Raw genomic sequence first — 165,079 nt, 5'->3', positions numbered from 1 at the left:
ACACCGAGCCCAAGCGAGGTGCCGAGTGGTGGGGCAAGAGCGTTTTGCTTACTTTTGCGCTTTTCAAAAGTGAGCCGCTGTAAAAGCGGAACCAGTAGCAGCCGTTACCGCAGAAACGGATATGTACTCAGTCTGATCCAGCATCCCGGCCAGCCCCAAGGCCGCCATCGGGCGCAAGTCGAATCGTCGCACCGCCCCTCCCACATTTGGTTTGCGGTGTGTCAGATATTGGCGCGCAGAATGCTGTCCGGCAGTGACTCACCCTGCTCGACACTTGCCGCAACGGCTGCGATCAACCCTTGCAAGTCATACCCCTGCCCCGCCAGCCACGCCTGATCGTAGTAAGTGGTGGCATAGCGCTCTCCCCCATCACATAGAATTGCCACGATCGACCCCGACTCCCCCGCCGCTTTCATCTGTTGCGCAGCCACCAGGGCACCGATCAGGTTCGTCCCGCTGGAGCCGCCCACTCGCCGCCCCAACCGCTCGGCCAGGTAATGCATGGCTGCCAGGGACAGCGCATCCGGCACCTTGACCATCGCATCGATCACTGCAGGCAAAAATGAGGCCTCGACCCGTGGCCGGCCAATGCCTTCGATCCGCGAGCCACAGTCCAGGCGCAGGCTGGCGTCGCCGCTCAGGTAATAATCGAAAAACACCGAACGTTCGGCATCGGCGCACATCACACGGGTGCAATGCTGGCGATAGCGCACATAGCGTCCCAGGGTCGCGGTAGTGCCGCCGGTCCCGGGGCTGGAAATCAGCCAACTGGGCTCCGGGTGTTGCTCGAAACGCAACTGCTGGAAGATCGACTCGGCGATGTTGTTGTTCGCGCGCCAGTCGGTGGCGCGCTCGGCGTAGGTGAACTGGTCCATGAAGTGCCCGCCGCTTTCCTGCGCCAGGCGTTCGGACTCGGCATAGATCTGCGTAGGGTCCTGCACCAGGTGGCTCTTGCCGCCATAAAAGGCAATCTGGGCGATCTTTTCCTGGGAGGTGGTGGCGGGCATCACCGCAATGAACGGCAGGCCGAGCAGGCGCGCGAAATAGGCTTCGGAAATGGCCGTCGAACCGCTGGAAGCCTCAATCACAGGTGCACCCGGCTTCAGCCAGCCGTTGCACAACGCGTACAGGAACAGCGAACGCGCCAGCCGGTGCTTCAGGCTGCCGGTCGGATGGCTGGACTCATCCTTGAAGTACAACTCGATACCCGGCAAGCCCGGCAATGGCAACGGGATCAGGTGGGTGTCGGCGCTGCGCTGAAAATCCGCTTCAATGATACGAATGGCTTCGCGGGCCCAGGGACGGTGGTCGCTCATGACGAGACTTCTCTAAGGATTTGGCCTGATATTAGGGGGTTTCCTACACTGCACACAGATACAGTAACGACTCAATTGGACACACAATTGCTAGGCTTAGACGCAACGCCAGCTCTACCGAATGCTTATAACAAATAAGAATATAACTTTTGTTTTAACAACTAACGGTACGGGTTAGGGTACGCACCTATTGAACCTGGATTGGAGAGCATCCCTTGCCTCTGCGTAGCACTTTCACCCGTTTCTTCCAGCTGGAGGCCGCCAGCGGTCTGTTGCTGATCGCTGCTGCCGCCCTGGCGCTGATTATCAACAACTCACCCTTGTCGCACCTGTACGGCGCCTTTCTCGATACGCCCGTGGTGGCCCAGGTTGGCGCGCTGCAAATCGCCAAGCCCGCCTTGTTGTGGATCAATGATGGCCTGATGGCGTTGTTCTTCCTGCTGATCGGTCTGGAGGTCAAACGCGAGCTGCTCGACGGTCACCTGTCCAAACCGTCGCAGGTGGTGCTTCCGGGTGCGGCGGCGATCGGCGGCATGGTCGTACCCGCGCTCATCTACTGGGCATTGAACAAGGACAACCCTGCGGCCCTCGCCGGATGGGCGATCCCGATGGCCACGGATATCGCCTTTGCGCTGGGCGTCCTGGCACTGCTGGGCAAGCGTGTGCCGGTGTCGCTGAAACTGTTCCTGATGACCCTGGCAATCATTGACGACCTGGGCGCCATTGTCGTCATTGCGCTGTTCTATTCCGCCGACTTGTCCGGGGCCTCCCTGGCCGGCGCAGCGGCCTGCCTGATCGCGTTGATCGCGATGAACCGCCTGGGCGTGGTCAAGCTTGGGCCGTACCTGATCATCGGCCTGATCCTGTGGGTGTGCGTACTCAAGAGCGGCGTGCACGCCACGTTGGCCGGGGTGACCCTGGCGTTCTGCATTCCATTGCGCACCCGCAATGCCGAAACCTCGCCCCTGCTGACCCTGGAGCATGCCCTGCACCCATGGGTGGCCTACGCCATCCTGCCGTTGTTCGCGTTTGCCAACGCCGGGGTGTCCCTCACCGGCGTCAGCCTCGAGAGCTTTACCCACCACGTGCCCATGGGCATTGCCGCCGGCCTGTTGATCGGCAAGACCATCGGTGTGTTCGGCCTGACCTGGCTGGCCATCAAGACCGGCATCGCCTCACTGCCCAGCGGCGCTAACTGGGGCCAGGTGCTGGGGGTAGCGATTCTGTGTGGTATCGGCTTTACCATGAGCCTGTTTGTCGGCTCACTGGCGTTCGTACCGGGTGTCAGCGAGTTTGCCGGCGAGGATCGCATGGGGATTCTGACCGGTTCAATATTGGCGGCCTGTATCGGTTATGCGGTGACGGCGATGGCGAGTCGCAGGAAAGCCGTCACTTCCTAGCAGGTGATAGCCAAACAGCAAAAAGCCGCCTCGAACTGAATCGAGGCGGCTCCACTTCTCAGACCTTACAGGTCATCGAAGCTGTCCCGCAGGAATACCCATACGTGATAAACACGCAGGGCATTCACTACGAGGTTCCACGTACGTCGTGCAAACTTAGACATACTCGGCCCTCCAAGCATTGGGCCTTACCTCCAGCGCACTTACCGGAACACGTGGGCCTTCGGGTGCACGTCAGTGCTCCTGTGAGGCGGGCCGGGTTTATGGTCCTCGTGCATCAATCCGGCACGGATTACTAGCCCGTGGCAGTCGGTCCAAAATTTGCGCGCGAACCCGGCCAACCTACTTCACGAAGAGCGCAGAACGACGGCGATACTAGCCCAACTGTCGCGCCAAGGTGTGACAGACAAAGGCTGATTACACCATGGAGCTGTTGCTGGTTTTTGCAGATTAAATTCTACAAAAAAGATCATTACATCAATGAAAACCACTGATCCTCAAGCCTTGCTCCGTGCGCTGAAAAAGCAGTAGTATCGTGAACACGTCAGTGCTCCCGTGAGACCGCAAGCCCCTGCAAAGTGGGCCTGCAATAAAAAACCGCCCTACTAAGGCGGTTTTTTATTATGTGCAATTAGGATTTCTTAGACGGTAAGATCACGGCCCATTAAACAAAAAACCCCAACCAGTCACCCGGTTGGGGTTTTTCTTTGCCTTTCGCTGACCGCTTAGCGGGTAACGCGGCTGGTACCGTCAACCGTCATGATGCGTACACGGTCGCCAATGCGGAAAATTTCATTTTCCTGCACGGCTTGTACGTAGGAGCGCATGCTGCCGTCGTCTTCGCGAACGGTGATTTCCACGCCCTGGGTGCGGGTCAGGCCTTCTTCGGTGGCCGAACCCAGCAGGCCGCCGGCCACCGCGCCGATCACAGCGGTGACGATACTGCCACGGCCGCCGCCGATGGCGCTGCCGCCAACGCCGCCGATGACTGCACCCGCAGCGCCGCCGATTGGGGTTTTGGTGCCTTCGATTTTCACCGGACGCAGGGATTCGATGGTGCCCATGCGAACGGTCTGTACGCGACGCGCCTCGTCACGGGAGTAGGAGTCGCCGGTCAGACTCGAGGCGCAGCCACCCAACAGCAAGGACAGGGTAGTAAAGCAGGCAACTAGTAAAACAGACTTACGCATAGCATCAACTCCAAAGGACAGGTATTCATTAAACGCTGCGGCTTGGCGCCTGTCACGGCAAGCCAGGCAAAAAAGTGCTTTCATTCAGCCTGAGTACAGACTGTCGGTACCACAGGATTCGACGAGCGGTAGCTAAGCCGCACCATGCCATAGCCTGGTTGATCAGTGTAGTCGTACAGCCGAAAACGCCGAAATCTCGTACATAAAGACTTCGGCGCTCAGGACATGATTCAGATGAGATGACGAAAGGCGACGCTCAAGGCGCAAGACGCTCGCGCGTCCATTGGCCCGCTTGCAGCCGATAGTTGAGGCGATCATGCAGTCGGCTGGCGCGGCCTTGCCAGAACTCGATGCGCTCCGGCAACAAACGATAGCCTCCCCAATGCTCGGGGCAATCGGGTTGGGTGTCGCTGAAACGTTCTTCAGTCGCCTTGAGCAGTTGCTGCAGTTCTTCGCGATCACCAATGACCTTGCTCTGCGGCGATGCCCACGCACCCAGGCGGCTGCCCAGGGGGCGCACCTGATAATAAGCATCCGACTCTTCAGGCGTAACCTTGACCACGCGCCCTTCAATACGCACCTGGCGCTCGAGGGTCGGCCAGAAAAAGGTCATGGCCGCGAACGGCCGCGCCGCCAGTTGCTCACCTTTGGCGCTCTGATAGTTGGTAAAGAAGGTAAAGCCCTGTGCATCCAGGCCCTTGAGCAACAGGATGCGACAGTGCGGCCGACCGTCCTGGTCGACCGTCGCCAGGGTCATGGCATTGGCCTCCACCGGTGCCTGCTCGGTTTTCACCGCATCGGCGAACCATTGGTGGAACAAGGCAAACGGCTCGTCCGGGGCCTGGGCCTCGCTCAAACCGTCCCGTGTGTAGTCACGGCGCATATCGGCCAGTGCCTGGGTCATGCGGCTTTATCCTTGTGGTTCAACGGATCAGTTTTTCGCCTGGTCGTTACTCGCCGGTGCAGCAGCCTTGGCTTTGGTCGCAGCCGGTTTCTTCGCAGCCGGCTTGGCCGGGGCCTTTTTAGCGGCTGACTTGGCAGCCGGCTTGGCGGCGGCTTTCTTGGCCGGCGCTTTCTTGGCTGGGGCTTTTGCCGCCGGGGCCGGTGCGGGAACATCCTGCACGGCGACCATTTCAGCCACAGGCGGAGTCTTGCCCGAGTTGTACTGGCTCAGCAGCGCCAACATAGTTGTACGCTGAGTGAACATGATTTCCATGCGACGATTCAGCGCACGGCCCTGGGAACTGTCATTGGCGGCGCGCGGCATCAGGTCGCCCATGCCCCGCAGCATCAGGCGGTCCTGCTTCAAGCCGCTGAGGCTGAAAATCGAAGCGATCGACTGCGCACGTTCCTTGCTCAGCGCCTGGCTGGCCGGAGCGCTGCCGGTTGCATCAACGTGGCCCAGAACCAGTACGGCGGTCTTTGGATCGGCTTCAACGGCCTTGGCGACGCGCGTGAACGGACCCAGGGTCACCGGCAGCAGCATCGCCGGGCGTTTCGGGTTGTATGAACCGTCTACCGGGGCAATCACCACCAGTACGTTGTCGCGACGCTCCAATTGCAGGTTACTGTCCTTGATCGCGGCGCGCAGGCGCGGCTCGTAATCGTCCAGCCAGGCCTGGGTGATTTTTGGATCGGGCATCTGCACGTTGGTCACATCGACCTTGGCCAGCGGCTTGGGCTTGGTATCGAACGGCCACCACCAGTGGGCTTCGGTGTCGGTCTTGGCCACGGGAGCCGGGGTGGCGGCCTGGAGGTCGGCTTTCAGGTCGGCCTTGGCCTCGGCGGCCTTGTCGTCGGCGCTCTTGGCGGAGAATGGCCACCAGTTGAAGCCGGTGTCGCTCTTGGCTGCCGGAGCAGGCGCTGCGGCGACAGGCGCGACAGGCTTGGCGTCGGCAGCGGGCTTGGCATCGACAGCGGGCTTGGCGTCCGGCTTGGCGTCGGTCTGGGTCACTGCGTCCTTGGTAGCAGCCTTATCTGATCCAAATGACCACCAGTGCCCACCTTCGGCATCATTTTGTGGAGTTTGTGCACAGCCGGTAATAGTGAGGCACAGCGCCAGTGCCAAGGACTTGTTCGATAACATGAGATATCCACAAAATGAGAAAAAACCAAGGGGCCACGTGCCCCGTTAACCAGACGCTTAAAGAACATTGAAGTTACATCATTGCGTTCAGCGTCTTCTTATACGTGCCTTTGTAACAAAAAATTGTGAAACAGCAAGGGGTTTATAGACAACCGGCCAATATTCCGACCAACTTCTGGGCCCGTGGGTCCATAAGTACATAGGGCCCCAGGGTATTAGTCACAAAACCGAAGGCTACATCATGCTCAGGGTCGGCAAACCCTACCGAACCCCCTGCCCCCGGATGCCCGAATGCGCGCGGACCAAGGCCGAACGTAGCATTGGGCAACTCCGGTTGATCCAACATGCAACCCAGGCCGAAACGGGTTTGGGTCAATAAGGTTTTATCCGGCCCGATACTGTGCTCGCGGGTCAATTGTTCGAGCATGTCGCTTTCCAGCAAACTACCGTCCAATAAACCACTATAAAAGCCGGCCAAGCTGCGTGCATTACCGTGACCATTTGCCGCGGGTTGCTGCATACGCCGCCATTCGGGTTTATTAGTGCTGGTCAGAATAGACGGCGGATTGGCAAATGCACGTGTAGTCATTGCCGTGGGTTCACGCATCATTACTTGAAGTAACCGTTGTGCCGCAGCATCGCCCATATTGCCCTTGCTGCGGGCTATATGGGCGACACGGTAAAACTCTTCGTCCGCCAGGCCCACGTGAAAATCCAGCCCCAGCGGCCGCGCCACTCGCGCCACGATAGACTCTCCAGGCCCGCGCCCATCGGCACGGCGCAACAGTTCACCGACCAGCCAGCCATAGGTGATTGCCTCGTAGCCATGGCCCTGGCCGGGTGTCCACCACGGCGCTTCGGCCGCCAGGGTATCGACCATCAACTGCCAGTCGTACAAGGCTTCGGTGGGCAGCATCTCGCGGATCGCCGGCAGCCCGGCCTGATGGCAGAGCAACTGGCGCAAGGTAATGGACGCTTTGCCCGCTGCGGCAAATTCCGGCCAGTAATCGGCCACGGGCGCATCCAGCTTCAGCTTGCCTTCGGCTACCAGCTGCAGGGCGGTGACGGCAGTGAAGGTCTTGGTGCAGGAGAACAGATTGACGATCGTGTCACTGTGCCAGGCCTCGGCGCCGTCCTTATCGGCGGTGCCGGCCCACAGATCGACAACCGTCTCGCCGCCGACCTGGATGCAAAGCCCGGCACCGCGCTCCTGAGGGTCATCGAACAATGCGGCAAACGCTTCACGTACCGCTTCGAACTGGAGCGCGTAATGACCCTGAATCTGCACCGGAGCGACCTCGAGAAAACCGCATGAAAAGTGGCCGACATTGTTCCAGTCATTGCGGGATTTGTGAACCCGTCAACGGCGAATCAATGCCCATTTCCGGAGTGCCCGCCAGCGTGCCCGGCGCCCTGGCCCGCACCTTTGCCGGCCTGGCCCGAGCGGCCGCCTTCACTCTCGCGGGACGCACCGGCGGCCCTGGCTTTTTCAGCCTCCTTACCCAGTTGGTCGACCGCCGCGAGATTGCTTTTACGCACGCTCTCGACAAAGCCCTGAAAGGGCACGTCAGTGATGCCAACCAGGCCGAAATGGCCGTTTTCACCGTCCAGCAGGCGTCCGGTCACGGGCTGGTCCAGGTACTGGAACCAGTGCACGCCGACAATCGAAGGCTCGGCCATGGCTTGCTTGAGGAAGGCGGCATAGGCCGCGCCCCGCTCTTCTTCACGGGCCAACTGCGTCACGCCGCCCCAGAATGGGCCACGGTCGTTGGAGCCAAAGTTGAACTCGGTGATCAATACTGGTTTGTCGAGTGCGCGCAGGGCGGCGAAGTCATAACCGTCCTGGGGCTTGAGGGTATACATATTGAAGCTCAGCACATCGCAATACTGTGCACAGGACGCCACGGCTTCAGGGGTGCTCACGGCGTAACGTCCGCCCAGCAGCAGTTGGTTGGGCGCGTGCCATTTCAGCGAGTCGGAGATGGTCTTGAAGTAGGCATCGGCGAAGGTCTTTTGGAAATACTTGAAGTCGGCCTCGATTTCCGGGTGTTCCGGGCTGGGCATCGGCGGCTCGAAGCCGGGGTCTTCCATCAGCTCCCAGCCGGCCAGGTGGATGCCCCAGGCTTTCGACAGACCGTCCTCATTGCGGTACTTGTCGCGCAGTTGCTTGAGGAAAGCACGCTTGGCCGGTACGTCGGTGGTCATGCGCAAGGTGCCGTAGGCCAGGGCATAGCGCGATTTTGCATCGTCGCCAGGGCCGGCCCAGGCCAGTTCGTTGTCGGCGAAGAAGCCGATCAGCCACGGGTCGTCGCGATGATCGCGAGCGGCAATGGCCACGGCGCGCTCAGTGGCCATGGCGAAGCGTGGGTCGAACGGGTCGGGCATGCCGCCCCACCAGTCGGTGCCGGTGCTGATGCTGGCGTAGTCACCCACAATCGACAGCGGCAAGGTGTAAGGCACACGGTCAGCCGTGGCCAGGTCCGGATCGCTCCAGTTGCCCACGGTGTTGAAACCCCAGGCTTGCAGGCGGTCGAGGGTATGGGTCACCCAGCGTTTCTGATCGAAGCCGTCACCGCCATAGGTGCGCTGCAGGTTGGCGCCATAAAAATCATACCAGCGTCCCGAACCGAAACCGCGACCTTCGCCCGCGCCGTTGCCGGTACGGTTGTCGCCACTGCCGTAATACTTGTCGAAGGGTTCACCGGCCTTGGGCAGCGCCGCAAACATCCACTCTCGCCCCGCCACATAGGTCTGGCTGTTGTCCGCAGCCACGGTGTTGACACCCAGCGAGTAGAACGGATGGCCTTGCGGCGTGACCAAGTACCAGCGACCGTCGCGCTTTTCAGTGCGGAAGAAGCCGCTGGCGTCGAACGCCGGGCCTTTGTTCCAGCCGCCGTATTGATCCAGGGCGGATTTGTCACGCTCGGCGATCCACCCCTTCAGTTGTTGCTGCTCCTTGGCGGCTGCGGCCTTGAGCTGCTCGTCACTGCTGACTTTTTCCGGCCAGCGCGCGCGGGTGGACTGACCGTAAGCGTCCACCAGTTCGCTGTAGGCGGCCTTCATCACCGGCTCGCTATCCTGCACGCCAAAGCGCTCCAGCAGGATGCTTTGGGCGGCATCGGGTTTGATCATCGACAGCGTCACCGACACCACCTGGCTGCGGTCGACTTCCCCGGTGCTGGCGGCCAGTAACACACGCTGGCCGTCCACGGTCATCGGCATCGGCGGGCCGGCCTTCATGCCCTGGCTCAGCGGCGAGTTGGCTTGCAGTGGCACCAGCAAGGTCTGGGCCGGGCCGGCCGGCAGGTCGATGCGACTGACCAGGGTCTTGCCGTCGGCACTTTGTACTTTCACGTAGAGGGTCAACGCCCAATTCATCGCGCTCTGGATGCGCAGGCTCATGGCGCCCGATTGCGACCAGTCCCACACGCCGGTTTGCGGGCTGAGCACCAGGCTCGGCTCGGCCGCCGGGCTGAAGGTGATGCGGCGCAGCACTTCGCCCTCCGGGGTTTGTTCGGCGTTGTATTGCGGCAGGCTGGCGTCCTGGGTCGCCACCTTGACCACATCGGCGGGCCGGACGAAGTTGAACAGCGTTTGTTGCCCGGCCGGCGCGGCCATCAAGGGCGCGGCGAACAGCAGGGCAAAAAGAGCGGGCAGCGTGCGAATCATACGAACAAGGTTCTCCCAGACGGCCGGTGAATGGCCTGATGACATACATGAGATAGACCACGAAGTGGGCGAGTTCGCCCACGGTGGCTTAAGAAATTTCGCGCCTGAACGGCGGCAAGGCATTCAGGATTGCCTTGCCATAGCGCTGGGTGACCAGGCGGCGATCGAGCAACGTGATGGTGCCCCGGTCCTGCTCGGTGCGCAGCAAGCGCCCGCAGGCCTGCACCAGCTTGAGCGACGCATCGGGTACCGAGATTTCCATGAACGGGTTGCCGCCGCGGGCTTCGATCCATTCGGCCAGCGCCGCTTCGACCGGATCATCCGGCACCGAGAACGGGATCTTGGCGATGACCACATGCTCGCAGTAGGCGCCGGGCAAGTCCACGCCCTCGGCAAAGCTCGCCAGGCCAAACAACACGCTGGAATCACCGCCATCGACCCGCGCCTTGTGTTTGTTCAAGGTTTCCTGCTTGGACAGGTTGCCCTGGATGAACACCTGTTTACGCCAGTCGCGGTCAAGGCCATCAAACACATCCTGCATCTGTTTACGCGACGAAAACAGCACCAGGGTGCCTCGCGAGCCTTCCACCAGTTCGGGCAGGTCGCGGATGATCGCCGCCGTGTGCGCCGCCGCGTCCCTTGGGTCGGCCTTGAGGTCGGGCACCCGCAGGACGCCGGCGTCGGCGTGATGAAACGGGCTCGGCACCACCGCAGTGACGGCCTTTTTCGGCAGGCCGGCACGCATGCGGAAGCGGTCGAAGGTGCCCAGCGCCGTCAGCGTGGCCGAGGTCACCAGGCAGCCGTAGGCCACGTTCCACAGGTTGCGGCGCAGCATCTCGGCGGCGAGGATCGGGCTGGCATTGACCTCGATATCGAACAGCGCACCGCTTTCCGCCAGGGTCAGCCAGCGCGCCATCGGCGGGTTGTCTTCCGGGTCTTCGACGGTAAAGGCCGTCCACAACTCCCAGTTGCCCTGGGCGCGGGACAGCAGGCTGCCGAACAGCGGGTACCATTCTTCGGCCTGGTTACTGGCGATGCCGATATTGACCTCGCCATCCATGCCTTCCTTGAGCAAGTCGGTGAGACGGGTGAACAGGTCGGTCAGGCGGGAAAAGCCCTTCTTCAGTTCAATGCCCATTTCGCGCATATGCTCGGGAATCATCCCACCGACAAAACGGTGGCGCGGCCGCTCACGGCCTTCCACGTCTTCGCCGGGCTTGAAGTCGGCCACCTGCTCGCAGGCGCTGAACATGAACTGCTGCTGGGTCTTGATCTCCCGCGCCAGCTCAGGCACCTGTTCGATCAGCTTGCCCAGGTCGCCGGGCAGCGGATGCTGGGCCAGCAGCTTGGTGAGGTTCTTGGCGGTGGTTTCCAGCCAATCGGCGGTAGAGCGCAAGCGGGTGTAATGGGCAAAGTGGCCGATGGCCTTGTCCGGCAGGTGGTGACCTTCGTCGAACACATACAGGGTGTCGCGCGGGTCCGGCAGTACGGCGCCGCCGCCCAGGGCCAGGTCGGCCAGCACCATGTCGTGGTTGGTGACGATCACGTCGACCTTGCCCATGCCTTCGCGGGCCTTGTAGAAGGCGCACTGACCGAAGTTGGGGCAATGGCGGTTGGTGCATTGACTGTGGTCGGTGGTCAGGCGCGCCCAGTCGGAGTCTTCCAGGGCGGTGGGCCAGCTGTCGCGATCGCCGTCCCATTTATTACCGGCCAGTTTTTCGATCATGCTGGTAAACAGTTTCTGGCTGACTTCGTCGACTTCGATCTTGAAGCCTTCTTCTTCGAACAACGAAGCCGTGGCGGTCTGCGCGTGGCCTTCCTGCAGCAGCACGTCAAGCTTGGACAGGCACATGTAGCGGCCACGGCCCTTGGCCAGCGCGAACGTGAAGTTCAGCCCGCTGTTGCGCATCAGGTCAGGCAAGTCCTTGTAGACAATCTGCTCCTGCAGGGCGACGGTAGCGGTGGCAATCACCAGGCGTTTGCCGGCGGCCTTGGCGGTGGGGATCGCCGCCAGGCTGTAGGCCACGGTCTTGCCGGTACCGGTGCCGGCTTCGACGGCCACGACCGCAGGGTCGCCGCTGCGCCGACCTTCGTCGTCGGTGTCGATATCCCCGAGGACCTTGGCCACTTCGGCGATCATCAGGCGTTGGCCGTAACGCGGTTTCAAGCTCTTGGCTTCGAGAAAACGCGAGTAGGCGCCCTGGATCGTGGTTTTGAGTTCAGTGCTGATCATGGATAGTCGGGCGCAAAAAACGCTGGATAAATTTTCAGTGGTTCGGATCGGCCGCTATCATACCCCGCTAATTAATCCCGCGCAGAACGGAGTACCACAATGACCGCGTTTAGCCTCGCTTACACCCTGCATGTATTGGCCGCCCTGATCTGGGTCGGCGGCATGTTTTTCGCCTGGATGATCCTGCGCCCCGCCGCCATGGCGGCCCTTGAGGGCCCTGCCCGGCTCAAGTTGTGGGCAAATGTGTTTCAACGTTTTTTTGTATGGGTGTGGGTGGCGGTGCTGATTTTGCCGATCAGCGGCGTCGGCCTGCTGCACCTGCGCTTCAACGGTTTTGAAACGGCGCCGCGCTATGTGCAGGTGATGATGGGTTTGTATCTGGTGATGACGGCGCTGTTTATCCGCATCCAGGCGTTGAAGTTTCCGGCGTTGAAGGCGGCGGTGGCGGCTGAGGATTGGCCGGCGGGCGCGGCTGCATTGGGGCAGATTCGCAGGCTGGTGGGGATTAATTTGATGGTGGGCTTGGTGGTGGTGGCGATTGCTTCGGCTCGGCCGATGTTCTGAGTAGACCTGTCGTCCGCCATCGGGGGCAAGCCCCCTCCCACCTTTGATCGCATTCCAATGTGGGAGGGGCGGTGCGACGATTCGACTTGCCCCCGATGGCGTCAGAACGGACGACTCAGAGCCGCTGGATAGTCACTGTTCCAGCAGGCCCCGCCGGCCCCGGTTGCCCTTCCAACCCCGAGCGGCCTTTTTCACCGCCATCGGCGCGGTACACCAGGCAGCCCTTGGACTGACCGCCCTTGCCGGGTTTACCCGCGACACCGGCCAAGCCCCCAGGCCCGCCGTCCACCAAGACCTTGATCTGATCAGCCGGGAAACTCTGCGGTAACTCCACGCGCACTAGCGCACCCGACGCACCCGGCAACCCATCGCCACCGTTATCGCCATTGAACCCACGCCCGGCAGAACCCCAGGTGCAACCCGGATCGACGCCATTGGCGCCATCCAGGCCGGCATAACCCTGGGCACCGGCGCCACCGCGGGCATCCACCGACAGTGCTTCTGCAGTCAGCGACTCGATACGCAAGGTCAAGTCGCGCCCCGGCTTGGCTGGCCTTTCATGGGTGCCGGGCGCGCCGCGAGAGGTGATCTGGCTGCCCTGATCCAATTGAGCCTGGCGCACCTGCAACTGCAGCGCGGTAGTGCCGGGGACGATGGCGATACGTGCTTCACGCCCCAGATGCAGTTCCTCCACCGCGATCTGACTGATGGTGGCCGGAATCAACAGGGTGCCGTAGTCCGCCACGTCCAGGCGCTCGAGCTGCAACACGCTGGTGCTGCTGGGCAGGCGCATCAACGAATGGGTTTCAACGCTGACACTCTGGGCCAGGGCAATGGGGCTGACCAACAGGGCCAGCAGAAAAACCTTACGCATCATGGGGCTCCCGAGTGTTTCCGAATTTTTCTTTGGACGCACAGTAACGACTTCTACAGGCGATTTGCCAGTGAAGGATCAAAAAACTTCAGAAGGCCCGGCTCAGGCACCGGCGCTATCGGCACTGCGGCGCTAGGCCAGCACGCCCAGCCGCGCTAGTCTCTAGAGTCCTGATGTGAGGATCTTAAATGACCGCTGGAATTTCTTCCCGTACACCCCAGCAAGCGCTGGCCGCGTTGCTGGACCTGCACGCCCCCAAACGCCTGTTGCTGTTGGGCGCCAGCCAGTTTCCCGCACTGGATGCGTTTAAAACGGCGCATCCCGACGTGCGTGTCAGTATTGCCCCACCCGGACCGCTGCCCGCGGAACTGGCGGCGCAGCGTTTTGACCTGGCGCTGGTGGTCGATTGCCTTGAACACCTGCCCAAATCCCAGGGTCTGACGTTGCTGGGCGGCATTCGCAACCTCAATGCCAGCCGCATCGCGGTGCTGGTGGACCTGGGCGCCTGCGACTGGAAGGACACCGATTTTTTCTCCCTCGCCCTGCAGGCCGGTGAGCGTTTCCAGCGCGATGAGCAGGTGCTGACGCTGTTTACCTATGATCTGCTTGACTATAAACAAGTACCCGACTGGCTCAACGCCCGCTTCTGGGCCAACCCGGAAAATTTTGGCAAGTATTGGTGGTAACACAATGAGTACATCCATTTGCCCCTGCGGCAGTGGCAATCTGCTGGATGCCTGCTGCGGCCATTACCACGCCGGCCACCCCGCACCGTGTGCCAGCGCATTGATGCGCTCGCGCTACAGCGCCTATGTGCTGGGCCTGGTCGACTATCTGGTGGCAACCACCTTGCCGGCGCAGCAGGCCGGCCTGGACCGCGAGGCCATTAGCGCCTGGAGTGCGCAGAGCACCTGGCTTGGGCTGGAGGTGGAAAATTCCGAGGTCTTCGGCGGCCAACCGGAACATGCCTTCGTGACCTTCACGGCGCGCTGGCACGACAGCAGCGGTGAACATAGCCATCGCGAGCGGTCTTCTTTCGTACAGAATGAGGGGCGCTGGTACTTCATCGACCCGACGGTGGACGTGAAGGCCGGGCGCAATGACCCATGCCTGTGCGGCAGCGGGCAGAAGTTCAAGAAGTGCTGTTCCGCCTATTTTTAACGACCTGACAGGGATAACGCCAATGCTTCGCACATTCAGCCTGATGCTGGCGTTAACCCTGGGCCTGAGCGGCTGCGCCTCCTGGTTCGAGGACGACTCGCCGCCGCCCCACGTATCACTGGTGAAGGTCGAAGTGGTGCGCGCCAAGTTGCTGGAGCAGAAGTTCAAGCTCTACTTTCGCGTGGATAACCGCGACGACGCCGACCTGACCGTGCGCGGCCTGATCTACAAGGTCACCCTCGGCGACCTGGTGCTGACCGAAGGCGAGTCCAACGAATGGCTGACCGTACCGCCGCGCGGCCATAAATACTTCCGGGTGTCGGTGCGGACCAACCTGTGGCCGCGAATACGCGATGTGGTGCAAATGCTGAAAAACCCCGAGCGCCCCGTGCCCTATCGTCTTGAAGGCGAGTTGAAAACCGGATTATTCATCGGTAATGACGTGCAGGTGGCTCACAATGGCGAGATAATCCCCGGCGATTTTATTCCGGAGCGACATCGATGACTCAGCAACCCCATGTCCATGGTCCCGACTGCAACCACGATCACGATCACCAGGATCACGACCACGGCCATGTCCACGGCCCGAACTGCGGCCACGCTCACCAGGAGCCGGTGCGCAATGCGTTGAAAGACGTCGGTCGCAACGATCCTTGCCCGTGCGGCAGCGCGAAGAAATTCAAGAAGTGCCACGGCGCTTAAGCCACTCGACACTCAATGTGAGAGGGGGCTTGCTCCCGATAAGGTGTGTCAGTCCGCCTATTTGTGACTGACCCACCGCTATCGGGGGCAAGCCCCCTTCCACATGAGTACTCATGCAATTACACAACTCCCGCTTGCGTCGTTTCGCCGCGCTCACTAACGTAGCGCCTTTAATGACGCTACCCCCCGCAGGAGCTTTGCCATGGCCTCGCCAGCCCTTACACATTTTCTTCCCCGGTTCGGCGTTGCCGCGGCAGTGGTCAGTGCGTTGAGCCTGTCCGGTTGCCAGCTCCAGAACACCCAGGACACCCTGCCCCCCGCAGCCGGCGTAGAGCCGATCAAGGGCCTGGCGCAAAACGTGTCGATACGCCGCAATGCCCAGGGCATGCCGCTGATCGAAAGCAACACCTTCCACGACGCGCTGTTCAGCCTCGGCTATGTGCATGCCAGCGACCGGATCACCCAGATGGTCACTCTGCGGCTGCTGGCCCAGGGCCGCCTGGCGGAAATGTCCGGGCCCGAGGTCCTTGATGTCGACCGCTTCATGCGCGCAGTCAACCTTAAAAAGAGCGCCGGCGAGCTGTACAACGCTTCGTCGCCGCGGCTCAAGCGTTTCTTTGAAGTCTACGCGCGGGGCGTCAACGCCTACCTGTTCCGCTACCGCGACAAGCTGCCGACCGACCTGGCCCAGACCGGCTACAAACCCGAATACTGGAAACCGGAAGATTCGGCGCTGCTGTTCTGCCTGCTGAACTTCAGTGAGTCGAGCAACCTGCAGGAAGAAATCTCATCGCTGGTGCTGGCGCAAAAAGTCGGCGTCGACAAGCTCGCCTGGCTTATCCCCAGCGCGCCGGACGAAGCGATCCCGCTGGCCGAGGCCGACAAGCTCAAGGGCGTGAACCTGAGCCAGATCACCGGTCTTGCCGGGTTGGACACCGTCAGCCAGCAACTCAACAGCCTCAATGCCCTGGGCGTGACCACGTCGAGCAACTGGGCCATCGGGCCGCAACGCAGCCGCAGCGGCAAAAGCCTGCTGGCCAACGATATCGCCGCCCAGCCGCAAGCACCAACGCCCTGGAGCTACGTGCAGATCCGTGCGCCGAAATATCAGGCGGTCGGCGCGTCGATTGCCGGCCTGCCGACCCTGCTGTCGGGTTTCAACGGCAAGGTGGCGTGGAGCATGAGCGCGGTCAAGGGCGACACCCAGGACCTGTTCCTGGAAAAGGTCAAACGCCAGGGCAGCGCGCTGTACTACGAGAACAACGGCAAATGGCTACCGGCCGGCGTGCGTAACGAGACCTTCTTCATCAAAGGCCAGCGCTCGATTCGCGACGTGGTGTACGAAACCCGTCACGGCGCCTTGCTCAACAGCAGCCAGGCGCTCACCAGCGGTTTTGGCCTGGCCCTGCAAACCGCCGATTTGAAGGACGACAAGAGCCTGGATGCGTTCTTCGACCTGTCCCGCGCGCAGAACGCCGGCAAGGCCTCGGACGCTACCCGTGAAATTCGCGCCATTGCGCTGAACATGATCTTCGCCGACGCCAGCAACATTGGCTGGCAAGTCACCGGCCGCTTCCCCAACCGCCGCGAAGGCCAAGGCCTGCTGCCCTCGCCGGGCTGGGACACGCGCTTTGACTGGGACGGTTACGCCGACGCCATGCTGCACCCCTATGACCAGGATCCGGCTCAAGGCTGGATCGGCACCGCCAACCAGCGCACTGCCCCGCGTGGCTATGGCATGCAACTGTCCAATTCCTGGGACGCGCCGGAGCGCAGCGAGCGCCTGGCGCAACTGGCCAACGCCGGCAAGCACGACAGCCGCAGCCTGATCGCCATGCAATACGACCAGACCACCCTGTTTGCCGCCAAACTCAAGGGGATGTTCCAGGCGCCGGGCATGGCCCAGCCGCTGAAACAGGCAATCGACGCGCTGCCCGCCGCCGAACAGGCCAAGGCGCGTGAAGCACTGGGCCGCCTGATGGCCTTTGATGGTCGCCTTGCACCGACGTCCGCCGACGCCGCGGTCTACGAACTATTCCTGCAGGAAAGCGCCAGGCAGATCTTCCTCGACAAACTCGGCCCGGAACACAGCGCCAGCTGGAAAGCCTTTGTCAGCAACACCAGCCTGTCCTACTCCGCCATCGCAGACCATTTGCTGGGCCGTGAAGACAGCCCGCTCTGGGATGACACGCGCACACCGCAAAAAGAAGACAAGCCGGCGATTCTCGCTCGCACCCTGGCCGCTGCGATCAGCACCGGCGACAGCCTGCTGGGCGCCGATCACAAGGCCTGGCAATGGGGCAAGCTGCATACCACCACCTGGAAAAACGCCAGCGGCCAGGTCATCCGCGGGCCTTTCGCCAGCGGTGGCGACCACAACACCCTGAACCCGGCACCGTACAACTGGGGGCAGGATTTCAATGTGGCCCAGACGTCAGCGCTGCGCATGATTGTCGACTTCGGCCAGCCCGAACCGATGATGGGCCAGGGCGGCACCGGCCAGTCCGGCAACCCGGCCAGCCCGAACTATGCCAACGGCATCGATCCGTCGCTCAAGGCGCAATACCTGAGCTTCCCGATGCAGCCGCAGAACTTTGACAAGGTGTATGGCAAAAGCCGGCTAACCCTCACACCTGGCAAATAACCCGGTTTTCAAATGTGGGAGGGGGCTTGCCCCCCGAAAGCGATAGATCAGCCACTGCATCAGTGGCTGACACTCTGTCATCGGGGGCAAGCCCCCTCCCACATTTGGACCCCATGCATTCTGATAGAACTTCTGCACAGCCCCCCGCCTCATAAGTAACAAGCCCATCTCCCCGGTCACCCCATGGACCTCGTCATCGCCCGACCCGAAGGCCTCTATTGCCCCGCCGGGGATTTCTACATTGATCCCTGGCGCCCGGTGGAACGCTCCGTCATCACCCACGCCCACGGCGACCACGCCCGCACCGGCAACGAGCATTACCTGGCCGCCGCGCCCGGCGAAGGCATCCTGCGCTCGCGCCTCGGCCAGGACATCAACTTGCAGACGCTGGCCTACGGCGAACAACTCGTGCACCACGGCGTCACGTTGAGTTTCCACCCGGCCGGGCATGTGCTCGGGTCGGCCCAGGTGCGCCTGGAATACCAGGGCGAGGTCTGGGTCGCGTCGGGCGATTACAAGGTCGAGCCCGATGGCACCTGCGCGCCTTTCGAACCAGTGCGCTGCCACACCTTTATCACCGAATCCACCTTTGGCCTGCCGATCTATCGCTGGCAGCCGCAGGCGCAGATTTTTTCCGGTATCAACGACTGGTGGCAGGCCAATATCGCCGCCGGCAAAGCCAGCGTGTTGTTCTGCTATTCCTTCGGCAAGGCACAACGGATTCTGCACGGTATCGATGCCAGCATCGGTCCGATCCTCAGCCATGGCGCCGTCGAGCCGTTGAACCGGGTCTACCGCGAAGCGGGTATCTACATCCCCGAAACGCTATACGCCGGCGACTTCAAAAAAAACGACCCGCTGCTGCGCCAGGCCCTGATCATCGCCCCGCCCTCCACCGGTGGCAGCACCTGGATACGTCGCTTTGGCGACTACAGCGACGCCTTCGCCAGCGGCTGGATGCGCCTGCGCGGCACGCGGCGGCGGCGCGGGGTCGATCGCGGCTTTGTGCTGTCGGACCATGCCGATTGGCCCGGGCTGTTGTGGGCGATTGAGCAGACCGGCGCCGAGCGGGTGATGGTCACCCACGGTTCGGTCGGCGTGCTGGTGCGCCATCTGCGCGAGAAAGGCCTGGATGCCCAAGGTTTCAGCACCGAATACGGCGACGACGAAGAAGAGGCCAGCGCATGAAAGCCTTCGCCGAGCTGTACGCCAACCTCGATGCCACGACCTCCAGCAACGCCAAGCTGGCGGCACTGCAAGCGTATTTCCGACAGGCACCGCCAGAGGATGCGGCCTGGGCGGTGTACTTCCTCTCCGGCGGGCGCCCGCGGCAATTGGTGCCGTCCCGCCTGCTCAGGGACATGGCGACGCAAGCGGCGAACATCGAGCCATGGTTGTTCGAAGAAAGCTACCAGTCCGTCGGCGATCTGGCGGAGACCATTTCCTTGCTGTTACCCGAATCCACCTACACCTCTGAAGATGGACTGGCGGTGTGGCTGGAAGACAAACTGTTACCGCTGCGTGGCCTTGCGCCGCTTGAACTGGCCGAGCGCCTGCCGGCGCTGTGGGCGCAACTGGATCAACCGAGCCTGATGGTGTGCATCAAGTTGATCACCGGCAGCTTTCGCGTGGGCGTGTCCAAACTGCTGGTGACCCGCGCGCTTGCCGCCATGGCCGGGCTCGACAGCAAGCGCGTGGCCCAACGGCTGGTGGGCTACACCGACCTGTCCAATCGCCCTGCGGCCGCAGGCTATCTCAAGCTGATTGCCGCCGAATCATCCGACGAGCATGCGCAACGCGGCGGGCAGCCGTATCCGTTTTTTCTCGCCCATGGCTTGGCGCAACCAGTGGAGCAGTTTGACGCGCTGCTCGGCTCTCCCGCCGACTGGCAAGTGGAATGGAAGTTTGATGGCATTCGCGCGCAGTTGGTCAAGCGTGAGGGTCGCTTGTGGGTCTGGTCGCGCGGTGAAGAACTGGTAACCGAGCGTTTCCCCGAGCTTCACAGCCTGGTCAGCGGCTTGCCGGACGGCACGGTGATCGACGGTGAAATCGTGGTCTGGAAAGAGGCGGTGCAACCCTTCGCCCTGCTGCAGCAGCGGATCGGCCGCAAGACATTGAGTAAAAAAGTGCTGGAGGATGCACCGGTGGCGGTGCTCGCCTACGACCTGCTCGAATACCAGGGCGACGACTGGCGCAACCACACCCTGGCTGAACGCCGTACGCAGCTGGAACGCGTGATCGCGCAGTGCAACCAACCCGTGCTGCTGCCCTCGCCACTGCTCGAGGGGCAAACCTGGGAAGCGCTGGCCGTGCAACGCGAAGCCTCCCGCAGCCTCGGCGTCGAAGGCATGATGATCAAGGATCGCAAAGGCCTTTACGGCGTGGGCCGCACTAAAGACATGGGCCTGTGGTGGAAGTGGAAGGTCGACCCGTTCAGCATCGACGCCGTGTTGATCTACGCCCAGCGCGGCCATGGCCGGCGCGCGAGCCTGTACAGCGATTACACCTTCGCGGTCTGGGATGGCCCGCCGGGCAGCGAGCGCACACTGGTGCCGTTCGCCAAGGCCTATTCAGGGCTGACTGACGAAGAGATGCGCAAGGTCGATGCGATCGTGCGCAAGACCACCGTGGAAAAATTCGGCCCGGTCAGCAGCGTCACGCCGAGCATGGTGTTTGAGTTGGGCTTTGAAGGGATTGCCCTGTCCAAGCGGCACAAGAGCGGCATTGCAGTGCGATTTCCGCGGATGTTGCGCTGGCGCCAGGATAAGCCGGTGGAAGAAGCCGACAGTCTCGCCACGCTGCAGGACTTGTTGGCCTGACAAAAATCAACTGTGGGAGGGGGCTTGCCCCCGATAGCGGAGGGTCAGACACAGATGCTCTGACTGACACACCGCCATCGGGGGCAAGCCCCCTCCCACATTGGAATCCCCATATGACCTGTAATGGTGCGACCTTTTCCGAATGCACATTAGTGGGCATTTCCTACACTAATAAATCCCTTATCCCACCTTTTAAAACGATCATTCGGAACTATGGTGCAGAAATTGCTACTTGTGCTGCGTCTGACACCGTTCAGTAACAGTCCTAAACGCGCCACAAGCGCTTATCTTGGTTTCCAGGGAACACATAATGAAAAAAGCATTGCTGACCCTTTCTGCACTGGCTCTGTGCATGGCTGCAGGTGTTGCAACCGCCAAGGAATACAAGGAATTGCGTTTCGGTGTCGATCCCTCCTACGCACCGTTCGAATCCAAGGCCGCCGACGGCAGCCTGGTGGGCTTCGATATTGACCTGGGCAATGCCATTTGTGCGGAGCTGAAGGTCAAGTGCAAATGGGTTGAAAGCGACTTTGACGGCATGATTCCGGGCCTCAAAGCCAACAAGTTCGACGGTGTGATTTCTTCCATGACCGTGACCCCGGTGCGCGAGAAGGCGATCGACTTCTCCAACGAGCTGTTCTCGGGCCCTACTTCGCTGGTGTTCAAAAAAGGTGCAGGTTATTCGACGCCTGAATCGCTCAAGGGCAAATCCGTGGGCTATGAGCAAGGCACCATCCAGGAAGCCTACGCCAAGGCCGTGCTGGACAAGGCCGGTGTGACCACCAAGGCCTACGCCAACCAGGACCAGGTGTATGCCGACTTGACGTCCGGGCGCCTCGACGCGTCCGTGCAGGACATGCTGCAAGCCGAACTGGGCTTCCTCAAGTCGCCGGCCGGTGCCGGCTACGAAGTCAGCGCCGCCATCGACGACCCACTGCTGCCTTCGAAAACCGCGATCGGTATCAAAAAAGGTAACACTGAGCTCAAGGCGCTTTTGGATAAAGGTATCAAAGCGTTACACGATGATGGCACCTACGCCACCATCCAGAAAAAACACTTTGGCGATCTGAACCTGTACAGCGGCAAATAATGCCTGGGGCGCCCCTTTTTCAAGGGGCGCTTTTTTATCGCCATAGGTCCTGATTTATGTTCGAAGATTTGTTGCAAACCCTCGGGCTGAGCGCGTTCAGCTTGAAGGGTTTCGGCCCGCTGTTGCTGCAAGGCACCTGGATGACTATCAAGTTGTCGGTGCTGTCCCTGGCCGTCAGCGTGTTGCTGGGCCTGCTCGGCGCCAGCGCCAAACTGTCCAGCCTGCCCCTGCTGCGTATCCCCGCCCAGCTCTACACCACATTGATTCGCGGCGTCCCCGACCTGGTGCTGATGCTGCTGATTTTCTACAGCCTGCAAACCTGGCTGACCGGCCTCACCGACTTCATGGAATGGGAATACATCGAGATCGACCCATTCAGCGCCGGGGTCATCACCCTGGGCTTTATCTACGGTGCTTATTTCACCGAGACCTTTCGAGGCGCGATCCTGGCGGTGCCCCGTGGTCAGCTGGAAGCCGCCACCGCCTACGGGCTCAAGCGCGGGCAACGGTTTCGCTACGTGACCTTCCCGCAAATGATGCGCTTTGCCCTGCCGGGCATCGGCAATAACTGGATGGTGATGCTCAAGGCCACCGCGCTGGTGTCGATCATCGGCCTGGCCGATCTGGTGAAAGCAGCCCAGGATGCCGGCAAGAGCACCTATCAACTGTTCTACTTCCTGGTATTGGCCGCGCTGATCTACCTGTTGATCACCAGCGCCTCCAATTTTGTCTTGCGCCGTCTTGAACGTCGCTACGCCGCAGGTTCACGGGAGGCCGTGCGATGATCGAGCTTTTGCAGGAATACTGGCGCCCGTTCCTTTATAGCGACGGCCAGCACATCACCGGCCTGGCCATGACCCTGTGGCTGCTCAGCGCGGCATTGGTGATCGGCTTCCTGGTGTCGATTCCATTGTCTATCGCCCGGGTATCGCGCAGGCGCCTGGTGCGCTGGCCGGTGCAGTTCTACACCTACCTGTTTCGCGGCACGCCGCTGTATATCCAGTTGCTGATTTGCTACACCGGCATCTACAGCCTTGCCGCCGTGCGTGAGCAACCGGTACTCGATGGGTTCTTTCGCGATGCGATGAACTGCACCATCCTGGCCTTCGCCCTCAACACCTGCGCCTACACCACGGAAATTTTCGCCGGGGCGATCCGCAGCATGGCCCACGGCGAAGTCGAAGCGGCCAAGGCCTACGGCCTCAGCGGCTGGAAACTGTACGCCTATGTGATCATGCCGTCGGCACTGCGCCGTTCGTTGCCGTACTACAGCAACGAGGTGATCCTGATGCTGCATTCGACCACGGTGGCGTTTACCGCGACCATTCCGGATATCCTCAAAGTCGCCAGGGACGCCAACTCGGCCACCTTCATGACCTTTCAATCATTCGGCATCGCGGCATTGATCTACCTGGCCGTGACCTTTGCCCTGGTTGGCCTGTTTCGACTGGCGGAACGCCGCTGGCTGGCCTTTCTCGGGCCGAGCCATTAAGGAGCGCTCATGCGTCATCAGCAACATGACCTGATTGCGCCGGTGCCCGGCACGGCGCGACAGATTCACAGTTTCCACTTCGGCCCGGAGCAGGCGCAAAGCAAGGTCTACATCCAGTCCTCACTGCACGCCGATGAACTGCCGGGCATGCTGGTGGCCTGGCACTTGAAGGCGCGCCTGGCACAGTTGGCGGCGACCGGGCGCGTGCGCAGCGAAATCGTCCTGGTGCCGGTCGCCAACCCAGTGGGGCTGGAACAGGTGCTGATGGACGTCCCCCTGGGCCGCTACGAGCTGGAAAGCGGACAGAACTTCAATCGCCTGTTTGTCGACCTCAGCGACGCCGTCGGCGATCAGGTTGAAGACTTGCTGGGCAGTGATCCCCAACATAACGCCCGGTTGATCCGCACCGCGTTATCCGCCGCTCTGGCCGCGCAAACCGCGTCGACTCAACTGCAATCCCAGCGCCTGGTGCTGCAGCGCCTGGCGTGCGATGCCGACGTGGTGCTGGACCTGCACTGTGATTTCGAAGCCGTGGCGCACCTCTACACCACGCCCGAGGCTTGGCCGCAGGTGGAGCCGCTGGCGCGTTACCTGGGGTCGGAGGCCAACCTGCTGGCCACCGATTCCGGCGGGCAGTCCTTTGATGAATGTTTCACCCTGGTGTGGTGGCAGTTGCAGCAACGCTTCGGCACGCGCTTCCCGATCCCCATGGGCAGCTTTTCCGTGACCGTCGAATTGCGCGGCCAAGGCGATGTCAACCACGGCCTCGCGGCCCTGGACTGCCAGGCGATCATCAATTACCTGACCCACCTCGGCGCGATTGAAGGCGACGCGCCACCACCGCCCGCACTGCCCTACCCGGCCACGCCCCTGGCGGGCGTGGAGCCTGTGACCACAGCGGTGGGCGGCTTGCTGGTGTTCCACGCCTTGCCGGGGGAATACCTGGAGGCCGGGCAGCTTATCGCCGAAATCATCGACCCCATCACCGACCGCGTAACGCCCGTGCATTGCCGCAATGCCGGCCTGCTTTACGCCCGCTCGCTGCGACGCATGGCCACCGCCGGGATGGTGATCAGCCATGTCGCCGGCGCAGAGGCCTACCGCAGCGGCTACCTACTTTCGCCTTGAGGATGCACGCCCCATGTACAAATTGACCGTTGAAGGCCTGCATAAAAGCTATGGCGACAATGAAGTGCTCAAAGGTGTCTCGCTCAAGGCCAACACCGGCGACGTGATCAGCCTGATCGGCGCCAGCGGCTCGGGCAAGAGCACGTTCCTGCGCTGCATCAACTTCCTGGAAACCCCCAACGACGGCGCCATGACCCTGGATGGTCAAGTGATCCGCATGGTCAGCGACCGCCACGGCATGCGTGTGGCCGACGATGCCGAGTTGCAACGTTTGCGCACGCGGCTGGCTATGGTATTCCAGCACTTCAACCTGTGGAGCCACATGAGCGTGCTGGAAAACATCACCATGGCCCCGCGCCGCGTGCTGGGGTGCAGCAGGAAAGACGCCGAAGACCGCGCCCGCCGCTACCTGGATAAAGTCGGCCTGCCCGCGCGGGTGGCTGATCAATACCCGGCGTTTCTCTCCGGCGGCCAGCAGCAACGGGTCGCAATTGCCCGCGCGCTGGCGATGGAGCCCGAGGTGATGTTGTTTGATGAACCCACCTCGGCGCTGGACCCGGAGTTGGTGGGTGAAGTGTTGAAAGTGATCCAGGGCCTGGCCGAAGAAGGCCGCACCATGATCATGGTGACCCATGAAATGAGCTTCGCGCGCAAAGTCTCAAGCCAGGTACTGTTCCTGCACCAGGGCCTGGTGGAAGAGCAAGGTGCGCCGGCGGACGTGCTGGGCAATCCGAAGAGCGAGCGTCTGCAGCAATTCCTGAGCGGCAACTTGAAGTAAACCTTTGGGGCGCCTGGGGGGTCTGTGCATTAGAGCCTCCAGAGCGTCCGCTGCCGCATGGCAAAACCCGTCGACTTCGCCAAACAATGGTTTGCCACCCGCGGCTGGCGCCCGTTCGCCTTTCAGAAAGACGTGTGGAAGGCCGTCAAGGAGGGTCAGTCAGGCTTATTGCATGCCAGTACCGGCGCGGGTAAAACCTACGCGCTGTGGTTCGCAGCCCTCAATCGTTTCGCCGTAACGCGCCCACCCGCTACCGGCAAGCGCAAGCCTGCGGCCGCCCCCCTGACCGTGCTGTGGATCACGCCCATGCGTGCGTTGGCCGCCGACACCGCGCGCGCCCTCGAGGCGCCGTTGGCGGCATTGCAGATTCCCTGGAGCGTCGGCCTGCGCACGGGCGACACCAGCAGCAGCGAACGTGCGCGCCAGACCCGCCGCCAGCCCACCACGCTGATCACCACGCCGGAAAGCCTGACGCTGATGCTCGCGCGCGCCGACAGCGAGGTCAGCCTGGGGCATCTGCGCATGGTGGTGGTGGATGAGTGGCACGAACTGATCGGCAATAAACGCGGTGTGCAACTGCAATTGGCGTTGGCGCGGCTGCGGCGCTGGCACCCGGATTTGCTGGTGTGGGGTATTTCCGCAACCCTGGGTAATCAGGCGCACGCGCTGGAGGTGTTGGTCCCACAGGGTGGCGGGATAAACGTGCAGGGGCAAACCGCCAAACAGCTGCAAGTGGACACACTGCTGCCGCCCACTGCCGAACGCTTTCCCTGGGCCGGACATATCGGTTTGAAAATGCTGCCGCAAGTCGTGGCGCAAGTGGATTCGAGCAGCAGTTGCCTGGTATTTACCAACACCCGCGCGCAATCGGAAATCTGGTATCAGGCATTGCTCGACGCCAGGCCGGACTGGGCCGGCCTGATTGCGCTGCATCACGGTTCGCTGTCGCGGGAAACCCGTGACTGGGTGGAGCGTGCGTTGAAAGAAGGCCAACTCAAGGCAGTGGTGTGTACCTCAAGCCTGGACCTGGGCGTGGACTTTCTGCCGGTGGAACGAGTGCTGCAGATCGGTTCGGCCAAGGGTGTGGCGCGCCTGATGCAGCGCGCCGGCCGCTCGGGGCATGCACCGGGGCGGCCGTCACGGGTGACATTGGTACCGACCCACAGCCTGGAGCTGGTGGAAGCCGCCGCCGCCCAGGATGCGATTGCCCAGCGGCGCATTGAAGCCCGCGAATCACCGCACAAACCCTTGGATGTGCTGGTGCAGCATCTGGTCAGCATGGCCCTGGGCGGTGGGTTTACTCCCGACGCGCTGCTGGCGGAGGTACGCGGTGCCTGGGCCTACCGCGACCTGACCGACGCCGATTGGGCCTGGGCCCTGGCCTTTGTGCGCCATGGCGGGCTGTCGCTCACGGCCTATCCGGATTACCGCCGCGTCGAGCCCGACGAACAGGGCATCTGGCGCGTCCCCGACGCGCGCCTGGCACGCCGCCATCGCATGAGCGTGGGCACCATCGTCAGCGATGCGAGTATTCATCTGAAGTACTGGAGCAAGGGCGGCGGCGGCAAGAACCTCGGCAGTGTCGAGGAAGGCTTTATTGCACGGCTCAAGCCGGGGGATGGCTTTCTGTTCGCCGGGCGCCTGCTGGAGTTGGTGCGCGTGGAAAACATGACCGCCTATGTCCGCCGCAGCACCGCGAAAAAAGCCGCCGTGCCGCGCTGGAATGGCGGGCGCATGCCCCTTTCCAACGAGCTGGCGCAGGCGGTGATCGAGCGCTTTGACGCGGCGGCTCAGGGTCGCTTCGAGGGGCCGGAAATGCGTGCGGTGCAGCCGCTGTTGCAGACACAATTGCGCTGGTCCGGCCTGCCAACCCGCGACCACTTGCTGGCGGAGTTTCTCAAGTCACGCGAGGGCTGGCACCTGTTTCTCTACCCCTTCGCGGGGCGTCAGGTGCATCTGGGGCTGGCAAGTTTGCTGGCGTGGCGCGTCAGCCGGCGGCAACCCGTGACCTTTTCCATCGCGGTCAATGATTACGGGCTGGAGCTGCTGAGCGCCACCGAGGTGCACTGGCCGGATATCTTCAACGAGGCACTGCTCAGCCCGCAGGAGCTGTTGACGGATGTGGCAGAAAGCCTCAATGCCGGTGAACTGGCGCTGCGCCGCTTTCGCGAAATCGCGCGCATTGCCGGGCTGGTGTTCGCCGGCTATCCCGGTGCGCCGAAAAGTACTCGGCAGGTGCAGGCCTCCAGCGGGTTGTTCTTCGAAGTGTTCAAGCAATACGACCCGCAGAACCTGTTGCTGGCCCAGGCGGGGGAAGAAGTCCTGCGCAACGAACTCGACATTCAGCGCCTGGAGGAGACATTGCTGCGCCTGTCGGCGCTGCAACTGGACCTGCATGTGATCCAACGGCCTACGCCGCTGGCCTTCCCCCTGCTGGTGGAGCGGATGCGCGAAAGCCTGAGTTCGGAAAAACTCTCGGAGCGCATTGCGCGGATGGTCAAGGATCTGGAAAAAATTGCGGACAAAGGAAAAGGTTAATGGCTTGTTCGATAACGCTTGAGGGTGAGCAGTTGTGGTTGCTGGCGGACAAGGCGGTGTACTGGCCGGCGCGCCACAGCCTGTTGATCGCCGACGCTCACTTTGGCAAGGCTTCGGCCTACCGCAGCCTCGGGCAACCGGTCCCCCAGGGCACCACCAGCGAAAACCTGCAGCGCCTGGACCGGCTGCTGGCGGCGTTTCCCTGCAATGAGGTGATCTTTCTCGGCGACTTCCTCCACGGCCCCGGCTCCCACGCCAGCGGCACCCTGGGCGCGCTCAGGGCCTGGCGAGCGCGGCATGCCGAGTTGCCCATCACGTTGATTCGCGGCAACCACGATCAGCGCGCTGGCGACCCGCCTGCCGACTTGGGCATTGAGGTAGTTCCCGAGCCCCTCTTGATGGGCCCGTTCGCGCTGCAGCACGAACCGGACGCCCACCCCAGCCATCATGTGCTGGCCGGGCATGTCCATCCGGTGTATCGCTTGCGCGGCAGAGGTCGGCAGAGCCTGCGCCTGCCGTGCTTCCAGATAGGCGATCGCGTCAGCCTGCTGCCGGCGTTTGGCGCATTCACCGGCGGGTATGCAGTGGAACAGGACAGTGAGCGCCGAATCTTCGTGATCGGCGATCACCAGGTATGGCCCGTTCAGTGAACACCGGTTGGGCGTGCGTGGATCAGGCCACGGGCGCGGGTGGTGGCTCATCCGGCAGGGTCGGCTCACCCGGTTCGGTAGGTTGCGGATAGTCCGGCTCAGGTTGACCGGGGATGCCGCCCGCATAAGCAGGGTCGGCCATCAAGGACCAGGCCAGAACACCAATCTGGTTGGGTTCAAGCCGGGCAAGTTCTGCGCTGATTCGCGGATTGATCTTCATAGGGCACTCCTCAAGCGTGGCTCGACGCGTTTCACACGCGCCGAGGCAGTACACCTAGATAGAGTCACTTTCTGCAGACTAATTCCCTTTAAGCGTAGGAGCTTTCTATCAAGCGCGTGGGAGAGTAACGCCACGCTGGCCCTGATACTTGCCCGCACGGTCCTTGTAGGACACTTCACATGCCTCATCGGACTGCAGGAACAGCATCTGTGCCACGCCTTCGTTGGCGTAGATTTTCGCCGGCAAGGTGGTGGTGTTGGAGAACTCCAGGGTCACGTGGCCTTCCCACTCGGGTTCCAGCGGCGTGACGTTGACGATGATGCCGCAACGGGCATAAGTGCTTTTACCCAGGCAGATGGTCAATACGTCCCGTGGAATACGGAAGAATTCCACGGTGCGGGCCAGGGCGAAGGAGTTTGGCGGGATGATGCACACATCGCTTTTGACGTCGACGAAGCTTTTTTCGTCGAAGTTCTTCGGATCGACGATCGCCGAGTTGATATTGGTGAACACCTTGAATTCATCGGCGCAACGCACGTCGTAGCCATAGCTGGAAACCCCGTACGAAATCACGCGTTCGTCGCCTTCGCCACGAATCTGGCGCTCGACGAACGGTTCGATCATGCCGTGTTCCTGCGCCATGCGGCGAATCCACTTGTCCGATTTGATGCTCATGGCGGTGTCCTGAATAGCGAGGTGGAAAAATTCTGTGGGGCATCTTACCGGGGCCGGCGGTGGGGTTCAAAGGGCGCACCGCTTTTAATGACGAATGCACCGGTGTCCATAACCCTCAGCCAACGGGGCCGGGGCTCCTGGCGCAGTTTTACGGGACAATAAATACCACCGCCAGTGACGAAATTAGAGAAACCTGCGGAAATACCATTGGCACGTTCCGGAAAAAGGGTTAAGGTGGCGTCACTGTGTTGCTTGTGTCACTGAGAATCTCTACACGATATGTTGAATTTCGATCCAACCATCTCCAAGAATTTTTCCTGCTCTTTGCACTCAGTCTCGGCCAGGGCTTTTCCTGAGTCGCAGTTAACTTTGTTCAAGGAGTTACACCATGTCTAATCGCCAAACTGGTACCGTTAAGTGGTTCAACGATGAAAAAGGCTTCGGCTTCATCACTCCACAATCCGGTGACGACCTGTTCGTTCACTTCAAAGCTATCCAATCCGACGGCTTCAAAAGCCTGAAAGAAGGCCAACAGGTTTCTTTCATCGCTACCCGCGGTCAGAAAGGCATGCAAGCTGAAGAAGTTCAAGTTATCTAACTTGTACTGACTTAGTCGAAAAGACCCCGCCCTCAAAAGCGGGGTTTTTTTATGCCTGGGAAAATGTGGGAGGGGGCTTGCCCCCGATAGCGGTGTGTCAGTCAAAGCCTATATCGACTGAAGCGCCGCCATCGGGGGCAAGCCCCCTCCCACATTCAAGCGTTCAAGCAGGGTCGTTATTGAAACAACGACTCACTCGACAAGCCGTTCTTCTCCAGGATCTCGCGCAAGCGCTTGAGACCTTCTACCTGAATCTGCCGAACCCGCTCACGGGTCAGACCGATCTCCAGGCCTACGTCCTCCAGGGTGCTGCTCTCATGGCCGCGCAGGCCGAAGCGGCGAATCACCACCTCACGCTGCTTGTCCGTGAGTTCCGACAGCCACTGGTCGATGCTTTGGGACAAATCGTCGTCCTGCAACAGTTCGCAAGGATCCGTCGGACGATCATCGGTCAGGGTGTCCAGCAGGGTTTTATCCGAATCCGGACCCAGCGAGACGTCAACCGAAGACACGCGCTCGTTAAGGCCGAGCATGCGCTTGACCTCCCCTACCGGTTTCTCCAGCAGGTTGGCGATTTCTTCAGGCGAAGGTTCATGGTCGAGTTTCTGTGTCAGCTCCCGTGCTGCCCGCAGGTAGACGTTGAGCTCCTTGACCACATGGATCGGCAACCGGATCGTGCGGGTCTGATTCATGATCGCCCGTTCGATGGTCTGGCGAATCCACCAGGTGGCATAGGTCGAGAAGCGAAAGCCCCGCTCAGGGTCGAACTTCTCCACCGCCCGGATCAAGCCCAGGTTGCCCTCCTCGATCAAGTCCAGCAGCGACAATCCGCGATTGACGTAGCGTCGGGCGATTTTAACCACCAGGCGCAGGTTGCTTTCAATCATGCGTTTGCGCCCAGCCGGATCACCCTTCTGCGACAGACGCGCAAAATGGACTTCTTCTTCGGGGGTAAGCAGAGGGGAAAAGCCGATTTCATTGAGGTACAACTGGGTCGCATCGAGCGCCCGGGTGTAGTCGATGTACTTGTGTTGCTTTAACGCGGAGGAGTTCTTGGATTTGGTGCGAACCGAGGGGGGTGAAGCCCTCTCATTATCTGACATCGTTTCCGTAGCGATGCCGGTCTCCATAAGGAGAACCTCATCGTCGATGTCAAACTCCGGCGCTTCTTTACTGAGAGCCATTGTTATAGTCCTTTGGTGAGTTCGACCTCAAGCTCAAGCGACGCCTTTATCCTTGGCAACGCTGGAGCCTGTTCCTTCTACGTGAGGGAACAGGCTGGCAACACATCAACGACGGGGTAGGAATTGCAGTGGATCTACAGGCTTGCCCTGACGGCGAATCTCAAAGTGCAGTTTCACCCGGTCTGTCCCCGTTGAACCCATTTCGGCAATCGTCTGTCCGACCTTGACCTGCTGCCCCTCCCGAACCAACAACCTGCGGTTATGACCGTAGGCACTGACGTAGGTATCGCTGTGTTTGATGATGACCAGCTCGCCGTAGCCCCGTAGACCACTCCCGGCGTACACCACTGTCCCATCAGACGCAGCCAAAACAGGCTGTCCCAAATCCCCGGCGATATCAATGCCTTTATTCAAACTGCCGTTTGAAGAGAATTTTCCAATCAACACACCATTTGAGGGCCATCCCCAACCGGTCGGCGCAGGCCCCGCAGGAGGCAATGGCGCGGGCGCCGGCTTGCTCGCCACCGAAGGCGAGGCGGTGCCGGCCGGCCGCGTGAATACAGTGGTTTTGCTCGAAGAGGAAGACGATGAACCGGACTTTGTCACAACGGCCGTAGGCGCCGAACCGGTGCGACCGTCGAAACGAATCGTCTGCCCCGGATGTATCGTATAAGGCAGGGGAATGTTGTTACGAGCTGCAAGCGCCTTGTAATCCCAACCGTAACGGAAGGCAATCGAGAACAACGTGTCGCCTTTGCGTACAACGTACTGGCCCGTGGTCACCATCGGCTTTTGCGGTGCCGCATTCGTGCGGTCGACCACCCGCGCACCACCGGATGGCGTGCTCGAGCAGGCGGCCAGTAAGGAACTCAAGACAAGGCCAAGCACCAGTCGCTGAAAGCTTGTTTTACTCATTCGCTGCGCAGGACCTGTGAGACTCACCCGCCGCTCCCTTTGTGGTGGCTGAACATTAACGCCCGTATCAGGCTTGAAATATGACGCAAGTATAACTGGGCACTGGCTTTTTACCGGCACACGGCTGAAACGAAAAATTCATCGTGTTTAATGCCGGCTCCCACCGTTGTTGAATCTATAGACCCCGCTGTAAGACACATCCGCGTCTATGGAATTCACTAACAGGGAATAAATGTCAGGCCAGCGGGCCATTGAGCAACGGCACGAACCGCACGGCGCCAAGCACATGCCGGGAAAAGCCGTCGTCCTCTCGAATGATGAGCATCAATTGTTGCACTTCGCCGGAGCCCACCGGGATGACCAGTCGGCCGCCAGGCGCCAACTGGTCCAGCAACGCCTGCGGCACATCGGTGGCCACTGCAGTCACGATGATGCCGTTGTAGGGCGCCAATGCAGGCCAGCCTTCCCAGCCATCCCCCCAACGAAACACCACGTTACGCAGGTTCAGCTCCACCAGGCGCTCCTTGGCGCGGTCCTGCAACACCTTGATGCGTTCAACCGAGAACACCCGCTCGACCAACTGGGACAACACGGCGGTCTGGTAGCCGGAGCCGGTGCCGATTTCCAGCACCTTGTCCAACGGGCCCGCGGCCAGCAACAGTTCGCTCATGCGCGCGACCATATAGGGCTGGGAGATGGTCTGGTTGTGGCCGATCGGCAGCGCGGTGTCTTCGTAGGCGCGGTGCGCCAGGGCTTCGTCGACAAACAGGTGCCGAGGCGTGCGCCGTATAACTTCCAGCACCTGCGCATTGGACAGGCCTTCTTCGTACAGACGCTGGATCAAACGCTCGCGGGTGCGCTGGGAGGTCATCCCGATGCCACGGCGCAGCAGGTCGTCCTGTTCACGAGCCATCAGCGCAGTCCCTCCAGCCAGCCATCCAGACCACTGAAGGCATCACTGAAGGTGCGATCGAATTGCAACGGGGTAATCGATACATAACCTTGCATCACCGCATGAAAGTCCGTGCCCTCGCCACCATCCTCGGCGTCGCCGGCCGCCGCGATCCAATAGCCTTCCCTGCCACGCGGGTCGACCACCTTCAAGGGGGCCGCCGCACGGGCACGGTGCCCCAGCCGCGTCAGCTGGATGCCGCGAATATGGTCCAGAGGCAGGTTGGGAATATTGACGTTGAGCACGGTGCGCGGCGGCAGGTCCAAAGAACCGTGCGCCTCCACCAGCTTGCGCGCGTAATACGCCGCCGTGGCCAGGTTATCCAGTTGCCGGGAGGCGAAGGAAAACGCGAACCCGATCCCGCCCAGAAAGCGCCCTTCGAGGGCTGCCGCCACGGTGCCGGAATACAGCACATCGTCGCCCAGGTTCGCGCCGAGGTTGATGCCCGACACCACCAGGTCCGGCGCGTGTTCCAGCAGGCTGTTGATCGCCAGGTGCACGCAGTCGGTGGGCGTGCCGTTCACGCTGATAAAGCCATTGGCCAGGACCTTGGGGTGCAACGGACGGTCGAGCGTCAGCGAACTGCTGGCGCCGCTCTTGTCCTGGTCGGGGGCAACCACCACGCACTCGGCGTAATCCGCCAGCGCAGCATGAAGCGCGGCGAGACCGGGTGCGGTGGCACCGTCATCGTTTGATATCAGAATACGCATGGGTTGTCCGTCGGCCCCACCGGCACCAGATCAACAAGCTCGCGCACCAATACAGTGGCAAAGCATCCGGCCGGCAGGACGAATTCCAATTGCAGAATGTCAGGCCCGGGATAATGCCACGTCAACCCGCCAATGGGCAGTCGCAGAATGCGACGTTCTTGGCTCATGCCCGCATTCACTAGCCAATCACGCAGGTCAGCTTCTGCGGCGGCGACAGATTGTTCCAGTTCGTACGTAGGACCCTTCGCCGGCGACTCGCCCTCGCCCCACTGCGGGCCGGTGGGGTGCAGGTCCAGGATCGCCAGGCGCGGATCGCTGCATTCAGCCTCCCCGGCCGGGAAAAAGCTGCGGCTGTCGGTGAAGGCGAGCAGGTCGCCGACCTGGGCGCGTTGCCACGAGCCGTCAGCGACGCGTGCCGCCAACACTTTGTTGAACAGAAAGCTTCGGGCGGTGGACAGCAGCCGCGACCGCACATTGCGCTGTTCCGGCAAGGCCTTGCGCGCAGCCCAGTCGCGGGCATCGACGACATTGCCGCCGTTGTGGCCAAAGCGCTGGGCGCCGAAATAGTTGGGAATGCCGTGCCGGGCAATCAATTGCAGGCGCGCATCAAGGGCGGCGGTATCACCGGCCAACTGGGTCAGGCGCAAGGTGAAGCCGTTGGCGGCATGGGCGCCGCGCTGCAGCTTGCGTTTGTGCCGGGCGGTTTTCAGGATCCTGAGCGTATCGTTCTCGGCGGCACTCATGTCCGGGTCGGCCTTGCCGGGCAGTTGCACGCTGAACCACTGGCGAGTCAACGCCTGGCGATCCTTGAGCCCGGCATAGCTGACGGTGCGCAACGGCACGCCCGCCGCCTTGGCGATACGCCGCGCCGCTTCCTCGGTATTCAGGCCGCGCTTCTCCACCCACAACCACAAGTGTTCGCCCTCGCCGGTCAGCGGGATGTCGAGCACTTCGTCTACCTGGAAATCTTCGGCAGTGGCCTTCAGCACCGCGCTGCCCAAGGCCTCGCCATAGGCACGCGGGCCGAGTAATTCAAATTCGTTCATGCGCGCAGCAACAAGGCGACGGAGTGCACGGCGATGCCCTCTTCACGACCGGTGAACCCGAGCTTTTCGGTGGTGGTGGCTTTCACGTTGACTTGGTCCAATTCTATTTGCAGGTCTGCGGCAATCAGGGCCCGCATGGATTCGATGTGCGGGGCCATTTTTGGCGCCTGGGCCACGATGGTGTTATCGACGTTACCGACTTTCCAGCCCCTGGCATGGATCAAACCCACGACATGGCGCAGCAGGACACGACTGTCCGCGCCCTTGAAGGTTGGATCGGTGTCCGGAAAATGCTTGCCGATATCACCCAACGCCGCTGCGCCGAGCAACGCATCGCTCAAGGCGTGCAGGACAACGTCGCCGTCGGAATGAGCCAGCAGCCCATGATGATGCGCGATACGCACGCCGCCCAAAGTGATGAAATCGCCTTCAGCGAAACGGTGCACATCGTAGCCGTGGCCAATACGCATAAAAAAACGCCCCGATTTAATTCAGGGCGTGATTCTACCTACTTTTGCCTCACATTAACCGAGCAAAGCACGACCATGATGGCGCAAATGGTCATCGATGAAGCTGGCGATAAAGAAGTAGCTGTGGTCATAGCCAGGTTGCAGGCGCAGTTCCAGCGGATGGCCGGCGGCCTTGGCCGCTTGCTGCAGGGCCTCGGGCTTGAGCTGCACGGCGAGGAAATCGTCGCGATCGCCCTGGTCCACCAACAGCGGCAACTGTTCCGAAGCTTCACTGATCAGTACGCAGGCATCCCATTCACGCCACTTCGAGCGCTCCTCTCCCAGGTAATGGGAAAAGGCTTTCTGGCCCCAGGGACAATCCATCGGATTGCTGATCGGCGAAAACGCCGACACTGACTGGTAACGCCCGGGGTTGCGCAGCGCGCAGACCAACGCACCGTGGCCGCCCATCGAGTGACCGCTGATGCCGCGCTTGTCCGAAGCCGGGAAATGCGCTTCCACCAACGCCGGCAATTCCTGCACCACGTAATCATGCATCCGATAATGCCTGGCCCAGGGTTGCTGGGTGGCATTGAGGTAAAAACCCGCGCCGAGGCCGAAGTCCCAGGCGTTGTCCGGGTCATCGGCAACACCGGGGCCGCGCGGGCTGGTATCCGGTGCCACGATAATCAAGCCCAGCTCGGCAGCCATGCGCTGGGCGCCGGCCTTCTGCATGAAGTTCTCGTCGGTGCAGGTCAGGCCGGACAGCCAATACAGCACCGGCAGCTTGCCGCCCTGCTCCGCTTGCGGCGGCAGGTAGACCGCGAAAGTCATGTCGCAATCAAGCACATCGGAGTGATGCTTATAGCGTTTGTGCCAGCCGCCGAAGCTTTTCTGGCAGGAAATATTTTCCAGGGGCATGGGAATTCTCCCAGCTGCAAGTTGCAAGCTTCAAGCGGCAAGAAGGCGTACAGCCACTTGCAGCTTGTAGCTTGTCACTTACCGCTGCTTCAAAAATGAATGACGGTACGAATGCTCTTGCCTTCATGCATCAGGTCAAACGCTTTGTTGATGTCTTCCAGGCCCATGGTGTGGGTGATGAAGGTGTCCAGCGGGATCTCGCCGGTCTGGGCCATGTCCACGTAGCTTGGCAATTCGCTGCGTCCGCGTACGCCGCCGAATGCCGATCCGCGCCAGACGCGACCGGTCACCAGTTGGAAAGGACGGGTGGAAATTTCCTGGCCGGCGCCGGCCACGCCGATGATCACCGACTCACCCCAGCCTTTGTGGCAGCATTCCAGGGCCGCACGCATCAGTTGAACATTGCCGATGCATTCGAAGGAAAAGTCCACACCGCCATCGGTCAAATCGACAATCACGTCCTGGATCGGGCGGTCGTAGTCTTTCGGGTTGATGCAATCGGTAGCGCCCAACTGCCTGGCGATTTCGAATTTGGCCGGGTTGATGTCGATGGCAATGATGCGACCCGCCTTGGCTTTCACCGCGCCAATCACCGCCGACAGGCCGATACCGCCCAGACCGAAGATGGCTACGGTGTCGCCCGGCTTGACCTTGGCGGTGTTGAGCACCGCACCGATACCGGTGGTGACGCCGCAACCGAGCAGGCAGACTTTTTCCAGCGGCGCTTCTTTAGAAATCTTGGCCACCGAAATTTCCGGCAGCACGGTGTACTCGGAAAACGTCGAGGTGCCCATGTAGTGGAAAATCGGCTCGCCTTTGTAGGAGAAACGCGTGGTGCCGTCAGGCATCAGGCCTTTGCCCTGGGTGGCACGGATGGCCTGGCAGAGGTTGGTCTTGCCTGACAGACAGAATTTGCACTTGCCGCATTCCGGGGTGTACAGCGGGATCACATGGTCGCCAACGGCAACCGAGGTCACCCCTTCACCAATGGCCTCGACCACCGCGCCACCTTCATGACCCAGAATCGACGGGAAGATGCCTTCCGGGTCCGCGCCCGACAGCGTGTAGGCGTCGGTGTGACACACGCCGGAGGCGACCACACGCAACAGCACTTCACCCGCCTTGGGCATGGCGACATCGACTTCCACGATCTCGAGAGGTTTATTGGCTTCGAAGGCTACGGCGGCGCGGGACTTGATCATCCGGGTTTCTCCATGGAGTTGAACATTGATGGAATGAGTGTAAACCATGGCTTATTGATTAATAATCCAGGCAAAAGCAAAACTTTATTGCCATACGGGGACAATCAACGTGTTGGAAAACCGCTGGGAAGGCATCGATGAGTTCGTCGCCGTGGCCGAATGCAGCCAATTCACGGCAGCGGCCGAGCGCCTGGGGGTGTCGTCGTCCCATATCAGCCGCCAGGTGGCGCGCCTGGAAGAACGCCTGCAAACGCGCCTGCTGTATCGCAGTACGCGCAAGGTGACGCTGACCGAAGCGGGCCAGACCTTCCTGCACCACTGCCAACGTTTGCAGGACGGTCGCGAAGAAGCCCTGCGCGCAGTAGGCGACCTGACCAGCGAACCCAAGGGCATGTTGCGCATGACCTGCGCGGTGGCCTATGGCGAACGTTTTATCGTGCCCCTCGTCACAAGGTTCATGGCGCTCTATCCGCAGTTGCGGGTCGATATCGAGCTGAGCAACCGCCCGTTGGACCTGGTGCACGAAGGGCTCGACCTGGCGATTCGCCTCGGTCGCCTGCAGGACTCGCGCATGGTCGCCAGTCGCCTGGCCCCTCGGCGCATGTACCTGTGCGCATCACCTTCCTACCTCGAACGGTATGGTCGGCCACATAGCTTGTCGGAACTGAGTCGGCACAACTGCCTGATCGGCAGTTCGGATATCTGGCAGCTGGCCCAGGACGGACGCGAATTTTCCCAGCGGGTGCAGGGCAACTGGCGCTGCAACAGTGGGCAGGCGGTGCTGGATGCGGCGCTGCAAGGTGTGGGGTTATGCCAGTTGCCGGACTATTACGTGCTGGAGCATTTGCAACACGGGACGCTGGTGTCGTTGCTCGAGGCCCACCAACCGCCAAATACCGCAGTGTGGGCGCTGTACCCGCAGCAACGGCATTTGTCGCCGAAAGTCAGGAAGCTGGTGGATTTTCTCAAGGAAGGCTTGGGTGACCATCCGGTGTATCGAGCATAAACAACTACCGCCCGTGTATTGCCTGGTTAGCGGTCAATAGCCGCTTTGACTGCACAAACCCAGGCAAGCCCATGACGTCCAACGCCCAACAGCTCCAGCATATCAATCACTTTGTCCGCAAGGTCCTGGCGGACTTTCCAGTGCCCAGCGCCATTGCCGCCCAATTGCTGTGTGAGCATCTGCAACCGTTCAGCCAGGAAACACTGGATCCGGACACCACATTCCTGACCACGCTTGAATACAACACCGACCACCCCAACGCGGCGTACAACGCACAGATCGTCCAATCCATGAGCCTGACCGAGGCCATGATCTGCAATGCACCCCATGCCCCAGGCGGCATGATCAACACCACGGGTTTTTCCACCACCGCGCCTTACTTCACGATCGTGACCGAACTGCCGCGCCTGATGGATAACCGCATACCGCAAATGTTCAACGAAGAGTTCATCACGTCCGGCTGGATACCGCCCAGGCGCTATGAAGCGCTCTACCGGCAAAGCGACCCTCAGGTCTACGATCCGACTACCCAATTGGCGATTGCGCCTGCCGTTCTCAGGAGGGTCATCGACTCAAGCCACTTCGAACAGACCTACGACAAGGCCGTCACACTGTTCTGGGACGAGCATCGGGACAACTACACCACCCTGATGCGTATCGCATTCACCAAGGCTTACCTCCATCAGTACGCAGAATTCACGCTCACCCTGGCAGAACGGCAGCTGGCCGCCCGAGCGGCAGGTATCGGCGTCGACAAGGACGCCGGCAACCTGACCCTGGAAGACTTCCAGGCGCCCTACTCACCGGATGCAAACCTGACCGTACGGGTGCTGCGCATCCATCAATTCGAAGCCACCGACATCCTCACGATTACCGACAAACAGAGCCAGATCACGCTGGCGTACATCCCGGGAAACTCCTCGCCTATCCAAGGCTTCAATACCCCGAAGGACATGCGCAGTGCGCTGGTGAAACTGGCCGGGGATCCAACCCGGCGCAAAGCCCTGACCAATCACTTTGAACCCGACTCGATAGACTCCGGCCTGCTCTACAGGGGTGTCGAGGAAGCATTGATCGGCATGGCGATGTACCCGAAATCTTCCAGCCCCCCCGGTTTTTTCAACAGTTTGTTGCACAACGGTTATTGGGACCCGGAGCAATACATCAATAACCCCATGTATCCGGCGCTCAGAAGTGACCCATTTGCGTTTATCGCACGGCAGATCCGCGCTCGCATTGCCAGGCTGGCGGCAAAAACCATTGTTTCGCCCCTGGACACGTTCAAGGGCGACACCCTCGACGCACTGGAAAAGGCCTGCCTGCTGGCGATCCCCGTGGCGTTGACCATGGGCACGGCGTTGCTGGCGGAGTTTTGCTTCGTGACATCGGGCTTGACTGCAATGGCCATCGGCGCCGATGACGTGATCAAAGACAAACCCCACGCCGTTGAGCGCATTGTGTTCGGCGCCTTGAATGCGCTCCCGGTGGTTATCCGCGGCATCGGCAAAGGCGTGAGCAACCTTGAGATGTTGCGACCTGAGCTTGGCCACGCCACGCGGGCAGAGGAAGGTCAGATCAGTGTCCAGGTCATCACTGAAGCCCCCGCCTCGGCCGAAACCGAGACTCGCCCCCTGGTCGCTACGACCGCCCCCAGTGGCTTGCAGACCGTCAAGATTCAGGGCGAGACCTTCCTGACCTACAAAAAACCGAATGACGGGGGCCTTTTCGAGTTATTCGTGAACAACCCAGAAGCCCCGGAAAAGATCCAATCCACCGGTCTCTACGCGGTTCAAAGCGCCGACCGGCAATGGCGACGTGCCGGGCTCGCCGGAGGCGGGGCATTTCGCAATGCCTGGCAACGGGTTTACACACTGTTCGGCGGCACCGAGAACGTAAGCTTCTTCAGCCTCTACGAGATGCCTGCGCACGTTCGCGAGACGCTCGTGGAAATGCTCACTGACACCAGCTTGTTTTCGGAAGACTTCGAACCCGTCGGCACGGCTGCACAATCGATCAACAGCACCCGGAAACTGTTTTTCGAGAAAAGAAGCCAATTAAACCGCGATTCGGCGATCTTCTTTAACCGCCTGCCCTATTCACCCCTGCAGCCGGTACTCCCGCGCTTGAGCTTGAACGAGCCGCAGCAAAGCATTATCGAGAAATTGCTGCGTGCCAGTGATGGCCTCGTGATCGGCGAAAGTCACAGCGCCGAATCGAGCAAAGCCTTTCTGATCGACAACATGCAGCTACTCGCCAGCCAGGGCGTCAAACGCCTCTACTTCGAACATCTGCTGACGGATGTGCATATTCCGATGCTGAGGGCGTTTTACCGGTCCAAGAACGCACCGATGGCCGAGGAGCTGACAAATTTTCTGAACGGGATCTACCCATTGCCCCAAAACCGTTATTACTCATTCAGACATGTCGTGAGCAAAGCCCGAGACGCCGGGATCAAGGTTCAGCCGATCGACTGCATCGTGAGCTACATACTTCGCGATATCCGCGACAGCACGGGCACCCTGCGCCAGCGGATGATGAACTATTACGCCACCGAGGTGATCCAGTGGATCCAGACCTTCAAGCACAGACCAGGTAAATGGGTCGCACTGGTGGGCGATACCCATACCAATACCTTCAAGGGTATCCCTGGACTGGCAGAACTCACCGGCAGCATCGGCCTGCGGATAGAAGACAGGGTGGGCGCCCTACCTTTAGGCATCGAAGTCGATCCGGGGCGCACTGCCAGCCTGGGCCTCCACAAAGGGGAAGGCACGGTCAAAGCCAATCTGGTGTTGCGCGTTGATCCTGCCGTCTTGCAGTCTTCAGTGGAACCACAGCCCGGCCCTTCACACAGTCGAGTGGTGAAGTCGGCCGAGATACTGCTGACGCAACCGGGCCAATTCATGCTCTGCGAGGCCAGCCACATTGACTATCGTTCCCGACGTGGGGAACTGCGCAATATCAGGATCAATAACCAGGCGGGACGGTACTTCCTCGAGGCGTCCGGCTGGCCTATCGATCAGAAGCCATTCGACAGCATTGAGGCATTGGTCAGCGAGCTGACAACCCAGCCCGGGATGCGGCAAGTCTACCGCTAAAGGTCAGGACCCTTGATAACCCCGGCGCTGACGCAGCCATTCGAGGTCTTCGGGGCGGGTGACCTTGATGTTGTCCGCACGCCCTTCGACCAGCCGCGGCGCCTGGCCGGACCATTCCATGGCCGAGGCTTCGTCGGTGATCACCGCATCGGCTACCAAGCTGTCGGCCAAGGCGCGGTGCAAGGCGCCGAGGCGAAACATCTGCGGCGTGTAGGCTTGCCAGATCATGCTGCGGTCGACGGTTTCCACCACGCGACCACGCTTGTCGACGCGCTTGAGGGTGTCACGAGCCGGCACCGCCAGCAGGCCACCCACAGGGTCATCCGCCAGCTCTGCCAGGAGTTTGTCGAGGTCATCACGGCCCAGGTTGGGACGCGCAGCATCGTGCACCAGCACCCAGTCATCATCACTGGCGCCCAGGGCATTAAGATGCAGCAGCGCATTGAGCACCGAGCCCGAGCGCTCCGAGCCACCGTCCGCACGTTGAATGCGCGGGTCAGTGGCACACGCCAGGGCGGGCCAATAAGGATCATCAACAGCAAGACTGACCACCAGGCCCTTGAGCGAAGGGTGGTCGAGAAAACAGCCAAGGCTGTGTTCGAGAATAGTGCGCCCGCCCAGTTGCAGGTATTGCTTGGGACGGTCCGCGGCCATACGGGCACCGACGCCCGCGGCAGGAATCACGGCCCAGAAGGCCGGTAAATCAGCGTTCATTGGGCCAACTGGTAGAGGGTCTCGCCCTCCTTGACCATGCCCAACTCATGACGAGCCCGCTCTTCGACGGTCTCCGTACCTTTTTTCAGCTCCAGCACTTCAGCGTCGAGGACGCGGTTGCGCTCCAGCAGACGTTCGTTTTCGGCGTGCTGGTCGGCAATTTGCTGGGTCAGCTCTTCCACCTGCGCAAAGCTGCCATTACCGACCCATAGGCGGTACTGCAGGCCAGCCAGCAACAAGAGCAAGACGAGGAACAACCAATTGGGACTGCGCATCGAAATCCGGGTATCCAGTGAAAAAAGACCGTCATGCAAACCTTTTGCAGCAACTGATAGCACGAAGCCTGGAAAAACCAGGCTTGTGCTTGTCAGTCAGCAGATTAGCGCCGAAATGCCCACTGTCGTGAGATTTCCGACGCAATCCGCCGACTTTTTACCATTTACCGCTTAGCCGCGAAACTCGCCGCGACCGTTGTACTTGGCTTTACCCGCCAATTGCTCTTCGATGCGCAACAATTGGTTGTACTTGGACACACGGTCCGAACGGCACAGGGAACCGGTCTTGATCTGGCCCGCCGAGGTACCCACGGCCAGGTCGGCAATGGTGGAATCTTCGGTTTCGCCGGAGCGGTGGGAGATCACGGCAGTGTAACCCGCAGCCTTGGCCATCTGGATGGCTTCCAGGGTTTCGGTCAGGGTGCCGATCTGGTTGAACTTGATCAGGATCGAGTTGGCGATCTTCTTGTCGATGCCCTCTTTCAGGATCTTGGTGTTGGTCACGAACAGGTCGTCGCCCACCAACTGGATTTTCTCGCCGATCTTGTCGGTGAGGATTTTCCAGCCATCCCAGTCGGACTCGTCCAGGCCGTCTTCGATCGAGATGATCGGGTAGCGCTCGGTCAGGCCCTTGAGGTAGTCGGCAAAACCTTCGGAGTTGAACACCTGGCCTTCGCCGGACAGGTTGTATTTACCGTCTTCATAGAATTCGCTGGCGGCGCAGTCCAGGGCCAGGGTCACGTCGGTGCCCAGCTTGTAGCCGGCGTTGGCCACGGCTTCGGAGATCACTTTCAGTGCATCTTCGTTGGACGCCAGGTTCGGTGCAAAACCACCTTCGTCACCCACCGCAGTGCTCAGGCCACGGGCCTTCAGCACAGCCTTGAGGTGATGGAAAATCTCGGTGCCCATGCGCAGGCCTTCGGAGAAGGTCTTGGCGCCCACCGGCTGCACCATGAATTCCTGGATATCGACGTTGTTATCAGCGTGCTCGCCACCGTTGATGATGTTCATCATCGGCACCGGCATCGAGTACACGCCCGGAGTGCCGTTCAGGTTGGCGATGTGCGCGTACAACGGCAGGTCCTGGTCCTGGGCAGCCGCCTTGGCGGCGGCCAGGGAGACGGCGAGGATCGCATTGGCGCCGAGGCTGCCTTTGTTTTCGGTGCCGTCGAGCTTGATCATCGCGTGGTCCAGGGCTTTCTGGTCCAGCGGGTCCTTGCCCAGCAACAGGTCACGGATCGGGCCGTTGATGTTGGCTACTGCCTTGAGTACACCCTTGCCCAGGTAACGGCTCTTGTCGCCATCACGCAGTTCCAGCGCTTCACGGGAACCTGTGGAAGCACCGGACGGCGCGCAGGCGCTGCCGATGATGCCGTTATCGAGAAGCACGTCGGCTTCGACGGTGGGGTTGCCACGGGAGTCGAGAACTTCACGACCTTTGATGTCGACGATTTTTGCCATTGTTGTAAACACTCCAAAGTTGACGAAAACGACGCAGCTGAAGGAAATCTTTTGACCGACCGCAAGGGTGGAACAACAGGGCAGGCTTGCAGACGACAAGGCCCAGGCCTGGGGCCTGAGCATAAAGCGTGGGAAATTCTACCGGAGAAACGCCGCTTACGCGGTCTCTACCGTCGGAAAACTCTTGACCAGCTCGTCCAACTGCTTGAGCTGGGCCAGGAACGGCTCCAGCTTGTCCAGGCGCAGGGCACAAGGGCCGTCGCATTTGGCGTTGTCCGGGTCCGGGTGGGCTTCCAGGAACAGGCCGGCCAGGGACTGGCTCATGCCCGCCTTGGCCAGGTCGGTGACCTGGGCACGACGCCCACCGGCGGAGTCCGAGCGACCACCGGGCATTTGCAGCGCGTGGGTCACGTCGAAGAACACCGGGTATTCGAACTGTTTCATGATGCCGAAACCGAGCATGTCCACCACGAGGTTGTTGTAGCCGAAGCTCGAACCACGCTCGCAGAGGATCAACTGGTCGTTACCCGCTTCCACGCATTTGCTCAGGATATGCTTCATTTCCTGAGGTGCGAGGAACTGGGCTTTCTTGATATTGATCACAGCGCCGGTCCTGGCCATCGCGACCACCAGGTCGGTCTGGCGCGACAGGAAGGCCGGCAGCTGGATGATGTCGCACACCTCGGCAACCACGGCAGCCTGCTCAGGCTCGTGGACGTCGGTGATGATCGGCACGCCGAAGGCTTGCTTGATGTCCTGGAAGATCCGCATGCCTTCTTCAAGACCCGGGCCGCGATAGGAGGTCACGGACGAACGGTTGGCCTTGTCGAAGCTGGCCTTGAACACATAAGGGATACCCAGTTTCTGGGTAACCCGCACGTACTCCTCACAGACCTGCATCGCCATGTCGCGGCTTTCCAGCACGTTCATGCCGCCGAACAGCACCATGGGCTTGTCGTTGGCAATTTCGATGTCGCCTACGCGAATGATCTTCTGGGCCATCAGGGTTATGCCTTCTTCTGATGTTGCGTCAGTGCAGCTTTGACGAAACCGCTGAACAACGGATGACCGTCGCGCGGCGTCGAGGTGAACTCAGGGTGGAACTGGCAGGCCACGAACCACGGGTGATCCGGCGCCTCGACCACTTCAACCAACGCGCCATCGCCGGAGCGACCGGAGATTTTCAGGCCGGCCTCTTTGATTTGCGGCAGCAGGTTGTTGTTCACTTCGTAGCGATGACGGTGACGCTCGACGATCACGTCCTTGCCGTAGCAATCGTGAACCAGCGAACCCGGCTCCAGCAGGCAATCCTGCGCACCAAGGCGCATGGTGCCGCCCAGGTCGGAGCTTTCGGTACGGGTTTCGACGGCGCCGGTGGCGTCTTCCCACTCGGTGATCAGGCCCACGACCGGATGGCCGCTGGTGTGATCGAACTCGGTGGAGTTGGCGTCTTTCCAGCCCATCACGTTACGGGCGAACTCGATAACGGCCACTTGCATGCCCAGGCAGATCCCGAGGTAAGGCACCTTGTTCTCGCGAGCGTATTGCACGGCAGTGATCTTGCCTTCCACGCCACGCAGGCCGAAACCGCCGGGAACCAGGATCGCGTCCACGCCCTCAAGCAGCGCGGTGCCCTGGTTCTCGATGTCTTCGGAATCGATGTAGCGCAGGTTGACCTTGGTACGGTTGCTGATGCCGGCGTGACTCATCGCTTCGATCAGCGACTTGTACGCGTCCAGCAGTTCCATGTACTTGCCGACCATGGCGATGGTGACTTCGTGCTCAGGGTTGAGCTTGGCATCGACCACCGCTTCCCACTCGGACAGGTCCGCGCCATTGCATTGCAGGCCGAAACGCTCGACCACAAAATCGTCCAGGCCTTGCGAATGCAGGATGCCCGGGATCTTGTAGATGGTGTCGGCGTCTTCCAGGGCAATCACCGCACGTTCTTCAACGTTGGTGAATTGCGCGATCTTGCGACGCGAGGAAATATCGATCGGGTGATCGGAGCGGCATACCAGCACGTCCGGCTGCAGGCCGATGGAACGCAGCTCCTTGACCGAGTGCTGGGTAGGCTTGGTTTTGGTTTCGCCGGCAGTCGCGATGTAGGGCACCAATGTCAGGTGCATCAGCATTGCGCGCTTGGCGCCGACTTCGAAACGCAACTGGCGGATGGCTTCGAGGAACGGTTGGGATTCGATGTCACCCACGGTGCCACCGATCTCGACCATCGCCACGTCGGCATCGCCCGCGCCCTTGATGATGCGGCGCTTGATTTCGTCGGTGATGTGCGGGATCACCTGGATGGTTGCACCCAGGTAGTCACCACGGCGCTCCTTGCGCAGCACGTGCTCGTAGACGCGGCCGGTGGTGAAGTTGTTGTTCTGGGTCATGGTCGTGCGGATGAACCGCTCGTAGTGGCCCAGGTCCAGGTCGGTCTCGGCGCCGTCATGGGTGACGAACACTTCACCGTGCTGGAACGGGCTCATGGTGCCCGGGTCGACGTTGATGTACGGGTCCAGCTTGAGCATGGTGACTTTAAGCCCCCGCGCCTCCAGGATGGCCGCCAATGAAGCGGAGGCAATGCCTTTCCCCAATGAAGAAACAACACCGCCCGTGACGAATATGTAGCGCGTCATGAAAAACCCTAGAAGTCTGCGTTAAAGCGGTCCGAGCCGCCGGGGAAAGCGAAGAGAGGCCGAAGCCCCCGATCACCTGCATTAATCACAGTGCACCTTTCAAAAAAACCGCCGCGTTGTGACAGACCAGCAATGGAACACCGGTACGTTGATCGCTACACATTTTTTGGAATCGCCCAGCAAAGACTGCTTGGTAATCGGCAACTGCTGCGATTCAGGCGAATCCACAGAAGTTGTATCAAGAAGGGAGCGTAGTCTACCGGAAAGGCGCTATCAGCTCAAACCTTGATCGCAGGTCTGCGGCAACCAATGTAATTGCCCGTGATCTGCCGCGCCGGCCCATGGCCCCGCAATGGTTGGGACAGCCAGCAATTGCTCACCCCGGTAGACCAGCGGCAATCTGCCACGGACAAAGCCGGGCACGCCACTTTCGTTGAGCAGGCGCTTGAGGTCGCGACGACCTCGCCCCGGCACGTCGATGACTTCGCCGCCCTGCCGATAACGGATCACCAAAGAACCTGAAGGTGCCTCGCCGACAAATCGGAGTTGACCATTGCCGGGTAACTCCAGTGGATTTCGCGGATCGGGCCAGCTTACCGATGCGTCGGAGAATTCCGACCAAATAGAAGGCAACCACCAGATGCGCTCGCCGCAACGGTGTAACTCGCCGTCGGCCAGGCGCCAAACGGGCTGTGCATCGCCCCTGGCATCGCGCAGGGAACACCAGCCGGCCCAGTGGTCGCTGTCGGGCAGGCAGGTCAGTGGGTTCAGCCAGTGACGCAGGGCGTTGCGCTGGCGGGCGTCGGAAAGCTCGCGCAAGGGCGCCAGGGCCAAGGATGGCAAAAGCAACCAGGGCAACGCTGAAGGCCGATCGGCGGCGTTCAGGTCCATGTGCGCCAGTTCATCGAGCAGCCCCTGGGCTTCGTTGAGGTGTTCGGCAGTGCGGGCCAGACTTGAGACTGCCTGGGGCCAGCGCTGCGTGAGCAACGGAAAGACATGATGGCGCAGGTAATTGCGCGAGAAGCGTGGATCAGCGTTCGAAGGGTCTTCGATCCACTTCAAGTGATGTTGGTGGGCGTAGGCTTGCAGCTCGCCGCGGGCCACCTCCAGCAGCGGCCGCACCAGATGCCCCGCCGCCAACGTACGATGCGCAGGCATTGCGGCAAGCCCGCGCACGCCCGCTCCGCGCAGCAGGCGGAACAACAGGGTTTCGGCCTGATCGTCGCGATGCTGGCCGGTGAGCAGCACCTCCCCCGCCCCGATCACCCCGGCGAAGGCCAGATAACGTGCGTCACGAGCCGCGCGTTCAAGGCTGGCGCCGGGTTGTACCTGCACGCGCAGGATGCGCAAGCGCACGCCCAGGCTGTCGCAGACCGACTGGCAATGAGCGGGCCACGCCTCGGCGGCCGCTTGCAAACCATGATGAACATGCACGGCGCAGAGGGGCGGTAATGTTTCGGACTTTGCCAGGGTGGCCAGAAGATGCAGCAGCACGGTGGAATCGAGCCCACCAGAGAACGCGATATGCCAGGCCGGGGCATTGCGCCAGGGGGCCAGGGTTTCCAGAAGTCGGGCCGGCAGGATTGATTTCATCACAGGTTACCGCCGCAAATCTGAAATACGTCCGTCAAGCATACACAAAGCAAATGTGGGAGGGGGCTTGCTCCCGATAGCGGTGTGTCAGTCACCAGATACAGTGACTGATACTCGGCAATCGGGGGCAAGCCCCCTCCCACATTAAGTGACGGCGTCGGCTTAGAGGCCGTAGCTCATCAGGCGCTCATAACGACGGGCCAGCAGCGCTTCGTTATCGAACTTCTTGAGCATTGCCAGTTGCGCGCCCAGTTCGGCGCGGATGGTAGCGGCAGCGGCAGCCGGGTCACGGTGTGCGCCGCCCAGTGGCTCGGCGATCACTTTGTCCACGATGCCCAGGCCTTTGAGGCGATCAGCAGTGATGCCCATGGCTTCAGCAGCGTCCGGCGCCTTTTCGGCGGTTTTCCACAGGATCGAGGCGCAACCTTCCGGCGAAATCACCGCGTAGGTCGAATATTGCAGCATGTTCAGCTGGTCGCAGACGCCAATGGCCAGTGCACCGCCGGAACCGCCTTCACCGATCACAGTCGCGATGATCGGGGTTTTCAGGCGCGCCATGACGCGCAGGTTCCAGGCAATCGCCTCGCTCTGGTTGCGCTCTTCGGCGTCGATCCCAGGGTAGGCACCCGGCGTGTCGATGAACGTCAGGATCGGCATCTTGAAGCGCTCGGCCATTTCCATCAGGCGGCACGCCTTGCGGTAGCCTTCCGGACGCGGCATGCCGAAGTTGCGACGCACTTTTTCGCGCACTTCACGGCCTTTCTGATGACCGATCACCATCACCGGCTGGTCATCCAGGCGAGCGATACCGCCCACGATGGCCGCGTCGTCCGAGAAGTGGCGGTCGCCATGCAGCTCGTCGAATTCGGTGAAAATGTGCTGAATGTAGTCCAGGGTGTACGGACGGCGCGGGTGGCGGGCCAGGCGCGCGATCTGCCAGCTGGTCAGCTTGCCGAAGATGTCTTCGGTGAGCGTACTGCTCTTGTCTTGCAGGCGGGCGATCTCATCGCCGATATTCAGCGAATTATCGTTGCCGACCAGGCGCAGCTCTTCGATCTTGGCTTGCAGGTCAGCGATCGGCTGTTCGAAATCAAGAAAATTCGGGTTCATAAGCGTCCGTCTTGGGTCGACGGCCAAGGGGTGCCTGGCCAGCCGGTTGTCTATTCGCGCCCTACCTTAAGGGAGAGGCGCGGTTAGGTCGAGATTAAATGTTCAGCCGAGGTCAGGGGTGCTGACCGTCAACGGTATTGGAGGAAGACGTTGTCTCGCCCGAACTGGTCACGCAAAGCTTGAATCAAGCCGTCAGCCGGATCAATTCGCCAGGTCTCGCCAAACTGCAGCATGGCCTTGGCGTCATTGCCGGTGTACTCCATGGTCACCGGGCACGCGCCACGGTGACGCTTGAGCAGGTCACCCAACCAGCGTAGCTGATCGCCCTTGAGTGCCTCGGTCTTGACCTTCAGGCGCAGGCTTTCGGCCAGGTTTGTGCGTGCATCTTCCATGCTCATCACGCGCTTGATGCGCAGGCGCAGGCCACCGGAGAAGTCGTCGTTGCTGACCTCCCCTTCCACCACCACCATGGCGTCGGTCTGCAGCAGCGACTGGGCGGAGTGGAACGCGTCGGCAAACAGCGAGGCTTCGATCCGGCCCGAGCGGTCATCGAGGGTGATGAAGCCCATCTTGTCGCCCTTCTTATTTTTCATCACGCGCAGGGCGATGATCATGCCGGCGACGGTCTGGGTATCGCGCGCCGGTTTCAGGTCGATGATGCGCTGGCGGGCGAAACGGCGAATCTCGCCTTCATACTCGTCAATCGGGTGACCGGTGAGGTACAGGCCCAAGGTGTCTTTCTCGCCCTTGAGACGTTCCTTGAGGGTCAGATCCTTGGCCTTGCGGTGATTGGCATACACATCCGCGTCTTCTTCGACGAACAACCCGCCAAACAGGTCGGCGTGGCCGCTGTCATGGGTACGGGCGGTCTGTTCGGCAGCCTTGATCGCTTCTTCCATGGCGGTGAGCAACACCGCGCGATTGCGGTCGATATTGGCCTGGTAAGCCTTCGGTTCGTCATGGAAGTACGGGCCAAGACGGTCCAGCGCGCCGCTGCGGATCAGGCCGTCGAGGGTACGCTTGTTGATGCGCTTGAGGTCGACCCGCGCGCAGAAGTCGAACAGGTCCTTGAAAGGCCCGTCCTGGCGCGCTTCGGTGATGGCTTCCACCGGGCCTTCACCGACCCCCTTGATCGCGCCGAGGCCATAAATGATGCGGCCTTCGTCGTTCACCGTGAACTTGAACTCCGAGGCGTTCACGTCCGGCGCGTCGAGGCGCAGCTTCATGGTGCGCACTTCCTCGATCAAGGTCACGACCTTGTCGGTGTTGTGCATATCCGCCGAGAGTACCGCCGCCATGAACGGCGCCGGATAGTGGGCTTTCAGCCAGGCGGTCTGGTACGACACCAGGCCATAGGCGGCGGAGTGGGATTTGTTGAAGCCGTAACCGGCGAACTTCTCCACCAGGTCGAAGATGTTACCCGCCAGGTCAGCGTCAATATTGTTGGTGGCGCACCCCTCGATGAAACCGCCGCGCTGCTTGGCCATTTCCTCGGGTTTCTTTTTACCCATGGCGCGACGCAACATGTCCGCGCCGCCGAGGGTGTAGCCCGCCATGACCTGGGCAATCTGCATCACCTGTTCCTGATACAGGATGATGCCGTAGGTCGGCGCCAGTACCGGCTTGAGACCCTCGTACTGATAGTCCGAATGCGGGTACGCCAGTTCGGCGCGGCCGTGCTTACGGTTGATGAAGTCATCCACCATGCCGGACTGCAACGGCCCCGGACGGAACAGGGCCACCAGTGCGATCAAGTCTTCCAGGCAGTCGGGCTTGAGCTTTTTGATCAGCTCCTTCATGCCCCGTGATTCAAGCTGGAACACTGCCGTGGTTTCGGCTTTTTGCAGCAGGCTGTAGGTCGGTTTGTCATCCAGCGGGATGAACGCGATATCCAGCGGCTCCTCGCCCACCTTGGCGCGGTCGCGGTTGATGGTCTTGAGCGCCCAGTCGATGATCGTCAGGGTGCGCAGGCCGAGGAAGTCGAACTTCACCAGGCCGGCCGCCTCCACGTCATCCTTGTCGAACTGGGTAACCAGGCCGTCACCTTCTTCGTCGCAGTAGATCGGCGAGAAGTCAGTCAGCTTGGTCGGCGCGATCACCACGCCGCCGGCGTGCTTACCGACGTTACGCACCACGCCTTCAAGCTTGCGCGCCATGTCCCAGATTTCGGCGGCTTCTTCATCGACCTTGATGAAGTCGCGCAGGATTTCTTCCTGCTCGTAGGCTTTTTCCAGGGTCATGCCGACTTCGAACGGGATCATCTTCGACAGGCGGTCGGCCAGGCCGTAGGACTTGCCCTGCACCCGGGCCACGTCGCGGATTACCGCCTTGGCGGCCATGGAACCGAAAGTGATGATCTGACTCACCGCATTGCGGCCGTACTTCTCGGCCACGTATTCGATCACCCGATCGCGACCGTCCATGCAGAAGTCGACGTCGAAGTCGGGCATGGAAACCCGTTCCGGGTTCAGGAAGCGTTCGAACAGCAGGTCATATTCCAACGGGTCAAGGTCGGTGATCTTCTGCACGTAGGCCACCAAGGAGCCCGCACCTGACCCCCGGCCCGGACCTACCGGTACGCCGTTGTTCTTGGCCCACTGGATAAAGTCCATCACGATCAGGAAGTAACCGGGGAACCCCATCTGGATAATGATATCCAGCTCGAAATTCAACCGGTCGACGTAGACCTGGCGCTTGGCTTCGTAGTCTTCAGTAGTGTCTTTGGGCAACAGGACGCGCAGGCGATCCTCAAGGCCGTCGAACGACACTTTGCGGAAGTACTCATCAATGGTCATGCCATCGGGAATCGGGAAGTTGGGCAAAAAGTGCTTGCCCAGCTTCACTTCGATGTTGCAGCGCTTGGCGATTTCGACCGAGTTTTCCAGGGCCTCGGGCAAGTCGCTGAACAGTTCGGCCATTTCCTCGGCGCTTTTGAGGTACTGCTCTTCGCTGTAGTTCTTCGAGCGGCGCGGGTCATCCAGGGCGCGGCCTTCGCCGATGCACACGCGCGTTTCGTGGGCTTCGAAATCTTCCTTCTTGATAAAGCGCACATCGTTGGTCGCCACCAGCGGCGCGCCCAGCTTGTCGGCCAGGGCCACGGCGGCGTGCAGATGCTCTTCATCGTTGGGACGATTGGTGCGTTGCACTTCGAGGTAGAAGCGGTCAGGGAAAACCTGCATCCATTCGCGGGCCAGCACTTCGGCTTCCTGCGGATTGCCACCCAGCAGCGCGATACCGATCTCGCCCTCCTTGGCGGCCGAGAGCATGATCACGCCTTCGCTGGCTTCGGCCACCCACTCACGCTCGATAATGATCGAGCCATTGCGCTGACCCTCGATAAAGCCACGGGAAATCAGCTCGGTCAGGTTGCGATAACCCACGCCGTTCATCGCCAGCAGGCTGATGCGGCTCAGGGGATTATCCGGGTCCTTGTTGGACAGCCACAGGTCGGCGCCGCAGATCGGCTTGATACCTGCGCCCATGGCGTTTTTGTAGAACTTGACCAGGGAGCACATGTTGTTCTGGTCGGTAACCGCCACCGCCGGCATGTTCATGCCCACCAGGGTCTTGACCAGCGGCTTGATCCGTACCAGGCCGTCGACCAGGGAGTATTCAGTGTGCAGGCGTAGATGAACGAATGAAGCCGGCATAGTGATCCTGTGCAATAACTTGGAAACGACAAGGCCCGGGATTGTACCGGGCCTGGAGCAAAACATCAGCCTCGCGACTACACCTCGCTGAGGCTCTCGCGCAGCTCATAAGCCTGGCGCACCGGGGCAAACGAGCGGCGGTGGATCGGCGTAGGACCGAGTCGCGCCAGGGCTTCCAGATGAACGGGCGTCGGGTAGCCTTTATGGCCGCCCATGCCGTAGCCCGGGTAAACCAGATCGAAAGCCGCCATTTCACGGTCGCGGCTGACCTTGGCCAGAATCGACGCCGCCGCAATCGCCGGCACCTTGCTGTCGCCCTGGACCACGGCCTCGGCGCGCATCGTCAGTTTGGGGCAACGGTTACCGTCAATCATCGCCAGCCTGGGCGTGATATGCAGCCCTTCAACCGCACGCTGCATGGCAAGCAGGGTGGCGTGCAGGATGTTCAACTCGTCGATTTCTTCGACTTCCGCCCGGGCGATATGCCAACTCAAGGCCTTTTCACAGATTTCGTCATAGAGTTTTTCACGACGGGCTTCAGTGAGTTTTTTCGAGTCATTAAGGCCTAGGATCGGACGGTTCGGGTCGAGGATCACCGCCGCCGTTACGACCGCACCGCACAACGGGCCGCGTCCGACTTCGTCGACACCCGCCACCAGTTCGTGGGCTTGTGCCACCAGGCTGAAATCCAGGCCCATCTGCGTGCTCATAAGGCTTCCTGTTTATGGCCGATCAGCTCCAGCACGGCATCCGCCGCCTGGTTCGAGGCATCACGGCGCAAGGTGCGGTGAATAGCGTCGAAACCACGGGTCTGCTCTTCGCCGCCATCAATCAAGGGTAGTAGAGTTTGCGCCAGCGCTTCGGGCGTAGCATCGTCCTGCAACAACTCCGGCACCAGCAACCGTTGGGCCAGCAGATTGGGCAATGAAATATACGGGCTCTTGACCATCCGTTTGAGAATCCAGAAAGTCAGCGGCGCCAGGCGATAGGCCACGACCATCGGACGCTTGTACAGCAGGGCTTCCAGGGTCGCGGTACCCGACGCGATCAATACGGCGTCGCAAGCGGCCAGGGCCAGATGGGACTGACCGTCGAGCAGGGTCAGCGGCAGGTTGCGCCCTTGCAGCAGTGTTTCAATTTGCGCGCGACGCTGCGGGCTGGCGCACGGCAGCACAAAACGAACGCCGGGCTTGAGTGCCTGCAGACGTTCGGCGGCATCAAAAAACAGGCTGCCCAGTCGTCCGACCTCGCCCCCCCGGCTACCCGGCATCAGTGCGACCAGCGGGCCGGCGACCAGCCCCAGTTCAGTACGCGCCGCGTAACGGTCAGCCTGCAAAGGAATGGCATCGGCCAGGGTATGGCCGACGAACCGCACCGGCACGCCCTTCTCTTCGTAGAATCTGGCCTCGAACGGCAGCAGGGTCAGCATCAAGTCGCAGCCTTCGCGAATCTTGAGCACACGCTTTTGCCGCCACGCCCATACGGACGGGCTGACATAGTGCACGGTCTTGATCCCGGCCTGGCGCAGCTTGAGTTCAATGTTGAGGGTGAAGTCCGGGGCATCGATACCGATAAAGACGTCGGGCCTTTCGTCGATCAGCGTCTGGATCAGCAGCTTGCGCCGCGCGAGCAATTCACGCAGGCGCCCCAGCACTTCGACCAACCCCATGACCGACAGGCGCTCCATCGGAAAGTAGGAAGTGAGGCCTTCGGCCTGCATCAAGGGGCCGCCGACGCCGATAAACTCGATGGCCGGGTGCCGAACTTTCAGCGCCCGCATCAGGCCGGCGCCGAGAATATCGCCGGAAGCTTCCCCGGCGACCAATGCGATACGCAACTTGGCCATGATCAGCGGGTAATGCCGCGAGTCGACGCCTGGATCGAGTCACGAAACACCGCGACTTCCGGGAACGACGCTGCCGGCTCGGTCAGTTCGATCAAGGCCTGCTCAACCGTCAGCCCTTGACGGTAAACCGTCTTGTAGGCGCGGCGCAGGGCCTGGATTGCGTCGTCGCTGAAACCGCGACGGCGCATGCCTTCGAAATTCATGCTGCGCGCTTCGGCAGGGTTGCCGAACACCGTGACGAATGCAGGGACATCCTTGCCGATGGCGGTGCCCATGCCGGAAAAGCTGTGGGCGCCGATATGGCAGTATTGATGCACCAGGGTGAAACCGGACAGGATTGCCCAGTCATCCACATGCACATGCCCGGCCAACGCAGTGTTATTGACCAGGATGCAATGGTTGCCAATCACGCTGTCGTGGCCGATATGCGCATAGGCCATCACCAGGTTGTGATCACCCAGCGTGGTCTCGGCACGGTCCTGCACGGTGCCGCGGTGAATGGTCACGCCTTCACGGATGATGTTGTGGTCACCGATGACCAGCCGTGTTTCTTCACCCTTGTACTTCATGTCCGGGGTGTCTTCGCCTACCGAGGAAAACTGGTAGATGCGATTGTGTTTGCCAATGCGGGTCGGACCCTTGAGGATCACGTGTGGCCCGATGACAGTCCCCTCGCCGATTTCCACACCTGCGCCGACGATCGACCAGGGGCCGACCTCAACGTCGGCGGCCAGTACGGCCGACGGATCGATGATTGCGCGAGGGTCAATCAAACTCATAGTTTGCGTTCCGCACAGATGATCTCGGCAGAGCACACCGGCTTGCCATCCACCGAAGCCTGGCATTCGAACTTCCAGATCTGGCGCTTGCAGCTGATGAACTTGGCTTCCAGGATCAACTGGTCACCCGGAGTGACCGGATTGCGGAAACGCAACTTGTCGGAACCCACGAAATAGTAAAGCGTGCCGTCGGCAGGCTTGAGGTCAAGCATTTTGAAACCAAGGATACCGGCAGCCTGGGCCATTGCTTCGATGATCAACACGCCCGGCATGATGGGATGCGCAGGAAAGTGACCATTGAAAAACGGTTCGTTGATGCTGACATTCTTGTAGGCACGAATGCGCTTTTCCTCAACATTGAGGTCCACTACACGATCCACCAGCAGGAACGGATAACGGTGAGGCAGGTATTCGCGAATCTCGTTGATGTCCATCATTTCGGGGGGAAGCCTGTAATAAAGATTGGGGGCAGGCGGACTAAAAGCACGCCCCGCTAGCAAATCAAGGAGGCAGTCTATCGGCTGTGCACACTTGATATGGAAATGGTATCAGCCTTCTGATGAAGCATCACCGCCAGGGGTCACGTCCCCAACACGCTTTTCCAGCTGTTTGAGACGTCGAGCCATGTCGTCGAGCTGTCTCAGACGCGCCGCACTCTTGCGCCATTCAGCTGCTGGCTGCATGGCGGTACCGGATGAATAAGACCCTGGCTCGGTAATCGAGTGAGTGACCATGGTCATGCCGGTGATATAGACGTTGTCGCAAATATCAATATGCCCCACCAGCCCTACGCCACCAGCGAGCATGCAATGCTTGCCGATCCTGGTGCTGCCGGATATCCCCACGCAGGCCGCCATGGCGGTGTGGTCGCCAATCTGCACGTTGTGGGCGATCTGGATCTGGTTGTCGAGCTTCACGCCATTGCCAATCACGGTGTCGGCCAAGGCCCCGCGATCAACAGCAGTGTTCACACCGATTTCCACGTCGTCGCCGATCAATACACCGCCGACTTGAGCAACCTTGTGCCAAATACCTTTGGAGTTGGCAAAACCAAAACCTTCCCCTCCGATCACAGCGCCCGACTGAATGACCACTCTCTTACCGATACGCACATCGTGGTAGAGGGTCACACGGGGAGCCAGCCAGCCATCGACACCGATTTCACAACGCGCACCGATAAAGCAATGCGCACCGATCGTCACACCTGCGCCAATGCGCGCGCCGCTCTCGATCACTGCAAATGCGCCAATGCTGGCCGCAGGATCAACCTGGGCATCGTCGGCGATGACCGCAGACGAGTGAATGCCGGCACTGGCTTTAGGTTTCGGGTCGAACAGGTGCGACACCTTGGCATACGCCAGGTAAGTGTCGGCCACCACCAGCGCGTCCCCCGTAAACCCTTCAGCATCGGCTGCCGTCAGCAACACGGCGGCTGCCTGGCTATCGACCAGGTATTTACGGTATTTGGGGTTTGCAAGGAAGCTCAACTGAGCTGGGCCAGCCTCCTGCAAGGTGGCTAGCCCAGTGATTTCCTTCTCCTTGGAGCCACGCAAGGTGGCCCCCAGGAACTCGGCCAACTCGCCGAGCTTGATAGTCGCAGTCATGGTTTACTTCAGCTGGTTCATGCGCTCGATCACCTGGCGGGTGATGTCGTATTGAGGCTTGACGTCAATCACGGCGCCACGTTCGAACACCAGGTCAAAGGCACCCTTCTTGATGACTTCTTCCACGGCGCTGTCGAGCTTGGGCTTGAGCTGCTTGAGCATTTCGCGGTCGGCAACCGCCTTGGCTTCGTTCAGCTCCTTGGACTGGAACTGGTAGTCACGGGCCTTTTGCTTGAACTCAAGCTCCAGACGTTCGCGCTCGCCTTGCTGCATCTTGTCGCCACCGGCAACCAGACGGTCCTGGATGCCCTTGGCGCTGCTTTCCAGGGTTTTGAGCTTGGTCAGTTGCGGACCGAATTTCTTCTCGGCATCCACGGCGTAACGCTTGGCCGCATCAGATTCCAGAAGGGCCATCTGATAGTTCAGCACGGCAATTTTCATTTCGGCGAAGGCCGGGGTGGTTACCAGCACAGTGGCCAGCAGGACCAATTGAGTCAACTTACGCACGATGTACTCCTACAGAATCCGTTGTCGTTATCTTAGGTCAGACGCTTAGAACGTCTGGCCAAGGGAGAATTGGAAAATCTGGGTTTCAGCGTTATCCGGTTTCTTGATCGGCATGGCCAGAGCAAAGCTCAATGGGCCCAGCGCAGTCACCCAGGTCACACCCACACCCACGGAGCTCGCCAGATTGCTGAGACTCACGTCGTTGCACTGGGTGTTGGACCGCGAACCGTTCGGGTTGGTGATCTGTTCACATTTGGAGTCGAACACGTTACCCACATCCCAGAAGACCGAAGTACGCAGGGAACGCTGATCTTTCACGAATGGCAGCGGGAACAGAATTTCCGCACCGCCCTGGATCAGCACGTTACCGCCGAATGGCAGCGGCTTGTTGTCGGAGTCCACTCGCGTGCCCTGGTTACCCGTAAAGGCCTCGCCACGGCTCGGCGTACCACGAGGACCCAGGGTGCTGTCCTTGAAGCCACGTACCGAGTTGAAGCCACCCGCGTAGTAGTTTTCATAGAACGGCAAGCCATCGGTCGAACCATAACCGTCGCCATAACCCAGTTCGGTGTGCAGGCGCATGGTGTAGTTGTCGCTCAACGGCTGGAACAACTGGCCGCGATAATCGAGCTTGAAGAACGACAGGTCGCTGCCCGGCGTGGTGACTTCCGCGGTCAGGCTCTGGGAATGGCCACGGGTTGCCAGTACACCTTTGTTCAGGGTCGACTCGGACCAGCCGGCAGACGCCTTGAAGTTCAGGAACTTGTCGCCTTCACGGCGGGTGAAGTCGAAAATCTCATCCACGGTGTACACACCGGTCTTGATCTCATCCTGCTGCGCGGTCAGGCCGAAGGTGAGACGCGAGGTCTCGCTGATCGGGTAACCCACGTTCACACCGGCGCCGAGGCTGTCGATCGCGTAGCTTGCAACGTCAACGTCGAGGTCTTTGTAGTCGGTGGTGCGATAGAAGGCGTTGTAGCCCAGGCTCACACCGTCTGCAGTCCAGTAGGGGTCGGTATAGCCGAAGTTGTATCGGCTCTGGTATTCGCTTCGGGTCAGGCCGATGGAGACACGGTTACCGGTACCGAGGAAGTTGTTCTGGGTGATGGAACCGCCCAGGATCAAACCGGCACTCTGTGCGAAACCGACGCTGGCGGTGATCGAGCCCGAGGCTTGTTCTTCAACGGCGTAGTTCACGTCAACCTGGTCATCCACACCCGGTACGGCCGGGGTTTCAACGTTGACTTCCTTGAAGAAGCCCAGGCGTTCGAGTCGGGTCTTGGATTGGTCGATCAGGTAAGTCGACGCCCAGCCACCTTCCATCTGGCGCATTTCACGACGCAGCACTTCGTCCGAGGACTTGGTATTGCCACGGAAGTTGATGCGGTTGACATAGGCACGCTTGCCCGGATCGACGACGAACGTGATGTCCACGGTGTGGTCTTCATCGTTCGGGGTCGGCACGCCGTTGACGTTGGCGAAGGTGTAGCCTTCGTTACCCAGGCGACGGGTGATCAGCTCGGACGTGGTGGTCATCAGCTTGCGCGAAAACACCTGGTCCTTCTGGACCAGCAACAGGGACTTGACCTGGTCTTCAGGTACTTTCAGGTCACCGCTGAGCTTGACGTCACGAACCTTGTACTTCTCGCCTTCGTTGACGTTGACAGTGATGTAGACGTGCTTCTTGTCCGGGGTGATGGACACCTGGGTCGAAGCGATGTCCATATTGATGTAGCCACGGTCCAGGTAGTAGGAGCGCAGGCGTTCCAGGTCGCCGGACAATTTCTCACGGGCGTACTTGTCATCATTCTTGAAGAATGACAACCAGTTGGTGGTCTTGAGTTCGAACAGGCCGATCAGGTCTTCATCAGCGAACTTGGTGTTGCCCACCACGTTGATGTGCTGGATGGCCGCCACGGTGCCTTCGTTGATGTTGACCTTCAGGCCTACCCGGTTACGCGGCTGCGGAATCACTTCCGTGTCCACGCTCGCCGAGTAGCGGCCCTGGGCAACGTACTGGCGTTGCAGTTCGTTACGCACACCTTCAAGGGTGGCGCGCTGGAAGATCTCGCCCTCGGCCAGGCCCGACTGCTTCAACCCTTTCATCAGGTCTTCAGTGGAGATGGCCTTGTTGCCCTCGATCGTGATACTCGCGACCGAAGGCCGCTCGACGACGGTGATGACCAGGACATTGCCTTCGCGACCCAGTTGGATATCTTGAAAGAACCCGGTTTTGAACAGCGCACGAGTGGATTCCACCAGGCGACGATCATCAGCCTGTTCCCCGACGTTCAACGGCAAGGCACCAAAGACGCTACCCGCGGAAACCCGCTGGAGGCCGTTGACGCGAATATCGGAGATGGTGAAGGACTCGGCGTGAACTTCGGCGATCATCAATACGGTGAGAACCGCAGTTAGCAGCAGACGTTTCATGAAGTCCTTTCTTATTCCAACTGGCAATAAACAAACTGCCGCAAAATGCGGCAGATTCGCAATTCAGCGAAGCGTTACAGTCGTCCCAGATCGTTGACCAGAGCTAACAACATCACTCCGACCACCAAACTGATACCGATCTGTATCCCCCAACCCTGCACCCGATCCGACAAGGGGCGACCACGCACCCACTCGACCAGATAAAACAGCAGATGCCCCCCATCCAATACAGGAATGGGCAGCAAATTCAGAACTCCAAGGCTGATACTCAGATAAGCCAGGAAATTCAGGAAATCCGCGACACCCGACTGGGCAGAAGCGCCCGCCACTTTAGCAATGGTTATCGGTCCACTCAAGTTTTTTACCGAGAGCTCGCCGAACAACATTTTCTTGAGGGATTCGAGGGTCAGCACGCTCATGGTCCAAGTGCGCCTGGCACCCTCGCCAATCGCGGCCAACGGCCCGAAGCTGACCTCTCTCACCATCGATGGCGGCCAATCGACACCTTTGACCCCGGCACCCAGGTAACCCCCGGCGGCCTTGGCCTCCCCACGAACCGACAAGGTCACGGGGACGTCGATTTGAGCACCTTCACGCTCAACTTTCAGCACAATTTTCGTATCAGGACGTACACGCACCAGATCGACCACTTGCTGCCAGTCACCCAGTGCCTGGCCATCAAGGGCCAACAGCCGATCGCCGGTTTTAAGGCCAGCAGCCTGGGCCGGGCCTTTCGGGTCCAGCTCGGCCAGTACCGGCGGCAGCGCCGGACGCCAGGGACGAATGCCCAGGGATTTGATCGGATCCGGCTCGTCAGCACTTTGAAGCCAACGGTCCAAAGCCAGCTCACGCGGGCTTTCGGCGCTGGAGTCCTGCTCGCGTACGACCACATTGACGGTACCGCTCTCGCCCAGTCGACGCACCAATTGCAAATTGACCGCGCCCCAACCGGTGGTGGGCTCGCCATCAATGGAAACAATTTCCTGCCCTGCCACCAGCCCGGCCTTGGCCGCAATACTGCCTGACTCCACCGCGCCGATGACCGGGCGCACCTGCTGGCTGCCCATCATGGCGAGCACCCAGAAGAACACCATCGCCAACAGGAAGTTGGCAATCGGCCCGGCGGCCACGATGGCGATACGCTGACGAACGGTCTTGCGGTTGAAGGATTGGTCCAACTGATCCGCAGGCACTTCGCCTTCTCGCTCGTCGAGCATCTTCACGTAGCCACCCAACGGGATGGCTGCGATCACGAACTCGGTGCCACGACGATCATGCCAGCGAACCAGCGGCATGCCGAAACCGACGGAAAAGCGCAGTACCTTGACGCCGCAACGACGCGCCACCCAGAAGTGGCCGAATTCGTGGAAGGTAACCAGCACACCCAGAGCAACCAGGGTGCCGACAATCATGTAGAGCGCACTCATCTAATTTCTCCGCATTTCAATCCGATGCCTGAAGGCGCTCACCCGCCCACAGCCTGACGCGCGTTGCGGTCCAGCCATTGCTCGGCCAGGGCCCGGGCCTTGGTATCCGCCTCGAACACGGCTCCCAGATCATTCACAGCCACTACGGGCTCAAGATTCAGGACGTCCTCGATGATACTCGCGATCTGCGGAAAGCGGATGCGCCGTTCGAGAAACGCCGCCACGGCCACTTCATTGGCTGCATTAAGCATGGCTGGCGCGCTGTTACCCGCCTCGGCCGCTTGCCGGGCCAGACGCAGGCACGGGAAACGCTGCTCGTCCGGCGCCTGGAAATCCAGGCGCGCAATCGCAAACAGGTCCAACGGCGCCACACCGGAGTCAATCCGTTCCGGCCACGCCAGGGCATTGGCGATCGGCGTGCGCATATCGGGGTTACCCAATTGCGCCAGCACCGAGCCGTCCACGTAATCGACCAGGGAATGAATCACACTTTGTGGGTGAATTACCACTTCCACCTGGTCAGGCCGCGCATCGAACAACCAGCACGCCTCGATCAGCTCCAGCCCCTTGTTCATCATGCTTGCCGAATCCACGGAGATTTTGCGCCCCATGGACCAATTCGGATGCGCACACGCCTGGTCCGGCGATACATACTCCAGCTCATCCAGCGGCGTTTGCCGGAAGGGGCCACCGGAAGCGGTGAGCAAAATCCGGCGCACACCCACCTGGCTCAAGCCACGGGCAAAATCGACGGGCATGCACTGGAAGATCGCGTTGTGCTCGCTGTCGAGGGGCAACAGGACCGCCCCGCTCTTGCGCACGGCCTGCATGAAGAGCGCACCGGACATGACCAGGGCTTCTTTATTGGCCAGCAGGATCTTTTTGCCCGCATCGACTGCGGCCAGCGTGGGGCGCAAACCTGCCGCCCCGACTATTGCCGCCACCACGGTATCCACTTCGGCATCCGCCGACACCTGGCACAGCCCTTCCTCACCCACCAACACCTGGGTGGCAAGGCCGGCCGCGCGCAGATCATCCTGCAGGCCACGCGCGGCCGCCGCCTGCGGCACCACCGCAAAACGCGGCGAGTGGCGCACGCACAGCGCCAGCAGCTCGCTGATACGCGTGAAGCCAGTCAGGGCGAACACTTGATAGCGATCAGGATGACGGGCGATGACATCCAGGCTGCTCAGCCCGACCGAGCCCGTCGCGCCCAGCACCGTGACCTGTTGCAGGCGGCTCACGAAGCGATCATCCACAGCAACACGGCAAAGATCGGCAACGCAGCAGTGAGACTATCGATACGGTCCAGCACGCCACCGTGACCCGGCAACAAGTTACTGCTGTCCTTGATCCCGGCCTGACGCTTGAACATGCTTTCGGTGAGGTCGCCCACCACCGAAATGAATACGACCACGGCAGTGCCCAGCAAGGCCAGGAAGATCTGCTTCACCGACCAGTCACGCAGCACACCGACCACCAACGCAATCAGCAGCGTAAAGGCCAGACCGCCGTATACGCCTTCCCAGCTCTTGCCCGGGCTGACGGCCGGCGCCAGCTTGCGCTTGCCAAAGGCACGGCCGGAAAAGTAGGCGCCGATGTCAGCGCCCCAGACCAGCACCATGACGGCCAGGATCAATTCGTTGCCGTTGGGGAAACGCTTGATCTCCACCAGCCCTTGCCAGGCCGGCAGCAGGATCAGCAAACCAATTACCAGCTTGCACGCGACACTGGACCACTGGCCGCTGGTCCGTGGATAGGTGAGCACCAGGAATGTCGCCGTGGCCCACCACAGTACCGCCGCCCCCAGCACCCAGGGCGCGATATCGGGCAGGATGTACATCAGGAACAGCAACAGCGCGACGATGGCGGCGTACGCGATACGTGGCAATTGGTCGCTGAACCCCGCCAGACGCGCCCACTCCCATGCACCGAGGGTAACGACCAGGCCGATGAACAGCGCAAAACCGGAACCTTCAAGCAGGAAAAAACCGCACAAGGCAATCGGCAGCAGGATCAGTGCCGTGATGATTCGTTGTTTAAGCATTTAAACCCGGGCTCCAGCTTCGATCTGCTCGCTCGTTTTACCGAAGCGACGCTGACGGGAAGCGAAATCGGCCAGCGCATTGCGCATGGCATCGTGTTTGAAGTCCGGCCAGAACAGGTCGGAGAAGTACAGCTCGGTATAGGCCAGCTGCCACAGCAGGAAATTGCTGATGCGGTGCTCACCACCGGTACGAATGCACAAGTCCGGCAACGGCAGGTCGCCGGTCACCAGGCAGGTTTGCAACAGTTCGGGCGTAATGTCGTCGGGCCGCAGATGACCGGCCTGCACTTCGCGGGCCAGTCGCTGCGCAGCCTGGGCAATGTCCCACTGGCCGCCGTAATTGGCTGCGATCTGCAGCACAAAACGATTGCTGCCGGCAGTGATGGCCTCGGCTTCACGCATGGCCGCCTGCAGCTCCGGGTGAAAGCGGGAGCGATCACCAATGATGCGCAGGCTGATGTTGTTGTCATTGAGGCGCTTGGCCTCGCGACGCAGCGCCTTGAAGAACAGGTCCATCAAGGCGCTGACCTCTTCGGCGGGCCGTTGCCAGTTCTCACTGGAAAAGGCAAACAGCGTCAGCACTTCAACCTTGGCTTCGGCACACACCTCGATGACAGCGCGCACCGCATCGACACCCGCTTTATGCCCGGCAACACCCGGCATAAAGCGTTTCTTCGCCCAGCGATTATTCCCATCCATGATGATCGCGACATGGCGCGGCACCACAGAGGGCACAGTCTGCTTGGTCTTTTCCATGAAGGCGTCCTGACCCCTTATACGGCCATCAGGTCCTTTTCTTTTTCCTCGGTGGCCTTGGTGATCTGGGCCTCCGCATCCTTGGTCAGCTTATCGATATCGGCGACGGCGCGACGCTCTTCGTCTTCGCTGATTTCCTTGTCCTTGACCAGCTTCTTCAGATCACCCAAGGCATCGCGACGGATATTGCGCACAGCCACGCGTGCATCTTCAGCCGCGCTGCGCGCCTGCTTGGTGAAGCCCTTGCGGGTTTCTTCGGTCAGGGCAGGCATGGAAATCAGCAGCAACTCGCCCAGGTTGGTCGGGTTGAGGTTCAGGCCGGCGCTCTGGATGGCTTTGTCGACAGCACCGAGCATGTTGCGCTCGAAGGCGACGACTTGCAGGGTGCGCGAGTCTTTTACGGTGATGTTGGCCACCTGGGTGATGGACGTGTCCGTGCCGTAGTACGGCACCATCACGCTGCCCAGGATGCTCGGGTGCGCCTTGCCGGTACGAATCTGGCCGAACGCATGGTTCAGAGACTCCAGGGATTTGTGCATACGCTCTTGAGCGTCTTTCTTGATTTCGTTGATCATTGTTGGCCTTCCTCGATCAGAGTCCCTTCCGCGCCGCCGTGTACGATATTCAGCAGGGCGCCGGGCTTGTTCATGTTAAATACGCGCAGCGGCATCTTGTGGTCGCGGCACAGGCAGATAGCCGTCAGGTCCATCACACCCAGCTTGCGATCCAGCACTTCATCGTAGGTCAGATGATCGAACTTCTCGGCATGCGGGTCTTTGAATGGATCTGCAGTGTATACGCCATCCACCTTGGTCGCCTTCAGCACCACGTCGGCGTCGATTTCGATAGCGCGCAGGCACGCGGCCGAATCGGTGGTAAAGAACGGGTTGCCGGTGCCTGCGGCAAAAATCACCACTTCCTTGGCGTTCAGGTGGCGCATGGCTTTGCGGCGATCATAGTGATCGGTCACGCCGACCATGGAAATCGCCGACATCACGATGGCCGAGATGTTGGCGCGCTCCAGGGCGTCGCGCATGGCCAGGGCGTTCATCACAGTGGCCAGCATGCCCATGTGGTCGCCAGTGACCCGATCCATGCCGGCAGCACTCAGTGCCGCACCGCGGAACAGGTTGCCACCGCCGATCACCAGGCCCACCTGAACACCGATACCGACCAATTGGCCGACTTCGAGCGCCATGCGGTCAAGCACCTTGGGGTCGATCCCGAACTCTTCCGAGCCCATCAGGGCCTCGCCGCTGAGCTTGAGTAGAATGCGTTTATAGCGAGCCTGATAACCACTGCCCTGCTGAGCCATTGCGAATCTCTCCTGCGGCGTATGTTCTAAAAAATTCTTGGCGAGCCGTTTACGGCTTGCGTTCACTCTAGCTGGACGCTATCACAGCGCCATCGGAACACGGCTTTGTAAGCCAGTTCCGAGGGGAAGCCAAATAAAATTAGCTTTCCCATTTGAAAAGAGGCTGCGCGCGTGAGCGGGCAGCCTCTTTCGGGCGACAGTTGAAAACTGTCTTATTGCTTGGCGGCAGCCAGCTGGGCAGCAACTTCTTCAGCGAAGTTGTCGACCGGCTTCTCGATGCCGTCGCCTACTTTGAAGTAGGTGAAGGAAACGATTTCAGCACCGGCTTTCTTGGCCAGTTCGCCCACCTTGATTTCAGGGTTCTTGACGAACGCCTGTTCAACCAGGCTTGCTTCAGCCAGGAACTTGCTGATACGGCCCTTGACCATATTTTCAACAATGTTTTCCGGCTTGCCTTTGATTTTTTCTTCGTTCAGCTGCAGGAACACAGCTTTTTCACGCTCGATCGCTTCGGCAGACACTTCCGAAGGCAGCAGGAACTCAGGGTTGCTTGCAGCAACGTGCATGGCGATGTCTTTAGCCAGCTCAACGTCGCCGCCTTTCAGAACAACCGCTACACCGATTTTGTTGCCGTGCAGGTAACCGCCGACAACATCACCTTCCACACGGGTCAGGCGACGGATGTTGACGTTTTCGCCAACCTTGCCAACCAGTACCAGGCGTGCAGCTTCCTGAGCTTCGATCAGCGGAGCGACGTCAGTCAGCTTGTCGGCGAACGCTTTATCAACGCTGGCAGCAACAAATGCCTTGAAGTCGTCCTGCAGAGCCAGGAAGTCGGTCTGCGAGTTCACTTCCAGCAGAACGGCGGATTTGCCGTCTTCTTTCAGAGCGATAGCGCCTTCAGCAGCTACGTTGCCTGCTTTCTTGGCAGCCTTGATCGCGCCGGAAGCACGCATGTCATCAATGGCTTTTTCAATGTCGCCGTCAGCCTTTTCCAGCGCTTTCTTGCAATCCATCATGCCTTCGCCGGTACGCTCACGCAGTTCTTTAACCAACGCTGCAGTAATTGCTGCCATTTTCAAATTCCTCTTGGATAGGTTTTCAACCATTCCACCCGATCGAACGGGGGATCAATTCTTCCCGAACCACCGTTGTAGGCCGCTGCACGTTACAGTTGCAATGTTGCGCTGCCACAAGTGGGCGCCGACAAACGGTTTTCGAGGTGGCAAAAAGGGGGCCAAGCCCCCTTTTTGCTTACTGAGTCAACGCCAGGGCGTCAGTTACTCAGCGGCAGCTACCGGAGCTTCTTCAACGAACTGCTCGGTACCACCAGCAACGTGGTTGCGACCACGGATTACAGCGTCAGCCATCGAACCCATGTACAGCTGGATAGCGCGGATTGCGTCATCGTTGCCTGGGATGATGTAGTCAACGCCTTCCGGGCTGCTGTTGGTATCGACTACGCCGATAACCGGGATGCCCAGCTTGTTGGCTTCGGTGATCGCGATGCGCTCGTGATCAACGTCGATAACGAACAGTGCGTCAGGCAGACCGCCCATGTCCTTGATACCACCCAGGGAACGATCGAGCTTTTCCAGGTCGCGAGTGCGCATCAGCGCCTCTTTCTTGGTCAGCTTGGCGAAAGTACCGTCTTCGGCTTGCACTTCAAGGTCACGCAGACGCTTGATGGAAGCACGGATGGTCTTGAAGTTGGTCAGCATGCCGCCCAACCAGCGGTGATCGACGTACGGCGAACCGCAACGTGCTGCTTCTTCAGCAACGATCTTGCCGGCGGAACGCTTGGTACCGACGAACAGAATCTTGTTTTTGCCCTGAGCCAGGCGCTCTACGAAGGTCAGCGCTTCGTTGAACATTGGCAGGGTTTTTTCAAGGTTGATAATGTGGATCTTGTTACGTGCGCCGAAAATGTACTTACCCATTTTCGGGTTCCAGTAACGGGTCTGGTGACCGAAGTGCACACCGGCCTTCAGCATATCGCGCATGTTGACTTGGGACATGATAGTTCCTTAATAAGTCGGGTTTGGCCTCCACGTATCCCAATGACCAACCAGCGGCTTCAAGGCCTCCGGCACCCAGGTCATCGTGTCGACACGTGTGTGGATTTAAGCTCTGCGGGGTATCCCCGGAAAGCGGCGCATTTTATACCACAGCATCGGCAAAAACGGAACACGCATTCACGTTTGCCGCGCGACGCGCTCACGTAACCCCTTGAATAGAGCCGACCTACCCCTACCTTATAGAGAGAAGCGATCATCAGAGGCTCATGATTTGACGCCATCGTCTGTTAGAATCGCGTTTTTTGTGGCTTGTGCGAATTCCGCAACCTTTTGTCGCACGCCCGTCAACCGAATTGATTTCAGCGTATTGCGCTAGAGAGAGCCTGTATGACCGTGAGTTTGAAAACCGCCGAAGACATCGCCGGCATGCGCATTGCCGGAAAACTGGCTGCCGACGTGCTGGAAATGATCGCCGAGCACGTCAAGCCCGGCGTCACCACCGAAGCACTGAACCAGATCTGCCACGACTATATAGTCAACGTGCAAGGCGCCATCCCGGCGCCGCTGAACTACAAGGGCTTCCCCAAGTCGATCTGCACCTCGGTCAACCACGTGGTCTGCCACGGGATTCCGGGTGACAAGCCGCTCAAGGATGGCGACACCCTGAACATCGACGTCACTGTGATCAAGGACCGTTACTTCGGCGACACCAGCCGCATGTTCCATGTCGGCACCGTGGCGCCGTGGGCCGAGCGCCTGTCCCAGGTGACCCAGGAATGCATGTACAAGGCCATCGAGATCGTCAAGCCTGGCTGCCGCCTGGGCGATATCGGCGAAGTGATCCAGAAGCACGCCGAAAAGAACGGTTTCTCGGTGGTACGCGAGTTCTGCGGCCACGGCATCGGCACCGTTTTTCACGAAGAACCGCAGATCCTGCACTACGGCCGCGCCGGCACCGGCATGGAACTCAAGGCCGGCATGACCTTTACCATCGAGCCGATGATCAACCAGGGCAAGGCCGATACCAAGGTGCTGGGCGACGGCTGGACCGCCATCACCAAGGACCGCAAGCTCTCGGCGCAGTGGGAACACACCCTGCTGGTCACCGAGACCGGCTACGAGATCTTTACCCTGCGCGCCGATGACACGATTCCACGCGTATCGGCGTAAAGGCCGGGCAGGTTTTCCCAACGGTGTAATGACTGACTGACAGATAGAAAGGAAAGCCGATCGATGCCCCAGGTGGATCCAGAACTCTTCGACCGTGGCCAGTTCCAGGCCGAACTGGCGTTGAAGGCAAGCCCCATCGCTGCGTTCAAGAAGGCGATCCGCCAGGCGCGCGACGTGCTCGATGCGCGCTTTCGCAGTGGCCGCGACATACGCCGGCTGATCGAGGACCGTGCCTGGTTCGTCGATAATATCCTGCAAAAAGCCTGGGAACAGTTCGACTGGAGTACCGATGCGGATATCGCCCTGGTGGCGGTCGGCGGCTACGGGCGCGGCGAGCTGCACCCCTACTCCGACATCGACCTGCTGATCCTGCTGGACAGCGCCGACCATGAGATGTTTCGCGATTCCATCGAGCGTTTTCTGACTCTGTTGTGGGACATCGGCCTGGAAGTCGGCCAGAGCGTGCGCTCGGTCGAAGAGTGCGCCGAAGAGGCCCGCGCCGACTTGACGGTTGTCACCAACCTGATGGAAAGCCGCACCATCTGTGGCCCCGAGCGCCTGCGCCAGCGCATGCTCGAAGTCACCAGCACCGCGCACATGTGGCCAAGCAAGGAGTTTTTCCTGGCCAAGCGCGCCGAGCAAAAGGCACGGCACCACAAATACAACGACACCGAATACAACCTGGAACCCAACGTCAAGGGTTCGCCGGGCGGGCTGCGCGATATCCAGACGATTTTGTGGGTGGCCCGTCGTCAGTACGGCACCCTGAACCTGCGCGCCCTGGCCGGCGAGGGTTTTCTGGTGGAGAGCGAAAACACCCTGCTGGCCTCGTCCCAGGAGTTCCTGTGGAAGGTGCGCTACGCTCTGCACATGCTTGCCGGGCGCTCCGAGGACCGCCTGCTGTTCGACCATCAGCGCTCCATCGCCACCCTGCTGGGTTTTGAAGGCGAAGATGCGAAGACCAGCATCGAAAGCTTCATGCAGCAGTATTACCGGGTGGTGATGAGCATCGCCCAGCTCAGCGACCTGATCATCCAGCACTTCGAAGAAGTGATCCTGGCGCCCGAAGACGAAGCGCCGCCGCAGCCGATCAACGCACGCTTCCAGCTGCATGATGGCTATATCGAGGCGCGCAACGACAACGTGTTCCGCCGCACGCCGTTCGCCATGCTGGAAATCTTCGTGTTGATGGCCCAGCAGCCGGAAATCAAAGGCGTGCGCGCCGACACCATCCGCCTGCTGCGGGAAAACCGTCATCTGATCGACGACGCGTTTCGTCACGACATCCGCAACACCAGCCTGTTTATCGAACTGTTCAAGTGCAAGATCGGCATCCACCGCAACCTGCGGCGGATGAACCGCTACGGCATCCTCGGACGCTACCTGCCGGAGTTCGGCTTTATCGTCGGGCAGATGCAGCATGACCTGTTCCACATCTACACCGTGGACGCGCACACGCTGAACCTGATCAAGCATTTGCGTAAGTTGCAGTACACCCAGGTGTCAGAGAAATTCCCGCTGGCCAGCAAGCTCATGGCCAAGCTGCCCAAGCCGGAACTGATTTACCTGGCCGGCCTCTACCACGACATCGGCAAAGGTCGACATGGCGATCACTCGGAGATCGGCGCGGTCGATGCCGAAGCGTTCTGCCAGCGCCACCAGTTGCCGGTGTGGGACAGCCGCCTGATCGTCTGGCTGGTGCAGAACCACCTGGTCATGTCGACCACGGCCCAGCGCAAGGACTTGTCCGACCCGCAAGTCATTCACGACTTCGCGCAGATCGTGGGCGATGAGACCCACCTCGACTACCTTTACGTGCTGACCGTTTCCGACATCAACGCCACCAACCCCACGCTCTGGAATTCCTGGCGCGCCAGCCTGCTGCGCCAGCTGTATACCGAGACCAAGCGCGCCCTGCGCCGCGGCCTGGAAAACCCGGTGGACCGCGAAGAGCAGATCCGCCGCACCCAAAGCGCGGCGCTGGATATCCTGGTGCGCGGCGGCAACGACCCGGATGACGTCGAACAACTGTGGTCGCAACTGGGTGACGATTACTTCCTGCGCCACACCGCCGGCGACGTCGCCTGGCACACCGACGCCATCCTTCAGCAGCCGGCCGACGGCGGCCCACTGGTACTGATCAAGGAAACCACCCAGCGCGAATTCGAAGGCGGCACGCAGATCTTCATCTACGCGCCGGACCAGCACGACTTCTTCGCCGTAACCGTGGCGGCCATGGACCAGCTCAACCTGAACATTCACGACGCCCGGGTGATCACCTCCAGCAGCCAGTTCACCCTCGACACCTATATTGTGCTCGACACCGATGGCGACTCGATTGGCGATAACCCGCTGCGCGTGAAGAAGATCCGCGAAGGCCTGACCGAAGCCCTGCGCAACCCGGATGACTATCCAACCATCATCCAGCGCCGCGTACCGCGCCAGCTCAAGCACTTTGCCTTTGCACCCCAGGTGACTATTTCCAACGACGCCCAGCGCCCGGTCACCTTGCTGGAGCTCAGCGCGCCGGATCGCCCGGGCCTGCTGGCACGGATTGGCGGGATTTTCCTGGAGTTCGACCTGTCGCTGCAAAACGCCAAGATCGCGACCCTCGGCGAGCGCGTGGAAGACGTGTTCTTCATCACCGACGCCGATAACCAGCCGCTGTCCGACCCTGAGCTGTGCCGCCGCTTGCAGGAGGCGATCGTAGAACAATTGAGCGTGACCCAGGAACCAAGCGTCGAGCTGACACGCTTGACCCTGTGAGCACCGGCTTCTGTGGGAGGGGGCTTGCTCCCGATAGCAGTGGATCAGATAACAATCAGCTGACTGACACACCGCAATCGGGAGCAAGCCCCCTCCCACATTTAATTTTCGCCGGCAACTGAATTTGACGAGACTTTCGATGAACAACGCCCTGAACCAGCTGCAGCCCTACCCGTTCGAGAAACTGCGCGCACTGCTCGGCAGCGTCAAACCAAACCCGGACAAACGCCCGATTGCGCTGTCCATCGGCGAACCCAAGCACAAATCTCCGACGTTTGTCGCTGAGGCGCTGAGTAACAACCTCGATCAGATGGCCGTGTACCCGACCACGCTGGGTATCCCCGCACTGCGCGAAGCGATTGGGGCCTGGTGCGAGCGCCGCTTCAACGTCCCGCACGGCTGGCTGGACCCGGCGCGCAACATCCTGCCGGTCAACGGTACGCGAGAGGCGTTGTTTGCCTTTACCCAGACCGTGGTCAATCGCGGTGACGACGCGCTGGTGGTGAGCCCGAACCCGTTCTACCAGATCTACGAAGGCGCCGCGTTCCTCGCAGGGGCCAAGCCGCATTACCTGGCATGCCTGGACACTAATGGTTTCAACCCGGACTTCGATGCCGTGTCACCGGACATCTGGAAACGTTGCCAGATCCTGTTCCTGTGCTCCCCAGGCAACCCGACCGGTGCGCTGATTCCGCTGGACACCCTGAAAAAGCTGATCGCCCTGGCCGACGAGCACGACTTCGTGATTGCCGCCGACGAATGCTACAGCGAGCTGTACTTTGACGAACAAACCCCGCCGCCGGGCCTGCTCAGCGCCTGCGTTGAACTGGGTCGCCAGGACTTCAAGCGTTGCGTGGTGTTCCACAGCCTGTCCAAGCGTTCCAACCTGCCGGGCCTGCGCTCCGGGTTTGTGGCTGGCGACGCGGATATCCTCAAGGCCTTCCTGCTGTACCGCACCTACCACGGCTGCGCGATGCCGGTGCAAACCCAACTGGCCAGCATCGCCGCCTGGAAGGACGAGGCCCACGTGCTGGCCAACCGTGACCTGTATCGCGAAAAATTCGACGCCGTGCTGGCGATCCTCAAGCCGGTGCTGGATGTGCAAAGCCCGGACGGTGGCTTTTATCTGTGGCCGAATGTGAATAGCGACGATGCAGCGTTTTGCCGCGATTTGTTCGTGGAAGAACACGTGACGGTGGTACCGGGTTCTTATCTGTCTCGCGAAGTGGACGGTTTCAACCCCGGTGCCGGCCGTGTGCGCCTGGCCCTGGTTGCGCCATTGGCCGAATGCGTCGAAGCGGCTGAGCGGATTCGCGCTTTCATTCAGCGCCGCGGTTGAGGTTCAGGCCGCTCCCACACCGTGGGAGCGGTCATGGCTGATGTATCTTGCAACCCATAAATAGGAACAAAGCTTCTTAAATGTTCCACCCACGCTCATCTGGTACACACGGTCAGGTGAACGACATGCCCCTCACGATTCCAGCCAACCCCGCCCCTGCGCACGTCATGAGCGCACCTCTGAGTAGAAGTAAACGCGGCGTCGCCATGCCGGACAAACTATGGCCTCAACATTCGGTGCTGACCCTCTCGCGACTGAACATGACGCAGGAACAAAAGGATCTGGTAAAGCACAACATCAACAAATGGGCCCCGCACACCAATCTCTACTTCAAGTTCATTGACAGTCCCGACGGCGATATACGCATCACGGCAGACAATGACAATGGCCCTGGATGGTCAAAAGTGGGTACCGACGCCAAGAAGGTTCCATTGTCCAGGCCCACCATGGGCATCAGCTTCACACGGTCTGACGCTAGTATTGCCGCCACAATCCAGCATGAATTCGGCCATGCCCTGGGCCTCAAGCATGAGCATCAGCACCCTGACCGGACATTGGACTTGAACAGGGAGAACATCTACGACGAATACGAAGAACGGGGGCGATTCAGCTATGAGGCCGATAACGATATCGTCAGGACTTTTTCACGTCACCAGGTACAGGCCTCTGCAAACCATGATGAAAAATCCATCATGCACTATGGCTTTCCTGCTTCAAGACTCAACAGTGGCACCCCCATCCCGCGTAACTTCAAACTGTCTGAAGACGATAAAACGTTCATGCGGTCGCTTTATCCAGAAGATAAAACCCTCGTGGGCAAACTGCTCAATTCAAGCATCCTGGCGATGATCAGTCCCACCACTACTTGACACTTCCCAAGTTCGCTTCGCTCATGTCCAGGTCCGCCAATACTTCGCGCAGTACATCGTCGCCAATCTGGTGCTGGCGACTCAAACGGTAGAGTTCCAGGCGCTGCGCGCGTAGTGCCTTGAGCCTCAGCCTGCGCTCCAACTGATCCATTTGCAGCGCCAGTGCCTGAGCCTCGGCCGAGTCATTGAATACGTCCAACTGATGACGATACTCCGCCATCAGTCGGGCCTTGAGCTCGGTGGCCAATGCCGCTTGAGCGGCGTCCGGCGTTTCGGCTTCGGCGGGTTCTTCGACCTCCAGCGCATGGATCGCCGCCACGGCAGTCTTTTTCCAGGCCTCGCGCACCTCGTTATGGCGCTTCTCATCCGGGCCTTTCTCGACACCCCGCAGCAGCAATGGCAGGGTGATACAGGCAGCGACCAGGGACAACAGGATGACCCCGGCAGCGATAAAGATCAGCAGGTCACGCTCGGGGAAATTCTGGCCCGGTGCCAGCAGCAAGGGCACCGACATCACACCCGCCAGCGTCACCGCACCACGGACGCCGCCGACGGTCAACAACCAGCAGGAACGGGCCGTCGGCACCAGGGTCAGCGCACTTTTGCCATGCAGCCTGCGCAGCAGACCCGACAACCGCCAGATGCTCTGCACCCAGATAAAGCGCAATACCACCAGCACCAGGAAGATCGCCATCACCTCGAGGCAGCGATACATCAAGGTGGGCCACAGCGTGGTTTCATGGCTGACCACCGCCTTGATGATGTCCGGCAGTTGCAGGCCGAGCAGCAAAAAGATCAAGCCATTGAAGGCAAACTCCAGCAGCGACCACACGCTGCGGTTGAGCAGGCGCGTGCTGGTCTGGCGCGGCAACAGGTCGAGCCAGCTTTGCATCATGCCCGCCGCCACCGCCGAGAGAATGCCCGACGCGCCCAGGCGCTCGGCCAGTACGTAGGCAGCAAAGGGCAGCAACAACATGAACACCACATGGGTTGCCGGGTCATCCCAGCCCCGCGCAATCATCCAGGCGCGCAGGCGGCCAACCAGCCAGCTCAACGCCACCCCGATCGCCAGCCCGCCGACAGCCACCAGTACAAAAGTCAGGCTGGCATCGGCCAGCGAAAACACACCGGTCAACGCCGCGGCCAGGGCAAATTTGAAGGTCACCAGGCCCGATGCGTCATTCATCAACGCTTCGCCCTGAAGCATATGCATCAACGGCTTGGGCAAACGATTCTGCGAAATGGCTGACACCGCCACCGCGTCCGTAGGCGACAGCACCGCTGCCAGGGCGAAGGCCACGGGCAAGGGAATCGAGGGCAGCAACCAATGGATGAAGTAGCCGGCACCGACCACGGTGAACAGCACCAACCCCACCGCCAATGTGAGGATCGGCCCGCGCAAGCGCCACAATTCACGCTTGGGCATGCGCCAGCCATCGGAAAACAGCAACGGCGGCAAGAACAGGAACAGAAACAGCTCCGGGTCCAGCGCCACGTGCAGGCCCAGCGTAGGCCAGGCCAGCAGGGCTCCGGCGGCAATCTGCAGCAACGGCAACGGCAGTGGGATAATGCGCCCGACCAGGCGCGAAACGCTGACCAGCATCAGCAGGATAAGAACGGTGTAGGCGGTTTGCATAACGCGGGGTTCCCGGACAATCGACTTGCAATGACACACATCAGGCAACAACTGGCCGTTGAAGTGCCTTATTACTCCGCTATGTTACCCGCCTGTACCGCGCACTGGCGCTTACACAAACGTCGCATCCTGCTGACGAGCGGAGCCGAAACGCGCCGGGCGTGGCATAATCCGCGATCTTCCATTTTTCATTCGTCCAGAGGAGGGCAATTCCTTGACCGCTTCAAGCAAAACCTTGCACCTTTTCGGCATCAAAGCCTGCGACACCATGAAAAAGGCGCGCACCTGGCTCGATGAGCATGCGGTGACCTATGAGTTCCATGACTACAAAACGGCCGGTATCGACCGCGAACACTTGACCCAATGGTGCAACGAGCACGGTTGGCAGGTGGTGTTGAACCGTGCAGGCACCACCTTTCGCAAACTCGAAGACGAACGCAAAGCCGATCTCGATCAGTCGAAAGCCATTGAGTTGATGCTCGCACAACCCTCGATGATCAAGCGCCCGGTGCTTGATCTCGGTGACAGAACCCTGATTGGCTTCAAGCCAGATAGTTATTCGGCGGCCCTCAAGTAGGCCAGCCTTCCATTTTTGTAGAGGTAACAGCATGTCCCATTCCCTGTTCAGCCTGGGCTTCGGCGTCGGCACTCAGAACCGCCAAGGCGCTTGGCTGGAAGTGTTTTACGCACAGCCCCTGCTCAACCCGTCGGCTGAAATCGTCGCGGCCATCGCGCCGATCCTGGGTTACACCGAAGGTAATCAAGCGATCACGTTCACCATCAGCCAGGCGCTGCAATTGGCTGATGCGCTCAAAAATGTCGATGCGACCCAAGCCGCGCTGCTCAATCGGCTCGCCGAGAGCCACACTCCGCTGGTCGCGACGCTGCTGGCCGAAGACGCCGCACTGACCTCCACGCCTGAGGCTTACCTCAAGCTGCACCTGCTGTCCCATCGCCTGGTCAAGCCTCACGGCTTGAGCCTGGCGGGTGTGTTCCCGCAGCTGCCGAACGTGGCGTGGACCAGCCAGGGCGCCATCGATATCGCTGAACTGGCCGAACGCCAGCTGGAAGCGCGCCTGCGGGGCGAGCTGCTGGAAGTGTTCTCGGTGGACAAGTTCCCGAAAATGACCGACTACGTGGTGCCGAGCGGTGTGCGTATCGCTGACGCAGCCCGCCTGCGCCTGGGCGCCTACGTCGGCGAAGGCACCACCGTGATGCACGAAGGTTTCGTCAACTTCAACGCCGGCACCGAAGGCCCGGGCATGATCGAAGGCCGTGTATCGGCGGGCGTGTTCGTCGGCAAGGGTTCCGACCTGGGCGGCGGCTGCTCCACCATGGGCACCCTGTCGGGTGGCGGCAACATCGTGATCAAGGTCGGCGAAGGCTGCCTGATCGGCGCCAATGCCGGTATCGGTATCCCGTTGGGCGACCGCAACACCGTGGAGTCCGGCCTGTATGTGACCGCCGGGACCAAAGTGGCGTTGCTGGACGAGAACAACCAACTGGTCAAAGTGGTCAAGGCGCGTGAACTGGCCGGCCAGCCGGACCTGCTGTTCCGCCGCAACTCCGAGACCGGTGCCGTGGAGTGCAAAACCCATAAATCGGCCATCGAACTGAACGAAGCGCTGCACGCTCACAACTAAGCAGCCACTCGATGCCCCCTGGCGGGTCGCACCTTTGGTTGCGGCTCGCTTATACGAGTTTTGAACATCATGCTTGTGCCCTCCCCCTGGCGCGCTGACTTTCCAGCCATCGCCACCCTGCAACGGCAAGACCAGACCTACCTGGACAGCGCCGCTACCACGCAGAAACCTCAAGCCCTGTTGGACGCGATCAGCCATTACTACGCCAATGGCGCCGCCAATGTGCACCGTGCCCAGCATTTGCCGGGAGCCCATGCGACCCAGGCGTTTGAAGACAGTCGCAGCAAGGTGGCGCAGTGGTTGAATGCGGGCGACAGCGGGCAGGTGGTGTTTACCCACGGCGCAACCTCTGCGCTGAACCTCCTGGCCTATGGCCTGGAGCATTTATTCAATGCGGGCGATGAGATTGCCATCAGCGCCCTGGAGCACCACGCCAACCTGCTGCCCTGGCAGCAGCTGGCAAAACGTCGCGCGCTCACGCTGGTGGTATTGCCCCTGGACGATGACGGCGTGATTGACCTTGAAGCCGCCGCCGCCTTGATCGGCCCGCGCACGCGGTTGCTGGCAGTGAGCCAGTTGTCCAACGTGCTCGGCGCGTGGCAGCCGCTGGAAGCCTTGTCAAAAATGGCTAAGACGCACGGCGCCCTTACTGTGGTGGATGGCGCGCAAGGCATCGTCCATGGTCGCCACGACGTGCAGGCCCTGGGCTGCGACTTCTATGTATTTTCCAGTCACAAACTCTACGGCCCGGACGGTGTCGGCGTGCTATACGGTCGCCACGAAGCCCTGCATCACCTGCGCCACTGGCAGTTCGGCGGCGAGATGGTGCAGCAGGCGGACTACCACAGCGCCAGTTTCCGCCCTGCCCCACTGGGGTTTGAAGCCGGCACGCCGCCGATTGCCGGCGTGATCGGCCTGGGGGCGAGCCTGGACTACCTCAGTTCGCTGGATCAGCCCGCCGTCATCGCCCATGAAGCAGCGCTGCACGACTACCTGCTACGTGGGCTCAAAGCACGCAATGGCATACGCATACTCGGATCGCCGCAAGTGGCATTGGCCAGCTTTGTGGTGGAAGGCGTGCATAACGCCGACCTCGCCCACCTCCTGACCGAGCAAGGAATTGCCGTGCGCGCCGGGCACCATTGCGCAATGCCGTTGCTCAAGGCCATGCACTTATCCGGGGCGATTCGCGTGTCCCTCGCGCTGTACAACGATTCCGATGACCTGGAGCGCTTCTTTGAAGCGCTGGACCAGGCGCTGGACATGCTGCGATGAGCTTGCCGGAGCAGGCAGCCACCGCACTTGAGGCGTTTCAGGCCGTAGGCGGCTGGGAGCAGCGTGCGCGCCTGTTGATGCAATGGGGCGAGCAACTGCCGGTGCTGGCGGACGCAGACAAGGTCGACGCCAACCTGGTACACGGCTGCGAAAGCCTGGTGTGGCTGGTGGGCCACTTGCAGGACGGCCATTGGCAGTTTGCCGCCAGCAGCGATGCGCGGATGATTCGTGGGTTGGTGGCGTTGCTGCTGGCCCGGGTCAATGGCTTGGCGACTGATCAATTGCAAGCGGTTGACCTGCCTGACTGGTTCAATCAACTGGGCTTGTCGCGCCAGTTATCGCCGTCGCGCAGCAATGGCCTGAATGCGGTCTTGCAGCGCATGCGCGAATTAAGCCGTACTCAATACTAAATGTGGGAGGGGGCTTGCCCCCGATAGCTGAGTGTCAGTCACTGGATAAGTTGACTGACCCACTGCTATCGGGGGCAAGCCCCCTCCCACATTTTGAACCCTGTAAAGTCTGCGATTCAGGTGGGCTTGACCCGCTCCGACGGTCTGCGCACCCCTGCCACAATCTTGTCCACCGCCTTGGTCGCCGCCACCATGCCGAAGGTCGCGGTGACCATCATCACCGCGCCAAACCCTCCCGCGCAGTCAAGCTTGACCCCATCGCCGACAAAACTCTTCTGCAAACAGATGCTGCCGTCCGGCTTGGGATAGCGCAGTTGCTCGGTGGAAAACACGCACGGCACGCTGTAGTGGCGGGTCACCGTGCGCGAAAAACCGTAGTCACGGCGCAGGGTGGAGCGCACTTTCGAGGCCAGCGGGTCGTTGAAGGTGCGGTTGAGGTCGCACACCTGGATCAGCGTCGGATCGATCTGCCCGCCGGCGCCACCGGTGGTGATGATCTGGATCTTGCGGCGCTTGCACCAGGCAATCAGCGCCGCCTTGGCGTTGACCGCGTCGATGCAGTCGATCACGCAATCGATGTCTGGCGTGATGTATTCGGCCATGGTGTCACGGGTAACGAAGTCCGCCACCGCATGCACCGTGCACGCCGGGTTGATGCTGCGCAGGCGTTCGGCCATTACTTCAACCTTGGGTTTGCCTACGGTGCTGTCCAGTGCATGCAACTGGCGGTTGCTGTTGCTGACGCAGACGTCGTCCAGGTCAAACAACGAAATCTCGCCCACCCCGCAACGGGCCATGGCTTCCGCCGCCCACGAGCCCACGCCGCCGACACCGACGATTGCCACATGGGCCGCTTTCAAGCGTTCCAGGCCTTCAATGCCATACAAGCGGGCGACGCCTGCAAACCGCGGATCTTCTGTGCTCATGACCATTACCCTAAAAACCGGCGCGCATTATGGGCTACGCAGCGACAAGTTTTAAGCCATCAGCTACAAGTTAAGAACTTAGATGCACTTTCGCTGCCCAATGTCCGGTTTTTCTCGGCTTGCTGTACGCTCAGGGAAAGGCCAGTGTAGGATGCGCGCCGGTTGGCGTAGGCCGACACCTCTTTTCGTTCCACACCCTTTGGAACCCGACATAACCATGGCATCGCGTAAATTTGGACTCAACCTGGTGGTGGTGCTGGCAATTGCCGCGCTGTTCACCGGTTTCTGGGCGCTGATCAACCGCCCGGTCACCGCTCCCAACTGGCCCGAGCAGATCTCGGGGTTTTCCTATTCGCCGTTTCAACAAGGCCAATACCCGCAGAAAGACCAGTACCCCACTGACGAGCAGATGCGTCAGGACCTTGCGATCATGAGCAAGCTGACGGACAACATCCGTACCTACTCGGTCGATGGCACCCTGGGGGACATCCCCAAGCTGGCGGAAGAGTTCGGCCTGCGCGTGACCCTCGGTATCTGGATCAGCCCGGACCTGGAACGCAATGAACGCGAGATCCAGCGCGCCATCGAGATCGCCAACACTTCGCGCAGCGTCGTGCGCGTGGTGGTCGGCAACGAAGCGTTATTCCGCGAGGAAATCACTCCCGAAGCCCTGATCGTGCTGCTCGACCGCGTGCGTGCCGCCGTGAAAGTGCCGGTGACCACCTCCGAGCAATGGCACATCTGGGAAAAGAACCCGCAACTGGCCAAGCACGTCGACTTGATTGCCGCGCACATCCTGCCGTTCTGGGAATTCATTCCGATGGACAAGGCCGGCCAGTACGTACTCGACCGCGCCAGGGATCTGAAGAAACTGTTCCCGAAAAAGCCGCTGCTGCTGTCGGAGGTTGGCTGGCCGAGCAACGGGCGCATGCGCGGTGGCAATGAAACGTCGCCAGCGGACCAGGCGGTTTATCTGCGCACACTGGTTAACAAACTGAACCGCCAAGGGTTCAACTACTTCGTCATCGAAGCCTTCGACCAGCCCTGGAAGGTCAGCGACGAAGGCTCGGCCGGCGCCTATTGGGGCGTGTTCAACGCCGCGCGCCAGCAGAAATTCAACTTTGAAGGCCCGGTGGTCGCGATCCCGCAATGGCGCGTACTGGCCATCGGCTCGGTGGTGCTGGCCCTGCTGTCCCTGACGCTGTTGATGATCGACGGTTCGTCCCTGCGCCAGCGTGGCCGCACCTTCCTCACGTTTATCGCGTTCCTGTGCGGTTCGGTACTGGTGTGGATCGGCTACGACTACAGCCAGCAATACAGCACCTGGTTCAGCGTCACCGTCGGCATCCTTCTGGCCCTCGGCGCCCTGGGCGTGTTTATCGTGCTGCTGACCGAAGCCCACGAACTGGCCGAAGCGGTGTGGACCCACAAGCGCCGGCGTGAATTCCTACCGGTCGAGGGGGAATCGGACTACCGACCCAAAGTGTCGATCCATGTGCCGTGCTACAACGAGCCGCCGGAGATGGTCAAACAGACCCTCGATGCCCTCGCGGCGCTCGATTACCCGGACTACGAAGTCCTGATCATCGACAACAACACCAAGGACCCGGCGGTGTGGGAGCCGGTGCGCGACTATTGCCAGACCCTCGGTCCGCGCTTCAAGTTCTTCCACGTCGCGCCCCTGGCCGGTTTCAAGGGTGGCGCGCTGAACTACCTGATCCCGCACACCGCCAAGGACGCCGAAGTGATTGCGGTGATCGACTCCGATTACTGCGTGTCGCCCAATTGGCTCAAGCACATGGTGCCGCACTTCGCCGACCCGAAAATTGCCGTGGTGCAGTCGCCGCAGGATTATCGCGACCAGAACGAAAGCACCTTCAAGAAGCTCTGCTACGCGGAATACAAAGGCTTTTTCCATATCGGCATGGTCACCCGCAACGACCGTGACGCGATCATCCAGCACGGCACCATGACCATGACCCGTCGCTCGGTGCTCGAAGAACTGGGCTGGGCCGACTGGTGCATCTGTGAAGACGCGGAACTTGGCCTGCGCGTGTTCGAGAAAGGCCTGTCGGCGGCGTATTACCACGACAGCTATGGCAAGGGCCTGATGCCGGATACCTTTATCGACTTCAAGAAACAGCGTTTCCGCTGGGCCTACGGTGCGATCCAGATCATCAAGCGCCACACCGCCAGCCTGCTGCGCGGCAAAGGCACCGAGCTGACCCGTGGCCAGCGCTATCACTTCCTCGCGGGCTGGCTGCCGTGGGTGGCCGATGGCATGAACATCTTCTTCACCGTCGGCGCGCTGCTGTGGTCGGCGGCGATGATCATCGTGCCGACCCGCGTCGATCCGCCGTTGCTGATCTTCGCGATCCCGCCGCTGGCGCTGTTCGTGTTCAAGGTGGGCAAGATCATCTTCCTGTACCGCCGTGCGGTCGGGGTAAACCTCAAGGATGCATTCTGCGCGGCCCTGGCCGGCCTGGCGTTGTCGCACACCATCGCCAAGGCGGTGCTGTACGGTTTCTTCACCACCAGCATTCCGTTCTTTCGTACACCGAAAAACGCCGACAACCATGGTTTCTGGGTGGCGATTTCCGAGGCCCGCGAAGAAATGTTCATCATGCTGCTGTTGTGGGGCGCAGCCTTGGGCATCTACCTGGTGCAAGGCCTGCCGAGCAATGACATGCGCTTCTGGGTAGTGATGCTGCTGGTGCAGTCGCTGCCGTATGTGGCCGCGTTGATCATGGCGTTTCTGTCGTCGCTGCCCAAACCGGCACCGAAGGCCGAGCCTGTCACGGCGGTGTAAAAACTTGCGTCATGCACTAAACGGCGGCCTCTGGCCGCCGTTTTGCTATAAGATAACGGCCGTTTTACACGCCTTGCACACATCACTGTAGGAGCGAGCTTGCTCGCGAAAATCGTTAACGATGAAGCGGGCACCCTGAATGCACGCGGTGCCCTTGCGTTTTTCGCGAGCAAGCTCGCTCCTACAATTAGAACGTCGCTGTCTCGATTTCCGGAGTTTCCCCATGACGGCCCATGCCGACCTTTCGCCGACCCTTCAACTCGCCATCGACCTGATCCGTCGCCCATCGGTCACGCCGATCGATGCCGATTGCCAGAAGCTGATGATGCAGCGCCTGGGCGACGCCGGTTTCGCACTCGAGCCGATGCGCATCGAGGACGTGGATAACTTCTGGGCCACCCATGGCCAACATGACGGCCCGGTGCTGTGCTTCGCCGGCCACACCGACGTGGTCCCCACCGGCCCGGTGCAAGCCTGGCAGAACGACCCGTTCGACGCGCTGATCGACGAGCACGGCATGCTGTGCGGGCGTGGCGCAGCGGACATGAAAGGCAGCCTGGCGGCGATGCTGGTGGCGTCGGAGCGCTTCGTCAGGGATTACCCGGACCACAAGGGTTCGGTGGCTTTTTTGATCACCAGCGATGAAGAAGGCCCGGCGCACCATGGCACCAAGGCCGTAATCGAGCGCCTGGCCGCGCGCAAGGAGCGCCTGGACTGGTGCATCGTCGGCGAACCGTCGAGCACCACCCTGGTGGGCGACGTGGTCAAGAACGGCCGTCGCGGCTCCCTCGGCGCCACCTTGACCGTACGCGGTGTACAGGGCCACGTGGCCTACCCGCACCTGGCGAAGAACCCGATCCATCTCGCCGCGCCGGCCCTGGCTGAACTGGCCGCCGAGCATTGGGATGACGGCAACACCTTCTTCCCGCCGACCAGTTTCCAGATCTCCAACCTCAATTCCGGCACCGGCGCCACCAACGTGATTCCCGGCGACCTGACGGCCGTGTTCAACTTCCGATTCTCCACCGAGTCCACCGTGGAAGGCTTGCAGCAGCGGGTCGCCGCGATTCTGGATAAACATGGCCTGGACTGGCATGTGGACTGGGCGCTCTCGGGCCTGCCCTTTCTCACCGAGCCGGGCGCATTGCTCGACGCGGTATCGGCCAGCATCAAGGCGATCACCGGGCGCGAGACCAAGGCGTCCACCAGTGGCGGTACGTCCGACGGCCGTTTCATTGCAACCCTGGGCACCCAGGTGGTCGAGTTGGGCCCGGTGAATGCGACGATCCATCAGGTCAACGAGCGCATCCTTGCCAGCGATCTCGATGTGTTGACCGAAATCTACTACCAGACCCTGATCAAGTTGCTCGCCTGATGCTTGCCTGCCCCCTCTGCACTGCCCCGCTCACTGCGGTGGACAATGGCGTGGCCTGCCCCGCCGGGCACCGTTTCGACCGCGCACGCCAGGGTTACCTCAACCTGCTGCCGGTGCAGCACAAGAACAGCCGCGACCCAGGCGATAACCTCGCCATGGTCGAGGCACGCCGTGATTTCCTCAACGCCGGCCACTACGCCCCGGTGGCCAGGCGCCTGGCTGAACTGGCCGCTGAACGCGCACCGCAACGCTGGGTGGACATCGGCTGTGGCGAGGGTTACTACACCGCGCAGATCGCCGATGCCCTGCCCCACGCCGACGGCTACGCCCTGGATATTTCCAGGGAAGCGGTCAAGCGTGCGTGCAAGCGCAACCCGGCGCTGACCTGGTTGATCGCCAGCATGGCCCGTGTACCGTTGGCAGACGCCAGCTGCCAGTTTCTCGCCAGCGTGTTCAGCCCGTTGGACTGGCAGGAAGCCAAGCGCCTGCTCAGCCCGGGCGGCGGCCTGATGAAGGTCGGTCCGACACGTGGCCATCTGATGGAGTTGCGCGAGCGCTTGTACGACGAAGTGCGCGAGTACACCGACGACAAACACCTGGCCCTGGTGCCGGATGGCATGCACCTGGCACACAGTGAAACCCTTGAGTTCAGCCTGAGCCTGGCCGAACCCGGGGACCGCGCCAACCTGCTGGCCATGACCCCGCACGGCTGGCGCGCCAGTGCCGAGCGACGCAGCGAGGTCATCGAAGCCGCCGAGCCGCTGCAGGTCACGGTGTCGATGCGCTACGATTATTTCGTGCTTCAATAACCTTTTTTCAGCATCCGCGAATGGATTTTCGAATCCCGCAACGAGGAACATCCATGCGCCAACCCGATATCGAGATTTACCTGAAGGACGCCGACGTCGACTACAAGGCTATCGCCGCCTGGCTGGGCGCCGCCCTGGGCCCATGCACCGACTGGATCCAGAAGGGCCAGACCTACAAGTGCAAGGCCGGCAATGTGCCGGTGACCTGGCTGCCAAAAGCCGTGGGCAAGTGGAACAGCCTGTACCTGGAAAGCGACCAGACCCCATGGGACGACGACATCGCCTGTGCCCGCGCCGCGTTTGCCGCGCTGAACGTTGAAGTGCGCTGCGCACCGGGGACCTGGGTCGAGGAAGAGGGTGAGGAAAGCGCTGACACCTGGATTCGTATCAGTACAGACGGTGAAGAGCAGATCACCTGGAAAACCGCCTGATCCTGAGCTGCGAATCCAATCAAATGTGGGAGGGGCTTGCCCCCGATAGCGGTGGATCAGTCAATATAGCTGGTGACTGACACCCTGCAATCGGGGGCAAGCCCCCTCCCACATGGGTTCAGTGATGAATTTACAGGCCCACCACATCCTCCGCCTGCAAGCCTTTCTCGCCGGTCACCACGGCGTACTCCACCTGCTGGCCCTCGGCCAACGAGCGGTGCCCGTCACCACGAATGGCGCGGTAGTGCACGAACACATCCTTGCCATCTTCACGCTGTATAAAGCCGTAGCCCTTTGCATCGTTGAACCACTTCACGTTGCCGGTTTCGCGCGTTGTCATCTGTTCACTCCCACTGGTTTTTATTATTGAGTCGCTGGCGTTGAACTGCCGAGTATAAGACAGGTTCAAAAACCATCAACTCAACTTTACATCGCTGCTTTTTTGCCGATTTTCGGTGAATACGGCACACTACCCGCCCGAGCGCCTGCTCGGTTTTTTCCACTTGAAGCAGTTCGCCTATGACCCGCTCCCCGTTCCGCCGTCTGGTGTTTGGCACCTTGCGCCGACTGTTGTATCTCTGGGTTCGCTCGGAGACGATCAACCAGTCGTCCCTAACCCTTAACCTGGACCGCAGCCGGCCGGTGTTCTACGTCCTGCAATCGCCCTCAATGACCGAATTGGCCGTGGTCGATGCCGAGTGCACCAAGGCCGGCCTGCCGCGCCCGGTGCTGCCGGTCTCGGTGGGCCCGTTGATGGAACCGGCGGCGTTCTTCTACCTCACGCCGGACCCGGACTGGCTCGGCCGCCAGGACAAGCGCGGCGCACCGCCCACCCTGACGCGCCTGGTCAACACCCTGAGCGAACATGCCGAAGAGAATGCACAAATCATTCCGGTCAGCGTGTTCTGGGGCCAATCCCCCGAAAGCGAGTCCAGCCCCTGGAAGCTGTTGTTCGCCGACAGTTGGGCGGTCACCGGGCGTCTGCGCCGGTTGTTGAGCATCCTGATCCTCGGCCGCAAGACCCGCGTGCAATTCTCCGCGCCCATCAACTTGCGTGAATTGATCGAGCACAATAAAGGGCACGAACGCACCGTAAGAATGGCCCAGCGCATCCTGCGTGTGCACTTTCGTAACCTCAAGACCGCCGTGATCGGCCCCGACCTGTCCCACCGGCGCAACCTGGTGAAGGGTCTGGTCAATATGCCCCTGGTGCGCCAGGCGATTGCCGATGAAGCCGAGCGCGAAAAGATTTCGCCGGAAAAAGCCAAGGCCCTGGCCCTGCGCTATGGCAACGAAATCGCCTCGGACTACACCTACACGGCGATCCGTTTTCTGGAAGTGGTGCTGAGCTGGTTCTGGAACAAGATCTACGACGGCATCAAGGTCAACAACATCGAGGGCGTGCAACAGGTTGCCCAAGGCTACGAAGTGATCTACGTGCCATGCCATCGCAGCCATATCGACTACCTGTTGCTGTCCTACCTGCTGTTCAAGAATGGCCTGACCCCGCCGCACATTGCCGCCGGCATCAACCTGAACATGCCGGTGATCGGCAGCCTGCTGCGCCGTGGCGGTGCGTTTTTCATGCGCCGTACCTTCAAGGGCAACCCGCTGTACACCTCGGTGTTCAACGAATACCTGCACACCCTGTTTACCAAGGGCTTCCCGGTGGAGTACTTCGTCGAGGGCGGACGCTCGCGCACCGGTCGCATGCTGCAGCCGAAAACCGGGATGCTGGCCATCACCCTGCGCAGTTTCCTGCGCTCTTCGCGCATGCCCATCGTGTTCGTGCCGGTGTACATCGGCTACGAACGTGTGCTCGAAGGCCGCACCTATCTCGGCGAACTGCGCGGTGCGAGCAAGAAGAAAGAGTCGATCTTCGATATCTTCAAAGTCGTCGGTGCGCTCAAGCAGCGCTTCGGCCAGGTGGCGGTCAACTTCGGCGAGCCGATCAAGCTGGCGGAGTTTCTCGACCACGAGCAACCGGACTGGCGCGCCCAGGAACTGGGCCCGAACTTCAAGCCGGCATGGCTGAATGAAACCACCCACCGCCTCAGCGAAAAGGTGGCCCGCCACCTCAACGAAGCCGCCGCGGTGAACCCGGTGAACCTGGTGGCGTTGGCGCTGCTGTCGACCACCCGCCTGGCCCTGGATGAGCAAGCCATGGCCCGCCAGTTGGACCTGTACCTGGCGCTGCTGCGCCGCGTGCCCTATTCACCGCACACCACTCTGCCGGAAGGCGATGGCCTGGCGCTGATCAAGCACGTCAAGGACATGGACCTGCTGTCGGAGCAAAGCGATGCCCTGGGCAAGATTGTCTATCTGGATGAGCAAAATGCCGTCCTGATGACCTATTACCGCAACAACGTGCTGCACATCTTCGCCCTGCCGGCGCTGCTGGCGAGCTTTTTCCAGAGCAGTTCGCGGATGAGCCGCGAGCAGATCCTGCGCTATACCCAGGCGCTCTATCCGTACCTGCAATCGGAGCTGTTTATCCGCTGGTCACTGGAAGAGCTCGATGGCGTGGTCGACCAGTGGCTGGAGGCCTTTGTCGAACAGGGCCTGCTGCGTTTTGAAAACGGCGTGTATCTGCGCGCGGCGCCGAGTTCGCGGCATTTTGTACTGCTGACGCTGCTGTCCAAGAGCATCGCCCAAACCTTGCAACGCTTCTACATGGCGATCTCGCTGCTGCTCAACAGCGGCCAGAACAGCATCAGCGCCGAAGAGCTGGAAGACCTGTGCACAATCATGGCCCAACGCCTGTCGATCCTGCATGGCCTCAATGCCCCGGAATTCTTCGACAAGAGCCTTTTCCGACATTTCATCCAGACCTTGCTGGAGCAAGATGTGCTGCGCCGCGACGAAGCCGGCAAGCTGAGCTATCGCGACCTGCTCGGCGAACTGGCGGAAGGTGCGGCCAAACGCGTACTGCCGGCGGACATTCGCCTGTCGATTCGCCAGGTGGCGCTGCATCGCGTCGATGGCGCCGCCGAGCAAGCGGTGGCCCCCGCGCAAACCCGCTAGATTGAACAAGACGCCGGGAAGTTTGCGGCGCCGTTGAAAAGGAGCTGCACCATGAAAAAGATCATCCTCCTGGGCCTCACGGCCCTGCTCGGAGCCTGTCAATCCATGACACCCGCCCCAAAGGCCAGCCTCGACGGCGAAGTGTTCTACCTGCAACGCATCGCTTTGCCGCCTGCCGCCACCTTGAGCGTCAGCCTGCAGGACGTGTCCTTGATGGACGCCCCGGCCGTGACCCTCGCCGAACAGAAAGGCCCGATCAAGGGCCAGGTGCCGCTGCCGTTTCAGCTGAGCTATGACCCGGCGCAGGTCAAGCCTGGCCACAGCTACTCGGTCAGCGCTCGCATCGAGGTGGATGGCAAGCTACTGTTCACCACCACGCAGCGCCATGCGGTACAGCTCAATGGCCAGGACCCACAGCCACTGCGCTTGCGTGTCGACGCGGTAGCCCACTGAATTCAATCATAAGGAAGCGCCCATGCTCCGTAACCCTCTTCGCCTCACTGCCCTGTTCACCGGACTGCTGCTGGGTGCCAACGCGATGGCGCTGGACCTTGGCAGCCTGTCCCAGGGCGACGCCAGTGGCGGGCTGAAGGATGCCTTGACCCAGGGCGCCCAGATCGCCGTGAAACAACTGGGCACGCCAGGCGGTTTCAGCAATAACCCCGAGGTCAAAATCGGCCTGCCGGGCAAGCTGGGCAAGATCGCTGACAAGCTGAAGATGTTCGGCATGGGCGATCAAGTCACCCAGCTGGAAACCAGTATGAACAAAGCGGCGGAAACCGCCGTGACCCAGGCTCAGCCGATCCTGGTCAATGCCGTGAAAAACATGAGCGTGACCGATGCCAAGGGCATCCTCAGCGGTGGTCAGGATTCCGCCACCCAATACCTGAACACCAGCAGTCGCGAACAGATCCGCGCCAAGTTCCTGCCCATCGTCAAGGCTGCAACCGACAAGGTCGGCGTGGCCCAGCAGTACAATGCCCTGGCCGGCAAGGCGGCGGCGTTTGGTGCAGTGGACGCCAAAAGCGCCAACGTTGAAAACTACGTGACCGAACAGGCGCTGGACGGCTTGTTCAAGATGATCGCGCAGCAGGAAGAAACGATTCGCAAAAATCCGGCAGCGGCCGCCACCAGCCTCGCCAAGAAAGTGTTCGGCGCCCTGTAGACGCCTCTGTGCACCCGAGCAGGTGGGGAAGGATCACCTGCCCGGGAGCGCTTACCACACCTTTAAAAAAGCTTGGCGCCCAGCCCGCCAAAGATCACCGCGCCCAGTGGCATCACGCTTACGCCGAACTTGATTGCGCCGCCTACGCCACCGCCATTGCAGTCGGGCTTGGGTTTGCATTTGTCGTTGCAGTCATCTGCCGGTGGCTTGGGTTTGGCGCAGTTGCCGCCACCAAAGCTGCTGTTGACCGAAACGCTCAACGACTTACCGATGAATAGTCCCATGGGTTACTCCTTGAATCATCAGATTTGAGATCCGGCCAGACGGCGTGAAGACCGTCGGACCAAATACCTGTCATCAGGTAGTCCATGAGTGGCGAAACGTTAAGAAACGTTCCTCGCCATAAGCACCGTCATTCCTGTTTGACCCTGAACCACGCCGCGTAAAGCGCCGGTAGAAACAGCAGCGTCAGCGCCGTCGCCACAATCAGCCCGCCCATGATTGCAACCGCCATCGGCCCGAAGAACACACTGCGTGACAGTGGAATCATCGCCAGCACCGCCGCGAGTGCCGTCAGAACGATCGGGCGGAAACGCCGAACAGTCGCTTCAATGATCGCCTGCCATGGCGTCAGCCCCGCCTTGATGTCCTGTTCGATCTGGTCCACCAATATCACCGAGTTGCGCATGATCATCCCCGACAGGGCAATCGTGCCGAGCATGGCCACGAAACCAAACGGCTGACGAAACACCAGCAGGAACAACGTGACGCCGATCAAGCCCAGGGGCGCGGTCAGAAACACCATCGCCGTGCGTGAGAAGCTACGCAGTTGCAGCATCAGCAAGGTCAGCACGACCACGATGAACAATGGCACGCCGGCCTTCACCGAGTTCTGTCCGCGCGCAGAATCTTCAACCGTGCCACCGACTTCCAGCAAATAGCCGTCCGGCAACTCGGCGCGCACGCCTTCCAGGGTCGGCAGGATCTGCTGGACCAGGGTCGCGGGTTGTTCCTTGCCGTAGATATCGGCGCGCACGGTCACCGTCGGCAGGCGGTTACGGTGCCAGATGATGCCCTCTTCAAAGCCATACTCGAGGGTTGCAATCTGCGCCAGGGCCACACTTCTGCCGTTGTCGGTCGGTACCGCCAGGCTTGGCAGCAGCGACAACTCGGTGCGTTCATGAACGGTGCCGCGCAGGAGAATCTCGATCAACTCGTTGTCCTCCCGGTACTGGCTGACGGTGGAGCCGGTCAGGGAGCTTTGCAGGAATTTCGACAGGTTGGCAGTGCTCACGCCAAGCGCACGGGCGCGGTCCTGGTCGATATTCAGGTAGACGATCTTGCTCGGCTCTTCCCAGTCCAGGTGCACATTGACCACGTGGGCATTCTCGCGAACCCTGGCCGCGACTTTGCGCGCCAATGCGCGGACTTCTTCGATGTGCTCGCCGGTCACGCGAAACTGCACCGGGTAGCCCACGGGCGGGCCATTCTCCAGGCGGGTAACGCGTGAACGCAGGTCAGGAAACTGTTCGTCAAGGGTTTCAATCAGCCAGGTGCGCAGGCTTTCGCGTTCTTCGATGGTGTGTGCCAACACCACGAACTGCGCGAAGCTGGCAGCCGGCAGTTGCTGGTCGAGCGGCAGGTAGAAGCGCGGCGAACCGGTGCCCACGTAGGCGACGTAGTTGTCGATGCCGGCGTGTGCCTTGAGCAAGGTCTCGAGGCGCTTGACCTGGTCGGCGGTGTTGCTCAGGGAGGCGCCTTCGGCCAGTTTCAGGTCGACCATCAGCTCCAGGCGACCCGAGGCCGGGAAGAACTGTTGCGGCACGAAACGAAATAGCCCAACCGAGCCGATAAACAGCAACAGGGTCAGGACAATCACCGTCTTGCGCCGACGTACACACCACTGCACCAAACGTCTTACACGCTGGTAGAAGGGCGTGCCATAGGGGTCCGGACCGTCGGTGCCGTGCTTGGCCGCATGTATTTTCGCCAGGTCCGGCAGCAGCTTTTCCCCCAGGTACGGTACAAACACCACCGCAGCGACCCATGAGGCCAATAAAGCAATGGTCACCACCTGGAAGATCGACCGGGTGTACTCGCCGGTACTCGATTGCGCGGTGGCAATCGGCAAAAAGCCTGCGGCGGTGATCAACGTGCCGGTGAGCATGGGGAAGGCGGTGCTGGTCCAGGCGAAGCTTGCGGCCTTGATCCGGTCGTAGCCCTGCTCCATTTTGATCGCCATCATCTCCACCGCGATGATCGCGTCATCCACCAGCAAGCCCAGGGCCAGCACCAGGGCGCCCAGGGAAATTTTGTGCAGGCCGATACCCAGGTAGTACATGGTGGCAAAGGTCATGGCCAGCACCAGCGGAATCGCCAGGGCCACTACCATGCCGGTGCGTACCCCCAGGGAAAAGAAGCTCACCAGCAACACGATGGCCAAGGCTTCGGCCAGCACCTGGACGAATTCGCCGACACTGGTCTTCACCGCTGCGGGCTGATCCGAAACCTTGCGCAATTCCATGCCCGCCGGAAGGTTCTTCTGCAAGCGTGCGAATTCACGCTCCAGTGCCTTGCCCAGCACCAGAATATCGCCGCCTTCACGCATGGCCACCGCCAGGCCGATGGCGTCCGCGCCCATGTAACGCATGCGCGGTGCCGGTGGGTCGTTGAAACCACGGTGGATATCGGCCACATCGCCGATCCGGAAGGTTCGGTCCGCCACCCGAATAGGGAAGTTACGGATCTCTTCCACGCTCTTGAAGTTGCCCGACACCCGCAGTTGCACCCGTTCACTCGGGGTTTCAAAGAAGCCGGCGGTCGACACCGCATTCTGCTCCTGCAAGGCTTGCTGCACAGCGGCCAGTGGCAGGCCGAGGGTGGCGAGCTTGAGGTTGGACAGCTCGATCCAGATCTTCTCGTCCTGCAGGCCGAGCAACTCGACCTTGCCCACATCCGGCACCCGTTGCAGCTGAATCTGAATACGGTCGGCGTAGTCCTTGAGCACGGCGTAGTCGAAACCGTCACCGGTCAAGGCGTAGATATTGCCGAACGTGGTGCCGAATTCATCGTTGAAAAACGGCCCCTGGATATCCGGCGGCAAGGTCTGGCGGATATCGCTGATCTTCTTGCGCACCTGGTACCACAGCTCGGGAATCTGCGCCGAGTGCATGGCGTCGCGCGCGATGAAGGTCACCTGGGACTCGCCGGGCCGCGAGAACGAGACGATGCGCTCGTACTCGCCGGTCTCCATGAGTTTTTTCTCGATGCGCTCGGTGACCTGGCGTGACACTTCCTGGGCGGTTGCCCCCGGCCAGTTGGTCTTGATCACCATGGCCTTGAAGGTGAAGGGAGGGTCTTCGCTTTGTCCCAGTTTGGTGTAGGACAAGGTGCCGACGACCGCCAGCAGGATCATCAGGAACAGTACAATCTGGCGATTACGCAACGCCCACTCGGAAAGATTGAAACCCATGGGGGACTACTCCTTGGCCGCCAGATTCACCACGCGGTTGGCGCGATCCACCGGGCGCACCTGCTGGCCCTCATGGAGCACATGCACGCCCGCCGCAACCACCCAGTCGGTGGGCGCCAGGCCTTCCAGTATCGGCACGCTCTTTTCGCCAAACGCGCCGATGCGCACGGGGGTGCGCTTGAGGGTGTTGTCCGGCGCCACACGCCAGACATAAGACGCGCCGTTCTCCGCACTCAGGGCAGACAGCGGCACCGACAGTGGCATCAACCCGTCGACCGGGATGAATACCCGAGCGCTTTGCCCGAGTTCGGCAGGGACTTTGCCGCCAGTGAATGCCACCCGTGCGGCGAAGGTGCGCGACTTCGGATCGGCGGCGGGCGAGAGCTCGCGAATGCGCCCGGCAAAGCGTTGATCCGGCTGGCTCCACAGCTCAACCGAGACCGGCTGGCCGATCTTGAAGCGGCCGAAGCCTTGCTCCGGCAGGCTGATCACCACTTCACGCTCGCCATCGGTGGCCAGGGTGAACACGGTTTGGCCGGCGGCGACGACCTGGCCCACTTCCACCGCACGCTTGGCGACGACACCGTCCTGGGGCGCACGCAGCACGGCATACCCGGCCTGGTTGCTGGACACGTCGAACTCAGCCTTGATCTGCTTGAGGCGTGCCACACCGGCTCGATAGAGATTTTCGGAATTGTCGTACTGGGATCGGCTGACCATCTGACGGTCCATCAGGGTCTTGTAGCGATCACGCTCGGCGCGCACCAGGCTCAGGTTGGCCTCGGCGCCAGCCATCTGGGCACGGGTGGCTTCCAGTTGCAGGCGTACATCCTGTGGGTCGAGCTCGGCCAGGGGCTGGTTGGCCTTGACCCGCTCGCCCTCCTCCACCAGGCGCTTGCTGACTTTGCCGGCGATGCGAAAAGCCAGGTCCGGCTCATAGCGGGCGCGCACTTCACCGGGATAGCTGTCCACCGACTGCGCCAGGGGCTGGGGTTGTACCACCATGGCCGGGCGAGGGGCAGTGGGGGCCGCTTCTTCATGGCCGCACGCGGCCAACAGGAAGATCAGACTGACAGGCAACGCAAAGGGCAGGAAAGTGCTGCGCATGCTGTGGGACCTTTCGCAAATGAGGCTTGGAATAATTATACTGGCCGGTATGTTATTAATACCAAACTCGCCAGTCCAGTATTAAAGGTGAAAATGTCCGACAATCCTGTAAACACCAATAGTCCCGGGCGTCCCAAGGACATGGCAAAACGCCAGGCGATCCTCGATGCCGCCAAATCGCTGTTCCTGGGCAAGGGTTACGCAAGCACCAGCATGGACGCCGTCGCCCTTGCGGCCGGGGTATCGAAACTCACCGTCTATAGCCACTTCACCGACAAGGAGAACCTGTTCACCGCGGCGGTGGTGGCCAAGTGTGAAGAGCAATTGCCGGTGATGTACTTTGAGCTGCCTGCAGGCATGCCGGTGGAGACCGTGTTGCTGAACATTGCGCGGGGCTTCCATCGGTTGATCAACAGTGAGGAGTCGGTGAACCTGCATCGCTTGATGATGACCACCGGCAATCAGGACGTGAAACTCTCACAGATCTTTTTTGAAGCCGGCCCCATGCGCATGCTGCAGGGCATGGAGCGCCTGCTCGGCAAGATTGACCAGGGCGGCGCCCTGAGCATCGACAAACCCTTCAAGGCCGCGGAGCACTTTTTTTGCCTGCTCAAGGGCACGGCGAATTTCCGTTTGCTGTATGGCTGCGGGGGGGAACTGAGCGAAGAAGCGGCCGAAGAGCATGTTCGGGAGGTGGTGGGGTTGTTTATGCGGGCGTATGGGGCGTAGGTCTCTACACAGCTTTGATATGCACCGGCATGTGGCGAGGGAGCTAGCGCCCGATGGCGGCCTCCGGACCGACCAGGATGCTGGATCAGATCGAGTACATATCCGTTTCTGCGGTAACGGCTGCTATGGGTTCCGCTTTTACAGCGGCTCACTTTTGAAAAGCGCAAAAGTAAGCAAAACGCTCTTGCCCCACCACTCGGCACCTCGCCTAGGCTCGGTGTGCCCGAACGAAGGCTTGAATCCGTGGGCCGCCGCAATGGGCCATCCATGGCCCAGTGCGGCTAACCCGGCGTCCTGCCGGGTTACCCACGGATTCAAGCCTGCGTTCGGCCAGCGTGGTTTAACGGGGCGCCTAAGATCAAGATCAAAAGCCAGATCAAGAGCGGCTCGCTTCGCATCGTGGTTACGGTTGGGCGCTGCTGAGTTGTGTAGGTACCTGCAAACTGCGAGTGAAAGGCGCCTTTGCTTGCAGCCTAAACCTTGAGCGCCTTCTTGGGATAAATGTCATAACGGCTGGACTTGCCCTCCAGCGCATGGCTGGGCTTGGGCCCGTCAATGCACGGCGCCTTGCGCGGGCGCTTGACCACTACGCGATGGCTGGCCAGGGCCAGGGCCGCCGCGAGTAATGCCGGTGCATCCAGGTCATCACCGACCAGTGGCCGGAACAGGCGCATTTCCTTCTTCACGAGGGCGGTTTTCTCGCGGTGCGGGAACATTGGGTCCAGGTAGATCACTTGCGGCGGCTCGCCTTCCCAATTGAGCATCACTTCAATGGCGTTGCCCTTGAGCAGCGTCATGCGCGCCACGATCGGCGCCACGTCAAAATCCTGCGCAGCGCGTGCCAGGCCGTCTTCCAGCAAGGCACCAATCAACGGCTGGCGCTCGATCAGGCTCATCTCACAGCCCAGGCTTGCCAGCACGAACGCATCCTTGCCCAGCCCGGCCGTGGCGTCCAGTACACGGGGACGCACGCCTTGGGCGACGCCCACGGCCTTGGCGATCATCTGCCCGCTGCCACCGCCATATAGACGCCGGTGCGCCGCGCCGCCTTCGACAAAGTCGACCCGCACCGGGCCCGGTGCGTCCGGCCCTAGCTGTTGCAATTGCAGGCCTTGTTCGCCGACCTGCAGGGAAAAGTCCGCTTCATCGCGTTGCACAGGCAAGCCCAGCAGCGCAGCCCACTGCTCGGCGCGGGCCTGGAATTCTTCGGCCAAGGCCTCGACCCGAATGCGGCTGGCCGCTGGTTGTTCACTCATCAATCGCTACGCTCGAAAATATTAAGGATCGGCCAATACCGGCCGATAAAAACAACAGTCAGGTATTTTGCCAGAGCTGAGCGTCGACCGAAAAAAATGTCAGACATTCTTCCCCTAACCATCGGTGTACTGCCGACCCACAACCACTACGGCCTGCGCAATACTCAAGCGCTGGCCGGGGTGAGTCATGTGTGGCAGGACTTCTTTGCCCGAGCCCTGGCCGAACAGCTCGGCGCTACGCCGGGCGCGCTGGCCGCCACGGCGCCTGCACCGCAGGACCCGGCGGTGGAACCCGGCGAAGGCGCCGACTTGCTGGCGCAGATCCTCACCCAGCGTGAGTGTGACGTGAAAGACACCAAGGTCGCCCCACCTGAGCCGCTGTTCCTGCCGATTGCCGAATTCGAGACCGAGCTGCTGCCACCCGCGCCCGCGCCGTTCCCTGACGCAGACATCATCGCCCAGCAACGCCAGCAGCATTTCGAAAGCGGCTGGGTACGGCCGATTGTCTTGAATGCGGGCCAACCCGTCGCTGAACCCGGCCCGGCGCCGCAGCCCCGCCCGCTGCATCTGCCGATTGCCGAGTTCGAGCTGGACTTGTTGCCACCGCCCGCGACCCCGTTCACCGAACAGGACCTGGTCGAACAACAGAAGGCCCTGGATTTCGACTACCACTGGGCACGTCCGTTGATCGTCAACAACCTGCGCCTGGCCGCCTGACGCTTAGCGACACACCCACCAGCGTCCCATGTCCAGATGAAAATGGTTACGGTGTGCGGCGTTGTAGTCCGGGCTCAACACCCCGTTGAACGCGTTACACGCACTGTCACGCACCTGACGCAGAAACCGTGCGTCAGCGTCGTCGCCCGGCCAATCCTTGAGCACACTGATACGGCGTCCATCGGCCAGGCGAAACCCGGCGATATCCAGGGCATTGGCCGAGGCGTGCTGACTGAGGCGGCCTTCGGCGCGGTTGTAGATATTGCGACAGGCAAAACTGCCCAGGTGATCGACCCGCGTCACCACCTCGCCATAGATCGCCTGAGCCGCCGGCTGCAGGCTGTGCCGCTCGAACAACGCAAAGGCTACGGCCAACGGGCAACTGGCCAGAAAACTGCTGCTCAAACCCACCTCCCCGCCCTGTACCCGCAATGTGTTGCGCAACGGGCAGGCGGCGTCGGGGGCTGAGTCCGCCTGGCGGGTCACCCGCAACCCCGAGGTTTTCAGCACTTGGTCGCACAGCAACGGATCATCCTGCAACCGCCCCAGCTTGTAGCGCGTCAACAGGTTCGGACTGGCGCGTACATCCAGCGGCGCCCAGGGGCTCCACTCGTCCGGCACCGGCACCCAGCCCCGCCATGCGCCCACCGCAACAGCGCCGCCGAGCACCAGCAACGCGCCCATCCACCCGATCGACCGCACGGCTTAGTCCTTGAAGAATTGATTGGCCTGGTCGAACGGCATCTTGCGCTCGGTAAAGGTGAAGGTGCCCAATCCATAGACCTCCTGCGCCGCCCGATAAAACTCGCCATAGGCCGCCAGGGCCAGGGCCGAGCCGACGCTGATGCGCCGCACGCCCAACTCACTCAACTGCGCGACGCTGAGGTTCAAGCCACCGGACATCAACACGTTCACCGGCTTGGGCGCCACGGCCTTGACCACCGCCAACACCTCTTCGGCACTGCGCAGGCCCGGCGCATACAGCACATCGGCGCCCGCCTCGGCGTAGGCTTGCAGGCGGCGAATGGTGTCGGGCAAATCCAGGCGGCCATGCAGGAGGTTTTCTGCGCGTGCCGTCAGCGTGAAGGGAAATGCCAGGCTGCGAGCAGCGGCAACGGCAGCCTCGACGCGCTCGACGGCCAGGTCGAAGGGGTAGATAGGGTCGGCGGCAACGCCCGTGGCGTCTTCGATGGAGCCACCCACGATACCGGTGGCGGCGGCTCGCAGAATGGTCTGGGCACAGCCTTCTGGAGTGTCGCTGAAACCGTTTTCCAAGTCGGCGGCGACCGGCAGCGCAGTCGCCCGGACGATGCTGCCGGCATTGCCCAGGGTGTCCTCCAGCGACAGCGCGCCTTCGGCATCCGGCCGCCCCAGGCTGAACGCAAAGCCCGCGCTGGTGGTGGCCAACGCTTCGAAGCCAAGGCTGGCAAGCATGATGGCGGAACCTGCATCCCACGGGTTGGGCATCACAAAGGCACGATCACGTGTGTGCAGGGCTTTGAAGGTTTCGGCGCGAAGGGTTTGGGCATCCATGACGGGCTCCTGGCGGGGAAAAGAGCCCTAGAGTAACCCCAGTTGCTCCGCCACGGGTTCTCGATGCAAGGTCGGCAGCGGCGCAAGCCCCGGCAAACGTGCCATCAACTGGTCATGGAAACGCAAGGCCAATTGGGCGGCGAGGCGGTTGTCCGAGGTGTGCAGGAACATGTAGGGGGTGCGCCCCTCTTCGATCCAACTGGCGATCTTTTTGACCCAGGGCATCAGGAACGGATCGTTGGCTTCAAGTTCGGGGTGCCCGATAAAACGCACTTGGGGACATTGAGTCAACGCCGCCGGGCGCGGTGGCACCCTGGGCTTTTTCGATTGGGCATGCAGGACGGCCGCCGAGGTGGAGGTGCAACTGAACAGCGCGCGCGAATCGAGGCACACGCGCTCGACGCCACGGTCACGCAACAGGCGGTTGAGCATGCGCTCGGCCTCGCCTTTGGCGAAGAACTCATCGTGACGCACTTCAACCGCCAATGGACGGTCAATGCCATCGAGGAATCCGGCCAGCTCTCCGAGACGCTGCGGGGTAAAACCCTTCGACAGTTGCAGCCACAACGGCGACACACGCTCGCCCAGGGGGCTCATCAAGCCGATAAAACTTTCCGCCGCCGGCAGTTGTTCGCGCAAGTCACCGGCATGGCTGATATCACCCGGGAATTTGGCGGTGAAGCGAAAGTCATCGGGCATGATGTCAGCCCAGCGCTGCACGGTTGCGGCCGAGGGTCGAGCATAAAAAGTGGTGTTGCCTTCAACGGCGTTGAAGACCTGGGAATAGAGGCCGAGGTAATCGTTGGCGCGTGCATCGGCGGGGTACAGGTACTCGCGCCAGGCGTTTTCACTCCAGGACGGGCAACCGATGTAGTAAGGCAGGCGCATCAGATGTGGATATCGAGACCCAGCACTTCCATATCCCATTCGACAAAACCGGCGGTGGTCAGGTAGCTGGCCAGGGCCGTCGCGACGCTTTTGCTCATGGAGCGGGGGAAGACCATGTCTTGCTGACGGGCGGGAAGACCGCTGATGCGTGCTTGAGTGCCGGCCTGCGCATCGGAGTGGACTTCGATGAAGTCCGGCGAGTCCTCGACGGAATCGTCCACCGTCGCGTTAGCCTTGCGCGGCTTACGCTTGATCGGGTACGACTGTGAGGAAAAGCCATCAATACGCATAGGCGCGAACTCGCTATCAATAGTGGCATTTTAGTGGCGCAATCCGTAACGCGCAAATGCTCTGGTGATAACTAGAACACATAATTGGTAAAAGGTTTAAAAACCGCTGCAAATTCTGACGATTGGCGAAATTTGCCTCAAAATGCCATCATTTTTGGCGTCAAATAATCCCGCGTTCCGCCTTGGTTTGCGCAACCTTATCGCGCAAGTACACCGGCGCCGCCTGATCAGCCGCAATGGCCTCGCCACGCTCGAATGCAAAGCGCGCCAAGGTCAGCAAGTCTTCTGCATGGGGCAGCATCGCAGGGTCCTGGCCGACCAGTTGCACACCGATCCGCTCGCCATACCCCCAGCCGGTGCCGGCGCCGAACCACTCGCCGCTGGCATCTTGCGGCAACACCGATGACTCCGGCGCCTGCACGGCCTCAACGCCCACCAGGCGCATTTCACCGGCGCTCTCGCGATAGCAGCCCCAATACACTTCATCCATCCGCGCATCGATCGCCGCCGCCACCTGGGAAGTACCGTGTTCACGCAGCGCACGTTGGGCCAGCACCGCGAGGTTGGACACCGGCAACACCGGACGCTCCAGCGCAAACGCCAGGCCCTGCACCACGCCAATGGCAATGCGCACACCGGTAAACGCACCGGGGCCACGGCCGAAAGCGATGGCATCCACGGCCGCCAGGCTGGTGCCGGCGTCTTCCAGCAGTTGCTTGATCATCGGCAACAGCTTCTGCGCGTGCAGGCGCGGGATCACCTCGTAGTGGCTGGTTACTTTGCCATCGTGCAGCAAGGCAACCGAGCAAGCTTCAGTCGCGGTGTCCAGGGCCAGCAGGGTGCTCATGGGTGTGGGTGTCCAAGTCGAAAAAAGTGCGCCAGTATAAACAACAACGGCCCGCAAGCGGGCCGTTGTCAATGCAGTCGATCAACGCATCAGCTCAGTGCTTGCAGCACCTTGGCTGTAATCGCCTCCACGGAGCCGACGCCAGGGATATGGCTGTATTTCGGCTTGCCCTGGGCAGCGGAGAGCTTCTGGTAGAAGTCCACCAGCGGCTTGGTCTGGGAATGGTAGACCGACAGGCGATGACGCACGGTTTCTTCGGTATCGTCCTTGCGCTGCACCAGGTCTTCACCGGTGACATCGTCCTTGCCTTCAACCTTGGGTGGGTTGTAGACGACGTGGTACACGCGGCCCGAGCCTTCGTGTACGCGACGACCGGCAATGCGCTGGACGATTTCTTCGTCCTCGACGGCGATTTCAACCACGGCGTCCAACTCGACACCGGCCTTGACCAGGGCTTCAGCCTGGGGAATGGTGCGCGGGAAGCCGTCGAACAGGAAACCGTTCTTGCAGTCTTCCTGGCTGATGCGTTCCTTGACCAGGTTGATGATCAGGTCATCGGAGACCAGGCCACCGCTGTCCATCACGCTCTTGGCGATCAGGCCCAGCTCGGTGCCGGCCTTGACGGCCGCGCGCAGCATGTCGCCGGTGGAGATTTGTGGAATGCCGAATTTTTCAGTGATGAACTTTGCCTGAGTACCTTTACCGGCCCCGGGAGCTCCCAGCAGAATGACGCGCATCGATGTGCTCCTCAATTTTTTATAGAGATGACGCTCGGATTCGCCGCGTGGGGCCAATCTCGTAAAAATGTGGTTCCAGGCCGATCAAACGGCCAAAGGCTGATCAAGATACACAGCGGGCCCTTGCCACACAAGCCGCCCAAAGTAGGAGAAACCCGCGCCAGGCGTGCGTCGGCCAACGGGTTTGCCTGAGCGCAACCCCGCCCCTCAAACAACGACCGCCCTTTTCCGGGCGGTCGTTGCAGTTCATTCGCAAGCCGTTGAGAACACGCGAAAAACCTCAACCGGTGTTGCGCAAACCTGCGGCAATACCGGCTACGGACACCAGCAGCGCCTGTTCCAGAGGGCTGTCCTGCGCCGCTTCGCGTTGGCGCGAGCGGGCGAGCAATTCAGCCTGCAACAGATGCAGGGGGTCCAGGTAGGTGTTGCGCAGGCGGATGAACTCCAGGGTGTCCGGGCTGTGGGCCAACAGTTGCGACTGCCCGGTCAGACCAAGCACCACCTCGCAGGCCTGCGACAATAGGTCGCGTAAATGCGCGCCCAATGGCAGCAAGTCAGGCTGCACCAGGCGCTCATCATAGAGCCGGGCGATATCGGCGTCGGCCTTGGCCAGCACCATTTCCAGCATATCGATGCGCGTGCGGAAGAACGGCCACTGTTCGCGCATCTGCCCAAGCAACTCGCCCTCGCCGCGCTCCAGGGCCTTGCTTAATGCCGCTTCCCAGCCGAGCCAGGCGGGCAGCATCAAGCGGGTCTGGGTCCAGCCGAAGATCCACGGAATCGCGCGCAGGCTTTCAATACCGCCGGCACGCCGCTTGGCCGGGCGGCTGCCCAACGGCAAACGGCCCAGCTCCTGCTCCGGTGTGGACTGGCGGAAATACTCGACGAATTGCGGATTTTCCCGCACCACCGCTCGGTAGGCGCTGACGCCGTCGGCCGCCAATTCGTCCATCAAGTGACGCCAGGCCGGTTCCGGGGGCGGTGGCGGCAACAGCGTGGCTTCGAGCACTGCGGCCAGGTAGAGGTTGAGGTTCTGCTCGGCAATGTCCGGCAGGCCGAACTTGAAGCGGATCATCTCGCCTTGTTCGGTGGTGCGGAACCGCCCCGCCACCGAACCCGGCGGCTGCGACAGAATCGCCGCATGCGCCGGGCCGCCGCCACGGCCGACGGTGCCACCGCGACCGTGGAACAATAGCAACTCCACTTGCTGCTCACGGCAGATGTCCACCAAGCGCTCCTGCGCCCGGTACTGCGCCCAGGCGGCGGCGGTGGTGCCGGCATCCTTGGCCGAGTCCGAATAGCCGATCATCACTTCCTGCGGGCCTTGCAACCGCGCGCGATAGCCCGGCAACTGCAACAACCGCTCCATCACCGGCCCGGCGTTATCCAGGTCGGCCAGGGTCTCGAACAGCGGCACCACACGCATTGGCCGTTGCACGCCGGACTCTTTAAGCAGCAGTTGCACCGCCAGCACATCCGAAGCAGCACCGGCCATGGAAATCACATAGGAGCCCAGCGATGCGGCCGGTGCAGCGGCGATTTCCCGACAGGTGTTCAAGACTTCCGCCGTGTCTGCCGACGGCTTGAAATAACCCGGCAGCAGCGGTCGACGATTGTCCAGTTCCTTGCTCAGGAAGTCGATGCGCGCTTCTTCGTCCCAGTCCTCATAACGTCCCAGGCCAAGGTAGTCGGTGATTTCAGTCATGGCCGACGCATGGCGAGTGGAGTCCTGGCGCACATCCAGGCGTACCAGGAACAGGCCAAAGGTCACGGCGCGGCGCAGGCAATCGAGCAACGGGCCATCGGCGATCACGCCCATGCCGCACTCATGCAGCGACTGATAGCACAGTTGCAGCGGACCGAGCAGGTCGCGATTGTCCTGCAACACCTGCTCGGGTGCCGCTGCGGTGCCATTCAACGAGGCATGGGCCCACTGGCGCGTGGCGCGCAGACGTTCGCGCAACTGCTTGAGCACCGCACGGTAGGGTTCGACGCTGTCTCCCGCCTGGGCCTGCAACGCCGCGCTGGCCTGTTGCATGGACAACTCGGAGGCGAGTTGATCGATATCGCGCAGATACAAATCCGCCGCCATCCAGCGCGCCAGCAACAGCACTTCACGGGTGACCGGCGCGGTGACGTTCGGGTTGCCGTCACGGTCGCCGCCCATCCACGAGGCAAATCGAATCGGCGCAGCCTCAAGCGGCAGGCGCAAGCCGGTTGCGGCATGCAAGGCCTGGTCGGCCTTGCGCAGATAATTCGGGATGGCCTGCCACAATGAATGCTCGATGACGGCAAAGCCCCATTTGGCCTCATCCACCGGCGTAGGCCGCACGCGACGGATTTCTTCGGTGTGCCAGGCCTCGGCGATCAAGCGTTGCAAACGTTCACGGATGTGCTCGCGTTCGGCACGGGTAAGGTCACGGTGATCCTGCAGCGCCAGTTGGGCGGCGATCGCGTCGTACTTCTGGATCAGGGTGCGACGTGCGACTTCGGTGGGGTGGGCGGTGAGCACCAGTTCGATTTCCAGCCGCGCCAATTGGCGCGCCAGGGATTCATCGCTGTGCCCTTCACGCTGCAGACGGGCCAACAGTTCCGGCAACACGCGGGATTCGAAGGGCGCCGGTTGCGACTCATCGCGCCGGTGAATCAACTGGTACTGCTCGGCAATGTTGGCCAGGTTGAGGAACTGGTTGAAGGCCCGGGCTACGGGCAGCAGTTCGTCTTCCTGCAGTTGATTCAGGCTCGTGCTGAGTTCATCGCCCGCGCCGCGCCGGTCGGCCTTGGCGCCTTTACGGATCTGCTCGATCTTGTCGAGAAAATCACCGCCGTATTGCTCTGCAATGGTGTTGCCCAACAGTTCACCCAGCAGGTGAACATCCTCACGCAAGCGTGCATCGATATCACTCATCAGCCACTCTCCAGCCAGAAATCCGGGACGCGCAGGGGGTCCAGAGTGCCGTCAGCGCAGGTTTCTGACAAGACACTTTAAACCTTGCCGCTTCCCGCTAGTCTCAACATCAGGTCGCCGCGTTATGCACACCGGCGGCTGGACACTCATTATTGAGGTTGCCATGAAAATTCGAGACCTGCCCGAGCATTGGGAAGAGACCGCCAAGGGTCAGCTGACCAAAACCGAATACGCCATTCATCTGGATGTGGAGGCCGCCGCGAGACTGGCCGCCCTGGCCGAGATGTACCCCAAGCGTCACGCCGAAGAACTGCTCGGCGAGCTGATCGGCGCCGCCCTTGAAGAGTTGGAAGCCAGCTTTCCCTACGTCCAGGGGCAGCAGGTGATTGCCACCGATGAGGAAGGCGATCCGCTGTACGAAGACGTTGGGCCCACACCGCGATTTCTGACCTTGTCACGCCGCTATCTGCATGATTTATCAGCCGGTACTGACGAACAGCAGCACTGATCACTGTTTTACCCACCCCAATTTAACCCCTGTATTCCGGGCTTTTCAGCGGCCCGGAGTATCGTTGTGCGTGGTGAAAGTTCCATTTTTCCAGAACTGACCAATCAGTCAGATATTTTTTTAGGCAAATCGCCATCTTCGCTGAACTTTTGAAAAAAGCCTCCGGTCACAGCCAGTAAGCCATCACTTGGAACGCTCGTTTGAACTGGCGTCATGTGCTTTACCGCCGGGCCCGCAAACGAACACCGAGATGGATTTTGATGTTTTTCAGGAGCTACCCAATGGAGTTGAAGACGATGAAGACCAGCACTGCCAAATCCTCGTTTAACCACCTGCGCGGGCTTAAATTGGCCGCGCTGGCAATCGGCACCAGCTTCGTTCTGGCAGGTTGCGCCGGTAACCCGCCGACCGAGCAGTACGCAGTGACCCAGTCTGCGGTCAACAGCGCGGTCAGCGCCGGCGGCACCGAGTTCGCAGCCGTGGAAATGAAGTCGGCCCAGGACAAGCTCAAAGAAGCTGAAATCGCCATGCACGACAAGAACTACGACAAAGCTCGTATGTTGGCTGAACAAGCCGAGTGGGATGCTCGTGTCGCTGAGCGTAAGGCCCAGGCTGCCAAGGCCGAGCAAGCGGTGAAGGATTCCCAGAAAGCAGTTGATGAGTTGCGTAAGGAAGGCATGCGCCCGGCTGCTATCCAGCAGAAGTAAGCCGCTGCCCCTTGATTGCATCGCACCTGATATCGAATTGAAAGGACGACACGACTATGCGTAAACAATTGATGATCCCTGCCCTGTTGGCGATGAGCGTTGCCCTGGCAGCCTGCTCCACCCCGCCGAACGCGAACCTGGAAAACGCACGGACCAACTTCACGGCCCTGCAAACCAACCCGCAGGCGACCAAGCTCGCAGCCCTGGAAACCAAAGACGCCAGCGAGTGGCTGGACAAGGCAGACAAGGCCTACCGCGACAAGGAAGACGAGAAGAAAGTCGACCAACTGGCTTACCTGACCAACCAGCGTGTAGAAGTGGCGAAAGACACCATTTCCCTGCGTGAGTCCGAAGCCAAGCTGAAAAACGCTGGCGACGAACGTGCCCGCGCCCTGCTGGACGCCCGTGACGCGCAGATCAAGCAACTGCAAAACAGCTTGAACGCCAAGCAAACCGATCGCGGCACCCTGGTGACTTTCGGTGACGTGCTGTTTGCTACCAACAAGTCCGACCTGAAATCCAGCGGCCTGGTCAACATCACCAAGCTGGCTCAGTTCCTGCGCGACAACCCGGACCGTAAAGTGATCGTCGAAGGCTACACCGACAGCACTGGTTCCGACTCGTACAACCAGAGCCTGTCCGAGCGCCGCGCCGCTTCCGTACAGCGCGCACTGGCCCAGCAAGGCGTGGACATTTCGCGCATCGTGACCCAGGGTTACGGCAAGGAATACCCGGTTGCCGACAACGGCAGCGTCTCCGGCCGTGCGATGAACCGTCGCGTCGAAGTGACCATTTCCAACGACAACCAGCCAGTCAAGCCACGCTCGTCCGTTGCTAACTGATTGATTGAAGCGGCATAAAAAAAACCCACCTTATGGTGGGTTTTTTTTCGGCTCGTCGAACTGTACGGTTCGACCGGTATCTTCAGCCGGCATTTGAATCTGCGGGCCCGCCTGCTTGTCTGCCTGACTCTCAAGCCTGTTGCGGCGAGCAGCTTCCTGTTCAATCGCCACATGCTGCCTTGCCATGATCAGCATATTTTCCAGCACTGGAATCTTGAATTCCATCCTCGCCTCAAACCGTGTGAGTGACAACGCTTTGTGTGGTATCTGACGAAATAAGGTTCCAGGCATTCCTGCCCCGACCGACGACTGGCCATCCGATGCACGAAAAAAAAACCGCCCTGCAGGCGGTTTTTCCATGAGGCTTGATCAGTTGCCGATTTGGCCTGAACCTTGATAGTCCGGCTGCTGGATCTGACCCTGTCCCGCGCTCTGACCACCGCTTTGGCCATCGTCGGCGCCTTGACCGCCCTGGGCACCTTGAGCGCCCTGCGCGCCACCCGCCTTCTGCGCGAGCAACTTCTTCAGCAGCTCCTCCAATTCCTTGAGGGGATCTTCACCACCGGCACCGCCCTGGCTGCCTTGAGAACCTTTGGCTTTCAGATCCTGGATCTGCTTTTGTACATCTTTAATCTGCTGGTCCAAGCCTTGCGAGCTTCCTTGACCATTGCCAGCGCCGCCCACCCCCCCCATGCCGCCCATGCCACCCATGTTCGCGCCGCCCGAGATACCGTTGATTCCTGCCATAAATGCTAACTCCAACCTATGAATTAAGGGACCGATCAGCCTTGCCAATCGGTGAATAATCAGTGGTGGGTGAGTCAGGATGGTTCCGGCCTGTCGAGTGGCTGACATGCGTGAAATCAATAGTCTGTAAAGACAAGGGCGGTTTCCCACGGATGGGAGGCAGAATTCACTGTTGCAGTTGCGGAGTTTCTTGCCCGATGCAACGCACTGCCTGTTTCTTGTTGTTCACCAGGACGCCGCTCAGGCCTTTCTGGTCGGTATCGAACATCACCAGCACACCGTCCACGCACTGCGCCACTTGAGCGGCGGGGGTCAGTGAGACTTTGTAATCCTCCCCCGGCACGGTCTTGAGCATCGTGAATTCACTGAGCAGCAGCGCATCTTCCGGCTTGGCGAAGTGCAGGTAGCCGTAGTACCACAAACAACCGACCGTACCGATGATGGTGCCGATCCCTGTGAGAATCAGCGGGATCATGTTGCGCTCTTCACTCATTGCGGGCTCTCTGATGGGTCAACCTTGGAAAGGGGGTAATTCGGTATTTCGCCCAGACGCCGCAGGCCGTTGAAATGCTGCGGGTCATCCAGGTAAAGCAGCATGACGGTTTGCCAGGTCTTGTCGGCAAACGTCTGCACATGCCCACCCCGCGTCAATTGCAACACTCTGGGCGGTGGCGCCGCCTGATACAGGCGTATGCCGTTGGACACGGGCACGATCGGATCATCCAGGCTGTGAAACAGCAGTTTGGGAACGCCCTTGAGCTGGGGCATGGCGTTGATCGCGCTGTCGGCGTCGGGCACCAGCCAGGACAAAGGGACCTGAAACGGCCATGTTAACCAGGATGTGCTCAGGGCAAATTGTCCCACGTCACGATAACTGGCAGGCACACCGTCCAATACCAGGGCCTTGAGCCGAGACTGGCGCTCGGGGTGACCCGCTAGATAATGCACCGCCAGCGCGCCGCCCAGGCTCTGGCCAAGCACGACCAACGGCTGCCCCTGGGCTTCGGGCGCCTGATCCAGCCAACTGAAGGCTGCGTCTACATCCTGATAGACGGCCGGCAGTGACGGCTTGCCTTGCGAAAGCCCATAACCGCGATAGTCGAGCAACAGCACCTGGTAGCCCTGCTCCGGCAACCACCAGCTGCCGCCCAGATGCCACGCCAGGTTGCCGCCGTTGCCGTGCAGGTGCAGCACCGTGCCTTTGAGGGGCACGCCAGGCTTGGCCGGCAGCCACCAGGCGTGCAGTTTCACGCCGTCGGCGGTGGTGAGGGTGACGTCGCGATACGCCAGGTGGGCTTTTTCCGGCGTGAACGGCAGGCCGGGCTCGGGGTAGAACAGCAGGGAGCTGCAGCCGTTCAATGTGAGTAGCAGGCACAGAATGCCGAGGATTCTCATCCGTTGAGCCTCGTGAGTGAGATGAAATGGGCGGACGTGGGAGATCCCGGGTGAGTCGCCGTCCGGTCAAAGAATATTGGAATAGTCCGCCTCGATCCGGTCCAGGCTCAAATGATTGAGGAAGTTGGAAAAGCACATCCATGCCGCCAGTGCGTTCATGTCGCGAAACTGTTCGGGCAGGTACTTGGGCGGCACGACCAGGCCTTCGTCGACCAGTTGACGCAAGGTGCGCATATCTTCGAGGGTGGTCTTGCCGCAGAACAGCAACGGCACCTGTTCCAGCTTGCCCTTGCGCACAGCCAGCTGGATGTAGTTGTAGACCATAATAAAGCCCTTGAGGTAGGACAGGTCCTTGGTGAACGGCAGGCCGGTCGGCACCGAGCCACGGAACACCCGACTGGCGTTGCCGTAGCTTTCCGCCATTTCAAAGCCCTGCTCGCGGAAGAACTCGAACACCTGCAGGAAGTCGGCGCCCTCCTCCACCATATGGATGGCGCGGGTGCGGTTGGTCAGTTTGCGCAGCCGGCTGGGGTAGGAGGCAAACGTGATGATCTCCATCAGGATCGCCAGGCCTTCCTGGGTCACGGTGGACGAGGGCGGCCCCTTGGACAGGAACGTGCAGATCGGCTGGTTCTGGCCATTGAGGGTGGTGCCCACATGCACCAGGCCTTCGTGCACTTCCAGGGCGCGCACGTCACGGTCGTTGAACATCGCGTCGGCGCGGATCTTGATGTAGTCGGCGCCCGCGGCTGCGTCGGCGACGATGCCATCGGACTCGAATACGCGAATGGTCTCCTCGGCCTCGCCGAACACCTTGTTCAAGCGGGTCTGCAGCAGGCTCACCGCATCCTTGGCGGTCAGGGTCTTGGCTTCGTCCTTGAGGTCGCCCCGGCCATCGATGTTGTTCAGGTAGTCCGAAAGCATCAGCCCCAGGTCCGCCAGCGTCGGGTCGCCGGCGTGGAAGGCGTCGGAAGCGGCGCCATAGAGTTCCTGGGAAATCAGGCCGAAGTCCTCGGTGCCACGGGCTTCGAGCATCCGCACGACCATGCGGTACTCCCGGCACATGCGGCGCATGATCTGGCCCACCGGGCTGAACTGGCCGAGGCGGCGGGTAATGTCGCGCTCGATGTTCTGGAACTCCAGCTTGACCGCGCTGGAATCGAACGACAGCGGCCGATTCAGGTAGTAATCGCGATCCACGGCGGGCATGGCCTTGCCCTTGGCCTTGAGAAAGCCCTGGCGAATGTTCTCGTCCCACTTCACCGCGTCGAGGACGCGGATCGGTGTTTGCGCCAGCACAATGCGATCGGACAAGCTGCGTATCGTCTGCTGGTAATCGTCCACCCGGTGCTTCCTCTTTGAACGTGGCCTTTCTGGTATCAGACTGAAGCCAATACCAGGTGCATGTAACGCTTGAGTATCTCCAGCATTTCTTCACCGGTCAGCGGCTCTGCGCCGCCCAACAGGCCCTGATATTCCATCCGACTGATAATCGCCGTCAACACCTTGGCATCCTGCTGCGGCTCGCGGGAGCCCAAGACCTGGAAAAACTGCCCGGTGCCTTGCAGCAGGATCTGTTGGTGGGAGCGTACCAGTTCGGCAAGGCGCGGATTGAGCAAGGCTTCCTGGCGGAAGGCCTGCTCGGCCATCAGGTATTCGCGACGGTTGATCAGTTGGCGCTGCACATAGTCGGCGGTCAGCCGCGCAATGTCATCGGCCAGCTGCGAGCGCGACGCCGGACTGCCGTCGCCGTAAGCGACCATCTCGCGCAGCAGGCCTTCGTTGCGCACCCACAGCTTGCCCATGAACGCGGCGCTGCGTTCGACGTATTGGGCGAAGGTGTCGGTGAGCAGGTCATCGATATCCTTGAAGTAGTAAGTGGTGGCCGACAACGGCACGCCGGCCTCCGCCGCCACGGCACGGTGCCGCACGGCACGTACGCCGTCACGGACCACGATGCGCATGGCCGCATCGAGAATGTCCTGCCGGCGCTGTTCACTGCCCCGGCGGCTGGCCTTGCGGCCCTGGTACTGGACGCTATCGGCCACGGCAGCGGCAACGCCGGCGGCGCCTTCTTGAGCCATTACGCGGTTCACCACATTTCCCTCTTCTAAGTGTGACGCGCAGCGTCACAGGATGCATTCCCACGCAGAGCGTGGGAACGAGCAACCGATCAACAAAACCTGGCGCTGTTTGTTTGACGCGAATTTACGCCACATAAAAAAGCCGCCTTATAAAAGGCGGCTTCGGATTTCGCTACGGTTACGCTTGTGGCCGCATATGCGGGAACAAGATCACATCGCGGATCGACGGCGAGTTGGTCAACAGCATCACTAGCCGGTCGATGCCGATACCTTCACCGGCGGTGGGCGGCATGCCGTATTCCAGGGCCCGTACGAAGTCGGCATCGTAGTGCATGGCTTCGTCATCACCGGCGTCCTTGTCGGCCACCTGGGCCATGAAGCGCTCGGCCTGATCTTCCGCGTCGTTAAGCTCGGAATAGGCGTTGGCGATTTCACGGCCGCCAATGAACAGTTCGAAACGGTCGGTGACGTTCGGGTTGTCGTCGTTACGACGCGCCAGCGGCGACACTTCGAACGGGTACTGGGTGATGAAGTGCGGCTGTTCCAGCTTGTGCTCCACCAACTCTTCGAAAATCATCACCTGCAACTTGCCCAGGCCTTCGAAGCCCAGCACTTTGGCGCCGGCCTTCCTGGCGATGGCGCGAGCCTTGTCGATGTCGTTCAGGTCGTCAGCGGTCAGCTCAGGGTTGTACTTGAGGATCGAGTCGAACACCGACAGGCGCACGAACGGCTCGCCGAAGTGGAACACTTTGTCGCCATAAGGCACGTCAGTGCTGCCCAGCACCAGCTGCGCCAGTTCGCGGAACAGCTCTTCGGTCAGGTCCATGTTGTCTTCGTAGTCGGCGTAGGCCTGGTAGAACTCCAACATGGTGAATTCAGGGTTGTGCCGCGTCGAGACGCCTTCGTTACGGAAGTTGCGGTTGATCTCGAACACCTTCTCGAAACCGCCGACCACCAGGCGCTTGAGGTACAGCTCCGGCGCGATCCGCAGGAACATTGGCAGGTCCAGCGCATTGTGGTGGGTTTCGAACGGCTTGGCCGCGGCGCCACCGGGGATGGTCTGCAGCATCGGCGTTTCGACTTCCAGGAAGTCACGCTGGGCCAGGAAGCTGCGGATGTGGGCGATGACCTGCGAACGCACGCGGAAGGTCTGGCGCACGTCTTCGTTGACGATCAGGTCAACGTAGCGCTGGCGGTAGCGCTGCTCGGTGTCGGTCAGGCCGTGGTGCTTGTCCGGCAGCGGGCGCAGGGACTTGGTCAGCAGGCGCACGCTGGTCATCTCGACATACAGGTCGCCTTTGCCGGAACGGGCCAGGGTGCCCTCGGCTGCGATGATGTCGCCCATGTCCCAGGTTTTCACCGAGGCCAGGGTTTCTTCGGAAAGGGTCTTGCGGTTGACGTAGACCTGGATGCGCCCGGTCATGTCCTGGATCACCATGAACGAGCCACGGTTGAGCATGATGCGACCCGCCACCTTGACCGGGATCGCCGCTTCTGCCAGCTCTTCCTTGGTCTTGTCCGCGTACTCTTTCTGCAGGGCATCGCAGTAGTTGTCGCGGCGGAAGTCGTTGGGGAAGGCGTTACCCTTGGCGCGCTCGGCAGCAAGCTTTTCCTTGCGCAGGGCGATCAGGGAGTTTTCTTCCTGTTGCAGGGCTTGCGGGTCGAGTTGTTGGTCGCTCATGTCTTAAATTTTCCATCAGGTTCGTTGTCCCCGGCCAGTGGCCGGGGATCGCCTACAATCTTTACAGCCCCGATTTCAGGCTGGCTTCCAGGTATTCGTCGATATCACCGTCGAGCACCTTGTCGCAGTCGCTGCGTTCGATGTTGGTGCGCAAATCCTTGATCCGCGACGCATCGAGCACGTAGGAACGGATCTGGTGCCCCCAGCCGATGTCCGACTTGGTGTCTTCCAGCGCCTGGGACGCGGCGTTGCGCTTCTGCATTTCCTGCTCGTACAACTTGGCCCGCAGCATTTTCATGGCGGTGTCCTTGTTGGCGTGCTGGGAGCGCTCGTTCTGGCAGCTGACCACGGTGTTGGTCGGTACGTGGGTGATACGCACGGCCGAGTCGGTGGTGTTTACGTGCTGGCCACCGGCACCGGAGGAACGGTAGGTGTCGATGCGCAGGTCGGCCGGGTTGATCTCGATTTCCACCTTGTCGTCAATCTCCGGGGAGACGAACACCGCCGAGAAGGACGTATGGCGACGGTTGCCGGAGTCGAACGGGCTCTTGCGCACCAGGCGGTGCACGCCGATCTCGGTACGCAACCAGCCAAAGGCGTATTCACCCTTGATGTGCACGGTCGCGCCCTTGATACCGGCCACTTCACCGGCGGACAGCTCCATGATGGTCGCGTCGAAACCGCGCTTGTCGGCCCAGCGCAGGTACATGCGCAGCAGGATGTTGGCCCAGTCCTGGGCCTCGGTGCCGCCGGAACCGGCCTGGATATCCAGGTAGGCGTTGTTCGGGTCCATTTCGTGGCTGAACATGCGACGAAATTCAAGCTTGGCGAGGTTTTCCTCGAGACGGGCCAGCTCGGCGACAACATCGCCCACGGCGCTTTCGTCATCTTCTTCGACGGCCATGTCCAGCAGGTCACGGCAGTCGGCCAGGCCGGTGTTCAGCTCGTCGAGCGTGTCGACGATCTGCGCCAGCGCAGCGCGCTCGCGCCCCAGTTCCTGGGCGTACTCAGGTTTGTTCCAGACACTCGGATCTTCAAGCTCGCGATTGACTTCGGTCAGACGCTCATGCTTTTGATCGTAGTCAAAGATACCCCCGAATAGTTTCGGAGCGCTCGGACAGGTCCTTGATGGTGTTAAGGATCGGGTTGATTTCCATGGCGGGCAGCACTCGTTGGCGAACTTTTGAAAGCCGGCGAGTATAACGGCAAACGCCTGGAAACGGCAGTCCACCCGGCCGAAAAGGCAGAGGTTTGTACACAATCCCAAGACCGATGAATAGCCAAATGTGGGAGGGGGCTTGCCCCCGATGGCAGTCTGTCTGCCAATGAAGTTGTGACTGACGCACCGCTATCGGGGGCAAGCCCCCTCCCACATTTGGCCTTGAGCCGGCCTTGAGTTATTCGATGCCGACTTGATTACGCCCATTATGCTTGGCGATATACAACCCCTTGTCCGCCGCCATGATCAACTGCCGGCAATCGGTGCCCTGTACGGGTGTCAACGTCGACAGGCCAATGCTGATGGTCAAACTCGAACCTTCCGCCGGCGCGATATGCGGGATTTTCAGGGCGGCCACCGCCATGCGCAGTTTTTCCGCCACCAGCCGCGCACCGCCCGGCGAGGTGTTGGGCAGCACCAGCGCGAACTCTTCGCCGCCATAGCGTGCCGGCAGGTCGGAGGGACGGCTGCTGGCTTCGCGGATGGTATTGGCGACTTTGCGCAAGGCCTCATCACCCTCGACGTGGCCAAAGCTGTCGTTGTAGGTCTTGAAGAAGTCCACATCGATCATCAGCAAGGAGAGCTGGGTCTGGTCGCGCATGGCTCGGCGCCATTCCAGTTCCAGGTATTCGTCGAAGTGGCGGCGATTGGACAGCCCGGTCAGGCCATCGGAGTTCATCAGCCGTTGCAGCACCAGGTTGGTGTCCAGCAACTGTTGCTGGCTGACCCGCAGCGCACGGTAGGCCGCGTCGCGCTGCAACAGGGTCATGTAGGAGCGCGAGTGATAGCGAATGCGCGCTACCAGTTCGATATTGTCCGGCAGCTTGACCAGGTAATCGTTGGCCCCGGCCGCAAACGCTGCGCTCTTGATCAGCGGGTCTTCCTTGGTGGAAAGCACGATGATCGGGATATTCGCAGTGGCCGGGTGATTGCGGTACTCGCGCACCAGAGTCAGGCCGTCGAGGCCGGGCATGACAAGGTCCTGCAGGATCACGGTCGGCTTGATGCGAATTGCCTGCGCGATCGCCTGGTGCGGGTCGGCGCAAAAGTGGAAATCGATGTTTTCTTCATGGGCCAGGCCGCGCCGCACAGCTTCGCCGATCATGGCCTGGTCGTCGACCAGCAGCACCATGGCGGCGTTTTCGTCGGTCTTGAAGTCGTCAAGTTGTAGATCATTCATGTGCGGTCACCTGAATTACGCCTGCAAACCAGCACGGCGGGAGATTGTCGATCATGTTGCAAAGACCTCCTGCAATCGCGGCGCAATTCTTTCCAGTGGGCGAATTTCAACAGCGGCATCAATCGCCGCCGCTGCTTTGGGCATCCCATACACCGCCGAACTCGACTGGTCCTGGGCGATGGTCAAATATCCTTGTTCGCGCATCAACTTGAGGCCCTGGGCGCCGTCGCGCCCCATGCCGGTCAGCAGTACGCCGACGGCGTCACCGATCCAATAGCTGGCGACACTTTCGAAAAACACGTCGATGGACGGCCGGTAAATCTCGTTCACCGGCTCTGCGGTATAGGCTAGCGTGCCATTTTTCAACAAGCGAATATGGTGGTTGGTACCGGCCAGCAAGACCACGCCGCTCTGCGGAGGCTCACCCTCTCGCGCCAGGCGCACCGGCAGGCCGGACGCACTGCTCAACCACTCGGCCATGCCCGCGGCGAACACCTGGTCCACATGCTGGACCAGCACGATGGCGGCGGGAAAGTTGCGGGGCAATCCCTTGAGCAGGACTTCCAGGGCAGCCGGACCGCCCGCCGAAGAACCGATCGCCACCAGGCTCTGGCGTTTGCCGGTGCTGCGCTCGGGCGCGGTTTCGGCGCGCACACGGCTACCGCGCTGGCCGATCAGCCAGCCGATATTGAGGATCTTGCGCAACAACGGCGCTGCCGCATCCCTGGGGTTACCCACGCCGAGCGCCGGGGTGTCCACCACATCCAGGGCGCCGTGGCCCATGGCTTCGAACACCCGGCTCATATTGGCCTGGCGGTCGACGGTCACCAGCAAAATCGCGCAGGGCGTCTCGGCCATGATCTGCCGCGTGGCCTCCACGCCGTCCATTACCGGCATGATCAAGTCCATCAGGATCAGGTCCGGCAGCCGTTCGGCACAGCGCTGCACCGCTTCCAGGCCATTACTGGCCACCCATACCACCTCGTGCGCGGGTTCCAGGTTCAAGGCGCGCCGCAACGCCTCGACGGCCAGGGGCATGTCATTGACGATCGCAATCCTCATGCCCGGGCGCCCCCGATCAGTTCAACCACGGCGTCGAGCAAGGCATCGTCGTGGAAGCTGGCTTTGGCCAGGTAATAGTCGGCGCCGGCGTCGAGGCCTCGGCGTCGGTCTTCTTCCCGATCCTTGTAGGAAACCACCATCACCGGCAACGATTGCAGGCGACTGTCACGGCGCAAGAGTGTGACCAATTCAATACCGTCCATGCGAGGCATATCAATATCAGTGATAAGCAGGTCGAAATCCTCGGAACGCAATGCGTTCCAGCCATCCATGCCATCGACCGCAACGGCCACTTCATAACCGCGATTGAGTAATAACTTGCGTTGCAGCTCACGCACGGTCAGCGAGTCGTCAACCACCAGCACCCGCTTGCGCGGTGCCTCGGTGGCCTGCTGGGTGCGCCGGGCGATACGTTCCAGGCGGCCGGTGTTGAGCAACTTGTCCACCGAACGCAGCATGTCCTCCACGTCGACGATCAGGACCACCGAGCCATCGTCGAGCAAGGCGCCGGCGGAAATATCCTGGACCTTGCCCAGGCGATCATCCAGCGGCAATACCACCAGGGTGCGTTCACCGATAAAGCGCTCCACGGCGATCCCATACACGGCATCGCGCTCGCGGATCACCACCACTTTCAAGGTATCGGCAGGGGTGTGCCCCGGTGGACGCTGCAACAGCTGACTGGCGGCGACCAAGCCGACATGCCGGCCCTCGTGCCAGAAATGCTGGCGACCTTCCAGTTGCACAATGTCCTCGGGCGCCAGGTCGCACATGCGTTCGATGTGCGCCAGCGGGAAGGCGTAGGCCTCTTCACCGACCTCCACCACCAGGCTGCGCACCACCGACAAGGTCAACGGCACCTCCAGGTGAAAGCGACTGCCCTGCCCCGCCGTCTGCTCCAGCACCACGGCGCCGCGCAGTTGACGCACCATGTGCTGCACCGCATCCAGGCCGACGCCGCGACCGGACACTTCGGTCACCTTGTCGCGCAGGCTGAACCCCGGCAGGAACAGGAACGTGAGCAGTTCTTCCTCGCTCAGGCGCAGCGCGGTTTCCACGGGGGACAGGTGCCGGTCGACAATGGTGCCGCGCAGGCGCTCAAGGTCGACGCCGTTACCGTCATCGCTCAACTCCAGCACCAGCAAGCCGGCTTGATGGGACGCACGCAGGCGAATCAAGCCTTCCGCCGGCTTGCCCGCCAGCAGCCGCTGCTCGGGCATTTCGATGCCGTGGTCGACGGCATTGCGTAATAAATGCGTGAGTGGCGCCTCGAGCTTTTCCAGCACATCGCGGTCGACCTGGGTCTTTTCGCCCTCGATCTCCAGGCGCACTTGCTTGCCCAGGCTGCGGCCGAGGTCACGCACCATGCGTACCTGCCCGGCCAGCACATCGGCAAACGGGCGCATGCGACAGGCCAACGCGGTGTCGTAAAGCACCTGGGCGCGCTGGCCGGCCTGCCAGCCGTACTCGTCCAGCTCGGCGTTCTTCTGCGCCAGCAGCGCCTGGGCCTCACTCAACAAGCGGCGGGTATCGGCCAGGGCTTCCTGGGCCTCAAGGTTGAGGTCGACGACCTTGAGGTGGCCCTCCAGGGTATCCAGGGCGCGCAGGCTGTTGCTTTGCAGCCGCTTGAGGCGCTGCAGGCTGGCCAGGTAGGGCTTGAGGCGCTGGGTTTCCACCAACGATTTGCTGGACAGGTCCAACAGGCTGTTCAAGCGTTCGGCCGTGACCCGTAGCACGCGCTCACCGCCTTCGGTCATGCGTTTGCCCTGGCGCGGCGGCTCGCTGATGACGGCGGGCGCAGGCTCAGGTTCGGGTACCGGCGCCTCGATCACCGGCATGGGAGCCGGTTCGGGTTTCGGCGCGACCATGGCGCTGGGTTGCGACGGGTCCAGCAAGCGCTCCATCAGCGCCACATAGGCCTGGATATCCGCCGCCCCTACGTTATTGCCCGGGGTGGCGATACGCATCAGCAAATCCGTGCCCTGCAGCAACGCGTCGATATGCTCGGGCTGCAGGTACAAGCGCGCTTCCTGGGCGCTGACCAGGCAGTCTTCCATGACATGGGCCACGCTGACGCCGGCATCCACCCCGACAATCCGCGCCGCGCCCTTGAGCGAGTGCGCGGCGCGCATGCAGGCCTCAAGCTGGTCGGCCTGGGTCGGGTTGCGTTCCAGGGCCAGCAGGCCTGCACTGAGCACCTGGGTCTGCGCATCGGCTTCCAGGCTGAACAGTTCCAACAGCGAGGCATCGCGCATCTGGTCGGGGGTCATGCGAGGCTCCGGGTCACGGCGGACAACAATTGAGCCTCGTCCAGCCAACGCAGGCTGCGGCCTTTCCACTGCAATACGCCCTGGGTGAAACGCGCACTGGCCTGGGTACCGGAGGCCGACGCGGCGCTCAAGGTGCGCTCATCGATGGCATGGATGCCATCCACTTCGTCCACCGGCACGACCACCGGGCCATCCTGCGCGGCAATGATCAGCATGCGCGGCATGATGCGCCCGCCGGTGGCGCCGGTATTGGCGCTGTCCAGGCCGAGCAGTTCCACCAGCGACAGGCAAGCTACCAATGCGCCGCGTACGTTGGCCACGCCCAGCAAAGCCCGGGAGCGCTGGTGCGGCAAGGAGTGGATCGGTTGCAGGGGCGCGACTTCCACCAGGCAACGGGTCGCGATGCCCAGCCACTCCTCGCCGAGGCGGAACATCAGCAAGGAGCGGGTGACCACCTGGTTGTCGAGCTCGCCGGCGGCTTGCGCGGGACGCTCGTCCTGCGCCAGCGCATAGCGGTCGAGCAGGCGCGTGGCCGCGGCCGAATACACCGAGCAGTTACGGCAATGGATGTGCTCCACCAGCAAGGGGCAGGATTTGTCGCCATGGATGCCGATGCGGTTCCAGCAGTCGTCGATGGCTTGGGTGTCGGCCAGGGTCAGGTCCAGGCCAGCGGTATCCAGCACGTCAGGGCTACTCATCGTTTGGACTCACTGTCAGCTCGCTCGCTACGTGCGGCGCGCGCCTGCAAACGACGCGCCCCCGCACTGTCGCCCTGGGACTCGAGCAACGCGGCCAGGTGCATCAAGGCCTGCGGATGCTGCGGTTCCAGGTATAAGGCTTTACGGTAATACCCTTGGGCTTGCGGGGCATTGCCGGCTACATCGCTGAGCAAGCCCAGCCAGTAGAACACCTGGGCCACTGGCGGATGGCTGCCCAGATAGCGCTCGCACGCAGCGCGGGCCTCGGCACTCTTGCCCTCATTGGCCAAGGTGGCGATCTGGTTGAGCAACTCGCCGGCCTCCGTGTGCGGTGCCTTGACCGGCGCCGCCTGGGCGCCAACCGTACTGAACGGGCGCGGCTTGAGCGCAACAGGCGCCGCACTGCGCGGCGGCGTGGGTGCCGGTATCGGTGCAAACACCGGGGCTGGCGCGACCGACTCCGCGTGCCGGCTGAACGCAAAGGATTGCGGCACGCCAATCGAACGCATGCCATGGCGTCCCAGCAGGCTGCCTTCGGCCGGGCCGATGAACAACACGCCGTCCACGTGGGTCAGTTCCTTGAGCACATCGAAGACTTGCTTCTGGGTGGGCTGATCGAAATAGATCAGCAGGTTGCGACAGAATACAAAATCGTAGCTGGACTCATTGGCCAACAGCGCCGGGTCGAGCAGGTTGCCCACTTGCAGGCGCACTTGCTCGCGCACCCGGTCGGCGATGCGGTAGACGCCGCCGTCTTCAGTGAAATGCCGGTCGCGAAATTCAAGGTCGGCGCCGCGAAAGGAGTTCTTGCCGTACACACCGCGGCGGGCACGCTCCACGGACAACGGGCTGACGTCCATCCCTTGTACTTTGAACTGGTGCGGCGCCAGGCCGGCGTCGAGCAGGGCCATGGCAATCGAATAGGGTTCTTCGCCGGTGGAACAGGGCAGGCTGAGAATGCGCAGGGCGCGCATCTGCTTGATCTCGGCCAGGCGTGCATGGGCCAGGCGCGCCAGGGTCGCAAAGGACTCGGGGTAGCGGAAAAACCAGGTCTCGGGAACGATCACCGCTTCAATCAGCGCCTGCTGCTCATCGTGGGAGCTTTGCAGGAGCTGCCAGTAGGCGCCCGCTGTGGGCGCCTGGGACAGCTGGCAACGCTGGCGCACCGCACGCTCAATGATCGCCTCGCCCACCGACGCGACGTCCAGGCCGATACGTTCCTTCAGGAAGGCCGAGAAGCGCGGATCACTGCTCATAGGCTCAACTCGCTGGAAAACAGCAACGCACGCACGTCATCGCTCAACAACTCGGCCACGCCGATCCATTGCATCAAGCCCAGCGCATCTTCGCGCACCGGCCCCAGGTAGGGCGCCTGGCGGTTATCCAGGCCATAAGGCTGGAATTCGGCGGGGTCGCAACGCAGGGTGTCGGTGGCCTGCTCCAGGATCAGGCCCAGCCACCGCGCCTGGCTCCCGGCTTGTGGCTGATAATTGACCAGCACCAGCCGCGTACTCGTACGGGCCTGGGCCACGGTGCCGAAGGTCAGGGCGCTCAGGTCGATCACCGGCACCAGCGCGCCGCGATGGGCAAAGATGCCCGCCACCCACACAGGTGCCTGGGCGATGGGTTTGAGCGGCAGGCGCGGCAGCACCTCGACCACTTCGGTGGCCTTGAGGGCAAAGCGCTCAGTGCCGATGTGGAACACCAGGAACAACGCCTTTTTCGCTGCCGTAACGGCGCCGCGTTTAGCCGCGAAGTCGCTCATCAGACTTTGAAACGCGACACGCCGCTGCGCAGACCCACCGCGACCTGGCTCAGTTCATCGATGGCAAAGCTGGCCTGGCGCAGGGACTCGACGGTCTGGCTGCTGGCATCCCCCAACTGCACCAGCGCGTGGTTGATCTGCTCGGCGCCGGTGGCCTGGGCCTGCATGCCTTCATTGACCATCAACACCCGCGGCGCGAGGGCCTGCACCTGGTGGATGATTTGCGACAGTTGCTCGCCCACTTGCTGCACTTCGAACATGCCGCGGCGCACTTCCTCGGAGAACTTGTCCATGCCCATCACGCCCGCCGACACCGCCGACTGGATCTCGCGCACCATCTGCTCGATGTCGTACGTCGCGACGGCGGTCTGGTCGGCCAGGCGGCGCACTTCGGTAGCGACCACGGCAAAACCGCGCCCGTACTCACCGGCTTTCTCGGCCTCGATGGCGGCGTTGAGGGACAGCAGGTTGGTCTGGTCTGCCACTTTGACGATGGTCACCACCACCTGATTGATGTTGCCGGCCTTCTCATTGAGGATCGCCAGCTTGGCGTTGACGAGGTCGGCGGCGCCCATCACCGAATGCATGGTTTCTTCCATGCGTGCCAGGCCCTGTTGACCGGACCCGGCGGCGACCGAAGCCTGGTCGGCGGCGGTGGACACTTCGGTCATGGTACGCACCAGGTCCTTGGAGGTCGCGGCGATTTCACGCGATGTGGCGCCGATTTCAGTGGTGGTGGCGGCGGTTTCGGTGGCCGTGGCCTGTTGCTGCTTGGAGGTGGCGGCAATCTCGGTCACCGAGGTGGTGACCTGCACCGACGAACGCTGCGCCTGGGAGACCAGCGCGGTCAGCTCGGTCATCATGTCGTTAAAGCCGGTTTCGACCATATTGAATTCGTCATTGCGCTCCAGGTTCAGGCGCTTGCTCAGGTCGCCCGTGCGCATGACTTCGAGGATATCGACGATGCGCTTCATCGGCGCCATGATTGCGCGCATCAACAGCAGGCCACACAGCGCGGCGGCAAGCACCGCCAGCAGCAGCGAGACGCCCATGCTGATCTTCGCGGCCTCAACGGCATCATCGATGGCGGCGGTAGCCTCGTCGGCAACTTGTTTGTTCTGCTGGATGATTTCATTGAGCTTCGCGCGGCCTGCGACCCAGGCAGGCGTCAGTTGCTCGTTGAACAGCCGGAGGGCCTCCACGGCGTTGTTGCTCTGCTGCGCCTGGAGCACTTGGGCGAGGATCTGGTTGTAGCTCTGGTGGGTTTTTTCGAAGGCGTCGAAATCGCTGCGATCCTGGGTGAAGTTGATCGTCTGGGCGTAGTCGGCCATGTATTTCTCAAGGCGTGCCTCGAAGGACTTGTAGTCCTGCTTGTCCTCCTCGGAAATGCCCTGGTTTTTGTGGATGCCCACCAATTCCTGGGTTTGCAGGTAGCTGTCGACCCAGGCGCTGCGAATCATCGAGCTGAAAAACACGCCAGGCACAGCGTCATCGCGCACGGAGCTCTCACTGGTTTCGATTTTCAACAGGCGCGAATACGAGAGCACGACCATCAGCAGCATGATCGCGATAATTACCGCAAAGCTCGCCAAAATCCGTTGGCGCAGGGTCCAGTTCTTCACAGTAATTCCTCGCAGATCCATTCAAATGGAGGGGAGTATAGCTGAGCGATGGCGTGTATTAACCAATGGTTTGCGGGGACACTGCAGGTGCCGGCGGCGCCCTGGCGGCAGGCGCCCTGGCGCTTGGAACCAAGCCGGGTTTGAAGGTGGGAGCAGGCCCGCTCCCACCTGTGGACAAGTAGGCGGTTTTATTCGAGGTTAAGGCGCACCTGTTTCTCCAGCTCCGCCTTCAGGCCCGGCTCCAGCTTCAGCTGTCGCGCCAGTTCGTCCAGGTAGGCCTTCTCCATGAAGTTTTCCTCGTCCACCAGCATCACACTGGCGATGTACATCTCGGCGGCCATTTCCGGGGTGCCGGCGGCGCGGGCGACGTCGGCCGGGTCGAGGGGTTTGTTCAACTCGGCGTGCAGCCAGGCTTGCAGTTCGCGGTCGTTGTCGAGCTTGGTGAACTCGCCTTCGATCAACGCCCGCTCACGCTCATCCACATGCCCGTCGGCCTTGGCGGCAGCGACCAGCGCCTTGAGAATGCCCTGGCTGTGCTGCTCGACCTGGGCCGGCGGCAGACGATCAATGGTTTGCGGCTCGCCCTGGGGCGCGTTGGCCTGCTGCGCCTGCCAGTTGCCGTAGGCTTTGTAGGCAATGACTCCCAACGCGGCCAGGCCTCCGTAGGTCAGGGCCTTGCCGCCGAATTTGCGCGCCTTCTTATTGCCCAGCAGCAAGCCCATGGCACCGGCCGCCAATGCACCACCGCCTGCGCCACCGAGCAGACTGCCAAGTCCGCCACTGCCAAGCAGCCCGCCAAGGGCGCCTTTGTCAGTCGATTGACGCTGGCCGCCAGCCTTGTTCTGCAACATGTCCTGGCCAGACTTGAGCAACTGATCGAGCAATCCACGGGTATTCATTCGTAGCCTCCAGACACTTGGGTTCGTAGGACCAATAGGCCCCCAGCGTAAAACTAAGTGCCAAAAACGCTCTATCTAGAGTGCTTCCAGATGTAACGCCCTGCCCTGGCGTCGGAAATGTCTTGTTGCACAGCGGCGCCATCATGCTGCCATCAATGATTTTTCCTTCACCATCGAACCGCTTAAGCTATCCGGCGTCTGTTTATTGTCCGTTGCGTTTGGCCGAAGGCATGTCCGAACCGTTATTTCTGATCCGTTACGTGCCAGGAACGGCGCGGGATTCGCTCACGACAGGTTGTCTCTATGCACCGCAGGAATTTGCTCAAAGCGTCCATGGCCATTGCGGCCTACACCGGTTTGTCGGCCAGTGGCCTGCTGGCCGCGCAGGCCTGGGCCGGGAACCGTGCCGCCGATGGCAAGGCCGTGGCATTCGATTTCGACACGCTCAAGGCCCAGGCCAAACAGCTCGCCGGCGCCGCCTACAAAGACACCCGGCAAGTGCTGCCGCCCACGCTGGCAACCATGACCCCGCAGAACTTCAACGCCATTGGCTACGACGGCAACCATTCGCTGTGGAAGGAACTGAACGGGCAACTGGACGTGCAGTTTTTCCACGTCGGCATGGGCTTCAAGACGCAGGTGCGCATGCACAGTGTCGATCCCAAGACCCGCGAGGCCCGCGAAGTGCATTTTCGCCCTTCGCTGTTCAACTATGAAAAAACCACGGTTGACACCAAACAGCTGACCGGCGACCTGGGCTTCTCCGGGTTCAAACTGTTCAAGGCGCCGGAGCTTGACCGCCATGATGTGCTGTCGTTTCTGGGTGCCAGCTACTTCCGCGCCGTCGACTCCACCGGCCAGTACGGCCTGTCGGCGCGCGGCCTGGCGATCGACACCTACGCGAAAAAACGCGAAGAGTTCCCCGACTTCACCCAGTTCTGGTTCGAAACCCCGGACAAGGATGCCACCCGCTTCGTGGTCTACGCCCTGCTCGATTCCCCCAGCGCGACCGGCGCCTATCGCTTCGATATCGACTGCCAGGCCAATCAAGTGGTGATGGCGATCGATGCCCATATCAATGCGCGCACCGCCATCGAACAATTGGGCATTGCGGCCATGACCAGCATGTTCAGTTGCGGAACCCACGAACGCCGGATGTGCGACACCATCCACCCGCAAATCCACGACTCGGACCGCCTGGCCATGTGGCGCGGCAACGGCGAGTGGATTTGCCGTCCGCTGAACAACCCGGCCAAGCTGCAGTTCAACGCCTTCGCCGACACCAACCCCAAAGGCTTCGGCCTGGTGCAGACCGACCACGAGTTCGCCAGCTATCAGGACACCGTGGACTGGTACAGCAAGCGACCCAGCCTCTGGGTAGAACCCACCACCGCCTGGGGCGAAGGCTCGATCGACTTGCTGGAGATCCCCACTACCGGCGAGACCCTGGATAATATCGTAGCCTTCTGGACCCCGAAAAAACCGGTGGCGGCCGGCGATTCGCTCAACTACGGCTACAAGCTCTACTGGAGCGCCCTGCCGCCGGTGAGCACGCCGCTGGCGCAGGTCGACGCGACCCGTTCGGGCATGGGCGGATTTACCGAAGGCTGGGCCCCAGGCGAGCATTACCCTGAGGTGTGGGCACGCCGCTTTGCGGTGGACTTCAAGGGCGGCGGTCTGGACCGTTTGCCAGCCGGCACGGGCATCGAACCGGTGGTCACCTGCTCTCACGGCGAGGTGAAAGACTTCAGCGTGCTGGTGCTCGACAACATCAAGGGCTACCGCATTCTATTCGACTGGTACCCCACCAGTGACAGCGTGGAGCCAGTAGAGCTGCGTCTGTTTATCCGCACCCAGGACCGTACCCTGAGTGAGACTTGGCTGTATCAGTATTTCCCGCCCGAGCCGGGCAAGCGTAAATACACCTGAGACGGCGGCCCACGCTGTGGGAGCAATGTGCTCCCACACGGTGTCCGCCCACCCTTCAAAACCGAGACACGGTTTTCATCGCCCCAATCAAATACCGCATCGCAACCTGATCGCTCTCGGTCAGGGTGCGGTAATGCGCCAGCAGTTCGACTTCATCCGAACTCAACCTGCGGCCACGCAAGGACATCCTGCGGATCAGAAAAGACGCCATCACACCCGCTACACCATAGGACTTGGCCATGGACTGCTTCTCCTGATATCGATCCAATATGTCTGCTGCCCTTTATCCGCGTGACGTGAAGCGGACTGACTTCCTGGGCCGAAAATCAGGCTTATCGTAAGCGTAGAAACAATCTGGTTACGTGTGGGATTTTTTTAGAGTATTCACTTAAATAATTGCTTCGGTAATAAATACCTACAACCCTTTCTCACGCCTTCACCGACCACTCAGATCGATCTGCGTCATCGCCACGAGCGAAAAAAACCCACCGCGTCAGGGTGGGTTGTGTGGGCATAGGCTAAGGATCAATCCCTGAGATCGGATTCATGAATCGGCTGGTCGCGGTGCGTCGCCCGTTGATATTGCGCCGGCCAGATCGCTTTGCGCCCGCCCAGGTCATCGTCGGCATGCAGCGGCCAGTACGGGTCGCGCAACAATTCGCGGGCCAGGAAGATGATGTCGGCCTGGCAGGTACGCAGGATATGTTCGGCCTGGGCCGGTTCGGTGATCATGCCGACCGTGCCGGTGGCGATGCCCGACTCTTTGCGTACCCGCTCGGCAAAGCGCGTCTGGTAACCGGGGCCGGTGGGGATTTCGGCGTTGGCGGCGGTGCCGCCGGAGGACACGTCGATCAAGTCCACGCCCAGGTCTTTCAGGCGGCGCGCCAGTTCCACGGTTTCATCGGGGTTCCAGCCGTCTTCCACCCAGTCGGTGGCTGACACGCGCACAAACAGCGGCAGGTTCTGGGGCCAGACTTCGCGCACCGCGCGGGTCACCTCCAGCACCAGGCGGATGCGGTTTTCGAAGGAGCCGCCGTACTGGTCCTGGCGCTGGTTACTGATGGGCGACAGAAACTGATGCAGCAGGTAACCGTGGGCGGCATGGATCTCCACCACTTCGAAACCTGCGGCCAGGGCACGCTTGGCGGCGGCGACAAAATCGGCGATCACTTGGCGGATCTGTGCCTCATCCAGCGGTTTGGGTTGCGTGTGCTGAGGGTCGAATGCGATAGGCGACGGGCCTACCGGCAACCAGCCACCGTCCTCCGGCTTGACGCTGCCATGCTTGCCGATCCACGGCCGATAAGTGCTGGCCTTGCGCCCAGCGTGCGCCAGTTGAATACCGGCCACCGCACCTTGCGCCGCAATAAAGCGTGTAATGCGTTGCAACGGTTCGATCTGTTCGTCTTTCCACAACCCCAGGTCCTGGGCGGTGATGCGGCCATCGGCGGTCACGGCGGTGGCTTCGGTGAAGATCAGCCCGGCGCCGCCCACGGCACGGCTGCCCAGATGCACCAGGTGCCAGTCGTTGGCCAGGCCATCATCGCTTGAGTATTGGCACATTGGTGATACCGCGATGCGGTTCAGCAGGGTGAGTTGACGCAGGGTGTAGGGTTCGAGCAACTGACTCATGGCGCACCTCTTCGGGTTCTGTGGGCAAGCTCCAAGGCTCTCTTCATGGTGCTTAGAGCCTAGTCGACAACGACGGGTCGCACTGGGTTCAGAGCTAAAGAGTTCAGAGCTAAAGAGTTCAGAGGTAAAGGGTTCAGAGGTAAAGGGTTCAGAGGTGAACCGGGAGCCGATTGCCGGCTCCCGTGCTGCAGCGTCTTACATTTCGACCTGGGTGCCCAGCTCGATCACCCGGTTGACCGGGAGTTTGAAGAAGCGCAGGTTGCCGTTGGCATTCTTCAACATGAACGCGAACAACGCTTCGCGCCAGCGCGCCATGCCTTTGATACGCGAGGCGATCACGGTTTCGCGGCTGAGGAAGTAGGTGGTGCGCATCGGGCTGAAATCCAGCTCGTCCAGATGGCACAGTTTCAGCGCCTCGGGCACGTCCGGCTCATCGGTAAAACCAAAGTGCAGGATCACCCGGAAGAACCCCTCGCCATAGGCGTCCACTTCAAAACGCCGCGCCGCAGGCACACGCGGGATGTCTTCGTAGACCACGGTCAGCAGCACCACCTGCTCGTGCAACACCTGGTTATGCAACAGGTTGTGCAGCAGCGCATGGGGTACGGCGTCGGGGCGCGCCGTAAGAAATACCGCCGTGCCCTGCACGCGATGGGGTGGCTGCACGCGGATACTGCCGATAAATATCGGCAACGGCAGGCCGCCCTCGTCGAGGCGCTCGACGAGCAATTGCTTGCCGCGCTTCCAGGTGGTCATCAGCACGAACAACACGATCCCCGCCAACACCGGAAAGGCGCCGCCCTGGATGATCTTCGGCACGTTGGCGGCAAAGTACAGCCCGTCCACCAACAGACAGCAGAGCAACACCGGCACCGCCAGCACCGGCGGCCATTTCCACAGCAGCAGCATCACCGCAGACACCAGGATCGTGGTCATCAGCATGGTGCCGGTCACCGCCACGCCATAGGCGGACGCCAGCGCACCGGAGGATTCAAAACCCAGCACCAGCAGGATCACGCCCACCATCAGCGACCAGTTCACGGCGCCAATATAGATCTGGCCCTGTTCGGCGCTGGAGGTATGTTGAATGTGCATACGCGGGATATAACCCAGCTGGATGGCCTGGCGCGTCAGGGAGAACGCACCGGAAATCACCGCCTGGGAGGCAATCACGGTGGCCAGGGTCGACAGCACCACCAGCGGAATCAGCGCCCAGCTCGGCGCCAGCAGGTAGAACGGGTTGCGCGCCGCTTCCGGATCGCCCAGCAACATGGCGCCCTGACCGAAATAGTTGAGCACCAGCGCCGGCAGCACCAGGATGAACCAGGCACGGGCGATGGGTTTGCGGCCGAAGTGGCCCATGTCGGCATACAACGCTTCGGCGCCGGTCAGTGCCAGCACCACCGCGCCAAGGATGGCCACGCCGATGCCGGGGTGAGCCTCGAAGAAGCGCACGGCCCACATCGGGTTCATGGCGCTGAGCACTTCAGGGTGCAGGGTGATGCCATACACGCCAAGGCCGCCCAGCACCAGGAACCAGGTCACCATGACCGGCCCGAACAGCTTGCCGATGCGGTCAGTGCCGTGTTTCTGGATCAGGAACAGCGCCACCAGGACCACCAGTGCGATGGGCACGACCCAGCGCTCCAGGCCGTCGAACGCCAACTCAAGGCCCTCGACGGCCGACAACACCGAAATCGCCGGGGTGATCATGCTGTCGCCGTAGAACAGCGCCGCACCGCACAAGCCGCACACCACCAGGAAACTGCGCAGTTTCCTACGCTCTCCGGCCGCACGACGTGCCAGGGCGGTCAGCGCCATGATGCCGCCTTCGCCCTGGTTGTCGGCGCGCAGCACGAACAGCATGTATTTGATCGACACGACCCAGATCAGCGACCAGAAGATCAGCGCCAGGATCCCCAACACCCCGTCATGGTTGACCTGCACCCCATAACCGCCATTGAACACCTCTTTAAGGGTGTAGAGCGGGCTGGTCCCGATATCGCCATACACCACCCCGACCGCTGCTACCAGCATGCCAATCGGCTTGGCGTTCGAATGCTCGGCACCCGCTGCCTGACTACTTGCCTGACCCATCAACCACTCCTGCCCTTTGACCTGAGGTCGCTTATAAACAACGTGCTCAAACTGACCGTAGCATGCGCTGTTTTACTTCTCGTAACAGACGTTTTGTTGACCTTCGGATTTTACCTATGAGCAACGGCGCGAAGCATAGCGCAGCGCTGGTCGCATTTCTCTGCATTAAAACAGGCGTCTTTTTGCCTGCATTGACGTCACTGAGTACTAACGCTACGTTTTCGCGTGTTACCACCACCGTGATTCCGACCTATGGGTCGCCTGGCGTCATGCTTGGAGCAAAAAGCATTTGCCCGGTTTTTTGACGGGTTGATCCATACTCAGGACGTAGCCACAACGTAGCTACGTTTTTGATCGGGAGTCACGCTATGTCTGCATTACTGAAAACCACTGATGTGCGTTGTCGCATTGACGAGGATTTGAAGGAGCGTGCCACTGCTGTGCTCAATGCCTGTGGGCTTAGCCTCAGTGACGCCATGCGTCTTTTCCTCCGTCAGGTCGTGACGACGCAAGGGCTGCCTTTCGAGGTACGCATCCCTTCGGAGAAAACCGCTCGCGCCATGAAGCAAGCGCATGCTATCCGTCGCCAGTTCGATTCGATCGATGACATGCTAAGGGACGCCGATGGCGAAGCAGGAGAAGAAGCAAAAACGCGCTGAAATACCCAAGCAGTGCGCACAGACACCTGAGTTTAAAAAGTCCCGGGAACGCTATAAACGCGCCGGGCGTCGAGACATGAATGAGGTCAGGGTAGTGATGGTTTCGCTTTTTGTTGGGCGAACAACTACCCGCCGAGTATCGAGACCATGCGCTTACCGGAAACTGGGACGGGTTCAGAGAATGCCATATTGGTGGTGATTTCCTGCTGATTTACGAACATTCACGGGCTGACCTGATCACCTTTGTAGACTTGGGGAGCCACGCTGAATTATTTGCTTAGGCATTGGGGTATTGAACAGCACAGCGCTCGTCGCATTTCCCCGCATAAAGCTGGTCAAGTGCGTTGCCCGCCGCTAGAATTGCGCACTTTTTGATCAGAGGCGCACCAAGCGCCCGTCCGCTGCCTGCCCTTCACGGTGGCGGCGTCATTCGATACCGAGGTTAGACATGTCCACCACCATCGCAAAAGCCAACCCCAAGGTTGGCTTTGTTTCCCTGGGTTGCCCGAAGGCTCTGGTCGACTCCGAGCGCATTCTCACGCAACTGCGCATGGAAGGTTATGACGTCGTCTCCACTTACCAGGACGCGGACGTGGTGGTGGTCAATACCTGTGGTTTCATCGACTCGGCCAAGGCAGAGTCCCTGGAAGTGATCGGCGAAGCCATCAAGGAAAACGGCAAGGTCATCGTGACCGGCTGCATGGGCGTGGAAGAAGGCAATATCCGCAACGTCCACCCAAGCGTGCTTGCCGTGACCGGCCCGCAGCAGTACGAACAGGTGGTCAACGCCGTGCACGCCGTGGTGCCACCGCGCCAGGACCACAACCCGTTGATCGACCTGGTGCCGCCGCAAGGCATCAAGCTGACGCCGCGTCACTACGCCTACCTGAAGATTTCCGAAGGCTGCAATCACAGCTGCAGCTTCTGCATCATCCCGTCAATGCGCGGCAAGCTGGTCAGCCGTCCGGTGGGCGATGTGCTGGACGAGGCCCAGCGCCTGGTCAAATCCGGCGTGAAAGAGCTGCTGGTGATCTCCCAGGACACCAGCGCCTACGGCGTCGACGTGAAGTACCGCACCGGTTTCTGGAATGGCGCGCCGGTGAAAACCCGCATGACCGAACTCTGCGAAGCGCTCAGCAGCCTGGGCGTGTGGGTGCGTCTGCACTACGTTTACCCGTACCCGCACGTGGACGAGCTGATTCCCTTGATGGCCGCCGGCAAGATCCTGCCGTACCTGGACATCCCGTTCCAGCACGCCAGCCCCAAAGTGCTCAAGGCCATGAAACGCCCGGCCTTCGAAGACAAGACCCTGGCGCGGATCAAGAACTGGCGCGAGATCTGCCCGGAACTGATCATCCGTTCGACCTTTATCGTCGGCTTCCCCGGTGAAACCGAAGAAGACTTCCAGTACCTGCTGGACTGGTTGACCGAAGCCCAGTTGGACCGCGTCGGCTGCTTCCAGTACTCGCCGGTCGAAGGCGCTCCGGCCAACCTGCTGGACCTGGCCGTGGTGCCGGACGACGTCAAGCAGGACCGTTGGGAGCGCTTCATGGCGCACCAGCAAGCGATCAGCTCGGCGCGCCTGCAACTGCGTATCGGCAAGGAAATCGAAGTGCTGATCGACGAAGTCGACGAGCAAGGCGCCGTCGGCCGTTGCTTCTTCGATGCGCCGGAAATCGACGGTAACGTGTTTATCGACGATGCCAGCGGTTTGAAGCCGGGCGACAAGGTCTGGTGCACCGTGACCGATGCCGACGAATACGACCTGTGGGCGCAAAAGCGCGACTAAAGCTGTAAAAAATTGAAAAAGCCCTGCTTCTGGACAAGATGCGGGGCTTTTTTAGGTCTATCGTTTTGCCCATCGGCACCTATTTCGACAAGAGACAGCGGGCATGCGTGAGCATTCGGTTATCCACACCCCCAACAATAGCGATTACCCCGAGCTGGCGAGGATCTGGGAGGCCTCGGTGCGCGCCACTCATGACTTTTTGCCGGAAAGTTACATTGTGTTGCTCAAAGAGCTGGTGCTGACGCGCTATCTGGATTCAGTGATGCTTGTGTGTACCAAGGATTCGAGCCAGCGCATCACCGGGTTTGCCGGCGTAGCGGCGGGCAAGGTGGAAATGTTGTTTATCGACCCCCTGCACCGTGGCCAGGGCCTGGGACGGCAATTGCTGCGCTACGCGATCAACTGCATGAATGCCGATGAGCTGGATGTGAATGAGCAGAATCCGCAGGCGCTGGGTTTTTACCTCAAGCAAGGCTTTGAGGTGATCGGACGCACGGAGCACGATGGCCTGGGCCAGCCCTATCCGTTGCTGCATCTGCGCCTGCGCCAGCAGCAAATACGCAGTGGCTGAAATGGGACCGGGATTAACCGGCGCCAGGCAGGTACAATAGCCGCCCCCTTTTGTTACGGCCCTTGTCATGACTGACCCCATACGCCTCTCCAAACGCCTTATCGAACTGGTCGGTTGCTCCCGTCGGGAGGCTGAGCTGTTTATCGAAGGCGGCTGGGTCTCGGTGGACGGTGAAGTGATCGACGAACCGCAGTTCAAGGTCACTACCCAGAAGGTCGAGCTGGACCCCGACGCCAAGGCCACCGTGCCGGAACCGGTGACCATCCTGCTGCACGCCCCGGCGGGGATGGATGCCGAGACGGCCATGGCGTCGATCAGCGCCGAAACCTTGTCGGAAGAACACCGCTTCAGCAAGCGCCCGCTAAAAGGCCACTTCCTGCGCCTGACCGCCAGCGCCGATCTGCAAGCCAAGGCCAGCGGCCTGCTGGTGTTCACCCAGGACTGGAAAATCCTGCGCAAGTTGACCGCCGATGCGGCCAAGATCGAGCAGGAATACGTGGTGGAAGTCGAAGGCGACATGGTCGCCCATGGCCTCAACCGCCTGAACCACGGCCTGACCTACAAAGGCAAGGAGCTACCGGCCGTGAAAGCCAGCTGGCAGAACGAAAACCGCCTGCGCTTCGCGCTGAAAAACCCGCAGCCAGGCGTTATCGCGCTGTTCTGCGAAGCCGTTGGCCTGAAAGTCGTCGCGATCCGCCGCATCCGCATTGGCGGCGTGTCCATTGGCAAGGTGCCGGTGGGCCAATGGCGTTACCTGTCCGGCAAAGAGAAGTTTTAGGCCGTTACCCTTTTCCCGACACCGCCTGATTGGGCGGTGTCTACCCGCTGAAAACCAGGATTGCCCACCATGATTCACAACGACGTACTGCGCAGCGTGCGCTACATGCTCGACATCAGCGATAACAAGATGGTCGAGATCATCAAGCTCGGCGGCATGGACGTGACCAAGGAAGACCTGCTCACCTACCTCAAGAAAGATGAGGAAGAAGGCTTTGTGTTCTGCCCGGATGAGGTGATGGCGCATTTCCTCGACGGCTTGGTGATTTTCAAGCGCGGCAAGGATGAAAGCCGTCCGCCGCAGCCGATCGAAACCCCGGTGACCAACAACATCATCCTGAAAAAACTGCGCGTGGCCTTCGAATTGAAGGAAGACGACATGCACGCCATCCTCAAGGCCGCCGAGTTCCCGGTGTCCAAGCCCGAGCTGAGCGCGCTGTTCCGCAAGTTCGGTCACACCAACTACCGCACCTGTGGCGATCAGTTGTTGCGCAACTTCCTCAAGGGTCTGACGCTGCGGGTTCGTGCGTAAGCCATGAGTTATCAGGTCTCGCCCATCGGCTTCGTACGCTCCTGTTTCAAGGAGAAGTTCGCCATCCCGCGTCAACCGCAACTGGCTCCGGCCGCCCGCGGTGTGCTGGAGCTGGTGGCGCCGTTCGATGGCGGCGAGGCGGTGCAGGGACTGGAACAGGTCAGCCATGTGTGGCTGCTGTTTCTGTTTCACCAGGCGCTCGAAGACACGCCACGCCTTAAAGTGCGACCGCCGCGCCTGGGCGGCAATACGTCCATGGGCGTATTTGCGACCCGCGCCACCCATCGCCCCAACGGGATTGGCCAGTCAGTGGTCAAGCTGGACAAGGTGGAAGCGGGCCGGCTGTGGATTTCCGGGATCGATTTGCTCGATGGCACGCCGGTGCTGGATATCAAGCCGTATGTGCCGTACGCCGATATCGTCGACACGGCGACCAACAGCATCGCCAGCGGTGCGCCGCCGCTGATTGGCGTGCAGTGGCTCAAGACCGCGCTGCAACAGGCGCAGGGCCATGCCCAGCGTCTGGGTGAACCGTTGGTTGAGTTGATTGATCAGTGCCTGGCGCAAGATCCACGACCGGCGTACCAGACGCCAGGGCCGGAGCGCGAATACGGCGTGCAGTTCTGGGATGTGGATGTACGTTGGCACTATCCCGAGGCAGGGATGATTTGCGTATTGGAAGTGGTGCCTGCCGGATAAACCGGAACCCAAATGTGGGAGGGGGGCTTGCCCCCGATAGCAGTGTGTCAGTCAACTCATCTGTGACTGATCCACCGCAATCGGGGGCAAGCCCCCTCCCACATTTTTTTGATCGCGTTTATTTTTCGACGAACGCACGCTCAATCAGGTAATCCCCCGGCTCACGCATGCGTGGCGAAACCTTCAGGCCGAAGCTGTTCAGCACTTCGCTGGTTTCGTCCAACATGCTCGGGCTGCCGCACAGCATGGCGCGGTCGTCCTCGGGGTTGATCGGTGGCAGGCCGATGTCGCTGAACAGCTTGCCGCTGCGCATCAGGTCGGTCAGGCGACCTTCGTTCTCGAACGGCTCGCGGGTCACGGTCGGGTAGTAGATCAACTTGTCACGCAACGCCTCACCGAAGAATTCGTTCTGCGGCAGGTGCTCGGTGATGAACTCGCGGTAGGCGACTTCGTTGACGTAACGCACGCCGTGGCACAGGATCACTTTTTCGAAGCGCTCGTAGGTCTCCGGGTCCTGGATCACGCTCATGAACGGCGCCAGCCCCGTACCGGTGCTGAGCAGGTACAAGTGCTTGCCCGGCTTCAAATCGTCAAGCACCAGGGTGCCTGTCGGTTTTTTGCTGATGATGATCTCGTCGCCTTCCTTCAAGTGCTGCAGCTGGGAAGTCAGCGGGCCATCCGGCACCTTGATGCTGAAGAACTCCAGATGCTCTTCCCAGTTCGGGCTGGCAATGGAGTAGGCGCGCATGAGCGGGCGGCCATTGGGCTGTTGCAGGCCGATCATCACGAACTGACCGTTCTCGAAGCGCAAACCCGGATCGCGGGTGCACTTGAAGCTGAACAGAGTGTCGTTCCAGTGATGAACACTGAGGACACGCTCGTGGTTCATGTTGCTCATGTACGGGGGACTCCTGGAAATGGGTCTGCGCCAAATGTGAAGTGCGCAATTGCACAGCATTCTAATGGCGGCGACAATATCTGTTAACTGGATTATTAAGATAAGGGTTATCGGTTATATCGATATGCGATTTACTCTCCGTCAACTGCAAGTCTTCGTCGCCGTCGCCCAGCAGGAAAGCGTGTCCCGCGCTGCTGGCCTGCTGGCCTTATCTCAATCCGCCGCCAGCACCTCGATCACCGAGCTGGAGCGTCAATCCAGCTGCCAGTTATTCGACCGCGCCGGCAAACGCCTGAGCCTCAACGCCCTCGGTCATCAACTGTTGCCCCAGGCGGTGGCGCTGCTGGACCAGGCCAAGGAGATCGAAGACCTGCTCAATGGCAAGTCCGGCTTCGGCTCGCTGGCGGTGGGCGCCACCCTGACCATCGGCAATTACCTGGCGACCCTGTTGATCGGCAGCTTCATGCAGCAGCATCCCGAGAGCCAGGTGAAGCTGCATGTGCAAAACACTGCCCATATCGTGCATCAGGTGGCGCATTACGAAATTGACCTGGGTCTAATCGAAGGCGACTGCAGCCACCCGGACATCGAGGTGCAAACCTGGGTGGAGGATGAGCTGGTGGTGTTTTGCGCACCCCAGCATCATTTGGCCAAACGTGGCGTGGCAAGCATGGATGAGCTGACCCATGAAGCGTGGATTCTGCGCGAACAAGGCTCGGGCACGCGCCTGACGTTTGATCAGGCCATGCGCCATCATCGCAGCGCATTGAATATCCGCCTGGAGCTGGAGCACACCGAGGCGATCAAACGGGCAGTGGAGTCAGGTCTGGGGATTGGCTGCATTTCGCGGCTGGCACTGCGCGATGCGTTCCGGCGTGGCAGCCTGGTGCCGGTAGAAACCCCGGATTTGGACCTGGCCCGGCAGTTCTACTTCATCTGGCATAAGCAGAAATACCAGACCTCGGCGATGCGCGAGTTCCTGGAGCTGTGCCGCGCGTTTACCGCCGGGGTTCAGCGCAGCGACGAAATCGTACTGCCGAGCATTGCCTGATCGTCAGATCAGAATCACCGCCCACACCAGCGTGATCATGGTCAAGGCGACGAATTGCGCGGCGCTGCCCATGTCCTTGGCGTTCTTCGACAAGGGGTGGCGGTCCAGGGAAATGCGGTCGATGGCCGCCTCCACTGCTGAATTGAGCAATTCGACGATCAGGGCCAACAGACACACGGCAATCAGCAATGCGCGTTCGACGCGGCTGACCTGCAGGAAAAAACTCAACGGAATCAGGATGACGTTCAGCAGTACCAACTGACGGAACGCCGCCTCGCCGGTGAAAGCCGCGCGCAGGCCATCCAGGGAATAGCCCCCTGCGTTGAAGATACGTTTGATACCGGTTTGACCCTTGAAAGGCGACATAGATGTAGGCAACTGAACCAAAGGAGTGGGGAAACTAGAGCACGCAAAGTCAAAAAAGCGTGAATCGGTGACAGCTTAATGCTGCGAAATTGACTCAAGTTGTTGCAGGAGTAACGCCGCCTGGGTACGCGTACGTACGCCCAACTTGCGGAAAATAGCGGTGACATGGGCCTTGATCGTCGCTTCCGACACGCTCAGCTCGTAGGCAATCTGCTTGTTCAACAGGCCTTCGCAGACCATGGTCAACACGCGAAACTGCTGAGGCGTCAAGCTGGCCAGGCCATCACGGGCCGCCTTGGCTTCCTCGGACACGTTGATTTCTTCAAAAGCTTGCGGTGGCCAGGACACATTACCGTCCAATACCGTGCGCACAGCCTTCTGGATATCTTCCATCGCGCTGGACTTGGGAATGAAGCCGCTGGCGCCGAACTCCTTGGAGCGCACCACCACATCGGCCTCTTCCTGCGCCGAGACCATCACCACCGGTATCTGCGGATATTGCCCGCGCAGCAGCACCAGCCCCGAAAAACCGTAGGCGCCGGGCATGTTCAGGTCGAGCAGCACCAGGTCCCAGTCGGATTTTTCGGTCAAGCGGGCTTCCAACTCGGCAATGCTGGCGACTTCGACCAGTCGCACATCCGGGCCAAGGCCCAGGGTTACGGCCTGATGCAGCGCACTGCGAAACAGCGGGTGGTCATCGGCTATCAGGATGTCGTATGTGGCCATTGATTAAATGATCCTGTTTTTACGGGAGCCCTGATGGGTTCAGGGTTCGCCAGTACACAAGGCAACGGCCAGGCAGCCATCGCCACGGGGCACGCTCAACGTCAAAAACACGCAAAACAACGTCGAAAAACCAAGGGAGCGCCCCAATCGGCGCCCAGCATGCCCAGCGCAGCCTGGGGGGTCAAGCACTACGCCCATGGGGATTTTAGCGGGTTGCGTGATTAAGGTGCCATCATGCAAACGTCGACGGGTCATAGCGCCGGGATATAGGGCGCCAAACGTGTGTGGACAATGTCCGTCTCATCCACAGGCAGCTGAAACTTGGCGGCCAGGTAGTGCGTGCTGAAAACATCGAGGTAGGCGTCGAGCACTTCGCTGGCGGCCTGATCACCGGCCAACTCCAGGCACAACGCGGCCACCTCGGCGGTGCAGAAATGATCATCACGCTTGGAACGGCGCAACTTGTAACGTGACAACTGCTCCGGCGCCAGGCTCAGCACCGGCAAATGTTCCAGGTACGGGCTCTTGCGAAACATCTTGCGCGCTTCGCTCCAGGTGCCGTCCAGCAAGATGAACAGCGGGCGCCTGCCCTCCTCTGCATCCACCACGCTGACCACCCGTTCAGGCGCCACGAATTCCCCGGGAAACACGATGTACGGCTGCCACTGCGGGTCGGCGAGCAGGGTGAGCAGAGCCGGGTCGACCTCGGTCCGCGACCAGGCAAACGCGCTGGTGTCGTCAATGACATCGGCGATCAGCCAGCCGGTGTTGCTGGGTTTCATCGGTTCGACGTCGTGCATCAACAGGCACATGGCCGATTTGGCTTGAACCGTTGGTCGCCACGCGCACAGGCAGTACTCGGGAATCACTCGGCAGCCGGTGCACCGCTCGGCGCGCGATCCCCGATTCAGGAACGGCCTGACGGCTCGGGCCAGACGCTGGGTGCGCAAGCGGGAGACAGCGTGGCTCATTGGATACGCCACAGAAACGGGTCAATCGACACGGGATAACTCGAAAGCAATTGGAGTGGGCGCAGTTTACCAGCGATACGCCTGGCTGTAGTGGCCGGCGCTCACCTATAATTGCGCGCCACTGAACGCACAGCGCAGTGGCTGGTCTATGCACCAGTAACCGAATCAGGAGAATTTGATGCTGCGTTCCATGCTGCGCCTCGTTGCCCCATCCGTCGCTATTGCGCTGGCCTTGCCCATGGGCGCCCACGCGGCCTCGCTGCTGGAGGCTCAAATGAACCGCAAGCTGCAAAGCGTCGCGACCGAAAGCAACAAGGACCTGCCCCGGGAAATCGATGAGAAAACCCTGGAAGTGGCCTACACCGTTGAAGGTATGCAACTGATCGATCATCTCAGCGTGCAGCCTGACCGCGCCGAGCAGATGCGCGCCAACCCCAAGGCCGTGTATTTCCAATTGGGCCGCAGTGTCTGCACCAACCCAGGCTACCGCGAGCTGATGGCGAAGGGCGCGGTCATGCGCTACGAAATCACCGAGAACAAGACCAACCGTCCTGTCGCATCGGTCAAGTTCGCCGAAGCCGACTGCCCGGCTCCGTCCAAGAAGAAAAAGTAACCCTGCCTTGTACCTTGCGCGTTGCTGCCCGGTGACGCGCCACTCCCCTGCTCCAGCGCCCGCCTGCACCTGAACGCCGTGATCAATCACCAATAAGCGGTTGCCAGCCAAGGGTTTTGCAGCCCATGATCAGCTCATCCCATGCGCCCGCCAGAGCAGTCTTCCCTGCTGTTCTGTAATACTTTCAGGGCAAAAGAGGCCTGCCCTCCTGCGGCAAGCAACGACACATGCAGTGTCGTGCCCCCTGACGACACGCGTCGGCTGGCCAGGCCCTGTGAAGAAGGAGAAAGTTGAATGCCTTATGAATCGAATGCCTCCCTGCTCGATCTTTTTGAACAAAACGGTACCGACCTCACGCAGCAGGTTGACGCGCAACTCCAACTGGTCGCGCCAAACAGCCCGAACATTCCCCTTTATCGCGACATGATTCTCACGGTCCTGCGCATGGCCCAGGACGACCGTGACCGCTGGAATGCCAAGATCACCCTGCGTGCGATCCGTGAGCTGGACCACGCTTTCCGCGTGCTCGAACAATTCAAGGGACGACGCAAGGTGACGGTGTTCGGTTCCGCACGCACGCCGATAGAAAGTCCCCTGTATGCATTGGCTCGAGAGGTCGGCGCGGCATTGGCACGTTCCGACCTGATGGTCATCACCGGCGGCGGCGGCGGCATCATGGCGGCGGCGCATGAAGGCGCGGGCCTGGAGCACAGCCTGGGGTTCAACATCACCCTGCCGTTTGAACAGCATGCCAACCCGACCATCGATGGCACAGACAACCTGCTGTCCTTCCACTTTTTCTTCACCCGCAAACTGTTCTTCGTCAAGGAAGCCGACGCACTGATTCTGTGCCCGGGTGGTTTTGGCACCCTGGACGAAGCCCTGGAAGTGCTGACCCTGATCCAGACCGGTAAAAGCCCGCTGGTACCGGTAGTGCTGCTGGACGCTCCAGGCGGCGGGTTCTGGCAAGGCGCCCTGGACTTTATCCGCAGCCAGTTGGAGGCTAACCGCTACATCCTGCCGACCGACCTCAAGCTCATACGCCTGGTCTACAGCGCAGAAGAAGCCGTGGACGAGATCAACCGGTTTTATGCCAACTTCCATTCAACCCGCTGGCTCAAGCGTGAATTCGTGGTGCGTATGAACCATCCCCTCAGTGATCAAGCCCTGGCCCATTTGCAGGATGAGTTTGCCAGCCTTCGACTGAGCGGAGAATTCCAGCAGCTTGCCTACACAGGCCAAGAGCATGACGACCCCAGGTTCAGTCATTTGACGCGGCTGGTCTTCAACTTCAATGGCCGAGACCAGGGGCGTTTGCGCGAGTTGGTCGACTACATCAACTTGCCGGAAAATTGGGTGCAGCCTCAGGGTGAGGTGCAACAGCGAGGGATGCCACAGCCTGCGTGATTTTTTGCAGGCGAAAAAAAAGGCCCACTATTTTCATAGTGGGCCTTTTGTTTTGCATTCAGTCGTCCATGTCCCGGCCGCTTAACAAGCGACTGATCATGTCCATCGAAAACCCGCGATAACTCAGGAAACGCCCCTGCTTCGCACGCTCCCTGGCATCAATCGGCAGATGCCCAGCAAACTTGCGCCGCCAAGTCTCTTCCAACTGCGACTGCCAACTGATACCGCACTCGCGCAAAGCAAGGTCGATATCGGCACGTTGCAGGCCACGCTGGCTCAACTCTTCGCGAATCCGCGCTGGGCCATAACCGGACCGCGCGCGGTAGGACACAAAGCTTTCGAGGTATCGGGACTCCGACAACAGCCCCTCTTCCGTCAACCGGTCAAGGGCTGTTTCGATCATTTCAGGCTCTGCGCCGCGCTGACGCAATTTACGCGTCAGCTCGACTCGACCATGCTCGCGGCGAGCAAGCAGGTCCATTGCAGTGCGCCGAACGGCGACAAGTGTATCCAGTACAACAGTCATCGTGTGCTTCAGATGTCAGTGTCGGCTTCTTCCATCTCGTCAACCGGCTCGCGGTTGGCGGCGGCCTTGACGTCTGGTGCTGGGGTGAGCAGCTTGTCGCGAATCTGCTTCTCAAGCGTGGCAGCGATATCCGGGTTGTCCGCCAGGAACTTGGCCGAGTTGGCCTTACCCTGACCGATCTTGCTGCCGTTGTAGGCATACCAGGCACCGGACTTCTCGACAAAACCGTGCAGCACGCCCAGGTCGATCATCTCGCCATTCAGGTAGATGCCTTTGCCGTAAAGAATCTGGAACTCTGCCTGACGGAAAGGCGGGGCCACCTTGTTCTTCACGACTTTAACGCGGGTTTCGCTACCAACAACCTCGTCACCTTCCTTCACCGCGCCGGTACGACGGATATCCAGACGGACCGAAGCGTAGAACTTCAGCGCGTTACCACCGGTGGTGGTTTCCGGGCTGCCGAACATCACACCGATTTTCATACGGATCTGGTTGATGAAGATCACCAGGCAGTTGGCGTTCTTGATGTTGCCGGTGATTTTACGCAGCGCCTGGGACATCAGACGGGCTTGCAGGCCCACGTGCATGTCGCCCATTTCGCCTTCGATTTCTGCCTTCGGTACCAGCGCTGCCACGGAGTCGACCACGATCACGTCGATGGCGTTGGAACGCACCAGCATGTCGGTGATTTCGAGGGCTTGCTCACCGGTGTCCGGCTGCGAAACCAGCAGGTCGTCAACGTTGACGCCCAGTTTGCCGGCGTATTCAGGATCCAGGGCGTGCTCGGCGTCGACGAACGCGCACGTGGCGCCCATTTTCTGAGCCTGGGCAATCACCGACAGGGTCAGGGTGGTTTTACCGGAAGATTCAGGACCGTAGATCTCAACGATACGGCCTTTTGGCAGGCCGCCAATGCCGAGCGCGATATCCAGACCCAGAGAGCCAGTGGAAATAGCCGGGATCGCCTGACGGTCGTGATCGCCCATACGCATTACGGCACCCTTGCCGAATTGACGTTCGATCTGACCCAGGGCCGCAGCCAAGGCTTTCTTCTTGTTGTCGTCCATTAAAGTCCTCACGTAATCAATAAGGCCTGACGGCCAACACCTGTATAAGTAGACAGTATTGTTCCACAAAGATCGAAGATCGCCTACCCCTGATTGTCTATTTCTGCTGCAGCTCGTCGCAACAAGCCTTCGAGCGCGGCCTTTACCGTTTGTCGACGGACCTCGTCACGGTTGCCGGGAAAGTGCGCACGCTCGGCCGTGACCTCATCGCCCACGCCAAACGCCAGCCATACCGTGCCCACCGGCTTGTCCGGCGAACCGCCGTCCGGGCCTGCCACGCCGCTGACCGCCACGGCAAAGCGCGCCAGGCTTTTTTCCTGCGCCCCTCGCGCCATGGCTTCCACCACTTCCTGGCTGACGGCACCGACCTTGGCAAACAGCTTTTCCGGCACATTCAGTTGCCGGGTCTTCTGTCGGTTGGAATAGGTGACATAGCCCGCCTCGAACCATGCCGAACTGCCCGGAATCCGCGTAATGGCTTCGGCGATACCGCCGCCGGTGCAGGACTCGGCGGTGGTGACATGGGCGTTGAGCACCTGCAAACGGCGCCCCAGTTCAGCAGCCAGTTGAGTGATTTCCTTCACGGTCGTCTCCAGGATTGGGCGGGGGTTCGCCTACCCTACAGCAGCCTATCGGCCATGCAAGTTGCAGAGTGCATCAAAAGACTAACGCGTGACGGCTCGCACATAGGCCTGACAGGCACCCAGGGCGATCAGGGCGTTATCGCCGTCGTCGGTGATGCGGATAATTCGTTGAGCATGCGCCAGGTCAAGTCGGGCGCGTGGGGCTGCATGAACCACGCCGCCGGGGGCGGAGGCGGCTGGCACTGGCGTGCAGCCGGCGGTATCGGTGGCGTCGAGAAGGACTGACAGCCGCACATCAGCAGTGGCCAGGCGGTCGCGCAGAGCAGCTTGGTGACGTTGGGCATCGCTCAGCTCCTGAGTGTGTTGTTGGTCGCTGGTAGTGAGTTGGCGCTCCAGGGCCAGGCGCTTTTGCTGTTCTGCCTGTTGCTGTTCGGACGCGGCCTGCTGTTGCTGGCTGAGCGCCAGCGCCTGCCCGGCCGCCTGCCGCTCCAGCTGCGCGCCATAGCGCCAGGCCTGTACTTGCCACACCAGTGCAAGCAGCAGGCAAACGCCGACCCAACGCAACGTGCCTAGCCAACGCATAGCACCGCCTTCGCCCTCTCCCACAACTGCACCCGCGCCTGCAGGCCATTAAGGCCGCCGTTGATACGCCGGGTAATGGTGGTGAATTGATCTTTATCCGCCAGCTCGTTGAGGCCGTTGCTGTGCCAGAACCAGGCGGCGGACTCACACGCCCACTGCGGTTGTTCCAGCAATTGCGGTTGCTGCAACAGGCGCTCATCGCCAAACAGTGCCTGGCTGCATGCCAGGTAGTTGCGCCGCCCCGTGACCTGGATCAGGCCCCTGCCCCGGTATTTCTGGCCATCGCCATCCGCCTCGGGGGTATTGCCCAGGCGGGTGGCCAGGGTGCCGGTGTCGTACTTGCTGAGGTATTGATCGCTGCCCAGTTCGCGTACGTAGCGCAGTTCGGCGGATTCGTGACCGATTTGGGCGAGGAAGGCGGCAATGCGCCTGGCACTGTTGAGCTCGTACCGCACGAAGGCTGCATTTAACGGGGACAAAAAAATGCCCGCTCGAAGGCGGGCTCCCGGCATCACATCAAGAAGCTGGGTAAGGGTAATCTGCATGGGACCTACTCTGAAAAAATGTCTACACCGACAAACCACTGGCCTGGATCGTGCTTCGGTAGCCGCCGGTGCGTTTACCGCTGGCCGTCACCGTCTTGATCGACCAGCGTCCCTGCATGAAGCCCGGCCACGACTCGTCCAGCAGCAGCAACCCTTCAGCGGCCAGCGACGGGTTACCGGGGCACACCACATCGATCTGCAGTCCTTCTCGGCCCACACGGCGCATCTCGCCCTGCGCCGCCGAGCGCGCTTCGTCCTCGCTTGGATAACGCTGCGTCACCACCTTGAACGGTGCGATCCCCACCTCTACCACCTGCTTTTTGCCGCCCGCCGCATCCCACCAGGACGTCTGCACGCCTTTATATTTGGCGCGACTGGTTTCGGTAAGGGTGGCGCTGATGAAGGCGTGGTCGCCCGGGCGATTATCACGGGTGACGGACAAGCGCACATCCGGCAGCGCCTTGCCCGACAAGGACTTGATCTGACCTTTGCGCCCGAGCACATAGAGCTCGTCCACAGGCTTGGCCACTGCATCGAAGCGTTTGGCCAGCCTGGTCAGAAATGCCATGTCACTCTCGTTGGTCTGGTCGATATGCGCGATTCGCTCGCCGTCGAGCTCAGGCGCCACACGCGGGGAAAACCCGTAGCGACTGGTCAATTGACGAAACAGTGCGCCCAGGGTTGTCGGCCCATGGCTGGCGGTGCGGCGCTGTTTGAACCCATGCTCATCGAACGGCGCCGCCGTGGCCACCAGCACCAGGCGCATCGGGAACAGCGACGGCTTACGCTGAGTGATCTTGAACATGCCCTTATCCACCAGGCCGGACTCCAGATAACCGACGCGCAAGCCGACTTTCCCGCCCAGATCGGGCAGGCCTTCAAGGCCCTCGATGTCGAGGGTCAACTTGAGTTGGTCGGACACAAATCCCGCCGCGTCAATATGCTCCCACTCCAATAGCCGCTCGTTGAACAAGGCGGCATTGGCGCCGTAAAGCTCCACCACCGGTGTGAATCCAAGTGCCATGATCGCTCCTTAATCCCAGGCTGAAACCGGCCGACTCGCGACAGGTTTTGCATCCAGTTCGGGCACCAGCACACTGACGCCGGCCGGCAATATTGCGCCCTTCTCCGCCAGCTCCGGATTCAAGCGCCACAGCGCCTCCTCCGCAGCATCATCACAGCGGCCGAGCTCTCGGTAGAGCAGCAGGTTTACCGAATCGCCCGCAATACTTCGGACTCTACGCATTGACGAACTCCTCCAATACCAGCGACCAGGCGATCGCCATGGCGGTGCCGTCGTCGATGACGCTGGTTTGTTTTTCGCTGATCGACTTGATGGTCCACAACCCCCAGTTGCGCCCCAGGCCGTCCACCAGAGGCAACGGCACGCGCAGGTCCTGCAGGGCCCGCAGTTCATCCAGGCGTTGCATGCCATTGGCCCGCGCGGCCTTGCCGCCCACTGCCAATGTTTCGAGACCCTGCCCCACCTGGCTGGATTTGGGTTTGCCGGCGATGATGTCCAGGCTGACCCACCCACCACTGCTGCCACGATCGAGGCTGTCGTAGGCGAACCCGCGGGACAGCCCGAAAATAAACGTGCCCAACACCATTTGTTGTCGCATCACACAGCTCCATCGGTCAGTGCTGCGCCACGTCGCGTCGCCAGCAGGTTGTCCATCGACAGCGGCGTAAATTGCGCTTCGATCTGTTGCACCACGAGTGTCGCCAATTGCTGATAGCTGGCTTGTTCCGGCGCGTTGATAGTGATTTGCGGGGCAAAATTGATTTGACGGTTATCGGCTTGGGGGTTGTTGAGGTTGTGGCTGACATCCGTGGGAGACGGCAAGCGATCCCCGGAACCCATTACTTTCTCGGCAAGCCATGCCCCCACGTCACTACCGACAAACGTACCGACGGCGCCGCCCACCACGTTGCCGATCGCGCCACCGGCGACGCCGCCCATGACCCCGCCCAGCACCGTACCGGCACCCGGTACCACCGAACCGATCACCGCTCCGGCAAGCGTGCCGACCGCTCGGCCAATCGCCATGCCGGCGAACTCACCGGCAACGCCACCGGCGACGGCGCCGCCTACCGAACCCACGCTGGAGCCCAGCGCTTCACCCGGATTCCCCGTCAGCGCGCCCTGTGTGACATCAACTCCGGCCTGTGCCAGCACCAACCCCAACGAAGCCTGTCTGGCGACTTTGCCGGCCTTCTCCGTTTTGCTTGGCCGGTCAGGACCGGACGCCGAACCCGGCTTGGGTTTACCTGTAGGGGTGTCGTCACTGCGAGTGTGCTGCGGGCGGGAGGAAGGGTCAGCGGCAGGTCCCTCGCGGAGAATTTTCCCCGCGACCTTTTCAAGCACCTTGTCCTTCACGGCATCGAACACACCGGAAAGCACAGCCCCCAGTGCAGCCCCTGCCACCGTGACGGCGGCGGTGGTGTGAGGCAGCGCTTCAGCCAAGCCACTCACGCCGTTGACCAAACCGGTCATCGCTGTCAGCGAGGTATCCACGGCGGGCGCCAGGGCCACATCGGAGGCAGTTTGCAAGCGCGTGGTACTGGCCTCATAGGCCTGCCGTCGAGCCTGGGTGGAATCGGCGCGAATCGCTGCAACGCGCTGAACAGAGCCTTGATCGCCTAACGCCGAGGTGGCGTAGGTGGACGTCTCGGCCACCTGCGAAAAGGCGTGTTTAACGCTGTCAATAATCGGCACCAGGCTCAGAATCGACTGGTTACCGTCGAACAGTTGCGCCGCCAGCGCCGCCTGCTTTTCAGCCGGTTGCGACTTGAGTGCCTCCAGCACGGTAACCAGGGTCTGCGGGGCATCCTGTTTCATGCCACCGGCCAGCTCTTTGGGATCAAGCTTGAGCGCTGCCCAGGCGCTGCGCTGCGCGGGAGAAGCGCTGTCGCCTTTGGCCAGGGCGAGACTGATTTTTTCCAGCCCGAGCTCCGCAGCACCTTTGCTGTTACCGGCACTCAACAACACCGCCGAAAGCGCCGCGGCCTGCTCGGGAAGCATGCCCGCAGTCGTTGCGGCGGCGCCGCGACGTTGCACGATCGCTGCAATGTCCGCTGACTCGGCCTTCAGCGAGACATCGTTGCCCAGCACATTTGTCGCGTCAGCCAAATCCAGGGTTTGGGTGCGGTCAAGGTGCATAGACTCAAGCCACCCGCCCATGAGCTCGCCGGCATGCTTCACATCGATTTTGAACGCCGTCGCCATGATCGCCGCGTCGCGGGCGAATTGCTGCAAGTCTGCCTGGCGCCCGGCCTGGTCGATATTGCCTGACGCGTCAACTCGCTCGCTGCCGATACCCGACTTGGCCGCAACGTACTCGACCTTCGCCAGGTCCACCGCGCTCGCGCCGCTGGCCGCCACCATGGGCTCGGTCGCCATGGCCAGGTTGGCTTCGCGCATTGACTTGCGCTCACGCCCGACGAAGTGCAGCAGTTGGTCCAGGTCGGTCATCGCGGCATCCAGTGCCTGCGATGGCGTACCCGCGGGGGCCGCCGTGCGGGTGCTCGTATCGCCCGTACCCGCCGCCTCGATGGCGTCGGCTTGCCGGGCGTCCATCATCTTGAGCAATGAGGCGTTGAACAGCTCAAGCGTGTCCACAAGCCGCGCCTGGCCTTCGGCCAAATGGTTGATCTGCAGGCTGGCATCGGCCAATGCCAACACCAGGTTCGCGGCACCTTCCGGCACCGCCTCAACCGGACTCGCCAGGGTTTGCGCGATGGGGTTGAGGCTGGCCTGTGCGCCGGCCATTTCGGGTGAGCGCTGAATCATCACGCCGTCCCTGGCGATGGCTGACTCAGCGCCTTTATTACTGTCTGCCATCCCGCTCTACTCCTGTTTAACGCCAAGGCGATTGATCGCGATGTCGTAGCGGCGCAATGCCTTGCCGGCGTCCCAGTCGAGGATTTCCGCTTCGGTTACTGAGTAAACCAGCGGTACTACATCGAGGATCACTTCGATGTCGCGTTCCGAAAGAAGTCCGCCGGTTTGTTTAAAAAATCGTCGATGCGCCCCTGCAGTTCGGTCCAGTCGGGCACGGTCAAGCCGGCGAGATCGGGAATCATCAGGCCGGCGCAATGAGCGGTGATGAACTCGGCACGTTCTTTGTTGGTGGGCAGTTTTTTCATCACTTTGGTGGCGCGCAGGGCGGGCATTTCCAGGGTGACGTGGGTGAGCGTGCGACCGCTTGCCTGAAGGGGAAGCAGCAGCGCGACGTGCTCGCTGGTCAGCGATTGGCGCGGCACATCGGCCTGATCGAGAAAAAACGATGCAGGCTGGGTCGACATTTCGTGTACGTATTGCGCAATGCTGACGTAGTCCGGGCGCTTGAGTTGGTCGAGTTCTTTTTCCGACAGGCCGGTGGCGAGCTTGGCCAGTTCGAAAAACTGCTCATCTTCATCGTCGCCAGCGCGCGCCAGGGCTTCTTTCTGTGGCGCGTAGAACAAGGGTTTGAGTTGAATCTGCTCGATCACGGCACCGGTGTCGGCGGTGATCGGGGACAGCAGGACGTGTAGCGCAGGCATCCAGGCCATGGGGTGATTCCTTGATCAGGTATGGGGCGAGCGAACCCGCCCCCGGGGCCTTACGGCATCAGCACGGCGCGGCGGGCGTCGCCGAGAATGTCGACGCCGTTGAGCACGAATTTCTGGGTACGCACGTCGATATCGATCACCGAAATGCCGTTTTCCAGACGGTTATAGGTACGGCAGGACAGTTCCAGGGTGGTGACGGGCTTGGCATTCATCGTCAGCGCGGTTTCGGTCAGCGACTTCAACTTGCCACCCACGGTGTGGTAGGTGAAGTAGGTCTTGCCATCCTGATCCTGCCCGGCTTCGCGCACGTTCAACAGGATGTCATCGCCCCGCGTGACGCCAAGCGCCAGCAACACTTCTGCACCCACCCCTTGCAGTACCAGGGTTGCGCCCATCACCTTGGCGCTTTTGGCCACCTCCTCGGCGATGAAGCGCCCGCCGGTCATCGGGTCCATTTCGAACTCGATCTTCGGCGGCGTAAAGGAATCGACCGTGGCCGACAACGGCAGGCCTTGGAGGGTGGCCGCAATGGCCTGTCTGACTCGGTTGGTAAACATTAGAGAACGTCCTCCAGGAACTGCTCGATGATTTCATCGCGGGCGTTGAGTTGATAAACCATGTGTTCGTTCGGCGCGTAGCGACCGTAGTCGATGACGATGAACCAGGTGCCGTTCTTGTACTTTTCGACGCTGTTCAACTCCGGGTGCAGGTAGACGCTGCCGCCAGGGATGGTTTCGTCGGCCACCAGGGTTTGCAGCCAGTCGTTGATGCGCTTGACCTCCTGGTCCATGAAGGATTTGGTGAGGTTCTTGGCCATGGCCTTCTGGCCGGCCTTGACCAGCTTGCGGCTGATGGCGTCTTCCAGACCGACATAGCTGATGAACTTGCCGGTGATGGAGCGGTTGCCCAGCAGCGAGAAACCGCCGAGCACCGTGCGGGCGTAGTAGCTCACGCCATAACGGTTGAGCAGGTCGCCTTCGGTGGAGGTGTCGAGGATGTTGTACTCGACGACGCGGGAAACGTCTTCGGCGAAGGTCACCTGGTTGCCCGGGCTTTCCCACTGCTTGACTTTGGCCAGCGCAGCGATGGCCAACGAGGACGGCGAGAGGAACACGTTCTTTTTCGCAGCCTTGGAATACACCGACGGCATGTTGTGCACCAGCAGGCAACGGTCGAAGCCCAGGTCTGCACCGCCCAGTTCGCCGCTGTAGGTCACTTGATCGGCGACCGAAGCGTCCTTGCCATCGAGTACCACACGGGCCTTGATGCGCTTGCCGAAGGAGGCGAACTCGCCGGCTACGGCCTTGGTGCCGGTGAAACCCGGGGCACCGATGATGGTCAGGTCTTCAGGCACGCTGCTCAGGGCAGCCAGGCCGAGTTTGCGACCGGTGACCGGGTCGTTGCCGCCGATCACATTGTTGAGCGTGTCGGCCGGGGTGGCGCCTTCTTCGACAATCACCACGTAGACCGGCACCTTGACCACTTTGAGGATCTGGTACACCGCCTGGAACAAGGTGCCCGACTCGGTACCGGTCGGGTCGAGCAGCGCCTGAGTGGTGAAGCTGTTGATACGAAACGGCGCGTTTTTCGGGATCGATGCATGGGCGTTGGGGGCAGTGCCCACCAGGCCGATGACGTTATCGCCCAGGCCACCCATGGCCTCGGGCGATTCGGTGGCATTGACGGTAATGCCGTTGTGCTCGAAGTTCAAAACCTCAGCCATGATTATTCAGCCTTCTTGGGGGTGGAATTGAGGACGCTGGTCAGTTCCAGGCGGCCGGCGGTGCGCAGGGCGGATGCTTCGACGTCCAGCAATTCAAGCTCCTCGCCAGCGGTGGACCAATGGCCGTTACCGATGGGAAAAGGGATGAGGACGGTGTAGGTTTGGCGCGTGGGCATGGGTAGGATTCTCCGGGTGAGAAATGCCAAAGCCCCTGCGGGAGGGGCTTTGGGGAGGCGAAAAAAAACCGCTTTCGCGGTGGGGGTTACTTAAGGAACGTAGGTTTTTCAGGCCAGACTAAGGCCTCGGGATCTGCGCCCTGATCCGGGATATCACGTAACCCTTGACGGTAAGCAACAAATGCTGGGCGATCTTTGTCCGCAATTGGATAATCAGGCATAGCCGCGTAGTCACTGGATGACAGGTCAGCATCACGCGCGGCGCGAATCAGTTTCCATTTAATCAATGGGTGAATTTCAGGAAGTACAAATTCTGGTTTCATCAATATTTCTCCTTAACCCAGACCCAATAGGGTTCCCCATTCGGTGGGGCGAGTGACAACGCCTGTACAGGCGCCGGCAAGCATCACTTCAACCGTCCCCGTTGCAGAACCGCGGACAGGGTGAACGTGCATGTAATTAGCGAAGAAGTTGTCAGGCATGTGAAGCACGGAGCACCAGCGCCATTTGCCCTTCGTATTACCAGTGGCCCACGCCCCCTCAATGGTGCCTTCATTGACCCGAACAAAAGCGCCCATCGTCATGCAGTTATTCAACGGCACAGGAGTCGTTCCGCTCAAGCGCCCCGTATCGATCGATGTGGGAAACGCCAGCCAAGTCATGGATTTGTTTTCGGACCACTTCATTTGCCAAACATTAACCTGATTTCGCCAGTAACCTGCCGCCCTTATATCAAACCCGGGAAACTGCTCGCGCACATCAGCCTCCACTTGGCGCATAAACTCAACGTCGGCGTCCGGCCGCCCAGCAGATTGAGCCTGCTGTGTAATAGTCCGTACTTTGGTGGCGGTGACTTCGCTATGCACATACCAGCCATCAATCAGTTTGCCAGTGGTATCGGGCTCCATATGAAAGTTTTTCGTCACGGCAAGACGAGGCAAGCGGCTATTCAAACTGGATAGCTGCTCGTCATATTTCGCCCTTGCGTCCGTTAGCGCCTTATCAATTTCGCCAATCTTCCCTGTCACGACGTTGGTTAGCGCATTCGCTGCGCTAACCACGGCCGCCAGTTGCTGTTCAGTACTCAATGTTTGAACTCCTTGTAGTGCATTGAACGGTTGGCTGACTCTCTTCAATCAAGCCAAGTTTGAAGGTAATTAAACAACCACTAATCGACCTGGGTCTCCGCCTCCAGATTCATAACCCGAAGGAGTATGGCGATATCTCTGGACATACTGTCGATGCTGGCAGCCGACAACGAAGCCAACTCTTCAGTTAGCAGAATATTGAGACTCTCAGTCCCCACGACTACCGTCACGCTATCCGCCGGCAACGGCGAAATATCCAGCGTGAACTTCTGCAGTACCCGAGCCGCCGCCGCTTTATACGTCAGCAACTTCCCCGCCACGGAATACACCGCCAGCAAGGTCCCACTGGCGAGGTAAAAGCCGAACTCGCCAATTTCATACTCATCGTCGCCGTCAAACAGCGCGGCCATCCTGAGTTGGCGCTCGCCCAGGTCTTCGTAATCCACAATGGCGACCCGTTGGCGCTCATCGCGCAAGGCCACCTCCGTGCCGTCGGGGTTGTAGCGGCCGGAGCCGGCGCCGATGTGGGTGATTTCGCCTTTGAGGCCCTGGTTCCTGGCCTGCAGCACTTCATCCAAACCCTTGGAAGTGAAGCGCACCAGGCGCGTGATTTCATCTGTCATGGCTGCGCCCTGAGGTCGTAGTCGTTAATGGTGTAGTGCCGGGCAACCCCGGCACTGTTTAGCCGAGCAACCAGCGCAAATTCCGGCAGCGCGCCATCTAAATAGAACTCCCCGTCGCTTAAAGGGGCGTCAAGCACTTGCGTGAACGCAAGCTGACCTTCGGTTTCATGCACGATCGTAATCGTGGCCTGATCCCGCTCGCTTTTGGCCGCGTTGACACGGCGGATCAGCCGGTTGTGGTCGCCACTGGACCAACTGCGCCCAATGATCGCCTGCACGTCAAAGGTGTACGGCATACCGGTTGGCCGCTGCTGATACCAGGCGCTGATGTTGGGAGTAAACCCCAGTGACTCCACCGCATGGCTCAAGGCCTTGGGTGTGCCGGCCTGGCGCTGGATCTGCCAGGACAAGGCCACGGTCAGGCGCTTTTCCGATTCGCTGGCTTGGGCATCCCATTCGCTGACACCTCGGTCGGCGGCCAGGTAAGGCAGAAATTCGCTGGGGGTTTGCAGCGGGTTCATCAACGCTGGAAACGGCGGTGCGACCCGGTCAAGCAGCTTGCCGAACCCTGCATCCAGCGCCTTTTCCAGTGGTGAACTGTTGGCCGGCAACAAACTCGCTTTGAGTTCACTCATAGCGTGCGCACCTCCACCTCGACACCCGTGCAATACGGGGCCTGGAACGCGCTGCTGACAATCGGCGCCAGCGGTTCCAGGATTTGCAGTTGCGCCGCCCCTGCACTGTGAATGGCGTAGTCGATCCAACTCGGGTCGACGCGCCCTTCCAGGCGATGGCAGGAATCAGCGTAAGTCTGCAGCAGTTGCTGCGCCGCCATTTGGGTCAAACCCGAGTCTGGCCCGGCGTTGATCCTGGCGATGACGCGAATCTTGTAGGGTTGAATCTGTGCGCCCTGGACGGTGACGAGATCGGTTTCCGGGCGTACATCAGGCCGTGCGAAATGTCGGCGCACACCGTCAAGCAAATCGGCGGATGGGGTACCGTCGCCGTCACGCGACAGCACGGTGACCATCACTTCGCCGGGCGCGATGCGTCGGCCGTTACCGTCCTTGACCTGGGCCGCATAGCCGTCCGGATCGAAGGTGTAGTTGACGGTCACCACGCCCGGCGATGCGCTCTGGACCTTGACCGCCGGCCGCTCGCCGAGGGTGAACACTTCGCGGCGGTACTGCATCCGCGAACCCGCCGCCGGAGCATGGGGTGCCAGGTAGTAGCGCAGGCGGGCATCGTCGTCGCTTTCCAGGATCGGCGGCACCGGCGGGAAAGCCGCAGGGTCACCGGGGTCGAGTACCTGGCGTTCCAGGCCCATATCCGCCAGCCGTGCATCCAGGTTACTGCCGGTGGCCCACCACGCCAGCATCTGCTTGATGCGTGCATTGTATTTGCGCTCATGGGTTTGCAGGCGCACGCAGAAAGCTTCCAGCGCCAGGGTCAGCAGCTCGCTTTCGTTGTCGAGGCTGACCTTGAGTTTGGCCGCGCTTTGCGGCGCACTCGCTGCAACGTAGTCGACCACGAACGCCTTGAACTCGGCCAACAAGGGTTCGAACTCGTCAACCGCGATAATCGCCGGCTCGGCCAGTTGGTTCTGGCCAGGGATCAGCATGCTCATGTCACGACCTCAAAGGTTTGTTGGCGGTTTTTCCAGGTGCCGGCAAAGCGCAGCAGCAGGCCGGCGCCCTGGCGGGTGGCGACGATGACCTGGGGCTGAAAGTCGCCGATGCCGTTCTGGGCGTTGTAGAACGCCTGGGCGGCATGGCTCTGGGCGAGCAGCAGCAGGTCGTCGCCCAGGTTCTGGCCGAGCAACTGCGGGATCAGCGAGCCATACAGCGGACGCTTCTGCCGTGTGCCAATGGGCGTGGTCAGCGCTCGGGTGGCGCGCTGGACGAATTGCAGCCAGTCATCGACGGCCGCCCCGGTGTTGCGATCGATGCCAATCATGGAGTGTCCTTGTCAGGGGCTGATGACCCGACCTTGGTGGTCTATCACCGGGCCGCTGAAGTGAGCACCGCCGGCATCCAGCAACAGTGCGGTGCCGCCGATTTGCAGGGTGATGCCCTGCGGGTTGAGGGTCAGGCTGGCGGCGCCGACCTTGAGGTCGACCTGTTCGCGAGAACCGGTGACCATCGTCGGCCCGTTGGCCCAGTTGAAGGTGTGGCTGGCGTCGTCGTAATCGCTTTGGGTACCGTCTTGATGGCGTCGTCGGGTCACCGAGGGAACCGTCGAGACTGGCGGAAAGAGACTACTGTTGAGGCCGAACAGAGCCACGGACTGCGCGCCCCCTTCCCCACCGCCGTAGTTGAGCAACAGACATTGCTCGCCTACGGACGGAATACGGGTTTCGGTTTGCGCACCGGCGCTGGGGTTGAAAAAGCGGATGGCCGGCGTGAGCAACTCACCGTGACTGACCCGGCAGGTATTGCTGGCGGCGTCGACCTGTTGGCAAACGCCAATCCGACAGAAGCTTTCAGCGCGGCGGTACAAGTCCTCCAGTTGAGCCTCCATCTCCGCCAGCCGCTCGACGATTGGCCCCAGCTGCATGCGTAACAGCGCGTCGAACATGGGCTACTCCGCCAGTGGTCTGTATTGATCGGGGTCATCGATGTTCAAGACGTCCCAGGTACAGGCGAACAGCGCTTGGCCCGTAGGATCGTTGAGTAACTCGGGCCCGAGATAGAGGGTTTGAGTGAAGGAAACAGTCCAGGTGTCGTAGTCCGTCGCTACGGTGGAAACCCTAGAAGGAGCGGCGACTATATTCGTCGGCAAATCGCACTGGGACTGAGGCAGGTTCCAACGGTTGTCCAGCACCAGGTCCATCAGTTGGCTGGCCAGGTCACAGGCATCGAACGGCAATGCGCCGGGGGCAACCATGGCTCTGAGCGAAATGGCCAGGACATGGGCCTTGCGCCCTTCGCGGGAGCGAATGCCCGGGCCATTGCCTTCAACCGTGATCATGACGCCGGTATTCTCCAGGTCACTCTGGAAGTCCCGGTGGCTGCCGACCTTGAGGTCCGGGTAGGCCGCATGCAGCGCCGCGCCGATAGCCTGGGGTAGTTGGGATGGCTTTTCGATAAGGGTCATTTGGGTAGCATCCTTGCGGTTACTGCGGGTCCTGACGAGACCCTTCATTGATCCCGATGCGCTTGGCTGCCCAGCGCTCATACAGGCCGATGGCCACGTCGGCGCCGGCCATGGCGGTCAGGCAGCCAATGGCGCCGGCAGTCCAGATCGACATACCGGCGGCATAACACAGCATCAGGGCCGAAACCCCGCAGACCATGCACGCGCCGGACCTGAGCGCCAGACGGCGGATCAACGACCAGCCGCGGGCGCCCTCCTTGTCGGCGCGCCACATCTCTCCGGAAACGCCGCCGACCAAGGCCAATATGATCACCAGCCAGATAGGCATTTCCGCTAACGCTTGTTGTTCGTTTGTCATGTCACGCCTCCTGGCTGAGCACTGAATAGTCCGTTTTCAATTACACACACTTCGATAGGTAGGCATTCCAAAAAGCCCGGTAGCCCGGGCTTTTCAGTAATGATGTCCTCGGACTTTCGGCGCTACTGGCGCGGTACGGTCCTTTCCTGAATGTTTTTCCGACCACGATCCCTGTCTGCCGGATAACTGCTTCTGGTGCTTTACGCTGCACACCCGGGTCAGTTGCCAACCCTCTGAACCGTTAAGGCCGGTTCATCGCTGCCTGTTTTTGAAGCTGGGCGAAACTAAAGAGCGTCGGCATCCTTGCCGGTGTTGCCTGGCATCCCTGCCACCGCTTCGATGGCGTCCTTGCCGATGTTGCGTGCCTTCCTTGTCTTCCTTGGCAGCATCCTTGCCGCCTCCACCAGGCCTTGTTGGCTGGCTTGAGATGGATAATATGCATGTATGCATATACAGTCAATGCACCAATGCATTTATTTTTCTTGTGGATATGCATTGGCGCATTCAAAGCCTTATGGGCTCGGGGTTTGGAGGTGTTCTGCAGCCGAAAAAAAACCCGCTCATGGGCGGGTTTCGTCTTACGCGATGAGGTCAGCGGGCGTACATCCCCCACCAGAAAACATGACCGAGGATGCTGATCTGCTCATCCTGAATATCCTGGAAGCTATAGTCTTCATCCGGATGCTCATCACGGTTGAAGCTGCGCAGGCGAATCCCGGAAGGCAGACGGTAGAGCTGTTTCACCCGGAGCTGGCCATTATGATTGATGGCATACAGGTCACCATCGACGATGTCGCCAATCCCGCTCTTGCCGGCATTGACCCCCACCGTCGCGCCATCGCGCAGCACCGGCAACATACTGTTGCCGCGCACCGTCACGCATTTGGCCTGATCGAACTGCACGCCGTTATGCCGAAGGCTGCGCTTTCCAAAGCGCAGGCTGGCTTTCTCACTTTCCTCGATGACGAATCTTCCTGATCCAGCAGCCAATTCAACCTCGCGCAGAAAGGGGATCGACACCTCGTCATCATTAACGGGCGTGTCGTCGTCCCACAGGCTTATGTCCTTGAGCTCCGAATGCATCGGGTCGCGCCCATCATCTCGCAAAGCACCCACCCCGGCGCGCCCGCGCAGGTGATCGGTGCTGACGCGAAAATACTCGGCGATGCGAGAGATGTGTTTGTCCGACGGGTCAACGATCTTGCCGCTGAGGATCCGGGACAGTGTGGATTGAGGCACACCGGTGCGTCGGTGAAGCTCCGTGGGGGAGATCCGATCGCGATCCAGCAGCTCTTTCAAGACGATAGAAACGTTGCGTTTTTGCATAACGCGGATATTGCCGGGAGTCTTGAAGGTTGGCAAATGCTAATTTGCATATTTATGCATTAAACACAAAATCTTGTTTAGATTGAAACAAAATACTGTATATGCAAACAGTTAATTGCTTTCTATCATTGAGAACCGCTTGATATCGCCGCAGGGTAGCCTGATACCACACCGAGCGGATGGACAGGCGCCCTTGCTTATCGACAATTCAGGGCCTATGTATAAGACTCTGGAACAACATGGCCAGCAACGACGGAGGTGCTCATGGCTTATTCAGCGCTAGCTGTCGCTAACGCCTTCATTGAACGCGCGAAGGAAGGCAAGCTTTCGGGCCTGACGCCCATGAAGCTGCAAAAACTGCTGTTCTACACGCAGTCCTGGCATCTGCGTGAACGGGATCAGCCGCTCATGGATGACCACTTCGCCCGCTGGCAATATGGCCCGGTCATCCCGTCGCTGTACCATGAGTTGAAATCCTACGGCAGCCGTCCGGTCACTTCGCTGCTCAGCAATTTGAAGCCGGACGACGAAGACATCATCTTCGTAACACCGAGGATTCCCGACAGTGACACCTATGCCCACCGCCTGATCGATCGGATCATCAGCAAATACGGCAAATGGTCAGGCACCCAACTGTCCAACCTTTCCCACGAGAACGGCACAGCCTGGGCGCTCAAGGGCGCCGACGGTTCCGCCATCGACTGGCAAGACATGGCAGCACTCATTCATCCCAAGAGTCGCATCCGTGAGTGAAGAACTCGACAGTCTGGAACTCACCCTACCCCCCGAGGCAGGACCTGACCAGGACTCACAAGCCGGTGGCGAGCAAGCCATAGGCACCGATGATGAAAGAAACCAGAACCTCAAAGACCAGAAGGCCGAACGGCAACTGCGCAAGAAATATGCGGGGCGTGCGTTCTGGTTTGCAGCTTGTGGTGTGATCTTCTGGGCGGTGCTGCTGGTGTGGAATGGGTGGTCGACGTATTACTCGGGTAAGGCGCCGTTCTCGGATAACGTGCTGATTGCCATCACCACGGCGACTTCAATCAATTTGTTTGCGGCGTTTCTTGGGGTGATCAGAGGGTTGTTTCCGGCAAGTGGGCGTAGATCCAGATAGCCTGGTCATACTCACGCCCTGCATTCTCTCTATCCGGCATTGAGATGTGAGTGTGCAAAAGTCAGTTCACCATTTCAGGCACTGATCGGACTATTAGTTTTTTCTGCCTTATCCAACAGTGATGGGTTGCAAAAATAACACTGGCGGCGAGAGCTGATTCCACCGCTAACCCGTGGCGACTGTCGCGCCTTTTCAGTTGAAAATAGGCGACGCATTGATTTCAAGTGACACAACTATCCCAGTTGCGCCCTCCCGACCACCACGCGACCTTCCTGCCCCATCGCTGCCAATTCAGCGATCGGGCCTGAGAACCCGGCAAGATGCAGGCGCACCAAGCGCACCATAACCCGACATGCAGGCGTTTTTCGTCCATCATTTCGTGCAATGGCGGCTGTGCGTGGGAGACCTTCGGGTCTGCCGGGTTCCTGTATCTCCGGTTTCTCAGCCTGCGCACAGCTGCCACCCATTCGCCTGAGAACGAACGTGGTAGCTCTCACTTGATATGGGAGTTTTACCGATGACCGCTACAAATGCGTCTGCATTAACCACCCTCGGCGTCACCCCCCTTCTCCTTTCACTCCGACCAGCCTCTATTCCGCGTCAACAGCGGTGCTTCCCTGCAAGAAGCCTTGCATCACGCCTCCGATCATGCGGCGATGGCCAAGGAGACGGACCGTTACGCATGGGCGTCGCATTACTTGCAGGAGATGGTCAAGGCGGTGATTGATGATGTGGTGAAGGTGTTGGATTCGCCCGGCAACATTCAGTAAGGGGCGATAAAAAGAAGGGGGCGGTGTATTTGAATGAATGCGCTGCGCCCTTCTTCTATTTCTACCTGGCCGTTTGCAACCTGCGAACCCCCGACCTCGCGTGTTAACCTTGCGCCCATCGCAACAAATGCTGGGCCAAGCGCCCCCTTTGCCCCATCACTTTCAACGAATTTGCCTACTACCCAATGAGTAAAAACACCTCCGATCTGTCCTCCCACACGCCAATGATGCAGCAGTACTGGCGTCTGAAAAACCAGCACCCTGATCAGTTGATGTTCTACCGCATGGGCGACTTCTACGAGATCTTCTACGAAGACGCAAAGAAGGCCGCCAAGCTGCTGGACATCACCCTGACCGCGCGCGGGCAGTCGGCGGGTCAGTCGATTCCGATGTGTGGGATTCCTTACCATTCATTGGAAGGTTATCTAGTCAAGTTGGTGAAGCTGGGCGAGTCGGTGGTGATCTGTGAGCAGATCGGCGACCCGGCCACCAGTAAGGGGCCGGTGGAACGGCAGGTGGTGCGCATTATTACGCCGGGCACGGTGAGTGATGAGGCGCTGCTGGATGAGCGGCGCGATAACCTGATCGCTGCGGTGTTGGGCGATGAGCGTCTGTTCGGCCTGTCGGTGCTGGATATCACCAGCGGCAATTTCAGCGTGCTGGAGATCAAGGGCTGGGAGAACCTGCTGGCGGAGCTGGAGCGTATCAATCCGGTGGAGTTGTTGATTCCGGATGATTGGCCCAAGGACTTGCCGGCAGAGAAGCGCCGTGGGACCAAACGTCGTGCGCCATGGGATTTTGAGCGTGATTCGGCGCTGAAAAGTCTGTGCCAGCAGTTCTCGGTGCAGGACCTTAAAGGCTTCGGTTGCGAAACCCTGACCCTGGCCATCGGCGCTGCCGGCTGCCTGCTCAGCTACGCCAAGGAAACCCAGCGCACGGCGCTGCCGCACTTGCGCAGCCTGCGGCATGAGCGGCTGGACGATACCGTGGTACTGGATGGCGCCAGCCGTCGCAACCTGGAACTGGATACCAACCTGGCGGGCGGGCGTGACAACACGCTGCAATCGGTGGTCGACCGCTGCCAGACGGCCATGGGCAGCCGCTTGCTGACCCGTTGGTTGAACCGTCCGCTGCGGGATTTGACCGTCCTCCAAGCACGTCAGACTTCCATTACCTGCCTGCTTGACGGCTATCGCTTTGAAAAGCTGCAGCCGCAACTGAAGGAAATCGGCGATATCGAGCGCATCCTCGCGCGGATCGGCCTGCGTAACGCGCGGCCTCGTGACCTGGCGCGCCTGCGTGATGCCTTGAGTGCCCTCCCCCAGTTGCAAGTCGCGATGACCGAACTGGACACGCCACACCTGCAACAGCTTGCAGTCACCGCCGGCACTTACCCGGACCTCGCGGCGCTGCTGGAAAAGGCCATCATCGACAACCCGCCAGCGATCATCCGTGATGGCGGTGTGCTGAAAACCGGCTATGACAGCGAGCTGGATGAGCTGCAATCGCTGAGCGAAAACGCCGGCCAGTTCCTGATCGACCTGGAGGCCCGCGAAAAAGCCCGCACCGGGCTGGCCAACCTGAAGGTCGGCTACAACCGCGTGCATGGCTATTTTATTGAGCTGCCGAGCAAGCAGGCGGAGTCGGCGCCTGTCGACTATCAACGCCGCCAGACGCTCAAGGGCGCCGAGCGCTTTATCACCCCCGAACTCAAAGCGTTCGAAGATAAGGCGTTGTCGGCCAAAAGCCGCGCCCTGGCGCGGGAAAAAATGCTCTACGAAGCCTTGCTTGAGGACTTGATCAGCCGCCTGGCGCCGCTGCAGGACACCGCCGCCGCCCTGGCGGAGCTGGATGTGCTGAGCAACCTGGCCGAACGTGCGCTGAACCTGGACCTCAACTGCCCGCGTTTTGTCAGCGAGCCGTGCATGCGCATCGTGCAAGGGCGCCACCCGGTGGTGGAGCAGGTGTTGACCACGCCATTCGTCGCCAACGACCTGTCGCTGGACGACGACACTCGCATGCTGGTGATTACCGGCCCGAACATGGGTGGTAAATCCACCTATATGCGCCAGACCGCGCTGATCGTGTTGCTGGCCCACATCGGCAGCTTCGTGCCGGCGGCCAGTTGCGAACTGTCCCTGGTGGACCGGATTTTCACCCGGATCGGTTCCAGCGACGACCTGGCCGGTGGGCGCTCGACGTTTATGGTGGAAATGAGCGAAACCGCGAACATCCTGCATAACGCCACCGACCGCAGTCTCGTGTTGATGGACGAAGTGGGTCGCGGCACCAGTACGTTTGACGGCCTGTCGCTGGCATGGGCGGCGGCCGAGCGTCTGGCACATTTGCGCGCCTATACGTTGTTTGCCACCCACTACTTCGAACTGACGGTGTTACCGGAAAGCGAGCCGCTGGTAGCCAACGTGCACCTCAATGCCACCGAGCACAACGAGCGCATCGTGTTCCTGCACCACGTGCTGCCGGGCCCGGCCAGCCAGAGTTATGGCTTGGCGGTCGCGCAGTTGGCCGGCGTGCCCACTGATGTCATCACCCGCGCCCGCGAGCACCTGAGCCGCCTGGAAACCACGGCCCTGCCCCATGAAACCGTGGTCGCCAGCCCGGCCAAGGCCAGCAGGAAACCCGCCGCACCGCACCAGAGCGACCTGTTCGCCAGCCTGCCCCATCCGGTACTCGATGAGCTGGCCAAGCTTGACCTGGACGACGTGACGCCGCGGAAAGCGCTCGAAATGTTATATGCACTGAAGACTCGGATATAACGCACACGCGTGCAAGCTGGTAGACTCTCGCGCGGTTTGGGATGCTGCGGGCTTTTAGCCTGGCCCGCAGACTATCGCTCCCGAACCTCGCGAGCCCTGCCACACAGGGTTTCGCTGCCGCCGCCTGAGGAGAAAATTAGAAATGACCTTCGTCGTCACCGACAACTGCATCAAGTGCAAGTACACCGACTGCGTAGAAGTGTGTCCGGTGGACTGCTTCTACGAAGGCCCGAACTTCCTGGTCATCCACCCGGACGAGTGCATTGACTGCGCCCTGTGTGAACCAGAATGCCCGGCTAACGCCATCTTCTCTGAAGATGAAGTACCTGCAGGTATGGAAAACTTCATTGAGTTGAATGCCGAGCTGGCGGATATCTGGCCGAACATCACGGAAAGAAAGGATGCTCTGCCCGATGCGGAAGAATGGGATGGCAAACCCGGCAAGATTGCAGACCTCGAACGCTGATAGCAGCGTCGTTGCCCAAAAAAAAGGCCCCTTGCGGGCCTTTTTTGCGTTTTCATGTAGCCGCTTTCACTTTTCTACAGGCGAAAAAAGGGGCGGTATGACCCGCCCACATTTTTTCCCTAGTCCCTTTAATCCTTTTCATCGTCCTGATGAATCGCATCCTGCGACATTCCTTCAAACCACCGTTCCTTGATGGCTGTGCCAATCCGTGGACACAGGGCTGATGTTAGAGCCTCCCAAGATAAGTTCAACGGGATCCAAACGGATCGCGGCCAATCGGCGATGCTCAAGTGAAATTAAATAACTGTTTAATTTCAAACAGTTAGAAATATCGCTCGCAGATTCGAGACGCTCATTCCCGGTAAAAAAACCGAAAACCTACATGACGGTAAGCGAATGCTTACACGACTGATTGGGAAAAGAGCGTCACAAGCCTGTGCGGTACTGTTCCTACATCGGGATTCAGTCGTCGCTGACGGTGATCGTCGGCATCGCGGGACTGCTCGCCTCCTGCAGGACTATCCGCGCGCCCACATGGCGGGCCAGTTCCTGATACACCATGGCAATCTGACCATCGGGCTCGGCAGCCACGGTGGGTTTGCCGCCATCGGCCTGTTCGCGGATAGACATCGACAGCGGCAACGAGGCCAGCAGTTCGACGCCGTATTGAGTCGCCAGCTTCTCGCCACCGCCCTCGCCGAAGAGATGTTCGGCATGGCCACAGTTGGAACAGATGTGCACCGCCATGTTTTCCACCACGCCGAGCACCGGAATGTTGACCTTGCGGAACATCTCCACGCCTTTCTTCGCGTCCAGCAGCGCCAGGTCCTGGGGCGTGGTGACGATCACCGAGCCGGCCACCGGGACTTTCTGCGCCAGGGTCAACTGGATATCGCCGGTACCGGGCGGCATGTCGATCACCAGGTAGTCCAGGTCGCCCCAGGCGGTCTGGGTGACCAATTGCAGCAGCGCCCCGGAAACCATCGGCCCGCGCCAGACCATGGGCGTGTTGTCATCGGTCAGGAACGCCATGGACATCACTTCCACGCCCAGGGACTCGATCGGCACAAACCACTTCTGGTCCTTGACCTTGGGTCGTGTGCCTTCGGCAATGCCGAACATCACACCCTGGCTCGGGCCATAGATATCGGCGTCGAGGATGCCCACGCGGGCACCTTCGCGGGCCAGGGCCAGGGCCAGGTTGGCGGCGGTGGTGGATTTACCCACCCCGCCCTTGCCCGATGCCACGGCGATCACGTTCTTGACGTTGGCCAGGCCAGGGATCTGTGCCTGGGCCTTGTGCGAGGCGATCACACACCGGATGTCGACCTTGGCCGAGCGCACGCCGTCGAGGCCTTCGATGGCCATTTGCAGCATCTGCGCCCAGCCGTTTTTGAACAGGCCGGCGGCGTAGCCCAGCTCCAGCTGGACCGATACGTGGTCAGCCTGCACCTCGATGGCGCGCACACAGCCGGCACTGACCGGGTCCTGGTTCAAATAGGGGTCGGTGTACTGGCGAAGGACGGCTTCCACCGCTGCGCGATTGACGGCGCTCATGGGCAACTCCCGAAAAAGACTGACTGAAACAGGCGGCTATCCTAACCGTTCCAGGCCACCAGCGGCATGCTTTCGCAGGATCGGAAGATGCTGAAACAGCACCACGGGGTGAAATAAATTTCCCGGCGCTTTATAGTGGCCGACCTCCGTTTCATCAAGTAGCCGAGCCCCATGTCCGAGCCACGCAAGATCCTCGTCACCAGCGCCCTGCCCTATGCCAATGGTTCCATCCATCTTGGCCATATGCTTGAGTACATCCAGACCGATATGTGGGTGCGCTTCCAGAAGCATCGCGGCAATCAATGCATTTATGTCTGCGCGGACGACGCCCACGGTTCGGCCATCATGTTGCGCGCCGAAAAGGAAGGCATCACCCCGGAACAATTGATCGCCAATGTGCAGGCTGAACACAGCGCCGACTTTGCCGAGTTCCTGGTGGAGTTCGACAACTTCCATTCGACCCACTCCGATGAAAATCGTGAGCTTTCGAGCCAGATCTACCTGCGGTTGAAAGACGCCGGGCACATTGCCACGCGTTCGATCACCCAGTATTTCGACCCGGAAAAGAAAATGTTCCTGGCCGATCGCTTCATCAAGGGCACCTGCCCGAAATGCGGCACCGACGACCAGTACGGCGACAACTGTGAGAAATGCGGTGCCACCTATGCACCCACCGACCTGAAGAATCCGAAGTCGGCCATCTCCGGCGCTACCCCGGTACTCAAGGATTCCCAGCACTTCTTCTTCAAGCTCCCGGATTTCCAGCAGATGCTGCAAACCTGGACCCGCAGCGGCACCTTGCAGGATGCCGTGGCCAACAAGATCGCCGAATGGCTGGATGCCGGCCTGCAACAGTGGGACATTTCCCGCGATGCGCCGTACTTCGGCTTTGAAATTCCGGGCGAGCCGGGCAAGTACTTCTATGTCTGGCTGGACGCGCCGATCGGCTACATGGCCAGCTTCAAGAACCTTTGCGACCGCACACCGGCGCTGGACTTCGATGCGTTCTGGGGCAAGGATTCCACTGCCGAGCTGTACCACTTCATCGGCAAGGACATCGTCAACTTCCACGCGCTGTTCTGGCCGGCGATGCTCGAAGGTTCGGGCTACCGCAAGCCGACCGGCATTGCCGTGCACGGCTACCTGACGGTGAACGGGCAGAAGATGTCCAAGTCCCGCGGCACCTTCATCAAGGCGCGCACCTACCTGGACCACCTGTCGCCGGAATATTTGCGTTACTACTATGCGTCCAAGCTGGGCCGTGGCGTCGACGACCTCGACCTGAACCTGGAAGACTTCATTCAGAAGGTCAACTCGGACCTGGTCGGCAAAGTGGTCAATATCGCCAGCCGTTGTGCCGGTTTTATCCACAAGGGCAATGCGGGTGTGCTGGTCGCTGAAAACGCCGCGCCGGAACTGACCGATGCCTTCCTGGCCGCCGCGCCGAGCATCGCCGACGCCTATGAAGCCCGCGATTTTGCCCGCGCCATGCGCGAAATCATGGGCCTGGCCGACCGCGCCAACGCCTGGATTGCCGACAAGGCGCCATGGTCGCTGAACAAGCAGGAAGGCAAGGAAGCTGAGGTCCAGGCGATCTGCGCCACGGGCGTCAATCTGTTCCGTCAATTGGTGATCTTCCTCAAGCCGGTGCTGCCGCTGCTGGCCGCCGATGCAGAGGCGTTCCTCAACGTCGCGCCGCTGACCTGGAACGACCACGCCACGCTGCTCGGCAACCATCAGTTGAACGCGTTCAAGCCATTGATGACCCGCATCGACCCGGTGAAAGTCCAGGCCATGACCGACGCTTCCAAAGAAGACCTCGTCGCCAGCCAGACCGATACCGGCTCGACCGCGCCAGCCGATGACAGCGAGTTGGCCAAAGACCCTATTTCCGAGGAAATCGAGTTCGACGCTTTCGCCGCCGTGGACCTGCGGGTTGCACTGATCGTCAAGGCCGAAGCCGTGGAAGGCGCCGACAAGCTGTTGCGCCTGACCCTGGATCTGGGCGGCGAGCAACGCAATGTGTTCTCCGGCATCAAGAGCGCTTACCCCGACCCGTCCAAGCTCGATGGTCGCCTGACCATGATGATCGCCAACCTCAAGCCACGAAAAATGAAATTCGGTATCTCTGAAGGCATGGTGATGGCGGCCGGTCCTGGCGGCGCAGAAATCTATCTGCTCAGCCCGGACAGCGGCGCCAAGCCAGGTCAACGCATCAAGTAACCCCTGCAGGATGCCCCGGCGTTTCGACGCTGGGGCTTTTCAGCCCGCCCATATCGGCGGGCCGGGCGTCAACGCAATGATCAAAGCATGAACCTGATTCAACGTATCGACGCGCTGCTACCGCAGACTCAATGCGGCAAGTGCGGGCACCCGGGCTGCAAGCCTTACGCCGAAGGCATTGCTAACGGCGAGGCGATCAACAAGTGCCCACCCGGAGGCCAGGAAACCATCGCCGGGCTTGCGCAATTGCTGCGCGTGCCGGTGCTGGCCCTGGATACGAGCCGCGGCGATGCGCCGGCCCAGATCGCCTACATCCGTGAGGCTGAATGCATCGGTTGCACCAAATGCATCCAGGCTTGCCCGGTGGACGCCATCATTGGCGCCGCCAAGTTGATGCACACAGTCATCATCGACGAGTGCACGGGTTGCGACCTGTGCGTCGCGCCCTGCCCTGTCGACTGCATCGAGATGCGCCCACTTGCTGAAGTCCTGCCGATTGTGGGCGACCTGGCGCGCAGCGATGACGAGCGGCGCGAACGTGGCCTTAAACGCGACCGGGCACGTCGGCGTTTCGAACAGCGCAACGCACGCCTGCAACGTGAGCAAGCCTGCAAACACGCCGAACGCGTGGCGCGGGCCAAGCGCATTGCGCCCGTGGCAGCGGCATCAGCCGATAGCCATCAGGCCGCTCAGGATGCAGCAATCAAGCAAGCCAAAATCAGTGTCGCCATGAGCCGTGCGCAGTTGCACAAATCCCTGAAGGCGTTTGGTCATCCCCCGACCTTTGAGCAACAGTCGCAATTGATTGTCCTGCAAAGGCAGTTCGAAGCCTCGGAGCAGGCGCTTGCCGCGCTGGAGGTCAACGTCCCGCCACCGCTGCCGACAAGCAAAAGCGCTGAACTCAAGCGCG

General features: G+C 60.8%; 158 protein-coding genes and 2 pseudogenes (1 of these 160 cut by a window edge). 57 read left to right on the top strand and 103 right to left on the bottom strand.

Annotated features, from left to right (window positions below; translation table 11 throughout):
• Positions 1-221: 221 nt before the first annotated feature.
• Positions 222-1,316 (bottom strand): PLP-dependent cysteine synthase family protein, encoded by a 1,095-nt coding sequence (locus tag BFP89_RS14490; RefSeq protein WP_065886133.1) that lies wholly within the window; start codon positions 1,314-1,316, stop codon positions 222-224.
• Between the two features lie 215 nt (positions 1,317-1,531).
• Here BFP89_RS14490 and nhaA point away from each other — a divergent pair, with 215 nt between their 5' ends.
• On the top strand, positions 1,532-2,716 hold the full coding sequence (nhaA, locus tag BFP89_RS14485) for a Na+/H+ antiporter NhaA (RefSeq protein WP_065886132.1): 1,185 nt from the start codon (positions 1,532-1,534) through the stop codon (positions 2,714-2,716).
• A gap of 725 nt (positions 2,717-3,441) precedes the next feature.
• Here the strand turns inward: nhaA and BFP89_RS14480 are convergent.
• The 6 genes from BFP89_RS14480 to dinG all read right to left on the bottom strand — a co-directional run bounded on the left by BFP89_RS14480 (position 3,442) and on the right by dinG (position 11,894).
• Complete coding sequence (locus BFP89_RS14480) at positions 3,442-3,906, bottom strand: glycine zipper 2TM domain-containing protein (protein ID WP_065886131.1); 465 nt, start codon at positions 3,904-3,906, stop codon at positions 3,442-3,444.
• A gap of 256 nt (positions 3,907-4,162) precedes the next feature.
• Complete coding sequence (pdxH, locus tag BFP89_RS14475) at positions 4,163-4,810, bottom strand: pyridoxamine 5'-phosphate oxidase (protein WP_065886130.1); 648 nt, start codon at positions 4,808-4,810, stop codon at positions 4,163-4,165.
• 27 nt (positions 4,811-4,837) lie between these two features.
• Positions 4,838-5,992 carry an OmpA family protein gene (locus BFP89_RS14470; RefSeq protein WP_083208062.1) on the bottom strand — a complete coding sequence of 385 codons (1,155 nt, stop codon included), beginning with the start codon at positions 5,990-5,992 and terminating at the stop codon, positions 4,838-4,840.
• A 142-nt stretch (positions 5,993-6,134) separates the two neighbouring features.
• The gene (locus tag BFP89_RS14465; RefSeq protein WP_065886128.1) at positions 6,135-7,280 is read right to left on the bottom strand and encodes a serine hydrolase domain-containing protein; all 1,146 of its coding nucleotides are present in this window, start codon (positions 7,278-7,280) and stop codon (positions 6,135-6,137) included.
• A gap of 83 nt (positions 7,281-7,363) precedes the next feature.
• A complete protein-coding gene (locus BFP89_RS14460) occupies positions 7,364-9,661 on the bottom strand; it encodes a beta-galactosidase (RefSeq protein WP_065886127.1) in 2,298 nt (765 codons plus the stop codon).
• Between the two features lie 88 nt (positions 9,662-9,749).
• Entirely contained in the window at positions 9,750-11,894 is a 2,145-nt protein-coding gene (gene dinG, locus BFP89_RS14455; RefSeq protein ID WP_057723161.1) for an ATP-dependent DNA helicase DinG, read from the bottom strand.
• Positions 11,895-11,993: 99 nt separating this feature from the next.
• Between dinG and BFP89_RS14450 the strand changes: the two genes are divergently transcribed.
• Positions 11,994-12,458 carry a CopD family protein gene (locus BFP89_RS14450; protein ID WP_065886126.1) on the top strand — a complete coding sequence of 155 codons (465 nt, stop codon included), beginning with the start codon at positions 11,994-11,996 and terminating at the stop codon, positions 12,456-12,458.
• A gap of 115 nt (positions 12,459-12,573) precedes the next feature.
• On the opposite strand, the gene BFP89_RS14445 is transcribed toward BFP89_RS14450, so the two are convergent.
• On the bottom strand, positions 12,574-13,332 hold the full coding sequence (locus tag BFP89_RS14445) for a collagen-like triple helix repeat-containing protein (RefSeq protein ID WP_065886455.1): 759 nt from the start codon (positions 13,330-13,332) through the stop codon (positions 12,574-12,576).
• Positions 13,333-13,520: 188 nt separating this feature from the next.
• Between BFP89_RS14445 and BFP89_RS14440 the strand changes: the two genes are divergently transcribed.
• The 14 genes from BFP89_RS14440 to pdeM all read left to right on the top strand — a co-directional run bounded on the left by BFP89_RS14440 (position 13,521) and on the right by pdeM (position 28,334).
• Positions 13,521-14,018, top strand: coding sequence for a DUF6231 family protein (locus BFP89_RS14440; RefSeq protein WP_065886125.1), 498 nt, complete (start codon positions 13,521-13,523; stop codon positions 14,016-14,018).
• 4 nt (positions 14,019-14,022) lie between these two features.
• Positions 14,023-14,493, top strand: coding sequence for a YchJ family protein (locus BFP89_RS14435; RefSeq protein WP_065886124.1), 471 nt, complete (start codon positions 14,023-14,025; stop codon positions 14,491-14,493).
• Positions 14,494-14,515: 22 nt separating this feature from the next.
• Positions 14,516-14,998 carry an LEA type 2 family protein gene (locus BFP89_RS14430; protein ID WP_065886123.1) on the top strand — a complete coding sequence of 161 codons (483 nt, stop codon included), beginning with the start codon at positions 14,516-14,518 and terminating at the stop codon, positions 14,996-14,998.
• Entirely contained in the window at positions 14,995-15,195 is a 201-nt protein-coding gene (locus BFP89_RS14425) for an SEC-C metal-binding domain-containing protein (RefSeq protein WP_065886122.1), read from the top strand. Before BFP89_RS14430 ends, BFP89_RS14425 begins: the two co-directional genes overlap by 4 nt.
• 202 nt (positions 15,196-15,397) lie before the next feature.
• The gene (locus BFP89_RS14420) at positions 15,398-17,839 is read left to right on the top strand and encodes a penicillin acylase family protein (RefSeq protein WP_065886121.1); all 2,442 of its coding nucleotides are present in this window, start codon (positions 15,398-15,400) and stop codon (positions 17,837-17,839) included.
• A 183-nt stretch (positions 17,840-18,022) separates the two neighbouring features.
• Positions 18,023-19,027: a ligase-associated DNA damage response exonuclease gene (locus BFP89_RS14415; RefSeq protein WP_065886120.1), complete on the top strand. Its 1,005-nt coding sequence runs from the start codon at positions 18,023-18,025 to the stop codon at positions 19,025-19,027.
• Positions 19,024-20,658, top strand: a complete 1,635-nt coding sequence (locus BFP89_RS14410; protein ID WP_065886119.1) for an ATP-dependent DNA ligase — start codon at positions 19,024-19,026, stop codon at positions 20,656-20,658. The genes BFP89_RS14415 and BFP89_RS14410 overlap by 4 nt, the downstream gene beginning before the upstream one ends.
• Positions 20,659-20,968: 310 nt before the next feature.
• A complete protein-coding gene (locus tag BFP89_RS14405) occupies positions 20,969-21,748 on the top strand; it encodes a transporter substrate-binding domain-containing protein (RefSeq protein WP_057723170.1) in 780 nt (259 codons plus the stop codon).
• A gap of 56 nt (positions 21,749-21,804) precedes the next feature.
• Positions 21,805-22,533 (top strand): ABC transporter permease, encoded by a 729-nt coding sequence (locus BFP89_RS14400; protein WP_065886118.1) that lies wholly within the window; start codon positions 21,805-21,807, stop codon positions 22,531-22,533.
• Entirely contained in the window at positions 22,530-23,240 is a 711-nt protein-coding gene (locus BFP89_RS14395; RefSeq protein WP_065886117.1) for an ABC transporter permease, read from the top strand. The genes BFP89_RS14400 and BFP89_RS14395 overlap by 4 nt, the downstream gene beginning before the upstream one ends.
• Before the next feature lie 9 nt (positions 23,241-23,249).
• Entirely contained in the window at positions 23,250-24,368 is a 1,119-nt protein-coding gene (locus BFP89_RS14390) for a succinylglutamate desuccinylase/aspartoacylase family protein (protein WP_065886116.1), read from the top strand.
• Between the two features lie 13 nt (positions 24,369-24,381).
• Complete coding sequence (locus tag BFP89_RS14385) at positions 24,382-25,146, top strand: ABC transporter ATP-binding protein (protein WP_065886115.1); 765 nt, start codon at positions 24,382-24,384, stop codon at positions 25,144-25,146.
• Positions 25,147-25,203: 57 nt separating this feature from the next.
• Complete coding sequence (locus BFP89_RS14380) at positions 25,204-27,684, top strand: ligase-associated DNA damage response DEXH box helicase (protein WP_065886114.1); 2,481 nt, start codon at positions 25,204-25,206, stop codon at positions 27,682-27,684.
• Positions 27,684-28,334, top strand: coding sequence for a ligase-associated DNA damage response endonuclease PdeM (pdeM, locus tag BFP89_RS14375; protein ID WP_065886113.1), 651 nt, complete (start codon positions 27,684-27,686; stop codon positions 28,332-28,334). The genes BFP89_RS14380 and pdeM overlap by 1 nt, the downstream gene beginning before the upstream one ends.
• A gap of 22 nt (positions 28,335-28,356) precedes the next feature.
• Here the strand turns inward: pdeM and BFP89_RS14370 are convergent, their stop codons facing one another.
• Both BFP89_RS14370 and dcd read right to left on the bottom strand, forming a co-directional pair.
• Positions 28,357-28,554, bottom strand: a complete 198-nt coding sequence (locus tag BFP89_RS14370) for a hypothetical protein (RefSeq protein ID WP_065886112.1) — start codon at positions 28,552-28,554, stop codon at positions 28,357-28,359.
• Positions 28,555-28,662: 108 nt separating this feature from the next.
• The gene (gene dcd, locus BFP89_RS14365; protein ID WP_003189215.1) at positions 28,663-29,229 is read right to left on the bottom strand and encodes a dCTP deaminase; all 567 of its coding nucleotides are present in this window, start codon (positions 29,227-29,229) and stop codon (positions 28,663-28,665) included.
• A 388-nt stretch (positions 29,230-29,617) separates the two neighbouring features.
• Here dcd and BFP89_RS14360 point away from each other — a divergent pair, with 388 nt between their 5' ends.
• Complete coding sequence (locus tag BFP89_RS14360; protein WP_002554837.1) at positions 29,618-29,827, top strand: cold-shock protein; 210 nt, start codon at positions 29,618-29,620, stop codon at positions 29,825-29,827.
• A gap of 176 nt (positions 29,828-30,003) precedes the next feature.
• On the opposite strand, the gene rpoS is transcribed toward BFP89_RS14360, so the two are convergent.
• From rpoS to BFP89_RS14320, 8 genes are all read right to left on the bottom strand, one after another.
• Complete coding sequence (rpoS, locus tag BFP89_RS14355; protein WP_065886111.1) at positions 30,004-31,011, bottom strand: RNA polymerase sigma factor RpoS; 1,008 nt, start codon at positions 31,009-31,011, stop codon at positions 30,004-30,006.
• Positions 31,012-31,116: 105 nt separating this feature from the next.
• The gene (locus tag BFP89_RS14350; RefSeq protein WP_065886110.1) at positions 31,117-31,953 is read right to left on the bottom strand and encodes a peptidoglycan DD-metalloendopeptidase family protein; all 837 of its coding nucleotides are present in this window, start codon (positions 31,951-31,953) and stop codon (positions 31,117-31,119) included.
• A gap of 208 nt (positions 31,954-32,161) precedes the next feature.
• Positions 32,162-32,797 carry a protein-L-isoaspartate(D-aspartate) O-methyltransferase gene (locus tag BFP89_RS14345; protein WP_170827533.1) on the bottom strand — a complete coding sequence of 212 codons (636 nt, stop codon included), beginning with the start codon at positions 32,795-32,797 and terminating at the stop codon, positions 32,162-32,164.
• A gap of 41 nt (positions 32,798-32,838) precedes the next feature.
• Positions 32,839-33,588: a 5'/3'-nucleotidase SurE gene (gene surE, locus BFP89_RS14340; RefSeq protein WP_065886108.1), complete on the bottom strand. Its 750-nt coding sequence runs from the start codon at positions 33,586-33,588 to the stop codon at positions 32,839-32,841.
• Positions 33,576-34,634 carry a tRNA pseudouridine(13) synthase TruD gene (truD, locus tag BFP89_RS14335; RefSeq protein ID WP_065886107.1) on the bottom strand — a complete coding sequence of 353 codons (1,059 nt, stop codon included), beginning with the start codon at positions 34,632-34,634 and terminating at the stop codon, positions 33,576-33,578. Before truD ends, surE begins: the two co-directional genes overlap by 13 nt.
• Positions 34,631-35,104 (bottom strand): 2-C-methyl-D-erythritol 2,4-cyclodiphosphate synthase, encoded by a 474-nt coding sequence (gene ispF / locus BFP89_RS14330; RefSeq protein ID WP_057723182.1) that lies wholly within the window; start codon positions 35,102-35,104, stop codon positions 34,631-34,633. The genes truD and ispF overlap by 4 nt, the downstream gene beginning before the upstream one ends.
• Positions 35,105-35,158: 54 nt before the next feature.
• Positions 35,159-36,004: an S-formylglutathione hydrolase gene (gene fghA, locus BFP89_RS14325; RefSeq protein ID WP_065886106.1), complete on the bottom strand. Its 846-nt coding sequence runs from the start codon at positions 36,002-36,004 to the stop codon at positions 35,159-35,161.
• 89 nt (positions 36,005-36,093) lie between these two features.
• On the bottom strand, positions 36,094-37,206 hold the full coding sequence (locus tag BFP89_RS14320) for an S-(hydroxymethyl)glutathione dehydrogenase/class III alcohol dehydrogenase (RefSeq protein WP_065886105.1): 1,113 nt from the start codon (positions 37,204-37,206) through the stop codon (positions 36,094-36,096).
• Positions 37,207-37,315: 109 nt separating this feature from the next.
• Here BFP89_RS14320 and BFP89_RS14315 point away from each other — a divergent pair, with 109 nt between their 5' ends.
• Positions 37,316-38,212: a LysR substrate-binding domain-containing protein gene (locus BFP89_RS14315; RefSeq protein WP_065886104.1), complete on the top strand. Its 897-nt coding sequence runs from the start codon at positions 37,316-37,318 to the stop codon at positions 38,210-38,212.
• Positions 38,213-38,283: 71 nt separating this feature from the next.
• Positions 38,284-41,310: a membrane-targeted effector domain-containing toxin gene (locus BFP89_RS14310; RefSeq protein ID WP_065886103.1), complete on the top strand. Its 3,027-nt coding sequence runs from the start codon at positions 38,284-38,286 to the stop codon at positions 41,308-41,310.
• Between the two features lie 3 nt (positions 41,311-41,313).
• Here the strand turns inward: BFP89_RS14310 and ispD are convergent, their stop codons facing one another.
• The 23 genes from ispD to rpsB form a co-directional block, all read right to left on the bottom strand.
• Positions 41,314-42,024, bottom strand: a complete 711-nt coding sequence (gene ispD / locus BFP89_RS14305) for a 2-C-methyl-D-erythritol 4-phosphate cytidylyltransferase (protein WP_065886102.1) — start codon at positions 42,022-42,024, stop codon at positions 41,314-41,316.
• Positions 42,021-42,299, bottom strand: a complete 279-nt coding sequence (gene ftsB / locus BFP89_RS14300) for a cell division protein FtsB (RefSeq protein WP_057723188.1) — start codon at positions 42,297-42,299, stop codon at positions 42,021-42,023. Before ftsB ends, ispD begins: the two co-directional genes overlap by 4 nt.
• 171 nt (positions 42,300-42,470) lie before the next feature.
• Entirely contained in the window at positions 42,471-43,760 is a 1,290-nt protein-coding gene (gene eno, locus BFP89_RS14295) for a phosphopyruvate hydratase (RefSeq protein ID WP_065880069.1), read from the bottom strand.
• A gap of 156 nt (positions 43,761-43,916) precedes the next feature.
• A complete protein-coding gene (gene kdsA, locus BFP89_RS14290; protein ID WP_065886101.1) occupies positions 43,917-44,762 on the bottom strand; it encodes a 3-deoxy-8-phosphooctulonate synthase in 846 nt (281 codons plus the stop codon).
• A gap of 5 nt (positions 44,763-44,767) precedes the next feature.
• The gene (locus tag BFP89_RS14285; protein ID WP_065886100.1) at positions 44,768-46,399 is read right to left on the bottom strand and encodes a CTP synthase; all 1,632 of its coding nucleotides are present in this window, start codon (positions 46,397-46,399) and stop codon (positions 44,768-44,770) included.
• Positions 46,400-46,672: 273 nt separating this feature from the next.
• A complete protein-coding gene (gene tilS / locus BFP89_RS14280; protein WP_065886099.1) occupies positions 46,673-47,992 on the bottom strand; it encodes a tRNA lysidine(34) synthetase TilS in 1,320 nt (439 codons plus the stop codon).
• Between the two features lie 162 nt (positions 47,993-48,154).
• Positions 48,155-49,102, bottom strand: a complete 948-nt coding sequence (locus BFP89_RS14275) for an acetyl-CoA carboxylase carboxyltransferase subunit alpha (protein ID WP_065886098.1) — start codon at positions 49,100-49,102, stop codon at positions 48,155-48,157.
• A gap of 128 nt (positions 49,103-49,230) precedes the next feature.
• Complete coding sequence (gene dnaE / locus BFP89_RS14270; protein WP_065886097.1) at positions 49,231-52,752, bottom strand: DNA polymerase III subunit alpha; 3,522 nt, start codon at positions 52,750-52,752, stop codon at positions 49,231-49,233.
• Between the two features lie 77 nt (positions 52,753-52,829).
• The gene (gene rnhB, locus BFP89_RS14265) at positions 52,830-53,462 is read right to left on the bottom strand and encodes a ribonuclease HII (protein WP_065886096.1); all 633 of its coding nucleotides are present in this window, start codon (positions 53,460-53,462) and stop codon (positions 52,830-52,832) included.
• Complete coding sequence (lpxB, locus tag BFP89_RS14260; RefSeq protein ID WP_065886095.1) at positions 53,459-54,598, bottom strand: lipid-A-disaccharide synthase; 1,140 nt, start codon at positions 54,596-54,598, stop codon at positions 53,459-53,461. Before lpxB ends, rnhB begins: the two co-directional genes overlap by 4 nt.
• A gap of 2 nt (positions 54,599-54,600) precedes the next feature.
• Positions 54,601-55,377 carry an acyl-ACP--UDP-N-acetylglucosamine O-acyltransferase gene (lpxA, locus tag BFP89_RS14255; RefSeq protein WP_065886094.1) on the bottom strand — a complete coding sequence of 259 codons (777 nt, stop codon included), beginning with the start codon at positions 55,375-55,377 and terminating at the stop codon, positions 54,601-54,603.
• The gene (gene fabZ / locus BFP89_RS14250; RefSeq protein ID WP_003172281.1) at positions 55,374-55,814 is read right to left on the bottom strand and encodes a 3-hydroxyacyl-ACP dehydratase FabZ; all 441 of its coding nucleotides are present in this window, start codon (positions 55,812-55,814) and stop codon (positions 55,374-55,376) included. The genes lpxA and fabZ overlap by 4 nt, the downstream gene beginning before the upstream one ends.
• Positions 55,815-55,925: 111 nt before the next feature.
• Positions 55,926-56,981 carry a UDP-3-O-(3-hydroxymyristoyl)glucosamine N-acyltransferase gene (lpxD, locus tag BFP89_RS14245; protein ID WP_065886093.1) on the bottom strand — a complete coding sequence of 352 codons (1,056 nt, stop codon included), beginning with the start codon at positions 56,979-56,981 and terminating at the stop codon, positions 55,926-55,928.
• 3 nt (positions 56,982-56,984) lie between these two features.
• The gene (locus BFP89_RS14240; RefSeq protein ID WP_003189173.1) at positions 56,985-57,488 is read right to left on the bottom strand and encodes an OmpH family outer membrane protein; all 504 of its coding nucleotides are present in this window, start codon (positions 57,486-57,488) and stop codon (positions 56,985-56,987) included.
• A gap of 45 nt (positions 57,489-57,533) precedes the next feature.
• Positions 57,534-59,921 (bottom strand): outer membrane protein assembly factor BamA, encoded by a 2,388-nt coding sequence (gene bamA, locus BFP89_RS14235; protein WP_065886092.1) that lies wholly within the window; start codon positions 59,919-59,921, stop codon positions 57,534-57,536.
• A gap of 74 nt (positions 59,922-59,995) precedes the next feature.
• Positions 59,996-61,348, bottom strand: a complete 1,353-nt coding sequence (gene rseP / locus BFP89_RS14230; protein ID WP_065886091.1) for a sigma E protease regulator RseP — start codon at positions 61,346-61,348, stop codon at positions 59,996-59,998.
• A 38-nt stretch (positions 61,349-61,386) separates the two neighbouring features.
• On the bottom strand, positions 61,387-62,592 hold the full coding sequence (gene ispC, locus BFP89_RS14225) for a 1-deoxy-D-xylulose-5-phosphate reductoisomerase (RefSeq protein WP_065886090.1): 1,206 nt from the start codon (positions 62,590-62,592) through the stop codon (positions 61,387-61,389).
• The gene (locus BFP89_RS14220; RefSeq protein ID WP_065886089.1) at positions 62,589-63,395 is read right to left on the bottom strand and encodes a phosphatidate cytidylyltransferase; all 807 of its coding nucleotides are present in this window, start codon (positions 63,393-63,395) and stop codon (positions 62,589-62,591) included. The genes ispC and BFP89_RS14220 overlap by 4 nt, the downstream gene beginning before the upstream one ends.
• Positions 63,396-64,151, bottom strand: coding sequence for a polyprenyl diphosphate synthase (gene uppS / locus BFP89_RS14215; protein WP_017137143.1), 756 nt, complete (start codon positions 64,149-64,151; stop codon positions 63,396-63,398).
• Positions 64,152-64,168: 17 nt separating this feature from the next.
• The gene (gene frr / locus BFP89_RS14210) at positions 64,169-64,726 is read right to left on the bottom strand and encodes a ribosome recycling factor (RefSeq protein ID WP_065886088.1); all 558 of its coding nucleotides are present in this window, start codon (positions 64,724-64,726) and stop codon (positions 64,169-64,171) included.
• Entirely contained in the window at positions 64,723-65,466 is a 744-nt protein-coding gene (gene pyrH / locus BFP89_RS14205) for a UMP kinase (protein WP_003172271.1), read from the bottom strand. Before pyrH ends, frr begins: the two co-directional genes overlap by 4 nt.
• Positions 65,467-65,678: 212 nt before the next feature.
• The gene (gene tsf / locus BFP89_RS14200) at positions 65,679-66,542 is read right to left on the bottom strand and encodes a translation elongation factor Ts (protein WP_065886087.1); all 864 of its coding nucleotides are present in this window, start codon (positions 66,540-66,542) and stop codon (positions 65,679-65,681) included.
• A 204-nt stretch (positions 66,543-66,746) separates the two neighbouring features.
• Positions 66,747-67,484, bottom strand: coding sequence for a 30S ribosomal protein S2 (rpsB, locus tag BFP89_RS14195; protein WP_003219330.1), 738 nt, complete (start codon positions 67,482-67,484; stop codon positions 66,747-66,749).
• A gap of 387 nt (positions 67,485-67,871) precedes the next feature.
• Between rpsB and map the strand changes: the two genes are divergently transcribed.
• The 4 genes from map (at position 67,872) to BFP89_RS14175 (ending at position 73,628) form a co-directional block, all read left to right on the top strand.
• The gene (map, locus tag BFP89_RS14190; protein WP_057723204.1) at positions 67,872-68,654 is read left to right on the top strand and encodes a type I methionyl aminopeptidase; all 783 of its coding nucleotides are present in this window, start codon (positions 67,872-67,874) and stop codon (positions 68,652-68,654) included.
• Positions 68,655-68,717: 63 nt separating this feature from the next.
• Positions 68,718-71,420, top strand: a complete 2,703-nt coding sequence (locus BFP89_RS14185) for a [protein-PII] uridylyltransferase (protein ID WP_065886086.1) — start codon at positions 68,718-68,720, stop codon at positions 71,418-71,420.
• Positions 71,421-71,559: 139 nt separating this feature from the next.
• Entirely contained in the window at positions 71,560-72,759 is a 1,200-nt protein-coding gene (gene dapC, locus BFP89_RS14180) for a succinyldiaminopimelate transaminase (protein WP_065886085.1), read from the top strand.
• A 125-nt stretch (positions 72,760-72,884) separates the two neighbouring features.
• The gene (locus tag BFP89_RS14175) at positions 72,885-73,628 is read left to right on the top strand and encodes a M12 family metallopeptidase (RefSeq protein WP_065886084.1); all 744 of its coding nucleotides are present in this window, start codon (positions 72,885-72,887) and stop codon (positions 73,626-73,628) included.
• Here the strand turns inward: BFP89_RS14175 and BFP89_RS14170 are convergent.
• On the bottom strand, positions 73,621-75,264 hold the full coding sequence (locus BFP89_RS14170; protein WP_065886083.1) for a Na+/H+ antiporter: 1,644 nt from the start codon (positions 75,262-75,264) through the stop codon (positions 73,621-73,623). The two genes, BFP89_RS14175 and BFP89_RS14170, sit on opposite strands and share 8 nt — an antisense overlap.
• 268 nt (positions 75,265-75,532) lie before the next feature.
• On the opposite strand from BFP89_RS14170, the gene BFP89_RS14165 reads away from it, so the two are divergent.
• From BFP89_RS14165 to BFP89_RS14150, 4 genes are all read left to right on the top strand, one after another.
• Positions 75,533-75,841 (top strand): arsenate reductase, encoded by a 309-nt coding sequence (locus BFP89_RS14165; RefSeq protein WP_232790536.1) that lies wholly within the window; start codon positions 75,533-75,535, stop codon positions 75,839-75,841.
• 31 nt (positions 75,842-75,872) lie between these two features.
• Complete coding sequence (dapD, locus tag BFP89_RS14160) at positions 75,873-76,907, top strand: 2,3,4,5-tetrahydropyridine-2,6-dicarboxylate N-succinyltransferase (protein ID WP_065886081.1); 1,035 nt, start codon at positions 75,873-75,875, stop codon at positions 76,905-76,907.
• Positions 76,908-76,976: 69 nt separating this feature from the next.
• Positions 76,977-78,182, top strand: coding sequence for an aminotransferase class V-fold PLP-dependent enzyme (locus BFP89_RS14155; RefSeq protein ID WP_065886080.1), 1,206 nt, complete (start codon positions 76,977-76,979; stop codon positions 78,180-78,182).
• Positions 78,179-78,592: a SufE family protein gene (locus tag BFP89_RS14150; protein WP_065886079.1), complete on the top strand. Its 414-nt coding sequence runs from the start codon at positions 78,179-78,181 to the stop codon at positions 78,590-78,592. The genes BFP89_RS14155 and BFP89_RS14150 overlap by 4 nt, the downstream gene beginning before the upstream one ends.
• Positions 78,593-78,708: 116 nt before the next feature.
• On the opposite strand, the gene tcdA is transcribed toward BFP89_RS14150, so the two are convergent.
• A complete protein-coding gene (gene tcdA, locus BFP89_RS14145) occupies positions 78,709-79,518 on the bottom strand; it encodes a tRNA cyclic N6-threonylcarbamoyladenosine(37) synthase TcdA (RefSeq protein WP_065886454.1) in 810 nt (269 codons plus the stop codon).
• Positions 79,519-79,735: 217 nt separating this feature from the next.
• Between tcdA and BFP89_RS14140 the strand changes: the two genes are divergently transcribed.
• The 4 genes from BFP89_RS14140 to BFP89_RS14125 all read left to right on the top strand — a co-directional run bounded on the left by BFP89_RS14140 (position 79,736) and on the right by BFP89_RS14125 (position 84,942).
• Positions 79,736-82,327, top strand: coding sequence for a glycosyltransferase (locus BFP89_RS14140; RefSeq protein WP_065886078.1), 2,592 nt, complete (start codon positions 79,736-79,738; stop codon positions 82,325-82,327).
• Positions 82,328-82,550: 223 nt separating this feature from the next.
• Positions 82,551-83,702, top strand: a complete 1,152-nt coding sequence (gene dapE, locus BFP89_RS14135) for a succinyl-diaminopimelate desuccinylase (RefSeq protein ID WP_065886077.1) — start codon at positions 82,551-82,553, stop codon at positions 83,700-83,702.
• Complete coding sequence (locus BFP89_RS14130; protein WP_065886076.1) at positions 83,702-84,511, top strand: putative RNA methyltransferase; 810 nt, start codon at positions 83,702-83,704, stop codon at positions 84,509-84,511. The genes dapE and BFP89_RS14130 overlap by 1 nt, the downstream gene beginning before the upstream one ends.
• Positions 84,512-84,564: 53 nt before the next feature.
• On the top strand, positions 84,565-84,942 hold the full coding sequence (locus BFP89_RS14125) for a hypothetical protein (RefSeq protein WP_065886075.1): 378 nt from the start codon (positions 84,565-84,567) through the stop codon (positions 84,940-84,942).
• A gap of 130 nt (positions 84,943-85,072) precedes the next feature.
• Here the strand turns inward: BFP89_RS14125 and BFP89_RS14120 are convergent, their stop codons facing one another.
• Positions 85,073-85,282, bottom strand: a complete 210-nt coding sequence (locus tag BFP89_RS14120; RefSeq protein WP_065886074.1) for a cold-shock protein — start codon at positions 85,280-85,282, stop codon at positions 85,073-85,075.
• A gap of 179 nt (positions 85,283-85,461) precedes the next feature.
• Here BFP89_RS14120 and plsB point away from each other — a divergent pair, with 179 nt between their 5' ends.
• The 3 genes from plsB to BFP89_RS14105 are packed head-to-tail and all read left to right on the top strand — an operon-like array spanning position 85,462 to position 89,131.
• Positions 85,462-87,966, top strand: coding sequence for a glycerol-3-phosphate 1-O-acyltransferase PlsB (gene plsB / locus BFP89_RS14115; RefSeq protein ID WP_065886073.1), 2,505 nt, complete (start codon positions 85,462-85,464; stop codon positions 87,964-87,966).
• A gap of 51 nt (positions 87,967-88,017) precedes the next feature.
• On the top strand, positions 88,018-88,419 hold the full coding sequence (locus tag BFP89_RS14110; protein ID WP_065886072.1) for a YbaY family lipoprotein: 402 nt from the start codon (positions 88,018-88,020) through the stop codon (positions 88,417-88,419).
• 22 nt (positions 88,420-88,441) lie between these two features.
• The gene (locus BFP89_RS14105; protein WP_065886071.1) at positions 88,442-89,131 is read left to right on the top strand and encodes a DUF4197 domain-containing protein; all 690 of its coding nucleotides are present in this window, start codon (positions 88,442-88,444) and stop codon (positions 89,129-89,131) included.
• 62 nt (positions 89,132-89,193) lie between these two features.
• Here the strand turns inward: BFP89_RS14105 and BFP89_RS14100 are convergent, their stop codons facing one another.
• The 3 genes from BFP89_RS14100 to BFP89_RS14090 all read right to left on the bottom strand — a co-directional run bounded on the left by BFP89_RS14100 (position 89,194) and on the right by BFP89_RS14090 (position 93,710).
• Positions 89,194-89,415: a hypothetical protein gene (locus tag BFP89_RS14100; protein WP_065886070.1), complete on the bottom strand. Its 222-nt coding sequence runs from the start codon at positions 89,413-89,415 to the stop codon at positions 89,194-89,196.
• Positions 89,416-89,543: 128 nt separating this feature from the next.
• A complete protein-coding gene (locus tag BFP89_RS14095) occupies positions 89,544-92,603 on the bottom strand; it encodes an efflux RND transporter permease subunit (RefSeq protein ID WP_065886069.1) in 3,060 nt (1,019 codons plus the stop codon).
• A 6-nt stretch (positions 92,604-92,609) separates the two neighbouring features.
• A complete protein-coding gene (locus BFP89_RS14090; protein ID WP_065886068.1) occupies positions 92,610-93,710 on the bottom strand; it encodes an efflux RND transporter periplasmic adaptor subunit in 1,101 nt (366 codons plus the stop codon).
• A gap of 93 nt (positions 93,711-93,803) precedes the next feature.
• On the opposite strand from BFP89_RS14090, the gene BFP89_RS14085 reads away from it, so the two are divergent.
• Positions 93,804-94,439: a TetR/AcrR family transcriptional regulator gene (locus BFP89_RS14085; RefSeq protein WP_065886067.1), complete on the top strand. Its 636-nt coding sequence runs from the start codon at positions 93,804-93,806 to the stop codon at positions 94,437-94,439.
• A 473-nt stretch (positions 94,440-94,912) separates the two neighbouring features.
• Here BFP89_RS14085 and BFP89_RS14080 read toward each other — a convergent pair whose 3' ends face one another.
• The gene (locus BFP89_RS14080) at positions 94,913-95,695 is read right to left on the bottom strand and encodes a class I SAM-dependent methyltransferase (protein WP_065886066.1); all 783 of its coding nucleotides are present in this window, start codon (positions 95,693-95,695) and stop codon (positions 94,913-94,915) included.
• 96 nt (positions 95,696-95,791) lie between these two features.
• On the opposite strand from BFP89_RS14080, the gene BFP89_RS14075 reads away from it, so the two are divergent.
• On the top strand, positions 95,792-96,412 hold the full coding sequence (locus BFP89_RS14075) for an energy transducer TonB (protein ID WP_065886065.1): 621 nt from the start codon (positions 95,792-95,794) through the stop codon (positions 96,410-96,412).
• A gap of 3 nt (positions 96,413-96,415) precedes the next feature.
• Here BFP89_RS14075 and BFP89_RS14070 read toward each other — a convergent pair whose 3' ends face one another.
• The 7 genes from BFP89_RS14070 to ppc form a co-directional block, all read right to left on the bottom strand.
• Complete coding sequence (locus BFP89_RS14070) at positions 96,416-97,096, bottom strand: extensin-like domain-containing protein (protein ID WP_065886064.1); 681 nt, start codon at positions 97,094-97,096, stop codon at positions 96,416-96,418.
• Positions 97,097-97,117: 21 nt separating this feature from the next.
• The gene (locus BFP89_RS14065) at positions 97,118-97,945 is read right to left on the bottom strand and encodes an isocitrate lyase/PEP mutase family protein (protein ID WP_065886063.1); all 828 of its coding nucleotides are present in this window, start codon (positions 97,943-97,945) and stop codon (positions 97,118-97,120) included.
• A gap of 27 nt (positions 97,946-97,972) precedes the next feature.
• Positions 97,973-98,833 carry a DUF72 domain-containing protein gene (locus BFP89_RS14060; RefSeq protein WP_065886062.1) on the bottom strand — a complete coding sequence of 287 codons (861 nt, stop codon included), beginning with the start codon at positions 98,831-98,833 and terminating at the stop codon, positions 97,973-97,975.
• Positions 98,833-99,123 (bottom strand): hypothetical protein, encoded by a 291-nt coding sequence (locus tag BFP89_RS14055; RefSeq protein WP_065886061.1) that lies wholly within the window; start codon positions 99,121-99,123, stop codon positions 98,833-98,835. Before BFP89_RS14055 ends, BFP89_RS14060 begins: the two co-directional genes overlap by 1 nt.
• Positions 99,124-99,283: 160 nt before the next feature.
• The gene (gene tsaB / locus BFP89_RS14050; protein ID WP_065886060.1) at positions 99,284-99,970 is read right to left on the bottom strand and encodes a tRNA (adenosine(37)-N6)-threonylcarbamoyltransferase complex dimerization subunit type 1 TsaB; all 687 of its coding nucleotides are present in this window, start codon (positions 99,968-99,970) and stop codon (positions 99,284-99,286) included.
• An 89-nt stretch (positions 99,971-100,059) separates the two neighbouring features.
• Positions 100,060-100,707: an adenylate kinase gene (adk, locus tag BFP89_RS14045; protein WP_003172225.1), complete on the bottom strand. Its 648-nt coding sequence runs from the start codon at positions 100,705-100,707 to the stop codon at positions 100,060-100,062.
• A 280-nt stretch (positions 100,708-100,987) separates the two neighbouring features.
• Entirely contained in the window at positions 100,988-103,615 is a 2,628-nt protein-coding gene (gene ppc, locus BFP89_RS14040; RefSeq protein ID WP_065886059.1) for a phosphoenolpyruvate carboxylase, read from the bottom strand.
• A gap of 163 nt (positions 103,616-103,778) precedes the next feature.
• Here ppc and BFP89_RS14035 point away from each other — a divergent pair, with 163 nt between their 5' ends.
• The 3 genes from BFP89_RS14035 (at position 103,779) to BFP89_RS14025 (ending at position 105,672) form a co-directional block, all read left to right on the top strand.
• Positions 103,779-104,123: a pilin assembly protein gene (locus BFP89_RS14035; protein WP_065886058.1), complete on the top strand. Its 345-nt coding sequence runs from the start codon at positions 103,779-103,781 to the stop codon at positions 104,121-104,123.
• Between the two features lie 281 nt (positions 104,124-104,404).
• Complete coding sequence (locus BFP89_RS14030; protein ID WP_065886057.1) at positions 104,405-104,830, top strand: DUF4398 domain-containing protein; 426 nt, start codon at positions 104,405-104,407, stop codon at positions 104,828-104,830.
• 56 nt (positions 104,831-104,886) lie between these two features.
• Positions 104,887-105,672, top strand: coding sequence for an OmpA family protein (locus BFP89_RS14025; RefSeq protein ID WP_065886056.1), 786 nt, complete (start codon positions 104,887-104,889; stop codon positions 105,670-105,672).
• 30 nt (positions 105,673-105,702) lie between these two features.
• Here BFP89_RS14025 and BFP89_RS14020 read toward each other — a convergent pair whose 3' ends face one another.
• From BFP89_RS14020 to BFP89_RS13940, 16 genes are all read right to left on the bottom strand, one after another.
• Positions 105,703-105,897, bottom strand: coding sequence for a hypothetical protein (locus tag BFP89_RS14020; protein WP_065886055.1), 195 nt, complete (start codon positions 105,895-105,897; stop codon positions 105,703-105,705).
• Positions 105,898-106,041: 144 nt separating this feature from the next.
• Positions 106,042-106,419 (bottom strand): hypothetical protein, encoded by a 378-nt coding sequence (locus tag BFP89_RS14015; protein WP_176718417.1) that lies wholly within the window; start codon positions 106,417-106,419, stop codon positions 106,042-106,044.
• 166 nt (positions 106,420-106,585) lie between these two features.
• Positions 106,586-106,912, bottom strand: a complete 327-nt coding sequence (locus BFP89_RS14010; protein WP_065886054.1) for a hypothetical protein — start codon at positions 106,910-106,912, stop codon at positions 106,586-106,588.
• A complete protein-coding gene (locus BFP89_RS14005) occupies positions 106,909-107,814 on the bottom strand; it encodes an alpha/beta hydrolase (RefSeq protein ID WP_065886053.1) in 906 nt (301 codons plus the stop codon). Before BFP89_RS14005 ends, BFP89_RS14010 begins: the two co-directional genes overlap by 4 nt.
• Positions 107,815-107,880: 66 nt before the next feature.
• Complete coding sequence (locus tag BFP89_RS14000; protein ID WP_005785511.1) at positions 107,881-109,158, bottom strand: flavohemoglobin expression-modulating QEGLA motif protein; 1,278 nt, start codon at positions 109,156-109,158, stop codon at positions 107,881-107,883.
• A gap of 35 nt (positions 109,159-109,193) precedes the next feature.
• Positions 109,194-109,910, bottom strand: a complete 717-nt coding sequence (locus BFP89_RS13995) for a TetR/AcrR family transcriptional regulator (protein WP_083203333.1) — start codon at positions 109,908-109,910, stop codon at positions 109,194-109,196.
• Between the two features lie 166 nt (positions 109,911-110,076).
• Positions 110,077-111,579 (bottom strand): lysine--tRNA ligase, encoded by a 1,503-nt coding sequence (gene lysS / locus BFP89_RS13990; protein WP_065886051.1) that lies wholly within the window; start codon positions 111,577-111,579, stop codon positions 110,077-110,079.
• 61 nt (positions 111,580-111,640) lie between these two features.
• Positions 111,641-112,736 (bottom strand): peptide chain release factor 2 gene (prfB, locus tag BFP89_RS13985; protein WP_104501908.1). Its coding sequence is split into 2 segments (ribosomal slippage): positions 111,641-112,663 and positions 112,665-112,736, totalling 1,095 coding nucleotides; the frame shifts between segments, so codons are not numbered across the junction.
• 240 nt (positions 112,737-112,976) lie between these two features.
• The gene (locus BFP89_RS13975; RefSeq protein WP_065886050.1) at positions 112,977-113,978 is read right to left on the bottom strand and encodes a response regulator; all 1,002 of its coding nucleotides are present in this window, start codon (positions 113,976-113,978) and stop codon (positions 112,977-112,979) included.
• A gap of 51 nt (positions 113,979-114,029) precedes the next feature.
• Entirely contained in the window at positions 114,030-115,040 is a 1,011-nt protein-coding gene (locus tag BFP89_RS13970) for a chemotaxis response regulator protein-glutamate methylesterase (RefSeq protein WP_065886049.1), read from the bottom strand.
• Positions 115,037-117,310: a hybrid sensor histidine kinase/response regulator gene (locus tag BFP89_RS13965; RefSeq protein WP_065886048.1), complete on the bottom strand. Its 2,274-nt coding sequence runs from the start codon at positions 117,308-117,310 to the stop codon at positions 115,037-115,039. The genes BFP89_RS13970 and BFP89_RS13965 overlap by 4 nt, the downstream gene beginning before the upstream one ends.
• A complete protein-coding gene (locus tag BFP89_RS13960) occupies positions 117,307-118,008 on the bottom strand; it encodes a chemotaxis protein CheW (protein WP_065886047.1) in 702 nt (233 codons plus the stop codon). The genes BFP89_RS13965 and BFP89_RS13960 overlap by 4 nt, the downstream gene beginning before the upstream one ends.
• On the bottom strand, positions 118,005-119,264 hold the full coding sequence (locus BFP89_RS13955) for a CheR family methyltransferase (protein WP_065886046.1): 1,260 nt from the start codon (positions 119,262-119,264) through the stop codon (positions 118,005-118,007). Before BFP89_RS13955 ends, BFP89_RS13960 begins: the two co-directional genes overlap by 4 nt.
• Entirely contained in the window at positions 119,261-119,773 is a 513-nt protein-coding gene (locus BFP89_RS13950) for a chemotaxis protein CheW (RefSeq protein ID WP_065886045.1), read from the bottom strand. Before BFP89_RS13950 ends, BFP89_RS13955 begins: the two co-directional genes overlap by 4 nt.
• The gene (locus BFP89_RS13945; RefSeq protein ID WP_065886044.1) at positions 119,773-121,395 is read right to left on the bottom strand and encodes a methyl-accepting chemotaxis protein; all 1,623 of its coding nucleotides are present in this window, start codon (positions 121,393-121,395) and stop codon (positions 119,773-119,775) included. Before BFP89_RS13945 ends, BFP89_RS13950 begins: the two co-directional genes overlap by 1 nt.
• 188 nt (positions 121,396-121,583) lie before the next feature.
• Positions 121,584-122,294: a tellurite resistance TerB family protein gene (locus BFP89_RS13940; protein WP_065886043.1), complete on the bottom strand. Its 711-nt coding sequence runs from the start codon at positions 122,292-122,294 to the stop codon at positions 121,584-121,586.
• Between the two features lie 303 nt (positions 122,295-122,597).
• Here BFP89_RS13940 and BFP89_RS13935 point away from each other — a divergent pair, with 303 nt between their 5' ends.
• Positions 122,598-124,223: a glucan biosynthesis protein D gene (locus tag BFP89_RS13935; protein WP_065886042.1), complete on the top strand. Its 1,626-nt coding sequence runs from the start codon at positions 122,598-122,600 to the stop codon at positions 124,221-124,223.
• A gap of 55 nt (positions 124,224-124,278) precedes the next feature.
• Here BFP89_RS13935 and BFP89_RS13930 read toward each other — a convergent pair whose 3' ends face one another.
• From BFP89_RS13930 to BFP89_RS13920, 3 genes are all read right to left on the bottom strand, one after another.
• Positions 124,279-124,464: a hypothetical protein gene (locus BFP89_RS13930; RefSeq protein WP_065886041.1), complete on the bottom strand. Its 186-nt coding sequence runs from the start codon at positions 124,462-124,464 to the stop codon at positions 124,279-124,281.
• 284 nt (positions 124,465-124,748) lie between these two features.
• Positions 124,749-125,855, bottom strand: a complete 1,107-nt coding sequence (locus BFP89_RS13925) for an NADH:flavin oxidoreductase/NADH oxidase (RefSeq protein WP_065886040.1) — start codon at positions 125,853-125,855, stop codon at positions 124,749-124,751.
• A 195-nt stretch (positions 125,856-126,050) separates the two neighbouring features.
• On the bottom strand, positions 126,051-127,952 hold the full coding sequence (locus BFP89_RS13920) for a potassium transporter Kup (protein ID WP_065886039.1): 1,902 nt from the start codon (positions 127,950-127,952) through the stop codon (positions 126,051-126,053).
• A 368-nt stretch (positions 127,953-128,320) separates the two neighbouring features.
• Here BFP89_RS13920 and BFP89_RS13915 point away from each other — a divergent pair, with 368 nt between their 5' ends.
• From BFP89_RS13915 to tsaA, 7 genes and pseudogenes are all read left to right on the top strand, one after another.
• Entirely contained in the window at positions 128,321-128,611 is a 291-nt protein-coding gene (locus BFP89_RS13915; RefSeq protein ID WP_057723256.1) for a type II toxin-antitoxin system RelB/DinJ family antitoxin, read from the top strand.
• Between the two features lie 76 nt (positions 128,612-128,687).
• Positions 128,688-128,892 (top strand): annotated as a pseudogene (locus tag BFP89_RS28555) (type II toxin-antitoxin system YafQ family toxin).
• 167 nt (positions 128,893-129,059) lie between these two features.
• The gene (rimO, locus tag BFP89_RS13910; protein ID WP_065886038.1) at positions 129,060-130,400 is read left to right on the top strand and encodes a 30S ribosomal protein S12 methylthiotransferase RimO; all 1,341 of its coding nucleotides are present in this window, start codon (positions 129,060-129,062) and stop codon (positions 130,398-130,400) included.
• 103 nt (positions 130,401-130,503) lie between these two features.
• Entirely contained in the window at positions 130,504-130,971 is a 468-nt protein-coding gene (locus tag BFP89_RS13905) for a GNAT family N-acetyltransferase (RefSeq protein WP_065886037.1), read from the top strand.
• Positions 130,972-131,038: 67 nt separating this feature from the next.
• Positions 131,039-131,749: an rRNA pseudouridine synthase gene (locus tag BFP89_RS13900; protein WP_065886036.1), complete on the top strand. Its 711-nt coding sequence runs from the start codon at positions 131,039-131,041 to the stop codon at positions 131,747-131,749.
• Positions 131,750-131,818: 69 nt separating this feature from the next.
• A complete protein-coding gene (locus BFP89_RS13895; RefSeq protein ID WP_005785469.1) occupies positions 131,819-132,280 on the top strand; it encodes a DUF1456 family protein in 462 nt (153 codons plus the stop codon).
• A 3-nt stretch (positions 132,281-132,283) separates the two neighbouring features.
• Positions 132,284-132,979, top strand: a complete 696-nt coding sequence (tsaA, locus tag BFP89_RS13890) for a tRNA (N6-threonylcarbamoyladenosine(37)-N6)-methyltransferase TrmO (RefSeq protein ID WP_065886035.1) — start codon at positions 132,284-132,286, stop codon at positions 132,977-132,979.
• Between the two features lie 118 nt (positions 132,980-133,097).
• Here tsaA and fpr read toward each other — a convergent pair whose 3' ends face one another.
• Complete coding sequence (gene fpr / locus BFP89_RS13885; protein WP_003189055.1) at positions 133,098-133,877, bottom strand: ferredoxin-NADP reductase; 780 nt, start codon at positions 133,875-133,877, stop codon at positions 133,098-133,100.
• Positions 133,878-134,001: 124 nt separating this feature from the next.
• On the opposite strand from fpr, the gene BFP89_RS13880 reads away from it, so the two are divergent.
• Complete coding sequence (locus BFP89_RS13880) at positions 134,002-134,928, top strand: LysR family transcriptional regulator (RefSeq protein WP_010212678.1); 927 nt, start codon at positions 134,002-134,004, stop codon at positions 134,926-134,928.
• Positions 134,929-134,931: 3 nt separating this feature from the next.
• On the opposite strand, the gene BFP89_RS13875 is transcribed toward BFP89_RS13880, so the two are convergent.
• The 3 genes from BFP89_RS13875 to BFP89_RS13865 all read right to left on the bottom strand — a co-directional run bounded on the left by BFP89_RS13875 (position 134,932) and on the right by BFP89_RS13865 (position 136,991).
• Positions 134,932-135,294 carry a diacylglycerol kinase gene (locus tag BFP89_RS13875; RefSeq protein WP_003189051.1) on the bottom strand — a complete coding sequence of 121 codons (363 nt, stop codon included), beginning with the start codon at positions 135,292-135,294 and terminating at the stop codon, positions 134,932-134,934.
• A gap of 75 nt (positions 135,295-135,369) precedes the next feature.
• Complete coding sequence (erdR, locus tag BFP89_RS13870; RefSeq protein WP_065886034.1) at positions 135,370-136,020, bottom strand: response regulator transcription factor ErdR; 651 nt, start codon at positions 136,018-136,020, stop codon at positions 135,370-135,372.
• Between the two features lie 251 nt (positions 136,021-136,271).
• Positions 136,272-136,991: a tRNA-uridine aminocarboxypropyltransferase gene (locus BFP89_RS13865; RefSeq protein WP_065886033.1), complete on the bottom strand. Its 720-nt coding sequence runs from the start codon at positions 136,989-136,991 to the stop codon at positions 136,272-136,274.
• 178 nt (positions 136,992-137,169) lie between these two features.
• Between BFP89_RS13865 and BFP89_RS13860 the strand changes: the two genes are divergently transcribed.
• Positions 137,170-137,604, top strand: coding sequence for a PA3611 family quorum-sensing-regulated virulence factor (locus BFP89_RS13860; RefSeq protein ID WP_065886032.1), 435 nt, complete (start codon positions 137,170-137,172; stop codon positions 137,602-137,604).
• Between the two features lie 294 nt (positions 137,605-137,898).
• Positions 137,899-139,011, top strand: coding sequence for an LOG family protein (locus tag BFP89_RS13855; protein ID WP_065886031.1), 1,113 nt, complete (start codon positions 137,899-137,901; stop codon positions 139,009-139,011).
• A gap of 58 nt (positions 139,012-139,069) precedes the next feature.
• On the opposite strand, the gene recX is transcribed toward BFP89_RS13855, so the two are convergent.
• The 24 genes from recX to BFP89_RS13750 all read right to left on the bottom strand — a co-directional run bounded on the left by recX (position 139,070) and on the right by BFP89_RS13750 (position 155,268).
• Positions 139,070-139,537 (bottom strand): recombination regulator RecX, encoded by a 468-nt coding sequence (recX, locus tag BFP89_RS13850; RefSeq protein ID WP_065886030.1) that lies wholly within the window; start codon positions 139,535-139,537, stop codon positions 139,070-139,072.
• 8 nt (positions 139,538-139,545) lie between these two features.
• Complete coding sequence (recA, locus tag BFP89_RS13845; protein WP_005785454.1) at positions 139,546-140,604, bottom strand: recombinase RecA; 1,059 nt, start codon at positions 140,602-140,604, stop codon at positions 139,546-139,548.
• An 83-nt stretch (positions 140,605-140,687) separates the two neighbouring features.
• Positions 140,688-141,188: a CinA family protein gene (locus BFP89_RS13840; protein ID WP_065886029.1), complete on the bottom strand. Its 501-nt coding sequence runs from the start codon at positions 141,186-141,188 to the stop codon at positions 140,688-140,690.
• An 81-nt stretch (positions 141,189-141,269) separates the two neighbouring features.
• Positions 141,270-141,770: a lysis system i-spanin subunit Rz gene (locus tag BFP89_RS13835; protein WP_065886028.1), complete on the bottom strand. Its 501-nt coding sequence runs from the start codon at positions 141,768-141,770 to the stop codon at positions 141,270-141,272.
• Complete coding sequence (locus tag BFP89_RS13830) at positions 141,758-142,315, bottom strand: glycoside hydrolase family 19 protein (protein WP_065886027.1); 558 nt, start codon at positions 142,313-142,315, stop codon at positions 141,758-141,760. The genes BFP89_RS13835 and BFP89_RS13830 overlap by 13 nt, the downstream gene beginning before the upstream one ends.
• A 22-nt stretch (positions 142,316-142,337) precedes the next feature.
• Positions 142,338-143,339, bottom strand: a complete 1,002-nt coding sequence (locus tag BFP89_RS13825; protein WP_065886026.1) for a contractile injection system protein, VgrG/Pvc8 family — start codon at positions 143,337-143,339, stop codon at positions 142,338-142,340.
• A gap of 9 nt (positions 143,340-143,348) precedes the next feature.
• Positions 143,349-143,561, bottom strand: a complete 213-nt coding sequence (locus tag BFP89_RS13820) for a tail protein X (protein WP_065886025.1) — start codon at positions 143,559-143,561, stop codon at positions 143,349-143,351.
• Positions 143,554-143,937, bottom strand: coding sequence for a phage tail protein (locus BFP89_RS13815; RefSeq protein ID WP_065886024.1), 384 nt, complete (start codon positions 143,935-143,937; stop codon positions 143,554-143,556). Before BFP89_RS13815 ends, BFP89_RS13820 begins: the two co-directional genes overlap by 8 nt.
• Entirely contained in the window at positions 143,937-146,159 is a 2,223-nt protein-coding gene (locus tag BFP89_RS13810) for a phage tail tape measure protein (RefSeq protein WP_065886023.1), read from the bottom strand. The genes BFP89_RS13815 and BFP89_RS13810 overlap by 1 nt, the downstream gene beginning before the upstream one ends.
• A gap of 6 nt (positions 146,160-146,165) precedes the next feature.
• Positions 146,166-146,291: a hypothetical protein gene (locus tag BFP89_RS29355; protein ID WP_256095160.1), complete on the bottom strand. Its 126-nt coding sequence runs from the start codon at positions 146,289-146,291 to the stop codon at positions 146,166-146,168.
• Positions 146,288-146,869: a phage tail assembly protein gene (locus tag BFP89_RS13805; protein WP_065886022.1), complete on the bottom strand. Its 582-nt coding sequence runs from the start codon at positions 146,867-146,869 to the stop codon at positions 146,288-146,290. The genes BFP89_RS29355 and BFP89_RS13805 overlap by 4 nt, the downstream gene beginning before the upstream one ends.
• A gap of 50 nt (positions 146,870-146,919) precedes the next feature.
• Positions 146,920-147,426 carry a phage major tail tube protein gene (locus BFP89_RS13800; RefSeq protein ID WP_065886021.1) on the bottom strand — a complete coding sequence of 169 codons (507 nt, stop codon included), beginning with the start codon at positions 147,424-147,426 and terminating at the stop codon, positions 146,920-146,922.
• Positions 147,426-148,592 carry a phage tail protein gene (locus tag BFP89_RS13795; RefSeq protein WP_065886020.1) on the bottom strand — a complete coding sequence of 389 codons (1,167 nt, stop codon included), beginning with the start codon at positions 148,590-148,592 and terminating at the stop codon, positions 147,426-147,428. The genes BFP89_RS13800 and BFP89_RS13795 overlap by 1 nt, the downstream gene beginning before the upstream one ends.
• 2 nt (positions 148,593-148,594) lie before the next feature.
• A complete protein-coding gene (locus BFP89_RS28940) occupies positions 148,595-148,768 on the bottom strand; it encodes a hypothetical protein (protein ID WP_003189022.1) in 174 nt (57 codons plus the stop codon).
• Positions 148,769-148,854: 86 nt separating this feature from the next.
• Entirely contained in the window at positions 148,855-149,091 is a 237-nt protein-coding gene (locus BFP89_RS27495) for a tail fiber assembly protein (RefSeq protein WP_065891921.1), read from the bottom strand.
• A gap of 12 nt (positions 149,092-149,103) precedes the next feature.
• Entirely contained in the window at positions 149,104-149,856 is a 753-nt protein-coding gene (locus BFP89_RS13790) for a hypothetical protein (RefSeq protein ID WP_065886019.1), read from the bottom strand.
• A gap of 80 nt (positions 149,857-149,936) precedes the next feature.
• Entirely contained in the window at positions 149,937-150,479 is a 543-nt protein-coding gene (locus BFP89_RS13785) for a phage tail protein (RefSeq protein ID WP_065886018.1), read from the bottom strand.
• Entirely contained in the window at positions 150,476-151,114 is a 639-nt protein-coding gene (locus BFP89_RS13780; protein ID WP_065886017.1) for a phage tail protein I, read from the bottom strand. The genes BFP89_RS13785 and BFP89_RS13780 overlap by 4 nt, the downstream gene beginning before the upstream one ends.
• Positions 151,111-152,106 carry a baseplate J/gp47 family protein gene (locus BFP89_RS13775; protein WP_065886016.1) on the bottom strand — a complete coding sequence of 332 codons (996 nt, stop codon included), beginning with the start codon at positions 152,104-152,106 and terminating at the stop codon, positions 151,111-151,113. Before BFP89_RS13775 ends, BFP89_RS13780 begins: the two co-directional genes overlap by 4 nt.
• Positions 152,103-152,435, bottom strand: coding sequence for a phage baseplate protein (locus BFP89_RS13770; RefSeq protein WP_065886015.1), 333 nt, complete (start codon positions 152,433-152,435; stop codon positions 152,103-152,105). The genes BFP89_RS13775 and BFP89_RS13770 overlap by 4 nt, the downstream gene beginning before the upstream one ends.
• Positions 152,436-152,447: 12 nt before the next feature.
• The gene (locus BFP89_RS13765; RefSeq protein WP_065886014.1) at positions 152,448-153,056 is read right to left on the bottom strand and encodes a phage baseplate assembly protein V; all 609 of its coding nucleotides are present in this window, start codon (positions 153,054-153,056) and stop codon (positions 152,448-152,450) included.
• Positions 153,057-153,059: 3 nt separating this feature from the next.
• Entirely contained in the window at positions 153,060-153,575 is a 516-nt protein-coding gene (locus BFP89_RS13760; protein WP_065886013.1) for a hypothetical protein, read from the bottom strand.
• 19 nt (positions 153,576-153,594) lie between these two features.
• Entirely contained in the window at positions 153,595-153,933 is a 339-nt protein-coding gene (locus tag BFP89_RS13755; protein WP_065886012.1) for a phage holin family protein, read from the bottom strand.
• A gap of 591 nt (positions 153,934-154,524) precedes the next feature.
• Positions 154,525-155,268, bottom strand: coding sequence for a LexA family transcriptional regulator (locus tag BFP89_RS13750; RefSeq protein ID WP_170827578.1), 744 nt, complete (start codon positions 155,266-155,268; stop codon positions 154,525-154,527).
• Between the two features lie 255 nt (positions 155,269-155,523).
• On the opposite strand from BFP89_RS13750, the gene BFP89_RS13745 reads away from it, so the two are divergent.
• From BFP89_RS13745 to fdxA, 5 genes and pseudogenes are all read left to right on the top strand, one after another.
• Positions 155,524-156,012 (top strand): Panacea domain-containing protein, encoded by a 489-nt coding sequence (locus tag BFP89_RS13745; protein WP_065886011.1) that lies wholly within the window; start codon positions 155,524-155,526, stop codon positions 156,010-156,012.
• Entirely contained in the window at positions 156,005-156,376 is a 372-nt protein-coding gene (locus BFP89_RS13740) for a hypothetical protein (protein ID WP_065886010.1), read from the top strand. The genes BFP89_RS13745 and BFP89_RS13740 overlap by 8 nt, the downstream gene beginning before the upstream one ends.
• Positions 156,377-156,893: 517 nt before the next feature.
• Positions 156,894-157,146: pseudogene (locus BFP89_RS13735) on the top strand (DUF3077 domain-containing protein).
• Positions 157,147-157,331: 185 nt separating this feature from the next.
• Positions 157,332-159,923: a DNA mismatch repair protein MutS gene (gene mutS / locus BFP89_RS13730; protein WP_065886009.1), complete on the top strand. Its 2,592-nt coding sequence runs from the start codon at positions 157,332-157,334 to the stop codon at positions 159,921-159,923.
• A 142-nt stretch (positions 159,924-160,065) separates the two neighbouring features.
• Positions 160,066-160,389 (top strand): ferredoxin FdxA, encoded by a 324-nt coding sequence (gene fdxA, locus BFP89_RS13725; RefSeq protein ID WP_065886008.1) that lies wholly within the window; start codon positions 160,066-160,068, stop codon positions 160,387-160,389.
• A gap of 462 nt (positions 160,390-160,851) precedes the next feature.
• Here the strand turns inward: fdxA and apbC are convergent, their stop codons facing one another.
• Positions 160,852-161,946 (bottom strand): iron-sulfur cluster carrier protein ApbC, encoded by a 1,095-nt coding sequence (gene apbC / locus BFP89_RS13720; RefSeq protein WP_065886007.1) that lies wholly within the window; start codon positions 161,944-161,946, stop codon positions 160,852-160,854.
• Between the two features lie 171 nt (positions 161,947-162,117).
• On the opposite strand from apbC, the gene metG reads away from it, so the two are divergent.
• Together metG and rsxB are read left to right on the top strand one after the other, a co-directional pair.
• Positions 162,118-164,169, top strand: a complete 2,052-nt coding sequence (metG, locus tag BFP89_RS13715) for a methionine--tRNA ligase (protein WP_065886006.1) — start codon at positions 162,118-162,120, stop codon at positions 164,167-164,169.
• Between the two features lie 87 nt (positions 164,170-164,256).
• Positions 164,257-165,079, top strand: the 5' portion of a protein-coding gene (gene rsxB, locus BFP89_RS13710; RefSeq protein ID WP_065886005.1) for an electron transport complex subunit RsxB. Its footprint extends 164 nt past the window's final position; only the first 823 of its 987 coding nucleotides appear in the window; it begins with the start codon at positions 164,257-164,259; the stop codon falls past the right edge of the window.

It is taken from the genome of Pseudomonas sp. 31 R 17 (assembly GCF_900004915.1).
GTDB lineage: Bacteria > Pseudomonadota > Gammaproteobacteria > Pseudomonadales > Pseudomonadaceae > Aquipseudomonas > Aquipseudomonas orientalis_A.
This window is presented reverse-complemented; position numbering and strand designations above follow the sequence as displayed.

What these genes read in the sequence shown, in the direction of transcription:
- BFP89_RS14490 (WP_065886133.1), bottom strand. Translation starts at nt 1,316, where the DNA reads ATGAGCGACCACCGTCCCTGGGCCCGCGAAGCCATTCGTATCATTGAA.
- BFP89_RS14480 (WP_065886131.1), bottom strand. Translation starts at nt 3,906, where the DNA reads ATGCGTAAGTCTGTTTTACTAGTTGCCTGCTTTACTACCCTGTCCTTG.
- pdxH (WP_065886130.1), bottom strand. Translation starts at nt 4,810, where the DNA reads ATGACCCAGGCACTGGCCGATATGCGCCGTGACTACACACGGGACGGT.
- BFP89_RS14470 (WP_083208062.1), bottom strand. Translation starts at nt 5,992, where the DNA reads ATGTTATCGAACAAGTCCTTGGCACTGGCGCTGTGCCTCACTATTACC.
- BFP89_RS14460 (WP_065886127.1), bottom strand. Translation starts at nt 9,661, where the DNA reads ATGATTCGCACGCTGCCCGCTCTTTTTGCCCTGCTGTTCGCCGCGCCC.
- dinG (WP_057723161.1), bottom strand. Translation starts at nt 11,894, where the DNA reads ATGATCAGCACTGAACTCAAAACCACGATCCAGGGCGCCTACTCGCGT.
- BFP89_RS14450 (WP_065886126.1), top strand. Translation starts at nt 11,994, where the DNA reads ATGACCGCGTTTAGCCTCGCTTACACCCTGCATGTATTGGCCGCCCTG.
- BFP89_RS14445 (WP_065886455.1), bottom strand. Translation starts at nt 13,332, where the DNA reads ATGCGTAAGGTTTTTCTGCTGGCCCTGTTGGTCAGCCCCATTGCCCTG.
- BFP89_RS14440 (WP_065886125.1), top strand. Translation starts at nt 13,521, where the DNA reads ATGACCGCTGGAATTTCTTCCCGTACACCCCAGCAAGCGCTGGCCGCG.
- BFP89_RS14435 (WP_065886124.1), top strand. Translation starts at nt 14,023, where the DNA reads ATGAGTACATCCATTTGCCCCTGCGGCAGTGGCAATCTGCTGGATGCC.
- BFP89_RS14430 (WP_065886123.1), top strand. Translation starts at nt 14,516, where the DNA reads ATGCTTCGCACATTCAGCCTGATGCTGGCGTTAACCCTGGGCCTGAGC.
- BFP89_RS14425 (WP_065886122.1), top strand. Translation starts at nt 14,995, where the DNA reads ATGACTCAGCAACCCCATGTCCATGGTCCCGACTGCAACCACGATCAC.
- BFP89_RS14420 (WP_065886121.1), top strand. Translation starts at nt 15,398, where the DNA reads ATGGCCTCGCCAGCCCTTACACATTTTCTTCCCCGGTTCGGCGTTGCC.
- BFP89_RS14415 (WP_065886120.1), top strand. Translation starts at nt 18,023, where the DNA reads ATGGACCTCGTCATCGCCCGACCCGAAGGCCTCTATTGCCCCGCCGGG.
- BFP89_RS14410 (WP_065886119.1), top strand. Translation starts at nt 19,024, where the DNA reads ATGAAAGCCTTCGCCGAGCTGTACGCCAACCTCGATGCCACGACCTCC.
- BFP89_RS14405 (WP_057723170.1), top strand. Translation starts at nt 20,969, where the DNA reads ATGAAAAAAGCATTGCTGACCCTTTCTGCACTGGCTCTGTGCATGGCT.
- BFP89_RS14400 (WP_065886118.1), top strand. Translation starts at nt 21,805, where the DNA reads ATGTTCGAAGATTTGTTGCAAACCCTCGGGCTGAGCGCGTTCAGCTTG.
- BFP89_RS14395 (WP_065886117.1), top strand. Translation starts at nt 22,530, where the DNA reads ATGATCGAGCTTTTGCAGGAATACTGGCGCCCGTTCCTTTATAGCGAC.
- BFP89_RS14390 (WP_065886116.1), top strand. Translation starts at nt 23,250, where the DNA reads ATGCGTCATCAGCAACATGACCTGATTGCGCCGGTGCCCGGCACGGCG.
- BFP89_RS14385 (WP_065886115.1), top strand. Translation starts at nt 24,382, where the DNA reads ATGTACAAATTGACCGTTGAAGGCCTGCATAAAAGCTATGGCGACAAT.
- BFP89_RS14380 (WP_065886114.1), top strand. Translation starts at nt 25,204, where the DNA reads ATGGCAAAACCCGTCGACTTCGCCAAACAATGGTTTGCCACCCGCGGC.
- pdeM (WP_065886113.1), top strand. Translation starts at nt 27,684, where the DNA reads ATGGCTTGTTCGATAACGCTTGAGGGTGAGCAGTTGTGGTTGCTGGCG.
- BFP89_RS14370 (WP_065886112.1), bottom strand. Translation starts at nt 28,554, where the DNA reads ATGAAGATCAATCCGCGAATCAGCGCAGAACTTGCCCGGCTTGAACCC.
- dcd (WP_003189215.1), bottom strand. Translation starts at nt 29,229, where the DNA reads ATGAGCATCAAATCGGACAAGTGGATTCGCCGCATGGCGCAGGAACAC.
- BFP89_RS14360 (WP_002554837.1), top strand. Translation starts at nt 29,618, where the DNA reads ATGTCTAATCGCCAAACTGGTACCGTTAAGTGGTTCAACGATGAAAAA.
- rpoS (WP_065886111.1), bottom strand. Translation starts at nt 31,011, where the DNA reads ATGGCTCTCAGTAAAGAAGCGCCGGAGTTTGACATCGACGATGAGGTT.
- BFP89_RS14345 (WP_170827533.1), bottom strand. Translation starts at nt 32,797, where the DNA reads ATGACCTCCCAGCGCACCCGCGAGCGTTTGATCCAGCGTCTGTACGAA.
- surE (WP_065886108.1), bottom strand. Translation starts at nt 33,588, where the DNA reads ATGCGTATTCTGATATCAAACGATGACGGTGCCACCGCACCCGGTCTC.
- truD (WP_065886107.1), bottom strand. Translation starts at nt 34,634, where the DNA reads ATGAACGAATTTGAATTACTCGGCCCGCGTGCCTATGGCGAGGCCTTG.
- ispF (WP_057723182.1), bottom strand. Translation starts at nt 35,104, where the DNA reads ATGCGTATTGGCCACGGCTACGATGTGCACCGTTTCGCTGAAGGCGAT.
- fghA (WP_065886106.1), bottom strand. Translation starts at nt 36,004, where the DNA reads ATGCCCCTGGAAAATATTTCCTGCCAGAAAAGCTTCGGCGGCTGGCAC.
- BFP89_RS14320 (WP_065886105.1), bottom strand. Translation starts at nt 37,206, where the DNA reads ATGATCAAGTCCCGCGCCGCCGTAGCCTTCGAAGCCAATAAACCTCTC.
- BFP89_RS14310 (WP_065886103.1), top strand. Translation starts at nt 38,284, where the DNA reads ATGACGTCCAACGCCCAACAGCTCCAGCATATCAATCACTTTGTCCGC.
- ispD (WP_065886102.1), bottom strand. Translation starts at nt 42,024, where the DNA reads ATGAACGCTGATTTACCGGCCTTCTGGGCCGTGATTCCTGCCGCGGGC.
- ftsB (WP_057723188.1), bottom strand. Translation starts at nt 42,299, where the DNA reads ATGCGCAGTCCCAATTGGTTGTTCCTCGTCTTGCTCTTGTTGCTGGCT.
- eno (WP_065880069.1), bottom strand. Translation starts at nt 43,760, where the DNA reads ATGGCAAAAATCGTCGACATCAAAGGTCGTGAAGTTCTCGACTCCCGT.
- kdsA (WP_065886101.1), bottom strand. Translation starts at nt 44,762, where the DNA reads ATGGCCCAGAAGATCATTCGCGTAGGCGACATCGAAATTGCCAACGAC.
- BFP89_RS14285 (WP_065886100.1), bottom strand. Translation starts at nt 46,399, where the DNA reads ATGACGCGCTACATATTCGTCACGGGCGGTGTTGTTTCTTCATTGGGG.
- tilS (WP_065886099.1), bottom strand. Translation starts at nt 47,992, where the DNA reads ATGAAATCAATCCTGCCGGCCCGACTTCTGGAAACCCTGGCCCCCTGG.
- BFP89_RS14275 (WP_065886098.1), bottom strand. Translation starts at nt 49,102, where the DNA reads ATGAACCCGAATTTTCTTGATTTCGAACAGCCGATCGCTGACCTGCAA.
- dnaE (WP_065886097.1), bottom strand. Translation starts at nt 52,752, where the DNA reads ATGCCGGCTTCATTCGTTCATCTACGCCTGCACACTGAATACTCCCTG.
- rnhB (WP_065886096.1), bottom strand. Translation starts at nt 53,462, where the DNA reads ATGAGCACGCAGATGGGCCTGGATTTCAGCCTGGTGGCACAAGCCCAC.
- lpxB (WP_065886095.1), bottom strand. Translation starts at nt 54,598, where the DNA reads ATGGCCAAGTTGCGTATCGCATTGGTCGCCGGGGAAGCTTCCGGCGAT.
- lpxA (WP_065886094.1), bottom strand. Translation starts at nt 55,377, where the DNA reads ATGAGTTTGATTGACCCTCGCGCAATCATCGATCCGTCGGCCGTACTG.
- fabZ (WP_003172281.1), bottom strand. Translation starts at nt 55,814, where the DNA reads ATGATGGACATCAACGAGATTCGCGAATACCTGCCTCACCGTTATCCG.
- lpxD (WP_065886093.1), bottom strand. Translation starts at nt 56,981, where the DNA reads ATGACTGCGACTATCAAGCTCGGCGAGTTGGCCGAGTTCCTGGGGGCC.
- bamA (WP_065886092.1), bottom strand. Translation starts at nt 59,921, where the DNA reads ATGAAACGTCTGCTGCTAACTGCGGTTCTCACCGTATTGATGATCGCC.
- rseP (WP_065886091.1), bottom strand. Translation starts at nt 61,348, where the DNA reads ATGAGTGCGCTCTACATGATTGTCGGCACCCTGGTTGCTCTGGGTGTG.
- BFP89_RS14220 (WP_065886089.1), bottom strand. Translation starts at nt 63,395, where the DNA reads ATGCTTAAACAACGAATCATCACGGCACTGATCCTGCTGCCGATTGCC.
- uppS (WP_017137143.1), bottom strand. Translation starts at nt 64,151, where the DNA reads ATGGAAAAGACCAAGCAGACTGTGCCCTCTGTGGTGCCGCGCCATGTC.
- frr (WP_065886088.1), bottom strand. Translation starts at nt 64,726, where the DNA reads ATGATCAACGAAATCAAGAAAGACGCTCAAGAGCGTATGCACAAATCC.
- pyrH (WP_003172271.1), bottom strand. Translation starts at nt 65,466, where the DNA reads ATGGCTCAGCAGGGCAGTGGTTATCAGGCTCGCTATAAACGCATTCTA.
- tsf (WP_065886087.1), bottom strand. Translation starts at nt 66,542, where the DNA reads ATGGCAGCAATTACTGCAGCGTTGGTTAAAGAACTGCGTGAGCGTACC.
- rpsB (WP_003219330.1), bottom strand. Translation starts at nt 67,484, where the DNA reads ATGTCCCAAGTCAACATGCGCGATATGCTGAAGGCCGGTGTGCACTTC.
- map (WP_057723204.1), top strand. Translation starts at nt 67,872, where the DNA reads ATGACCGTGAGTTTGAAAACCGCCGAAGACATCGCCGGCATGCGCATT.
- BFP89_RS14185 (WP_065886086.1), top strand. Translation starts at nt 68,718, where the DNA reads ATGCCCCAGGTGGATCCAGAACTCTTCGACCGTGGCCAGTTCCAGGCC.
- dapC (WP_065886085.1), top strand. Translation starts at nt 71,560, where the DNA reads ATGAACAACGCCCTGAACCAGCTGCAGCCCTACCCGTTCGAGAAACTG.
- BFP89_RS14175 (WP_065886084.1), top strand. Translation starts at nt 72,885, where the DNA reads ATGCCCCTCACGATTCCAGCCAACCCCGCCCCTGCGCACGTCATGAGC.
- BFP89_RS14170 (WP_065886083.1), bottom strand. Translation starts at nt 75,264, where the DNA reads ATGCAAACCGCCTACACCGTTCTTATCCTGCTGATGCTGGTCAGCGTT.
- BFP89_RS14165 (WP_232790536.1), top strand. Translation starts at nt 75,533, where the DNA reads ATGAAAAAGGCGCGCACCTGGCTCGATGAGCATGCGGTGACCTATGAG.
- dapD (WP_065886081.1), top strand. Translation starts at nt 75,873, where the DNA reads ATGTCCCATTCCCTGTTCAGCCTGGGCTTCGGCGTCGGCACTCAGAAC.
- BFP89_RS14155 (WP_065886080.1), top strand. Translation starts at nt 76,977, where the DNA reads ATGCTTGTGCCCTCCCCCTGGCGCGCTGACTTTCCAGCCATCGCCACC.
- BFP89_RS14150 (WP_065886079.1), top strand. Translation starts at nt 78,179, where the DNA reads ATGAGCTTGCCGGAGCAGGCAGCCACCGCACTTGAGGCGTTTCAGGCC.
- tcdA (WP_065886454.1), bottom strand. Translation starts at nt 79,518, where the DNA reads ATGAGCACAGAAGATCCGCGGTTTGCAGGCGTCGCCCGCTTGTATGGC.
- BFP89_RS14140 (WP_065886078.1), top strand. Translation starts at nt 79,736, where the DNA reads ATGGCATCGCGTAAATTTGGACTCAACCTGGTGGTGGTGCTGGCAATT.
- dapE (WP_065886077.1), top strand. Translation starts at nt 82,551, where the DNA reads ATGACGGCCCATGCCGACCTTTCGCCGACCCTTCAACTCGCCATCGAC.
- BFP89_RS14130 (WP_065886076.1), top strand. Translation starts at nt 83,702, where the DNA reads ATGCTTGCCTGCCCCCTCTGCACTGCCCCGCTCACTGCGGTGGACAAT.
- BFP89_RS14125 (WP_065886075.1), top strand. Translation starts at nt 84,565, where the DNA reads ATGCGCCAACCCGATATCGAGATTTACCTGAAGGACGCCGACGTCGAC.
- BFP89_RS14120 (WP_065886074.1), bottom strand. Translation starts at nt 85,282, where the DNA reads ATGACAACGCGCGAAACCGGCAACGTGAAGTGGTTCAACGATGCAAAG.
- plsB (WP_065886073.1), top strand. Translation starts at nt 85,462, where the DNA reads ATGACCCGCTCCCCGTTCCGCCGTCTGGTGTTTGGCACCTTGCGCCGA.
- BFP89_RS14110 (WP_065886072.1), top strand. Translation starts at nt 88,018, where the DNA reads ATGAAAAAGATCATCCTCCTGGGCCTCACGGCCCTGCTCGGAGCCTGT.
- BFP89_RS14105 (WP_065886071.1), top strand. Translation starts at nt 88,442, where the DNA reads ATGCTCCGTAACCCTCTTCGCCTCACTGCCCTGTTCACCGGACTGCTG.
- BFP89_RS14100 (WP_065886070.1), bottom strand. Translation starts at nt 89,415, where the DNA reads ATGGGACTATTCATCGGTAAGTCGTTGAGCGTTTCGGTCAACAGCAGC.
- BFP89_RS14095 (WP_065886069.1), bottom strand. Translation starts at nt 92,603, where the DNA reads ATGGGTTTCAATCTTTCCGAGTGGGCGTTGCGTAATCGCCAGATTGTA.
- BFP89_RS14090 (WP_065886068.1), bottom strand. Translation starts at nt 93,710, where the DNA reads ATGCGCAGCACTTTCCTGCCCTTTGCGTTGCCTGTCAGTCTGATCTTC.
- BFP89_RS14085 (WP_065886067.1), top strand. Translation starts at nt 93,804, where the DNA reads ATGTCCGACAATCCTGTAAACACCAATAGTCCCGGGCGTCCCAAGGAC.
- BFP89_RS14080 (WP_065886066.1), bottom strand. Translation starts at nt 95,695, where the DNA reads ATGAGTGAACAACCAGCGGCCAGCCGCATTCGGGTCGAGGCCTTGGCC.
- BFP89_RS14075 (WP_065886065.1), top strand. Translation starts at nt 95,792, where the DNA reads ATGTCAGACATTCTTCCCCTAACCATCGGTGTACTGCCGACCCACAAC.
- BFP89_RS14070 (WP_065886064.1), bottom strand. Translation starts at nt 97,096, where the DNA reads ATGGGCGCGTTGCTGGTGCTCGGCGGCGCTGTTGCGGTGGGCGCATGG.
- BFP89_RS14065 (WP_065886063.1), bottom strand. Translation starts at nt 97,945, where the DNA reads ATGGATGCCCAAACCCTTCGCGCCGAAACCTTCAAAGCCCTGCACACA.
- BFP89_RS14060 (WP_065886062.1), bottom strand. Translation starts at nt 98,833, where the DNA reads ATGCGCCTGCCTTACTACATCGGTTGCCCGTCCTGGAGTGAAAACGCC.
- BFP89_RS14055 (WP_065886061.1), bottom strand. Translation starts at nt 99,123, where the DNA reads ATGCGTATTGATGGCTTTTCCTCACAGTCGTACCCGATCAAGCGTAAG.
- tsaB (WP_065886060.1), bottom strand. Translation starts at nt 99,970, where the DNA reads ATGAGCACCCTGCTGGCCCTGGACACCGCGACTGAAGCTTGCTCGGTT.
- adk (WP_003172225.1), bottom strand. Translation starts at nt 100,707, where the DNA reads ATGCGCGTCATTCTGCTGGGAGCTCCCGGGGCCGGTAAAGGTACTCAG.
- ppc (WP_065886059.1), bottom strand. Translation starts at nt 103,615, where the DNA reads ATGAGTGATATCGATGCACGCTTGCGTGAGGATGTTCACCTGCTGGGT.
- BFP89_RS14035 (WP_065886058.1), top strand. Translation starts at nt 103,779, where the DNA reads ATGAAAATTCGAGACCTGCCCGAGCATTGGGAAGAGACCGCCAAGGGT.
- BFP89_RS14030 (WP_065886057.1), top strand. Translation starts at nt 104,405, where the DNA reads ATGGAGTTGAAGACGATGAAGACCAGCACTGCCAAATCCTCGTTTAAC.
- BFP89_RS14025 (WP_065886056.1), top strand. Translation starts at nt 104,887, where the DNA reads ATGCGTAAACAATTGATGATCCCTGCCCTGTTGGCGATGAGCGTTGCC.
- BFP89_RS14020 (WP_065886055.1), bottom strand. Translation starts at nt 105,897, where the DNA reads ATGGAATTCAAGATTCCAGTGCTGGAAAATATGCTGATCATGGCAAGG.
- BFP89_RS14015 (WP_176718417.1), bottom strand. Translation starts at nt 106,419, where the DNA reads ATGGCAGGAATCAACGGTATCTCGGGCGGCGCGAACATGGGTGGCATG.
- BFP89_RS14010 (WP_065886054.1), bottom strand. Translation starts at nt 106,912, where the DNA reads ATGAGTGAAGAGCGCAACATGATCCCGCTGATTCTCACAGGGATCGGC.
- BFP89_RS14005 (WP_065886053.1), bottom strand. Translation starts at nt 107,814, where the DNA reads ATGAGAATCCTCGGCATTCTGTGCCTGCTACTCACATTGAACGGCTGC.
- lysS (WP_065886051.1), bottom strand. Translation starts at nt 111,579, where the DNA reads ATGAGCGACCAACAACTCGACCCGCAAGCCCTGCAACAGGAAGAAAAC.
- BFP89_RS13975 (WP_065886050.1), bottom strand. Translation starts at nt 113,978, where the DNA reads ATGAATGATCTACAACTTGACGACTTCAAGACCGACGAAAACGCCGCC.
- BFP89_RS13970 (WP_065886049.1), bottom strand. Translation starts at nt 115,040, where the DNA reads ATGAGGATTGCGATCGTCAATGACATGCCCCTGGCCGTCGAGGCGTTG.
- BFP89_RS13965 (WP_065886048.1), bottom strand. Translation starts at nt 117,310, where the DNA reads ATGACCCCCGACCAGATGCGCGATGCCTCGCTGTTGGAACTGTTCAGC.
- BFP89_RS13960 (WP_065886047.1), bottom strand. Translation starts at nt 118,008, where the DNA reads ATGAGTAGCCCTGACGTGCTGGATACCGCTGGCCTGGACCTGACCCTG.
- BFP89_RS13955 (WP_065886046.1), bottom strand. Translation starts at nt 119,264, where the DNA reads ATGAGCAGTGATCCGCGCTTCTCGGCCTTCCTGAAGGAACGTATCGGC.
- BFP89_RS13950 (WP_065886045.1), bottom strand. Translation starts at nt 119,773, where the DNA reads ATGAGCGACTTCGCGGCTAAACGCGGCGCCGTTACGGCAGCGAAAAAG.
- BFP89_RS13940 (WP_065886043.1), bottom strand. Translation starts at nt 122,294, where the DNA reads ATGAATACCCGTGGATTGCTCGATCAGTTGCTCAAGTCTGGCCAGGAC.
- BFP89_RS13935 (WP_065886042.1), top strand. Translation starts at nt 122,598, where the DNA reads ATGCACCGCAGGAATTTGCTCAAAGCGTCCATGGCCATTGCGGCCTAC.
- BFP89_RS13930 (WP_065886041.1), bottom strand. Translation starts at nt 124,464, where the DNA reads ATGGCCAAGTCCTATGGTGTAGCGGGTGTGATGGCGTCTTTTCTGATC.
- BFP89_RS13925 (WP_065886040.1), bottom strand. Translation starts at nt 125,855, where the DNA reads ATGAGTCAGTTGCTCGAACCCTACACCCTGCGTCAACTCACCCTGCTG.
- BFP89_RS13920 (WP_065886039.1), bottom strand. Translation starts at nt 127,952, where the DNA reads ATGGGTCAGGCAAGTAGTCAGGCAGCGGGTGCCGAGCATTCGAACGCC.
- BFP89_RS13915 (WP_057723256.1), top strand. Translation starts at nt 128,321, where the DNA reads ATGTCTGCATTACTGAAAACCACTGATGTGCGTTGTCGCATTGACGAG.
- rimO (WP_065886038.1), top strand. Translation starts at nt 129,060, where the DNA reads ATGTCCACCACCATCGCAAAAGCCAACCCCAAGGTTGGCTTTGTTTCC.
- BFP89_RS13905 (WP_065886037.1), top strand. Translation starts at nt 130,504, where the DNA reads ATGCGTGAGCATTCGGTTATCCACACCCCCAACAATAGCGATTACCCC.
- BFP89_RS13900 (WP_065886036.1), top strand. Translation starts at nt 131,039, where the DNA reads ATGACTGACCCCATACGCCTCTCCAAACGCCTTATCGAACTGGTCGGT.
- BFP89_RS13895 (WP_005785469.1), top strand. Translation starts at nt 131,819, where the DNA reads ATGATTCACAACGACGTACTGCGCAGCGTGCGCTACATGCTCGACATC.
- tsaA (WP_065886035.1), top strand. Translation starts at nt 132,284, where the DNA reads ATGAGTTATCAGGTCTCGCCCATCGGCTTCGTACGCTCCTGTTTCAAG.
- fpr (WP_003189055.1), bottom strand. Translation starts at nt 133,877, where the DNA reads ATGAGCAACATGAACCACGAGCGTGTCCTCAGTGTTCATCACTGGAAC.
- BFP89_RS13880 (WP_010212678.1), top strand. Translation starts at nt 134,002, where the DNA reads ATGCGATTTACTCTCCGTCAACTGCAAGTCTTCGTCGCCGTCGCCCAG.
- BFP89_RS13875 (WP_003189051.1), bottom strand. Translation starts at nt 135,294, where the DNA reads ATGTCGCCTTTCAAGGGTCAAACCGGTATCAAACGTATCTTCAACGCA.
- erdR (WP_065886034.1), bottom strand. Translation starts at nt 136,020, where the DNA reads ATGGCCACATACGACATCCTGATAGCCGATGACCACCCGCTGTTTCGC.
- BFP89_RS13865 (WP_065886033.1), bottom strand. Translation starts at nt 136,991, where the DNA reads ATGAGCCACGCTGTCTCCCGCTTGCGCACCCAGCGTCTGGCCCGAGCC.
- BFP89_RS13860 (WP_065886032.1), top strand. Translation starts at nt 137,170, where the DNA reads ATGCTGCGTTCCATGCTGCGCCTCGTTGCCCCATCCGTCGCTATTGCG.
- BFP89_RS13855 (WP_065886031.1), top strand. Translation starts at nt 137,899, where the DNA reads ATGCCTTATGAATCGAATGCCTCCCTGCTCGATCTTTTTGAACAAAAC.
- recX (WP_065886030.1), bottom strand. Translation starts at nt 139,537, where the DNA reads ATGACTGTTGTACTGGATACACTTGTCGCCGTTCGGCGCACTGCAATG.
- recA (WP_005785454.1), bottom strand. Translation starts at nt 140,604, where the DNA reads ATGGACGACAACAAGAAGAAAGCCTTGGCTGCGGCCCTGGGTCAGATC.
- BFP89_RS13835 (WP_065886028.1), bottom strand. Translation starts at nt 141,770, where the DNA reads ATGCGTTGGCTAGGCACGTTGCGTTGGGTCGGCGTTTGCCTGCTGCTT.
- BFP89_RS13830 (WP_065886027.1), bottom strand. Translation starts at nt 142,315, where the DNA reads ATGCAGATTACCCTTACCCAGCTTCTTGATGTGATGCCGGGAGCCCGC.
- BFP89_RS13825 (WP_065886026.1), bottom strand. Translation starts at nt 143,339, where the DNA reads ATGGCACTTGGATTCACACCGGTGGTGGAGCTTTACGGCGCCAATGCC.
- BFP89_RS13820 (WP_065886025.1), bottom strand. Translation starts at nt 143,561, where the DNA reads ATGCGTAGAGTCCGAAGTATTGCGGGCGATTCGGTAAACCTGCTGCTC.
- BFP89_RS13815 (WP_065886024.1), bottom strand. Translation starts at nt 143,937, where the DNA reads ATGCGACAACAAATGGTGTTGGGCACGTTTATTTTCGGGCTGTCCCGC.
- BFP89_RS13810 (WP_065886023.1), bottom strand. Translation starts at nt 146,159, where the DNA reads ATGGCAGACAGTAATAAAGGCGCTGAGTCAGCCATCGCCAGGGACGGC.
- BFP89_RS13805 (WP_065886022.1), bottom strand. Translation starts at nt 146,869, where the DNA reads ATGGCCTGGATGCCTGCGCTACACGTCCTGCTGTCCCCGATCACCGCC.
- BFP89_RS13800 (WP_065886021.1), bottom strand. Translation starts at nt 147,426, where the DNA reads ATGTTTACCAACCGAGTCAGACAGGCCATTGCGGCCACCCTCCAAGGC.
- BFP89_RS13795 (WP_065886020.1), bottom strand. Translation starts at nt 148,592, where the DNA reads ATGGCTGAGGTTTTGAACTTCGAGCACAACGGCATTACCGTCAATGCC.
- BFP89_RS28940 (WP_003189022.1), bottom strand. Translation starts at nt 148,768, where the DNA reads ATGCCCACGCGCCAAACCTACACCGTCCTCATCCCTTTTCCCATCGGT.
- BFP89_RS27495 (WP_065891921.1), bottom strand. Translation starts at nt 149,091, where the DNA reads ATGAAACCAGAATTTGTACTTCCTGAAATTCACCCATTGATTAAATGG.
- BFP89_RS13785 (WP_065886018.1), bottom strand. Translation starts at nt 150,479, where the DNA reads ATGACAGATGAAATCACGCGCCTGGTGCGCTTCACTTCCAAGGGTTTG.
- BFP89_RS13780 (WP_065886017.1), bottom strand. Translation starts at nt 151,114, where the DNA reads ATGAGTGAACTCAAAGCGAGTTTGTTGCCGGCCAACAGTTCACCACTG.
- BFP89_RS13775 (WP_065886016.1), bottom strand. Translation starts at nt 152,106, where the DNA reads ATGAGCATGCTGATCCCTGGCCAGAACCAACTGGCCGAGCCGGCGATT.
- BFP89_RS13770 (WP_065886015.1), bottom strand. Translation starts at nt 152,435, where the DNA reads ATGATTGGCATCGATCGCAACACCGGGGCGGCCGTCGATGACTGGCTG.
- BFP89_RS13765 (WP_065886014.1), bottom strand. Translation starts at nt 153,056, where the DNA reads ATGTTCGACGCGCTGTTACGCATGCAGCTGGGGCCAATCGTCGAGCGG.
- BFP89_RS13760 (WP_065886013.1), bottom strand. Translation starts at nt 153,575, where the DNA reads ATGACCCTTATCGAAAAGCCATCCCAACTACCCCAGGCTATCGGCGCG.
- BFP89_RS13755 (WP_065886012.1), bottom strand. Translation starts at nt 153,933, where the DNA reads ATGACAAACGAACAACAAGCGTTAGCGGAAATGCCTATCTGGCTGGTG.
- BFP89_RS13745 (WP_065886011.1), top strand. Translation starts at nt 155,524, where the DNA reads ATGGCTTATTCAGCGCTAGCTGTCGCTAACGCCTTCATTGAACGCGCG.
- mutS (WP_065886009.1), top strand. Translation starts at nt 157,332, where the DNA reads ATGAGTAAAAACACCTCCGATCTGTCCTCCCACACGCCAATGATGCAG.
- fdxA (WP_065886008.1), top strand. Translation starts at nt 160,066, where the DNA reads ATGACCTTCGTCGTCACCGACAACTGCATCAAGTGCAAGTACACCGAC.
- apbC (WP_065886007.1), bottom strand. Translation starts at nt 161,946, where the DNA reads ATGAGCGCCGTCAATCGCGCAGCGGTGGAAGCCGTCCTTCGCCAGTAC.
- metG (WP_065886006.1), top strand. Translation starts at nt 162,118, where the DNA reads ATGTCCGAGCCACGCAAGATCCTCGTCACCAGCGCCCTGCCCTATGCC.